Consider the following 229,343-nt stretch of genomic DNA (forward strand, 5'->3'; position numbering starts at 1 on the left):
TCTACCTGGACATGAAGTACACCAAGGACACCAGGCTCGGCCTCACCTGGGCGGGCCTGGTCGAGGTGCGCAGGTCGTACGACTGGGACCCCGGCGCCTATCTGCCGGGCGCGCCGGCGTCGGCGGTCAGGGGCGTCGAGGCGCCCCTGTGGTCGGAGACCCTGAAGACGTCCGCCGACATCGAGTACATGGCCTTCCCGCGGCTGCCGGGCGCGGCCGAGCTGGGCTGGTCGCCGGCGGCCACCCACGACTGGGACACCTACAAGGTGCGCCTGGCCGCCCAGGCTCCGCGCTGGGACGCCCTCGGCATCCGCTACTACAAGTCACCGCAGGTGCCCTGGCCCACGAGCTGAGACGGAGGATGGCGGGCGCCCCGGAGGACCGTACTCCGGGGCGCCCGCCCGTCCCTGGGTTCCTCGCGGCCCCCGGGCCTCAGAACCCGGCGATGGGGTTCCTCAGGGTGCCCACCAGCTGGAGCGCCCCCGACGGGTCGGCGAGGTCCACCATCTGCCGGTTGTCGCGCAGCTGGAGCCGGTTGAGGCAGGACAGCGCGAACTCGGGCGCGAACACGTCGTACCGCCGGAACCGGTCGGCCAGTTCGGGGTTCGCCTCCTGGTAGGCGCGGGTGGTCCGCGCGACCGTCCGCCAGAACTCGTCCTCCGTGAGGACGCCCTCGGCGGCGAGGAGGGCGGCGAGGAAGCGGAAGAAGCAGTCGAAGACATCGGTGAAGACCGACAGCAGCCGCTCGTCCTCGGGGACGTCGGCGCGGATCCGTGCCACCTCCGGCGGCAGCGGCGTGTCCGGGTCCATCACCACGATCTCCTCGGCGATGTCCTTGTACACCGCCCGCCGCACGACACCGTCCCGCAGCACCAGGATGGTGTTCTCGCCGTGCGGCATGAACGCCAGGCCGTAGGCGTAGAAGCTGTGCAGCAGCGGGACGTAGTACGCCCGCAGGTACGCCGCCAGCCAGTCGGCCGGTGCCAGCCCGGACCGCTCGATCAGCGCGCCCGCGAAGGAGGCGCCCTCGTGGTCCACGTGCAGCAGGGAGGCCATCGTGGCGAGCGACTCGCCGTCGTCGAGCGAGGGCACCGGGCTCTCCCGCCACAGCGCGGCCAGCATCTTGCGGTAGGGGGAGTGGCGGTCGGTGGCCCGCTCGTACTCCAGGTGCCGGTAGCCGACGGCGGCCCGCTCCCGGATGATCGTCAGGCCGGTGCCCTTCAGCACCGGGTCGCCATCGATCAGCCGGGCGAGCCAGTCGTTGATGGCCGGGGTGGCCTCCATGTAGGCGGCCGAAAGCCCGCGCATGAAGCCCATGTTGAGCACGGACAGGGCCGTCTTCACGTAGTGCTTGTGCGGGTCGCTGGTGTTGAAGAAGGTCCGGATGGACTGCTGGGCGAGGTATTCGTCGTCGCCCTCGCCGAGGCAGACGAGGTGGCGCCGGGCGATCTCCGCGGCGAAGGTGACCGACAGCTTGTTCCACCACTGCCAGGGGTGGACCGGCAGGAAGAGGTAGTCGGCGGGGTCGAGGCCCTGCGCGGTCAGCGTCCGGTGGAACCGCTCGACGGTCGCCGCGCCCAGCTCGCCGCGGACGAACCCCTCGTACTCGATCCCGGCCCCCGCCGTGAACGCGGCCCGCGAGCGGTGCGCGGCCAGCCACACCAGGCGGATCGGATGCGCGGTCTCCGGGGCGTACGACAGGTACTCGTCGACGCCGAACCCGAGCCGTCCGTTGTTGGCGACGAAGCAGGGGTGGCCCTCGGTCATCCCCGTCTCGATCGCCTGGAAGCCGCTCGCGGCCAGCTCGGCCGCCGTGACACGGGGCTTGGTGAGCTTGTAGCAGGTGCCGGCCAGGGTGGAGGAGATCTCCTCCAGGTAGACCGGCAGTATCTCGTCGCTCAGCCCCAGGGAGTCCTTCAGCTCGATGAAGAAGTCCAGTGCGGCGAGCGGGAGTTCGCGGCCGTCGCGGTGGCGGGTGATCGAGCCGGCGTCGATCTGCCAGTGGTCCAGGGCGCGGCGCACGGCGGTGAACCGGTACGTGGTGAGCCCGTCGTCGCCGCGCACGACGTACCCCTCGCCGTCCTCCTCGGGGCCGATCAGGCGCTCGTGCGCGAACTCGGCGAGCGCCTTGCGGATCAGCAGCCGGTTGGCGGTCGCCCAGCGCTCGGGGGACAGATGGGCCACGGCCTGTGCGGGGGTCATCGGGCCACCGCCCGGGTGAACTGCTCGCGGGTGCAGAAGCTCAGCAGGGCCCGCTTCTCCGGCTTGCGGATCTCCCGCTCGGCCACGAAGCCGACGGCCGCGTTCAGCGCGTGCACCGCCGTGTTGCGCACGTCCGGCTCGACGACGACGCGCCGCACCGCCGGATCCTCGAACAGCCGGGCCATGACGGCGGTGAGGACGGCCCGGGTGAAGCCGTGCTCGGGCGTGTCGGTCGCCGGGGTCAGGAAGTGCATCCCGATGTCACCGGGGCGCGCGTCGTAGAGGCCGACCAGTTCCCGGTGCGCCGGGTCGTACCTCTCCATGAGGAAGACGGGCCGCTCGCCGCGCAGCCCGAGGAGGGCCTCCTGGTGCTCGTCGGCGGCTATCTCCGTGTACACGCGCTCGATGTCCGCTCGCCGGGCGTCCTGCATCATCCAGAAGGCGGCCTTGGGGTGGGTGATCCAGGAGTGCAGCAGCGCGGCGTCCTCGCGCGGATCGACGGGACGGAAGCCGAAGTCTGTGTCGGTCATACGGCGAACTCCTGGAAGGCGATGGACTTCTCGACCGGGTAGTGCTCACTGCCGAGCAGTTCGCGGATGATGGTCGCGTTGCGGTACGGGCCCATGCCGAGGTCGGGGCTGGTGATGCTGTGGGTGTGGACGCCGGCGTTCTGGAGGAAGACGCCGCGGCCCGTGACGTCGATGCTGTAGTTGCGGGCGACGTCGAAGCGGCCGTGGCCGTCGAAGCGCAGCCGGTCGCGGAGCGGGGCGAGGAAGGCCGGCGGCTCGTAGTGGTAGCCGGTGGCCAGCACCAGGCCCTCGCTGCGGATCTCGAAGTCCTTGCCCTGCTCGTCCTGGCGGAAGCCGAGGGTGTAGCCGCCGTCGTCGTAACGGGCGCTCACCAGGGAGGAGTTGGTGAGCAGCCGGGTCGGCAGCGGCCGGTCCCCGCTCGCCACGTCCTTCTGGTACAGCAGGTCGAAGATCGCGTCGATCAGCTCCGAGTTGATGCCCTTGAACAGGCCCTTCTGCTGCTTCTCCAGCCGGTAGCGGGTCTCCTCGGGCAGCGCGCGGAAGTAGTCGATGTAGTCCGGTGAGGTCATCTCCAGCGTCAGCTTGGTGTACTCCAGCGGGAAGAACCGCGGGGAGCGGGTGACCCAGTTGAGCTGGTAGCCGTGGACGTCGATCTCGGACAGCAGCTCGTAGTAGATCTCCGCCGCGCTCTGCCCGCTGCCGACGATCGTGATGGACCTCTTCTCGCGCAGCTCCGCCCTGCGGTGCATGTAAGCGGAGGTGTGCAGCAGGTCCCCGCCGAGGCCGCGGCAGGCCTCGGGGAGGTGGGGCACCGTGCCCGTGCCGAGGACGAGGTGCCGGGCACGGTACGTCTCCCCGGCGGCGGTGCGCACGAGGTACAGCTCGCCCTCCTCGTCGTACGACACCTCGGTGACCGTGGTGCCGAACCGGACGCTGCTCAGCCGGCCCGCGGCCCAGCGGCAGTAGTCGTCGTACTCCACCCGCAGCGGATAGAAGTTCTCCCGGATGTAGAAGGAGTACAGCCTGCCCTTCTGCTTCAGGTAGTTGAGGAAGGAGTACGGCGAGGTCGGGTCGGCCAGGGTGACCAGGTCCGACATGAACGGGGTCTGGAGGTGGGCGCCGTCCAGGAACATCCCGGCGTGCCACTCGAAGCCGGGCTTGGACTCCAGGAAGACGGCGTCCAGCGCGTCGATCGGCTCGGTGAGGCAGGCGAGACCGAGGTTGAAGGGGCCGAGGCCGATTCCCACGAGGTCGTGGACGCGGCTGGCTTCAGGAAGCGCGGTCAAGGGATTCTCCCAGGTACTGCTCGGCGTGGCCGGCGATCAGATCGAGGACGGCGGCGATGTCGGCGGGGGTCGTCTCGGGGTTGAGGAGGGTGAACTTCAGGTAGTGGCGGCCGCCGACCTTGGTGCCCGCGACCACGGCCTCACCGGAGGCGAACAGGGCCTTACGGGCGTGGAGGTTGGCGCGGTCGGTCTCGGCCGGGTCGGTGACGGCGGCCGGGACCCAGCGGAAGACCAGGGTGGACAGGGCCGGTTCGACCACCACCTCGAACCGCGGGTCGGCGGCCAGCAGCCGCCACCCCGCCACGGCCAGGTCGCAGACCTCGTCGAAGAGTTCGCCGATGCCGTCGGCGCCCATGGTGCGCAGGGTCAGCCACAGTTTGAGGGCGTCGAACCGGCGGGTGGTCTGGAGGGACTTGTCGACCTGGTTGGGGATGCGCTCGCGCACCGTCGCGCGCGGGTTGAGGTAGTCGGCGTGGTAGGTGGCGTGCCGCAGGGTGGCGCCGTCGCGGACCAGCACGGCGGACGAACTCACCGGCTGGAAGAAGGACTTGTGGTAGTCGACGGTGACCGAGTCGGCGCGCTCGATGCCGTCGATGCGGTGCCGGTACTTCCGGGAGGCGAGCAGCCCGCAGCCGTAGGCGGCGTCCACGTGCAGCCACACCCCGTACCGATCGCACAGCTCGGCGATTCGGGGCAGCGGGTCGATGGAGCCGAAGTCGGTGGTGCCGGCGGTGGCGACGACCGCCATCGGCACCAGGCCCGCACGGCGGCAGCGCTCCAGTTCGCCGGCGAGGGCGACGGTCCGCATCCGCTTGTCGCGGTCGACGGGCACGGTGAGGACCGCGTCCTCGCCGAGCCCCAGCAGTTTCGCCGACTTCTGCACACTGAAGTGGCCGGCCTCGGAGGCGAGGATCCGCAGCTTCGCCGGGTCGTGGCTCTTGGCCTCCTCCCGGGCCAGCAGCAGCGCCTGGAGGTTGGACTGGGAGCCGCCGGACGTGAAGACCCCGTCCGCGGCCGGTCCGAGCCCGATCCGCCCGGCCGTCCAGTCGATCAGCTTGCGCTCGATGAGGGTGCCGCCGGCCGACTGGTCCCAGGTGTCCAGCGAGGAGTTGACCGCGGAGAGCACCGCCTCGCCGAGCACCGCCGGGATGACGACCGGGCAGTTGAGGTGGGCGAGATAGCGGGGGTGGTGGAAGTAGACCGCGTCCTTCAGGTAGACGTCCTCCAACTCGTCCAGCACGGCCGCGGTGTCGCCGAGCGGCCGGTCCAGGTCGACGGCGTCGACACGGGACGCGAGCGCGTCCGGCGTGACACCGCTGAACGGCCGTTCGGTGCCGGCGAGTTTCTCCGCCACCCGCTCGACTCCTTCGGTCACGGAGCGGCGGTAGTGCTCCGCGGTGAGGCCATTGAGCAGGTGGGAGCGCATGGGGGTGTCCTCCGGTGCGGTGGATTCGACTGAGGTTAGCCTAACCTAACTTTTCTGGATCAGGGCATACGTCTGCGCGGACGAACGGCCATGATCGGCGCGGTGGATGCCTTGCTCACCCGACACCGGAGCGGGCGAGCTCCGGCCGGAGTTCAGCGGTACCCGCCCCGCGCCGGAAGGCCGTGCGACAGGTCCGGGTGTTCAAACGGGCAGGTTCCAGCAGGGACCGGTGGCGTCGCCGAGCCAGACGCGTTGCGAGCCGTCGGCTCCCACGGTCATGCCGAAGGCGGACATCGTGGGCGCCCCGGCTTCCTGCCAGGTCGTGAGAGCTTCCTCGACGGCGTCCCACAGGTGGAGGGGGCCGTGCTGGTGCACGAGCCACCCGTGCCCGTCGGGTTCCGTCCACGCCTGGGAGCCGGTGGCGACGTCCACGAGGGACACGCCGTCGCCAGAGGTCATGAGTTCGGCAGAGGGCGCGGCGAGTTGGGCGACGAAGAGTCCGGACCACTCGTTCAGCAGACCGGGGTCAAGGCGTGCCGGGCGAGTCCGCCCCGGCCGCTGGTGGAAGGTGGGCCGGGGTGGTCGCTCGTGCGGGCGGGCGAGCATGAAGCCGACCTCGTCGCCTGCGAAGCGGCCCGATGCCGTGCCGTCCTCGGCGACGGTGAGCCGGACCAGCCCGGAACCCAGCATCCATCCGCTGATCGTGGTGGTGATGCTTCCTCCCGGCTTGACCTGATACAGCCAGGCCGGCGGAATGTGCCGGACCGCGCAGGTGGCCACGATCGCGTCATAGTCGGCGGCGTCCCGGTAACCGGCGAGCCCGTCACCGGTGACGAGCGTCGGAGCGCAGCCGACGGCACGAAGGTGTTCGGCCGCAGTGGCGGCGAGCCGCGTGTCGTACTCGATCGAGTACACGTTCTTCTCGCCGAGCCGGTGGCAGAGAACGGCCGTGGAGTAGCCGGTTCCGGTGCCGATCTCCAGGACCCTGTCACCCTCGCGCAGCCCTGCCAGATCGGGCAGGCGGACGACCAACGACGGCAGTGTGCTGGACGAGGTCGGCTTGCCGGGCATCGGGCCCTCGGCCTGCGCCGCGCCGATGCCGTCCACCTGCGTGACCCAGGTGGTGTCCTCGTACACGAGGCGAAGCCATTCGTCGATGCCCACCGACCGACGGGACACCGGCCGCCACCCGGCCTGGGACGGGCGGAACACGACGTCGTCCAGGAACCGTTCCCTGGGGACGACCGCCACGGCGTCCCGCCAGGCGGGGTCCTCGACGGACAACGACGAGGCGAGCGCGCGGCGGAGCCGGGCCGAGTCGGCGGTCATGCCTTGCCTCCGTCCTGGAGCTGATCGGCGATGGCGGAGGTGATCAGGGAGGTGATGTGGTCGGGGAACCAGGCCCATTGCCCGTTGGGGTTGCACTCGAACCAGTGCCATCGGCCTTCCCGGTCCAGGCCGAAGTCGAACGCGCCGAAAACCAGGCCGAACGCGCTCAGGTAGGCATGTACCCCATGCGCCACCTCGGTCGGAACGCCGATCAGGTCGTAGGTGAGCCGGTCGTAGTGGCGCCGCCAGTCGACGCCGGGTGATCCGTCGATCCTGACGGCTGACAACCGTTCGCCGACGGCGGTCAGCCGGATGTCGGCGATCTTGGGCACGCGCTGCTGGAAGAGGTGTGCCGTGTGCCGTACCCGGTCGTCGAGCTGGTCGGTCAGGACGTCCTCGATCCACACGGTCAGCGCACGGCCGTCAGCGCCGGTGAACTCCGTCTCGCGCAACGGTTTGTACAGCACGGGGCCGTGGTCGTCCACGAAGGCACGGGCCTGATCGACATCGTTCGTGACCAGGGTCGGCGGCACGGTGAGCCCGCAGCGGGCAGCCATCGCCAACTGCGCCGGTTTGTACTCGGCGTCCCGGTTCCGCCAGGGGTGGTTCACGTAATGCGCGCCGGGCAGCGCTGCCAGAGTGCCGCCGAGCCCGTAGCGGGCCCCTTCCACGGCCCACCGGGTGGTCTGCTCGTCCATGGAGAGATCCGCGGTGTAAGGGGTGGGCCGCCGCCAGTACACCGAGCGCACTTCCTCCAGGCCGACGGTCCGGGTCTGCGTGGCCATGCCCCCGGAAACCCCGCAGCTGTCGAAGGCCGCGCCGAAGGTGACCGTGTTCGGGAAGTCCCCAGGGTCCAGGCGCATCACCGGCACGCGGCGCCGATTCAGCTCCTTGATCACCTCATCGGCCGTCGCGTCGTCCAGACGGGTGACGACGAGGACCGGCGGCCCGCCCGCGGCCATCAGTCGCTGTCTCCCGCCTGGTCGCTGCCCTGGTCCGGAGTACCGTCCAGACTGGTCTGCGTACTCGTCTCCTTCGACGTCTCGGACCGCCTGTGCCGGTCCATCGTCGGCACCGGCACACCGTCCGGTACCACCCAGTCAGCCGTCTGGGTCTCGGCGTTCAGGACCATGCTCGCGGCCGGCAGAACCGCCGCGGCGGGATACGGCCTCATGCGGCCTGCTCCCCAAGGGGTGATCCGCTCGCCTCGTACGAGGGTCTCCATCGGTCTCTCCTGCCCAACCGGGTCACCAACAGGTGGTGAGTGTGAAGAACAGAGCCCATGCGGTCGCGGCCTTCTCATAGGCTCGGTTCAGGGACACCCACGACCGTAGGAAGTCGGGCGGCGTCCCTGAAGTGACCGCGAGTACGGGTGGGGTGTCCAGGGCCGCCCGGATTGGACCTCCCATGCGGCCTACCGCTCGGCAAACCCTGACGGCTGGTACGAGTACGGCTCGGCGGCCTCGTTGCGGACTGCTCAGCGGCTACGTCCTTCGAGTGATCCGCGAGCAGCAGGGCCGTACGCAGGAGGAGGCCGCCGATCACCTGAAGGTGGCCACGGACACGATCGCCGGGTGGGAGACCGGCCGACGCCCCCTGACGGCCGTGCCCGTGGGCCAGTTGCTCGGCCTTCGGCACCGGCTGATGCGGATGGGCGTCTCGCCCGCGCTGCTGCACGCCCTCGAACGTGCCCTGGAGGCGGACGTCGTCCTGGCCTCCGTCCTCGACGAGGAGGCCCCCATCGAGGAGAACCTGCTCGGTGTGATGGTCATGCGCCGAGAGCTGGCCGAGGTGCTGGTCTGGCCGCTCGACGGCGTACCGCCGCGTACGATCCGCACGCTGCCGGTGCCCGTCCGGCCGCGGCGAGGCCCGGCGCCACCCGGTCCCCAACTGACCGCGAGCGAGCGGCGCACGTTCTTCGCACGGATGCGCCGCACCGCCGAACAGGCGCGCGGGCCGGGGCAGTTCCTCTTACGGCGTCAAGCCCTCTACCTGTCCGGGTACGACCAGCAGCCCGACGCCTCGGACTGGCTCGCTCAGCAGCAGCGCACCGAGCGCCCTGACGACTGGCTGACGGGGTGGCTGAACGAGCGCAGCGTCGCCGCGGTCGCGGCGCGCCGGGGTGACCGTGACCGGATGGCCTACTTCATCGACACCGCGCTCCAGGACGACGAGGCCGGAGAGGCGGCGAACCTCGCCTATTGGGCCTATTGGATCGGCGAGACGAACATCCCCCAGTTGTCGGACGACTTCATCGCGAACGACTCCCTCGGCCCGTGGAACGGGAGCCGACTCCTCACCCACCTCGTCGAGGGCATCGCCCCCGACCACGATTACGTGGATCTCAACATCCACTCCGTGTGGTCGCTGCTCCAGGTGCGCCCGGGCCTGCTGCGGTCGGGCGCCGCGGCCCGCGCCCTGCGCGAACGTCTGCCGGTGATGTTGGATGGCGGGGAACTCTCGTCACGTGGCAGGCGGGAGCTGGAGAGCATTCGCTACGCGATCCGCCTCGCCGAGGCGTGAGAGGAGACCAGAGGTGTCCGACGACCTTTCTCCGGTGGCAAATTTCCTGTTCGAAGCCGGGACGCTCAAGCACACGGCGCGCACCGGGTGGTGGATGGCAGGCGTACGCCAGCCCGAAACCGTGGCCGAACACTCCTGGCGGACCTCGCTGATCGCCTCGATCATCGCGCGGATGGAAGGCGCCGACCCGGCCCGCGCCGCGCTCCTCGCGGTCTGGCACGACACCGGCGAGACCCGGACCGGTGACGTCAACCACCTCGGCAAGAAGTACACCGATGGGGAAGCCGATCCGCGGGACATCGCAGGCGACCAGGTCGCCGGCATGCCTGCGGCCGTCGCCGACGCGGTGAAGGAGATCATCGGCACGTACGAGGCCCGGGACACCCCGGAAGCCGTCTGCGCCCGGGACGCCGACAAACTGGAATGCATGATCCAGGGGATCGAGTACCGAGACCAGGGCTACGCGAACGCACAGCGCTGGATCGACAACTCGCGCGGCCGGATCACGACCAAGTCCGGACAGGCGCTCGCGGACGCCGTGCTGGCGACCGGCTCCCTCGACTGGCTTCGCGCGGCCCTCGGCGAGGACCAGCGCTGACCCGGGCCCCCGACGGTCTCCCGGCGGGCCGGTACGGGAGCGCCCAGGGGAAAGACGTGGGCTACTCTCCCGCCGCCCGCAGCTCCTCCTCCGTCAGGCCCCGTCGCCAGTACCCCACGAACGTCACCCGGCGCCGGTCCACGCCGCGTTCGCCGACGAAGTGGCGGCGCAGTGCCTTGACTTGGCCCGACTCTCCGGCGAGCCACACGTAGGGGCGCGCGGCGGCGCCCAGGGGGGCCTCCCGGAGGGCGGTGAGCGGGTCGGGGGAGCCCGTTTCGCGTACCAGCCAGGTGATCCGCGCGTCGGCGTCCGTGCGCACGTCCTGGACGTCACCGGCGCGGGGGACCTGGAGCCAGGCGCGCACGGGGGTGCCGGCGGGCAGGGACTCGAGGATGGCGGTCGCGGCCGGTACGGCGGTCTCGTCGCCCCACATCACCACCAGGTCGGTGTCCTCGGGCGGCCGGAACCGGATCGACCGGTTGTCGGCGACCACCGGTCCGAGCAGCAGCACCCGGTCGCCGGGCACGGCCCGCGCGGCCCACCGGGAAGCGGGCCCCGCGGGCGTCGGGGCACCCGGCTCCGTGCCGTGCAACGCGAAGTCGATGTCGACCTCGTCCGGGTCCCGGCGCAGGGCCCGCAGGGTGTACGACCGCATCACGGCCCGCACGTCCTGCGGCAACTCCCGCCACCGGCGGGACCAGTCGTCGTCCAGGTCGAGCGGGACGACGGGCTCGGTCTGCCCGGGGCGCGGCAGGAAGAGGGAGAGCGACTGGTCGCGGCCGTCGGAGTGGAAGGCGTGCAGGGTGGCGCCGGTGAAGGTGACCCGGACGAGCGTCGGCCCGAGCCGCCGCGTCCGCGCGACCTGGAGGGGGAAGAACCGGAAGGGGGAGGCGACGGCTGTCGTCATGGGCGGGCTCCTGAAGGGGCGGGGTCAGGGCTGGGGTGTGCTCCGTGCGCCGGCTCAGCCGACCTTCTTCGCCTTCTCCAGCGCCTCGGCCAGGCTCGTCAGCAGCGGCACGCACTTGTCGTACGACAGGATCGGCTCGGGGGAGCGGGAGATCACCTGACCCGCCTTCACCGCCGGCAGCTTCTTCCAGGTCGGCTTGGTGATGTCCGCGGGCTGGATGGCCGAGGTCCGGTCGTCCATCATGATGATGTCCGCCTGGTACTTGTCGACGTTCTCCCAGCTCAGCGACTCGTACCAGCCGCCCCCCTGCTTCTTCGCGCTCTCCGGCGGCTCCACGAAGTTCACGCCGAGCGCCTTGAAGTACTCCAGGTCGATGGAGAGGTTGGTGCCGGAGACGTAGAAGAGCTGGTCGCTCGCGCTGCCCGCCATCACCTTGATGTCGGGCCTGGCCTTGGCCGCGGCGCGCAGCCGGGCCGCGGCCTCCTCGAACCGCTTCTTCGCGGCGGTGACCTTCGGCGCCTTCATGTCGGCGCCGAGCGACGCCGCGAGGTCCCACATCCGCTGGAGGGGCTCGGTGAGGGGGCGGTCGTAGACGGATACGCCGACGCTCGGGGCGAGCGCGCCGATCTTCTTCGCGGACTCCTCCGGGACGTACCAGAGGGTGCCGGCGTCGTCGAACATGGTGCTGATCAGCACGTCCGGGGCGAGGGCGGCGTACTTCTCGATGTTGAACTGGCCCCAGGCGTTGCCGAGGACGGTCACCTTGCTGACGTCCATGTCGCCGGCCTGCACATCCGGCTTGCCGTCCTTGGTCGTCGTGGGGCCGAAGACGCCCTTGACCTGGATGCCGTAGTCGTGGAGCGCGGCGCCGACGCCGGTGAAGGCGACGATGTTCGCGGGGGTCCTGTCCAGCTTCACGGTCGTGCCGCGGTCGTCCTCGAAGGACCAGGGGCCGGACTTCCCGGTGGCCGCCGGCCCGCCACTGCCTTTGCCCTTGTCGTCCCCGCAGGCCGCGAGGGCGGCGCCGAGTCCGATGGCGCCGCCCGCGGCGAGCAGGCCGCGGCGAGTGAGGTGGATGGCACGGGCATGGGACATGGGTATGACCGCTTTCGAACGGGGCGCAGCGCCCGCCGGACAGGTGCAAAGGTAGGTTAGCCTAACCTTCCTTGCTGTCCAGGGTGCGGTGTGCCGACCGGCTTCAGGGCCTCCCGCGGGCCGGGACGGGGGGCCCGCCTGGCATCCTGTCCCCCATGAGCGCACCCCCCGACGGTCTGCCCGTCTACCGCGTACTGACCGGCCCGGACGACGCCGCCTTCTGCCACCGGGTGAGCGAGGCCCTCGCCCTCGGCTACGAACCGCACGAGGGGCCCTCCGTCACCTTCGACGGCGAACGCGTCATCGTCGCCCAGGCGTTGCTGTGGCCGTCGCGCTGACAAGAGGTGACATACGCGGGGCCGCGCGGTCCGGGTGGCGGTCAGGTCGCTCACCCGGGCCGCGCGGCCCGTCCTCCTGGGGTGCCGGAGCCCGTCAGCTCACCAGCCCCAACTCCCGTGCGATCAGCATCCGCTGGACCTCGCTCGTGCCCTCGCCGATCTCCAGGATCTTGGAGTCGCGCCACATCCGGGCGACCGGGTACTCGTTCATGAAGCCGTAGCCGCCGTGGATCTGGGTGGCGTCGCGGGCGTTGTCGACGGCGATGGTGGAGGAGTAGAGCTTGGCCAGGGCCGCCTCCTTCTTGAAGGGCTCGCCGCAGACCAGCCGGGAGGCGGCGTCGCGCCAGGCGAGACGGGCCGTGTGGGCCTTCATCTCCATGTCGGCGATCTTGAACTGGATGGCCTGGTTGGCGCCGATGGGCCGGCCGAAGGCGTGCCGCTCCTTGGCGTACTTCACCGACTCGTCCACACAGCCCTGGGCCAGACCCGTGGCGAGGGCGGCGATGGCGACGCGGCCCTCGTCCAGGATGCGCAGGAACTGGGCGTAGCCGCGGCCCTCCTGGCCGAGCAGGTTGGCGGCGGGCACCCGGACGTCCACGAAGGAGAGTTCGCGGGTGTCCGAGGCGTTCCAGCCGACCTTGGAGTAGGGCGCCGCCACCGTGAAGCCCGGGGTGCCCGACGGGACGATGATCGAGGAGATGAGCGGCCTGCCGTCCGGCTTGCGGCCGGTGACCGCGGTGACCGTCACCAGCCCGGTGATGTCCGTGCCCGAGTTGGTGATGAAGCACTTGGAGCCGTTGATGACCCATTCGCCGGTGTCCGGGTCGAGCCGGGCCGTCGTACGGGTCCCGCCCGCGTCGCTGCCGCCGTCCGGCTCGGTCAGGCCGAAGCCGCCCAGCATCTCGCCCGAGCACAGCCGGGGCAGCCACTCGCGCTTCTGCTCCTCGGTGCCGAAGAGGTGGATCGGCATGGCGCCGAGCGAGACGCCGGCCTCCAGGGTGATGGCCACCGAGGAGTCGACCCGGGCCAGCTCCTCCAGGGCGATGCCGAGCGCCAGGTAGTCGCCGCCCATGCCGCCGTACTCCTCCGGGAACGGCAGCCCGAACAGACCCATGCGGCCCATCTCGCGGATGATCTCGTACGGGAACTCGTGCCGCTCGTAGAAGTCGCCGATCTTCGGCGCGACGACGTCGTGCGCGAACTCCTCGACCGTGCGGCGGAGTTCCTCCAGCTCGGGGCTGAGGCGGTGGTCCATGCTGATCACTGTTCCTTGTGGGAGAGAGCGCGGACGGTACGGGAGGGGCTGGGCCGGTCGAGGTGGGCGGCCATCCACACGCTGGTGGCGGTCAGCCGGGCGAGGTCGACGCCGGTCTCGATACCGAGCCCGTGCAGCATCCAGACCAGGTCCTCGGTGGCGAGGTTGCCGGTGGCGGACTTGGCGTACGGGCAGCCCCCGAGCCCGCCGGCCGACGCGTCGACCGTGGTCACGCCGTGCTCCAGCGCCGCGTAGGTGTTGGCGAGGGCCTGTCCGTAGGTGTCGTGGAAGTGCACACCGATCTCGTCGGTCGGCACACCCTCCTCGTTGAGCAGGTTGAGGAGTTCGCGCACATGGCCGGGGGTGGCCACGCCGATGGTGTCGCCGAGGCTCAGCTCGTCGCAGCCCATGTCCCGCAGGGCGGCGCAGACGCGGACCACCTGGTGTGGCGGCACCGCGCCCTCCCAGGGGTCGCCGAAGCACATGGAGACGTAGCCGCGCACGTGCGCGCCCGCGTCCTTGGCCTGGCGCACCACCGGCTCGAACACCGCGAGGGACTCGTCCACCGTGCGGTTGAGGTTGGCCTTGGCGAAGGACTCGGTGGCGCTGGCGAAGACCGCGATCCGGTCGGCGCCCAGCCCCAACGCCCGTTCCAGGCCGCGCTGGTTGGGGACGAGGACGGGCAGCGCGACCCCGGCCAGGTCCCGCACCTGCGGGTACAGCTGCTCCGCGTCGGCGAGCTGGGGCACCCACTTGGGGTGCACGAAGCTCGTCGCCTCCACGGTCGTCAGACCCGCGTCGGCCAGCCGGCGGATGAACTCGGCCTTCACCTCGGTCGGTACGGCGATCTTCTCGTTCTGGAGCCCGTCACGCGCCCCGACCTCGTGGATCCGCACCCGGGCGGGCAGGCCCGGGGCCGGTACGACCATGGGCAGTTGCTCGGTGCTCACTCCGCCTCCTCCTTCGGTGCGATGACGGCCAGCACCTGGTCCATGGCGACCGTGGTGCCCGGCGTCACGTCCAGCTCGGCGACCGTGCCCGCGTGCGGGGCGGAGATGACGTGCTCCATCTTCATCGCCTCCACCACCAGCAGGCTCTGGCCGGCGGCCACCTCGTCGCCGACGGCGACCTTGACGACGGTCACCGTGCCGGGCATCGGGGCGGTCAGCGAGTCGGCGCCCGCGTGCGCGGCCTGGGACAGGGAGGCGGCCACCGGGTCGTGGTCGCGCACCTGCCAGGCGTCGCCGTCGCGGCCCAGCCAGTCGCCGGCGCGGTGGAAGCCGTGCCGGACGCCGTCGAGGGTGACGGTCACCGCGGTGTCCGTGACCTCGGCGGAGCCGCGCGGGGTGTACGTCACCGGCTCCTGCACCCGCAGGTCGAAGGCGGGGGGCTTCGGGGTGCCGCCCAGGCGCCAGCCGTCGGGCACGGAGAAGGGGTCGGTCCAGCCGGAGCCGCGCGGCTTCAGCGCGTCGAGGCGTACGGCGGCCGCCGCCTCGTAGACCTCCTCCGGCACCCGGGTGGTGACCAGGTCGTCCACGACCCGCTCCACCAGACCGGTGTCCAGCTCGCCCGCCACCACGGCCGGATGGCCCAGCAGCCGGCGCAGGAAGCCCGCGTTGGTCGGGACGCCCAGCGTGACCGTCTCCGCGAGCGCCGCCCGCAGCCGGCGCAGCGCCGTCTCGCGGTCGGGGCCGTACGCGATCACCTTGGAGAGCATCGGGTCGTACAGGCTGCCGACCTCGGTTCCCTCGCTGAGGCCGGAGTCGGTGCGGACGCCGTCGCCCTGGGGCTCGTTCAGCAGCAGGACCGTGCCGCCGGAGGGGAGGAAGCCGCGGGCGGGGTCCTCGGCGCAGATGCGGGCCTCCACCGCGTGCCCGGTCAGCCGGACGTCCTCCTGCGCGAAGCCCAGCGGCTCGCCGGCCGCCACCCGCAGCTGCCACTCGACCAGGTCGAGGCCGGTCACCAGTTCGGTGACCGGGTGCTCCACCTGGAGCCGGGTGTTCATCTCCATGAAGTAGTACGACGACGGGTCGTTGCCCGGCACGATGAACTCCACCGTGCCCGCGCCCCGGTACCCGCACGAACGCGCCGCCTGCACGGCCGCCTCGCCCATCGCCGCCCGCGTCGCCTCGTCGAGCAGGACGCTCGGCGCCTCCTCGATGATCTTCTGGTGCCGCCGCTGGAGCGAGCACTCGCGCTCGCCGAGGTGGACCACGTTGCCGTGGCCGTCGGCCAGCACCTGGATCTCGATGTGCCGGGGCCGGTCGATCCACCGCTCCACCAGCAGGGTGTCGTCGCCGAAGGAGGCTCGGGCCTCGCGGCGGGCGGCGGCGATCTCCTCGTCCAGCACCGACAGGTCCCGCACCAGGCGCATGCCCTTGCCGCCACCGCCGGCCGACGGCTTCAGCAGCACGGGCGCGCCCAGCTCGCGGGCCGCGTCGGCCAGTTCGGGGTCGCGTCCGCCCGGGACCACCGGCACCCCGGCGGCCTCGACCGTCTCCTTGGCGCGGATCTTGTCGCCCATCAGCGCGATGGCGTCCGCCGGCGGGCCGATGAAGACCAGTCCCGCCTCCTCGCAGGCCCGCGCGAAGGCGGCGTTCTCGGCGAGGAAGCCGTAGCCGGGGTGGACGGCCTGCGCGCCGGTGCGGGCGGCGGCCTCCAGCAGCCGCTCCACCGACAGATAGCTCTCCGCCGCCGGAGCCGGGCCGATCCGTACCGCCGTGTCGGCCTCCCGGACGTGCCGCGCGTCCGCGTCGGCGTCGGAGAAGACCGCCACCGAGCGCACGCCCAGCGAGCGGAGCGTACGGATGACCCGTACCGCGATCTCGCCCCGGTTGGCGACCAGCACTGTGTCGAACACGGTTCCCCTCCTCACATCCGGAAGACGCCGAACTGGGGATCTCCCAGTGGCGCGTTGGCGCAGGCCGTCAGGGCGAGTCCGAGCACCTGACGGGTCTCCATCGGGTCGATCACGCCGTCGTCCCACAGCCGGGCGGTGGCGTAGTACGCGTTGCCCTGGGTCTCGTACTGGGCGCGGATCGGCGCCTTGAAGGTCTCCTCGTCCTCGGCGGACCAGGACTCGCCGCGGCCCTCCATCTGGTCGCGCTTGACCGTGGCGAGGACGCTGGCGGCCTGCTCGCCGCCCATCACGGAGATCTTGGCGTTGGGCCACATCCACAGGAAGCGGGGGGAGTAGGCCCGGCCGCACATCGAGTAGTTGCCCGCGCCGTAGGAGCCGCCGACGACGACGGTCAGCTTGGGCACGCGGGTGCAGGCCACCGCCGTCACCATCTTGGCGCCGTGCTTGGCGATGCCGCCCGCCTCGTAGTCCTTGCCGACCATGAAGCCGGAGATGTTCTGGAGGAACACCAGCGGGATGCCGCGCTGGTCGCACAGCTCGATGAAGTGGGCGCCCTTCTGGGCGGACTCGGAGAAGAGGATGCCGTTGTTGGCGACGATCCCCACCGGGTGGCCGTGGATGCGGGCGAAACCGGTGACCAGCGTCTGGCCGTACTCGCTCTTGAACTCGGCGAACCGGGAGCCGTCGACCACGCGCGCGATGATCTCGCGGACGTCGTAGGGGGTGCGGGAGTCGACCGGGACCGCGCCGTACAGCCCGGCCGGGTCCACCTTCGGTTCGACGGCCGGGGTGACCTCCCAGGGCAGCGACCGCCGGGCCGGGAGGGTGGAGACGATGGTGCGGACGATCCGCAGGGCGTGCGCGTCGTCCTCCGCGAGGTGGTCGGTGACGCCGGAGATCCGGGAGTGGACCTCGCCGCCGCCCAGCTCCTCCGCCGTGACCACCTCGCCGGTGGCCGCCTTCACCAGCGGGGGGCCGCCCAGGAAGATGGTGCCCTGGTTCCGGACGATGACCGCCTCGTCGCTCATCGCCGGGACGTACGCGCCGCCCGCGGTGCAGGAGCCGAGCACGGCCGCGATCTGCGGGATGCCCGCGCCGGACATCCGGGCCTGGTTGTAGAAGATCCGCCCGAAGTGCTCGCGGTCCGGGAACACCTCGTCCTGCATCGGCAGGAAGGCGCCGCCGGAGTCGACCAGGTAGACGCAGGGCAGCCGGTTGTCGAGGGCCACCTCCTGGGCGCGCAGGTGCTTCTTCACCGTCATCGGGTAGTACGTGCCGCCCTTGACGGTGGCGTCGTTGGCGACGATCACGCACTCGCGCCCGCTGACCCGCCCGATCCCGGCGATCACCCCGGCGGCCGGCGCCTGGCCGTCGTACATCCCCTCGGCCGCCAGCGGTGCCAGCTCCAGGAAGGGCGAGCCCGGGTCGAGCAGTGTGTCGACCCTGTCCCTGGGCAGCAGCTTGCCGCGCGCGGTGTGCCGCGCACGCGCCCGCTCACCGCCGCCGAGCGCCGCCGCGGCCAGCTTGCCGCGCAACTCCTCGACCAGTGCGAGATGGGCCTCTTCATTGGCCCGCCAGGCCTCCGACGCGGGGTCTGCCGCGCTCCGGAGCTCCGGTGCCTCCTGCATTCTGCGGTCCCCTCACCCGGTGCTCGGACCGGTTAATGAGCGTTAACCATTTCCTTCAGGTTAACGACCGCTAACCTCGCTGTCTAGAATTGTCTTCATGGCTCCCAGAACCGACGCCCCGACCCGGCGCGAGCAGATCCTGAAGGAAGCCGCGCGGCTGTTCGCCGAGCGCGGCTTCCACGGCGTCGGCGTGGACGAGATAGGGGCGGCGGTCGGCATCAGCGGCCCCGGTCTGTACCGGCACTTCCCGGGCAAGGACGCGATGCTCGCCGAGCTGCTGGTGGGCATCAGCGGGCAGCTGCTGACCGGCGCCCGGCGGCGGCTCGCGGAGGCCGACGGCGACCTGGGCGCCTCCGCGGTGCTGGACTCCCTGATCGAGGGCCACATCGACTTCGCGCTGGACGACCGGCCGCTGATCACCCTGCACGACCGCGAGCTGGACCGGCTGCGCGACAGCGACCGCAAGCTGGTGCGCCAGCTCCAGCGGCAGTACGTCGAGCTGTGGGTGGAGGTGGTCCGCGAGGTCTACCCGGCGCTGACCGAGCCCACCGCCCGCTCGGCCGTCCACTCGGTCTTCGGCCTGCTCAACTCCACCCCCCACCTGGGCCGCGCGGGCACCCTCCCGGGCCGTGGCGCCACGGCGGCGCTGCTGCACCGGATGGCGCGCGGGGCGTTCGAGGCCGCCGGCGCCGCGTAGCCGCTCGCCGCGTTCCTACCCGGCGTGACGAGCGTTACGACCGGCCACCCCTGGACGGGCCACCTACCCGCCGGTACGCTCCAATGAGCAAGCGCTTAGACATGCCCCATTCCGGCATGCCGAGGTACGTGGAGGTGGGCGGCGTGCGCCGTACGGTGTTCAACGAGGATCACGAGGCGTTCCGGGAGACCCTGCGCGCCTTCATCGAGGCCGAGGTCGTACCGGTGTACGACGAGTGGTTCGCGGCCGGCCAGGCGCCGCGCGACTTCTACTACAAGCTCGGAGAGCTGGGCATCTTCGGCATCAACGTCCCCGAGGAGTTCGGCGGCGCGGGTCTGGACAGCCACAAGTTCGAGGCCGTCCTCTACGAGGAGACCGCCCGCGCGGGCGTCCAGTTCGGCGGCTCCGGCGTGCACGTGCTGCTCGCCCTGCCGTACATCAAGATGCTCGCCACCGAGGACCAGAAGAAGCGCTACCTGCCGAAGTTCGTCACCGGCGAGGAGATGTGGGCCATCGCGATGACGGAGCCGGGCACCGGTTCCGACCTCGCGGGCATGAAGTCCACCGCCAAGCTCAGCGAGGACGGCACGCACTACGTCCTCAACGGCGCCAAGACCTTCATCACCGGTGGCGTGCACGCCGACCGCGTCATCGTGTGCGCCCGTACCTCGGCGCCCACCGCCGAGGACCGCCGCCACGGCATCTCGCTGTTCGCCGTGGACACCAAGTCCGAGGGCTACTCCGTCGGCCGCAAGCTGGACAAGCTGGGCCTGAAGACCTCCGACACCGCCGAGCTGGCCTTCGTGGACGTCAAGGTCCCGGTCGAGGACCTGCTCGGCGAGGAGAACAAGGGCTTCTACTACCTCGGCCACAACCTGGCCTCCGAGCGCTGGGGCATCGCCTTCGGCGCCTACGCGCAGGCCAAGGCCGCCGTCCGGTTCGCCAAGCAGTACGTCCAGGAGCGCACCGTCTTCGGCAAGCCGGTCGCGCACTTCCAGAACACCAAGTTCGAGCTGGCCGCCTGCCAGGCCGAGGTGGACGCCGCCGAGGCCGTCGCCGACCGCGCCACCGAGGCCCTGGACGCGGGTGAGCTGACCCCCGCCGAGGCCGCCTCCGCCAAGCTGTTCTGCACCGAGGTGGCGCACCGGGTCATCGACCGCTGCCTCCAGCTGCACGGCGGCTACGGCTACATGAACGAGTACCCGATCGCCCGCCTCTACGCGGACAACCGCGTCAACCGCATCTACGGCGGCACCAGCGAGATCATGAAGACGATCATCGCCAAGGACATGGGCCTGTAAGCCCGGCGCAACACCGGCCGGTACACCAGACACCATGAGCCAGGCACTCGAAGACCTCCTCGATCTGCTCGACCTGGAGCGGATCGAGGAGGACATCTTCCGCGGCCGGTCGCGCTCCGCCGTCGTGCCCCGCGTCTTCGGCGGGCAGGTCGCGGCGCAGGCGCTGGTCGCGGCCGGGCGGACGGTCCCCGCGGACCGGCCCGCCCACTCCCTGCACGCCTACTTCCTGCGCCCCGGCGACCCCGGCGCGCCGATCGTGTACACCGTCGACCGCATCCGCGACGGCCGGTCGTTCACGACCCGCCGCGTGGTCGCCGTCCAGCACGGCAAGCCGATCTTCCACCTCTCCGCGTCCTTCCAGACGTACGAGGAGGGCCTCGACCACCAGGCGCCGATGCCGTCCGCGCCGGACCCGGCGACCCTGCCCACCTCCCAGGAGCGGCTGCGCGGCTACGGCCATCTCGCGCCCGGCGTGGTGGAGCGCTTCCTGGAGGCCCGTGAGGCGGTCGACCTCAGGTACGTGGACGAGCCGCCGTTCGGGAGGTTCGGCGAGCCGCGCGAGCCGCACAGCCAGGTGTGGTTCCGCACCAACGGCAAGCTGAACGACGACCCCCTGCTGCACGTCGTCCTCGCCACCTACGTCTCCGACATGACGCTGCTCGACTCCGTGCTGCTCGCGCACGGCCGCGGCGGCTGGGCGGTCGGCGACGTGGTCGGCGCCTCGCTGGACCACGCGATGTGGTTCCACCGCCCCTTCCGCGCCGACGAATGGCTGCTCTACGACCAGGAGTCGCCGTCCGCGCACGGTGGCCGCGGCCTCGGCCAGGCGCGTATTTACACCCAGGACGGCCGGCTCGCCATCACGGTGATACAGGAGGGCGTGGTCCGGGTCCCGCGTTGATGCCGGCCGTGCGTTGGTTTCCCGAGGTGCCAAGTGACGGATGGGGTACTAGGCTCAATCAGTGAAAGCCGCACGTGCTCGGCATGCGCGGTCGGCGAGGTCAGGGGGACACCTCGATCCTCAGCCGCGGTACCTGACGGCGCGACAGCGTCCGGGCGGACCGCAGGCGTCGGCCGTATCGACGTGCCGCACATGATCCAGCGGAACATCCGAAGACCGTGCCGCACGTTCTCTGTGTGCGGCGGCGGCCATCAACCTCGCGCGTTCCCGACACGGAGCCGTGAGAGACGATGGAACGGAAGGTATCTCCTATGCGAGCACAACGCACGAGGCGTCTCTTCGCCCTGTCCGCGGCCGGTGTCATGCTGGCCGGTGGAGCCGCACTCAGCGCAGCGAGCACTGCCTCGGCGACGACGTTCGACCACCCCACCACCAGTTCCGTCAGCAGGTTCGACGACAACGGTGGCGGCGGCCATGGCGGACGCGGCGGCGACCACGGTGGACGCGGTGGCGACCACGGCGGACGCGGCGGTGACCGCGGCGGACGTGGTGGATACGACGACGACGGCGGACGCGGCGGCTATGACCACGGCGGACGCGGCGGCTACGACCACGGTGGACGCGGCGGCTACGACGATGGTGGACGCGGCGGCTACGACCACGGTGGACGCGGCGGCGACCACGGTGGGCGCGGTGGCGACCACGGCGGACGCGGCGGCGACCACGGTGGACGCGGTGGTGACCACGGTGGACGCGGTGGCGGTGGCCACGGTGGCGGCGGTCACGGTGGTGGCGGCCACGGCGGTGGCGGTCACGGCGGCGGCGGCCGCTGAGCCCCCCTCATGACGGAATGCGGTGTGCGGTCCCGCTCGCGGGGCCGCACATCCTTGTGACCGGGGGCTGCCGGTCCGGCGCTACTGGTCCAGGCCGGCCGCGGTGAGCAGGTACGCGGTCATCGGGTCGTAGTGGCGCGGGCTGGTCACATGGTCGTCCAGCGGCACCGCGACCTGGAGGGTGCCCTCCGACTCGGCGAGGAAGAGCGCCGGGTCGTTGCAGTCCGCGTAGCCGACCGAGTCCAGGCCGTGCTGAGCGGCGTACCCGGCCCAGCCGTGATCGGCGACCACCAGGTCGGGCAGCGGCCGGCCGGCCCGCTCAAGTCCCGTGAGAATGGCCCGCATCGGCTCCCCGGAGTGGGTGTGCCACAGGGTGGCCCCGTGCTCCAGGACGGCCACGTCCGCGAACTGCATGACGTAGCCCTCGTCGGTCTGCAGGCCGTCCGGGATGACGACGATCTCGCAGCCGGCGGCGCGCAGCGCGGCGGCCGTGGCCCGGTGCACGTCCAGCAGCCCGCCCGGGTGCCCGGTGGCGAACAGCACCCGCTGGCGCCCCTCGGCCGCCTTGCGCAGCTGCGCCGCCAGCCGGTCCAGCGCGTCCACGGTCAGCTCCGGGTCGATGGTGTCCTGGCCGTGCCGGTACTCGGGGTCGTCGTTGACGCCCACCCGCTCGGCCATCACCGCGAGCACGTCCTGCTCGTCCGCCCAGCGGTCGCCCAGCTCCAGGCCGAGCCAGAAGTTGCGGTCGCCGTTGGCCAGCAGGCGGTAGTGGGAGAGGTTGTTCTCGCGGGGCGTGGCGACGTCCCCCGCGATACGGGTTCTCACCAGGTGGTCGACGAGCTGCGCGCGGCTGGGTGTCCCGGGTATCGGCATGCCTCCCATTGTGGGGCAGCCCGGCGCGGGCGGCCCCGGGGTTCCGTCCGCTGGGACGGGGGTCACGCCCGGCCGTCACCGGTGCCGCAGCGCGAACCACAACTCCATGCGCACGTCCGCGTCGTCAAGGTCGGTGTCCAGCAGCAGGGCGCAGCGGGCGATGCGTTGCCGCACGGTGTTGCGGTGCACACCCAGGGCGACCGCGGTGCGGTCCCAACTGCCGTGCAGCGAAAGCCAGGTGCGCAGGGTGTCGATCAGCGCGGGCCGGGGGGAGAGCGGCGCGAGCAGGGTGCGCGCGTGGGCCCGCGCCTCCGCCTCGGGCACCAGCCGCGACAGTCCGGGGCGGGAGTCGTGCCGGACCAGCGGGGAGCGGGCGGCGCGGGCGCGGGCCAGGGCGCGCGCCGCCTGGGCGTCGGCGGCCTGCCACTCCTGCGGCGCCGCGGGCGCGCTGACCCCGAGCGTCCAGCCGGGCACCGGGGCGGGCTCCCGGTCGGCGGGCGCGAGGACGCGCACCACCTCCTCGGCGGCGTCGACCAGCGGGGACCCCAGGGCGGCCCCGAGCGCGGAGGCGCCGAGGGCGCCGGGTTTCCGCGGCTGCGGCGAGCGGTGCGCGGCGGACGGCTCCGGCGGTTCCGGCGAGGCGTGCACGACGAACCAGTCGCCGTCCCCGAGCAGGGGCGCGACGGTCTCCGGCGCGGCCCCGAGCAGCAGCCGTACCAGCGCGGAGGACCGCGCCGCCCCCGCCGCGCTCTGGTGCTCCCCGGTCAGCAGCGACAGCAGCACCGCGCCCACTGAGGCGATGGTGTGGTCCCCCGCCTCCCGCCGCCCGGCCGCCACCCCGAGCACGAAGCCCGCCCCGGACCCGAGCGCGTACGCGGAGAGATGCGCGCCGCCGACGGTGTCGGTGGCCGAGGAGGGTCCCACCGGGCCCGCCGGCCGGACCACCCGCGCCAGTTCCGCCAGCGCCTCCCGCGCCCCCGGCACCGGTTCGCGGCCCGCCGTCGCGATCGGCGTGCCGTCCGGGCCGTGGAGCACCGCCTGCCCGCCGAGCCGCTGGGCCAGCCGGCGCAGCACGGACGGCACCGGGTCGGGACGGGCGGCCGCGGCGGCGAGACTCAGCTGGGCCTCGGTGACCCGGCGCAGCTCGGCCAGCCTGGCCCGCGCCATCAGCTGCCACACGGCGCGCGCCACGGCCGAGAAGGTGGTCTGCGGCGGGACCTCCAGCAGGGGCAGCCCATGGGTGTCGCAGGCGGCCACCAGGGCGCGCGGAACGCTCTCGTGCACCGGAGCGAGCCCGAAGCCGAGGGCCGCGCCGCCCGCCGCGACGATCCGGGCGACGTACGCGTCGAAGAAGGCGTCCGGCGCCGATGCGTCGGGGATCTGCACGCCCGCCGTCAGCAGCAGCTCGCCGCCGAGCAGATACGGGTACGGATCGGCCATCTCCGAGGTGTGCGCCCAGTGGATGACGACGTCCGCGCCGCCGGGGCCGGCGATCCGGCGCAGGGCGAGGTCGTCCCGGGCGAGGAGCGCGGACAGGGGGACCGGCGGGGTGGGCGGGACCGGCGCGTGGTGGTTGGTCATGGTGCGCGTTTCCTCCACTCCAAGCCCCCTCCTGTGGATGAAACGTACACTTCGCAGTCGCTTTCCGGCCACCTAATGTCGGTCCGGAGCCGACGGCCGCGGGTACGGGCGGATGTCCCCGCGATCCGCCGTCGGCATGACCCCACCGCATCTGCACGACACGCCACCGGAGAGTGCGCGAAGGAGGGCCCCACATGGCCGTCGACTACACGGTGATCGTCCTGTATCTCGCCGGAATGCTGGCCATGGGCTGGTGGGGCATGCGCCGCGCCAAGTCCAAGAGCGACTTCCTGGTGGCGGGCCGGCGCCTCGGACCCGCGATGTACTCGGGCACCATGGCCGCGATCGTCCTCGGCGGCGCCTCCACCATCGGCGGCGTCGGCCTCGGCTACCAGTACGGTCTCTCCGGCGCCTGGATGGTCTTCACCATCGGCCTCGGCCTGCTGGCACTCTCCGTGTTCTTCTCCGCGCGCATCGCCCGGCTGAAGGTCTACACGGTCTCCGAGATGCTGGACCTGCGCTACGGCGGCCGGGCGGGCGTGATCTCCGGCGTGGTCATGTGGGCGTACACCCTGATGCTCGCGGTGACCTCCACCATCGCCTACGCCACGATCTTCGACGTCCTCTTCGACATGAACCGCACGCTGGCGATCGTCATCGGCGGCTCGATCGTCGTGGCGTACTCGACCCTCGGCGGCATGTGGTCCATCACGCTCACCGACATGGTGCAGTTCGTCGTCAAGACGATCGGCGTGCTGCTCCTGCTGCTGCCGATCGCGGTGATCCGGGCGGGCGGCTTCGGCGAGATGAAGGCCAAGCTGCCGACCACGTACTTCGATCCGCTGGGCATCGGCGGCGAGACCATCTTCACGTACGTGCTGATCTACACCTTCGGCATGCTGATCGGCCAGGACATCTGGCAGCGCGTGTTCACCGCCCGCAGCGACCGCACCGCCCGCTGGGGCGGCACGGTGGCCGGAACCTACTGTCTGGCCTACGCCGTGGCCGGCGCGGTGATCGGCACCGCCGCCAAGGTGCTCTACCCCCAGCTGGCCAGCCCCGACGACGCCTTCGCCACCATCGTCAAGGCCGAACTCCCCGTCGGTGTGCGCGGACTGGTGCTGGCCGCCGCCCTGGCCGCGGTGATGTCCACCTCCTCCGGTGCGCTGATCGCCTGCGCCACCGTCGCCAACAACGACATCTGGTCGCGGCTGCGCGGAGCCGTCCGCCGGGGCGCCGACCCCGGTCCCGGGGCGCACGACGAGGTCTCGGGCAACCGCGCCTTCATCCTGGTCATGGGCCTCGCGGTGATCGGTACGGCGATCGCGCTCAACGACGTGGTGGAGGCGCTGACGGTGGCGTACGACCTCCTCGTCGGCGGTCTGCTGGTGTCGATCCTCGGCGGCCTGCTGTGGAAGCGCGGCACCGTGCAGGGCGCGCTGGCCTCCGTGATCACCGGCGGCCTGGCCGTCATCGGGCTGATGGCCGGGTACGGCATCCTCGCCAACGAGCCGGTGTACTACGGCCTGCTGGCCTCCCTGGCCGCCTACGTCGTCGTCTCCCTGGCCACCAGGCCGACCGACGAGACCGTCCTGGCCACCTGGCGCGACCGCCTGGCCGGACGGGCCCCCGAACTCCCTTCCGAACCGGTCACGGCTCACCAGTAGAGTCGTCAGGAAAGCAGTACATGCGCCGCAAAGCGCAGGAAAGAAGGCATTTCACATGAGCGGCAACGAGACGCCCCGCGGCCCCGTCGACTCCTCCCGCGTCCCGCGGTACGCCGGACCCGCCACCTTCGCCCGGCTGCCCCGCCTGGACGAGGTCGGCACCGCCGACGTCGCCGTGGTGGGCGTGCCGTTCGACTCCGGCGTCTCGTACCGGCCGGGTGCCCGCTTCGGCGGCAACGCCATCCGCGAGGCGTCCCGGCTGCTGCGCCCGTACAACCCCGCGCAGGACGCGTCACCGTTCGCGCTGGCGCAGGTGGCGGACGGCGGCGACATCGCGGTGAACCCGTTCAACATCAACGAGGCGGTCGAGACGATCGAGGCGGCGGCCGACGACCTGCTCGGCACCGGCGCCCGGCTGATGACCCTGGGCGGCGACCACACCATCGCCCTCCCGCTGCTGCGTTCGGTGGCGAAGAAGCACGGCCCGGTCGCCCTGCTCCACTTCGACGCCCACCTGGACACCTGGGACACCTACTTCGGGGCCGAGTACACCCACGGCACCCCGTTCCGTCGCGCGGTCGAGGAGGGCATCCTCGACACCTCCGCCCTCTCCCACGTGGGCACCCGCGGCCCGCTGTACGGCAAGCAGGACCTGACCGACGACGAGAAGATGGGCTTCGGCATCGTCACCTCCGCGGACGTCTACCGCCGGGGCGCCGACGAGGTCGCCGACCAGCTGCGCCAGCGCATCGGCGACCGCCCGCTGTACATCTCCATCGACATCGACTGCCTCGACCCGGCGCACGCGCCCGGCACCGGCACCCCCGAGGCGGGCGGCATGACCTCCCGCGAGCTGCTGGAGATCCTGCGCGGGCTGGCCGGCTGCAACCTGGTCTCCGCGGACGTGGTCGAGGTCGCCCCGGCGTACGACCACGCGGAGATCACGTCCGTGGCCGCCTCCCACACGGCCTACGAACTGACCACCATCATGTCCCGCCAGATCGCGGCGGCTCGAAAGGACGCGTAAGCGACGTGACGCACGACCACGACCTGGTACTCCAGCCGACCGCCGCCCAGCGGGAGGCCGCACTGAACCCGCCCCCCGGCCGCAACGGCGGAGACCTGGTCGTGGAGATGCTGGCCGGGCTGGGCGCGACGACCGTCTTCGGCCTGCCCGGCCAGCACGCGCTCGGCATGTTCGACGCACTGCGCCGCTCGTACCTGCGCTACGTGGGCCTGCGGGTGGAGAACAACGCGGGCTTCGCGGCGGACGCGTACGGCCGCATGACCGGCGAGGCGGCCCCGCTGCTGCTGTCGACGGGCCCGGGCGCGCTCACCTCGCTGGCGGCCCTCCAGGAGGCGGCCTCGGCCTCCGCCCCGGTCCTCGCGATCAGCAGCCAGGTCCCGACGGCGGGCCTGGGCGGCGGCCGCCACGGCTACCTGCATGAACTCCCCGACCAGGCGGCCTCGTTCCGGGGCGTGGTCAAGTCCGTCCACACGGTCCGCGCCCAGTCCCAGATCCCCTCCGCCATCGCCGCCGCGTGGAAATCCGCCCTGTCGGCCCCGCACGGCCCGGTGTGGGTGGAGATCCCGCAGGACGTCCTGCTCGCACCCGCCTCGCTGCCGGTGGTGACGGCCCCGGACGCGACCCCGGAGGACCTGCCGCCGCGCCCCGAACTGACGGCGGTCGCGGCCGACCTGCTGTCCCGCGCCTCCCGCCCGGCGATCATCGCGGGCGGCGGGGTCGTACGGTCGGACGCCTCGGGCAAGCTGCTGGCGCTGGCGGAGAGACTCCAGGCCCCGGTGGTGACCACCTTCGGCGGCAAGGGCGCGTTCCCCTGGGAACACCCGCTGTCCCTCCAGTCCTGGCTGGAGGACCGCTACACGACGGACTTCCTGGAGGACGCGGACGTCCTCCTGGTCGTCGGCTCGGGCCTGGGCGAACTCTCCTCGAACTACCACACGTTCCGGCCGCGCGGGCGGATCGTCCAGATCGAGGCGGACCTGGGCAAGCTGGAGGCCAACCACCCGGCCCTCGGCATCCACGCGGACGCGCGCCTGGCGCTCCAGGCCCTGCTGGAGACGGTGGACGCCCGCACGGACCCGGAGGCCCCGGCCCGGGTGCGCGCCCTGCTGTCCCGCGTCTCCGAACGCATCGCGTCCCAGCAACTGACCCTTGAGCAAGACGTGTTGGCGGCCGTCCGCCGCGCCCTGCCCGCCGGCGCCCCCTCCTTCTGGGACATGACGATCCTGGCCTACTGGGCGTGGTCGGCCTTCGACCCCCGGGGTACGAACACCATGCACTCGGCCCAGGGGGCGGGCGGCCTCGGCTACGCCTTCCCGGCGGCACTGGGCGCGGCGGCGGCCGACCCGGCCCACCCGGTCCTCGCGGTCTCCGGCGACGGCGGCGCCCTCTACTCGATCGCCGAACTGGCCACGGCCCGTCAGTACGACCTCCCCGTCACCTGGCTCATCGTCGACGACGGCGGCTACGGCATCCTGCGCGAGTACATGACGGACGCCTTCGGCGAACCGACCGCGACGGAACTCCACCGCCCGGACTACGTGGCCCTGGCGGAGTCCTTCGGCGTGCCGGGCGTGCGGACGACCCCGCAATCCCTGGAGACGGACCTGGCCCGGGCCCTGTCGACTCCGGGCCCGTCGGTGGTGGTCCTGCCGGCTGTGCTGCGGATGTTCGCGCCGACGCACCTGGGCTGAGAACTCCGGTCGCGGCCCGGGCGCCGGTCCCGCGTGGTGGACTACGGTGAGCTGCCACACGGTTGGGGGTGTCGTGTCTTTCCTTGCGGCCTTGAGCACCGTCCTCATGCTCTTCGGGTTCTTCGCCCTGTTGGCGCAGTCGGGGAACTTCGTGATCTACCGCCTCATGCGCGCTTTGAAGCACCACGGCGTCCAAGGGGAGGCGGTCTACGCGTTCCACGAGTACGCGACCGGGTCACATCGGGTCTTCTTCGACGTCTGCCTCCCGGAGGGGGCTCCGCGCGCGCGGTTCCACGAGTACATGAGCGAACTGCCCGGCCCCGAGGGCACCGTCGTGCCGGTCGTGTACGACAGCAGGAAGCCCCGCCGGGCGAAGACAGGCGTCCGCAAGGACCTCGACTTCGACAAGGAGCGACCCGTCGTCCTCCTCGTCGGAGGCACCGGCCTCGTCCTGCTCGGCATCGGGGCGTTGCTCTGCCTCGTCAACGCGCCGATCTGACACGACGGCGCCACCGAGGCGGCTCATTCACTCCGCGGAACCACCGGGAAGGAGCGGGTGCGGGGCACGGTCACGTCCACCGCCTCGAAGCTCAGTGAGGAGCCGGGGGCCTCGACGGACGCCGTGACACCCGTCTCGGTTCTTTCGAGTCGTACGTTCTTCCGCCCCGGAGGGCCCCAGCCGTGCACCGACACGTTGCGCACGTCGGTGAAGGCGAGGAAGAACTCATGGCCTTCATGGCCCTCTTGGGCGGTGAACCCGAGGGTTAGGGAGCGCCGACGTTCATCGAGGTGCACGTAGAACAGGTCGTGGCTGCTCAGCGCGGACGGCGTCGTCAGCGCGGCGAGGTCAGCGTTCATAGAAGGTCTTCTCGCAGGGGTCGGGGATCGTCGAGTACCGTCTGGCGTCCACCTTGCCGAGGAAGACGTGCGGACCGTCGTCCGAGCCGTCCGGCCCGAGTCGGAAGCCGCTCAGATGTCCGGCGAGCACGTCCGCGCTGGCGGTGAAGTCGAGGAATGCGTGGCCGTCCGTCGAGGCTGTCACCCGGATCCGACGCTCGCCGCCCGGTAGAGGTGCCGTCGAAATCCGGGCCGTAATGGGCGGTTCCCAGGCGGACAGCACCAGGTCGGCCACCGCCAGGAACCGGAGATGGCACTGAACGGTGTCGACTCCGGACGCCGTCCAGTCGTCCGGCAACGGAGCGGTCGGCGCGGGCAGATCGAGTCGTAGAGCCACCTGCGGCCCCCGCCAGTCCAGATGGACGGAACGCAGCCGGACCGAGTCCAGCGGGGGGAGTTGCGCTCCGTAGAGGGGAGCTATGACCTCCATGTTCCGCACGGAGAAGCTAGCGGTCATAGCAGTAGTGTTCCTCGCACCCGGGAATCTGTCCGTTTCGTGTGTCTTCGAATGGTCTCGGACCACGTTTGAGATCTACTCGGATGTCAGTCATGCGGTGTACCAGTCGCGGAATTCCGGTCCTGGGGTCAGTCCACCCCAGGACCGGTCGGCGAGCCACACTTGTCCGGCATTGCTCCCCGTAACGACCAGGCGGGAGAAGGTGCCGCAGCCGGTCTCGCCGAGGACTAGCGTCCCCGCGACCGAGTAGTCGCCGTTGCCTTCCCTGCCAGGTCCCGGCCAGTCCGTGGGGTGCGGGAACGGGGTGGCCAGGAAGCCCACGTGCAAACACTCTTCCCGAGCCATCGCGGCAACACGAGAGCGCACCGAGGCGTCCCAAGTCCCGCTCGGGGCGGCAACGTCACTGGTCACGCCCGAACCGTACCCTCGTCCGGCCTCACCCGGATCAATGGCTTGCCGACACCCCCTGGTCACCCATGGTGTGGGCCCCTCCCCGTCAGTCCGTCGCTCACCGGCCCAAAACCTCCAGACGGTTCGTGGCGTTCGCGTTCGAGAGCCGCGCCAACCGGCGGTAAAGGTCCGGAGGTTCGCGCCGACTCGGGCAGGCCCGAGGGGCCGGCCGCCCCTCGACCGCAACGCCGTGTGCACTTCGCAGTCCCTGCGTGCCACGGGTGCCTCCTCCGGCATACCCCAAGCACCGCCTCCCCCGCGCCCGTTGCCGCACCCGCCCCTGAGAACATGTGTGCAACTTCCGACCGCCCCTGCGAGTCAAAAGGCCGTAAGTGCCCGCAAGGGGTGTGTTCTCACGTCGTTTTCAGGGGGATTCCTCCATGGATCACCGCATCAGCCGGCGCGCCAAGGCGTCGGCGGCGGCGCTCGGTGTCGCGCTGCTCATACCCACCGTCGCGGCCGCCACCCCGGCCGCCGCGGCCACGCCCGCCGTCAGCTGCACGTCCGCGAAGAGCGGACTCGCCGCCAAGCTGAAGAAGGACATCACCGCCGCGCTCGCGAACCGCAAGGGCACCGTCGCCCTCGGGGTCTACGACCGCTCCACCAAGACGACCTGCACCCTGCGCGCCACCAGCGCCTACGACTCGGCCAGCACCGTCAAGGTCACCGTGCTCGCCACGCTGCTGTGGGACGCGAAGAAGCACAACAGGCTGCTCACCGGTACCGAGTCCTCGCTCGCCACCGCCATGATCACCAAGTCGGACAACACCGCCACCAGCAAGCTGTGGAAGCAGCTGGGCGTGACGAAGATCAAGGGCTTCCTGGCCGCCGCCAAGATGACCAAGACCGTGCCGGGCTCGGGCGGTTACTGGGGTCTGACGCAGGAGAACGTCAACGACGAGCAGAAGCTGCTCCAGCTGATCACCGCCAAGAACAGCGTGCTCAGCGACAACTCCCGGGCCTACATCCAGAAGTTGATGGGCAAGGTCATCTCGTCCCAGCGCTGGGGCACCCCGGCCGGCGCCCCCTCCACCGTCTCCGTGCACGTCAAGAACGGCTGGCTGCAGCGCTCCACGCACGGCTGGCGGGTGCACAGCCTCGGCACCTTCAACGGCGCCGGGCACGACTACATGATCTCCGTGCTCACGCAGGACAACAGCACCATGAGCTACGGCGTGACCACCATCCAGAACGTCGCCAAGGCCGTGCACAAGGACCTGGTGCCGACCACCGCCAAGACCGCGCTCTACGTCCCGACCAGCAAGCCGGCCGAGGCCTTCGTCGCCACGCCGCCCCAGGGCTGAGACCGGGCCGGGGGAGCCCCGGGGCCGGGCACGTTTCACCGCCCGGCCTCCCGTCCGTCACCGACCGGCCGTACGGTGATCGACCATGCGTCTGAGAACCGTACTCGCCACCCTCACCGCCGGCCTGGCGGCGGCCACCACGCTGACCGCCGCCGGGCCCGCCCAGGCCGCCTCGGCCGACCCGACCGCCACGCACGCCTGTTCGCCCGCCGTCACGATCGACCGCTTCTCCGACGCGCTCGACAAGACGACGTACCACGGCACCTTCGTCGGCAACTTCTCCGCCCTCGCCGTGGACCGGGACGGCTCCCTGGCCGCGCTGTCGGACCGCTCCGACCTGTTCCGCCTGGACGCCGGGACGCTCGCGCCGCGGGGCGTCGTCCACCTCGCGGACGAGCGCGGCGCCGACCTCGACTCCGAGGGCCTGGTCATCGACCGGGACGGCACGCGGCTGGTCGGCTCCGAGACCGAACCGTCCGTTCGGCGCTACTCGCCCGACGGCAGGATCCTCGACCGGCTCCCCGTGCCGCCCTCCCTCCTCGTCGCCCCGGCCGGCCGTGCCACCTCCAACCAGACCTTCGAGGGGCTGACCCTGCTGCCCGGCGGCCACACCCTCCTCGCGTCCATGGAGGAGCCGCTCGCGGGCGATGCCGCGGACCTCGTCCGGTTCCAGACCTGGACCCGGACCGCGGGCGGTCGCTTCCGGCTCGCCGCCCAGTACGCCTACCGCATCGACGCCGGCCTCGGCGTCCCCGAGGTGCAGGCCACGCCCGACGGCCGGCTGCTCGTCCTGGAGCGCGGCTTCACCGCGGGCGTCGGCAACACCGTCCGCCTCTACCTCGCCGACGCGCGCCACGCCACCGACACCAGCGGCATCGAGAACCTGACCGGGCAGCCGGGCGTGCGGCCGATCCGCAAGACCCTGCTCGCCGACATCGCCGACTGCCCCTCCCTCGGCGCCACCGCCAAGCAGCCCCAGCCCAACCCCCTCCTCGACAACATCGAGGGCATGGCCGTCACCGGCCGTGACCACACCGGGCGCCTGAAGGTGCTGCTGGTCAGCGACGACAACCAGAACGCCGTCCAGACGACCCGCTTCTACCACCTGCGGGTCCGCGTCTGACCCACGGCCCCCGATTGTTGCGGAGGGATGAAATCCGCTCCCGCGCGCGTTGGTGCCTTCCGGCGGAGAACGACAACCGGGAGGCACCGCGTGCGACCACATCGGGGATGGGCGAGACGACTTGCGGGCTATGCCTGGCGGTATCCGAAGGACGTCGTCCTGGCGCTCGGCGCCTCCCTCGCCGGCATGGCCGTCACCGCCGTGGTCCCCCTGATCACCAAGGTGATCATCGACGACGTGATCGGCGCCCACACCCGCTCCATGGCCCCCTGGGCCGGTGCCCTGGTCGTCGCCGCCCTCCTCGTCTACGGCTTCACCTATGTGCGCCGCTTCTACGGCGGCCGGCTCGCCCTCGACGTCCAGCACGACCTGCGGACGGAGATGTACGACACGATCACCCGCCTCGACGGCCGCCGCCAGGACGAGCTGTCGACCGGGCAGGTCGTGGGCCGTGCCACCAGCGACCTCCAGCTGATCCAGGGCCTGCTCTTCATGCTCCCGATGACCATCGGGAACGTGCTGCTCTTCCTGGTCTCCCTGGTGATCATGGCCTCGCTGTCGCTGCCGCTGACCCTGGTCGCCCTCGCCGTCGCCCCCGCGCTCGGCTGGATCGCCAAGCGCAGCCGCACCCGGCTGCACCCCGCCACCTGGTACGCCCAGGCCCAGGCCGCCGCCGTCGCGGGCGTGGTGGACGGCGCGGTCAGCGGCGTACGCGTGGTCAAGGGCTTCGGGCAGGAGGAGCAGGAGACCGGCAAGCTGCGCGCCGTCGGCCGCAAGCTGTTCGCCGGCCGGCTGCGCACCATCCGCCTGAACAGCAAGTACACCCCCGCCCTCCAGGCCGTGCCGGCGCTGGGCCAGGTCGCCATGCTGGCCCTCGGCGGCTGGCTGGCGGTGCGCGGGCACATCACCCTCGGCACCTTCGTCGCGTTCTCCACCTACCTCGCCCAGCTGGTCGGCCCGGTCCGGATGCTGGCGATGGTGCTCACCGTCGGCCAGCAGGCCCGCGCCGGCACCGAGCGCGTCCTGGAGCTGATCGACACCGAGCCGTCGATGTCGGACGGCACCAGGGAGCTGCCCGCGGACGCGCCCGCCACCGTCGAGTTCGACGACGTGTCCTTCGGGTACGGCGCCGACGCCAAGGTGCTGGACGGGCTCAGCTTCGAGATACGCCAGGGTGAGACCCTGGCGGTGGTCGGGTCCTCCGGCTCCGGCAAGTCCACCCTCTCCCTGCTTCTGCCGCGCTTCTACGACGTCACCCACGGCGCCGTCCTGATCGGCGGGCACGACGTCCGCGAACTGACCCTGTCCTCGCTGCGCGCCGCGATCGGCCTGGTCCCCGAGGACTCGTTCCTGTTCTCCGACACCGTCCGCGCCAACATCGCCTACGGCCGCCCCGACGCCTCCGACGAGGAGATCGAGGCCGCCGCCCGCGCCGCCCAGGCGGACCGTTTCATCCGGGAACTGCCCGAGGGCTACGACACCAAGGTCGGCGAGCAGGGCCTGACCCTCTCCGGCGGCCAGCGCCAGCGCGTCGCCCTCGCCCGCGCCCTGCTCACCGACCCCCGGCTGCTGATCCTGGACGACGCCACCTCCGCCGTGGACGCCCGCGTCGAGCACGAGATCCACGAGGCCCTCAAGCAGGTGATGCGGGGCCGGACCACCCTGCTGATCGCCCACCGCCGCTCCACCCTGAACCTCGCCGACCGCATCGCCGTCCTCGACCACGGCCGGCTCGCCGACCTCGGCACCCACGAGGAGCTGCAGCGGCGCTCCGCCCTCTACCGCCGGCTGCTGACCGACCCGGACGAGCTGGGCGGCGTCTCCCCGGGCCACGCCCTGCCGGCCGGGCCGACCGAGGACGACACCCTGCGCGCGGAGCTGGACGCCGAGTACGACGCCGAGCGGGGCGTCACCCCCCGGCTGTGGACCGGCGACCGCGCACCCAAGGACCAGGCGCTGGCCGGCACCCCGGCCACCCCCGAGCTGCTCGCCCAGGTGGCCGCGCTGCCCCCGGCCACCGACACCCCCGGCATCGACGAGCGGCAGGCGGTGCAGCCGGAGGACTCCTACGGGCTGCGCCGCCTGCTGCGCGGCTTCGGGCTGCCGCTGCTGGCCAGCCTGGCGCTGGTCGCCGTGGACGCCGGCGCGAGCCTGGTGCTGCCGGTGCTGATCCGGCACGGCATCGACGCGGGCGTCACCAAGCTGGCCATCGGCGCCGTCTGGTCCGCCTCGCTGCTCGCGCTGCTGGTGGTGCTGGTGCAGTGGGCCGCGCAGATCGGCGAGAACCGGATGACCGGCCGTACCGGCGAACGGGTCCTCTATACGCTGCGGCTGAAGATCTTCGCGCACCTCCAGCGGCTCGGCCTCGACTACTACGAGCGCGAGCTGACCGGCCGGATCATGACCCGGATGACCACCGACGTCGACGCCCTGAGCACCTTCCTGCAGACCGGCCTGGTCACCGCGTTCGTCTCGGTCGTCACCTTCTTCGGCATCATGGGCGCCCTGCTGGTGATCGACGTCCGCCTCGCCCTCGTCGTGTTCACCACGCTGCCCCCGCTGATCGTGGCCACCTTCTTCTTCCGCCGGGCCAGCGTGAAGGCGTACGAACTCGCCCGCGAGCGCGTGTCGGCGGTCAACGCCGACCTCCAGGAGTCCGTGTCCGGGCTGCGCATCGTCCAGGCGTTCCGGCGCGAGCGCGACGGCGGGCGGCGGTTCGCCGGGCGCAGCGACAGCTACCGGCACGCCCGGCTGCGCGGCCAGCGCCTGATATCGGTCTACTTCCCGTTCGTGCAGCTGCTGTCCTCGGTCGCCGCGGCGGCCGTGCTGATCGCGGGCGCGGGCCGGGTGGAGGACGCCACCCTCACCACCGGCGCCCTGGTCGCCTACCTCCTCTACATCGACCTGTTCTTCGCGCCCGTGCAGCAGTTGTCCCAGGTCTTCGACGGCTACCAGCAGGCCACCGTCTCCCTCGGCCGCATCCAGGAGCTGCTGCGCGAGCCCACCTCCACCGCGGCGGCCGAACGGCCCCAGGAGGTGCGCTCGTTGCGCGGCGACATCGCCTTCGAGGGCGTGAGCTTCGCGTACGGCGACAACGAAGCGGCGCTGCGCGACGTCGAGTTGACGATCCCGGCGGGCCAGACGGTGGCCTTCGTCGGCGAGACCGGCGCCGGAAAGTCCACCCTGGTCAAGCTGGTGGCCCGGTTCTACGACCCCACCGCCGGGCGGGTCACGGTCGACGGCACCGATCTGCGCGACCTCGACCTCACCTCCTACCGGCACCGGCTCGGCGTCGTCCCGCAGGAGGCCTACCTGTTCCCGGGCACCGTCCGCGACGCCATCGCCTACGGCCGCCCCGACGCCACCGACGCCGAGGTGGAGGCGGCGGCGCGGGCGGTCGGCGCGCACGAGATGATCGCCACCCTCGACGGCGGCTACCTGCACGAGGTCGCCGAGCGCGGCCGCAACCTCTCGGCCGGCCAGCGCCAGTTGATCGCGCTCGCCCGCGCCGAACTGGTCGACCCGGACATCCTGCTCCTGGACGAGGCCACGGCCGCCCTGGACCTCGCCACCGAGGCCCAGGTCAACCAGGCCACCGACCGCCTCGCGGGCCGTCGTACGACGCTGGTGGTCGCCCACCGGCTGACCACCGCCGCCCGCGCCGACCGGGTGGTGGTGATGGACCACGGCCGGGTCGCCGAGGACGGCACCCACGAGGAACTGCTCGCCCGCGACGGCCGGTACGCCGAACTGTGGCGGACCTTCGCCGGTCGGCCCGAGGACGAGGAGCCGGTCGGGGCGGTCCGCTGAACCCCTTGCGGCCCGTGGAACGCGTACCGTTGACGGCCGTGCAACCATCCGCCACACCCCCGCGTCCGTACGTCTGTACGGCCGCCGGGGGAGGCTTGGCTGCGCTTCGGGGAGGACTGCAAGTGGACAGTGGTGCGATACGCCGGCGCTTCTCGCTCGGTGCGGCCCTGCTGGTCGCGTCCGGGCTGCTCGCCTTCGCGGCGTCCGGCACCGCACAGGCCGCGCCCAGCAGCTGCGCGGGGCACCAGGTGAGAAGCATTCCCTTCGGCTCGGGTGTCACCCGTGTCTACAAACGCGGGGACTACGTCTGCGCCGTCACCGTCGCCCGCCGGCCCGGCGCCGTCCGCACCATGTCGGTCAGCGTCCAGGCCCGCGGCAGCCGCCCGGCCACGGACTCCGGCCGCTACAGCCGGCATGCCGGGCCGGTGACCGTGCACGCCGGGCACCGCTGCGTGTGGATCCGCGGCTCGATCGGCGGCGAGTCCGTCAGCACCGGCTGGATCCTCTGCTGACCAGGCGCCCCCTTCGACACGCTGGGTGCTGTGCGTTCCCTTGACGGAAAGAAACTTCCCGGATATTGGTGATTCCTCGGAAGTTTCCTTCAGCGGTTCTCCTCTGGGAGGGAGCGCACGTGCCCGACACCAGCACGGGAAGCGACACCAGCAAGAGAGACACCGGAACCCGCCGGAACGCCGCACGGCCGTCCCGGCGTACCGTCCTCGCCGCCACCGCCGGCCTCACCGCCGCGCTGACCGTGCCGGCCACCGCCCGCGCCGACACCCCCGACGAGCGCTCACTGCGCGCCCTCGTCTCCCGGATGACGCTGGAGGAGAAGGTCGGCCAGCTCTTCGTGATGCGGGTCTACGGCACCTCCGCCACCGCCCCCGACCAGGCCGACATCGACGCCAACCTGGGCGAGCTGGGCGTGCGCACCGCCGCCGAGCTGATCGCGAAGTACCGGGTCGGCGGCATCATCTACTTCACCTGGGCCCACAACACCCGTGACCCGCACCAGATCCTGGAGCTGTCCAACGGCATCCAGCGGGCCTCCCTGGAGCAGCCGCGCGGCCTGCCGATGCTGATCGCCACCGACCAGGAGCACGGCGCGGTGTGCCGGGTGGGCAAGCCCGCGACCCTCTTCCCCGGCGCGATGGCGATCGGCGCGGGCGGCTCCCGGTCGGACGCCCGCGCCCTCGGCCGGATCTCCGGCGCCGAACTGCGCGCCCTCGGCATCAACCAGGACTACTCGCCGGACGCCGACGTGAACGTCAACCCGGCCAACCCGGTGATCGGCGTGCGCTCCTTCGGCGCCGACCCGGCGGCCGTCGCGGGGCTGGTGGCGGCCGAGGTGAAGGGCTACCAGGCGGCCCGGGTCGCGGCCACCGCCAAGCACTTCCCGGGCCACGGCGACACCGCCGTCGACAGCCACTACGGCTTCCCGGTCATCACCCACAGCCGGGAGCTGTGGGAGAAGCTGGACGCGGTGCCGTTCCGGTCGGCCATCGCGGCGGGCATCGACTCGATCATGACCGCGCACATCCAGTTCCCGGCCCTGGACGACTCCGGCGACCCGGCCACCCTCTCCCACCCGATCCTCACCGGCATCCTGCGCGGCGAACTCGGCTACGACGGCGTGGTGATCACCGACTCGCTGGGCATGGAGGGCGTGCGCACCAAGTACGGCGACGACCGGGTGCCGGTGCTCGCCCTGAAGGCGGGCGTGGACCAGCTGCTCAACCCGCCCTCCATCGACACCGCGTGGAACGCGGTCCTGAAGGCGGTCCAGGACGGCGAGCTGACCGAGGCCCGCCTCGACGAATCGATCCTGCGCATCCTGCGCCTGAAGACCCGGCTCGGGCTCTTCGGGCAGCCGTACGCCGACCGCCTGGCCGTGGACCGGGTGGTGGGCACGAAGGCCCATCTGGCCGCGGCCGACCGCATGGCCGAGCGCACCACGACCCTCCTGGTCAACGAGGGCCGCACCCTCCCCCTCGACCGCCGCGAACAGCGCCGCCTCCTGGTGGTCGGCGCCGACCCGGCCTCCCCGTCCGGGACCACGGGCCCGCCCACGGGGGTGCTGGCCGCCGCCTTCACGGAGCTGGGCTTCGCCGCCACGGCGCTGTCCACCGGCACCGCCCCCTCCGCCGCGACCGCCGACAAGGCGGTGGCCGCCGCCCAGGACGCGGACGCGGTGGTGGTCGCCACCTACAACGTCACCGCGGGCAACTCCCAGCGGACGCTGGTCGACCGCCTGGTGGCGACGGGCAAGCCGGTCGTGGCCGTCGCCGTGCGCAATCCGTACGACGTGGCCGAACTCCCGTCGGTGCGGGCCTGCGTGGCGACGTACTGCTGGACCGACGTCGAACTGCGCGCCGCCGCCCGGGTGATCGCGGGCCGGGTGGCACCACGCGGAAAGCTCCCGGTGCCGGTGCAGCGGGCCGACGACCCGAGCCAGGTGCTGTACCCGATCGGCCACGGTCTGACGTACTGACCCGCACGGTGATCCCGGCCGGCCGCCACCGGTGGCCGGCCGGTGACGTGCCATGAGCGTGCGGTCGGCCGCCGCGGTGCGGGTGCGGGGCCCGGCGGTGGCGGGTCCATCGGCCGAGGAGCGGCGTGGTCGTGGGTGTTTCGGGGCGAAATATACCTATGGTGCCGAATGGTCCGTTCGTTTGGACGGTTGCCGCCGGCACCGAGGAAAGGTCCCGATGAACCACAGAATCCGCCTGGCCGCGGCGGGGGCGTTCGCCCTCGCGCTGGCCGCAGTCCCCGCCGCCGCCGGCGCGGCGGCCCCGGGCGCCGCCGCCCACCGGGCCGTGCCGGTGCCCGGGCCCGACAGCACCGTCGTCACCGTGCGCACCGGCGGCGACCGGGCGGCGACCGACGTGCCCGCGCCGCTCGCCGGGGTGCGCCTCGCGCTCTTCGCGGACCCGGACGCGACGCAGCCGGTCGACGCCGACTGGGCCCACTGCACCTCGGACGCCGACGGCGACTGCTCGTTCGTCGTCCCGGACACCGGCGCGGGCGGCGACAACAACGGCCGGGTGCTGACGGTCGGCCAGACCGGCGCGCCGGCCGGTTGGTACACGAACCCCGTGCTGCGCACCGGACCGGGCAGCGGCTCGAACTCCGTGGCCTCGCCGTACCGGTTCCGGACCCCGGCGCTCCAGGGCGGGGCCACCTACCGGTCCACCCGGGAGTTCATGTACAGCACCGACAACGGCCTGCCGACCCGCTCCGGCGGGGTGTGGCAGACCTCGCGCGACAACCCGCCGCTGCCGTCCTCCTGCGGCCTGGACGTGGCGCTGGTGCTCGACCTGTCCGCGTCGGTCGGCAGCCAGCTGCCCGCGCTCAAGGCCGCCGCCGACGCGTTCACCGACGCGCTGACCGGCACTCCCTCACGGCTGGCCCTGTTCTCCTTCGACCAGGAGTCGCCGTCCACGAGCGTCGGCGTGAACCACCCGCAGCTCCAGTCGGTCTCGACGCCGGCCGGGGCCGCCGCGTTCAAGAGCAGGTACGCGGACTGGACGCTGGGACGCGGCACGAACTGGGACCGCGCGCTGTGGGCGGTGGCCCGGGTGCCGGAGCACTACGACGCCGCGGTGGTGCTCACCGACGGCAACCCGACGCGCTTCGGCAGCCTGCACGGCGACGGCGCCAACACCCACTTCATCGACGTCGAGAACGGCATCTTCTCGGCCAACTCGGTGAAGGCGGAGGACACCCGGGTGATCGCGCTCGGCGTCGGCCGGGGGGTCGAGGGCGTCTCCGGCCTCAACCTGCGGGCCATCTCCGGGCCCACCGCGTTCGACGGCGGCAACACCACCACGGCCGACTACTTCCAGACCACGGACTACGGCCAGGCCGGCCAGGAACTGCGCGCCCTCGCCCTCGGCAACTGCACCGGCACCCTCAACGTGGTCAAGCAGATCGTGCCGCCGGGCACCACCGGGGAGGACGTGACCGGCGCCGAACCGGCCGGGCCCGGCTGGACCTTCGACGCCTCCACCACCACCCCGGGTGTCACCGGCCTGCCCGCCTCCGAGACCACCGGCGCGGACGGCACCGGCACGGTCACCTTCACCCCGGGCTTCGGCACCAACGAGCAGGCCGCGGTGACCGTCGGCGAGACGCAGCACCCCGGCTACGAGCTGGTCACCCAAGGGGGCCGGAACGCGGTCTGCACCGACCTCGACACCGGGGCGCAGGTCCCCGTCGAGAACACCGCCACGGCCTCCGGACCGGGCTTCACCGTCGACGTCCCCCGGCAGGACGCCGTCAGCTGCACCGTCTACAACCGGGCGGCACAGGAGGAGGAGCCCGCCGACATCACGGTGGACAAGGTGTGGGACGTCGACGGCCGGCGCTACCCGGAGGGCTCCCAGCCGGACGGGCTCAGCGCCGAACTGACCCTCACCGGCCCCGGCGCGACACCGGCCACCCCGCAGCCCTGGGGCGTCGCCCGGCCCGGCTACTTCGTCGGCGACGCGGTGACCGTGGCGGAGGAGGTCCACACGGCGGGCTCCGAGTGCACCCTCACGGGTTCAGAGGTCACCGGCGTCGACGGCACCGCCGTGCGCCTTCCGCTGCCCCACACGACCGTCCTCACCGGACCGCACCGGCACCTGACCGTCACCAACACCGTGACGTGCCCGGGCGGCGACCACGGCGGTGACCACGGTGGCGGATACGGCGACGGGGGCGACGGATCCGGGTCGCACGGGGGCTACGGATACGGCCGCTGAACCCCGCGGGGCCGGGTCACGCCGCCCCGTCGAGCAGCCGTACGAGATGGTCGTGGCCCTCGGCGAGCAGGCCGGGCAGCGGGGCGGCCCGCTCGTACCACCGCTTCTCGTACTCCCAGCACAGCCAGCCGTCCCAGCCGCCCCGGCGCAGCACGGCCACGCACTCGGCGAGCGGCAGCACCCCCGCGCCCAGCGGCAGCGGGGTGGTGTCCTCGGCCGACGCGATGTCCTTGACCTGCACATATCCCAGGCAGGGGGCGAGCGCGGCGTACGTCTGCGCCGGCTGCTCGCCGCCCAGCCAGGTGTGCATCACATCCCACAGCGCCCCCACCCGGCCGTGTCCCACCGGCCCGAGCACCCGGATCGCGTCGGCCCCGGTGCGGTGCGAGTCGTGGGTCTCCAGCAGGATCCGCACGCCGAGCGCGGAGGCGTCCTCGGCGGCGGTGCCCAGCCGCCGGGCGGCGATGGCGTCGGCCTCCTCGGACTCCCCGCCGGGGAACACCCGCACGAACGGTGCCTGGAGGTCGTGCGCGAGCCGGAGCAGTTCCCGCAGTTCGGCCAGTACGGGCGCGTCGTCGCCGGGGGCGGCCACGCGCACGTACCCGGCGAGCGCCAGCGGTTCGACACCGGAGCCGCGCAACAGCGCGGCGGCGTCGGCCCGTTCGGCGGGGGTCAGCCCGACGTGCACCGCCTCCTCGGGATGTGCCCGCAGCTCGACGCCCTGGAAGCCGTGCGCGGACGCGAGCGCCAGCACGTCGGGAAGGGCCGTACCGGGGACACCGAGAGTGGAGAACGCAAGCTTCATGCCCACCGACCATACCCGGCCGCCACCCGTCCCGGCGCCGTGCCGCAATGTCACGACTTCTCCAAGAAGAGCCCAGGTATTGCCGCTTTTTCGCCATCGACCACTGTCATCCGATCAGCCCGGGTAGGAAGCGTCTGCTGTCCGGTCCGCAAAGACCCGCAAGAAGGGCGATACATGGCAGAGTTGACTCGACGCAGACTCCTGGGCTCGGGCGCCGGTGCGGCGGCCATCAGCCTGCTCCCGCCGAGCGTCCAGAAGGCCGTCGCCGCCGGACCGCCCCGCAAGGGCTCCCTGCGCGACATCGAGCACGTCGTCCTGCTGATGCAGGAGAACCGGTCCTTCGACCACTACTTCGGCACGCTCTCCGGCGTGCGCGGCTTCGCCGACCCGAAGGCGCTCAAGCTCCGCGGCGGGCGCAGTGTCTTCCACCAGCCGGACACCGCCAACCCCAAGGGCTATCTACTGCCCTTCCACCTCGACACCCACGCCTCCAGCGCCCAGGCCATCCCGTCGACCAGCCACGCCTGGACGGTGCAGCACCGGGTCTGGAACGGCGGCAGGATGGACCAGTGGCTGCCGGCCCACCGCAAGGCCGACGGCGCCAAGGCCCCCTACGTCATGGGCTACTACACGCGCGAGGACATCCCGTTCCAGTACGCGCTCGCGGAGACCTTCACCATCTGCGACAACCACTTCTGCTCGGTCCTCGGCCCCACCTGGCCCAACCGCCTGATGTGGATGACCGGTACGGTCGATCCGGGCGGCACCCACGGCGGCCCGGTCACCACCAACACGGCTCCGGCGCCGTACCGCTGGAAGACGTACGCCGAGCGCCTCCAGGCGGCCAAGGTCAGCTGGAAGGTCTACCACCAGGACGACGACTACGGCTGCAACATGCTGAGGCGGTTCGCCGCGTTCCGCAACGCCAAGCCCGGCTCCGACCTGCACGAGCGCGGGGTGCGCCCGCAGCCCGAGGGCACCTTCGAGGACGACGCCCGCGCCGACCGGCTCCCGGCGGTGAGCTGGATCGTGCCGCCCGGCCACCAGTCGGAGCACCCGGACTACCTTCCCGCCGCCGGCGCGGACTTCGTGGCGTCGAAGATCGAGGCCATCGCCGCGAACCCGAAGGTGTGGCGCAAGACGGCCTTCATTCTCAGCTACGACGAGAACGACGGCTTCTTCGACCACGTCCCGCCGCCCACCCCGCCTGCCGGGACGAAGGGCGAGTTCATCGGCGGGCTCCCGATCGGCGCCGGCTTCCGGGTGCCCGCGATCGTCGTCTCCCCGTGGACGGTGGGCGGCTGGGTCGCCACGGAGGCCTTCGACCACACCTCGGCCCTGCGCCTCCTGGAGCGCTTCACCGGCGTCGAGGAGCCCAACATCAGCGCCTGGCGGCGTGCCACCTTCGGTGACTTCACCAGCGCCTTCCGCTTCTCCCAGGCCCGCACGAGCCCGCCCTCCCTCCCCGGCGGCACGACGGCACAACTCCTCCGGGCGCAGCAGGAGGTGGCCACCCTGCCGAAGCCCCGCCTGCCCGGCGGCGACCAGACCTTCCCCCACCAGGAACCGGGACGGCGGCCGCAGGTGTAGCCGTACGACACCACCGGCCCGGCCGCGCGACGCAGACACCCGCGCGGCCGGGCGAGGCCCCACCGCGCGGGGAGTGGGCAGGGGGTGCGGGGGTGCGGATGCGCTCGCCGGGGGCGCCGGGAGACTCGGGCGTGTCGTGGGGGCGCCAGGGGGAGTGCCCGGCGCGATGGGCGGTCGGCCGGAGGCGGGTGCCCGTGTCCCCGCGGGGCCGTCGGGGCCGACGCGTTTCGGCGTGCGCGGGGCGCGGCGGGCGGCGCGCCGTATGCCGATCGGGGGGCACACCGGGCGGCGCCGCCGTGTGCCGGGAGCCGGCCGGGCGCGCCACAGGGCGTGTCGTCAGGCGGCCGGGGCCCACCGGAGTCCGCCGGCGGTCACGGGGAGCCCCGAACCGGCAGCCCGCCCAGGGTCCTCGCGTGCGCCGGCCCGCCGGACCGTCCCCGGCGCCTCACCCCCGCGGCGCCCCCGTCGATCCGCGGACCGTCAACTCCCCCCGCACCGAGTCGGTTCCGCCGACGGGCGCGTCCTCGCGGCCCATGGCGAGGCGGCCCGCGCGGGCGCCGGCCTCGGCCAGGGGAAGCCGCACCGTCGTCAGGGCGGGCACGGCGTCGATGCTGCACGGCAGGTCGTCGAACCCGGTGACCGAGATGTCGTCGGGGACGCGCAGCCCGGAGTCGCGCAGCGCGGCGCACGCCCCCAGCGCGACGGAGTCGTTCGCGGCGACGAGCGCCGTCAGTGAGGGATCGCGCCGCAGCAGTTCCAGCGCCCCCTCGTACCCCGAGCGCCGGTCGAACCGCCCGTGCACCGTCCAGCGGGCGTCCTCCTCGATCCCCGCCGCGGCCAGCGCGAGCCGGTGCCCTTCGAGCCGGTGCCGCGTGGTGGTGCGCTCCCCGGGTCCGGCGATGCAGCCGATGCGCCGGTGGCCGAGGCCGACCAGGTGGTCCGTGACGGCACGCGCCCCGCCGAGGTTGTCGAAGGTCAGCGTGACGGCCCCGGTGCCGGCCACCGGCGGCCGCCCGCACAGCACCACCCGCGTCCCGCCCTCCGTCAGCTTCCGCAGCTTCGCCGCGACCGCCGACGCGTGCGGCGCGTCGGTCACCGCCCCGCCGGTCAGCACCACGGCCGCCGCCCGCTGCCGCTGGAGCAGCGTCAGGTACTTCAGCTCCTGCTCCGGCGAGCCGCCCGTGTTGCAGACGACCGCGAGCCGTTCGCAGCCCGCCCGGCCGCCGCTCCCGCCGATCTCCGCCTGGATCGCGCTCGCCATGATCCCGAAGAAGGGGTCGGCGATGTCGTTGACGAGGATGCCGGCCAGATCGGACGTGGCGGCGGCGAGCGCGCTGGCCGGACCGTTGACGACGTAGTCCAGTTCGTCCACCGCGCGCAGCACCCGCTCCCGCGTCGCGGCGGCCACCGGGTAGTTGCCGTTCAGCACGCGCGACACCGTCGCGGGGGAGACCTGGGCGTGCGCCGCCACGTCCGCCAGGGTCACCGTCATCTCGTCGTCCTCCGGTCGCGCAGTTCGTCGTACGGCCTGGTGAACGGCCAGGTCAGGGGCCCGCGCCGGGTGCCCGCTCCGAGGGGGACCAGGTCCGCCGCCCGGCCGCGGTCCTGTGCCGACCGCCGACCCGAGGCTAGCTTCCTCCCCGGCGGAGAGCGCTTGCTATGGGGTTTGTCTCGCGGGCGACACGGCACACAGCGGTACAAAAGGACTGCGGGCCCGGGACGGACGGGAGGTGCCGAGGGAGACGGCGGAGCTGTTCCCGGAGCACACCGGGGGATGACCGCCGGCCCGGACGGGGGTCAGGCGGAGGTGCGCAGCGGCGGCACCGCCGGGACCTCCGGGGCGTTCGCGATGGCCTCGGGAGTCAGCCGGAACTGCTCGGGGTAGGCGTCGCGCTGCGTGCGGCGGGCGGGTTCGCTGGTCCGCCAGGTGTAGAGGCAGCGCTCGCACTGGAGCACGTCCCAGACACCGGGCACGGGCGAGGTGTACAGCTTCTCGATGGTCTCGAAGGCGCAGCGGGGGCAGATGGTCATGGCGGGTTCTCCTTCTTCGCGGTGACGGCGGGACGGGCGGCGGCCGGTCAGGCGCGGGCCTCGGCGATGAGCCGCTGGAGCTTGGCGGCCCACTCCGCGGTCTCCGGCAGGTCCTTGGCCGGGGTGGCGAAGCTGCCGCGGTTGTCGGGGCTGACGGGGGTGGTGGCGTCGATGATCATCTTGCTGGTGATGCCGGCGGGCTGGGCGGCGGGCGCCAGCTCCAGCACCGACAGGTTGGGGACGATCACGACGTCGCCGGACGGGTTGACCTTCGAGGACATCGCCCACATGACCTGCGGCAGGTTGAACGGGTCCACGTCCTCGTCGACGACGATGACCGTGGAGACGTACCCGAGGCCGTGCGGGGTGGTCATGGCGCGCATGGCCACGGCCTTGGCGAAGCCGCCGTACCGCTTCTTCGTGGAGATGATGACGAGCAGGCCGTGCGTGTACATGGCGTTGACGGCCTGGACCTCGGGGAACTCGGCGCGCAGCTGCTTGAGCAGCGGGACGCAGGTGTTGGGCCCGACGAGGTAGTCGACCTCGGTCCAGGGCATGCCCAGGTACAGCGACTCGAAGACCGGGTTCGTGCGGTACGAGACGCGGTCGACGCGGATGACGGGCATCCGGCGACCGCCGGAGTAGTGGCCGGTGAACTCGCCGAAGGGTCCCTCGATCTGGCGCTCGCGGCTCTCGATGACGCCCTCGATGACGACCTCGGAACCCCAGGGCACGTCGAAGCCGGTGAGCGGGGCGGTGGCGATGGGCGCGGGGGCGCCGCGCAGGGCGCCGGCCATCTCGTACTCGCTCTGGTCGTACGCCATCGGCATCCCGGCGACGATCGTCATCACCGGGTCGTTGCCGAGGGTGATGGCGATCGGCAGGTCCTCGCCCTTCTCCTCCGCCTTGCGCAGGTGGATGGCGACGTCGTGCACCGGCACCGGCTGGATGGCCAGCCGGTTGCGGCCGATGACCTCCAGCCGGTAGGTGCCGACGTTCTGCTTGCCGAAGTTGTCGGGGTCCTCCGGGTCGCGGGAGACCACGGCGGCCTTGTCCAGGTAGAAGCCGCCGTCACCGTCGTTGAGGCGGAACAGCGGGAGGACCGAGAAGAGGTCGACGGCGTCGCCCTCCTGGGTGTTCTCCCGCCAGGGGGCGTCCTCGCGGCGCTCGGGGGTGACGGGGAAGGCGTCCCAGCGGCGGGCGAACTCGGCCACCTGCTCCTTGACGGGTGTGTGCTTCGGCAGACCGAGGGCGAGCGCGTGGTTGGCCCAGGAGCCGTGCACGTTCAGCGCGATGCGGGCGTCGGTGAAGCCCTTGACGTTGTCGAACCAGAGGGCGGGCGCGCCCTCGCCGATGCGGCCGGTGGCGTTGGCGGCCGCCGCGAGGTCCGGTTCCGGGAGGACTTCCTCGGTGATGCGCAGCAGCTGGCCTTCCTTCTCCAGCGTGCCGAGGAAACCGCGCAGGTCGTCGTAGGGCATGGGACTCCTTCTCGGGACGTCCGGACGCGTCCGGACACGGGGTGCGGGGGAGGGGGCGCCGCGGGGCGGGCGTCAGGAGGCGGACCTGAGGTCCCGCGCGGCGCGCATGCCCTCCCACCGCTTGGCGGCGGGGGCGGGCAGCTCGAACTGGTCCAGGACGCGGGCGACGATGTGGTCCACGATGTCGTCGACGGACGCCGGGTGGTTGTAGAAGGCGGGCATCGGCGGCACCATCTGCACGCCCATGCGGGCCAGCGCCAGCATGTTCTCCAGGTGGATCTCGCTCAGCGGCGTCTCGCGGGGGACGAGGACGAGCTTGCGGCGCTCCTTGAGGACGACGTCCGCCGCGCGGCCGACCAGACCGTCCGCGTAACCGGCGCGGATGCCGGCGAGCGTCTTCATGGAGCAGGGGACGATCACCATGCCGTCGGTCCTGAAGGACCCCGAGGAGATCGTCGCGCCCTGGTCGTCGGGGTTGTGCACGACGTCCGCCAGCTCGGCGACCTCGCGGGCCGTCCGTCCGGTCTCCAGCTCGATCGTGGTGCGGGCCCACCGGCTGAGCACGAGATGGGTCTCCACCTCCGGAAGCTCCGCGAGGTTCTCCAGGAGCCGCACGCCGAGGGCGGCCCCGGTGGCCCCGGTCATCCCTACGACCAGTCTCATACGAGGGCTCCCTCACCGTTGTCGCGAAGCTTGTGCACGCCTGTGACCTGCACCGATGTCTCCACGCTAGGAGCGGGACCGGGGGTGTCGGCGGTAGGCTCGGGACTAGCCATGGGTAAAAACGGACAGCCTTCCGGGCCGCCGGAACCTCGGCCGGTGATCCGGGACCTGGAGTTCCGCCGGACCGCCGGCTCCCCGCCGGGCCTCGAACTGGTCAACCTCGCCGAGCTGGACCAGCGCGCCCGCAACCACGGCAACGACCCGTACGCGCCCCTGCGCCCCGCCTTCCACCAGCTCGTCGCGGTGCGCTCCGGGAGCCTCACGGTGTCCGTGGACTTCACCACGTACACCCTCGACGCGGGTTCCTGGCTGTGGATCCGGCCGGGACAGGTGCAGCGCTGGGGGCGGGACCTGACGGTCTCCGACGGGGTGGTGGTCGCCTTCCCGGCGGGCTTCCCGGACGCGGCCACGGTCACGGCGGCCTTCGCGCGGCCGCCGTACGCGCCGGGCCCCGTGCGCCCGGTGGGCGCGGACGCGGAAGGGCTGCGCCGGGCGCTCGACCACCTGCGGTACGAGTACGACGCGATGGCGGAGCTGCCGCTGGAGTCCCATGTGCAGGCGCTGCGGCACCTGCTGGCGGTGCTGCTGCTGCGGCTGGCCAAGGCGCGGGGCGCGGCTCCGGACGCGCCGGTCTCCAATCAGGCGTTCCGGCGCTTCCACGCGGCCGTCGAGCGGGACTTCACGGTCACGCGCCGGGTGGAGGACTACGCGGCGGCCCTCGGCTACAGCCCGCGCACGCTCACGCGGGCCACGACGGCGGCCACCGGGATGTCGGCGAAGCGGTACATCGACGAGCGGGTGGTGCTGGAGGCCAAACGGGAACTGGCGCACAGCCGGCTGCCCGCCACCGCCATCGCCGCCCGGCTGGGCTTCACCGACCCCAGTGACTTCACCAAGTTCTTCCGCCAGCGCACGGGCACCACCCCGACGGCGTTCCGCCGGCAGGCCGCGGGGACGTGAGGGGGCCCGTCACCAGGGTCAGATGAGGCGCCCGCCCTTCACGGCACCGATGAAGGAGGCCCAGCCGTCGGGGGAGAAGAGCAGCGCCGGGCCGGAGGCGTTCTTGCTGTCGCGGACGGGGACGGTGGGGTGGCCGAAGGCGATCTCCACGCAGTCGTCGTTGGTGCCACCGCTGTAGCTGGACTTGAACCACCCGGTGAGGGCGGATGCGTTGGAGAGGGTGTGGTCATTGCTCGGCATGTACGTGATCCTCCGCTGCCGCTCTGACGAGGGCAAGTGACTCCTGCTGCGACAACGCGTCGCTCAGGGCCAGAGCGTAGGCGGTCCGACTTGCCCTCACCAGCGACGGATCATCCATCAAGTTGCCTGTACGGAAGCCCTCTACGTAGGCCACCGGTGCGGAGTCCTTGAAGCTCATCAGCAAGAGCGGGCTCTGTAGGAGCGCGTGCGCTCCGATGCGGTGCGGAAGCACATGGAGCCGCAGCCGTCCCGCCTCGGCCATGTCGGCGATCTTGTGCAGTTGTTCGGCCATGACCTCGGGTCCGCCCACGCGGTGCCGCAGCACCGACTCGTCGAGCAGTGTCCAGACGACCGGTTGCTCGGGGCCCTCGAACATGCGGTGGCGTTTCATTCGGTTGACGAGAAATTCTTCAAGTTCCTCGGCCGTGTAGTTCGGCCAGTAGGCGCGGAATACAGCGGTTGCGTAGCCCTCGGTCTGTAGGACACCCGGAACCAGCGCCAGCCCGAACTGCTGGATGGTCACGGCCTCTTGCTCAAGCTCCGCCACAGCCGCGAAGTAGTCGTTGTACTTCGACTCCAGGTCCTGCAACCACCGCTCGAAGAACCCGTCCGTCCCGAGCGCCAGATCGATCCGCCGTGCGTCGTCGGGCTTGGGCAGCCGCCTGCCCGACTCGTAGTGGCTGATCAGCGTGGGCGAGCACACGATGATCTCGCTCAGCTGCTCCTGTGTGAGCCCGGCCGCGATCCGCCGCAGCCTCAGCTCCTCCCCGTACTTCTCGCGCGGCGTCCGTGGCCTGCGGTCAACGCTCATCCGGCCAACTCCCTTGCTGACGTGGGCAATGTCAACCCCCCACCCCTGGCAAGCCTAGCCATCGCCGCCCCACTCTGTGACCGGATCACCACACACCGCAGTCACCCGAGATAAGAAGGCAGGTCGGCATGGCCCAACTCCTGACCCGGCTGGTCGAGCCCTTGCTGAGGCTCCTCCTGCCCGCCCGCGGACGCCGGCGGCGCCGTGGGCCGGCGTACCCGTCGTACTCGTGCCCCTACGTCGGCGGCCCCACGGCGTACCGGCAGGGCGAAGCCCCCCTCCGCGGCGAGGACAGCCCGCTCGTCCGCCCCTACCTCGACCTCCTGGAGACCTACGCGTGAACGAACGTCTGCTTCCCTGGACCGGTTCGGAGGGGAAGCCCTGCTACCTCGTCGGCGACGGCACCGGGTACGTCTCCCGCGTCGCGGACCAGGTCGAGAACGTACAACTCGGCATGGCGGGCAGCCTGTTGGAGCACACCTCCGGGCTCCTCGCCGAAGAGGGGCAGAAACTGACCGGCGAGGAGCTGCACTACCTGATCCGGCGGCTCGTCGAGTCCCTGACGGAGGTCAGACGGATCGCGGAGAGCAGGGGCGCCCGGCTGGGGAATTTCCCGGAACCCGTGCCGGAGGATGTCAAGAAGTCCGCCGCGGCTCCGACCACAGGGTGAAGGGCCCGGCAGGGGCCCGTGAACCATGAGGAGTACGACATGCAGTTCCTGATCGCCCTGCACATCGACCCCGCCGTGCTGGACGCCCTGACCGCCGAGGAGAAGGCCGCGGTCCAGGAGGGCCACGGCGCGTTCATCGAGGCGCTGAAGGAGTCCGGCGAGCTGGTCACCACACAGGCGCTGGCCGACCCGTCCCAGTCCGCCGTCGTCACCGTGCGCGGCGGCCGGACCGTCGTCACCGACGGCCCCTTCCTGGAGGCCAAGGAGCACCTGGGCGGCTACTACCTGGTCGACTGCGAGGACCGGGACCGGGCGGTCGAACTGGCCGCGATGATCCCGGACGCCGCGATCGAGGGCCTCGGGGTCGAGGTGCGCCAGGTGATGTTCGAGTGCGGACGGCTGGAGGCGTGAGCGACCCCGGCCCGGCGCCGGGCACCGAGGACCTGCTGCGCGACCTCGCGCCGCGGGTCCTCGGCGCGCTCGTCCGCCGGCACGGCCGGTTCGAGGACTGCGAGGACGCCGTGCAGGAGGCCGTCCTCGCCGCCACCGCGCGGTGGCCGGCCGAGGGCGTGCCCGGCAACCCGCGCGGCTGGCTGACCACGGTCGCCTCCCGCCGGCTGGCCGACCAGGCGCGCAGCGACATCGCCCGCCGGGAGCGGGAGGCCGCGACCGCCGCCGAGGTCGCCCCCGGAGAGGTGCCGGACACCGACGACACCCTGCTCCTGCTGTTCCTGTGCTGCCACCCGGCGCTGACCCCGGCCTCCCAGACCGCGCTGACCCTGCGGGCCGTGGGCGGCCTGACCACGGCCGAGATCGCCGGCGCCTTCCTGGTGCCGGAGGCCACGACGGCGGCCCGGATCAGCCGGGCCAAGCAGCGGATCAGGGCGGCGGGCGGCACCTTCGCCCCGCCGGACGGACCGGTACCGCGGGAGCGGCTGCCGGTCGTCCTGCACGTGCTCTACCTGATCTTCAACGAGGGCTACACCGCCACCTCGGGCAGCCGCCTCGACCGTCCCGACCTCGCGCACGAGGCCATCCGGCTCACCCGGGCCGTGCACGCCCGGCTCCCCGAGGACGACGAGGTCACCGGGCTGCTCGCCCTGATGCTGCTGACCGACGCCCGCCGCACGGCTCGTACCACTCCCTCGGGCGACCTGGTCCCGCTCGCGGAGCAGGACCGTACGGCCTGGGACCGCGCACAGATCGAGGAGGGCACCGCACTGGTCAGGACGGCGCTGGCCGGACCCTCCCTCGGTCCCTACGCCCTCCAGGCCGCCATCGCCGCCACCCACGCCGACGCGCCCAGGGCCGAGGAGACCAACTGGGCCCAGGTGTACGCCCTCTACCTGATCCTGGAGCGCATCGCGCCCAATCCCATGGTCACCCTCAACCGCGCCGTCGCCCTCGCGGAGACCGCGGGGCCCGAGGCCGGGCTCGCCCTCCTCGCCACCCTGGACGGCGACACCCGCATGGCCCGCCACCACCGGCTGCTGTCGGTCCGGGCGCACCTGCTGGAGAGGACGGGGGACACGCGGGGGGCGTACGACCACTACCGACGCGCCGCCAAGGCCACGGCCAGTCTTGCCGAGCAGCGGTATCTGGAGGCGCGGGCGGCCAGGCTCAGCGGGCGGACAACCGGCGGTACGCCCGGCCCCGCACGAAGAGGACGACGAAGGTGACCGCGGCGACGAAGCACAGCAGCATGCCGAAGGTCAGCAGGACGTATCCCGTGTCGCTGATGCCCGGCGCGTCGGTCACCGTGGCCATGCCCAGGGCGGTCCGTACCCGGTGCACGTGGTCGGGATGGCCGACGATGTAGAGGATCTGCCCCACGATCCCCAGCAGGCAGAGCGCCGCCCAGACCAGCAGCCACCCGCCCGCCCTGCCCCACCAGGGGACCCGCGGGCGCAGGGCGACCTGCGGGCACCGGGCCAGCAGCACGCGCCCGAGGTCGGCGGCGTACGCGGTGAGGCCGTCCGCCCGCAGTCGGCGGCCGTCGTCGAAGCCGATCTCGATGCGGTAGCCGTTGCCGAGCCGGGTCGCGACGCGGTTCACGGCGTCGCCCTCGACGTGGAGGGAGGTGACGCGGTCCCAGGTCCAGCCGGCGGCTCCCCGCCGGGACCCGTGGACCAGGCCCAGCTCCCGCACCTCGATGTACTCGCCGGGCTCGCCGCGCAGCGCCCGGACGATCTGTGTCACCGCGACCCACACGGCGCCCACCGCGAGGCCGATCAGCAGGCCGATCGCCCGGTTGGCGCCGGCGGACCCCTCCCCGGCGGCGGCCAGGCCCCACACCCCCAGCCAGCCCGAGGGCACCGCGACGAGCAGGGCCCAGGCGGCGTTCACCCACCGCTTGCGGTGGTCGATCTGGTGCCGGCCGATCACCGGCCCGAGCGCGTCGACAGCGGTCGCTCCCTCGATGGCAGTCACCGGGCAAGTCAAGCACCGGACCGGCCGGTCGCTCAACAACCGCAGCGGTCAGCGGACTTGCGGACCTCCGGGGCTCAGAAGAACACCCCGCACCGCAGCAGCACATTGGCGTACGGACTGGCCTCGCCGGTGCGGACGATCAGCCGGGCCCCCGCCGACAGCTCCTTGAGCCGCTCGTGGGGCACGTAGGCCAGGCCGGGCAACCGCCGCTCCAGCAGCTCCCGATGGGCCCCGCGCAGCTCCCGCGCCGCCGTCGCCCCCTCGACCACCAGCTCGTCCAGCAGACCGTCCAGGACCTCCGCGAAGGACGGCACCCCGGCCCGGAAGGCAAGGTCCACCACGCGCGGACCGTCCGGGACCGGCATGCCCGCGTCGCACACCAGAACCCCGTCGGTGTGCCCCAACTCGGCGAGCGCACCGGCCAGATGACGATTGAGGATGCCCGCCTTCTTCACAGCGCCCGGACCTCCTCGGCCGTCGGGTACGACTCCTGCGCCCCCGGCTTCGTCACGGCCGCCGCGCCGACGCGCGCCGCGTACCCGGCCGCCTCCGCGAGGCTCGCCCCCGTGCCCAGCCGCCACGCCAGCGCCGCCGTGAACGCGTCGCCGGCGCCCGTGGTGTCCACCGCGTCGACCTTCACCGACGCCACCCGGGTCGCGCCCGAGCCGTCGTGCACCAGCGCGCCCTCGGCGCCGAGCGTCACCACCACCGAGCGCGGGCCCAGGGCCAGCAGCCCCCGCGCCCAGTCCTCGGGCTCCTCGCCCGCCCCGGCCCCGCCCAGGAGCACCCGCGCCTCGTGCTCGTTGACGATCAGCGGGTCGCAGGCCGCCAGCACCTCCGCGGGCAGCGGGCGCGGCGGGGACGGGTTCAGCACGAACCGGGTGCCGGTAGGCAGTCCGCGCACCACCTCCTCGACCGTCTCCAGCGGGATCTCCAGCTGGGCGGAGACCACGCGGGAGGCGCGCAGCAGCCCCTCGGCCGCCCGCACGTCCGCGGGGGTGAGGCGGGCATTGGCACCCGGCGACACCACGATGCTGTTGTCGCCGGACGGGTCGACGGTGATCAGCGCGACACCGGTGGGCGCCCCGCCGGCCAGCACGCCCGCCGGGTCCACCCCGGCCGAGCGCAGGGAGTCGAGCAGCAGCCGGCCGTGGCCGTCGTCGCCGACCCGGGCCAGCAAGGCCGTACGGGCCCCGAGCCGGGCGGCGGCCACCGCCTGGTTGGCGCCCTTGCCGCCGGGGTGCACGGACAGGTCCGAACCGAGCACCGTCTCACCGGCACCCGGCCGCCGTTCGACACCGATCACCAGGTCGGCGTTGGCCGAGCCCACGACCAACAGGTCGTAGTCGTACATGACTTGACTCCCATGAGAGATGAACCGGGGCGGACGGCCGCCACCTGTGGTGTACGACCGCCCGCCCGAGTCTTCCGCGTCTTCTTCCGTCAGCCGCTGAAGCCGGCCACGTTGTCCTTCGTGACCACCTTCACCGGCACCTTCACCATCTGCTCCACCTTCTTGCCCTGGGTCGCCTTGAGCGCGTTGTCCACGGCGATCCGGCCGAGCTGGGTCGGCTGCTGGGCGACGGAGGCGTAGAGCGTGCCCGCCTTGACCGCCTTCAGGCCGTCGGGGGTGCCGTCGAAGCCGACCACCGGCACCGACGTACCGGCCTTGGACCCCAGGGCCTTGATCGCGCCGAGCGCCATCTCGTCGTTGGCGGCGATCACGCCCTGCACGTCCGGGTGGGCCTGGAGCAGGTTGGACATCACGTCGAGGCCCTTGGTGCGGTCGAAGTCGGCCGGCTGCTGAGCCACCACCTTGATGCCCGGGTAGGCCTTGAGGCCGTTGGCGAAGCCCTGCGCGCGCTCCCGCGCCGCCGAGGTGCCCGCCTGCCCCTGGAGGATCACGATCTTGCCCTTGCCGCCCAGCTTCTCGGCGATCGTCTTGGCCGCCTGCTCACCACCGGCGATGTTGTCCGAGGCCACCAGGGCGTTCACATCCGCCTTGTTGACGCCGCGGTCGACCGCGATGACCGGGATGTTCGCCTTGTCGGCGGCCTTGACCGAGTTGCTCGCCGCGTCCGAGTCCACCGGGTTGACGATGATCGCGCCCAGGTGCGAACTGGTGAAGTTCTGGAGCTGGTTGGCCTGCTGCGAGGCGTCGTTCTGCGCGTCGGTCACCGTCAGGTCCACGCCCAGCTTCTTCGCCTCGGCCTGCGCGCCGGAGCGGATCTGCACGAAGAACGGGTTGTTGAGGGTGGACAGTGACAGACCCATCTTCGGCTTGTCCGAGGACGAGGAGCCGTTGTGCAGGAACGAGGTCGCGCCGACGATCGCCACCGTCACCACGGCCGCGAGCCCGTACGTCGCCGCCTGCTTGCCCTTGTTGCCGCCGCCACCGCTGGTGACCGGGGTGGCGCCCGCCTTGCGGCGCACCGTGTCGAGCAGCACCGCCAGCGCGATGACCACACCGATCACGACCTGCTGCCAGAACGCCGAGACGTTGAGCAGGTTGAGGCCGTTGCGCAGCACCGCGAGGATCAGCGCGCCGACCAGGGTGCCCGACGCCTTGCCGGTGCCGCCCGCGAGCGAGGCCCCGCCGATCACGACCGCGGCGATCGCGTCCAGCTCGTAGCCGTCGGCGGCCTGCGGCTGCGCGGAGGACAGCCGGGAGGCCAGCACAATGCCGGCCACCGCGGCGAACACACCGGACAGCGCGTAGATCGCGAGCTTCTGCTTCTTCACCCGCAGGCCCGACAGGCGCGCGGCCTCCTCGTTGCCGCCGATCGCGTACATCGAGCGGCCGATGTAGGTACGGCCGAGCACGAACGCGGCCAGCAGCCCCATCACGATCATGACCAGCACCGGCACCGGCAGCCAGTCGCCGAGGGTGTCACCGAGGTGCGAGACCGAGTCCGGGAACGGGATCGGCACACCGCCGGAGATCACCAGCGCCAGACCGCGGCCCACCGACAGCATCGCCAGCGTCGCGATGAACGGCGGCAGCTTGCCGTAGGCGATCAGGAAGCCGTTCACCAGACCGGCCGCCACGCCCGTGGCGACCGCGAGGACGACGGCCAGCGCGACCGGTACCCCGTGCTGGGTGGCGCTCCAGGCCAGCACGGTCGCCGACAGCGCGGCCACCGAGCCCACGGACAGGTCGATGCCCGCCGCGACGATCACGAAGGTGACACCGAAGGCCAGGATGGCCGTCACGGCTGCCTGGACGCCGATGTTCAGCAGGTTGTCCGTCGTCAGGAAGTCGCCGGACAGCGCCGACAGGGCGATGACCAGGACGATCAGCGCGGTCAGCGCGCCGTTGTCGAGCAGCAGCCGGCGCAGGCCGCCCGGGGCGCCACTCGCGCCCGTCGTGCTCTTGAGCGTGTCAGCGGCCACGGGTGGCCTCCTTCTCAGCGGTGGGGGTGGATACGGCGAGCGCCATCACGGCGTCCTGGGTGGCCTCGTCGGCCGCGAGTTCTCCGGCGATCCGGCCCTGGGCCATCACCAGCACCCGGTCGCTCATGCCGAGCACCTCGGGCAGATCGCTGGAGATCATCAGCACGGCGGCGCCGGCCGCGGTCAGCTCGTTGATCAGCTGGTAGATCTCGACCTTGGCGCCGACGTCGATGCCACGCGTCGGCTCGTCGAGGATCAGCACCTTGGTGTCCGCCAGCAGCCACTTGCCGATGACGACCTTCTGCTGGTTGCCGCCGGACAGCGTGCGCACGTGCTGGCCGAGTCCGGCCATCCGCACGCCCAGCTGCGCGGCGATCCGCTCGGCCGCCACGTGCTGCGCCTTGCGGTCGACCAGTCCCGCCCGGGACGCCGAGCGCATGGTCACCAGACCCAGGTTCTCCTCGACCGAGGCGTCGAGGACGAGCCCCTGCCCCTTGCGGTCCTCGGGCACGAGCCCGATCCCGGCCGCCATCGCTGCGTTCACGTCGAAGCGCCGGAGCGCGTTGCCGCCGACCTTCACGGTGCCGTCGTCGTACGGGTCCGCGCCGAACACGGCCCGCACCACCTCGGTCCGCCCGGCGCCCACGAGCCCGGCGATGCCGACGACCTCACCGGCGTGCACCTCGAAGCTCACGTCGTGGAAGACACCGTCGCGGGTGAGCCCCTCGACACTGAGCAACGCGGCGCCCTTCTCGGGGCGTTTGCGCGGGTACTGCTGCTCGATGGAGCGCCCCACCATGAGCCGTACGAGTTCGTCCTCGGGGGTGGAGGCGGGCACCTGCCCGACGCTCTTCCCGTCCCGGATGACGGTGACGCGGTCGCCGAGGGCGGCGATCTCGTCGAGGTGGTGGGTGATGAACACGATGCCCACCCCGTCCGCGCGCAGCTGCCGCACGATGGCGAACAGCTTCTCGACCTCCTCCGAGGTCAGCACGGCGGTCGGCTCGTCCATGATCAGCACCCGCGCGTCCAGGCTCAGCGCCTTGGCGATCTCCACCATCTGGAGCCGGGCGATGCCGAGTTCGCGCACCCGGGCACGCGGCGAGACCCGCACCCCGACCCGTTCGAGCAGCTTGGCGGCGTCGGCCTCCATGCGCCCCCGGTCGATCATCCCGAACCGGCGCGGCTGGCGGCCGAGGAAGATGTTCTCGGCGACCGTCAGATCCGGGACGAGGTTGAACTCCTGGTAGATGGTGGCGATCCCGAGCCGCTCGGAGTCCTGCGCACCGTGGATGCGCACCTCCTCACCGCCCACGAGGATCCGCCCGGAGTCGGGCGTATAGGCACCGGAGAGCATCTTGATCAGCGTGCTCTTGCCGGCGCCGTTCTCACCGAGCAGCACATGCACCTCGCCACGGCGCAGGTCGAAGTCGACACCGTCGAGCGCGACCACGCCGGGAAAGGTCTTGCGTATGCCCTCGATGCGCAGCAACTCGTCCGGGTTGCTCACGGCGTGCTCCTTTGCACTGGGGGGAGGGGCGGGGTGGGGATGATGCGGGCCTTCTCCGGTGTCTCACCGCAGGAGCGGCGTACGACGAGCCGGGCGGCGAGGGTGACGGACGCGGCCGGCCGCCCCTCGATCCGGTCCACCAGGGCCCGTACGGCGGCCCGGCCCAGCTCGCCCGTGGGCTGGGCGATCGCGGTGACCGGAGGATCGGTGTGCACGAACCACGGGATGTCGTCGAACGCGGCGAGCGCGATGTCGTCCGGCACCCGCAGCCCGCGGGCGCGGACGGCGTCGAGGGCGCCGAGCGCCATCAGGTTGTCGGCCGCGAAGACGGCGTCCGGCGGCTCGGGCAGGTCGAGGAAGCCCTCGGTGACCCGGCGCCCGCTGGCCGCCTGGAAGTCGCCCTGGCCGATGTGGACGTCGGGGAGGGACAGCCCGTACTCGGCCAGCGCGGCCCGGAACGCCTCGACCCGCTCGCTGCCGGTCGTGGTGGCCGCCGGTCCCGCGATGATCGCGACCCGCCGGTGGCCCAGCCGGTACAGGTGCGCCACGAGGTCCTGCACGGCGGCGCGTCCGTCGGCGCGTACGACGGGGACGTCGACGCCGGGGATCCAGCGGTCCACGAAGACCATGGGGGTGCCGGCCCGCGCCGCGTCCAGCATCAGCGGCGAACCGCCGTCGGTCGGGGACACCAGCAGCCCGTCGATCCGCCGGTCCAGCAGATTGCGCACGTGGTGGTCCTGGAGGTCGGGCCGCTCGTCGGCGTTCCCGATGATCACGCTGTACCCGAGCGCCCGGGCCTCTTCCTCCACGGAGCGGGCCAGCTCGGTGAAGTACGGGTTCAGCACGTCGCTGATGACGAGGCCGAGGGTGTGCGTCTGGTCGGTGCGCAGCGAACGGGCGACGGCGTTCGGCCGGTACCCGAGCGCCTCGACGGCGGCCAGCACGCGGCCGCGGGCGTCCGCGCTGACCGACGGATGCGCGTTCAGCACCCGCGAGACCGTCGCGACGGACACGCCCGCCGCGGCGGCGACATCCTTGATGCTCGCCACCTCCGGCCCACCTCCTTGTGAACTCGTGACGCTTGGAATCGATTACATCGAGACGCGAGAAACGATTGGAATCGATTACATGAGCGGTGACAAGGGGGTGGGGGGTGGCCGAAACCCAATCGTGACCTGGCGTGAAAGCGATGGCCGGGTTGACCGCCTGGGTGAAGTGCGCCGAGCCGCTCGGCATCCTGGAGCGGGCCGGCCTTCCCCGCCGAGCGGTTCCGCCTTCGTTCCCGTGGCGGCGTAGACATGCTCCGGGGGTGACGGCACCGAGGGTTGGTCCGGCCCGAGCGGCCCGAGATCCTCCGGCGGCGGACCTTGGGGGCGAGGAGGCGAGGGGCGTCACGGTGCCCGACGCCCCCCTGGCGCGGTCCGATGCGACCGCGCTTCGCCGCGAGCGGCGGTCTCACCCCGCGATGAACAACTCCCCGGCATCCGCCGCGTGTACGGCCCGCTCGGCCCAGGCCTCCAGCCGGCCCAGGTCGGTGCAGGTCTCGATGCGCTCGCGGGCGGCGTCGGGGACGGGGATGCGGCGCCATTCGAGGAGATGGAGGACCATCCGCCGGCAGGCCTCGATGCGCCCCTCTTCCAGCCCCTTTTCCCAGCCTTCCTCCCGGCCTTCTTCCCGGCCTTCTTCCCGGCCTTCCTCCCGGACCTGCTCGGCCAGCGGGTGGCGCCAGAAGTACTGGACCGTCTTCACCCTCGCTCGACCGGAGATCCGGTGCAACGCCTCATGCGACGACCCGACCATCGGCACCCCTCCTGTCGTACGACGTGACCAACGAGCCGGAGCGCAAGAAGTCGCATATGCCGGAGGAAAATGATGTCGGGCGTCGGTGTGCGGTCACCGCCGGCATCCGCTGTCACCCCCCGCCGGTACCGTCGGACCATGGTTCGACAGGCGGGGACCCAGGCCGGTGAGCGGCGGACGGCCGTGCTCGAAGGTGTGCTGGAGCGGATCACGTACGCCAACGAGGAGAGCGGGTACACCGTCGCCCGGGTGGACACCGGCAGAGGCGGCGCGGAACTGCTCACCGTCGTCGGCGCGTTGCTCGGCGCCCAGGTGGGGGAGTCCCTGCGGATGGAGGGGCGCTGGGGCACGCACCCGCAGTACGGCAAGCAGTTCCTGGTCGAGAACTACTCGACCCTGCTGCCCGCCACCGTCCAGGGCATGCGGCGCTACCTCGGGTCCGGGCTCGTCAAGGGGATCGGGCCCGTCTTCGCCGACCGGATCACCCGGCACTTCGGTCTGGACACCCTGCGCGTCATCGAGGAGGAGCCCGAGCGGCTGATCGAGGTGCCAGGGCTCGGGCCCAAGCGGACCAGGAAGATCGCCGACGCCTGGGAGGAGCAGAAGGCGATCAAGGAGGTCATGCTCTTCCTCCAGACCGTCGAGGTGTCCACCTCCATCGCCGTGCGGATCTACAAGAAGTACGGCGACGGCTCGATCGACGTCGTCCGGACGAACCCCTACCGGCTCGCCGCCGACGTCTGGGGCATCGGGTTCCTCACCGCCGACAAGATCGCCCAGTCCGTGGGCATCCCCCACGACAGCCCGGAGCGCGTCAAGGCCGGTCTCCAGTACGCCCTCTCGCAATCCGCCGACCAGGGCAACTGCTTCCTGCCCGAGGAGCGGCTGATCGCCGACGCCGTCAAGCTGCTCCAGGTGGACACCGGGCTCGTCATCGAATGCCTCGCCGAGCTGGCCCGGGAGCCGGAGGACGGCACCGACCCCGGCGTGGTGCGCGAGAAGGTGCCCGGACCCGACGGCACCGAGCCCGTCACCGCCGTCTACCTCGTGCCCTTCCACCGCGCCGAGATCTCCCTCTCCGCCCAGCTGCTGCGCCTCCTGCGCACCGACCAGGACCGCATGCCCGGCTTCCAGGACGTGGACTGGGCGAAGGCCCTCGGCTGGCTGCGGACCCGTACCGGCGCGGACCTCGCGCCCGAGCAGGAGGCCGCGGTCCGGCTGGCGCTCACCAGGAAGGTCGCCGTGCTCACCGGCGGCCCCGGCTGCGGCAAGTCCTTCACCGTGCGCTCGATCGTGGAGCTGGCCCGGGCCAAGCGGGCCAAGGTGCTGCTCGCCGCGCCGACCGGGCGGGCCGCCAAGCGGCTGGCCGAGCTGACCGGGGCGGAGGCGTCCACCGTGCACCGGCTGCTGGAGCTGAAGCCCGGGGGAGACGCGGCGTACGACCGGGACCGGCCGCTCGACGCGGACCTCGTCGTCGTGGACGAGGCGTCCATGCTGGACCTGCTGCTCGCCAATAAGCTCGTCAAGGCCGTGCCGCCCGGCGCGCACCTCCTCTTCGTCGGGGACGTCGACCAGTTGCCCAGCGTCGGTGCCGGCGAGGTGCTGCGGGACATGCTCGCCGACGGCAGCCCCGTCCCCGCCGTCCGGCTCACCCGGGTCTTCCGGCAGGCCCAGCAGTCCGGTGTGGTCACCAACGCGCACCGGATCAACGCCGGGCGGCCTCCCCTCACCGACGGGCTGAAGGACTTCTTCCTCTTCGTGGAGGACGACACGGAGGAGGCCGGACGGCTCACCGTGGACGTGGCGGCGCGGCGGATCCCGGCGCGGTTCGGGCTCGATCCGCGGCGCGACGTGCAGGTGCTCGCGCCGATGCACCGGGGGCCCGCCGGGGCCGGCACCCTCAACGGGCTGCTCCAGCAGGCCATCACCCCGGGGCGGCCGGACGTGCCCGAGAAGCGGTTCGGCGGGCGGGTCTTCCGGGTCGGCGACAAGGTGACCCAGATCCGGAACAATTACGAAAAAGGGAAGAACGGTGTGTTCAACGGCACCGTGGGCGTCGTCACCGCGCTCGATCCGGTCGACCAGCGCCTGACGGTGCTGACGGACGAGGACGAGGAGGTCCCGTACGAATACGACGAACTGGACGAACTGGCGCACGCGTACGCGGTGACCATCCATCGCTCGCAGGGAAGTGAATATCCCGCCGTGGTGATTCCCGTCACCACGGGAGCATGGATGATGCTTCAGCGGAACCTGCTCTACACCGCCGTCACCCGGGCCAAACGGCTGGTCGTGCTGGTCGGTTCGCGCCGGGCGATCGGCCAGGCGGTGCGCACGGTGTCGGCCGGACGGCGGTGTACGGCGCTGGACTTCCGGCTCATCGCGAAAAATGATCGATCAAATGAGTCGTGAAGGTCACAGAGCACTTCCAGATGCCCCTCCGAGGGGGCAGGATGAGCAGGTTGGCGGCACTGAGTGCCGCCAATAGGCCCAATGGTCGACCCCGAGTGCACTCTCCTGAGCCAAATGGGGGATGGTAGAGACAGTCAGGGCACCTCGAAGATGAGGCACTACGTCGGTGAGGGAAGACGTGAGCGACAACTCTGTAGTACTGCGGTACGGCGACGGCGAGTACACCTACCCGGTGGTCGACAGCACCGTCGGCGACAAGGGCTTCGACATCGGGAAGCTGCGCGCCCAGACCGGGCTGGTGACCCTGGACAGCGGGTACGGCAACACCGCCGCCTATAAATCCGCGGTCACCTACCTCGACGGCGAGGCGGGCATCCTCCGCTACCGCGGCTACCCCATCGAGCAGCTGGCAGAGCGCTCCACCTTCCTGGAGGTGGCGTACCTGCTGATCAACGGCGAGCTGCCCACCGTCGACGAGCTGACGACGTTCAAGGACGACATCACGCGGCACACGCTGCTGCACGAGGACGTCAAGAACTTCTACAAGGGCTTCCCGCGCGACGCCCACCCGATGGCCATGCTGTCCTCGGTCGTGTCGGCGCTGTCCACCTTCTACCAGGACAGCCACAACCCGTTCGACGAGAAGCAGCGCAACCTCTCCACGATCCGGCTGCTCGCCAAGCTGCCGACCATCGCGGCGTACGCGTACAAGAAGTCGATCGGTCACCCGTTCGTCTACCCGCGCAACGACCTCGGCTACGTCGAGAACTTCCTGCGCATGACCTTCTCGGTGCCGGCCGACGAGTACGAGCTGGACCCGGTCGTCGTCTCCGCGCTGGACAAGCTGCTGATCCTGCACGCCGACCACGAGCAGAACTGCTCGACCTCCACGGTCCGCCTGGTCGGCTCCTCGCAGGCCAACATGTTCGCGTCGATCTCGGCCGGCATCAACGCGCTGTGGGGCCCGCTGCACGGCGGCGCCAACCAGTCCGTGCTGGAGATGCTCGAAGGCATCCGCGACTCGGGCTCCGACGTCGACACCTTCATCCGCAAGGTGAAGAACAAGGAGGACGGCGTCCGCCTGATGGGCTTCGGCCACCGGGTCTACAAGAACTTCGACCCGCGCGCCCGCATCATCAAGGCCGCCGCGCACGACGTCCTCTCCGCGCTGGGCAAGTCGGACGAGCTGCTCGACATCGCCCTCAAGCTGGAGGAGCACGCGCTCTCCGACGACTACTTCGTCGAGCGCAAGCTGTACCCCAACGTGGACTTCTACACCGGTCTGATCTACCGGGCCATGGGCTTCCCGACCGAGATGTTCACGGTCCTGTTCGCCCTCGGCCGGCTGCCGGGCTGGATCGCCCAGTGGACCGAGATGATCAAGGAGCCGGGCTCCCGCATCGGCCGCCCGCGCCAGATCTACACGGGCGTCGTCGAGCGCGACTTCGTGCCGGTCGAGGAGCGCTGACACCTGCCGGTGGGGGCGCCGCGTCCGGTGCCCCCTTCTCGGCGGCCCGTGCCGCGCGCCCCGTCGGTGCCTTGGGTGGCGCCGGGGAGTGCTGAGCGCACCGGCTCACAGGGCCTGCCCGAGAGGGCGGGCCCTGAAGTGTTCCGGCGGCCGTGACGCCACCGGTCCCGACGCGCACAAGCAGAAGGCGCCCTGAGACGCCGGTCCCCCCACGGGCCGGCGACCAGGGCGCCTTCCCATGTCCCGGTGCGGATTCCCCCCACGGGATCCGGGCCGGGCGCTCGAGAGGACAGCGCCTGAATCGCTGTCGGGTGCGGTCTGCCGGGACATCGCACGCCGGGAGGGCCGCTCAAAGCTTCCCGGTGTACGTGCCCCGGCAACGCATCTCCGGGGAAGTCCCCCAAGACATCCCCAGATGCCGGGTCAGCGCCCCCCAAGACGCCGATCCGACATCGCCAACTTAGACCTTCGAACCCCTTCGATGGTTACGTTCACATCACTGTGATCTGCGTCTCTTGCATATGTCCTTTTCATGCGCAAGAGCCCCGTTATGGCGAACGGAGCCCTTGCGTAAGGAAGATGCGCGAGCCTTGTGAAGAGCTTATGTGAGGCTCGCGCCCGTCTCTAGGGGGACTTGTGGCCCAACTTCAGCGGAAGCGGCGCAGCCGCAGGCTGTTGGTCACCACGAACACCGAGGAGAAGGCCATCGCCGCGCCCGCGATCATCGGGTTCAGCAGCCCGGCCGCGGCCAGCGGCAGCGCGGCCACGTTGTAACCGAAGGCCCACACCAGGTTGCCCTTGATCGTGGCCAGGGTGCGCCGGGAGAGCCGGATCGCGTCCGCCGCCGTGCGCAGGTCGCCCCGCACCAGGGTCAGGTCGCCGGCCTCGATCGCCGCGTCCGTGCCGGTACCCATGGCGAGGCCCAGATCGGCGGTGGCGAGGGCGGCCGCGTCGTTGACGCCGTCGCCCACCATGGCCACCGCACGCCCCTCGCGCCGCAGCCGGCGGACCACGTCCACCTTGTCCTCGGGCAGCACCTCCGCGTACACGTGCTCCGCGTCGATGCCGACGGCCTTCGCGACCGACTCGGCGACCGTCCGGTTGTCCCCGGTCAGCAGCACCGGCGTGAGCCCGAGGGCGCGCAGTTCGCGGATCGCCTCGGCGCTGGTCTCCTTGATCGCGTCGGCGACCGCGAGGACCCCGCGGGCCCGCCCGTCCCAGCCCGCCAGGACGGCCGTACGGCCCTCCCGCTCGGCCTCCCGCGCCGCGCGGGCCAGGTCCTCGGGAACGTCCTCGTACAGGCGTCCCACGGCCACCTCGCGGCCGTCCACGCGCCCGCGCACACCCCGCCCGGGCACGTTCTCGAAGTGCTCGACCGCCGGCAGCGCGCCGGCGCGTTCCTCGGCGCCCGCCGCGATGGCGCGGGCGACCGGGTGCTCGGAGGCGTGCTCCAGGGCGCCCGCGAGGCGCAGCAGCTCCTTCTCGTCCTCGCCGTCCGCGGTGTACACCGCCTGGAGGGTCATCCGGCCGGTGGTGACGGTGCCGGTCTTGTCCAGGACGACGGTGTCGACGCGGCGGGTGGACTCCAGGACCTCCGGGCCCTTGATCAGGATGCCGAGCTGGGCGCCGCGCCCGGTGCCGACCATCAGCGCGGTCGGCGTGGCGAGGCCCAGCGCGCACGGGCAGGCGATGATCAGCACGGCGACGGCGGCGGTGAACGCGGAGACCGCGTCCCCGGTGACGCCCAGCCAGACGCCGAAGGTGGCGAGCGCGATCAGGATGACCACGGGCACGAACACGGCGGAGACCCGGTCGGCGAGCCGCTGCACCTCGGCCTTGCCGTTCTGCGCGTCCTCCACCAGCTTCGCCATCCGGGCGAGCTGGGTGTCGGCGCCGACCCGGGTGGCCGCCACGACGAGCCGGCCGCCCGCGTTGACCGTGGCGCCGGTGACCTGGTCGCCGGGGCCGACGTCCACCGGCACCGACTCGCCGGTCAGCATGGAGGCGTCGACCGCGGAGACGCCCTCGACCACGGTGCCGTCGGTGGCGACCTTCTCGCCGGGCCGTACGACGAACCGGTCGCCGACCGCCAGGGAGGAGACGGGCACGCGCACCTCTCGGCCCTCCCGCAGCACCGCCACGTCCTTGGCGCCCAGCTCCAGCAGCGCCTTCAGGGCCGCTCCCGCGCGCCGCTTGGAGCGGGCCTCCAGGTAGCGGCCGAGCAGGATCAGCGCGACGACGCCGGAGGCGACCTCCAGGTAGATGGTGGACGCGCCGTCCATCCGGGAGACGGTGAGGCGGAACTCGTCGTGCATGCCGGTCATCCCGGCGTGGCCGAAGAACAGTGCCCACAGCGACCAGCCGAACGCGGCCAGGGTGCCGACCGAGACCAGGGTGTCCATGGTGGCCGCGCCGTGCCGGGCGTTGGTCCAGGCGGCGCGGTGGAAGGGCGCGCCGCCCCAGACGACGACGGGTGAGGCGAGGGTCAGCGACAGCCACTGCCAGTTGTCGAACTGGAGGGCCGGGATCATCGCGAGCAGCACGACGGGGGCCGCGAGCAGCACGGAGACGAGCAGCCGTCGGCGCAGGGCGCCCAGTTCGGAGTCGGGCCCGGGGGTCTCCTCGTCCGTCGCCTCGGGCTCGGCCCGCGGGGGCGCGGGCTCCTCGGCGGTGTAGCCCGTCCTGACGACGGTGGCGATCAGGTCGGCGACCTCGACGCCCGCGCCGTAGCTGACCTTCGCCTTCTCGGTGGCGAAGTTGACGGTGGCGCTGACGCCCTCCATCCGGTTGAGCTTCTTCTCCACCCGGGCGGCGCAGGAGGCGCAGGTCATCCCGCCGATGAGCAGTTCGACCTCGGACGCCGAGGGCGCGTCACCCGGGGCTATGGGTGTCTGCGCGGTAGTGCTGGTCATGTCCGGACTCCAGACATCGGACCGGACCGCACGGAGCCAGTATCAGCTGGTCGGTACGGCCCGGTCGGGGAAAGTAGGAGGTGGTGCGGGTGGTGCTCAGGCCTTGCCGGCCAGCTCGAAGCCGGCCTCGTCGACGGCGGCGCGGACGGCCTCGTCGTCCAGCGGGGCCTCGGAGACGACGGTGACCTCGCCGCTCGACGCGACGGCCTTCACCGAGGTGACGCCGGGGATCTGGGAGATCTCACCGGAGACGGATCCCTCACAGTGGCCGCAGCTCATGCCGGTCACCTTGTAGACGGTGGTGACGGAGGCCGGGGTGTCGGTCTGGGCGCTCATGTCGTTGCTCCTCGTGGTGGCGTGTGGGGCTCGGGTTTCCAGAGGGTTCCCCACCTTCTCCAGACTATACCCCTAGGGGGTATTTTTCCAAGGGGGATTCCTGCGGACGAGTGACAGCGCCCAGCCCGCCCCGACCAGCGTGACGAGCGCCGGGCCGAGCACGGACACCAGGGCGAGCAGGTGCTGCTGGGCGGCGCTCGGCTGGGGCGGGTACCCCGACGCGAACAGACCGGGCTCGGCGCCCCGGCCGGTCAGCCGGACGACCAGCCAGGGCGAGACGGCGCGCAGGGCGTCCGCCAGGGCGTGCAGCAGCGAGACCCCCATGCACGCGGCGACGACCGGCGGGGCGTACCGGAAACGTCCGTCCGGTCGGCGCAGCGCCAGCAGCGCGCCGCCGGTGACCGCGGTCCACAGGCCCTGCCCGAAGGGCGCGAGCAGCCCGCGCAGCAGCTCCGGCTCCAGCCTGCCCCAGGGGGTGGCGAGCGCCGCCGCGAGGGCGTACCCGGTGCTCTCCATCGCGGCGAACCCGACGCCGACGGCCGCGCCGAGCACCAGTCCGGCCCGCGTGCCGCGGATGCCCGGCTGCCGGCGCAGCGTGAACACCAGCGCCCCCAGCTTGGCCGCCTCCTCGGCCAGGGCGACGGTCAGCAGCCAGTCGGGGGAGGGGTGCGGCACGGAGGAGCCGGCGAGCGCGGCGCCGAGCACGCCGAGCGCGCCGCCGGCCAGGAAGCAGCCGAGGACCGCGCTGACCCCGAGGTCGCGGCCGTGCCGTTCGTACGCCCAGAGCACGAAGACCACCGGCACCAGGAAGCCGCCGAGCAGCGCCAGCGCGGGCAGCGGGGCGGTGCTCCGGGTCGTCCAGGTCACGCACGCGGTCGCCGCCCACACCGCGAGCCCGCCGCCCAGGCAGCGCCGCCACAGTCCCGCGCCGATCCGGGGGAACGGCGGCAGGGGCTGCTGCGGACCGGGGATGCGGGCCCTGGGGGCGCCGGGCGGCGGCGGGTGGCTCACGTGGTCGTCCCCTCGGGCTGGGCGGAACGGGGATCGGCTGGGGGATTCCTCCGCACTGTAGGCAGATGTCCCGCCCCGCCGCCGTCCTCGTGCGCCGTCCGCGTGACGCGGGCCGACCGGGGGCGGCGCCGGCCGGCGTGAAAGGGTGAAGGCATGAGAGCGGTGCTGTTCGAGGAGTTCGGGAAGCCGGCCGAGGTGCGGGAGGTGCCGGACCCGGCGCCCGCGGAGCACGGGGTCGTGGTGCGGGTCGAGGCGACCGGGCTGTGCCGCAGCGACTGGCACGGCTGGATGGGCCACGACGCGGACATCGTGCTGCCGCACGTGCCCGGCCACGAACTCGCCGGTGTGGTCGAGGCGGTGGGCGCCCGGGTGACCGGCTGGCGGCCCGGCGACCGGGTCACCGTGCCCTTCGTCTGCGCCTGCGGCACCTGCGCGGCCTGCGCGGCGGGCGACCAGCAGGTGTGCGAGCGGCAGACCCAGCCCGGTTTCAGCCACTGGGGCTCCTTCGCCCAGTACGTCGCTCTCGACCACGCCGACGTCAACCTCGTGGCGATCCCGGACGGCATGGCGTACGCCACCGCCGCGGGTCTCGGCTGCCGCTTCGCCACCGCCTTCCGTGCCGTGGTGCAGCAGGGGCGGGCCGCGGCCGGGCAGTGGGTCGCGGTGCACGGCTGCGGCGGGGTCGGGCTGTCCGCGGTGATGATCGCGGCGGCGGCAGGGGCGCGGGTAATCGCCGTCGACATCTCGCCCGGCGCCCTGGAACTCGCGCGCCGGTTCGGCGCCGCGCACTGCCTGGACGCGCGCACGGTGCCGGATCCGGCGGCGGCGGTCCGCGAGCTGACCGGTGGCGGCGCCCACCTCTCGCTGGACGCCCTCGGGTCGCCCGTCACCTGCGCCGCCTCGGTGAACTCCCTGCGCCGCCGCGGCCGGCACGTGCAAGTGGGCCTGCTGCCCTCGGCGGACGGCACCACCGCCGTGCCGATGGCCCGCGCCATCGCCCTGGAGCTGGAACTCCTCGGCAGCCACGGCATGGCCGCCCACGCCTACCCCGGCATGCTGGAACTGGTCCGCTCCGGCGCCCTGCGCCCGGACCTGCTGGTGACCTCCGTCATCGGTCTCGACGCGGCCCCGGCGGCGCTCGCCGCGATGGCGGACGCGCCGGGCGCCGGCGTCACGGTCGTCGAACCCTGGGCGTGAGGGGCCCTCGGGCGCGGTTCAGTCGGTGCGCCGGCCCCTGCTCCCCGGCCGGGAGGCGACCCAGGCGCGGACGGTGTCGGCGTACCAGTAGGGCTTGCCGCCCTCCACGTGGTCGGGTGGCGGCAGCAGCCCGTGCTTGCGGTACGACCGTACGGTGTCCGGCTGCACCTTGATGTGCGCCGCGATGTCCTTGTAGGACCAGAGCCTGCGGTCGGTCATGAGTTGCACCTCCCTGCGCGCGCCACGGCGGCGGCCGGGGGCGGCCGTCGGGGGGCCGTGCGCTGCGCTGGCGATCACCAAGCCTGCGCCAGGACAACGACGCACCGTGACCGACCGTGAGTGCCTGTCGTCCGTATGTGACATCCCGCCCGCGTACCCGCGACATGTGTGACGGAAAGCGGGTGTTCGTTACACAGCCGGCACAAAGCCGACGGCGAGCGCGCGCATGGACGGGCGCCGGGCCGGGCAAGGGCGCGCGACGAGCCCCGGACCCGCCGTTCACCGCATCGTCCGAATGTCCGGACAAAACATTGACAGGGCTCGGTGGGCAGGACTACAAAGCCGGGGTGGCCCGTGACGAAGGGGAGTCGATGGCGTACGACCTGATCACCATGGGGCGGATCGGGGTGGACCTCTATCCGCTCCAGGCCGGCGTCCCGCTCGCCCGGGTGACGACCTTCGGCAAGTTCCTCGGCGGGTCGGCGACGAACGTGGCGGTCGCCGCGGCCCGGCTCGGCCGCACCGCCGCCGTGATCAGCCGCACTGGCGACGACCCCTTCGGCGCCTACGCGCACGAGGCGCTGCGCGGCTTCGGCGTCGCCGACCACTGGGTCACCCCGGTCGCCGGACTGCCCACCCCGGTGACCTTCTGCGAGATCTTCCCGCCGGACGACTTCCCGCTCTACTTCTACCGCCGCCCCAAGGCCCCCGACCTGGAGATCCACACCCACGAGCTGGACCTGGACGCCGTCCGCGCGGCCCGGATCTTCTGGGTGACCGGCACCGGGCTCAGCGAGGAACCCAGCCGCACGGCCACCCTCGCCGCCCTCGCGCACCGGGGCAGGGCCGGCACCACCGTCTTCGACCTCGACTGGCGGCCGATGTTCTGGAGCGACCCGGACGCGGCCCGCCCCTTCTACGCCGAGGCCCTGCGCCACACCACCGTCGCCGTCGGCAACCTGGACGAGGTGGAGATCGCCACCGGGGAGCGCGAACCGCACGCCGCAGCACGGGCGTTGCTGGCCGCGGGCGTCGAACTCGCCGTGGTGAAACAGGGACCCAAGGGCGTCCTCGCGGTCAGCGCGCGCGGCGAGTGCGCCGAGGTGCCGCCGCTGCCCGTCACCGTGCTCAACGGCCTCGGCGCCGGGGACGCGTTCGGCGGCTCCCTGTGCCACGGGCTGCTGGCCGGCTGGGACCTGGAGACCACCATGCGGCACGCCAACGCGGCCGGCGCCATCGTCGCCTCCCGCCTGGAGTGCTCCTCCGCGATGCCCACCCCCGACGAGGTGGCCGCCGCGCTGGCCGCGGGAGCGGTGCGATGAGAGCCGGTGCTCCGCGGCGACCGCGCGTGGACGTCGGCGAGTTGGTCAGCCTGCGCACCCGGCGCCCCGAGGCCGTCGCCGAGGCCGCCGCCCGCCGGGTGAGGCGCCCGCTGCTGAACGAGAACGGCCGGCTGATGATCGTCGCCGCCGACCACCCCGCCCGTGGGGCGCTCGGCGTCGGGGGGCGGGGGCTCGCCATGGCCAACCGGGCCGACCTGCTGGAGCGCCTGTGCCTCGCCCTGTCCCGGCCCGGTGTGGACGGTGTGCTCGCCACCGCCGACATCCTGGACGACCTGCTGCTGCTCGGCGCCCTGGACGGCAAGGTCGTCATGGGCTCGATGAACCGGGGCGGGCTGCAAGGGGCCAGCTTCGAGCTGGACGACCGGTTCACCGGGCACCGCCCCGAGGACATCGCCCGCCTCGGCTTCGACGCGGGCAAGCTGCTGCTGCGCCTCGACTACACCGACCCCGGCTCGCTGACCACCCTGGAGTCCGCCGCCCGCGCCGTCGACGCCATGGCGGAACGCGCGCTGCCGGTCTTCGTCGAGCCGTTCATCTGCCGCCGCACCCCCGAGGGCCGGCTCGTCAACGACCTCTCCGCCGAAGCGGTCACCCGCTCCATCGCCATCGCCTCCGGTCTCGGCGGCAGTTCGGCCTACACCTGGCTGAAGGTGCCGGTCACCGCCGACCCCGACGACATGGCCGAGGTCATGGCGACGTCCACGCTGCCCGCCGTGCTGCTCGGCGGCGACATAGGCGACTCGCCCGAAGGACGGCTCGCCGCCTACGAGAAGTGGCGCGGCGCGCTCCGACTGCCCACCGTGCGCGGCCTGGTGGCCGGCCGCTCGCTGCTGTACCCGGCGGACGGCGATGTGGCCGCCGCCGTGGACACCGCCGTAGGACTGCTGTGAGGGCCGTATGACCAGCACCGACCTGTATCTGCCGCGGGGCACCGCCGCGAGCGCCGAGTACGCCGTCGACATCGGCCCCGAGCGGGCCGGGTGGACGTACGGCGCACTGCGCGTCGTCGAACTGCCCCCGGGTGGTGGCCATACGTTCATCACCGGGGACAGTGAGTACATCGTGCTTCCGCTGGAAGGCGGATGTACCGTTCGAATCGAGGGAAACGAGTTCCAACTCCTGGGCCGGGAGAGCGTGTTCGCGGGGTCCACCGACTTCGCGTACGCACCCCGGGACGCCCGGGTCCAGATCGCCTCCGGCGCGGGAGGCCGCTTCGCCCTGGCAGGAGCGAAGTGCGAGCGACGACTCCCCGCCCGCTACGGCCCCGCGCCGGAGGTCCCCGTCGAACAGCGCGGCAGCGGCGGCTGCGCCCGCCAGGTGCGCAACTTCGCCGCCGCCGACACCTTCGCGTGCGACCGGCTGATCGCCGTCGAGGTGCTCACCCCCGGCGGCAACTGGTCCTCGTACCCGCCGCACAAGCACGACGAGCACCGGCCCGGCGAGGAGTGCGAGCTGGAGGAGATCTACTACTTCGAGATCGAGCGGGGCGGCCTCGGCTACCAGCGGGTGTTCCCCTCCCGCGCGGGCGGCGCCGACGTCCTCGCCGAGGTCCGCTCCGGGGACGTGGTGCTCGTACCCGACGGCTGGCACGGCCCCTCCATCGCCCAGCCGGGACACGCCATGTACTACCTGAACGTCATGGCCGGGCCCGGCGAGACGCGGGAGTGGCGGATCCGGTTCCACCCCGACCACACCGAGACCACCGGGGGCTACCGATGACGATCCGGCTCACCGTCGCCCAGGCGCTCGTCCGCTTCCTCGCCGCCCAGCACACCGAACGCGACGGCGAGCGGCGGCGGCTGATCGGCGCCACCTGGGGCGTCTTCGGCCACGGCAACGTCGCGGGCATCGGCCAGGCGCTGGTCGAGCACGCGGACGTGATGCCCTTCCACCAGGGCCGCAACGAGCAGTCCATGGTGCACGCGGCCGTCGGCTACGCCCGCCAGTCGGGCCGCCTGTCCACACACGCCGTGACCACCTCCATCGGGCCCGGCGCCACCAACCTGGTCACCGGCGCCGCCCTCGCCACCGTCAACCACCTCCCCGTCCTGCTGCTCCCCGGCGACGTCTTCGCCACCCGCCCCGCCGACCCGGTGCTCCAGCAGCTGGAGGTGCCGTACGCGGGCGATGTCTCGGTCAACGACGCGCTGCGCCCGGTCTCCCGCTACTTCGACCGGATCACCCGCCCGGAGGCCCTGATCCCGGCCGCGCTCCAGGCCGCGCGAGTGCTCACCGACCCGGTGGAGACCGGGGCCGTCACCCTCGCCCTGCCCCAGGACGTGCAGGCCGAGGCGTACGACTGGCCCGAGGAGTTCTTCGCCGAGCGGGTGTGGACCGTACGGCGGCCGGGCGCGGACCCGGTCGAACTGGCCCGCGCGGCCGAGGCGGTCCGCGCGGCGCGCCGGCCCCTGCTCGTGGCGGGCGGCGGTGTCCACCACAGCCGCGCCGAGGCGGCCCTCGCCGCGTTCGCGTCGGCGACCGGCATCCCGGTGGCCTCCACCCAGGCCGGCAAGGGTTCGCTGCGGTACGACCACCCGCAGGACGTCGGCGGGATCGGCCACACCGGCACCGCGACCGCCGACGAACTGGCGCGCACCGCCGACCTGGTCATCGGCGTCGGTACCCGCTTCACCGACTTCACCACCGCCTCCGGCACCCTCTTCGCCCACCCGGACGTCCGCTTCCTGAGCCTCAACATCGCCCCCCACGACGGCCACAAGCTGGCCGCGCTGCCCCTGGTGGCGGACGCCCGCGGCGCCCTGGAGCAGCTGACCGCGGCGCTGTCCGCGTACCGGGCCGACGCCGCGTACGTGGCGGAGTACACGGCGGGCAAGGAGCGCTGGGAACGGATCGTCGACGCCTGTTTCGCGGCGGACCCGGCCGACCCGCCGACCCAGCCGCAGGTCATCGGCGCGCTCGACGCCGTGGTGGACGAGTCGGACATCGTGATCAACGCGGCCGGATCGCTCCCCGGGGACCTGCACAAGCTGTGGCGGGCGCGGTCGCACGACCAGTACCACCTGGAGTACGGCTACTCCTGCATGGGCTACGAGATCCCGGCCGCTCTCGGCGTGAAGCTGGCGGCCCCCGGGCGGAACGTGTGGGCGCTGGTCGGCGACGGCACGTATCTGATGATGCCGACCGAGCTGGTGACCGCCGTACAGGAGGGAGTCGCGATCAAGGTGCTGCTGGTGCAGAACCACGGGTACGCGTCCATCGGCGGCCTCTCGGCGGCGGTGGGCGGCGAGCGGTTCGGCACCGCGTACCGGTTCCGCGCCGGGGACGGCGCCTACACGGGCGCCCCGCTGCCGGTCGATCTCGCCGCCAACGCGGCGAGCCTCGGCATGCGGGTGCTGCGGGCCCGGACGTCGGGGGAGCTGCGCACGGCGCTCGCCGAGGCGCGCGCCGCCGACACTCCCACATGTGTCTACGTCGAGACCAAAACGTCCGACACTGTGTCGGGCGCGCCCGAGGCGCAGGCCTGGTGGGATGTTCCCGTGGCCGCGACCGCGACCCGGTCGGCCGCGGTCAGGGCACGTGAGCAGTACGAACGGCACGTCTCGACCCGACGCCGCCATCTGTGAGTAAGGAGTCTGTCGGCATGACGAAGATCGTCAACCACTGGATCGGCGGGAAGACCGTCGAAGGCGCGTCGGGCACGTACGGGCCGGTCACCGACCCGGCGACCGGCGCGGTGACCACGAAGGTCGCGTTCGCCACGGCCGAGGAGGTGGACGCGGCGGTCGCCGCCGCGAAGGACGCCTTCGCGACCTGGGGCACGTCCTCCCTCGCGCAGCGCACCACCATCCTCTTCAAGTTCCGGGCGCTGCTGGACGCGCACCGGGACGAGATCGCGGAGCTGATCACCGCCGAGCACGGCAAGGTGCACTCCGACGCGCTCGGCGAGGTCGCCCGCGGCCTGGAGATCGTGGACCTGGCCTGCGGCATCAACGTGCAGCTCAAGGGCGAGCTGTCCACCCAGGTCGCCAGCCGCGTGGACGTGGCCTCGATCCGCCAGCCGCTGGGCGTCGTCGCCGGCATCACGCCGTTCAACTTCCCGGCGATGGTCCCGATGTGGATGTTCCCGATCGCCATCGCGACCGGCAACACCTTCGTGCTCAAGCCGAGCGAGAAGGACCCGTCGGCCTCGATCCGCATCGCCGAGCTGCTGGCCGAGGCCGGGCTCCCGGACGGCGTGTTCAACGTGGTGCACGGCGACAAGGTGGCCGTGGACCGCCTCCTGGAGCACCCGGACGTGCGGGCCGTCTCCTTCGTCGGCTCCACCCCGATCGCCCGGTACATCCACGCCACCGCCTCCGCCAACGGCAAGCGCGTGCAGGCCCTGGGCGGAGCCAAGAACCACATGCTGGTGCTGCCGGACGCCGACCTGGACGCGGCGGCCGACGCGGCCGTCTCCGCCGCCTACGGCTCCGCCGGCGAGCGCTGCATGGCCGTCTCGGCCCTGGTCGCGGTCGGCTCCATCGGCGACGAGCTGGTGGCGAAGATCCGCGAGCGCGCCGAGAAGATCAAGATCGGTCCGGGCAACGACCCGTCCTCCGAGATGGGCCCGCTGATCACCGCCGCCCACCGCGACAAGGTCGCCTCCTACGTCGCGAACGCGGCCGCCGAGGGCGCCGAGGTGGTCCTCGACGGCACCGGCTACACCGTGGAGGGCTACGAGGACGGCCACTGGATCGGCATCTCGCTGCTGGACAAGGTGCCCACGACCGCCAAGGCCTACCAGGACGAGATCTTCGGCCCGGTGCTGTGCGTGCTGCGCGTGGACACCTACGAGGAGGGCGTGGCGCTGATGAACGCCTCGCCGTTCGGCAACGGCACCGCGATCTTCACCCGGGACGGCGGCGCCGCCCGCCGCTTCCAGATGGAGATCGAGGCCGGCATGGTCGGCGTCAACGTGCCGATCCCGGTGCCGGTGGGCTACCACTCCTTCGGTGGCTGGAAGGACTCGCTCTTCGGCGATCACCACATCTACGGCAACGACGGCACGCACTTCTACACCCGCGGCAAGGTCGTCACCACCCGCTGGCCCGACCCGGCGGACGCCCCCGCGGGCGTCGACCTCGGGTTCCCGCGCAACCACTGAGCGTAGACACACGCCCCCGTCGCAGCCTCGTCAGGCCGTCCGGATACCGGACGGCCTGACATTTTTTTGACACGTTCGCTGCGGTTCCCGTTCATGAGGATGAAACGGGTGACGAAGGGGTTAACTGCAAATGACCTTGGAAAACAAGGTCAGAGCACATACAGGCTTGGTGGATGCATCAATAGGGCCTTGTTGCCTGCGAATCTGATGCCGAGTAAGGGTCGCTCGGGGTGCGGATTCCGAAGGCAAACAGCCATTGACGTGGTGGTTTTCGTCGGGGTTCCCTATGGGCGCCGGGAGCGGACGAGACGAACGTACGACGACGATCCGCCGGAGGCGATAGCGCTCCCGGACCCCCCAACCCTCACTCGCACGAGTCGATCGGATTCCGCCGCATGACCGACACGCTCCGCCCTGTCGAGACGGGCCTCCCAGAGGCCACGAACAGCCCGCAGAAGCTCAAGCGATCCATCGGCGTGGTCGGCGGCACCCTGCTCACCCTCTCGTGCGTCACACCCGCCTCCACGCTCTTCGTCATCGTGCCCGACCTGTTCTCCAGCCTGGGCACGGCGACGGCGCTCTGTCTCGCCATCGGCGCGCTGCTGTGCATCCCGGTCGCCTTCTGCTACTCCGAGCTGGGCACCCTGGTCCCCAGCGCGGGCGGCGAGTACGCCATGGTGTCCACCCTGGCCGGACGGCTGGCCGGCTGGCTCGCCTTCGTGATGTCGCTGCTCGTCGTGATGATCGTCCCCCCGGTCATCGCGATGGGCACCGCCGACTACCTCGCCCCGGTCATCCACCTCGACCCGTCCTGGACCGGCGCCGGCGTGATGATCGCGGCCACTCTCGCGGGCCTGCTCGACCTGCGCGCCAACGCCTGGATCACCGGCATCTTCCTGGTCCTGGAGGTCGTCGCGGCCGGCGTCGTCGCCCTGCTCGGCTTCGCCCACGCGCACCGCGGGGTCGGCGCCCTCACCTCCTTCCAGATCGCCGGCGAGAACGCGCACGTCAACCCCGTCACCGCGATGATGGTCCTGTCCGGGCTCGCCATCGCGCTCTTCGCCACCCAGGGCTTCTCCACCGCCGTCTACCTCTCCGAGGAACTGGAGGACCCGCGCCGCAACGTCGCCCGCACCGTCCTCGCCACCCTCGCCATCTCCAGCGTCGTCATCCTGGTGCCCGTCACGGCGATCACCCTGGGCGCCGGCGACCTCAAGTCCCTGACCGCGGGCAACATCAGCAGCATGGTCATCGCCTGGAGCAACTCGGCGGTCGGCACCTTCGTCAGCCTCTGCGTGGCCCTCGCCATCATCAACGCGGGCATCGTGATGGTCATCCAGAACTCCCGCGTCCTGTTCGCCTCGGCCCGCGACAAGGCCTGGCCCTCCCCGGTCAACAACGCCCTCGCCAAGCTGGGCCGGTTCGGCTCCCCCTGGGTCGCCACCCTCGTCGTGGGCGTCCCCGGCGCCTTCCTCTGCTTCGTCAACCTGGACACGCTCTACGGCGTCACCGGCGTCGCCGTCACCGCCCTCTACCTCCTGGTCGCCGTCGCCGCCCTGCTCGCCCGGCGCGGCGGGCACGGCACCCGCAAGGCCTGGCGGATGCCGCTGTGGCCGGCCATGCCGGTCCTGCTGATCGCGATCCTGGTCTACATCCTGGTCGAGCAGGAGGTCTCCTACCTGATCTGGACCGGCGGCATCACCGTCGTGGCCACCCTCTACTGGGCCTTCTACCTCCGCCCCCGCCAGGACACCCGCTGGCTGGTCTCCATCCCCGAGGACACCGAGGAAGCCTGACCCCCGCGGCGCCCGGCCCCCGGTACCCCCCTCACCTTCGGTACCGGGGGCCGGGCCGTGCCCGGGCGGCTACCGCGGGCGAAGTACACGGCGGCGGGCCGTACTCCCCGGGGAGGGGCCCGGGTTCAGCCCAGGGGGCCGGGCGGACGTCCGAGGCGGACCGTACCGTTGAGCCATGGATCTTCGTGTCCCCGCGTGGCGAGGGCTGATCGAGGGGCCGCGGCGGCTGGTGGCCGCCGCGGCCGCCGTCGTGGTGCTCGCGGCCGCCGGAACCTGGACAGCCGCCACCGCCTTCGGCGGCGAGACCCCGGTGCACCGCAGCGACCGGATGATGACCATGCCGGGCGGAGTGCGGCTGGACACCTCGTACTTCACCGCGGGCGGCGGCGGCCGGCGGCCCGCCGTGCTGCTGGCGCACGGCTTCGGCGGCAGCAAGGACGACATGCGCGGCCAGGCCGAGGACCTCGCCCGCGACGGGTACGCGGTGCTGACCTGGTCCGCGCGCGGCTTCGGCCGGTCCACCGGCAGGATCGGCCTGAACGACCCGAAGCACGAGGTCGCCGACGTCTCCCGGCTCATCGACTGGCTGGCGAAGCAGCCCCAGGTGCGCCTCGACAAGCCCGGCGACCCCCGCGTGGGCATGGCCGGCGGCTCCTACGGCGGCGCGGTCTCTCTGCTCGCCGCCGGGTACGACCACCGGGTGGACGCCATCGCTCCGGCCGTCACCTACTGGAACCTCGCCGACGCCCTGTTCCCCGGCGGCGTGTTCAAGAAGCTGTGGGCCGGGGTCTTCTTCGGCGAGGGCGGCGGCTGCGCCCGCTTCGAGACCGACCTGTGCCGGATGTACGACCGGGTCGCCGAGTCCGGCACCCCGGACACCGCCGCCCGCGCGCTCCTGGAGCAGCGCTCACCGTCCGCCGTCGGCTCCCGCATCAAGGTGCCCACCCTGCTGGTGCAGGGCCAGACCGACTCCCTCTTCCCGCTCGGCCAGGCCGACGCCGCCGCGCGGGCCGTCAAGGCCAACGGCGCCCCCGTCGACGTCGACTGGATCGCGGGCGGACACGACGGCGGCGACCTGGAGACCGGCCGCGTACAGGGCCGGGTGCGCTCCTGGTTCGACCGGTACCTGAAGGGCGACAAGGGCGCCGACACCGGACCCGCCTTCCGGATCACCCGCACCGGCGGCGTGAACTCCACCGACGGCACCGCCCAGCTGCGCGGGGCGAGCGCGAACGCCTACCCGGGCCTGCGCGCGGACCGGCACGCCGTGCCCCTGACCGGCGGCGAGCAGCGCGTGGCCAACCCGGCCGGAGGGAGCCCGCCCGCCGTCTCCGCGGTGCCCGGACTCGGCGGCGCGAGCGGCCTCGGACAGCTGTCCTCGCTCGGCCTCGGCGTCTCCCTCGACCTCCCCGGCCAGTACGCCCGCTTCGACTCCGCGCCACTGACCCGCGACCTCCGGATCACCGGCACCCCGACCGCCCGCATCCACCTCCGCTCGACCAGCGACGACGCCGTGCTGTTCGGCAAGGTCTACGACGTCGGCCCCGACGGCGGGCAGCAGGTGCTGCCCGCCCAGCTCGTCGCCCCCTTCCGGGTGACCGGGGCCAAGGCCGGCAAGGACGTCACCGTCACCCTCCCGGCGATCGACCACGAGGTGCGCAAGGGCCACCGGCTCCGCCTGGTCCTCGCCGCCACCGACCTCGGCTACGCCTCCCCGGCGGCCCCGGCCACCTACACCGTCTCCCTCAAGAGCGCGCTCGACGTCCCGACGGCACCCGCCGTCACCACCGCCGCGGCCCCGCTGCCCTCCTGGGTGTGGTGGCTGCCCCTGGCCGGCGCCGCGATCGCCGCCGCCCTGCTGCTGACCGGCCGCCGCCGGACGGCCGCCCCCGCCCCCGACCCGGAACTGGCCGAGGTCCCCCTGGTCATCGAGGGCCTGAGCAAGCGCTACGCCGGGTCCGCCGACCGGTACGCGGTGCGCGAGCTGTCCTTCCGCGTCGAGCGCGGCCAGGTGCTCGGCCTGCTCGGACCCAACGGCGCGGGCAAGACCACCACCCTGCGCATGCTGATGGGCCTGATCACCCCGGACGACGGCGAGATCCGCGTCTTCGGGCACGCCGTCCGCCCCGGCGCCAAGGTGCTGTCCCGGGTCGGCGCCTTCGTGGAGGGCGCGGGCTTCCTGCCGCACCTGTCCGGCCGGGAGAACCTGGAGCTGTACTGGCGGGCCACCGGCCGCCCGGAACAGGACGCCCACCTGGACGAGGCCCTGGAGATCGCCGGACTCGGCGACGCGCTCGCCCGCGCCGTGCGCACCTACTCCCAGGGCATGCGCCAGCGGCTGGCCATCGCCCAGGCCATGCTCGGCCTGCCCGACCTGCTGATCCTGGACGAGCCCACCAACGGTCTCGACCCGCCGCAGATCCGGGAGATGCGCGAGGTGATGATCCGGTACGCGGCCGGCGGGCGCACCGTGATCGTCTCCAGCCACCTCCTCTCCGAGGTCGAGCAGTCCTGCACCCACCTGGTGGTGATGGACCGCGGCCGACTCGTCCAGGCCGGTCCGGTGCGGGAGATCATCGGCTCCGGCGACACCCTGCTCGTCGGCACCGCCACGCCCGTGGACGAACCCGTGGTGGAGAAGGTGGCCGCCCTGGACGCCGTGGCCTCCGCCGTGCGCACCGACGACGGGCTGCTGGTCCGGCTCGAACCCGGCGGCACCGCCGAGCGGCTGGTCGCGGAGCTGGTGCGGCTGTCGGTGCCGGTCGCCTCGGTCGGCCCGCACCGCCGCCTGGAGGACGCCTTCCTCACCCTGATCGGAGGTTCCGCATGAGCACGCTCACCGAGGTGGCCTCCGGGTACCGCACCCGGCACACCCTGCCCCTGCGGGTGGAGCTGGTCCGCCAGCTCAAGCGGCGCCGCACCCTGGTCATGGGCGCGCTCCTCGCCGTACTGCCGTTCGTGCTGGTGATCGCCTTCGCCGTCGGCCACCCCTCGGGGCGCGACGGCCAGGTCACCCTGATGGACACGGCCACCGCGTCCGGGGCGAACTTCGCCGCGGTGAACCTGTTCGTCACGGCGGGCTTCCTGCTGGTCGTGCCGGTCGCCCTGTTCTGCGGGGACACCGTGGCCTCGGAGGCCAACTGGTCCTCACTGCGCTATCTGCTGGCCGCGCCCGTGCCCCGGGCCCGGCTGCTGTGGTCCAAGCTGGTCGTGGCGCTCGGGCTGAGCTTCGCCGCGATGGTGCTGCTGCCCGTCGTCGCGCTCGCCGTCGGCACCGTCGCCTACGGCTGGGGGCCGCTGCGGATACCCACCGGCGGCGAGCTGGACACCGGCACGGCCGTGCAGCGGCTCGCGGTGGCGGTGGCCTACGTCTTCGTGTCCCAGCTGGTCACCGCCGCCCTGGCGTTCTGGCTGTCGACCAGGACGGACGCCCCGCTCGGCGCGGTCGGCGGCGCGGTCGGCCTGACCATCGTCGGCAATGTGCTGGACGCCGTCACCGCCCTCGGCCACTGGCGCGACTTCCTGCCCGCGCACTGGCAGTTCGCCTGGGCCGACGCCATCCAGCCGCACGCCGAGTGGTCCGGCATGCTCCAGGGCGCCTCCCTCTCGGTCACCTGCGCCCTCGTGCTGTTCGCCCTGGCCTTCCGGGGCTTCGCCCGCAAGGACGTCGTCTCCTAGGGCGCCCGGTCCGTACACGACGAAGCGGCGGGCCACCGGGGGAACCGGTGACCCGCCGCCGCGGGAGTCGGTTGCTCAGCTGCCGACGGCGCCGTTGCCCGAGAGCGCGGAGATGTCGTCCAGGATGTGCGAGAGCGGCTCGTCGCCCTTCGCCTGCGTGGAGTTCTCCGTGCACTGCTGGGTCTGCGGCGAGGACAGGATCGGGATGTCCTGGACCCCGACGTTGACCAGCGCGATCAGCGACTGGGCGTCGATCTTCGCCGGCAGGCCGATGCAGGGCTTGTTGAGCGAGCCCTCGACCAGCGAGAGCTGCGGGCTCATGCTGCCGGTGGTGGCCGAGTTGCCGAAGGACGACGTGGCGCCGTTGCCGCTGAGCGACGTGGTGCCGTGGTCGTTGCCGATGGCGAGGGCCTGGGGGGCCGCCGCACCGGCGAGACCGGCGACGGAGGCGGCAACGGCCGCGGTTGCCCACAGCTTCTTCATGTTCGTTCCCTTTCGAAAGGCGGACTCCGGGGAGGAGCTGCGTGACCGTCAACTGCCTCGACGGGGCCGTGGTTGCGGCGTTTGCCCCGTTCGGAGCAGTCTGGTCGGATGAATGGATGAACGCCCCCCGGGCGAACCGGCGCCCGGACAGCGAAACGGCGGGTCACCGGAGGGAGAAGGGAGATCCGGTGACCCGCCGCCGTGCGGAGCGACCGCTCAGCTGCCGGCGGCGCCGTTGCCGGACAGGGCGGAGATGTCGTCCAGGATGTGCGACAGGGCCTCGTCGCCCTTCGCCTGCGTGGAGTTCTCCGTGCACTGCTGGGTCTGCGGCGAGGACAGGATCGGGATGTCCTGGACCCCGACGTTGAGCAGGCCGAGAACCGACTGGACGTCCGCCTTCGCCGGCAGGCCGATGCAGGGCTTGTTGAACGAGCCCTGGATGAGCGCCATCTGGGGGCTCATGTTGCCGTAGGTGGCCGAGTTGCCGTACGTCTGCGCGGCGCCGTTGCCGCTGTAGGTCGTCGTACCGGTGTCGTTGCCGATGGCCAGGGCCGGTGCCGCGACGGCGGCGGAGACACCGACGAAAGACGCGGCGACCGAGGCGGTGGCCAGAACCTTCTTGATCACTTGCTGCTTCCCTTCTGAAGACACCCCGTCCACCGGAGCGATCTGGTTCAACGGGACCGGGCGCTCACCGGTTGCCCTCGTTCACTCCGATGGCGCACATTTCGCGGGCGCCGGCGCATGGGCGGTGAATACGGCCGGACGATCCGATCGGGTGACCCCCCGCAACCAAACGGTCCCGGCCCGGTTGATGCGAGGGCAGGAACATGCGTCTTGGTGAAAGCCAGGGAAGGAAAGCGAAATGCTGAAGAAGGCAATGGCCGCGGCGGCGGTCGCCGCGTCTTTCATCGGTGTGTCTGCGGCGGCGGCCCCTCAGGCGCTTGCCATCGGCAACGACACGGGCACCACGTCGGCCAGCGGCAACGCCGCCCATGAGTCGTTCGGGAACGCGGTGACCCGCGGCAACCTGAGCCCGCAGGCCACCCTGGTGGGCGGCTCGCTCAACGACCTGTGCGTCGGCCTGCCGGTGAAGGCGGACGTCCAGTCGGTTCTCGCCCTGGTCAACGTCGGCGTCCAGGACATCCCCGTGCTGTCCTCGCAGCAGATCCAGCAGTGCGCCGAGAACTCGACGCAGGCCAAGGACGACGAGCCGCTCTCGCATGTCGCGGACGACATCTCCGTCCTGGCGGGCAACGGCTCCGTCGGCAGCTGAGCAGGCCCCGCCCCGAGTGCCGTCCGGGCGCCGCACCGTGTTCTCGGTGCGGCGCCCGGACGTTTTTTGTCTGTCTTCCCGAAGAAGCACCTATCCGTTAATCGTCCAAGGTGTCAATTCTATGGGGGCGTTCGAGTGAATTAGGGGGCCGGGTGCGTTCCAGAGTTTCTCGCGTTGTCTATTCCTCGTTCTAGAACCTGCCGGTCATGGTGCGAGCCGTTCAAGGCCGTGCTCGCTCGGTTTCGACCGCTCATAGGGGCATGACCGTCAGAGAAGGGAAAACTTATGAAGAAGAGCGCTGCAGTCATCGCCGGTGCCCTCATGGTGCTGGGCGGGGCCGCCCCCGCCTTCGCCGACGCCGGGGCCGGGGCCGTCGCCGCGAACTCTCCGGGCGTGCTCTCCGGCAACGTGATCCAGATCCCGGTGCACGTGCCGATCAACCTGTGCGGCAACAGCATCGACGTCATCGGCGTGCTGAACCCCGCCTTCGGCAACACCTGCGCCAACCACTGACGTTCGGCCCCCACCTCACCAGCCCACCCGGCTGCGTCCCGGCCGGCCTCGGACCGTCGATCCCTCGATCCCGCGTCCCGGGGCCGGCCTTTGCCTTCCCACATCTTCGAGCAGGAAGACCACGAGATTGCGACAGACCCTCAGCAAGGGCATGGTCGTGGCCGCCGCGGCCGCGACCGGCGTGCTGTCGTTGTACGGCAGTGCCGCGCTCGCCGACTCCGGCGGGCAGAGCGTCGCCCAGGGCTCGCCGGGCGTGCTGTCCGGCAACAGCGTCCAGGTCCCGGTGCACATCCCGGTGAACGTCTGCGGCAACTCCGTGGACGTGGCCGCTGCGCTGAACCCCGCGTTCGGCAACTTCTGCGCCAACGTCGGCGGTCACAAGCACCATTCGACCCCGCCCACCGGTTACGGCGACGACGACACGAGCGGCTACGGCAGCTCCGAGACCACCGCGCCGTCATCGTACGGACACGACACGACGCCGCCGTCCTACGGGAGTTCCGAGACGACCGCACCGTCGTCGTACGGACACGAGACGACTCCGCCGCCCTCGTACGGCAACGAGACCACCCCGCCGCCTTCCTACGGCAACGAGACCACCCCGCCGCCCTCCTACGGCAACGAGACGACTCCGCCGCCGTCGTACGGCAACGAGACCACCCCGCCGCCCTCGTACGGCAACGAGACCACCCCGCCGCCTTCCTACGGCAACGAGTCGACTCCGCCGCCTTCGTACGGCAACGAGTCGACTCCGCCCCCGTACGGCGGTGGTGAGACCACGCCTCCGCCCGAGACCACCCCGCCGACCACCCCGCCCCCGGGCCACCCCTCGCTGCCGCACACCGGCGGCAACGCCCGTGCCATGATCGCGACTTCGGCCGCCAGCGCCGCGCTGATCGCGGCCGGTGCGGTGCTGTACCGCCGCGGCCGGAACACCGCCCGCCGCTGATGTCGGGGAGGACCCCCGCACGCGCCCGTGCGGGGGTCCTCGCATGCGGTGACGAACCGTCAGCTCGGGGAGGATCACTCCTTTGGCGGCACAACCCGCGCGGACGGGGCGCGTTGACACAACGCCGGGTGTCCGCCCGGATGTTCGTGTCGATCCCAAGGAGCACCTTTCCATGTCGCGTATCGCGAAGGGTCTGGTCCTGACCTCTGCCGCCGTCGCGGCCGTCGCCGGCACCGCCGGTGTCGCCGCCGCCGACGCGGGCGCCAACGGCGTCGCCGCCAACTCGCCGGGCGTCGCGTCGGGCAATGTCATCCAGGTCCCGATCCACGTGCCGATCAACCTCTGCGGCAACACCATCGACGTCATCGGTCTGCTGAACCCGGCGTTCGGCAACACCTGCGTCAACGGCTGACGTCCGCCGCAGTCCCTCGACCGGCCGTCCACCCCCCGCATCCGTCGTGGGGTGGGCGGCCGGTTCGCCGTGTCCGGGGCACGTGGTCCGGCACGTCCGTTACGGCGGACGGGGCAGCGGGCGGCCCGGACGGGGGCAGGTGGCGTAGCGAGCGGTTGCGGGGCGCGGGCGGCGAACCGACGGTGGCATCGGATCCCCAAACCCGTCCGAAAGGAATCCCCATGCGTGCTCTGCCCGCGCGGCGCCTCGCCTCCACCGTCGTCGGCGCCGCCGTCCTGGCCGCCGTCACCGGCCCGGTCGCCGTCGCCGTCTCCGCCGACTCGACGGGAGACCGTGCCGACACCGGGGCCTCCCGGACCGCCCTGCCCGGCGCCGCGAAACTGCTCGCCCAGGTCAGGGCCATGGACCGCAACGGCTCCGTGCCCAAGCAGGTCGTCACCCTGCTCGACCGGTCGCTGACCGAGGGCAGACTGCCGGCGGCCGAGGCCAGGCGGCTGGGCGACGAGGCGAAGAAGGCACTCGAACGGGCGGCGGCGGCCGGAACACTCGCCACGCCGACGGCCGCGGCCGAACCCACGGCCCCCGCCACACCGACGGCTCCCGCGGCGACCCCCGCGACCACGCCCGCCACGCCCACCGCGACGGCCTCCGCCGTACCCGCGCAGCCCGCCACGGCCTCCGCGCCCGCCGTCGCCCCCTCGGGCTCCGAGTCGCAGTCGGCGATGCCCAAGCCGGCCGCCTCCGCCGCCAAGCACGGCGCCACGCGGGCCGTGCCCGCCGCCCGCGACCTCCTCGGCGATGTGCTCGCCGCGGTGGACGCCCTGGTCAACGCGGTCGTCTCCCAGGTCGACCAGGTGGTCTCCAACGCCAAGAACCTCGTCGACCTGTTGCTCGCGTCCCTCAACCCGACCCCCACCGCGACCCCCACCCCGGCCGCCACGCCGAGCGCGCTGCCGAACCTGCCGGCGCTGCCGAGCCTGCCCGCGACCGGGTGAGCGTCCGCGGACCGGGCGCGGACCGGGACATGTTCATATGTCTTCCGGGCCACGGGGTTTCGGCCCGGCGCGGCGGTCGTTAGGCACGGCGTCGGACATCCCCTGGGCGGCGTCGAGCCGCCCGAAGAGAGGAACATGATGAAGTCCCTGAAGGCTGCCGTCGTCGTTGCCGGTTCCGTGGCCCTCGCCGGCGTCACCGCGCCCGCGTTCGCCTACAACGCCTCCGACCTGACGCCCACCAGCCTCAACGGTGCCGTCGACCACCTCGCCAAGGGCCCCATCACCCTGCGCGACGTGATGCCGATCCAGCACCAGTCGGACGCGCTCGACACCGAGAACAAGGACTCCCTGCTGCACACCGTCAAGGGCGCCACCACCGCGCTGAACCAGCACAACCCGCTGCTCGGCGGCCTGCCCCTGCAGAGCTGACACCCCTCGCGCCCCGGGGCCGGTACCGCATCCGCGGCACCGGCCCCGACCCGTTCGAGGCCCCTTCCCTCGATCGTGTGGAGCCCTCCGGACCACTGGTCCGGACGGGTGAGAAGCCGCCGGACCGCCCCCGGGCCCGTCGATAAGGTCGCGCGGTGACCTCAACCCCCACCGCACCACACCCCGCCGACCTCGGCACGCTCGTCGTGCTGCCCTGGAGCGGCGCGGCCCCCGACGGCACCGACATGCCCTATCTGCTGGCCTACTCCCTCGGGGACGCGCCGGGCGGCCCGGACACCACCGCCGCCGCGGTCGAGCACCTGCTGGTGAGCAACGGGCTGCCGGTCGGCGGCGACCTGGTCGACGGCACGTACCGGCCCAGTCTGCCCATCAGCCTGCTGGTGGAGGCCGGGCAGGCGGTCGTGCGGATGCCCCGGCTGATCGCCCAGGCCCCCGCGCCGCCGGAATGGCTCGCCGCCGTCCGCGCCCGCGGCTACGCCTACCTCGTCTTCACCACCCGCGCCTGGCCCGAGGGCGCCCCCGGCACCATCGTGTCGCCCGCCGCGCTGGCCGCGTTCGCCGGCGCCCAGGAGACCCTGAACGCCGCCGCCCACGTCGTACTGCCCGCCACCAGCCTGCGCTGACGCGGCCGGCCCGAGCCGCCCGCGGCCGACTCGGGGACGCCCCCGCCGCCCGGTGGCCGCACCGGGCCGGCCCGGCGAGGGACTCGCGGAGCGGCCCCGGCACGACCAGCCGACTATTACGGCAGCCGGGGGAAAAGCGCGCCCACGCCGTTTTCCCCTTCCGGCAACGCCAGTTACGCGGTACGGACGTCAACTCCCGCTTCTGTGAAGGGACCGTAGCCGAGATGAAGCCGACCACCCGAGGAACCCTTGCCGCCGTCGTCACCGGCGCCGCGGCCGCCGCCCTGGCCGCCACCCCCGCCGCCGCGGCCGGTTCGGTTCCCGTCCCGGTGCCGCTGGGCGGCGTCTCCCAGTCCCTCGGCACCCCGGTGCCCGAGGCCTCCCTGGACGTGCCGCTGCTGACCCCGGGCACCCCCGACGGCCCGCGCTACACCACCGGCCGGCTGCTGCCCGAGGGCATCCTGCCCCAGGTCCCGATCAGCGGCGCCCTGCCCGGCGCCGACCTGCACGCGCCGCTGCCGCGGCTGCTCGGCGAGGGCTTCGACCACCTCGACGTCGACGCACCCGCCTCCGGCCTGCACACCCTCGGCCCCGGGCTGGACCTTGACGCGCCCCTCACTCAGCCCGACCCGCACAACTTCGGCCTGCCCGGCCTCAAGGCCCCCGAGGCCGGCCTCCTCGCCCCCGTGGTGCGCACCGTCGCCGGCGCCGGCCTCGGCACCGACTCCGGCCGGTAACCCGCACGGCCTTCCCGACAGCGCCGTTCGGCCGTACGCGGGTGACCCGCACGGCTCCCTTGCCCGCGCGTTCGGCCGTATCCCGGTGACCGGAGCCGCCCCCGGCCGGTTACCGGGTGCGACAACCGATCCCGGACCGAGGAGGGTGCGATGACCGACGGCGAAGCGGTGGGCGCAAGGGAGCGGGCCAGAGCGGATACGACGGCCGGGCCGACACGGAGGCGGGTGGCGCGGGGACTGCTGTCCTGCGCCGCCGCCCTCTCCCTCGCGCCGGTCGTCGCCGCCGCCCGACCGGTGCCCCCGGTCGCGGGCCCCGGCGGCGACTCCTTCGACGAGACCTACCGGGGCCGGCACATCCGGGGCGTGCGGATGTCCGAGGAAGGCCGCAGCGGCTTCGACGCCGACTGGCGGATCACCGTCGACGGCCGTCCGCTGCATCTGATGCGGCGCGCCGACGGCACCTGGCTGAGCATGGTCGACCACTACACCTCGTACCGGACGCCGCAGGAGGCCGCCCGGGCCGCGGTGGACGAACTCGGTCCCGGCCAGCGGCTGCGCGACCTGGCCCCCGGCCCGCTGGGCCACGCCCGGTCCGACAGCGTCCTGGACCTGGTGGAACACCTGGGCATGGAGTGGGGGGACCGGCATGGCGTACGTGCGTAAGAACGTCGGCGCCCTCACCGCGAGCGAGCGGCGGCGGTTCGTCAACGCCCTGCTGGAACTCAAACGGCGCGGGGAGTACGACGAATTCGTGCGCATCCACATCGCGTACTACGCCGCCGACGGCGAGACCGGTCTGCGCACCGCCCACATGGCGCCCTCCTTCCTCCCCTGGCACCGCCGGTTCCTGCTGGAACTGGAGGGGGCGCTGCGCCGAGTCGACTCCTCGGTGACCGTGCCGTACTGGGACTGGACCCGCGACCGCTCGGCGACCTCCGTGCCCTGGACCGCCGATCTGCTCGGCGGCAACGGGCGCCGCTCCGACCAGCAGGTCACGACCGGGCCGTTCGCCTACTCGGCGGGTCACTGGACCATCCGGGAGGGCGTCACCGACGGCCGCTACCTCACCCGGGACCTGGGCCGCGCCGCCTCCCCCCTCCAGCTGCCCACGCGGAGCGACGTGGACTGGGCGCTGAACGACGCGGCGTACGACGTGCACCCCTGGGACTCGACCGTCACCCGGGGCTTCCGCAACAAACTGGAGGGCTGGGGGACCGGCAGCGGCAGCGCGTCCTGGCACAACCACAACCGGGTGCACCGCTGGGTGGGCGGGGCGATGCTCGGCGCCGCGTCCGTCAACGACCCGGTGTTCTGGCTCCACCACGCCTTCCTGGACATGCTCTGGGAGCGCTGGCAGCGGGCGCACAAGAACCACCGCTATCTGCCGGCCGAGCCGCCCGGTGCCGGTGACGCGCAGCGCGGCCGGGTCGTCGCCCGGCACCAGAAGCTGCCGCCGTGGAACGACACCCCGGACCAGCTGGAGGACGTGAGCCGGATCTACCGGTACGCCTGACGGCCCTCGCGGCGCACGCGAAGAGCCCCGGCGCTCGGAGGTGCCGGGGCTCTTCGCTGGTCACGGCGTGGCTCAGTTGCCGTAGTCGCCGTCGTGCTGGCCGAGGCCGCCGCCCTGGTTGACGCAGGTGTTGCCGAAGGCCGGGTTCAGCAGGCCGATCACGTCGATCGTGTTCCCGCAGACGTTCACGGGGATGTTGATCGGAACCTGGACGACGTTGCCCGACAGCACGCCGGGGGAGCCGACCGCCGCGCCCTGGGCACCCGCGTCGGCCATGGCCAGACCGGCTCCGCTGATCACCACGGCACCGGTGCCGAGGGCCACGGCGGCTGCCTTCGCGATGCGAGACATCACGTTCTCCTTCTGTCGCTCGGGAAGCGCGACGGCAGGACCAGCCGCCGCACTCCCCGTTCAACGCCGCGGCCCCTGGGGGGTCACGGTGATCACCCGGGGATCACTCTTTCAACAGGCACGTTCACGGCAGCCGGCGTATCGGGGCGCCCGCCAGGTACGCCCGGATGTCCTCCACCGCCTGGGTGTAGTAGGTGCGGTAGTTGGCGCGGGAGACGTAGCCGAGGTGGGGCGTGGCGAGCAGCCGGGGCGCGGTGCGCATCGGGTGACCGGCGGGCAGCGGCTCGATGTCGAAGACGTCGACGCCGGCGCCCGCGATCCGGCCCTCGTGCAGCGCGGCCAGCAGCGCGTCCTGGTCCACCACGGAGGCGCGGGAGGTGTTGACGAGGTAGGCGGTCGGCTTCAGCAGGGCGAGTTCGGCCGCGCCGATCAGACCCCGGGTGCGCTCGCCACCCGGCACATGCACGGTGACGAAGTCGCTGCCGGCGAGCAGCTCCTCCTTGGAGGCCGCCGCTTCGACCCCGGCCGCCGCGGCGCGCTCCCCGGTCAGGCTCGGGCTCCACGCGCTCACCCGCATGCCGAAGGCGAGCCCCACCCGGGCGACCCGGCCGCCGATCCGGCCGAGCCCGAGCACGCCCAGCCGGGCCCCGTCCAGATCGGCGCCGACCGTGGACTGCCAGGGGCCGCCGGTGCGCAGCGCGGTGTTCTCGTGGACGATCCCGCGGGCCAGGCCCAGCAGCAGCGCCCAGGTCAGCTCCACCGGCGGAGTGCCGGAACTCTGCGTGCCGCACACGGTGACGCCCCGCGCCTCGGCGGCCGCGTAGTCGATCACGGTGTTGCGCATCCCGGTCGCCACGATCAGCTTCAGTTGGGGCAGCCGGGCGAGCAGCGAACCGGGGAAGGCGACGCGCTCGCGCAGGGTGACGACGATGTCGTACTCCGCGAGCGCCGCGGCGAGGGCGTCCTCACCCTCCAGGTGCCGGCGCAGCGCGACGACCTCCACCGCGTCCTCGATCACCGACCAGTCGGCCGACTCGGCGGCCACCCCCTGGAAGTCGTCCAGCACCGCACAACGAAGCCGCACGCTTGGCTCCCCTCTCGATCCTCTGGGTCCGCAGTATGGCGGACGACGCGATCATGCCTGCGGGGGGTGCCCGGGAGGGCCGGGTTACCGGCCCTCCCGGGCCGTTCCGGCTTCCCGTCGACGCCGCTCTGGACGGGGTGGCGGTCCCGCGGTCCGCCTCGCACGTTCGCCGTGGCGTCCACGGCCGCGCTCTCCGCCCGGGCGACTCCGCCAACTGCGCGACGCCGCCTCTTGTTTGACGCCGTCTGGCTGCCCGGCCGGGTGCGATACCTCCGCGTCGACGTGGCGGGCGCCGCGCTGGTGGCGGTCTGCCGGGCGGCGCAACGGTGCCGGGCATCCGCTCGACGTCCCCCCTCCTGCCACGCTGATTCCCTAAGGCCGGGATCTCGGCTCGGGGGGAGCCCCTCCTCGGGGAAGGGCCCGAGCCTCTGTCACCGTCCGTGGATCGTGGCCACGGCGCCGGCTGCCCGTGGCGCTAGCCGTCGCGTGTGCAGCGGCCCTTCGGATCGTGGGCAGGGGGACGGCACTGGAGGGGGAAGTCGGCGTGGCTGGTGCTCAGGTAGCGGCCGATGCAGGTGTTCGCGGTGGTGCGGCCGTGCTCGGCGCAGTAGGCCAGCGCGGCGCGGCCGTCGGGGAAGGGGCCAGGGGCGTAGATCACCCAGTAGCCGGAGCGGAGCGAGGCGTAGTCGTCGCTGCGCAGGTAGAGCGCTTCGGGCACGGAGGCGCGGATGCGTTCGAGACGCCGGTCGCGGGCGGCCGCGCCCGAGGAGACGGGCTCGGAGTACAGCTGCGCGATCCAGCGGCCGCCGTCCGCCGGGGCCGACCACCGCTGTGACGCGCTCGGTTCGGGGGAGGAGGACGCGCTCGGCGCCGGGTCCGGGCTGTGCTCCGGACCGGGGCTCGTGGGCCGCGTGTCAGGGGCGGACGTGGGCGAGGCGGGCGTGGTCGCGGCGACGGCCGGACCGGCGGCCCTTCCGTTGTCCCCGCCCGTGTGCAGGGTCAGGACCAGAGCGGTCGCCGTGATCACGGCCAGGGCGGCGGTCGCTGCGAGGAGCGCCGGTGCACGGCGGCGGGCAGGCACCGGCGTCCCGGGCCCGGCAACGTCCCGCTGCGTGGGGGTCGCCTGGAGAGCCGGGGCCGGCGTGCGGGCCGCCGTCAGTGTCGGCTGAGCCCAGCTCGGTGTGGCACCGGCCTCGACCTGGGCGAGCATCGCGTCCAGCTGACCGGCGTCGGGGCGGGCCGCCGGGTCCCGCACGAGGAGGGATTGCAGGACGGGAGCCAGGGGCCCGGACCGTACGGGCGGGGAGACCGGCTCTTCGAGGACCGCGGCCAGGGTGGCGGGCGTGGTCGCGCGGCGCAGCGGGCTCGTCCCCTCCGTGCACAGGTACAGGACCAGCCCGAGGGACCACAGGTCGGAGGCCGGGTCGTCGTCGTGGCCGCGGATGCGTTCAGGCGCCATGTACTCCGGGGTGCCGGCGAGTTGGCCGGTCGCGGTCAGTGCCGTCGTGCCCTGGAGGGCGGCGATGCCGAAGTCGGTGAGGGCGGCGGTGCCGTCGGGGCGGATCAGGATGTTCGCCGGTTTCACGTCCCGGTGGTGGATGCCGGCGGCGTGCGCGGCGCGCAGGGCGGAGAGGATCTGGCGGCCGATGCGGGCCGTCTCCGCCGGACTCAGCGGCCCCGCCTCGATGCGCTGTTGGAGCGAGGTGCCGGGCACCAGCTCCATCACGATCCACGGGTGCGGCTCCGCCTCGACGACCTCGTACACCGTCACCACGTGCGGGTCGCTGAGCCGGGCCAGCGCCCTGGCCTCCCGCATGACCCGCTCCCGTACGGTGTGCGAGGCGTCCGCGTCCCGGTGCACCGCCTTGAGGGCCACCTCACGATCCAGCAGCGTGTCCCTGGCGCGCCATACGGTCCCCATCCCCCCGCTGCCGAGCCGCTCGATCAGCTCGAAGCGCCCGCCGACCCTGTCCCCCGGTGTCATGCCGGCCAGGCTAGGACAACCGGTGACAGCCCGGAACCCGGTCGACCACGGGACGGCGCGAGTACGACAACCGGAACAAGCGGCTCGACGACGGCACCCCGCCCGGCCACGCGGCGCGCGCGCCGTGCTCCGCTCCCGGCCGCCCGCGCCCGGTGTACCGGCGGGCAGCCGGCAGCCGTCCTCCGGTGGGGACCGGCGCCCGTAGAACCTGGCACCCACCGCAGCTCTTGATTGCCATGTACTCTGCGTTGCAAAGTTAAACCGAGTGGGCGGCGATCCGGCGGCCCGCTCACGAGCGCTGCCAACGCACCGGCCGCGAGGGGGAGAAGATGGGAACATCGGCACCGAGCAGTACGGGACCGGAACCGAGCGCGGCCGCGGCCGCCTTACTGGCGGCGACGGACGGCCTCCGGACCAAGACCCGCAGGCAGCTGAACGGCGCGTGGGCCCCCCTCCTCGGCTTCGGGCTCCTCGCGCTGGCGGCTGTCCCGATCGGCCGGTTCGCCTTCAACTTCGGAGCCCACGGGCGCAACGTCGGGTCCTACCCGATCTTCGCCTACGCCGAGCTGACCGGACTGTGCGTCGTCCATGAACCGGGAACCCCCTGCTTGAAGGGCGAGTTCGACGGCGCGGTGCTGCGCTTCGTGGCATGGGGCGTGTGGTTCGCGCTCCTCCCCCTTGCCTGGTTCTTCTTCGCCCGCTGGTACCGCCTGCGCGGCGAGGCCCGGGGCGTCGTCCCCCGGCGCGGCATGTGGGTGCGCGCGACCGCCGCGGCCACCGTCGTGATCACGGCGGCTCTGGTGACGCTGCTGTTCGGCAAGGGCCAGTCGTGGGAGGCCGTGCTGCTGGAGAACAGCTACGTCTCCCCGTGGTACCTGGTCGGCATCGGACTTCTCGCGCTCGGCATCGCCGAACGCAGCTGGATCACCGCGACGGCCGGCACCGTTCACGCCCTGATGCTCACGGGGTACCTCGGAGCCTCCCCGGGCAGTGGATGGCTGCCCTGGCAGCACCCCGCCCACCCCGGCTGGGCCGACGGTCCGCAGGTCAAGGCCTTTCTGCTCGCAGCCGTCCTGCTTCTCGCCGGCCTGGGCGAGTGGATGGCGGCCCGCCGTCGGGGCGCGCCCGGTGCCGCGGTTGCGGGTACGGTCCTCTCATGAGCGTCGAAGACTCGACCGCTGCACAGGGCGACCAAGAGGCACCGCATCCCACCCAGGCGCTGGACGACACCGTCCACCAGCGGGTACGGCTCGGCGTCCTCACCGTGGCCCGTGAGGCAGACCGGGTCGACTTCGGCTTCCTGAAGAAGCAACTGGCCGTCACCGACGGGAATCTCTCCCGGCATCTGAAGGTGCTGGAGGAGTCCGGAATGATCACCGTGGAGAAGGGCTACGCCGGCCGGCGTCCCCGTACCTGGGTGGCCCTCACCCGGGCAGGTGCCCAGGCACTGGACGCCGAACTCCGGGCCCTGCGCGCACTCGTGCTGCGCCTTGAGGCTCCCCGTCCCGCGCCCGGCGCACCCGACGCCTGATCACCACTTCCGGGAGTCCGGTCCCCCGCGCGACGGCGGCCCCGACGGCTCGCCGGGCCGGCGGTTCGGCCTGACCGGACTTGCCGACCGGCACGACCTCCACGGCAATCGACAGGCCGGCGCATGCGCGGTCACGGCGGTTTGCTTGGATGCCGGAGATGACGACGAACTCCCCGGTTCCCCGTGCGGCCGACGCCGACTCCGACCGTTTGAAGGCCCTGCTGGAACGCGCCGCCAACGGGCGGGACGGCCAGGCCTGGAGCGACCTGTGGACGGAGCTGTACCACAACGGATCCCTGGACGTCGCCCATCCGCTGGTGCTGCCGACGCTGGCGGACATGGCGGACAACGGCAACGCGGACATGGCGGCTTCGGCCCTCCACCTGGCCGGCGCCCTCCTCGTCCAGGCCGACCAGCGGTACGAGAGCCGGAATCTGCGGCACCGCTACGCGCCCGAAGTCACCCGCCTCCTGGGCGCCGCGAACCGGTGGCGGCAGATCACCACCGACCGGAACGACTACTGCCACCTGCTGGAAGCCGTCCTGAACCTGGAGGGCGACATCCACTGGGCGGAGGACCTGATCTGGGGTGTCGTCAGCGAGGAATACGAACTCGAATGCCCCGATCCCGACGGGTGCGCGTCCCTGTGGGTGATCATCGGAGAGCGGGGCTTCTTCAGCGCGGCGGAGGACCACGCCCTCTGCGACGACATCGACACCTTCCCCCTCCATCCGGCTGCTCCCCGCACCCTGGAAGGCCTCGGCCGACGCCTCCACGACCTCGCCCTGGCCGACGGCCACGACGAAGTCGCGCAAGCCCTGACGTACGCCTTCGGCGAGGCGACCTGCCCGGAATGCGGCCGGCGCTTCTCGGTCGCCGAGCGGATCGCCGCGTGTTCCAACTGAGTCGTTCGCGGGCTCACAGGGCGTATCGCCCCCGTGCGGGAGGCGATACGCCCTGCCGCCCCGCTGGCTAACCCATGGTCTTGGCGCCGTCCAGGGACTCGCGGATGATGTCGGCGTGGCCGGCGTGCTGGGCGGTCTCGGTGATGATGTGCATCAGTACCCGGCGGGCCGACCATCGCGCGCCCGGCTGGGACCACGGGGCCTTCGGTAGTGGTTGTGTGGCGTCCAGGTCGGGGAGGGTGGCGACCAGTTCGTCGGTTCGGCGGGCTGCCTCGGCGTAGTCGGCGAGCACGCCGGTCAGCGTCTCGCCGGGCAGCATCCGGAACTCGTCGGCCCGTCGGGCCCAGTCGGCCTCGGTCATGGTGGTGAAGTCGGGCATCGCCGACGGGCCATCCAGGATGAACTGCGCCCAGGCTCGCTCGACCGCAGAGACATGTTTGATCAGGCCGCCCAGGCACAGCTGGCTGGCGGTCGTCCGGCGCCCGGCCTGCTCGTCGGTGAGGTCACGGGTGGTGAAGCGCAGGAAGTGCCGGTGCTTGGCCAGGGCCTCCAGCAAGTCGGCGCGCTCGCCGGTGGCGGTCGGCTCATGCGCCGAGTCGTGGGTGGCCAGTTCGTTGACAGTCGCGGTCTCGCTCATGGTCACTGCCTTCCGTGGTTCGTGTTCCGCCGGACAAGCAGGACGCTAGGGGACCTGGAGGTCAGATCCTGACCTAAATCAACGGAGGGGTGAGGATGCTGAGGCTTGACCTGGTGCCTGACCTGCCGGGGTGGCGGGATCGGAACCCACGACATCTTCGTCCCGAAGCAACTTGGGGGCGCTGCCTTTGGCTTCGACGCCTCTCACCTGGGGGACGGTCCGCAGGCGCCCGCGCTTGTTCACCGTTGTGCGTGGGCGTTCTGGAGCGCATCGCCGTAGAGATCACGGCGTACTACCGAGCACTCGACGAGTGCGCCACTCTGCCGCACCACTTCCGTCACGCTGACTGAAGAAGGCAGCCTCTGGTACATCGAGGCCGTACCCGACCGCGGCGAGTTGATCGTCATCAAGCAGGCCGAGCTGACTGCGGCCGGCCAACTCCACCGATACAGCCTTGGCCAGGGGTTGCCGAACCAGCCCCTTACGGACCTCGGTTCCCCGTGAGTCACCGTCCGTTCCGGCACGTGAGTGGCACGGCCACGGGAGCTGTGCATGTCGGCCCGCAGCAGAGACGGGGAGCGCTGTCCACGCTAGGAAGCTCGTGCGTCGTGCTTCTCGCGGTTGGCGAGGACTTGATCCATGTGGGTCTGCGCCCACTGCCTGAGCCCGCGTGTCAGGTGGTGGAGTGAGAGGCCGAGGTCAGTCAGCTCGTAGGTGACGGTGACGGGGACCGTGGGCGTCACGGTGCGGATGAGCAAGCCGTCGCGTTCGAGGGCTCGTAGGGTCTGGGTCAGCATTTTCTGGCTGACGCCTGACAGCAGCCGGGCGAGCTCGGAGTAGCGCATTGCCTTCGGGGCCTGTGAGGCACCGGGCTGTTGGGACGAGTCATCGCCCAGTGCGCAAAGGATCAGGACGACCCACTTGTTTGAGATCCGGTCGAGGAGCTGACGGCTGGGGCACATCGCCAGGAACGCGTTGTACTCGGCCTTGGCCTGGGCCTTCTTGTCGGCCTTCGTCGTCGTCACTGATCTCGCCTCACCCTCTGGGTTACTTACGCACTTCAGAGTGCCTACTTCCCGAAAGGAAGTATCTCTCCAAGACTGGTGCAAGGGAGCTGGAGACACCACCCCTCGCAGGACGAAAGGCACGACGATGAACACGCCCTCCGCACCTCTTCCTGGCGGAACCTGGACACTGGGTGACTCGACCGTCACCCGTTTCGGCTACGGCGCGATGCAGCTTGCCGGCCCGTGGGTCATGGGGCCGCCCGCCGACCACGAGGGCGCCCTGGCGGTCCTGCGCGAGGCAGTCAGCCTCGGGATCACCCACATCGACACCAGCGACGCCTACGGACCGCGCATCACGAATGAGCTGATCCGTGAAGCGCTGCACCCCTACCCGGAGTCGCTGTTCATCGCCACCAAGGTGGGCGCGACCCGCGATGCACAGGGCGGCTGGCCCACGGCCCGGCGCCCAGAAGACCTGCGTAAGCAGGTCCACGAGAACCTCGAATCTCTCGGTGTCGAGGCCCTCGACCTGGTCAACATGCGCATGGGTGACGCTCAGGGCCCCCAGCCCGGCTCGATCGCCGAAGCGTTCGAGACGCTCGTCGACCTCCAGCGAGAGGGTGTGATCCGCCACCTCGGCGTCAGCAACGTCACCGCGGAGCAGGTCGCCGAGGCGCGCGGCATCGCCCCGATCGTGTGCGTGCAGAACATGTACAACCTTGCCCACCGCCATGACGACGACCTCGTAGACCACCTGGCCGCCGAAGGCATCGCCTACGTGCCGTTCTTCCCCCTGGGGGGCTTCACTCCGCTGCAGTCCGAGGCCCTCTCGCAGGTCGCGAGCCGACTGCGAACGACGCCGATGTCGGTCGCGCTGGCCTGGCTGATGCAGCGCTCGCCGAACATCCTGCTCATCCCCGGTACCTCGTCCACCGCCCACCTGCGCGAAAACATCGCAGGCGCCGGGCTGTCGCTCACCGACGAGGACATGGCCGAACTGGACACCATCGGTCATTGAACGAACAGCTGGCACGCGGATAGACACGCACGCAGAAACTGGAGGACCACCTCCCGATGTTGGGAGGTGGTCCACGTGCTGTTTCGGCTGTCGGCTGGTTCTTCCGGCCGACTCTCCCCGGCTCCGACGTCACGCCGGTGCCGCTGGCCGCGAGTCACGCACGCGGCTGGAGATCTGCCCTGGGAGTCGTACGCCGACCGGTCCGGTGGCCCAGGGACTTCGGCACGTGTTGGACACGGCCACCCGCGAAAACCCGGTGACAGCCGGACAGCCCCGGAGTCCGTCCTTGATCATCAGGGATGCTTCCGGGGCTGACGCGCGCCCGACCGTACCCACCCTGACCAGCAAAAAGCCCTCCCCGAGGGGAGGGCTTCGGAAGGCGCCCCCGGCAGGACTCGAACCTGCGGCCAAGCGCTTAGAAGGCGCCTGCTCTATCCGCTGAGCTACGGGGGCCTGGTGGCGGGACCAAGGATAAAGCTCCCTGCTTGCCGACCCTGTCGCTTCCCCTCCGTGGCTCGATGTGGAGGTTCGGTGAAGCGGTCCCGATAATCGCAGGCAGGTACGAATCGTGCAGCGCTTTTGGCGTCCGAGGCCGCAGGGTGTTGTGCACTCGTTATGCCTGGCCCGCGCCCGTGTCCCGGTCGCCCCTTCTGTCCTTTCTGTTCTGTCGGCGCGCAGGCATGTCTATATGCTTCAGAATTCCCCTAAAATTGGGCATTCTTCGCATGTGGTGACCTTGGACGTACGGCCCCAGCTGCTCGACACACTCTCCGCTCTGCGCGACCGTGTCGCCGCCGCACGCTTTCCGCTGCCGCTGGCCGGTGCCCCCCGCGCCCGCGCCAACCGGGACGAACTCCTCGCCCAGCTGGACGACTACCTCGTGCCCAGACTACGGGCGCCCGAGGCGCCGCTGCTGGCCGTCGTCGGCGGGTCCACCGGCGCCGGGAAGTCGACGCTCGTCAACTCTCTCGTCGGGCGCCGGGTGAGCGAGGCGGGCGTGCTGCGGCCGACGACCCGCACCCCGGTCCTGGTCTGCCATCCGGCGGACCACCACTGGTTCAGCGGTGTGCGCGTGCTGCCCGACCTCGCCCGCATCTGGCTGCCCCACCACGACCCCCGCGACGACGACCTCCTGCCCCCCGCCGACCAGCCCGCGCGCGCCCTGCGCATCGAGACCGCCGAGACCCTCCCGCGCGGCCTCGCCCTCCTCGACGCCCCCGACGTCGACTCCCTGGTCGCAGAGAACCGCGTCCTCGCCGCCGAGCTGCTGTGCGCCGCCGACATCTGGGTGATGGTCACCAGCGCCGCCCGCTACGCCGACGCCATCCCCTGGCACCTGCTGCGCACCGCCAAGGAGTACGACGCCACCCTCGTCACCGTCCTGGACCGGGTGCCACACCAGGTCGTCTCCGAGGTCTCCCGGCAGTACGCCGCCCTGCTCACCAAGGCCGGCCTCGGCGACGTACCCCGCTTCACCGTGCCTGAGCTGCCCGAATCCGTGTGGAGCGCGGGCCTGCTGCCCGCCACCGCCGTCGCGCCGCTGCGCGCCTGGCTCGCCCACCACGCCCAGGACCCCGGCGCCCGGCAGTACGTCATGGCCCGTACCGTCCACGGCCTCCTCGACTCGCTGCGCACCCGGATGCCCGAGCTGGCCGGTGCCGCCGCCGCCCAGTACGCGGCCGCGCTCCGGCTCACCTCCGCCGTGGAGGGCGCGTACGACGGCGAGCACGCCCGGCTCCGAGCCCGCCTCCAGTCGGGTGCCGTACTCGCCGGGGACGCCCTCAAACGCTGGCGCGCCTTCCCCCTGGACTGCACCGCGGGTGAACTCCTCGACGCTCTGGTGGAGAGTCTGGCCGCGCTGCTGCTGTGCGCCGTCACCGCAGCCGACGAGCGGGTGGCCGAGGCATGGCAGCGCGAGCCCGCCGCGCAGGCCCCGGGCCTCGCCGGGCGCGATCCCTCCCCGGAGAGCGCCGAGCACCGTATCGGCCTCGCGGTACGGCGCTGGCGGCGCGAGCTGGAGGAGTACGCCGAGGAGGAGGCGCGCGAACTGGAGCGCGCCGTCGCGCCCGACCCCGAGGCCGTGGCCGCCCTCGCCGCCACCGCCCTGCTGGGCGGGCGCCGGGCGCGCAACGCGGGCGAGCGGCTGGCCGACCGGGTCGGCGCCCATGGCGCGCTGCGCCTGCGCGACCGGGCCGAACGGCTGCTCACCGAGCACGTGGACCGTGTCGTGCACCGCGAACGCGAACGCCGTCTCGCCCCGCTCGACGCCCTCGACATCCATCCCGAGCCCCAGGCCGAACTCATCGCCGCCCTGTCCGTACTGCAGAAGGAGAGGTGACCGGTGACCGCCGTCACTGACCAGGAGCACATCGAGCACATGGAGCACGTCGAGCACACCGGTTCCAGCAGTCACAGCGGAGCCGGGGATGGACTCGTGCGGCAGGACACCGGGCCCGCGCGGGCGCGGGTCATCGACCTCGGGAACCGGGTCGAGGGGGACGACGCGGCCGGCACCCGCCCGGCGTCGGAGGCGGGAGCGGACGACGGGAGCGGCGGGGGAGGGGAGGAGCCGGAGAACAGGGAGGACGCGGGGAACGGGGGGAACGGCGAACAGGGGGAGAAGCCGGAGCAGAAGGAGAAGGTGGAGAAGGGGGAGAAAGGGGAGAAGGGGGAGAAGGGTTCCGGTGGTTCCGATGCGGGGGACGGTGGGGAGGCCGAGGAGGCAGGGGGTGCCCCCGATGCCTTGGGAGCCGGCTCGCGCTCCGGCTCACGCCCCGGCTCGCGCTCCGGTTCGGGCTCCCCTTCGGGGGCCGGTTCCAGTTCCCCATCCGGGTCCGGGCCCGGGCCCGGATCCGAGACCGCGCCGGTCACTTCCGCAACGTCCGCACCTTCCGACTCATCCGGTGCGGAACCGTCCGCTCCCGCCGACTCCGCCGGAGCGTGGGACGACGGTCTGATCGCCCGGCGTGTCACCGACGCCGCCGCCCTCACCGCCGGACGCGCCACCGCCCTGGAGCCCGCTCCCGGTCGTGGCCCGGGCGGTGCCGTCCCCCCGGTCCCGCTGGCCTACGAGGGCCCCCTGCGCTCCCGGCTGGACGCGCTGCGCGAACTCGTCGGACTCTCCCGGGCCAGGCTGGACGGCCAGACCCTCGCCGAGGCGGGCCGGGTCCTGGACGAGGCGGCGGCGCGCCGCAAGCTGTCCGGCCGGCACACGGTCGTCGCCATCGCGGGTGCCACCGGCAGCGGCAAGTCACAGCTGTTCAACACCCTGGCCGGCGTCGCCATTTCGGAGACCGGGGTACGGCGCCCGACCACCGCCTCGCCGATCGCGTGTAGTTGGAGCGACGGCGCCGCGGGCCTCATCGACCGGCTCGGCATTCCCGGCCGGTTGCGCCGCCGTCCGCTGCACAGCCCGGACGGCGAGAAGCAGCTGCGCGGACTGGTCCTGATCGACCTGCCCGACCACGACTCCGCCGCCGTACAGCACCGCGAGCAGGTCGAACGGATCCTGAAGCTGGTCGACGCGGTGATCTGGGTGGTGGACCCGGAGAAGTACGCCGACGCGGTGCTGCACGAGCGCTATCTGCGGCCGATGGCCGGGCACGCCGAGGTCATGTTCATCGTGCTCAACCAGGTGGACCGGCTGCCCGGGGAGGCGGCCGACATGGTCCTGGACGACCTGCGGCGGCTGCTGGACGAGGACGGGGTGGCGCTCGGCGAGCACGGCGAACCCGGCGCCACGGTGCTCGCGCTGTCCGCGCTCACCGGGGAGGGCGTCGGCGAACTGCGCGAGGCGCTGGGCGAGTTCGTGGCCGAGCGGGGTGCGGCGGCCCGCCGGGTCTCCGCCGATGTGGACGCCGCCGCGGCCGAGCTGCGGCCGGTCTACGCCGCCGGGCGCCGGGTCGGCCTCAGCGAGGAGGCGCGCGAGGAGTTCGCCGCACGGCTCGCGGACGCGGTGGGCGCCACCGCGGCGGGCGACGCCGCCGAGCGGGCCTGGCTGCGCAACGCCAACCGGGCCTGCGGCACACCCTGGCTGCGGCTGTGGCGCTGGTACCAGCGGCGCGGCACGGCCCCGACCGGCCGTCACCAGGTGCGGGTCCAGACGGAGGAGGAGGCGACGGCGCGGCAGCGGGTGGAGCAGGCGGTGCGCACGGTGGCCGACCGGGCGTCGGCGGGGCTGCCGGTGCCGTGGGCGCAGGCGGTGCGCGAGGCCGCCGTGCGCGGCGCGCAAGGGTTGCCGGAGGCGCTGGACGAGCTGGCGGAACGCGCCGGGGAGCCGTCCGGGCGGCCGCCGCGGCCGGGCTGGTGGCCGGCCGCGGTGCTGGTGCAGGCGGCGATGACCCTGGTGCAGATCGCCGGCGGGCTGTGGCTGGTCGGGCAGATCGCCGGGGTGATGGCGCCCAACCTCGGTGTTCCGGTGCTGTTGATGGTGTGCGGGATCATCGGCGGACCGCTGGTGGAGTGGGGGTGCCGGATGGCGGCGCGGGGGCCCGCGCGGCGCCATGGCCAGGACGCGGAACGGCGATTGCGGGAGGCGGCCGCGAGCTGCGGCCGGGCGCGGGTGCTGGATCCGGTGGCCGCGGAGTTGCTGCGGTACCGGGAGGTGCGGGAGCAGTACGGGAAGGTCGTGCGGGCGGACGCCGCGGTGGGCTGAACCCGGTTTGCCCGGCGGGCCGGCACTCGTGTGGGTGGCGGGGTTCTCCACAGGCGCGGGGCCGTCCACAGCGCTCGGCGGGCTCGGCCCGGGGCGGGCAGTCTGAGGTCGTGGCGGACGCCGCCGTACGGGACGGACCCGTACGTGTCGCCCGCCCGGCCGGACCGCGTGGGCGGGCCGCACCGGGCGGGCGGAGGGGAGCGAGAAGTGAACGAGACCGTGGTGTGCGTGGTGGGCAACGTGGCGACCGCGCCGGTGTACCGGGAGCTGGCGGCGGGGCCGTCGCTCCGGTTCCGGCTCGCGGCCACCGCGCGCTACTGGGACCGCGAGAAGAGCGCCTGGACGGACGGACACACCAACTTCTTCACGGTGTGGGCCAACCGTCAGCTCGCCGCCAACGCGATGGCGTCGGTGGAGGTGGGCCAGCCGCTGGTGGTGCAGGGCCGGCTGAAGGTGCGCACGGACGGGCGCGAGGGGCAGCAGCAGTGGGCGTCGGCGGACATCGACGCCACGGCGATCGGACACGACCTCTCCCGGGGCACGGCGGTCTTCCGCCGCGCGGCGAAGCCTGAGCCGCCGACCGCGCAGCCCCGCCCGGAACCCGACTGGGAGACACCGGGACCTGCGGCGACGGGGGACGGCACCCAAGCCCAACAGCAGTCGGAACCAGCCACGGTGACGTGATGTCAGCGTTCGCGGCGAGTTGATTTGTCGATAAGGCCTGCTCAAGGGCGGTCCGGCGATAACGATTCCGGATCGGATCAGCCGTCGGATCATCCGACCGGCGGGGGAGGCGTCGCCCGGTTCATAGGATGCCGGGCGTGCCTCTCGGGGCCGCCGATTCTGCTGGTGGGACCTTCCCCGACGTCCGACGGGTCCTGCTCGAAGGGGAATTCTGTGCTTGTTGCGCTGTCTGGGTTCTGCCGGTCCACCGCCGTGGCCCGCCTGGCCGCCACCGCCACGGTGTCCGGGCTCGTGGCGGCCGGGATGCTGTCCGGCGCGGGTACCGCCGCGGCCGATGTGGCACCGCAGACCGAGGGCGGGGCGACGGCCACCATCGACGGCCTGAAGACCTTCGGCGAGGCCGTGGTCCACGACGCGGGCGGCGATCAGCGGGTGTCCGCGGGACTCTCCGAGATGTCCGTGGACGGCGGCGGCACCCTGCAGACGTACTGCGTCGACCTGCACAACCCGGTCCAGCGCGACGCCCACTACCAGGAGACGTCCTGGAGCGGCACGTCACTCGGCACCAACCGGGACGCCGGCAAGATCCGCTGGATCCTGCGCAACTCCTACCCGCAGGTCAACGATCTCGCCGCGCTCGCCCGGCGGGCCGGGACGCACGGCCTCACCGAGCAGGACGCGGCGGTCGGCACGCAGGTGGCGATCTGGCGGTACTCGGACCACGCCAAGGTCGACGCCGTGGATCCGCAGGCCGAGAAGCTCGCCGACTATCTGGAGCGCAGCGCGCGGGACAGCGCCGAGCCGCCCGCCTCGCTGTCGCTGGACCCGTCCGCGGTCTCCGGCCGGCCCGGCGCGCTGGTGGGCCCGGTGACCGTGCACACCAACGCGAGTGCCGTCACGGTGATACCGCCAGCGGGCGTGGCCGCCGGCGGCGCCCGGATCACCGACAAGGCCGGCAAGCCGCTCACGGTCGCGAAGAACGGCAGCCGGATCTACTTCCGCATCCCACAGGACGCGGCGGACGGCTCCGCCCAGCTGACCGTGCAGGCGTCGACGACCGTCCCGGTGGGCCGTGCGCTCACCTCCGACAGTCGCAGCCAGACCCAGATCCTGGCCGGCTCCAGCGAGTCCGCGGTCTCCGCGACGGCGACGGCCGGCTGGGCGGCGCAGGGCGCGATACCGGCGGTCTCGGCGCGCAGGAACTGCGCCAAGGGCACGGTGGACATCCTGGCCGTCAACAAGGGCGACCAGCCCTTCACCTTCCGCCTGATGGACACCGAGCACACCGTCCCGGCCGGTGCCACCCGCACCATCGGCGTCCCCCTCCAGGAGGACCAGGGCTACGACTTCACGATCACCGGCCCCGACGGCTTCAGCCGGCGCTTCACGGGCGTCCTGGACTGCAGGATCCAGGGCACGATCGTCTCGAAGACCACCACCCAGACCATGGGCGAGCCCACCCCGATCACCACCCCCACCCCCGACGACACGAACCTCGCCGCGACCGGCGGCTCCGCCCTGACCCCCCTGATCGCCGGCGTGGCCATCGGCCTGGTCGTCATCGGCGGCGCCGTCCTGGTCATCCTCCGCAAACGCGAACAGCCGAACGAGTGAGCCGGCCGGCCGACCCCCACCTCGAAAGGGAGCGGGTCGGCAGTACAAGGCGGGCGCCGACCGGGAACCTGAGCCGCCTCGCCCGTCGGGAGGAGGCGCAGGCCGTTTCGCTCAGCAGGACGCGGGCGGCACGCTCTGGTCGGAAATCGATCTATGAGTAGACGACCTACAACCTGACCGCGCGCGGACCCGGCCCCGAAGCCGAAACAGAGTGTAAAAAATCGCCCCGAGAAGAACGAAAGAGTCACCCAACTTAAGGGCATATCTCCAATCACATGAGCCAGAAGGGGACTACCGGTCGGCGCTTGGCGATCGAATAGCGATGGACCGCGCGCATAGCGAGCTTCCAGAATGCACACGGCGCGGGCCCACTGGGGGACCGCTTGTGCCCCGGGAAGGACCCCGACGTCCATGTCAGTCTTCCGCTCACCCAGGCACGCATCCAGACGTCCCAGGTCAAGGCGGGTCGTCGCCGTCACTGTCGCGGCCCTGGCCGCCGGGTCCCTGACGACCACAGCGTCGGCCTACGCGGCGTCTGGCACCCCGGCTCAATCACCCCGTACCGCATCGCACGACACTCGCTCCCCGTCCGCGGCCCGACTGACCTGTGCGATCAACGACACCAGTGGCTGCCTGAACAACACCGCCACCAGTACCTTCACCACCACGACCAGCCCTGCCGATGCCGACGGCTCCGGCAACAGCTTCAACGCCACCGACCTGACAGGGGCAGCTGGCTGGCAGAGCGGCAAAACCGTCACCATCGACGGTGCCACCATCACGCTGCCGAAGTTCGGCACCGGCGCCTACGACAACATGCTGGCCTCCGGGCAGACCGTCACCCTGCCGGACAGCGGTGTGGTCAACACCGGCGCCGCCGTGGTCTTCCTCGCGTTCGCCACCGGCGCCCCAGTCACGAACGCCACCAGCACCATCACCTACGCCAAGAACAACTGCCTGGACCCCAACGGCGTCCCCAGCGACCAGAGCTATGACCTGAGCGCCGTGCCGGACTGGCTCTCCGGCCCGTCCTCCGCGGCCTCGATCACCCTTGTCCACGAGAACCACAGCGACGGCACCCAAACCAGCCCGAACTCCGGTCCGAAGGTCTATGCCATCAGCGTCCCGCTGACCTGCCCCGGCTCGGTCATCAGCAGCGTCTCCCTGCCCCAGCTCACCGACGGTGTCCAGGCGGGCCGACCCGCCCTGCACATCCTCGGGCTGGGCGTACGGCCGACGACCGCCACCGGCAGCGGATCCAGCGCCCGGCACTGGGTCGGCACCTGGGCCTCGGTCCAGGACACCGGCAAAGTGCAGTCGTCCAACGGCAGCACAGCGGCCATCGACAGCCAGACCCTACGCATCCCGGCCCACGTCAGCATCGGCACCGACAGCGGAAACGGAGTACGCGTACATCTGTCCAACGCCATGGGTGCCACCCCGGTGACCTTCGACGCGGCTTCCGTCGCCCTGCAGGACACCACCGCGGCCGGCGCCACCGCAGCTGCAGCACCAGTAGCGCTGACCTTCGACGGTTCCCCCTCCGTCACCATTCCGGCAGGCGGCGACGCCACCAGCGACCCGGTCACCCTGACCGTCGAGCAGCAAGCAACCGTCCTGGTCAGTTTGCGGGTGCGCGGCATGGCGCCCGCCATACCCGGCCACTCTGCGGCCCGGACTCCCGTCTGGGTCAGCGACCACGCCGACCGCACCAGTGACACGGACGCCGGCCACTACACGCAGACCACGTACACCGGTCTGCCGTACCTCTCCGGCATCGACGTCACCACCTCCGCCTCGAACCCCACCGGCTCGCTGGTCCTCTATGGAGACCAGAGCGTCAACGGGGGGACCGCGAGCGACGACGGCCGGCATCACCTCAGCGATGCGATCACCAACGCCCTGGCCGACGATCCCCGCGGGGGCACCTCCGTGCGCTACGGCGTGCTCAACGCGGGCACCGACACCAACAGCCTGCTGCCGCAGATCACCAGCAGCGCCAGTCCGTTCGGCGCGCTCAACCCCCTGGACCGCGATGTGCTGACCCAAGGCAACGTGCGAACCGTCCTCGTCTCCACCGGCGCCACCGACCTGCTGAACTGCACCGGCAACGCCTACACCTGCGCCACCGACGTGGAGGACGGACTGGCCTCCCTCGACATCCGGCTGAGCGGGTACTCCACCGATGACAGCCAGCTCTCCATCAATCAGCAGCCGGTCACCCAGAACTCCGACATCACCGTCTATCTCGCCACCATCGCGCCGTTCACCGCCGCCCATCCCGGCACCGCGGCCCAGGAGGCCGCCCGCGAGGAGGTCAACACCTACCTGCTCGACAACTACCCGGGTCAGATCATCGACTTCGCCGCAGCGGTCTCCGCCGGCGGCAACGCCACATCCTCGACCGTCAAGGCCGCCGACCTCTCGGACGGCAACCCGTCCGACGCGTACTACGCCGACCTCGCCGGCCGATACGTCGACGACACCGACTCCGGTGCCCTCGTCTATCCACCCAACTGACCCCACCCGGGGCCCAGGCCCGCCGCTCCCACCAGATGCGGCGGGCCTGGGCCGTCGGCCGGCATGCCTACCGGACCGACGCCAAGGTGCCGGCTCCGGCGGACATCGCGGATCAACGCCGGCAACGCCGTCGAGCAGCCCGAGCCCAGGCAGGCGACCGCCGAGGAAGCGTCGATACTCGGCATCCAGAAGGCCGCACTCGTCACGCACATCCGGCGGACGTACTACAGCGACCAAGGGCGGCCCGTGGAGACGGCGGACATCGTCGTGCCCGCCGCGCACTGCGAGATCGTCTACGAGATCCCGATCAGCCGATAGCTCCGTTGGGATTGCCGTATGGCCGAGGACCGTCCCGCTTGCCCCGAGTGCGGCCAACCCCTGAAGTGGGGCGGTTTCGTACTTGCCCGAGGCGACGACGGTCAGCGGGCTTGCCGCTCGCTGTGGCAGTGTGCCGATCGGCACACCTGGTGGAGGCAGGCAGAGCAGCCGGAAGAGCCGCTACAGGTCTGCCCGGCCCCGGAGCTGTTTCGGTGACATCCGAAGCTGGTCAGCGGGGCCCGGCGGCGTTGCGGCGGCATCCATGAGTGAGCGTCAGGCCGCCGATGACGGCGCCAGGGGCCGCGATGGCTCGAACTTCCGGGGCGGAGGCCAAGGAGGGTTGGTCCTGGCGGCCATGATCTCTCTATGGACGAATACGCGTGGCCCGCGGGCCCGGAGGTGCCGGAGCCCGAGGCGGTTCGGCGGAGCTGGGCGGAGACCGTCGTCGCTCTGCCTGTGGGGACTCATGTCGGTGGTGAGGTCATCGGGCGCCAGCGCTTCGGAGTCTTCATCCGTGTAGAGGGCATCCCGAACGCCGTGGCCCTTGCCGAGATCACGGCCATGCCGCGCGGGATGGAGCTGCCCCCGTTGGGCGCCCATGTGGAAGGCACGGTGATTGACCATGCCCACCACAACCACCAAGTGAAGATCCGGTTGCCCGCGTGATCATTCCCGGGCCGTCTCTGGGCCGTGCGAGGGTGCCCAAGGCCACTCGATGGCGACCGACAGCGACAGACGCGCCACAGCCATCACCGGCGAAAGTCCAGGTCAGGCCCCTGCAGCCTAACGAGTTTCCGCCTAGGGGTGGCCGTACGGCAAGATGGGGTGTATCTGCCCACTGCCAGATTTCAAGCTGCCGGACGGTTTCTCTTGGCTGAGTTCATTTACACCATGCGCAAGGCGCGCAAAGCGCACGGCGACAAGGTGATCCTCGACGACGTCACCCTGAACTTCCTGCCGGGTGCCAAGATCGGCGTCGTCGGTCCGAACGGTGCCGGTAAGTCGACCGTGCTGAAGATCATGGCTGGGCTGGAGCAGCCGTCCAACGGCGACGCGTTCCTGTCGCCCGGCTACACCGTCGGCATCCTGCTGCAGGAGCCCCCGCTGAACGAGGAGAAGACCGTCCTGGAGAACGTCCAGGAGGGTGTCTCGGAGATCAAGGGCAAGCTCGACCGGTTCAACGAGATCGCCGAGCTGATGGCGACCGACTACTCCGACGCGCTGCTGGAGGAGATGGGCAAGCTCCAGGAGGAGCTGGACCACGCCGAGGCGTGGGACCTCGACGCCCAGCTGGAGCAGGCCATGGACGCGCTCGGGTGCCCCCCGGGCGACTGGCCGGTCACCAACCTCTCCGGTGGTGAGAAGCGCCGCGTCGCGCTGTGCAAGCTGCTCCTTGAGCAGCCCGACCTGCTGCTCCTCGACGAGCCCACCAACCACCTCGACGCCGAGTCGGTGAACTGGCTGGAGCAGCACCTGGCCAAGTACCCGGGCACCGTCGTCGCCGTCACCCACGACCGGTACTTCCTGGACAACGTGGCCGGCTGGATCTGCGAGGTCGACCGAGGCCGGCTGCACGGCTACGAGGGCAACTACTCCAAGTACCTGGAGACCAAGGCCGCCCGCCTCAAGGTCGAGGGCCAGAAGGACGCCAAGCGCCAGAAGCGCCTCAAGGAGGAGCTGGACTGGGTGCGGTCGAACGCCAAGGGGCGCCAGGCCAAGTCCAAGGCCCGTCTCGCCCGCTACGAGGAGATGGCCGCCGAGGCCGACAAGATGCGGAAGCTGGACTTCGAGGAGATCCAGATCCCGCCGGGCCCGCGTCTGGGCAACGTCGTGGTCGAGGTCAGCGACCTGCACAAGTCCTTCGGCGAGAAGGTCCTCGTCGACGGGCTGTCGTTCACGCTGCCGCGCAACGGCATCGTCGGCGTCATCGGCCCGAACGGCGCCGGCAAGACCACGCTGTTCAAGATGATCCAGGGCCTGGAGACGCCGGACTCGGGTCAGATCAAGGTCGGCGAGACCGTCAAGGTCTCCTACGTCGACCAGGGCCGCGCCAACATCGACCCGAAGAAGACGCTGTGGGAGGTCGTGTCCGACGGGCTCGACTACATCAACGTCGGCCAGGTCGAGATGCCCAGCCGCGCCTACGTGTCCGCCTTCGGGTTCAAGGGCCCGGACCAGCAGAAGCCGGCCGGTGTGCTCTCCGGCGGTGAGCGCAACCGCCTCAACCTCGCGCTCACCCTCAAGCAGGGCGGCAACCTGCTGCTCCTCGACGAGCCCACCAACGACCTCGACGTCGAGACCCTCTCCAGCCTGGAGAACGCGCTGCTGGAGTTCCCCGGCTGCGCCGTGGTCGTCTCCCACGACCGCTGGTTCCTGGACCGTGTCGCCACCCACATCCTCGCCTACGAGGGTGACTCCAAGTGGTTCTGGTTCGAGGGCAACTTCGAGTCGTACGAGAAGAACAAGGTCGAGCGCCTCGGCCCGGACGCGGCCCGTCCGCACCGGGCGACGTACAAGAAGCTGACCCGGGGCTGATCGGTCTTGCGCCACGTCTACGCGTGCCCGATGCGCTGGTCCGACATGGACGCCTACGGCCATGTCAACAACGCGGTCTTCGTCCGCTACCTGGAAGAGGCCCGGATCAACTTCCTGTTCCGTCCGGACAAGGAGTTCCAGCAGGGCTCCGTGGTGGCGCGCCATGAGATCGACTACAAGCGCCAGCTCGTCCACCGGCACCACCCGGTGGACATCGAGTTGTGGGTCGCCGAGATCCGCGCCGCGTCCTTCACCATCGCCTACGAGGTGAAGGACGAGGACGTGGTGTACGTGCGGGCCTCGACCGTCGTCGTGCCGTTCGACTTCGAGGCCCAGCGGCCGCGCCGGATCACCCCTGAGGAGCGCGAGTTCCTCCGGCAGTACACGGAGCCGGCCGAGACCGAAGAGGGCGAGGCCGTCGCCGCATGACGGAGCTGCACCTCGTGGACGAGACGGAGGCGGCGGACCTCGCCGCCTTCCTCTCCCGGCTGCTGCACTACGACCGCGGTGCCGCGGTGCGCCTCCAGGCGGCGGGCACCGCGCTCGCCGTCTTCGGCCGGCCGCCGTCCTTCGAGGTGCTTGCGGTGCGCGCGGTGCGGCTGGCGAAGCCGTACGAGGACGGGCTCGACGCCACCCTCGACGTGACCGTCTCCGCCGGTGAGCTGCTGGAGTCGGTGGACGAGCGGGCGGCCACCGCCGTCGTGCCGGGCGCGGTCACCGGGCCTCCGTGGGCCGGTGTGCTGCCGCCGCGCGGCGGCTGGCGGGCCGAGCCCGGGCTGCCGGCGCCGGACGCGCTGCGGGCGACCGTGGCCGCGGCGGTCGGTGAATTCCGGTCCCGTACCGAGGAGTTGGCGCCCGAGCGGCGTACCCGTACGGAGCTGGACCGGATCGGCCGGGACATCTGGTCCCGGGAGATAGGGCACACCCGGCTGCCCGTGCGGGCCGTGCACGCGGCCCAGTCGCTGGGCTTCCTGCGGCCGGGCGCGGAGGCTGCCGACACCGGGCTGCTGTCCTCGGGGACGTGGCTGCGGCTGCGCACCCCCTACGGGTCGGTCGCGGTGCGGCGGGCGGGGGCGCTCGGCGCGCTCGCGGTCAGCGTCAACGCCACCGGCTGAGGCACCGGCACCCGGGCGGAACAACCGTCCCGTCCGGGGACTTTTCCACGGCCGTCTTCCCGCGGTCCCTCCTACGCCTCCCTGCGGTCCCTCCCGCGGTCCCTCCTACGGCTCCGCGCTGTCGTCCGGCCGTACGGCGATGTGGTCGGACTCCAGTTCCAGGGCCACCCGGTCGCGCATGTCCAGGGCGCGGACGTAGTCGGCGGGCAGCTGGAGCCGGCCCGCGCGGTCGAGCATCGCGTATTCGCGGGCGACGACCGTCTCCCTGCCGGTGCCGGCGTCCACCTCGCTGCGGCGCAGCACCTCGGTGGAGGTGCGGCCGTCCCGGATGGCCACCGTGCGGCGCACCTCGCTCGCCACCGCCTGGTCGTGGGTGACGATCACGATCGTGGTCCCGAGGGTCTCGTTGGCCGTGCGGAAAGCCTCGAAGATCTCGGCGGCGGTGTGGGAGTCGAGTTCGCCGGTGGGTTCGTCGGCGAGCAGCACGGCGGGGTCGTTGGCGAGGGCCACGGCGATGGCGACGCGCTGCTGCTGACCGCCGGACATCTCGTGCGGGCGGCGGTCGCGGCAGTCGGCCACGCGCAGCAACTCCAGCAGTTCCAGGGCGCGTCGGGCGTGGGCGCGGCGGGCGGTGCGGCGCGCGCGGCCCGCGAGCCGGAGGGGCAGGGCGGTGTTCTGGGCGGCGGTGAGATAGGGCAGGAGGTTGCGGGAGGTCTGCTGCCAGACGAAGCCGACGGTCTCGCGGCGGTAGGACAGCCGGTCGGCGGCGCTCATGGTGAGCAGGTCGCGGCCGGCCACGCGGGCGGCGCCCGCGGTGGGGGTGTCCAGGCCCGCGAGGATGTTCATCAGGGTGGACTTGCCGCTGCCGGAGGCGCCGACGAGGGCCATGAGTTCGCCCTCGCGGACGAGGAGGTCCAGGCCCTGGAGGGCCTGCACCTCGATGCCGTCGGTGGAGAAGATCCGGACCAGGCGGTCACAGGTGATCATGCCGGCCGGAGGGGTCGCTGCGGTGGTGGTCATCGGGTCTCCTGCGGGAACGGTGCGCCGGGCCGTGGCGGGCCGGGGGCGGTCGCGGCCGGCGGGGTCATCGGTCGTCGCCCGCCCTCAGTTCCGTCACCGCGCCCCGGCGCACCGCCCACCAGGCCTGCGCCGCGGCGATCCCGGTCGTCGTGACGAGGAGCAGCACGGCCGGGACGGTCAGGGACCAGGCGTCGGGATGCGGCCGGGCCGCCACGGCCTGGGTGTCGGGCAGGGCGACGGCGGTGAGGTCGAGGGCCGGGGAGAGGAGGCGGGTGGCGGCCCAGCCGGTCAGGGCGCCCGCCGCGGCGGCGAGGGCGGACTGCGGAAGGGACTCCAGGACCAGCAGGCGGCGGCCCTCGGCGCGGGACAGGCCCATCGTGCGCAACCGGGCCAGCAGCGCGGCCCGTTCGGGGGCGGCCCGCAGCAGGGACAGGAGCAGCGCGAGGACGGCGAAGCCCGCGCCCGCGGCCACCGCGGCCGTGTAGACGTCTTGTGCGCCGGACTGGAGCGGGGACCTGGCGTAGCGGGCGCGTTCGCCGGCGCGCAGCTGGACGGTGGCCGAGGCGCCGGCGGCACGCCGTAGCGCGGAGGCGGTCAGGCCGTCGCCCGTCAGGAACAGGGCGGTCGGGCGGTCGGCGGGGGCGGTGAGTCCCGCGCGGTCCACGACCAGGAAGTCCCCGACGGGCAGGGCCGGGGTGGCGTCCCGGACCAGGGTGATCCGCACGGTGACCGAACCGCCGTCCTGGAGACGGACGATGAAGGGGTGCCGGGTGCCGTACCGCGCGGCGACGGAGGAGGAGGCGAGGGCGGGAAGCGTGCCGCCCGCCGGCCTCAACTCCGGGGCGCTGAAGGAGCCCAGGCCCGTGTGGGTCGCCAACCGGGCGTAGGACGCGGGGTCCACGCTGACCAACGAAACCGAGTCCCGGCCGTCCATCGGCTTGGCCTGGTAGTCGATGCCGACCGGGGCGACGGACCGTACCCCCGGCACGGCCCGCACCCGGGCCGCGGCGGTGGTCGGCAGCGGCGCGTCCCAGGCCACGCGGGCGTCGGCGCCGACGGCGAGCAGCGCCGCGCGGTCGCGGGCCGCGGCCACGCCCGCCAGCACCGAGCCGCCGAACGCGGCCGTGGTGAGCGCGGTGAGCAGGGCGAGCAGGGGCAGCACCGCCGAGGACCGGCCGCGGCTCGCGCGGGCCAGCGCGAGGGGGACCACCGCGCCGCGCAGCCGCCCGGCCGGGGCGGTGAGGCGGCGCAGCAGGAACGGAGTCAGGCGCAGCAGGGTCAGGGCGGCGACGACACCGATCAGCACGGGCGCCAGGGCCACCAGCTGGTCGCCGGTCGCGCCGCGCCGGCGCAGCGCCTCGACCGCGCCGGCCGCCAGGACCAGCACCGTCAGCTCCGCGATGGTGCGGCGACGGGAGGGCCGCACGGTCGCCAGGTCCGCGCGGGGGACGGACGACCGTACCGTGCGGTGGGCCCAGGCGGCGCGCAGCGGGAGCGCGGCGCAGGCGGTGAGGGTGACGGCGCCCGCGGCGGCGAGCGCGTACCCGGTGCGGCCGGCCGGGACCGCGAGCAGGGCCGCCAGCAGGCCGAGCGCCCCCGCCGGTACGGCGATCACCGCGGTCTCGGCCAGCAGCCGCCCGGCGAGCGCGGGCAGCGCGGCGCCGCGGGCGCGCAGCAGGGCGAGTTCGGCGCGCCGCCGGTCGGCGGCCAGGGCCCCGGCCATGAGCAGTACGACGGCGACGACGGTGGCGGCGCCCGCGCCGGCGATGGACACCAGCGGGGCGATGCCGGACCGCAGCCGGTCGAAGGAGACGAGGGTGTCGTCCAGCTGGGTGGTGACGCCGGTGCCGTCGTCGGCGGTGGCGGCGCGGGCGCGGCGCAGGCCGGGTCCGGACTCCAGCGCGGCCACGGCCGACTTCAGGGCGCCGAGGTCGTGGGCGCGCAGGGCGCCGGGGTCGGGCGCGAGGAACCAGTAGCGGACCGGGTCCGCGTCCGTGCCCAGCAGCGCGGGCGCGGCGCCCTGGGGGAGCAGCAGGCCGCCGAGCCAGTACCGGGGCGGGTCCGCGCCGGGGGTGGGGACGGTCATCAGGGCCGGGGTGCGCAGCCGCGGGACGGTCGACCAGTAGGCGCCGCCGGGGTCGCGCGGCAGGAGGATGCCGGTGACGCGGGCCCGCAGCGGCGGCCGGCCCGGCGCGGGGACGTGGATGACCGAACCCGCCTTGATGTGCAGGCGGTCGGCGGTGGCGGCGGTCACGGCGGCCTCCACCTCGGCGGTGGCCGCGTCCACCGGGCGGTCGGCGCGCGGCAGCCGGCCGGTGCGCACGCGGGCGTGCTCGGCCAGGCCGCTCGGCGCGTACAGGGCGACCCGCGCGGGCAGTCCGCTCGGGCGGGGCAGCCAGGGGTCGGGCACCGGCAGCTCCTTCCGGGCGGCGACGCCGTACATGGACTGGGCGCGGTCGATCGCCAGCGGGGCGTCGGGAGCGGTGCGGAGCCTGGCGTACTGCCGTTCCAGCGCGGCGGGGCGCAGCGCGGCGGACCGGCGGGCGGCGGGCAGCCCCGGGTCCGGCTGGGGCGCCGTCACCTGCACGGTGGTGCGGTCGGGGCCAGCCTGGGCGAACGCCCGGCGCAGGCCCGCGTCCTCGTACCGGTCGACCGCGCGCGGACCGGCGCCCGCCAGGCACGCGGCCAGCGCGACCAGCAGCGCGAGCGCCCCGGCGGCCCCGGGCGCGACCCGCAGCCGTGTCCGCACCCAGGGAGCGACGACCTGCCGTGCGGAGCGGCTCATCTCACTCACCTCCCGGGGCGCGCAGCGTCCGGGCCAGGTCCGGCCGGCGGCGGACGGCGGGCAGCGCGGTGAGGGCAAGCGGGAGCGCGGCGACGGCGAGGAGCAGCAACGCCACCCGTCCCGGCGGGAGTTGGACCAGCAGGGGCGGTGCGGGGCGGGTGGCGTCCGAGGTGAGGGTGATCAGCGGGAGGAGCGTGCGGGCCAGTGCGGTGCCCAGGGCCAGGCCCACCGCGAGGGCCAGGGCCACCAGCACCGCCTGTTCGGCGGCGGTCGCCCGGGTGAGCCGGCGGCGGGGCGCCCCGAGCGCGCGCAGGACGGCGGACTCGGCGTCCCGGGCCCGTATGGCGGCCGCCGCGCCCACCGCGAAGCCCACCGCCGCGAGCGCCGCCGCCACCACGGCCGACGCCGCGAACGCGGCCGTGGGACCGGCGCCGAAGGGGTCGTCGCGCAGCCGGTCGGCGATCTCGTCGCGCACCGTCACCTGGCCGGGATCGACGTCCGGCAACGCCCGTACCTCGGCGGCCACCCGGGCCGCCGTGCCGGGGGCGGTGGCCAGCCACCACTCGGTGGGCGGGGCGGCGTCGCCGTACCGCGTCCCGAGCAGCAGGTTCAGGGCGCGCAGGTCGAGGAGGACGGCGCCGCCGTCGTCCTCGGTGGTGGTGGGCAGCGCCCGGACCGCCCGGACGATCCGCACCGGCACCGGGTGGCCCCCGACCGTCAGGTCGACGCGCTGGCCCGGGCGGGCGTCGGCCGAGGCCAGATAGCGGTCGGTGGCGACGGCCGGTACGGCGGCGGGCGCGGGCTGCGGCACCTGGAGCCGCACCGTGACGGAGGCGACCTGCCACAGGTCGGCGGCCGGGAGGTAGCCGGTGCCGTAGGCGAAGGTCAGGGGGCGGGCGCCGGTCAGCCGGGGCCGGGTGGGGCTGGTGGTGGCGTTCGGCACGGCGTCGCCCCCGGCCTCCGCGGCGGTGCGCCAGCGGGCGGGCAGGGCCAGCGGGCGTCTTGTCCCGGCCGTGTTCGTCGCCGTCAGCCCGGTGAGGGTGAGCCGGTGCCGGGCGGGCGCCGCCGGCTGGACCATCTCCAGCTGGAGACCGGTCAGGGTGAGCGCGCCGCGGGCCGCGCGCACGTCGAGGACCAGGGGGTGCGGCCGGCCGTCGGCGGGCAGCTGCCCGAACGGCATCCGGTACGACACCCCGTACCCGTCGGTCAGCGTCGCCGTCACATCGGTGACCAGTCCGGGGCCGGCCGAGCTGGTCAGGGTCGCCGCGAGCCGCAGCCGGGCGGTGCCTGCGGGCACCCGGGTTCCGGCCGGTGAGCCCGTGGCGGCCAGCCCGGCCAGCAGCGGCCGTACCGGCACGTCGGCGAGGTCCGGGCGCATCAGCACCGCGTCCGCCGCCCGCCGGGTGTCCAGGGCCAGCACGGTCGCCGTACGGTCCCCGGACAGCGGCTGGTCGGCGCGGACGGCGGGGGCCGCCGCGCGCACGTGCGGCAGCCGCGCGTACCCGTCCGTGCTGCCGAGGCCGCCCGCCCCGGCCCCCGTCACCCGCACCGGCACGCCCGCGCGGAAGTCGGCCTGGTCGGCCTGCGAACGGTGCCAGGACGCGGCCTGCCCGAGCGCGAGCATGCCGAGCGCCACGGCGAGCACGAGCAGCAGCACCGGCCCGGCGCCGCGCGCGGTGCGCCGGCTGAACTGCCAGCCCGCCAGCGCCAGTGGCAGCCCCCGCCCGCGCGCCGCCCAGCGCTCCGCCAGCCGGGCCACCGGCGGCAGCAGCCGCAGCGTCAGCACCGTCCCGGCGAGCAGCGCCAGCGCGGGCGCCGCCACCAGCAGGGGATCGACGCCGAGCGTCCCCGACCGGTCCGCGACCACACCGCCGGAGCCCTGGCGCGCCAGCTCCCCGTAGGCCACGGCCGCCACGGCGAGCAGCCCGAGGTCGGCCCCGGAGCGGCGCAGGGCCGTGCGCCGGCCGCCGCGGCGGTCCTGCGGCCGCCTGCCGCGACGGCCCGTCCCGGCGCATCCGATCGCGAGCGCGCAGGCCGCCGCCACCGCGACGGCGACGAACCGGACCTGCGGACCGCCCGCGAGCGGCAGGGTGAGCCGCAGGTCCAGGCGGGACAGCGGACCGTGGGCGGCCAGCACCCTGGTCAGCGGGGCGGCGAGGAAGGGGGCGGCCAGGGCGGCGGGCAGGACCAGCAGGCCGGCCTCCGCGGCGGCCAGGGCGGCGAGGCGGGCGCGGGAGGCGCCCCGGGCACGCAACAGGCGGGTCTCGGCGGCCCGTTCGGTGCCCAGCAGCCGGGCCACCAGCAGCAGCGCGTACCCGGCGAGCAGCACCAGCTGGAGCGCGGCGATCAGCAGCGTGGAGCGGGCGGCCAGCAGCGAGCGCTCCAGCCGGTCCAGCACCTCCGGCAGCCCGGTCTGCGCCATCGTGGCCCCGTGCAGTTCCGGGCGGGCACGCAGCCGGGCGCTGCCTTCGCGTGCCGCCGTGCGCAGCCGCCCGATCCGTCCCGTCGTCGTCCGGCCGAAGTCCGCCGAGGCCAGCCACGCCGTCGGACCGGCGCTGACCCGGCCGCCGGCGAGCACCGAGGGGTCGGCGAGCAGCGGACCGTACGTCGTGAAGCCCGACTCCTTCACCCCGCGGCCGAGCAGGTCGTCGAGCCGCCAGTACGGCGCCGACACCGACGCCGGCCGGTACAGCCCGCTGATCCGCACCCACAGCGCCGGGCCGCCCAGCCGGTCCGCCAGGGTGAGCCGGTCGCCGACGCGCAGCCGCAGCGCGCGGGCGGCGGTCTGCGGGAGGGCGACCTCGACGGTGTCGCGGGTCGCGCGCGGGAAGCGGCCCGCGGACAGCCGCAGCCGGGAGCGGTCCAGGGCGGCGAGGTAGGTGAGGTCCGGGTCGCCGGAGCGGTCCGCGGGCGGCCGCAGCGCGGCGGGCAGCGCGTACGGGCCCGAGCGGCGCAGCGTCCGTACCGTCACGGGCAGTCCGTCGAAGGTCCGCCGGGCCTCCGTGCGCACCGCGCGGTCGGCGGCGGCCCGCTGGCCCGGCGGCACCTCCGCCTTGACGATCAGCGCGGCGTCGGCCGCGGTGCCCGGGTCGGCCAGCGCGTGCCGCAGCGCCGCGTCCCCGATCGCCCCCGCGTAGGCGGTGAGCGTCGTCAGGACCGCGGTGGTCAGCACCACGGTGAGCAGCGCGGCGCCCAGCAGCAGCCGGTGCGCACGCGCGCGTGCCAAGACGAACCCCGTCATCCGGCCCCCGTCGTCCGGACGTGCTGCCTGGCGCTTCCAGGACTTCGGGCGATGGTGGCAGAACGGACCGGCACCGGGTAAGCGGTCGTCGACCGGTCTATACCGGATCGTGACCGGATTCCGGCGCCGGGCGACCGGAATCCGACGTTCAGCGCGGGCCGGTCAGCCCGGGGTGTTGACCATCGAGGCGGCCGCGTACGTCAGGTAGTTCCACAGGGTCCGCTCGTGCTCCTCGGACAGGCCCAGTTCGTCCACCGCCACCCGCATGTGCCGCAGCCAGGCGTCGTGTGCCGCCCGGTCCACCGCGAAGGGGGCGTGCCGCATCCGCAGCCGGGGGTGGCCCCGGCGCTCGCCGTAGGTGGTCGGGCCGCCCCAGTACTGCATGAGGAAGAGGGTGAGCCGCTCCTCGGCGGGACCCAGGTCCTCCTCCGGGTACATCGCCCGCAGCTCCGGGTCCTCGGCGACCCCCTGGTAGAAACGGTGGACGAGCCGGCGGAAGGTGTCCTCCCCGCCGACCTGCTCGTAGAAGGTCTGCTCCTGAAGCGTGCCGCGCCGAATCTCATTCACCCGTCCATCGTCTCAGACGCGGCGGACGAGGACCCGGGGCTTACGACCACCGGCCGGGGACCACGGGACCTAGGGTGGTCGTATGGCAGGTGCCGACGACACCGAGGGGCTCGCCGTCGCCGCGCGGGCCGCGCTGGTGCGGGAGATCGAGGCCGACGGCGCCTTCGCGCGGGACCCGCGGTGGCGGGAGGCGTTCGCCGAGGTGCCCCGGCACCTGTTCGTGCCGTACTACTACGTGGCCGGGCCGCGCGGCTACGAACGCCGCTGGGGCGAGAGTCCCGACCCGCAGGACCGGGAGCGCTGGGTGCGCGGCGCCTACGCGGACGTACCGCTGGCCACCCGGCTGCGCGACGGCGAGCTGCTGTCCTCCAGCAGCCAGCCCTCCCTGATGGCGCGGATGCTGGTCGCGCTGCGGGTGGCGGACGGGGACCGGGTGCTCGAAGTGGGCGCGGGCACCGGCTACAACGCGGCCCTGCTCGCCCACCGGCTCGGCGACGACGGCCTCGTCACCACCGTCGACCTGGAGCCGGAGATCACCGAGTCGGCGCGCCGGCACCTGGCCGCCGCCGGGTACCACCCGGCGGTCGTCACCGGGGACGGGGCGCGCGGGGTGCCCGAGCGCGCCCCCTTCGACCGGATCATCGCCACCTGCGCGCTGCCCACGGTGCCGCGCGCCTGGCTCGCCCAGTGCCGCCCCGGTGCGCGGATCGTGGTCCCGCTGGCCACCGGACTGCTCGCGCTGACCGTGCGGGACGCGCGGCACGCGCAGGGCCGTTTCCTTTCCACGGCCGCCTACTTCGTGCCGTTGCGCGGGCAGGGCGGGGCCGAGCCGGAGGGCGTCCCGCTCGCGGGGCTGCCGCGGCGGGCCCGCGAACAGGACTCGTTCCACTTCCTGCTGGCGCTGACCCGCGGCGCCCTCGATCCTTCAGGCGCCTGGGCGCTGTGGGAGCGCGAGGGCGAACCGGAGCGCGACCGGTACGGCGTCACGGTCGCCGGCGAGCAGGTCCGGGCCTGGCTGGACGACCCGGAGGGGCCGTACGCCTGGCCCCTCCCGTGACCACCGGCCGCGGGCTCAGCTCCGGCGGACGGTGATCGTCGTCCAGGCGCCCACGTGCACCCGGTCGCCGTCCCGCAGCGGGACCGGCACGAACGGCCGGATCGGCTCCTCCGACATGTTGACCGTGGTGCCGTTGGTCGAGTTCTGGTCGACCACCGCCCAGCTGCCGTCCGGCTGCTGCACCAGCATCGCGTGCTGGTGTGAGACGCCGGGGTCCTCCGGCGGCACCGCGAGGTCGATGTCCGGGGTGTCGCCGGTGGAGTGCCGGCGGCGCCCGATCGTCACCTGGTCACCGGTGAGGGTGCGCTGCTGCTCGGGGGAGTAGGCGGGCAGGTTCAGGCCCGTGGCCTCGGGGCCCGAGCGCTGCATCATCGCCATGAAGTACTCGCGGTCCGGGCCGATGGTCGCCGTCCAGGTGCCCTGGCCCGGCGCGTCCGGGAACGCGGGGCCGGCGGGGGCCTTCTGGAAGCCGGGGCCGGCGGGGGCCTGGGCACTGCCGGGCTGCGGGTAGCCGTAGCCGCCGCCCTGGCCCGGTGCCGAGGGGCCGGTGGCGGAGGGCGGGGAGATCACCCAGTCGTCCGCGCCGCCGCCGAAGGAGGGACCGGAGCCGGGGCCGCCGGGGCCGCCGGCCGGGGGACGGCCGGTCTCCCGCGGGAAGGCGGGCGGCGCGGGCGGTCCGGACGGCGAGAACGCCTGCGGAGCACCACCGGGACCGCCGGGACCCCCCTGGCCGCCGGGGCCGGCGGGCGGGGTCGGGCCGGGCGGCGGCGGGACGGGACGGGACGGGTCGGTGCCGAAGGGGGTGGGGACGGCGGGGCCGCCCGGTCCCTGGCCGGGGCCGTTGCCGAAACCGCCGGGGCCCTGCCCCGGGCCGCGGTCGCCGCCGAAGCCGGGCGGGGTCTGGTTGGCGCCGGGCTGGGGGTAGCCGTAGCCGCCGCCCTGGCCCTGGCTGCCGGGACCCTGGCCGGGTCCCTGGCCGGGGACGGAGGGGCCACCGGCCGGGCCGCCCGCGCCCGGGCCCTGGCCCGGACGGTTGAAGGCGGGCGGGGCCTGGGTGCGGCCGGGCTGCGGGTAGCCGTAACCACCGCTCTGGTCCTGGCCGCCGGGGCCCTGGCCCTGGTCCCGGCCCGGACGGTCGAAGCTCGGCGGGGTCTGGTTGGCGCCGGGCTGGGGGTAGCCGTAGCCGCCGCCCTGGCCCTGGCTACCGGGACCCTGGCCGGGGACCGAGGGGCCACCGGCCGGGCCGCCGCGGTCGCCACCGAAGGGGTCGGGCCTGGACGGACCGCCCTGGCCGCCCCCGAACGGGGACGGACGGCCCTCGTTGCCGAAGGCGGGCGGGGCCGGCGGGCCGGGGTTGGCCGGCGGGGCCGGCGGGGTGCCGCGGTCGAACGGGGTCGGCCCCGACGGCTCGCTGCCGAACGACGGGATCGGCTCGGCCGGCCGGTTCACCTGCGAGGGCCGCGAGCCCTGGTACTCGAACCCGTCACCGCTGCCGTACGTCGAACTCGGCGGCTGGAAGCGGGGCGCCGAGGGCGTCGAGGGGGTGGAGGGGCGCGGGGCCGCCGGGGTGTACGAGGTGGCCGTGTTGGTCAGGAAGTTCCACCGGCACTCCTCGCAGAACGGCGCGCCGCCCTCGCGGGGGGTACGGCACTGCGGGCACAGCTCCGGCTCGCCGCCCGACGCGGCGGGCGGCCGGGCACCGGCCGGGCCGCCCTGCGGGGGCGGGAAGCCGTAGCCGCCGGGCGGCGGGGGCGGCGGGGGCGGAGGTACGGCACCGGCCATGCGGTGACCGCAGACCTCGCACCAGTCGTCGGAACCCGACTGGTGTCCGTTCGGGCAGGTCGGCATGTCGGGGCTTCCCCTTCGTCTCAGGGCTGGGCTGGCTCGCCTGGTGTCGCTTCCAGGGTCACTTCTTTACACGAACAGTTTTTGTGGACCGGGTCTCCAGAGTCATCTCGTCAGCCTCCGCGACCCTCGTCTTCAACCGCACAGTACCTGTCGCGGCGTCGACCACGTCCACCACCTTCGCAAGCAGTTTCGCAGTATCCGCGTTCCCGGAGGCGCTCGCCAGCTGAACGGCCCGTCCCAGTTTGGCCGTTGCTCCATCGAAATCGCCCACTTTGCGGAGATCAAGCCCCTGCTTGATGACTTGCGCCAGTTCGGCCTGCCCGGTGTAGTGGGCGACTTGGGGGCTGAGCGCGGTGGAGGCCGTCATGTCGTCGGTCCACACGGCCCGTACGAGACCCTGCGCACCGAGGTTCTGTGCCGTTCCGTCCGGCCCGGGCACCACCAGCGAGACGCGGGCGGCCAGCATCTCCCGGCCGAGGCCGGCCGGCGGGACCTCCACGCACAGGTGGTAGTCGCGGGACTCGTCGCCCCAGGAACCGGTGGGGTAGTCCCCCGCGCGGGGTCCGGCCTCGACGCGTCTGCCGGTCAAGTCCTCCACGGCGGGCGCGACTTGCTTGACGAAGCGGATGGCCGTGCCGACCGGCGTCCACACCCGCAGGGCGACGTCGGCGACCTCCTTGTCCATCGCCGTCTCCATCATCCGCGTGAAGTCCGCGGCCAGACCGGCCGGATCGGCGACGATGTCGGCGGTGCCGAGGAGCGCCGAGGCGATGCCTGTGACTTCTTTCACTTCCCAGTCGGTGCCCACGCCCCGCGCGTCACAGGTGAACCGTCCGGCGCAGGCGTCCAGGGCGGCCCGCAGATCGTCCGGCGACTCGTGCTCGTTGCGGCCGTCGGTGAGCAGGATGCCGTGCCGCAGGGTGACGTCCGCCGAGGCCAGCAGCCGGTCGGCGAGCCGCAGCCAGGTGCCGATGGCGGTACCGCCGCCCGCGCTCAGCCGGCGCAGCGCCCGCTTGGCCTCCTCCCGGGTGGCCGGACCGGCGACGGCGAGCCGGCCGCCGCCCGGGTAGACCTCGGTGGCCACATGGGTGCCGCCGATCACCGCGAAGTGCGTGCCGTCGCGCAGGGTGTCGACGGCGGCGGCCGTGGCGTCCCTGGCGTGGCGCATCTTGGTCGGCGGATAGTCCATGGAGCCCGAGCAGTCGACCATGACCGCCACCGCGGCGGACGGCCGCCGTCCGGGAGCGGCGGCCCCCGGGCCCTTGCCGATCGTGCCCCCGCCGGTCGCCGTCACCGTGACGATGGCGTTGACCTCGCGGCCGCCCTCGGGCAGGTACTCGTTCTGGTACACGTCCACCGAGAACCGCGGCACATCAGGTTTCGCGAAGTTGGCCATACAGACTCGAATCCCCCTCGACCGCCCCGCTCGCGCCGGGCGATGGCTGTGTACGGGCCGGTCCCCTCCGGCCCGTGGCCTCAGGCCGATCCTGCCCCCGGCGGTGGTGCCGGGAACGGCAGGACCGCCACCGTTACGTTGTCGTGGCCCCCGCCGTCCAGGGCGTGGCCGACCAGGACACGGGCGCTGTGCAGCGGACGGACGGCGGCGTCCGCCGGGATCGTCTCGGCCATCTCCCCGGCCGTCTCGGCGTAGTTCCACAGCCCGTCGGTGCACACCACCACGACACCGGGCCGGTCCGGTTTGAACGAGGCGGTGTGCGGGTCCAGTTCGTAGGCGTCCGCGCCGAGCCAGCCGGTGATGGCGTGGGCCCGTTCGTCGGCGTACGCCTCGGCCTCGCTCATCAGCCCGGCGGCGACCATCTGCGCGGCCCAGGAGTCGTCCTCGGTCAGCCGGGCGGGCGGGGCGCCGCGGTCGTCCGGCACCCAGTAGGCGCGGCTGTCGCCGACCCAGCCGACCACCAGCAGTCCGGCGGCGACCACGGCGGAGACGATGGTGCAGGCCGGGGCGTTGTGGTGCGGGTCGTGCTCGCGGGCCGCGTCCGGCTCCCCGGCGAGCGCGTTGACGGCCTGGGCGGCGGCGACGATCGCCTCGTGCATGGCCGCCTGCGGGTGGGTGCCGCGCGGCAGCGCGGCGAGCAGGGTGTCACCGGCCGCCCGGGCGGCGGCGGCCGACGCCTCGTCGGGGCGGGTGGCCGAGGAGACGCCGTCGCAGACGACGGCGAGGGCCGCCGGGGTGCCGTCGGGCAGCGCGGTGTGGCCGACGGTGAAGGCGTCCTCGTTGCGGTGGTGGCGCAGCCCGCGGTCGCTGACGGCGGCCACCGGGCCCGACTCCCGCTCCATGTGGTCGCGTTCGCGGGGCTGGGCGTGCCCGCAGTGCTCGCAGTAGCCGTCGCTGTCCACGCGGCCGGCCCGGCAGGCGACACAGGTCGAGGCGGGCTGCGGGTGCTCCTGCGGCGGGCCGGCCTGGGCCGCCCGCGCGTTCGGTGCCTGGGGGTCCGGTGCCTGCAAGGGGTACTCCTCCGGTTCCGCCGGCCGGTCCAGGCGGACGCCGGACGTGGCCGGTCCGGCGGGCGCGGGTGGCGCGGCCGGTTCCATGGGGTGCAGCGGGTGGCCGCCCGAGTCGGTGCCGGGCAGATCGGTCGGCAGATGCGTCGCGGGCGGGGTGGCGCCGGAGCCGGGCGGCTCGGGGGCGGGCCACCGGACACCCTCCCCGGCGGCGGGGGTCGCGGGCTCCGGGGAGCCGGTCATGGTCAGCGTCGGATGGTCCTGCGGCGGGGCGGGCACCACCGAAAGGTCGTGCCCGCACGCACCACAGAAGAGGTCACCCGGCTCGACGGGCTCCGCGCAGCTCGGGCACGTGGCCGGTGCGGCCTGCTGGGGCTTCTGCGACATCAACTACACCCACGTCCGGGGGCGGTAACGGTTGGCCCGTTCCACCAGTTCGTTCCTCTCCTCGCCGCCGGGCGCCAGCCGGGCCAGCGTGCGGTAGGCGCGCTCCAGGCCGAAGCGCAGCCCCCGCTCGTCCAGTCCGCTGCCCAGCAGCACCCGCCCGCCGGCGGCCGGCCGGGCGGTGTCCGTGCCCCCGGAGAGTATCCAGTCCAGGGCGCAGCCGAGCACTTCCGCCGACAGCGACTCGCGCCGCGCCGGGTCCAGACCGTACGCCTGGAGTGCCTCGACCTGCCCGGCGGCGGCGGTCAGGTCGTCCAGGAACGGTACGTCACCCGTGCCCGCCGTGCGCTGTCTCAACCGCGCCCGCACCGCGGCGACCCGGGCGGCCGTGTAGTGGATGGAGGACTCCGGCACCGACTCCAGGGTGCGCACCGCGCCCTGCCGGTCCCCGGTCGCGAGCCGTACCCGGGCGAGCCCGAACGCGGCGCTCACATAGCTGAGGTCGGTGGCCCACACCAGGTGGTAGTACTCGGCCGCGTTGTCCAACTGGCCCAGCACCTCGGCGCACAGGGCGAGCGCCAGCTTGGGCGCGGCCTCGCCGGGGAAGGCGTCGTAGACCGCGTCGAAGGCGAGGGCGGCGCCCTCGAAGTCGCCGGTGACCAGGGCGGCCACCCCGCGGCACCAGACCACCCGCCAGTCCTCGGGCCGCTCCTCGTCCAGCGCGGCCAGGCCGGCCAGCGCGCCGTGCCGGTCGCCGGTCTCCAGCCGGGCCCGCACCTCTCGCAGCCGCGTCTCCACGGACCGCGCGGGCGCCGCCGCCAGCGCCCCGATCAGCTCACCGGGCGCCGAGGCCACCAGACCCGCGAGGAAGCCCGCGTCGGGGTCACCGGGATCGACCAGCGGCACCGGCAGCGCGAGCGCGGCGGCGGGGACGTCGACCGGCCGCACCAGGGAGGAGACGGGCGGCGCGGGCGCCGCCACCGGGCGCCGTCTGCCCCGCCCGCCGGTCTCCCGCGCCCCCAGCCGCGACACGTCCCCGGCGAGAGGGGGGAACAACTCCGTGTCGGTGACCCGCACTTCGGGGCCGAACAGGGTCGACAGGGCGGGCCGGGCCTGCCCCGACCGGAGGGCCACGACCTCGCGCAGCACCCCCGTCAGCTGCTCGGCCATCTCCTGGGCGGAGCCGAAGCGGCGGTCCGGGTCGGGGTCGGTGGCGCGCACCAGCAGCCGGTAGAAGGACTCGTAGCGGCGGAAGACCTCGATGGTGTCGGGGTCGGGCAGCGAGTCGGCGTAGACGGTGGTGTAGCCCTGGAAGTCGAAGGTGAGCACGGCCAGGGTGCGGCCCACGGTGTACAGGTCGCTGGCGACCGAGGGGCCGGTCTCGGCGACCTCGGGGGCCTGGTAGCCGACCGTGCCGTAGATCGCGGACTCGTCGTCGTCCATGCGGCGCACCGCGCCCATGTCGATCAGCTTGAGCTGGTCCTCGGTCTGGATGGCGTTGTCGACCTTGAAGTCGCAGTACAGCAGGTTCCGGCTGTGCAGGTGGCCGAGGGCCTCCAGCGCCTCGATGCCGTACGCGCACGCCTGCTCCACCGGCAGCGGATCGCGTCTGCCCTCCGGTGTGCGGCGGGCGTTGGCGATCTCCTTGAGGGACTTGCCGCCCAGGTACTCCATGACGATGTAGCCGTCGAGGGAACCGGTGCGCTGGTCCAGGTGCTCCACGAAGTTGTAGATCCGCACGATGTTGGCGTGCTCGATCTCCGCGAGGAAGCGCCGCTCGGAGATGGCGGCGGCCATCGCGTCCTGGTCCCCGGTGTCCAGCAGGCCCTTGAGCACCACCCACCGGTCGGAGACGGCCCGGTCCACCGCGAGGTAGATCCAGCCCAGACCGCCGTGCGCGAGGCAGCCGGCGACCTCGTACTGGCCGTGCACGATGTCACCGGCCTTCAGCTTGGGCACGAAGGAGTACGGGTGCCCGCACTTGGTGCAGAACCCCTCGGTGCGGCCCGGCCGTTCGCCCCGCGCCCGGCCGACCGGCGCCCCGCAGTCCGCGCGCGAGCAGAACCGTTTGCGTTCGGGGACCTCGGGATTCTCCAGCACCATGGTGTGCGGGTCGGGCCGCGGCACCTGCGGCACGTTCACCAGGCCCGCGCCCAGCCGGCCCCGCCCCGAGGAGGAGCCGGAGGAGGAGCCGGAGCTGCGCACCGACACCGAGCGGCTGGTGGAGCGGCCCGAAAGGGAGCGCGACAGCCGCCCGGAGACCGAGCGGCGCGACCGGGCGGACTGCGAGGAGGCGCGCGCGCTGGGAGCGCTGCCGGAGCCGCGGCTGCCGGCCGCGCCCCGGGTCACGCCGGTGGGCGGCGAGCCGACCGGCCCCGCCCCGGAGGCGGGACCCCCGGCCGACACCACGGGCGCCAGGCCGCACAGGCCGCAGTACAGCTCGCCGCCGCCGACGTCCTCGTACACCCCCGCGCAATCCGGCCGCTGACAGGCCCGACCGGCCCCGCTCACGACTGGTCCCCCCTACGGTCCTCCGGCGCCCCGTCCAGCAGTTCGGCCGCCGCGCGCTGGTAGCGCAGCACCGCCTGCCCGGCCACCCGCAGATCACAGGGCGCGCTCCACAGCATCCGCCGCGCGGCGTCGTACCGCTCCACCAGGAAGGGGTCCTCGGCCAGGCCGTGCCGGGCCACCTTGGCCTTGTAGGCGTCGAGCCGGCCGCGCAGCTCGGCACGGACCGCGAGCGGCGCGGTCACCGCGGTCAACTGCTCGCGGGCCCGCAGCAGTTCCTCCTCCGCCTTGCGCTCCAGGGACTCCAGCAGCGGGGACAGCCGGTGCCACTGGCCCTGCCTGCGGTACTCGGCCGCGGTCGCCAGCTGCTCCTGGAGCACGGTCGGCGGGCCGCTGACCACCGGCACCTCGGTCGCGGCGATCTTCGCCAGCACCTCGCCGCGCGCGGTGCGGGCCTCGGCGAGGGTGCGGTCGGCGCGCGAGAGCACGTCCCGCAGCCGGATCAGCCGGGCCTCGGCGTCCTGGCGCACGGTCAGCACCGCGTCGATCTCCCGCCGCACGTCCTCCAGGGCGCGCGCCTCGCGGTCGTACACCGTGGTGTCGGGGCGGCCGCCGCCGGGCGCCGAACTGCCCTCGGCGGGCACCCAGAAGGCCAGCGGGTCGGAGACCACGTCGGCGCGCAGCCGGGTCAGGGTGCGGGTGATCCGCTCCAGGTCGTCCCCGGCCGGGTGCTCGCCGGGGCGCACGCCGACGGAGTGCGCGAGCTGCCGGGTGCGCTGGAGTTCGGCGGCGAGCAGGTCGATCCGCGCGGGCAGCGCCGACCAGACCGCGTCGGCGGCGACGACCAGGTCGAGGCTGGTCGCGTACAGCTCGTTCATCCGGTCCACCAGTTCGGCCAGCGAGAAGCTCTCGCTGAGCCGGCCGTCGCCCGGACCGGCGAGCGCGACGCAGGTGCCGCGCAGCAGTTCGGTCAGCTCGGCCAGGTCCTCACGGCTGGACCAGCGGCGCCGGGCGCGGATCTCGCGGGCGCCGCGCAGCGCGTCCGTGTAGGCGTCGAAGTACGTCCACAGCAGGGTGATCCGCGCCTCGGCCGCCTGCCAGCGCTCCTTGGTGACGCCGGTCAGTTCGGCGCCCTCCAGGAGTCTGCGGCCCGCGTGGTCCTGGAGGGCGAGCAGGGAGGTCTCGATGGCCTCGTGCTCCTGGCCGAGCCGGGCCAGCGCACGGTCCACCTCGTCCCGGTCCATCACCGGCCCGGCGGGGTCCGTGACGCCCATCGATCACCTCTCGCTTGCTGTGTGTTCCGGTCGGCTGCGGTTCAACTGGTCCGCAGGTACTGCGGCGCGGGCGGCCTGGAGGCCGAGGAGTCCCTTCCCAGTGTCGCCGACAGCCATGTGTCGTACGACGCCTGCCAGCCGCTCGCGCGGTAGGCGACCAGCACCCGGTTGACCCGGCGCACCAGATCGGTGGCGTCCTTCTTCATCGCCACTCCGTAGTACTCGGTCGTGAACGGCGCGCCCTTGAGTTCCACGGTCGGGTCCTGGGCTGCCTGGCTCGCGGCGAGGGCGCCGTCGGTGACCACCGCGTCCACCTCGCCGAGCTGGAGCCGCACCAGGCAGTCCAGCTGGTTGGGCACCGTGGTGGAGATGTCGGTGGAGGCGGGCAGCGTCCCGGACTTCTTGTCGGCGGCCAGCTTCGCGTACGCCGTCGAACCGGCCGCCGTGCACACCCTCTTGCCCGCGAGCGAGCCGTTGTAGCCGGTGACGGGGGACGATTTGGGGGCGAGGACCTGCTGCCCGGTCTTGAAGTACGGCGCGGAGAACGCGACCTGGCCGAGCCGGTCGCAGGTGATGGTCATGGTGCGCACCACCATGTCCACCCGGCCGTCCTGGATCGCCGGGATGCGCTGGTTGGTCGGTATGGCCTTGAACTGCACCGCGTCCGGGTCGCCGAGGATGTCCTGGGCGATGCGGTGCACCAGGTCGATGTCGAAGCCCTCCAGCCGGGCGCCCTCGGTGTTCGGGTTGCGGTAGCCCCAGCGGTAGCTGTTCTGGTCGACGCCGACGATCAGCTTGCGCTTGGCGCCCTGGCGGGCCTTGATGGCGTCGATCGCGGGGCCGTCCGCACCGGACGGGGCGAGCGTCTGGTTCTGCGCCTCGGCGTCCTCGCAGGCGCCGGCCCGGACCTGGCTGCCCTCGGCGAGCTGCTGCCCGGCCCGGTCCGGCGCGTGGTGGTGGTGCGCGGCCAGGGTGCGCGGCAGCAGCAGGACGAACGCCAGCGCCAGCGCGCACAGGACCGCCATCGTGCCGACGCCGCCCCAGCCGCGCAGCCGGCTCGCGCCCATCGCCTCGCCCCTTCTCACCGGTACTCCGAAAGCCTGCGGCCGATCCCGGCGAGCGCGCCCGCCGCGCCGAGCAGGGCGAGCGCGGCCACGCCGGCGGGCAGCCCGGTCATGGCGTCCCGCCCGGCGGTGGCGGCCCGCTGGAACTCGCCCTGTTCGTGGCCGATCGCGCGGGCGAGGTCGCCGTCGACACCGTCGAAGCACTCCCCGGTGGTGCCCTTGGCGCCGATCACCTTGTCCAGCGCCTGCTGGTAGTCGCCGTTCTCGTCGTCGGTACGGGCCGCGGTGTGCCGCTGGCGCCACAGCGCCGCGCTGTCCTGGGCCGCCTTGACGGGCGCGGTGCCCCCGGAGTCGTCGGCGAGCCGTGCCGCCCGGCTCAGTCCCTCGCCGAGCACCGCCATGTCCTTGTCGAAGCCGTGGTAGTAGGCGTCGTACTGCTCGCCGTCGACCGTGACGGTCTCGGCGCCGCGCGCCACCAGGCCCAGGTTCTCGTTGCCCCGCGCCTTCAGGGAGGCGATGCGGGCGTCGTGCAGGACGGTCAGGGAGCGGATGCCGTGGTCGTAGGAGCCGTCGAGGCCGGACCGGGCGACGGTGTGCCCGACGGTCAGCCACAGCAGGGCGACCAGTGTGGCCGAACCGGCGGCCACCAGTCCGCGGTTGAGGACCCGGTTGGTGCGCAGGAAGTCGCGGCGCTGGGCCCAGCCGAGCGCGGCGAGCGCGGTCACGCCGAGCGCGATGGCCGCCCACGGGTACGGCGTCGCGTCCGCGTAGTCGGCGTCCAGGCGGGCGTTCTCCCTGGTGTACAGGTCCTCCGCGGCCGGGAGCATGTCCTGCTGCATCTTCTCGTTGGCGTAGCGCAGATAGGCGCCGCCGACCGGATAGCCCTGCCGGTTGTAGGTGCGGGCCCGCTCGATCAGGCCCTTGTACTCGGGCAGCAGCCGGTTCAGCCGGGCGATGGTGGCCTCGGAGGCGGAGCCGGGCTCGGCGTTGGCGGCGGCGGTCACCAGGCCGGAGGCGGCGGTGCTGATGTCCTTCTCGTACCGGTCACGGGTGGCGGCCGGTTCCGCGCCGCCCGCCAGGAAGCCGCTGGAGGCGGCCGTGTTGGCGTCGGCCAGCGAGCGGTAGATGTCGGCGGCGCCGGAGCTGAGGGGCTGGCTGCGGTGCAGCACGTCGTCGGCGGCGGACGCGCGCTGGCTGCACTGCCAGGCGGTGACCGCGCCGAACGCCACGACCAGCAGGGCGAGGACGGCACCGATGATCCGCAGCCGGCCCGGCTCGGTGGTCGCGGCGGCCCGCAGCCGGTCGGTGCCCTCGGCGAACGCGGAACGCCGCGCGGGCGGGGCGGGCGAGGCGGGCGGCGGAAGCGGGGGGCCGGGCTGGGCGGGGATGCCGGGGGCGGCGGGCGCGGCGGGACCCGCGACGGGCGGTGCCGCGCTCTGCGGCGGGTATGTCACTCGACCTCCCCCATGGTCATCCGTACGACAGCAAGTATCGCCGTACGGACCGACGTTCCGCACCGGCCTTCACCGGATCTCGCGGGGATCTCGGTGTGCGCTGTTCATATATACGTGCCAAGCAGGTGTTCGGTTCCTCGGACCGGCGGCCCGAGGAACCTCTTACCGTGAGGAGATCCGGCGGGGGACGGTCAGGAAGCGCTGCCGCAGCCGGAGAAGGTGTCGCTGGTCCGGGCCAGGTAGATGCTGGCACCGCCCTGGTCGTCGCTGAGCAGCGGGACGGTCAGGGTGTCGTCGGCGGTCCAGGGGTAGCCGTTGACGTCGAAGGTCCAGGTGCCGGTGACCTTCGTCGCCAGCTCCGACAGGGCGACCCAGCCGTACTGCGCCGGCGGCACGCTGATGGTGAGGCTGTTGCCGAGTTCGTCGGTCAGGCTCTGGGTGACCTTGCCGCTGATCTGCGTGCTGATCTTCGCGGTGACCGGGGACGCGCCGCCGGTGCCGAGGTCGGAGCCGAGGGAGAAGCCCAGCTCGGACCCCCAGCCGGTGGTGCGCTTCATGGAGAACGTCCACGGCACCGCCGCCGTCGTGCCGTTGTACCAGACGGGCGAGACGCACTGCTGCGGCAGTGGCGCGGCCGGGGCCTGGACCCGGGTGCGCCAGGAGCAGCTGGAGGTGTCCTTGACGCAGCGGGCCGCCGCGTGGTCGACGGCCGCCGCGACGGCGGCCTCCTGGGCGCCCGAGGGCAGCCGCCACTGCTGGGCCAGGCTGCCGTTGCAGCCGTAGGTGTCGGTCCAGGCGTCATTGTACTGCGCGTTGTACCAGACGTCCAGGCACTTGTCGTCCTGGGTGTTGCGGACCATGAAGGCGCCGGAGCCGCCGGCCACCGGCTGGAAGTACCAGCGCTCGCCGGCGCGGCCGTCGCAGGGCTGCTGGGTGAGCGGCAGCCCGGCGGTGGCGCACTTGCCGGTGGCGTCGTTGACGAGGGTGAAGGAGCCGTCCGTGCCGAGGTTGGCGTTCCACTTCTGGTGGTAGCCGGGGGCGTTGTTGGTGACGAGGAAGACGCCGTCGCCGGTGTTGCCGTTCTGCACGTCCAGACCGCGGCCGTTGCTCACCGAGGTCAGCGTCAGGCCCGTCAGCTGGGCCGGGTCGGGGGCGGCGGTGGCGGCGCTCGCGGGGGCCGCCGTCCCGGCGGTGACCCCCGCGAGCACCGCGAGCGCGCCGAGCCCGGCCGCGGCCGCGCGCCGGGCCCGGCGCCATCGGGATATGGGCTGGTGTTCCACGGGCTGTCCTTTCGCCGGTTGCGAGACCCGGGGAAACTAGCCGCGCGGGTTCCGGCGCGGCGCGCGATCCCGGCGATCGCCCGGATAAACCGGCCCTTTCCGGTCAACGGCCTTTCCCGGACACCTCCCAGTGCGCCCGCGCCCGTGTCAGCGCCTCGGGGTTGGCGGAAAGCCGGTCCAGGCCCAGCAGGGCCGCGCCGAGCACCGGACGCGCGGTGACGACCCGGACCCGGGCCTTGGGCGCGCGGGCCGCCAGCAGGGCCCGGACGCCGTCGTCCAGCCGCGGGTGCCCGGCGGTGAGCACGCTGCCGCCGAGCAGCACCGGGACCGGTTCGTCCAGCAGGTCCAGGCGGGTCAGCGCGACCGTGGCCATGACCGTCACCTCCTCGGCCAGCCGGTCCACGATCGCGCCGGCCACCGGGTCCCCGCCGGCCGCCGTGGCGAACAGCACCGGCGCCAGCTCGCCCCGGCGCTCGTGCGCGATGTGCTCCAGGTGCAGCGCCTCGATCAGCGCGTACATGGAGGACAGGCCGAAGTGGGCGGGCAGCGTCCGGGCGAGCGCCGTGGCCTCGCCCCGCCCGTCCGCCGCGCGTGCCGCGTGCCACAGCGCCTCCTCGGCGAGGCCCCAGCCGCCGCCCCAGTCACCGGAGATCCGGCCGATGGCCGGGAACCGCGCGGTACGGCCGTCGGGCCGCATCCCCACGCAGTTGATGCCCGCCCCGCAGACCACCGCCACGCCCAGGGGCTCGGCGACGCCCGCCCGCAGGATCGCGAAGGTGTCGTTGCGGACCTCCACCGAGCCGCCCCAGCCGCGCTCCTCCAGCGCGGTCGCCAACTGCTCCTCCTCCACCGGAAGATCGGCGTTGGCGAGACAGGCGGAGACGTGCGTGACCCGGTCGAGTCCCGCCTCGGCGAGCACCCGGCGCACCGGTCCGGCGAGCGCGTCGAAGGCCGCCGGCACGCCCACCGCGGGTGGCCGGAAGCCGCCGCCGCGGGCCGTGGCCAGCACCCGGCCCGCGGTGTCCACCACGGCCACGTCGGTCTTGCTGTTGCCCGCGTCGATCGCGAGCACGCTCGCGGTGCCGGTCGAGGTCAGGCCCACGCGAGGTGCTCCCTGTTGTGTGCGATCAGCCGGTCGGTGAGCGTGTCGGCGTACCCGTACTGGCCGATCAGCGGATGGGCGAGCAGGGCGCGGAAGACCCGGTCCCGGCCGCCGCGCAGCGCCGCCTCCAGGGCCAGTTCCTCGTACGCCGTCACGTTCGCGATCAGGCCCGCGTAGAGCGGGTCCGGCTCGGGGACCGGCAGCGGCACGGGGCCGGTGGGACCGACCGCCGCCTGCACCTCGATCACCGCGTCGTCGGCGAGGAAGGGCAGCGTGCCCTTGTTGAACGTGTTCACCACCTGGTACGGGCTGCCCCCGCCGCTGAGCAGGGCCGCGGCCAGGTCGACGGCGGCCTCCGAGTAGTAGGCGCCGCCGCGCCGGGCGAGCAGCGCAGGCTTCTCGTCCAGGGCCGGGTCGCCGTACATCTCCAGCAACTCCCGCTCTATGCGGGCCACTTCCTCGGCGCGGGAGGGCTTGCCGCGCAGGTCGCGGACGACCTCGTCGTGGGCGTAGTAGTAGCGCAGGTAGTACGAGGGGACCACGCCCAGGCGGTCCAGGAGGGCACGGGGCAGGCGCAGGTCGTCGGCGATGGCGTCGCCGTGCTCGGCCAGCAGCTTCGGCAGCACGTTCGCGCCCTCGGGGCCGCCGAGCCGTACGCTGGTCTCCCAGGTGAGGTGGTTCAGCCCGACATGGCCGAGATGGACGTCGGCCGGTTCCACCCCGAGGCGGGCGGCGAACTTCCGCTGGAGCCCGATCGCCACGTTGCACAGGCCGACCGCCCGGTGCCCCGCGTGCAGCAGGGCGCGGGTGACGATGCCGACCGGGTTGGTGAAGTCGATGATCCAGGCGCGCGGGTTGGCCCGGCGCACCCGCTCGGCGATGTCCAGCACCACCGGTACGGTGCGCAGCGCCTTGGCGAGACCGCCCGCGCCGGTGGTCTCCTGGCCGACGCAGCCGCATTCGAGCGGCCAGGTCTCGTCCTGCCGCCGGGCCGCCTGCCCGCCGACGCGCAGCTGGAGCAGGACGGCGTCCGCGCCGTCGATGCCCGCGTCCAGGTCGTCGGTGGTCACGATCCGGCCGCCGTGCCCCTGCCTGGCGAAGATCCGGCGGGCCAGTCCGCCCACCAGCTCCAGGCGTTCGGCGGCCGGGTCCACCAGCACCAGTTCCTCGACCGGCAGGGTGTCCCTGAGCCGGGCGAAGCCGTCGACGAGTTCGGGGGTGTAGGTCGAGCCGCCGCCGACCACGGTGAGTTTCATACAGAGATCAACCCTTCACTCCGGTGAGCGTGACGCCTTCGACGAATGCCTTCTGGGCGAAGAAGAACACGAGGATCACGGGGGCCATGACCAGCACGGTCGCGGCCATGGTGAGGTTCCAGTCGGTGTGGTGCGCGCCCTTGAAGGACTCCAGGCCGTAACTGAGCGTCCACGCACCGGGGTTCTCGGAGGCGTAGATCTGGGGGCCGAAGTAGTCGTTCCAGGCGTAGAAGAACTGGAAGAGGGCCACGGCGGCGATGCCGGGCTTCGCCATCGGCAGGACGACCCGGACCAGGGTGCGCAGTTCGCCGCAGCCGTCCACCTTGGCGGCGTCGACGTACTCGTCCGGGATGGTCGTCAGGAACTGGCGCAGCAGGAAGACGGAGAAGGCGTCGCCGAACGCCATCGGGACGATCAGCGGCCACAGCGTCCCGGACAGGTCCAGTTGTTTCGCCCAGAAGAGGTACATCGGGATGACGACGACCTGCGGGGGCAGCATCATCATCGAGATCACCAGCATCAGGGCGAGACTCCGGCCCCGGAAGCGGAACTTGGCGAGCGCGTAGGCGACCGGGATCGAGGACACCACGGTGAGCAAGGTGCCGAGACCGGCGTAGAGCAGGGTGTTCTTCCACCAGGTGAGAAAGCCGGGGGTGTCCAGGACCTTGCGGTAGTTGCCCCACTCCCAGGTGTGCGGGACCAGGTCCCGGCTCAGCGCCTGGCTGTCGCTCATCAGCGAGGTCAGCAGCAGGAACACGAAGGGCAGCACGAAGAAGAGGGCGGCGGCGACACCGAGGGAGTGCACGGCGATCCACCGCAGCAGCTCCCGCCGGCGCGCGGCGCGGTCGCCGGGCGTCTCGCCCGCCTTCGGCCGCACCGGCCGGTCGAGTACGTGGGTCATCGTCAGCCACCTGCCTGGATCAGTCCGCCCCGGCGCCGCATCAGAAGTGCGGTGAACGCCATCGACAGGGCGAAGAGGACGAGGGCGACGACACACGCGGCGCCGTAGTCGAAGCGCTGGAAACCGAGGTTGTAGACGAGCTGGGGCAGGGTGAGCGTGGACTTGTCCGGGTAGCCGGGCTCGAACTGGGTGCCGGCGCCCTGGATCACCCCGGAGGCGACCTTTCCCGCGATCAGCGGCTGCGTGTAGTACTGCATGGTCTGGATGACCCCGGTGACCACGGCGAACATCACGATGGGGGAGATGTTCGGCAGGGTGACGTACCGGAAGCGCTGCCACGCGGAGGCGCCGTCCAGCTCGGCCGCCTCGTACTGCTCGGCCGGCACGTCGAGCAGCGCCGCCATGAAGATCACCATGAGGTCGCCGATGCCCCACAGCGCCAGCAGGGTCAGCGCCGGCTTGGACCACGCCGGGTCGTTGAACCAGCCCGGGGCCGGTATCCCGATCTTCCCCAGGATCGAATCGACCGGCCCGGTACCGGGGTTGAGCAGGAAGGCGAAGGCCATGGTGGCCGCGACCGGCGGGGCGAGGTAGGGCAGGTAGAACAGGGTGCGGAAGACCCCGGTACCCGTCTTGATCTTCGTGATCAGCAGGCCGATGCCCAGCCCGAACACCACGCGCAGGGTCACCATCACCACGACCAGCCACAGGGTGTTGCGCAGGGCGGGCCAGAACAGCGGGTAGTGGGTGAAGACGTAGGCCCAGTTCTTCCCGCCGCTCCAGACCGGCGGCCGGAAGCCGTCGTAGTGCATGAACGAGAAGTAGAGCGTCGAGACCAGCGGGTACGCGAAGAACACCGCGAAGCCGATCAGCCAGGGCGACAGGAAGCCGAGCGTGCGCAGCGCCGCGCGGCGGCGCTTGGCGGCGAGAGTGACCGCGGTCATCGGCTACTCCGCCTGCGCGATGTCGGTGTCGATCTGCGCGGCCGCCTTCCGCAGGCCGGCGCGCAGATCCCCGGCCTTGCCGCTCTCGTAGTCGTATCCCAGCTGCTGGATGGTCACCAGGTACTGGCCGCCGTTGACGGAGGGCGGGGTGGTGGTGGAGCGGGGGTTCGCGGCGATGTCCAGGAAGGTCTTGAAGCGCGGTTCGTACCTGAGCTTCGGGGACTTGAGGGCGGCGAGGGTGGAGGGCACGTTGTGGATGTCGTTGGCGAAGCCGACCACGGCGTCCGTGTCCGTGGTGATGTACTTGACGAACTCCCAGGCGGCGTTCTGCCGGTGGCTGGTGGCGGCGATGCCGGTGACGGTGCCGGTGATGTACCCCTTGCCGTACTGGTCCTCACTGCCGTCCGGTACGGGCAGCGGGGCGACGCCGATCTCGAAGTCCGGTTTGGCCGCCTCGGCCATGCCGAGCCGCCACTCGCCGTCCAGCTGCATGGCCACCTGGCCGGTGTGGAAGGGGTGCTTGGGGCCCCACTCGTCGCCGAGGGTGGACCGGAACCGCTCCAGCCTCCGGAATCCGCCGAGTTCGTCCACGAGCCGCTTCTGCAACGCGAACGCCTGCCGGAAGGCGGGGTCGGTGGCCACCCGCGACTTCCCCTTCGCGTCGAAGTACGTCGGGGAGAACTGCGCGAGGTAGTGCTCGGTGGTGGTCTCCCAGCCGTGGTAGTCCGGCATGAAACCGAGCTGCCGGTAGGAGTCCCCGGCCGGAATCGTCAGCTTCTGCGCGTCCGCCTCGAACTCGCTCCAGGTCCTGGGCGGCCGGGCTATGCCGGCCTTTCGGAAAGCCGTCTTGTTGTAGTACAGCCCGTACGCGTCCCCGAGCAGCGGCAGGGTGCACCGGTTCCCGTCGAACCGGGTGTACTCGTTCATCGCCCTGGGGAAGGTCGTGGCCGCGTCGATACCGTCCTTCTTCAGGAAGGGGTCCAGATCGACGAGCGCGCCCGAGGAGCAGAACTTGCCCACGTTGTTGGTGGTGAACGAGGAGACGACGTCGGGGGCCTGGTCGCCACCGGCGCGCAGTGCCTGGTTGATCTTGTCGTCGGTCATGTCGCCGACGACACGCACATGGATGTTGGGGTGCGCCTTCTCGAAGCCGGCGACCAGGGACCTGACGGCCCGGACCTCGTTCGGCGCGCTCCAGGCGTGCCAGAAGGTGATCGTCGTGTCTTTGGTGGGGTCGTCCGTGGCGCCCGCGCCGGACTGCCCGGTGCACGCGGCGCCGAGCAGCACGACGGAGACGGTCAGGGCGAGCGCGGCTGTTCCGCCGGCTCTGCGCGTCGCTGTGGGCATGGCGAGGTCTCCCGGGGGCGGGTAGGGAAGGGGAGGACGCGTGCTCTAGCGCGAGGTGTCGAACACCTCGTCGCGGGTCGTGGCGAGCGCGGCCTCCAACGCACCGCGCAGCACCGGGTGTTCACGGATGTCACCGAGGACGAGCCGGGGGCGGGCCGCGGCCAGCTCCTCCAGCTCGGCCTGGACGAGGGCGCGCAGCACCTCGCCGCCGGCGGTCAGGGCGGAGCCGCTGAGCACGACCAGCTCGGGATCGAGGACGGAGACCAGCGAGGCGAGACCGGTGGCGAGCCGGGTCGCGTAGGCCTCCAGCAGCGCCCGGTGCGGCCCGCCCGCGTGGTCGGCGGCGCGCGCCAGCAGTTCCGCGGCGACCTCGGTGTACGGCCCCGACGGCACGTCGGGGACGCCGAGCGCGCGGGCCAGCTTCGGCACCTCCTGGGCGCCGGCCAGCTCCTGGTAACCGCCGCTGTTGGCCCGGGTCACCTGGCGCACCAGGGGCGTGCCCGGCACCGGCAGGAAGCCGACCTCGCCGGCGCCACCGGTCCAGCCGCGGTGCAGCCGGCCGCCGAGCACCAGGGCGGCGCCGAGGCCCTCCTCGTTCCACAGCAGGACGAAGTCCCCGTGGCCGCGGGCGGCGCCGAGCCGCTGTTCGGCGAGGGCGACGAGGTTGACGTCGTTCTCGTACTCGACCGGCATCGGCAGCGCGGCGGCCAGCTCGTCGAGCAGCGTGGGGGAGTGCCAGCCGGGCAGGTGCGAGGCGTACCGCAGCCGCCCGGTGTTCGGGTCGAACGCGCCGGGTGTCCCGATGACCAGCCGGTGCACCTCGCCGCGCGCGAGACCGGCCGCCTTCACGGCGCCGTCGAGGGCGTCGGTGACCTGCCGTACGACGGGCTGCGCGGGGCGCCGGCCGGGGGTGGGCAGCTCGTACTCGCCGACGGTGCGGCCGGTGATGTCGGCGACGGCGGCGCGGATGCGGTCCGGGGTGACGTCGAGCCCGGCGGCGTGGGCGGCGCGCGGGTTCACCGCGTAGAGCTGGGCGCTGGGCCCCGGCCGTCCGGCACTGGTCCCGGTCACCCGCACCAGCCCGGCCGCCTCCAGCCTGGCCAGCAGCTGGGAGGCGGTGGGCTTGGACAGTCCCGTCAGGTTGCCTATCCGGGTCCGGGACAGCGGCCCGTGCTCCAGCAGCAGATCGAGTGCGGCCCGGTCGTTCATGGCGCGCAGCACGCGCGGGGTGCCCGGCGTACCGGCGGTTCCTGCCATGGGGGTCGACACCTGCCTCACTGTTAGGAAACTTTCCTATTGCGGCCGAACGTAAGCCCGGTGCGCAGGGGGCGTCAATACGCGGGAGCCGTGAGGCAACAGAGTCGTTACCTCGGGGCGGAGGGCGCGTCAGCCGGCGAGGAGGAAGGGGCTGGTGTCGAGGGTGGGGTACGGCCCGGGGAGGGAGAGGGGGTCGCCGAGGTCGACTTTGGTGTCGTTTGTGTAGTACGCCTCGGCGGGATCGTCGCCGGGGAGGGCGGGATCCGTGTAGCAGTGGGCCGCCTTCGCGTGGCGGTCGACGAGTACATAGACGGGGACGCCGGCGGCGGCGTACGTGCGGAGCTTGGGACCGGTGTCCGTCCAGTGGTTGGACGAGGTGACCTCTCCGACCAGGCTGATCATGTCGACGGGGTACCAGCCCTTGTGGGCCTTGCGGTACGACTCGTCGAGTTCGGAGACCTTGCGGCGACGTACGTAGAAGTCGGGGACGAGCAGGGCCATGGTGCTGCCGTCCTTGTGGGCGGCGCGGTAGCCGTTGCCCATGCCCACGAGGCGGAACCCTGCCGCACGGAACTGGAAGCTCAGCTCGAAGGCACCGTGATGGTGGTCGTCATCCGGCTGCGGCGGCACGATGACCGTCCCCTCGACATACTCTGGTCGAATCGGCACCGGTGACGCCGCTTCGATCACACTCAACAGGTCGATGGGGTCCATCTGCGTCACGGCCGGCTCCATGATCGGTTCGGCGCTCATCGCTTCTCCTCGTCGCACTGCTGCCAGGCTAAGCCCGCATCGGGTGCCCCGGCGCAACAGTGGGGCACCCCGGACGACCGCCGCGCCGGAATGCCCCACCCATCACTCGAACGAGCGTGCTGAACCGTTCCCCTACTTCCGCGGCGGAGCCGTCCGCTGCGTGGTGATCGGCGTCGCCGCCATGGACTGCGGCGAGTCGGCGTTGGAGAAGGCCGAGGGGGCGGCCACCGCGGCGCTGGGGTCGGGGGTGTCCTCGACGTCCTCGACGGCCGTGGCGCCGCCGACGATGCGGATGCTCGCCGCGTCGAAGGCGCGCTTGACCCGCCAGCGCAGCTCGCGCTCGACCGTCACCGACTTGCCCGGCATGGTCCTGGCAGACAGCCGCACCACCATGGAGTCGATGAGGACCGAGTCCAGGCCGAGGACCTCGATCGGGCCCCACAGCAGCTCGTTCCAGGGCTCTTCCTTGCTCATCTTCTCGGCGACCTCGTCCAGCGTCGCCTTGACCCGGTCCAGGTCCTCGCTCGCCCGCACGGTCACGTCGACCCCGGCCGTCGCCCAGCCCTGGGAGAGGTTGCCGATCCGCTTGACCTCGCCGTTGCGGACGTACCAGATCTCGCCGTCGGAGCCCCGCAGCTTGGTCACGCGCAGCCCCACCTCGATCACCTCGCCGGTGGCCACGCCCGCGTCGATCACGTCACCGACGCCGTACTGGTCCTCCAGGATCATGAACACGCCGGAGAGGAAGTCCGTGACGAGGTTGCGCGCGCCGAAACCGATCGCCACACCGGCCACACCGGCCGACGCCAGCAGCGGAGCCAGGTTGATCTTGAAGGTGGACAGCACCATCAGTGCCGCCGTGCCCAGGATCAGGAAGCTCGCCACCGAGCGCAGCACGGACCCTATCGCCGCCGAACGCTGCCGCCGCCGCTCCGCGTTGACCAGCAGTCCGCCCAGCGCGGTGCCGTCCACGGCCTGCGCGGTGCGGGCCATCCGCTCTATCAGCTTGGTGATCGCCCGCCGCACCACCGCGCGCAGCGCCACCGCCACCACGATGATCAGCAGGATCTGCAGACCCATCGCGAGCCAGGTCGACCAGTTCTCCTCGACCCAGCTCGCCGCGTTCGTCGCGCTTTCCTGGGCGTCCTGGAGCGTCGGCACGGCCGGCGCCGTGCCGGACGGCGACGGGGACGGCGACGCACCGGCGGCCGTCAGGACCACGGGCAAGGACGACACGGCAGGTACCTCCAGTGCTGCGCGTCCGCACCGGCGGGGTGGTCAGGGGCTGCGAGATCACGAAAGGACCACCGGTCGGACAGGACCACCACACTAACGGGGCATTGTGTGTGCCCTTGGCGGATCCGCCAAGGAGGGGCGCAGGAGAGACACGGCTCACCCTGGCTTGAACAGGCGGTGAAACGGGGGATGAATCACCTGTGGTCGAAAACACTCCCAGCCCGTTACCGGGACATGGTGGCGCCGCCACCAGGCATGAGGGGAGACTGACTGCAGATCGTCCCGGCGCGAGCCACGCGCCGCCGACGCCCAAGGAGGCACCCGTGCCGCATGTCCTGGTCCTCAACGCGTCGTACGAGCCGCTCGGCGTCGTACCGCTCCGCCGCGCGCTCGTCCTCGTCCTGGAGAACAAGGCCGTCTCCCTAGAGGAATCCGGCGCCTATATGCACAGCGCGACCGTCACAGTCCCCGCACCCAGCGTGGTCCGGCTCAAGCGATTCGTCCGGGTTCCCTATCGGGGGCCCGTACCTCTGACCCGTCGTGCGCTCTTCGCGCGGGACGGGGGCCGGTGCATGTACTGCGGTGGCGTCGCAACCAGCGTCGACCACGTCATCCCGCGCAGCCGCGGGGGCAAGCACGTCTGGGACAACGTGGTGGCCTCCTGCCGCCGCTGCAACCACGTGAAGGCCGACCGCCACCTCGTCGAACTCGGCTGGCGCCTGCGCCACAAACCGGCCCCGCCCACCGGTCTGGCCTGGCGCATCATCGGCACCGGCCACAGGGACCCGCGCTGGCTGCCCTACCTCCAGCCGTACGGCGCGGACGACGCCATGGCCCGGATCGACGGCATCTCAGCCTGACGGTCCGGGCCTTCGCGCATCCGACGGCCGTACGGTCCCGGGAGCCCCCCGCGCCCCCGGGACCGTACGGCCGTGCCCGCGCACCCGGTCCCGCGTGCGTCAGGCGTACCGCAGCTCCGCCGGGCGCGCCGAGCGGCGCAGCAGCGGCAGCGCGGTGGCCGCCGCCGCGAGACAGCAGCCGTACACGAGGACCGGCACCAGCAGGGCGGCGTACGGCACGACCAGGCCGGGGCCGGTCAGCGCGGCGTACCAGGTGCCGATCGCCATGCCCCCGGCGCCGGCCAGCACCACCGCGGGCAGCAGCGGCAGCGCCGTCTCCAGCAGCAGCGCCCGGCCGAGCACCGCCCTCGGCACCCCGGCCGCGATCTGCGCGGCCAGGGACCGGCGGCGGTCCGCCAGCGACTCCGCGGTGCCGACGGCGAGACCGCACAGGGTGATCGCGAGGGCGACGAGCACCGCGGCGCCCGCCAGAGTGATGCCGGTGGTGTAGAAGGCCATCGGCATGCCGAGCTGATGGTCGCGGCGCATCCGGTGCAGGTCGGCGAGGAGCGCCTGCCGGACCCCCACGAAACCGGTGCCGACCACCGTGACCAGCAGCACGGCCGCGTGGGTGCGGGCCGCGGCCCACGGGTCGTCGTGCAGCCGTTCCGCCGCGATCAGCGCCGCCGCCGTGCGGGCCCGCCGCGCCACCAGCCGGCCGGCCAGCCGCGCGGTGCCCCCGGCCAGCCCCACCGTGCCCGCGCCGACCGCGACGACCAGCGCGAACACCACCAGCGGAAGCGGGCCGCGGGTGCCACCGAAGGCGCACAGCACCGACAGCGGGACGATCAGCGACCCGGCCGCGTACCGCGGCCACCGCCGCCCTCCCTCGCGCGGCCGCACCCGGCGCACCCAGCCCAGCGGGGACGCCACCAGCCGGCGCAGCGCCAGCAGGGCGACCGCCGTGCCCAGCACCGGCACCGCGAGGGCGACCAGCGCCAGGCCCGCCCAGGCCGCGGGCGCCGGGCCGCTCCACAGCCGGGACATGACCAGGGCGGCCGCGGCCGTGGCGAGCAGCGAGCCCAGCAGACAGGCCGGGCCGGTCTCCAGCGCGGCGATCCGGCGGACCTGGGCCGGGGTGGCACCGGCCAGCCGCAGCCCGGCCAGCCGGCGGTCGCGGTGCACGGCACCGATCCGGGCGCACTGCCCGAGGAACCCCAGCACCGGCACCAGCAGCAGGAGCAGGGTGAGGACCACCCCCGAACGCTCGCCCGGCCGGTCCAGCAGGCCGCCGCCCACGGACACGTGGTACTGCCCCCGCAGCGAGGCCAGCGCCACGGCGGCCTGCGCGATGCCCGTCGCCAGCGCGGCCCCGGCCGCGGTCAGGGCGGCCCGCCACCACTCCCGCCGGTCCGCGCCCCGGCCGAGCCGCCAGGCCAGCCGCGCCTCGGCCGCGATCGCGCCGCCCGGCCCCCGGCGCGTCACGCCTCCCGGCGTCCCGGGCGTCACGCCGCCACCTCCGCCGGGAGCACCCGACCGTCGCTCAGCCGCACCTCGCGGTCCGCGTACGCCGCGACCTGCGCGTCGTGCGTGATCAGCAGGACCGCCGTGCCCGCCTCGCGGGCCGTGCGCGCCAGGGCCGTCATCACCTGCTCGCCCGCCAGCGAGTCCAGGGCGCCCGTCGGCTCGTCCGCGAAGACCACCTTGGGACCGGTCACCAGCGCCCGCGCCAGTGCCACGCGCTGCGCCTGCCCGCCGCTCAGCTCCCCGGGCCGCAGCTCCGCCTGGCCGCGCACCCCGAACCGCTCCAGCCACTCGCCCGCCCGCCGCCGGGCCTCGGCTCGGCAGGCCCCGGCCAGCAGCAGCGGCAGCCCCACGTTGTCCGCGGCCGTCAGCTCCGGGATCAGCTGGCCGAACTGGAAGACCACGCCGAAGTCGGTGCGGCGCAGCTCGGTCAGCCGCTGCTCGGGCAGCCGGTCGAGTCGCTGCCCGGCGTACGTCACCGAACCCTCGTCCGGCCGGACGATCCCCGCCAGCAGGTGCAGCAGCGTGGACTTGCCGCTGCCGCTCGGCCCCGTCACGGCGAGGATCTCGCCGGCCGCCAGCGCGATCGAGGCGCCGCGCAGCGCCGGCGTCCTGCCGTGCGCCTTGACCAGGCCCCGGCCCGCCAGCAGCGGCGCCCGGGAACCCCCCACGTCCGTCATCGTGTCCCCCCTGTGGTTCATGCGGTGTCGACCTCCGCGGTCAAAGTGGTCAGCCGGGCCGCCGTGGTGTTCATCCAGCGGAGGTCGGCGTCGAGGTGGTTCAGGGCGTAGTCCGCCGAGAGCACGGTCGCCAGATCGGCGCCCGGGTCCGTCTTCACCGCCGTCAGCTCCCGCATCCGCGCCTTGTGCGCGGCCTGCTGGGCGCGCAGGTAGGCGGCCGGATCGCCGCCGGCCAGGATGGAGACCACGACCTTGGCGAAGATCTCGTTCGCCACGAAGGGCGCGGGCGGGGCGATCTCCCCGGCCCACCGGGCCAGTTCCCGCGCCCCGGCGGCGGTGGACCGGTACAGCGTGCGCTCGGGCCCGCCGTCCGCGTCCGTCCCCTCGATCTCCGCGAGACCGTCCCTGACCAGGCGTTGCAGGGTCGTGTAGACCTGCCCGTACGCCAGCGGCCGGGCCTGCGGGAAGCGTTCGTCGTGGCGGCGCTTGAGGTCGTAGCCATGGCTCGGCCCCGCCTCCAGCAGGCCCAGGAGGATGTGCCGGGTGCTCATGGTGATCAGTATGCATCAAGTACATGTACTGAGTGAATAGTGAGTGGGGTCGCGTTCACGGGGTAGGGCTGCGATAACCCAGGCCGCCGCACAGGACAAGGAGGCCCCGTGGCCGCACCGGCCCGAAACCCGATCCCGGCCCAGTGGAAACACGGGCGGGGCTCGGACGAACGAAAACCGTTGGTGGAGACGTCCGCCGAGACCATCGAGTCGATGGAGTCGAGCGAGACGGGTGAGATCAGGCTGTACGCCTTCAACGCGGAGGCCGCCGCCACCACCGCGCCGCTGACCAGCGAACCACCGCTGCCCGACGCCGAGCCCCTGACCAGCGAACCCCCACTCGCCGACACCGGCTCCCTGACCAGCGAGCCGGACGCGTACGCGGCGGGGGCGTAGATGACCGCGGCGCCCGCGGACGCGGAACTGTCCCGGCTCGCCGGGCTGCACGGGGTCGCCGTCTCCTACCGCCCCGCCCCCGACCGCACGGTCACCGTCCCGGCCTCCGCCGTGGTCGCCGCGCTGGCCGCCCTCGGCGTCGACGCGGGCACCCCGGACGCGGTCCGCGCCGCGCTCGCCGGCAGGGAGCGCGAGCTGCGGGAGCGGCTGCTGCCGCCGACCGTCGTGCACTGGGCGGGCGACCCGCGCGGCCCCGCCGCCCTCGGTGACCTGCCCGCCGGCACCCGGCTGCGGGTGGAGACCGAGGAGGGTACGGAGGGGACGGGCTGGGAGTCGTACGGCGGTGCCGGGACGGGAGAGGACGTCGCCCCCTCGTCCGCCGCCGCCCTCGTCGCCGGACTGCCCCTCGGCGTCCACCGGCTGACCGCCCTCGCCCCCGACGGCCGCACCGCCCGCGCCCACCTCGTCGTCGCCCCCGACCGGCTGCCCGCCCCGCCCGGCCGCTCCTACGGGCTGCTCGTCCAGCTGTACTCGCTGCTGTCCCGGCGCTCCTGGGGGATGGGCGACCTCGGGGACCTCGCGGAGCTGGCGGGCTGGGCCGGGCGGACCGCCGGGGCCGGGTTCGTGCAGGTCAACCCATTGCACTCGGCCGTGCCCGGCGCGCCCACCGACCCCTCGCCCTACCGGCCCTCCTCCCGGCGCTTCCCCGACCCCGTGCACCTGCGGATCGAGGACGTGCCCGAGTACGCGTACGTCGCGGACCGCACCCGGCTCGACGCGCTGCTGGAGCGGGCCGCACGGCTGCGCGCCGCCGTCCTGGACAAGGGCGCCCTCATCGACCGGGACGCGGTGTGGGAGGTGAAGCGGCAGGCGCTGGAAGAGGTACTCGCCGTACCCCTCGGCCCCGGCCGGCAGGCCGCCTACGACGCCTTCCGCGCCGCCCACGGACAGGCCCTCGACGACCACGCCGCCTACCACGCCCTCGCCGAGGTCCACGGCCCCGACTGGCGCGCCTGGCCGGACGGGCTGCGCGACCCGCGTTCCGCGGCGACCGCCCGCGCCCGCGCCGGCCTCGCCGACCGCATCGCCTTCCACACCCGGCTGGCCTGGCTCACCGACGGGCAGCTGCGGGCCGCGCAGCGCGTCGCCCGGGAGGCCGGGATGGCCGTCGGGATCGTGCACGACCTCGCCGTGGGAGTGCACCCGGCCGGCGCCGACGCCTGGGCGCAGCAGGACGTCTTCGCCGCCGGCATGTCGGTCGGCGCCCCGCCGGACGCCTTCAACGCCCGCGGCCAGGACTGGGGCCTGCCGCCCTGGCGCCCCGACCGCCTCGCCGCCACCGGGTACGCCCCCTACCGCGCCCTGCTGCGCGCCCTGTTCCGCTACGCCGGCGCCCTGCGCATCGACCACGTCATGGGTCTGTTCCGGCTCTGGTGGGTGCCCGAGGGCAGCCCGCCCACCGAGGGCACCTACGTCCACTACGACGCCGAGGCCATGCTCGCCGTCCTCGCCCTGGAGGCCGGGCGCGCCGGGGCCGTCGTCATCGGCGAGGACCTCGGCACCGTCGAGCCCGGCGTCCGCGAGACGCTGCAACGGCGCGGGGTGCTCGGCACCTCCGTGCTCTGGTTCGAGCGCGACTGGACCGGCGACGGCCGCCCGCTGCCCCCCGAGCACTGGCGCGCCGACTGCCTGGCCACCGCCACCACCCACGACCTGCCGCCCACCGCCGCCCGGCTCACCGGCGACCACGTCGACCTGCGCGACCGGCTCGGCCTGCTCACCCGCCCCGCCGGCGAGGAACGCGCCGCCGCCGCCGCGGACGCCGCCGAATGGCTCGCCCTGCTGGGCAGCCTCGGCCTGCTGGACAGCACGGCCACCGGGCCGCCCGGCACCGACGAGGAGGCCGAGATCCGCGCCGTCCACCGCTTCCTGCTGCGCACCCCGGCCCGGCTGATCGGCCTCTGGCTCCCGGACGGGGTGGGCGACCGCCGCCCGCAGAACCTGCCGGGCACCAGCGCGGAGTACCCCAACTGGCGGCTGCCGATCGCGGACCGCACGGGCCGGCCGGTGCCGCTGGAGGAACTGACGGCCGCGCCCCGGCTGCGCGCGCTGCTGGAGGTGTTCGGGCAGCTCAGGGGTGGGGGAGCGGTCGCTACGGGACCCCGGGCGCGCGGCCTTCCGGGTGATTCGCTAACTTGAGATCGTGGACAAGAAGAACGCCCTGCGCGCCGGCGCCCTGGCCGCCGGTACGACGCTGATGATGCTGCTCATGTCGTCCCCCGCGCTCGCGCTGACCCGCGACGACGGCGACGACCCCGGCCCGGGCCTGAGCGTCATCCAGACGCTGGGCCTGTACGTGCTGATCCCGCTCGCCCTGTTCGGGGTCATCGCCGGTCTGGTGATGGTGCTGGACAAGTCCCGCGCGAAGGGGAAGACCACCTCGTCCAACATCACCGTCAAGTCCGACGCGCAGGCCAACAAGGCCTGACCGTCCGGTTCTCTTCGCCGGGGGCGCCTGTCCTCCCGCCGGTACGCGCGAAAGCCGTACCCCGGGGTAGGTCGGCGCCCTCGGCGTTTTCCGGCTCCAGGGCGTGTTTCGCAAGCCTGCGCACGATGCACCCCTTGCCGTGACGTCGGGATCGCTGTGTTTACGCGGCCTCGCGCAGGCCGGCTTGGGCGGCTCCGTCGCGCAGTGCCTGGAGTCCGATGGCTGTGACGGGGCCGTGGACACCGGGAGTGAGGGCGGTGTCGGGGGCGGCGGCGTGGCTTGCGCCCCAGGCGAGCAGGGAGCCGGTCATCTCGTAGGGGTCGGGGCCGGTGAGCGCGGTCGTGGCCATGGTCCTGCCTGCCGCGTCGCGGGCGACGGCGATGACGAGGGCCCGGCCATCGGTGTCGGGTTCGCGCGTGGAGCCGGGAAGGTGCCGGGAGAGTCTGGTGACGGCGCCGCGGATCGCCGTGGTGTGCAGGAGGGGTGCGGCGAGGTGGATGGCGGTCTGGACGACAGGGGTGGATCGGCCGAACCAGCCCAGGCCCACGTCGACGCTGTCGAGGTGGGGGAAGGCTTCGGGCAGGCCGAGGTGTTCGGAGCCGCCGACGGTCAGCGCGGTGCGGGTCGTTCCCGCGTGATGGAAGGCGAGCAGGCGGGCACCGGTGTGTTCGGTGGTGAGGCGGGCTGGGCCGCCGGTGCGCGGGCGCCGGTAGGCGAAAGTGTCCTCGACGGCGGAGCCGACGAGTGAGGCGCGGGTGCCGCCGGTGGTGAGGGTGAAGGCGTCGCGCAGGGTGCCGCGGTAGCGCGTCTCGTCGCCGTGGCCGGAGCGGGTGAGGAAGTAGCCGATCTCGACGCGGCGCGCCTGCTCGCCGGCCTGGGCGAGGGCGAGGGCCCCGGCGAGGTTGCCGGGGACGTAGTCGTAACCGAACGCCGGGACGACGCTCGCGCCGCCGGCGGTGGCGACGGCGTCCAGGGCGAAGGCCTCTCGGATGAAGGGTGGCTCCCCGGTGGAGTCGAGGTAGCGGGCGCCGGCCCTGGCCGCGGCGGTGACCGCCGGCAGGCCGAGTTGCGTGAACGGTCCCACGGTGGAGACGACGACGTCGGTGCGATCGACGATGCGGGTGAGGTCAGCCGTCGAGGTGGCGTCGGCCTCGACGACGTCCAGATCCGTGCGGAGGTCCTCGCTCAGAGCGAGCAGCTTTGCGCGGCTGCGGCCGACCAGGGTCGGCGTCTCGCCGCGGGCGAGCAGCTCGCGCAGCACGCGCCGGCCGGTGAAGCCGGTCGCTCAGAGCAGGACGATTCTGCGCTTGTCCACGATGGCGCCTTTCGGTCGGGGGCTGCGGGAACACTCACGACTTTACACTTTTAGAGCCTGGTGTTAACTTCATAGCTATGCCGAAGGTTCCCTCCTCCCAGCTCGTCCTCGACGCCGCCTACCGCTGCTTCTGCCGCAACGGCTACCGCCGCACCACGGTCTCGGACATCGTCGAGGAGGCGCAGCTGTCGCGGCCGACGGTCTACAAGTACGTCGGCAGCAAGGAGGAGGCGATCGTCAAGGTCGTCCGGTCGCTGCTGGAGCAGGCCGGTGCGGCCGCGCGGGCCGCGGCGCAGGCCCCGGGAACGCCCGAGGAGAAGGTCCTCGCCGTGCTCACGGTGAAGCTGGAGGTCGCCATCCGGCTCTGGCAGGACAGCCCCGCCCACGCCGGGGAGCTGCTGTCCGCCGCCACGGCCCAGGCCCCCGACCTGGTCACCGACTACACCGACCAGCTGGCCGAACTCCTGACGTCAGCCCTCGCCCGGGACGCCGGGGACGGCGCGCGGCAGGCCGCCGCCGTCCTGCTCACCTTCACCCGCGGCCTGGAGGAGAACCTGCGCGACGCCGACGCCGTGCTCGACGAGCTCAAGGCCGGCGTGCGGATGATCACCCGCGGAGCCCTCGCCGGCCCCGCACCCGCCCCCGCCTGACCCCACGCGGGCCGGGCCGCCCGAAAGACGCAGAGTCATGAACACCACCCCCGCCCCCGACTACTACCGCGACCAGCAGGCCTGGCGCGACCTCCAGCAGTTCCTGCCCGAGCGCCTGCGGCTGACCGACGCCACCGCGCCCGAGGAGGACTTCTGGGACTGGCGCGGCCACCACGTCCACCTCGACCGCTACCGCAACCCCGACGCGAAGGCCAAGGTCGTCCTGCACCACGGCGTGGGCACCAACGGCCGCCAGATGTCCCTGATCCTCGGCGCCCCGCTCGCCCGACGCGGCTTCGAGACCGTCGCCCTGGACAACCTCGGCTACGGCCTCACCAAGGTCAGGCCCGGCACCACACCCTCCTACGACGACTGGGTCGACCTCGTCGTCGACTTCCTCGCCTTCGAGCAGTCCCGCGACGACCGCCCCATCGTGCTGTACGGGCTGAGCGCCGGCGGCATGCTCACCTACCACGTCGCCGCCAAGGCTCCCCGCGGCACCCTGCGCGGCATCGTCGGCATGACCTTCCTCGACCAGCGCGACCAGCAGGTGCGCGACGAGACCTCCCACGACAAGCTCACCGCCCGCGTCGGCGTCCCCCTCATGGGCCTGCTCGCGAAGACCCCGGCCGCCTCCGCCAAGTACCCGATGAGCCTCGCCTCCAAGATGTCCGCGCTCGCCAACAACCCGGACGCCATGAAAGTCCTCATGAAGGACCGCACCTCCGCCGCCAACTGGGTCAGCGTCCGCTTCCTCGACAGCTACGCGACCTGCGTCCCGGCCGTCGAACCGCCCGACTTCGACGCCTGCCCCGTCCTGCTCACCCAGCCCGCCGAGGACCGCTGGACCCCCCACCACCTCAGCGTCCCCGTCCTGTCCCGCATCACGAAGGTCCCGGTCGACACCGTCATGCTGGAGAACGCCGGCCACTACCCCCTCGAAGACCCCGGCCTCCAGCAGATGGAAGACGCCATCGCCGACTTCGTCACCAAGAACACCGCCTGACCGGCCCCGGTCCGACCCCGGGCCGTCGCCGGCGGACCGCCTCACGCCCGTCGGGCCCATACGATCGCACCCTCTGCCTCGGCGAGAGCCAGGTCCCGTCCCGCTGCCATCGGCGAAACAGGTCGCAGACCCGGCCCCACGGCCCGTACCCGGCGGGCGCGTCTCGCCATGGCACACCGGTCCGGATCCGGAACCGAATGCCGTCGATCAGCCGACTGCCAGGGCCTTTGCGGGGCCTAGACTCTCCGTCATGGCGTTCATGAGCACTCCGCACTGCTGCTTCCTCTGACCGAGGGCCGCGAGGGCGATGCCGGACGGCATCGCCCTCCTCGGCGTGCCCGTCGGCCTGGACCCGCGGGCACATCCCCTCCCCATCGGTCCGCCAGGAGTGCCTGCTCATGCCCCCGTCGTATCCCCCTGCCCTCATACCGCTCCTCCCCCTGCTGCGCTGCCCCGCCTGCGGCGCGCCCCGCCTGAGTCCCGCCCGCGGTGCCCTGCGCTGCCCGGCCGGGCACGCCTTCGACATCGCCCGCCACGGCTACGTCGCCCTCCTCACCGGAGCCCGCGCCACCAGCGGCGACGACGCACCCATGGTCCGCGCCAGGCAGCGGTTCCTGGCCGCCGGCGGGTACGAGCCGATCCGCCGCGCGGTGGCCCGGCTGGCCGCCGCCCGGCCGACGGGGCCGGGCACCGTCCTGGACGCCGGCTGCGGCACCGGCTATTACCTCGCCGGAGTCCTCGACCGGCTGCCCGGCGCGCACGGACTGGGCCTCGACTCCTCGGCGCGCGCCCTGCGTTCGGCCGCCCGGGCGCACGACCGGGCCGCCGCGGCGAGCTGGGACCTCTTCCGGCCCCTCCCGCTCGCCGACCGGGCGGCGGACGTGGTGCTGGACGTGTTCGCCCCGCGCAACCCCGGGGAGTTCCACCGGGTGCTGCGTCCGGGCGGCCGGCTGGTCGTCGTACGGCCCACCGCGCGGCACCTGGCCGAGCTGCTTTGCCGGCTGCCCGGGGCGGTCGCGGTCGACCCGTACAAGGAGCGGCGGCTGCACCGGACGCTGGACCCCTTCTTCGAGGCCACCCGCACCGAACGGGTCGAGTACGGGCTGCCCCTCGACGCGGAGCGGGCCGCCGACCTGGTCGGGATGACGCCGAGCGCCCGCCACCTGGACGCGGCCGGCGCCGGGAGCGGGGCCGGCCGCGTCACCGTCTCCGTCCTCGCGACCGTCTACCGGCGCCGCCCCGGACCGGTCAGCCCCGCCGCACCTCGTACAGGAAGCAGCCGTACTCCACCGCCCTGACGTGCACCAGTGCCACCTCCGGGTCCTCGAAGGCGGCCGTGAGGGCGGCGTGGAAGCCGTCCTGGACCAACCGGCCGCCGAGGATGCGGCCCTCGGCGGAGTAACGGCGGAGGACCCGGTGGGAGTTGTCGAAGGGGAGGCCCGGCCCCGCCCAGCCCGGGCACTCCCCGGCGTGGACGAAGACCGGTCCCTGCTCGTCGTCGGCGCCGGGGCGGGCGCCGGTCGCGGCCGCCCAGCGGCGCAGCGGCGCGTACGAGACCAGGGCGATGCGCTCGCCCGGCGCGCTGCGGCGCAGGCAGCAGCGCAGCGGGGCGCCGCCCTCCTCGTCGGTGTACGGGACCGCGGGGCGGCCCGCGTCGTCCGCCGTCCGCAGGGCGCGCAGGGTGTCGGCGGGTACGGGGCACACGGTGTAGGTCGTCATGAGTTCACCCTCCGCCGACGGCGCCCGCGTCACCGGCGGGATACGGACATCGCCTTCCCGCCAGGTGGCATGGAAGGATGGCGCAACCCACACATAACGAGGAGATGACCGCGTGCCTGGCACAAACCTGACTCGCGAAGAGGCGCAGCAGCGGGCCGAGCTGCTCACCGTTGACTCGTACGAGATCGATCTCGACCTCTCCGGCGCGCAGGAGGGCGGTACCTACCGGTCCGTGACCACGGTGCGCTTCGACGTCGCCCGCGGCGGGGCGGAGACCTTCATCGACCTGGTGGCCCCGGCCGTCCACGAGGTGGTGCTCAACGGCGACCGGCTGGAGCCCGCCGAGGTCTTCGCCGACTCGCGGATCGCGCTGCCCGGCCTGCTGGAGGGCCGCAACGTCCTGCGGGTCGTCGCCGACTGCGCGTACACCAACACCGGCGAGGGCCTGCACCGCTTCGTCGACCCGGTGGACGAGCAGGCGTACCTGTACACCCAGTTCGAGGTGCCGGACGCCCGCCGGGTCTTCGCCTCCTTCGAGCAGCCGGACCTCAAGGCCACCTTCCAGTTCACCGTGAAGGCGCCCGCGGGCTGGACGGTGATCTCCAACTCGCCGACCCCCGAGCCGCAGGACGACGTCTGGACGTTCGCGCCGACCCCGCGCATCTCGACGTACATCACCGCGCTGATCGCCGGCCCGTACCACGCCGTGCACAGCGTCTACGAGAAGGACGGGCAGCGGGTGCCGCTCGGCATCTACTGCCGTCCCTCGCTCGCCGAGTTCCTGGACGCGGACGCCATCTTCGAGGTCACCCGGCAGGGCTTCGACTGGTTCCAGGAGAAGTTCGACCACGCGTACCCGTTCGAGAAGTACGACCAGCTCTTCGTGCCCGAGTTCAACGCGGGAGCCATGGAGAACGCGGGCGCGGTCACCATCCGCGACCAGTACGTCTTCCGGTCCAAGGTGACCGACGCGGCGTACGAGGTGCGCGCGGAGACGATCCTGCACGAGCTGGCCCACATGTGGTTCGGCGACCTGGTCACCATGGAGTGGTGGAACGACCTGTGGCTGAACGAGTCGTTCGCCACCTTCACCTCCATCGCCTGCCAGGCGGCGGCGCCCGGCTCGCGCTGGCCGCACTCGTGGACCACGTTCGCCAACTCCATGAAGACCTGGGCGTACCGGCAGGACCAGCTGCCCTCCACGCACCCGATCATGGCGGACATCCGCGACCTGGACGACGTCCTCGTCAACTTCGACGGCATCACCTACGCCAAGGGCGCCTCCGTCCTCAAGCAGCTGGTGGCGTACGTCGGCGAGGACGAGTTCTTCAAGGGCGTGCAGGCGTACTTCAAGCGGCACGCGTTCGGCAACACGCGCCTGTCCGACCTGCTGGGCGCCCTTGAGGAGACCTCCGGCCGCGATCTGAAGACCTGGTCGAAGAAGTGGCTGGAGACCGCCGGGATCAACGTCCTGCGGCCCGAGATCGCCACCGACGCCGAGGGTGTCGTCACCTCCTTCGCCGTCCGCCAGGAGGCCCCCGCGCTGCCCGCGGGCGCCAAGGGCGAGCCGGTGCTGCGCCCGCACCGCATCGCCATCGGCCTCTACGACCTCGACGCCGACGGCAAGCTGGTGCGCACCGAGCGCGTGGAGCTGGACGTCGACGGCGAGCTGACCGCCGTACCGCAGCTGACCGGCAAGCGCCGGCCGGCCGTGATCCTGCTCAACGACGACGACCTGTCGTACGCCAAGGTCCGCCTGGACGAGCAGTCCCTCGCGGTCGTCACCGAGCACCTCGGCGACTTCACCGAGTCCCTGCCGCGCGCCCTGTGCTGGGCCTCCGCCTGGGACATGACGCGGGACGCCGAGCTGGCCACCCGCGACTACCTCTCGCTGGTGCTGTCCGGCATCGGCAAGGAGTCCGACATCGGCGTGGTGCAGTCGCTGCACCGCCAGGTGAAGCTGGCCATCGACCTGTACGCCGACCCGGCCGCCCGCGAGGCCCTGCTCACCCGCTGGACCGACGCCACGCTCGCGCACCTGCGCGCGGCCGAGGCGGGCAGCGACCACCAGCTGGCCTGGGCGCGGGCGTTCGCGGCGACCGCGCGCACCCCGGAGCAGCTGGACCTGCTGGAGGCCCTGCTGGACGGCTCGCAGAGCATCGAGGGCCTGGCCGTGGACACCGAGCTGCGCTGGGCTTTCGTGGAGCGGCTGGCCGCGGTGGGCCGGTTCGACGAGGCGGAGATCGCCGCCGAGTACGAGCGGGACAAGACCGCGGCCGGCGAGCGGCACGCGGCCACCGCGCGCGCGGCCCGGCCGACCGAGGAGGCGAAGGCGGAGGCCTGGTCGTCGGTGGTCGACTCCGACAAGCTGCCCAACGCGGTGCAGGAGGCCGTGATCGGCGGCTTCGTCCAGACCGACCAGCGTGAGCTGCTGGCGCCCTACACCGAGCGGTACTTCGAGATCGTCAAGGACGCCTGGGACTCCCGCTCGCACGAGATCGCCCAGCAGATCGCCATCGGCCTCTACCCGTCGCTCCAGGTCTCCCAGGAGACCCTGGACCGGACGGACGCCTGGCTGGCGGCGGCCGAGCCGGGCGCGGCCCTGCGCCGCCTGGTCTCCGAGTCCCGCGCGGGCATCGAGCGCGCCCTGAAGGCGCAGGCCGCGGACGCGGCCGAGTAGCACGCGGTACCCGAAGGGGCGCCCGGCGGATCGCCGGGCGCCCCTTTCGCGTGTCCGGCGGGAAGGCGCCGGGGGCAGGGAAAAGGGCGGCCACGCGTCCGTGGCCGCCCTTTCGGGTCAGGCGGAGAGTTCCGCCGCCACCAGTTCCGCCAGCTGCACGGCGTTCAGCGCCGCGCCCTTGCGTAGGTTGTCGTTGGAGACGAAGAGGGCGAGCCCGTTGTCCACCGTCTCGTCGGCGCGGACGCGGCCGACGTACGAGGGGTCCTGGCCGGCCGCCTGGAGCGGGGTCGGGATGTCGGACAGGGCGACGCCCGGGGCCTTGGCCAGCAGTTCGGTGGCGCGCTCGGGGGAGAGCGGGCGGGCGAAGCGGGCGTTGATCTGGAGGGAGTGGCCGGTGAAGACCGGTACGCGCACGCAGGTGCCGGAGACCTTGAGACCGGGGATCTCCAGGATCTTGCGGGACTCGTTGCGCAGCTTCTGCTCCTCGTCGGTCTCGTTCAGACCGTCGTCCACGATCGAGCCGGCCAGCGGGAGCACGTTGAAGGCGATGGTGCGCCGGTAGACGTTCGGCTCGGGGAAGTCGACCGCCTGCCCGTCGTGGGTCAGCTTGTCGGCCTCCGCGGCCACCTTCTGGACCTGGCCGTGCAGCTCGGCCACGCCCGCGAGACCCGACCCGGACACCGCCTGGTAGGTGGCGACGACCAGGGCTTCCAGGCCCGCCTCCTCGTGCAGCGGCTTGAGGACCGGCATCGCGGCCATCGTGGTGCAGTTCGGGTTGGCGATGATGCCCTTGGGGCGGTCGGCGATCGCGTGCGGGTTCACCTCGGCGACGACCAGCGGCACCTCGGGGTCGCGGCGCCAGGCCGAGGAGTTGTCGATCACGACGGCGCCCTGCGAGGCGACCTTTTCGGCCAGCGCCTTGGAGGTCGCGCCGCCCGCCGAGAAGAGCACGATGTCGAGGCCGGAGTAGTCGGCGGCCGACGCGTCCTCCACCTTCACGCCGTCCAGCACCGTGCCGGCCGAGCGGGCCGAGGCGAACAGCCGCAGCTGCGTGACCGGGAAGTTGCGCTCCACGAGGATCCTGCGCATGACCGTGCCGACCTGACCGGTGGCTCCGACGATTCCGACCCTCACGACGACTCCCTCTGTCCGACTGTGCCTGGCCCCGGGGCTGACCGGGGCGTTTCCATGATGCGGCCGACCCCGGCCCACCTGTCCAATTCTTTGCGACATGTGCCCGAGGAGTGGACGTGCCCGCAAGGGTGCCTCACCGGGTGCCCGCGCCGCACGCCGTGCTGCCCAGCCCCCTGCCCGGCCGGGACACGGTCATACGGACGTGTGACGCACGCCTCTGCCGCCCCGGCGCCGGGCGCCCCCTGCCCCGGCAGGTGAACGGGGAATGACCGTGTCCGGGCCGCCCGCGATCCGCTCCGTGACCACGTGCCGTACCCGGTGATCCACGTACCGTGATCGGCGCCCCGCGTTGCCGCCTCGTTCACTCCGGGGCCACCCCCGCTGCCGACGATCCCCCTTGAGCGGGGCGTACGCGTACGCGGCGGCCCGCGACCACTGCCGACGCGTTCGCACCCGGGGAGATCGCGCATGTCGCGCACACGCTCTGTCGCCGCCTCCGCCGCGGGGGTCAGCCGCCGCACCGTCCTCGCCGCCGCCGGAGCGGTCTCGCTCTCCGCGGGCGTCGGCTACGCCCTGCGCCCCACCGCCAGCGAGGCCGCCACCACCGCCCCCGCCCCGCGGACGCCCGCCGCCGGGTCCCGGGGGCCGGCCGCTCCGCTCGCCCCCTCCACCAAGGGCACCACCCTCGACTCCGTCGCCACCCCGCGAGGCGCCTCCGGCTACCGGCGCCTCGGCGACGGGCCCGGCTGGCCCCGGGTGGTGCGCACCGAGCTGGCCGCCCCGAAGTCCGGGCGGGAGGCGCGCCGCACGACGCTCGCCGCGTTCGTGCAGTTCACCGATCTGCACCTGCAGGACGTGCAGCACCCGCTGCGCCTGGAGTACATGCGCGTCACCGACACCCACTCCTGGCGCCCGCACGAGGCGCTCACCGTGCCCGGCGCGGTCTCGCTGGTGGAGCGGGTGAACGCGCTGCGCGGCGGCCCGGTCACCGGCGCCCCGCTGGGGTTCGTCATGACCACCGGCGACAACACCGACAACAACGCCCACTCCGAACTGGAGTGGTTCATGAAGGTGATGAGCGGCGGCCGGATCACCCCCAACACCGGCGACCCCCGGTACTACGAGGGCGTGCAGAACAGCGGTCTGAAGATGTTCTGGCAGCCCGACTCCGACGTCCGCGACGGTGACAAGGCGCTCGGCTTCCCGCACCTGGACGGCTTCCTCGCCGCCGCCGTCCGCGAGGTGCGCAGCCCCGGCCTGGACGTGCCCTGGTACTCCACCGTCGGCAACCACGACGCCCTCCCGCTCGGCTGCTACGGCTCCCACGGCGACCCCTACCTCGCCGAGGCCGCGATCGGCGGCCGGAAGCTGTACGACGTCGCCCTCGCCGACGCCAAGAAGCTCCAGGCCGCCATCAAGAACGGCACGGACCCCGCGGCCGTCGGCTACCGCGACTTCCTCAAGGCCCACGCGAGCGGCATGCGGGCGGTCACGGCGGACGAGAAGCGCGCCCCCTACACCCGGTCCGACTACCTCAAGGCCCATCTGGACCCCGCCTACCAGGGCCACGGCCCGGCCGGGCACGGCTACTCCGCGGCGAACCTCGACGCGGGCACCCAGTACTACGCCTTCCGGATCTCGGACGACGTCATCGGCATCAGCCTCGACACCACCGACCCCGGCGGCCACTACCAGGGCTCGATCGGCACCGCCCAGCTGAAGTGGCTGGACCGGACGCTGCGGGAGAACAGGGACTCCCACGCCGTCGTCTTCAGCCACCACACCAGCAAGTCCATGGACAACACCCGCCCCGACCCGGACCGCCCCGGCGAGAAGCGGCACGGCGGCGCCGAGGTGGTCACGCTGCTGTCCCGCCACGCCAACGTGCTGGCCTGGGTGAACGGGCACATCCACCGCAACGTCGTCACCCCGCACCGCACCGGCGGCGGCCGCTCGTTCTGGGAGATCTCCACCGCCTCGCACGTCGACCACCCCCACCTCGCCAGGATCATCGAGCTGACCGACAACAAGGACGGCACGATCTCCCTGTTCACCACCCTGATCGAGTCCGCGGCCCCGCACCGCACCGATTTCGCCGACCTCTCCCAGACCGGACTCGCCGCGCTCTACCGGGAGCTGGCGTTCAACGCCCCCGGGGCGAGCCCCGACCTCGCGGGCACCGCGGCCGACCGCAACACCGAACTGGTGCTGGAAAAGGGCTGACCCGAGGCCGTCCGGAGCGGTGCCGGGCAACCTTCGGGCACCCGGCACCGGTATCTTCCCCCGACAGCGCACATCACCGGTTGGGGGAAGACATGGCGGCACGCACGGTCCTGCTGGGCGCCACCGCCCTGCTCCTGACGGCGGCCCTGACCACCCCGGCCCTCGCCACCCACGCCCACCACGCCTCCCGCCCCGCCGGGGCGCGCTCCGCCGACGCGCACTCCGCCACCCGCAGGGCCGTCGAGGCCGCCGTCGCGGCCGGGGTCCCCGGTGTGACGGTCACCGTGCGCGACCCCCGCGGGACCTGGTCCGCGACCGCCGGCACCGGCGACCTGCGCACCGGTGAACCGCGCTCGCCGCGGGACCGGTACCGCATCGGCAGCATGACCAAGACCTTCGTCGCCACCGTGCTGCTCCAACTGGAGGCGGAGGGGCGGCTGTCCCTGGACGACACCGTGGACAAGTGGCTGCCGGGGCTCGTGCGGGGGCACGGCAACGACGGCCGCCGCATCACCCTGCGCCGGCTCCTCGACCACACCAGCGGCCTGCCGAACTACACGGAGGACGAGGAGTTCCGCGCCGCGCACCTCACCGAGAACGGCTTCCGGCGGCACCGTTACGACACCCTCACCCTGAGCGAGCTGGTGGCCATCGCCCTGCGGCACGCGCCGGACTTCGCGCCCGGCACCTCCTGGCACTACTCCAACACCAACTACGTCGTCGCCGGGATGGTCGTCGAGAAGGTGACGGGACACTCGTACGCCACCGAGATCACCCGTCGCGTCATCGAGCCGCTGGGCCTGCGGGCCACGTCCCTGCCCGGCACGGAGGTCACCCTCCCGCGCCCAAGCGGCCGGGCCTACTCGACGTTCGACGACCCGGCGGGACCGGTGTACGACGTCACCGACCTCGACCCCTCCCTCGCCGGTTCCTCGGGCGAGGTGATCTCCGACTCGGCCGACCTGGACCGCTTCTACGGCGCCCTGCTGGGCGGACGGCTGCTTCCCGCCCGCCAACTGGCGGAGATGCGGACCACGGTCGCGATCGACGGCGTCCCGGACGTCCGCTACGGCCTCGGCCTCATGGACCGCAGGCTCGGCTGCGGCGTGCACGTCTGGACCCACACCGGCGACATCCTCGGCTCCACCTCCGTCGCGGCGGCCACCGCCGACGGCCGCCATGTGCTGGCGCTGAACTTCAACAGCGACTGGGCCGGGGACACGGACGCGGTGGTCGAGGCCGAGTTCTGCGGCGACTAGGGCCTCTCGTCTGGATCATGCCGGGCTCGCGGGGTCTGGCACGCACATCTGCGGCGTTGTCGTCGGTCGCCAACGCTCCGCGTTGACTCCCTCCTCCGCCTTGCATCTGCACGCACCAGACCCCGCTCCCTGATCCGGCCTGATCCAAACGAAAGACCCTAGATGTGCTGTTCGGACAGGTTGGTGACGCGGCTGGCTGGTGGGTAACCGCTGATGCCGGTGTGGGGTCGGTGGTAGTTGTACCAGTCCAGCCAGTCGGGAAACGCGGCCTGCCGTTCGGCGTCTGAGGTGTAGGGCCGGATGTAGGCCCACTCGTCGAGCAGGGTGCGGTGGAAGCGTTCGACCTTGCCGTTGGTCTGCGGTCGCCAGGGCCTGGTCCAGCGGGGCCTGATGCCCAGCTCGCGGCAGGTGTCGCGCCATGTGTTCTTCGTGTAGGCCCAGGCGTTGTCCGTCAGGACGCGTTCGACGGTGACGCCCCGCTGGGCGAACCAGGCCGTTGCCCGGGTGAGGAAGGCGGCGCAGGTCGCGGCCTTTTCGTCGGGCAGGTCTTCGGTGTAGGCCAGGCGGGTGTGGTCGTCCAGGGCGGTGTGCAGGTAGGCGTATCCGGTGCCGCTGCGGCGGTCCTGGTTGGCCCGGCCGGCCGCGCGGCCGAGGAATTTGTGGCCGCCCCCGTCGGGGATGCGGCCGAGTTTCTTGACGTCGATGTGGACCAGTTCGCCGGGCCGGGCCCGTTCGTAGCGGCGCACGGGCTCGCCGGTGGACCGGTCGCAGGCGGCCAGAGCCGGCAGGCCGTGCCGGACCAGGATGCGGTGGGCGGTAGAGGTGGCGATACCGGTTCGGGCCGCGAGTCGCAGCGGGCCGATGCGGTGTTCGCGCCGCAGCCGCACGACCTGTGCCTCGATGGCGGCCGGGGTCCGGTGGGGTTGACGGTGCGGGCGGCTGGAGCGGTCGTGCATGCCTTCGGCGCCCAGCTGCCGGTAGCGGCCTGCCCAGCGGGCGGCGGTGGTGTGGCTGACCTGGAAGCGTTCCGCGGCCCTGCGCAGCGGCCAGCCGTCGTCCACGACACACCGGGCCAGCCGCAGCCTGCCGGTCGGGGTCAGCGGGGCATTACGGTGGGACACGAGGGCCTCCTGGACGTCGGTGCAGACTTCGCAATCCACACCGAACCCAGAAGGCCCTCACCTGTTCAAGCACCCAGCCCGCGTGTCACCAACGTCCCGGGACAACACACCTAGACCCGCGTCCGGTCACGCGGGGCCGGCGGCGGACGCGGGTCCGCGGATATATACTTTCCATATGCATGTTTCTTCCGGTGGTGCCGGCGCCCCGCCGGACGAGCCGGATCAGGACGCCGAACGCCGTATCCAGAGCGCCGCCCAGGGCATGCTGCGCGACCTCGCCAGGCTGACCCAGGCGCTGTTCCGGGCCGGGGAGTACGGCCTGACCCGTACCGAGGCGTCCCTGCTCGCCGCACTGGAGACCACGCCCCGGCGCGTCACCGAACTCGCGGCGCGCACCGGACTGGTGCAGCCCCGGGTCACGGTGCTGCTGCAGAAGCTGGAGGACCAGGGGCTGGTCGAGCGCCGCCGCTCCACGGCGGACCGCCGCGTGGTGGAGACGACCCTCACCCCCGGCGGACGCCGCCTGCTCGAACAGGCCCGGCAGCGGATGGCCGCAGCCCTGTTGGACGCCCTGCACAGCCCGACCGTCGAAGAATGCGAGCGCACGGTGTACGCCGCGCGGCAGGCCGTCGCCACGCTCGCCGAAGCCATGGAACCGGAGGCCACTTGACCCGCCCAGGAACCGCCCGGCAGGAAGCCGATCCCGCCCCGGCCGTGACACCGGCCGAAGCCGTGCCCATCGGCGTGGCCCCCAGACGGGTGGCCGGCCGCTACCGGTGGTGGGACCGCGTGCTGGTCGCGGACCCTGGACTGGGACAGCTCCAGGCGGGCTGGCGGACGCTGGTGACGATGGTCACCTCGCTGGCGGTCGGCTACGGCCTGTCGCACGCCCTCGCCGTTCCCCCGATGATCGGCATGATGGTCGGCGGGATGATGGGCCTGATGAACGGCTTCGCGGTGACCGGCAACAGCTGGGACAAGATAGCGAAGTCCAGTCTCTGGATGCCGTTCCCCTACACCTTGGTGCTCTGGGTGGCCGCGAGCCTGAGCGGCCACCGCACGCTGGAGATCGGCCTCAACGTCGTCGCGCTCGCCGTGACCTTCCTGCTCGCCCGGTTCGGTCAGCTGGCGCTGCTCACCGGCATGATGATGTTCAACGGGCTGATGGTGGGCACCATCGCGGGCATCCCCTCCGCCATGGTGGGCAAGGCGTTCGTGATCGCCCTGGTCTCCGCCGCGGCGGTGCTGGCCGCCCGGCTCCTGCTGTGCTACCCGATGCCCAGGGAGGACCTGCTGCGCACCCAGCGGGCCTTCGTCCTGGAGGCCCGCCGGCTGGTCGACATCACCGTCGACGCGCTCGACCCCGACGCCTCCCCGAAGCGGGCGGAGCGCCGGATGAACCGCTCGCTGCGCCGCCTGAACCTGGTCACCCTCACCATCGACGCCCGCCTCGCCCAGCCCGAGGCCGCCACCGACCCCGTGGTGGCGGAGCTGCTGCACCGGCATCTGTTCGACGCGGAACTCGCGCTGCGCGGCATCAGCCAGGCGGTCCAGGTGCTCACCACGCAGTCGCCGCCCGAAGAGCTGCGCCAGTGCCTGGCGGTGGGCCTGCTGCTGGCCCGCGACACCCCGCCCGCCGAGGCCGACGGGCTGCGGCCCGCCGTGCGGACCATCCGGGAGCGGGCCGACGCGATCCTGCACGACCCGCGGGCCGCCGCCCACGACGCCGAGTCCGCGGCCCTCGTCCGCCGGGTCGCCGAACTCCTCGAATCCCTGGCCGACTCCCTCTCCGGCTGGCTGGCCCTCGGCCGGCGCACGTCCGACAGCCCCGCCGCGGTGCCCTTCGAACCGGCCGTGGCGCTGGAGAACGACCGCATCCCCGGCTCGGCCGCGCCGATGCGGCGCGTGCTCACCGCGCGCACGCAGAGCGGCTGGCAGCGGGTCGTGCCCTTCGTGCGGGCCCCGCTGCACGCGGGAGTGGCCGCCGCGATCGCCTGTCCCATCGCCGACGCCATCGACCCGCGGCGCTTCTACTGGGGCCTGGTCGGCGTGATGATCACGCTGTTCGGCACCAACACCACGCACGAACGGCTGCGCAAGTTCGGCCACCGCATGATCGGCACCGCCGCCGGCGCGATCATCGGGGTGCTCCTGCTCCACTGGGTCGGCCGCGACCACGTCTACTGGACGCTCACCGTCATCGTCCTCGGTCTCGCCCTCGGCTCCTGGGGCATGCAGCGCGCCTACGCCCTGTGGACCACCGGCCTGGTCGTCGCCCTCGTCCAGCTCTACGGCCTGACCACGCCGGACAGCAGGATGGACCACCTGCTCGGCGAACGCCTCCTGGACAACGGCATCGGCATCCTGGTGGCGGCCGCCTGCGCCGCGCTGATCTTCCCCCTGTCCACCCGGTCGATCGCCCGGGAGGCGGAACACGGCTACGTCCGGGCGGTCCAGAACCTGCTCATCCAGGTCTCGGCCCGCTGGGAGGAGCCGGACAGCCCGGTGCGGCTGCGAGGCGCGGCACGAGCCGTCGACGTCGCGCTGTTCGAGGTCGCGGAGGTCTCCCGGCCGCTGGTGCGCATGCCGATCGGGGTGCGCGGCCGCGGGCCGCTCAACCGGATGGCGCTGCTGACCACGGCCACGGGACACGCCCGGGCGCTGGCGTCCGCCGCGGACGTCGACATCGACCTCTCCCCGCGGCTGTCCGAGCGGCTCCAGCTCGTCACCCACACCTTCACCGACTCGCTGCGCGCCCTCGACCACCACCTCGTCAACGGCACCGCCCAGGGCGCCTGGCGCCCCGTCGGCCCCATGGTCCGGGAGTTGCAGGCCCAGGTGCGCCCGGCCGCGCCCGGCCCGCGCGCCCAGCGGCTGCGGACCGCCCTGCGCGAGCTGGAGGCACTGGACACGGCACTGGCCGCGTTCGCCGAGAAGAGCGGGCTGCCCGTGGCCCCCGGCACCGGCCGGGACGCCGGGCAGCCGTGCCCGGCCCGGCGGCCCGCGCCCGCCCCGGCGGTGGACGCCCCGGCGGCGGGCCGGGGCGGAACGCGCCTCGTGCGCACGCCGTCCGCCCAGGTCGCCGTCGCGGTGGGCCCCGGCACGGCCGGTCCCGCCACCGGTGCGGTCCGGACGCAGGGCGCGGCCGCGGCGCACCTCGCCGGCTCGGTGTCCTGCGCCGCCCATCCGGACGGCTGCCCCGGCGTCAGGGTCACCGTCATCAACTCCCGCGGCCAGCGGGTCGCCCAGACCCACGCCGACGCCGGCCGCTACCGGCTCGGCCTGCGGCCGGGCTCCCACACCCTGGTCGTGGCGGCGGCCGACCACCCCCCGCGCGCCCAGTCCGTCACGATCCACGCGGCGCGGGCGGACGTGCGGCTGGACATCCGGCTGTAGGCGGGCGCCGCGCTTCCCCGGCAGCCGAGGGGCCGGGGAAGCGCGGAGGCCCGGACTACCGGGGCAGGGCGACGACGTAGGCGGCCGGCTCCCCGTCGTCGGCCGCCATCAGGGCCGTACGGACCACCGCGGCCTGCTGGGCCATCGACTCCCTGAGCTTCGCCGGGGTCAGATGGACGACCGTGATCCCGAGCCGCTCCAGCCGCTCCCGCTTGTCCGCGTACCGCGCCCAGACGGCGTCCTCGCCGTCCCCGTGCCGGACGTCCAGCTCGACCGCGACCGCCTGGTCCGGCCAGTAGGCGTCCAGGGCGCCGAGCGAGGGGCCGCCGGGCAGCCGCAGGTCCACGTTCCACAGCGGGTCCGGCAGGCCGTACTCCCGGACCATCCGGTACAGCCGGCCCTCCGCGATCGACCGGCCCTCCGCGACCAGCGCCTCCACCGCGCCCACCACATGCGGCCGCCCGAGCAGCTTCGCCCGCGTCAGCTCCTGGACGACGGCGGCCGGTTCGCAGTGTCCCCCGCGCACCGCCTCGGTCAGCAGCCGCCGCACCGGCTCCGCGTCCCGCAGCCCGGCCACCGCGTCCGCGAGCGCCCTCGGCACCGGCGCCACCGGCAGCCCGGTCACCGTGCGCGGCTCGGGCACGTCCGCGCCGCGCACGATCCGGACGTAACCGGTGGAGCGCAGCCTGCGCTGCCGGGGCACCAGGACGTCGATGTGCTCCAGGGACGTCAGCGGCGGCGCGGCGTGGAAGCCGTACAGGGTGAGCGCCGCCAGTCCCGTGAGCATCGCGCCCGGGTACGGCGGCCGGTGCGCGTGCCTGGCCGTCGGCTGGAGGGGGACGCCCGGCGCGGGCTCGCGGGCCGCGTACAGCAGGGCGCCGCGCAGCCGCTCCTCGCTCGTCGGCGGTCCCGGGTGCAACAGGTGGACGTGTGGCAGCAGTTGGCGCCAGGGTCCGCCGGGGCGGGTCCGTGCGGACAGTTCGGCCGCGGTCACCCCGTGGGCGCGCAGCTGGGCCGTGGTCAGCACGCGGTGGTGGATGTCGTGGAGGTGGCCGAGGGGGCGGGGGGAGAGGGGGGTGTTGTGCGTCATGCCCTCGGGATGCCCACCCTTGGTCCCTCCTTTAACCGCTGTTACACGGTCGTCGAGAAATGCGGACAAGACGGCACTAAAGGTCAGGTGTTCGGATGCCGATCGGGCACCGGAAACCCCTGGTCGCCAGGGTGCGGACCAGGGGTTACGGCCGTCGGGGCACGAATCCGGTAACGGTCACCGACCGCCGAGGCTCGGGCCAAGGCTCATCGGGCGGCGGCCTCCGCGTCGCACGCCTGTCCGCGCAGCGCCCGTGCCAGGTCGTCCCGCGCCTCCAGCACCAGCCGCCGCAGCGCGGGCGCCGCGTCCTGGTGCGCCTGGAGCCACGCGTCCGTCGCCGCCAGCGTCTCGGGCCGGTCCTGGAGGGCCGGGAACAGCCCGCTGACCACGTCCATGCCGATCTGGATGGAACGCTCCCGCCACACCCGCTCGATGGCCGCGAAGTACTTCTGCGCGTACGGCGCGGTCAGCTCCCGCTGGGAGGGCTGGTCGAAGCCCGCGATCGTCGCCTCCACCAGCGCGTTGGACAGCGTGTCGGACTCCACGACCTGCTCCCACGCCCGCGCCTTGACCTCCGCCGACGGGCGGGCCGCCAGGCAGCGGACCTGGTGGCGCTTGCCGGACGCGGTGTCGTCGCGGGCCAGTTCGGCGGCGAGCAGCCGCTCGTCGGCCGCGCCGTGCGCGGCCAGCGGCTCCAGGAACGCCCACCGCAGCTCCTGGTCCACCTCCAGGCCCTCGATCGCCGTGGTGCCGTCCAGCAGCTCCCTCAGCAGCGCCAGGTCCGGCTCGGCCGACGCCGTCGAGGCGAAGAACCGCGCCCAGGCCAGCTGGTGCTCGCTGCCCGGCCCGGCCGCCCGCAGTTCCCGCAGCGCGCCCTCGGCGAGCAGCGCGCCGCCGGTCTCCCGCCAGTCGGGGGCCGCGTAGCGCTCCAGCGCCGAGTGCGCCCACGCGTGCAGCATCTGGAGCACGCCGATGTCCGACTCGCGGCCCGCGAAGCGCAGCACCAGGCCGATGAAGTCCCGGGCCGGCAGCAGCGCGTCCCGGGTCATGTTCCACAGCGCCGACCAGCACAGGGCCCGCGCCAGCGGGTCGGTCAGGTCGCCCAGGTGCTCCTGGAGCGTGGCCAGCGAACCGGCGTCGAAGCGGGTCTTGCAGTAGGTCAGGTCGTCGTCGTTGACCAGCACCAGGTCCGGGGCCTCGGCGCCGGCCAGCCCGGCCACGACCGTGCGCGGGCCGTCCACGTCCGTCTCCACCCGCGCGTACCGTTCGAGCGCGCCGCCCTCGGTGAGCCGGTACAGGCCCACCGCGATCCGGTGCGGCCGCAGTTCGGGATGGGTCTCGGGGGCCTCCTGCACCACCGCCAGCTCGGCGACACGCGAGTCCGCCAGGAGCACCTGCGGGGTCAGCGCGTTCACCCCGGCCGTCTCCAGCCAGGACCGCGACCACGCCGTCATGTCCCGGCCGCTGGTCTCGCCCAGCACCGACAGCAGGTCGTCCAGGCGGGTGTTGCCGTAGGCGTGCCGCTTGAAGTAGCGGCGGGCGCCCTCCAGGAACGCGTCCTGCCCGACGTACGCCACCAGCTGCTTGAGCACGGAGGCGCCCTTGGCGTAGGTGATGCCGTCGAAGTTCAGCTTGGCGTCCTGGAGGTCGCGGATGTCCGCCGTGATCGGGTGCGTGGACGGCAGCTGGTCCGCGCGGTACGCCCAGGCCTTGCGGCGGTTGGCGAAGGTGATCCAGGCGTCCTTGAAGCGGGTCGCGCCGACGTTGCCGAACGTGCCCATGAAGTCCGCGAAGGACTCCTTCAGCCACAGGTCGTCCCACCAGGCCATGGTGACCAGGTCGCCGAACCACATGTGCGCCATCTCGTGCAGGATCACGTTGGCGCGGGCCTCGTACGACGCCTGCGTCACCTTCCCGCGGAAGATGTACTCCTCGCGGAAGGTCACCAGGCCCGGGTTCTCCATCGCGCCCAGGTTGTACTCCGGCACGAACGCCTGGTCGTACTTGCCGAAGGGGTACGGGTAGTCGAAGTGCTCGTGGAAGAAGTCCAGGCCCTGCTTGGTGATCAGGAAGACGTCGTCGGCGTCGAAGTGCGGGGCGAGCCCCTTGCGGCACATCGCGCCCAGCGGGATCTCCAGCGTGGTGCCGTCCGCGAACGTACGGGAGTAGGTGTCCGTCACGTAGTGGTACGGGCCCGCCACCACGCAGGTGATGTACGTCGAGATCGGCTTGGTCTCCGCGAACCGCCAGACGCCGTCGGACAGTTCACCGGCGCCGTTGCTCCACACGGTCCAGCCCTCGGGTGCCCGCACCTCGAAGCGGAACGGCGCCTTGAGGTCGGGCTGCTCGAAGCCCGCGAACACCCGGCGGGAGTCGGCCGGCTCGTACTGCGTGTAGAGGTAGACCTCGCCGTCCTCCGGGTCCACGAAGCGGTGCAGGCCCTCGCCGGTGCGCGAGTAGGCGCACTGGGCGTCGACCACCAGCTCGTTCTCCGCGGCCAGGTCCTCCAGCGCGATCCGGGTGCCGTCGAAGACCTCGCTCGGGTCCAGGTCCTTGCCGTTGAGGGACACGGCGGTCACGCTCGGCGCGATCAGGTCGGCGAAACTGGACGCGCCCGGCTCGTTGCAGCGGAAGCGGAGGGTGGTCACCGAGCGGAAGGTGCGCGGCTCGCCGTTCCCGTCGCCGACGGCGGACCTGAGGTCCAGGGACACGTCGTATCCGTCGACGGACAGCAGGGCGGCCCGCTCCCGGGCCTCGTCGCGGGAAAGATTCTCACCGGGCACGGCGGCACTCCCTTGTGATCGCGTGAGTCATGGCTGAACAGCACCGATCCTGCCATGTGCTCCTGACGGGGCTCGGCGGGGAATGCCGCTCGCGGGGACGTCGTTGCCGCTGGAGACGACCTTTTCGCTGAGGAGAACCATGTCCGAGACCGTGTCCCCGTCCGGCAAGACCCCCGTCGACTTCTGGTTCGACCCGCTGTGCCCCTGGGCCTGGATGACCTCCCGCTGGGTGCTGGAGGTGGAGAAGCTCCGGGACATCGAGGTCCGCTGGCACGTCATGAGCCTCGCCGTCCTCAACGAGGACAAGCTGGACGAGCTGCCCGACGAGTACCGGGAGATGCTCAGCACCAGGGCCTGGCAGTCCGTGCGGGTGGTCACCGCCGCCTGGCAGAAGCACGGCCAGGAGGTCGTGGGCCCGCTGTACACCGCGCTCGGCACCCGCATCCACAACAACGGCGAGGGCGCCACCCTGGAGGCCATCGCCGGGGCGCTCGCCGACGTGGGCCTGCCCGCCGAGCTGATCGACTACGCCGAGCAGGAGGACTTCGAGTTCGACGCGGAGCTGCGCGCCTCCCACAAGGAGGGCATCGACAAGGTCGGCCAGGAGGTCGGCACCCCCGTGATCGCGGTCCCCGGGGACGACGGGCAGCAGATCGCCTTCTTCGGCCCGGTCGTCACCCCCGCCCCCAAGGGCGAGCAGGCCGCCCGCCTGTGGGACGGCACTCTCGCGGTCGCCTCGGTCCCGGGCTTCTACGAGATCAAGCGCACGCGGACGCAGGGCCCCGACTTCAGCAACTTGTAGACCTCCGGTACGGGACAGGGCCCCGGCTCCTGCCGGCGACGGCACACCACCGGGCCCGGCGTGCGTGATCCACCGGGTGCCGGGGCCGGGCGTCCGTGCCCTGTGGACGGGCGCGGGGAACCGGCCCCGGCGGACCCCGCCCCCCGCGGACAAGCGCGGGGACCGGGTCCGCAATCCTCACGCCGGTCCCGGCGGACACGCCGCCCTCCCGGTGTCGTGGCCCGGCTCCCGCGCATCACGTCAGACAGTGGGCGAGCGGCTCCCCTCGCACCCACCGCCCCACCTCCGCCGCGGCCAGCCGGGCCGCCTTCTCCGCGACCGCCCGGCTCGCGCCGCCGAGGTGCGGGGTCAGCAGCACCCGCCCGCCCACCGTCCGCAGCCGCGAGTCCGCCGGCAGCGGCTCCTCGGCGTACGTGTCCAGCGCCGCCGCGGCGAGCCGGCCGTCCTCCAGCGCGTCGCACAGCGCCGCCTCGTCCAGCAGGGCCCCGCGGGCCGCGTTCACCACGACCGCGCCCGGCGGCAGCAGCGCCAGCTCCCGGGCGCCGAGCAGCCCCCGGGTCTCCTCGGTGAGCCGGGCGTGCAGGCTGACCACCCGGGAGCGGCGCAGCAGTTCGTCCAGCGAGGACATCCGCAGCCCGTGCACCTCGCCGCGCGCGTACGGGTCGTGCACCATCACCCGCGCGCCGAACGCGCACAGCGCCCGCGCGACCCGGCTGCCGACCGCGCCGTACCCGATCAGCCCGACCGGCAGGTCCTCCAGCTCCAGTCCGCTCTGCTCGTACGTGTAGTACGTCGAGCCCGCCCAACTGCCCTGCTCCGCCAGCAGGTCGTGGGCCTGCGGGATACGGCGCAGGGCGGCGATCAGCAGGCCGACGGTGAACTCGGCGGTGGCGGCGGCACTGCGGCCGGGCGCGGAGCAGACCCGGACGTCGTGCCGCCTGGCCGCCTCCAGATTGACGTTCACCGGGTCGCCCCGGCAGACCGCGACCAGCCGCACTTCCGGGCGGGCGGTCAGCACCCGCTCGGTGACCGGCGCCATCTGGGTGACGAGGACGTCCGCGCCGGCCAGGGCCGCGATCAGCTCGTCCTCCGCGTCGCTGGCCTCGCGCACCTCGGCGACCGGACCGAACGGTTCCAGCGGCCAGCCGAGCGTCAGCTCCCGCACATCGCAGTGGGCGTGGCGCGCGAGGGCCGCCGCGATCAGCGAGGGAAGCACGAAGCGGTCGCCGGCGGCCAGCACCCGCACACTGGAGGCCATCACAGGGCGTCTTTCGTCTCGTCGTCCAGGACAGGGGCGGCGACACGGTGGGTCGCTTCGGATGTACAGGGTGTAATGACCATCCGGCGGGCGTCAATCCCTCGGGCACGGGAAAGGCAGGGAGAACCCCCATACGGGCATGGGAAGTTGACCGAACGGGCAGGAAGCGCCGGAAGCCGGCGGCGCGGGGAAGGGAAAGGGGACGGAAGACGGAACGGAAGACGGAAGGGAACACCGACGGCATGACCACCACCCTCCTCCTGGCCCGCCACGGCGAGACCCCCTGGCACGCGGAGAACCGGTACGCCGGAGCGAGCGACATCGGGCTCACCGCGCTGGGGCGGGCGCAGGCGGAGGCGTTGGGAAGGTGGGTGGGGGAGCGGCCCGTGGACGCCGTGTGGTGCTCGCCGCTGACCCGGGCCGTGGCCACCGCCGAGCCCGCCTGCCGGGCGCTCGGGATCGAGGCGCGGCACGAGGACGACCTCCGCGAGTGCGGCTTCGGCGTGGTGGAGGGCCGTACCCTCGCGGAGTTCGCGGCGGAGCACCCGGCCGCCGCGGAGGCCTACCGCCGGGACCCGGTGGGTCATCCGTTCCCCGGCGCCGAGGACCCGCGCGCCGCCGCCGCGCGGGGCGCCGCCGCGCTGCGCCGGATCGCCGCGGCGCACCGGGGCGGCCGGGTTCTGGTCGTCGCGCACAACACCCTGCTGCGGCTGGTGCTCTGCTCCCTGCTGCGGATTCCGCTGTCCGAATACCGCCGTGTCCTGCCGCGGCTGCTGAACGCGGCCGTCACCGAGATCCGCGTCGACGGCGACCGCACGGCGCTGCTGTCGCTCAACGTGCCCTGCGCGTGAAGGGGCGCCGCACGACGGAAGGCCCCCCGTGAGTCACGTCCTCACGGAGGGCCTCCCTCCATCCGCCCGCCGCCGTGAAGGGTGAGAAGACGATCACGAGGCGGGACGCTTCAGGGGCGTGCGCTCACGGCGCGAGCAGCAGCGCGTTCGCGCGGGACTTGGCGGCCTCGTATCGCCGGGCCACGTCCTGCCAGTCGACCACCCGCCACATGGCCTCGATGAAGTCGACCTTCTGGTTCTTGTACTGGAGGTAGAAGGCGTGCTCCCAGGCGTCGAAGACCAGGATCGGGGTCGAGCCCTGGCCGACGTTGCCCTGGTGGTCGTAGACCTGCTCCACGATCAGCCGTCCGCTCAGCGGCTCGTACGCGAGCACGCCCCAGCCGGAGCCCTGGGTGGTGGCCGCCGCCTTGGACAGCTGGCCCTTGAACGCGGCGAAGGAGCCGAAGGACTCCTTGATGGCGTCGGCGAGTTCGCCCACGCCGTCCGCCGCCAGCGGCTCGCCGCCGCCGTCCTTCGGGCCGGTCATGTTCTGCCAGTAGATGCTGTGCAGGATGTGCCCGGACAGATGGAAGGCCAGGTTCTTCTCCAGCCCGTTGACCGAGCCCCACGACTCCTTGTCCCGCGCCTCCGCCAGCTGTTCCAGCGTGTCGTTGGCACCCTTCACATAGGCGGCGTGGTGCTTGTCGTGGTGCAGCTCGATGATCTCGGGGCTGATCACGGGGGCCAGCGCCGAGTAGTCGTACGGCAGGTCGGGCAGCGTGTAGACGGGCATGGGTGATCCCCTCCGGAACCTTATTGCAAGTCTCTTGCAACTACACGCTAGCAACAACAGCGTCCGGGCAACAGAAAGGCCCCCACGTGTCGCACGTGGGGGCCCGGTCCGCCTGCGGCGCGGGGGTCAGCGCCGGGCGCGCGCCCGCTGCCAGACGTATCCCACCGCCGCGAGCACCACGGTCATCGCGCCCGACGAGTACAGCTGGACCCGGGTGTCCGGCTGCCGTGCCATCAGCACGAAGACCGCGGCCATCCCGGCCAGCGCCACCCAGGTGAGGTACGGGAACGCCCACATCCGCACCACCAGCTTCTCCGGCGCCTCCCGCTCGATCCGGCGGCGCAGCAGCAGCTGGGAGACCGCGATGAAGATCCAGACGACCAGGATCACCGCGCCGATCATGTTCAGCAGCCACGGGAAGACGTCGTCGGGCCGCCAGTAGCTCAGCAGCACGCAGAAGAAGCCCACGACACAGGAGGTGAGCACGCCGATCCGGGGCACCCCGCCGGACAGCTTCGCCAGCGCCTTCGGGCCCTGGCCGCGCTCGACCAGGGAGAAGGCGATGCGCGAGGAGCCGTAGATGTTGGCGTTCATCGCGGACAGCAGCGCCACGAACACCACCACGTCCATCAGCCGGGCCGCGCCCGGGATGCCGAGGTGGTCCAGGGTCGCGACGTAGGGGCCGCGCGCCACGACCTCCGGGGAGTCCCACGGCACCAGGGTGACGACGACGGCCATGGAGCCGATGTAGAACACGGCGATGCGCCACATCGCGGTGCGCACCGCACGCGCCACGCCCCGCACCGGGTCCTCCGACTCCGCCGCCGCGATGGTGACCGTCTCCAGGCCGCCGTAGGCGAAGACCGAGGCGAGCAGGCCGATGACCAGGCCCTGGCCGCCGTGCGGCAGGAAGTGGGACAGGTGGGAGGTGCCGGGCGCGTCGGTGCCCGGCAGCACGCCCGTGATGGCGAGCACGCCCAGCACCAGGAACAGCGAGATCGCGCCGACCTTGAGCGCGGCGAACCAGAACTCGAACTCGCCGAAGTTCTTCACGGCGGCCAGGTTCGTGCCGAGGAAGACCAGCATGAACAGCGCGACCCAGATCCACTGCGGGCTGCCCGGCACCCAGCCCTGGACGATCTTGGCCGCGCCGATGCCCTCCAGGCCCACGGCGGTGCACAGCAGCACCCAGAAGGACCAGCCGGCCGCGAACCCGGCCCAGGGGCCGATCGCCCGCTCGGCATGGGCCGAGAAGGAGCCGGACGAGGGGTAGGCGGCCGACATCTCGCCGAGCATCCGCATCACGAGCATCACCAGCAGCCCGGACAGGGCGTAGGCGATCACGATGGACGGGCCGGCCGCGGCGATGCCCGCGCCCGAACCCACGAACAGGCCCGCGCCGATCACGCCGCCGAGGGCGATCATCGACAGGTGGCGCTGCTTGAGGCCGTGGGCGAGTGAGGCCCCCTCCGTCTGTGGTGGTGTCTCGGTGCGGGTGCTGCTGGGCATGGGCGCGGCTCTCCCGTGCGGTGTGGGGGGTAAAAACTCCCCAAGTCTGGGCGGCCCGTCCGCATGTGCGAAGGAGCCGCCCAGTATCCGGACACCCGGAGCGCGGAGAGTGAGACTCCGGTTACGCCGCCACGGGGGTTCCCGCGGGCGTGTAGTGCGAGGCGTCGCCCTCGATGGAGTAGCTCTCCTTGCCTTCGACGCCGACCGGGACGTCACCGGCGACCGTCACCCGGTGCAGCCGGCGCGGCAGCCCGTCGTAGTTGTCGATGGCGTAGTGCTGGGTGATCCGGTTGTCGAACAGCACCAGCTCGCCCTCCGCCCAGCGGTGGCGCAGGACGTTCTCCGGGCGGGTGACGTAGGACTGGAGCAGGTCGAGCACCTTGCGCGACTCGCCCGTCGACAGGCCCGCGATCCGCTGCGCGAACCCGCCGATGAACAGCCCGCGTTCCCCGGTCAGCGGGTGCACCCGGACCACCGGGTGGGCGGTGCGGTACCTGATCGAGGTGAACCGCGCGCGGCGCTCGGCCAGTTCCGCGTCGATCTCCTCGTCCGGTACGGCGTAGTCGTAGTCGTTGGTGTGCTCGGCCCACAGGGTGTCCGCGAAGCGGCGCAGCGGCTCGGGCAGGTCCCGGTAGGCGGCCGCGGCGTTCGCGATCAGGGTCTCGCCGCCGTACGGCGGGACGGTGATCGAGCGCAGGGTGCTGGCCTGCGGCGGGTTGAGGACGAAGGTGACGTCCGTGTGCCAGTGGTTGGCGATGCCCCGCTCGCTGTCCACGGGGAGCACGTTCGGGGCGCCCTCGACGGCCTCGACGGTCGGATGGGCGGTGGTCAGCTCGCCGAAGTGCCGGGCGAAGGCCTGCTGGCCCGCGTCGTCCAGGCCCTCGGCGGCGAAGACCAGCGCCTTGTGGACGTTGAGGGCCTCGCGGATGCCGGTCACCTCCGCCTCGGTGAGCGGCCGGGTGAGGTCGACACCCAGGACGCGGGCGCCGATGCGCGCGGTGACCTTGGTGATCTCCAGTGACATGGGGGTTCCTTTCGGGAGGGAGCGCGGAAGGCGTCGGGGTCAGCTGTGGGAAGGGGTCGGGTACCGGTTGGCGGGGCGGGGCAGGCCGTAGCGCTCGCGCAGGGTCCGGTGGGGGCCGTACTCCTCGCGGAACAGCCCCCGGGCGCGCAGGACCGGTACGACGTGCTCCACGAAGGCGTCCAGGCCCGAGGGCAGCACGGGCGGCATGACGTTGAAGCCGTCGGCCGCGCCTTGCGTGAACCAGGTCTCGATCAGGTCCGCGATCTGCTCGGGCGTCCCGGCGAAGGTCTGGTGCCCGCGCCCGCCGCCGAGCCGCCCGATCAGCTGCCGCACGGTGAGCTGCTCGCGCCGGGCCAGCGTCACCACGAGGGTGTAGCGGCTCTTGGCGCCCTCGACGGCGGACTCGGGCGGCAGGTCACCGGGCAGCCGCCGGTCCAGCTCCAGCGAGTCGGGCGCGAGCTGGAGCAGCCGTTCCAGGCGCCTGAGCCCGTGCTCGGGCATGATGTGGTCCTCCAGGACCCGCTCGGCCGCCCGCGCCTCGGCCTCCGTGGACCCGATGACCGGCACGATCCCGGGCAGCACCTTGAGGTGCTCGGGGTTCCGCCCGGCCCGCCGGGTGCGGTACTTGAGGTCCGCGTAGAAGACCTGCGCGTCGGCGAGGGTCTGCTGCGCGGTGAACACGGCCTCCGCGTACCGTGCCGCGAACGCCTTGCCGTCCGCCGAGGAGCCCGCCTGCACCAGCAGCGGACGCGCCTGCGGGGAGCGCGGCACGTTGAGCGCGCCCTCGACCCGGAAGTACGGTCCCTCGTGCCGGGGCGGATGGATCTTGTGGTCGTCACCCCAGACACCGGCCGCCTTGTCGGCGACGATCGCGTCGTCCTCCCAGCTGTCCCACAGCTTCAGCGCCACGTCCAGGAAGTCGGCGGCGCGCGCGTACCGCTCGGCGTGCGGCGGCTCCTGCTCCAGACCGAAGTTGCGCGCCGCCTCCGCACCGGCGGTGGTGACGATGTTCCAGCCGGCCCGGCCGCCGCTGACGATGTCCAGCGAGGCGAGCCTGCGCGCCAGGTCGTAGGGCGAGTTGTAGGAGGTGGAGGCGGTGGCGATCAGGCCGATGTGCTCGGTGGCCGTCGCCAGCGCCGTCAGCAGGGTCAGCGGCTCCAGGGCGCCCGCCGGACGCTGCCCGACGTCGCCCCACAACTGCGGGCTGTCGGCCAGGAACACGCTGTCGAAGGTGCCGCGCTCGGCGATCCGCGCGAGCCGTACGTAGTGCCGCGGGTCGACGTGCGCGTACGGATCGCTCTCCGGCAGCCGCCAGGAGGCCTCGTGGTGGCCGGTGTTCATGAGGAACGCGTTCAGGTGCAGTCGTCGTTCCGCGGTCACCGGTGGTCCTCCGTGACGCCGAGGGCGGCCAGCAGCCGCTCCCGGTACTCGCCCAGCAGCGGCTCCCGGTAGGAGCGCGGGTGGGGGCGGTCGACGGCCAGATCGAGTCCGATGCGGCCGCGGTCCAGGACGAGGACCCGGTCGGCGAGCACGATCGCCTCGTCCACGTCATGGGTGACCAGCAGCACGGAGGGCCGATGGCGCTCCCACAGCTCGCGCAGCAGATGGTGCATCCGGATCCGGGTCAGCGCGTCCAGGGCGCCGAACGGCTCGTCGGCCAGCAGCAGTTCGGGCTCCCGGACCAGGGCACGGGCCAGCGCGGCCCGCTGCGCCTCGCCGCCGGACAGCTCGCCCGGCCAGGCCCGCTCCCGGCCCGCCAGCCCGACCTCCGCGAGGGCCGCCCGGCCGCGCTCCACCGCGCCCTTGCCGTCCAGGCCCAGCACCACGTTGTCCAGCACCCGGCGCCAGGGCAGCAGCCGCGAGTCCTGGAAGGCCACCGACACCCGCCGCGGCGCCGCGACGTGCCCGGTCCCGGTCACCCCGTGGTCGAGCCCCGCGACCGCCCGCAGCAGGGTGGACTTGCCCGAACCGGAGCGCCCCAGCAGGGCCGTGAACTGCCCGGTGGGCAACTCCAGATCGATGCCGTCGAGGACCGTACGGCCCCCGAACGACCGCTTCAGGTCCCGCAGCCGGACGGCGGGCCGGGTCAGCTGCTCAGTGTGCGGCGCCATGACAGCACCCTCCGTTCGACGAGACGGACCGCGCTGTCGGAGACCAGGCCGAGCACGCCGTAGATCAGCAGGCCGACGAGGATGATGTCGGTACGGCCGTAGTTCTGCGCCTGGAACATCAGATAGCCGAGGCCGCTGGTGGCGTTGATCTGCTCCAGCACCACCAGGCCCAGCCAGGAGCCGGTCACCCCGAGCCGCAGCCCCACGAAGAACCCGGGCAGCGCCCCCGGGATCACCACCCGGCGCACGAACGCGAGCTTCGACAGGCCCTGCACCTCGGCGAGTTCGACGTACCGGCTGTCGATGCCGGCCAGCGCGGCATGCGTGTTCAGGTAGACCGGGATGTAGACGACGATCGCGATGATGGCGACCTTGAACGTCTCCCCGATGCCCAGCCACAGGATGAACAGCGGGATCAGACCGAGGGTGGGGATCGCCCGGTTGAGCTGCACCGTGCCGTCGACCAGCGCCTCGCCGACCCGGCTGAGCCCGGCGACGAGCGCGAGCAGCACCCCGGCGGCCAGCCCGATCGCGAAGCCGTACCCGGCCCGCCGCAGCGAGGTCAGCACATCGGTGGGCAGCGTGCCGTCGGTCCACAGCCGGCCGAGGGTGCGCAGCACCGTCCAGGGCGCCGGTATCGCGGCCGGGTCGAGCTGACCCGCGGCCGACGCGGCGGCCCAGGCGCCCAGCACCAGCAGGGGACCGGCCAGCCGGGCGGCGGGCCACCGGCGGCCGGGGGCGAGCCGGCGCCGGCGGCGGACCGGGGGCGGCGCGCCCGCCTCGGTGGCGGGCGCGGCGGTCGTCGTGGTCACGGCGGTCACCTCCGGTACTCCTCGGGCACGGCCCGCGCGGCGATCGCCTCGAAACGGCGGTCGAACAGCGTGGTCACGTCCGTGTGCCGTACGAAGCCGCCCGCCGCGAGCAGATCGGCGGTCTCCTGCTCCCAGCGGACGGCCTCGTCCCAGCTGGGCGGAAACAGCGGTTTGCCGGCGAGCGCGGTGATGGACCGGGCCTGGGCGGGGCTCAGGTTCTGCGTCTTGACGTAGAACTCCTCGTTCCACTCGGCCGGATGCTCGTACTGCCATACCTGGCCCCGGGCCCACCGCGGGATGTAGGCGGCGATGGCGGCGGCCTTGGCGGGGTCGTTCAGCACGGCCTGCGGCGCCCACAGCAGATTGAGCAGGTCGACCACGTCGGTGGTGACGGTGCGGGCGCCCTTCGCCGCGTACTGCTGGAGGTAGGCGGGCGCCTGGCTGTTGGCGAGGGGGGCCACGTCGACCTGGCCGGACTGCAGGGCGGTCAGGAACTGGTTGCTGGTCAGCGGCACCAGCGTGACCTGGCCGTACGCCAGGCCCGCCCGCTTCAGGGCGCGCAGCAGGACCACGCCCTGTGCCTGCCCCTGCGAGAAGGCGAGCCGCCTGCCCTTGAAGTCGGCGACGGAGCGGATGTCGCTGCCGGGCCGGGTCGCGAAGACGTAGTTCGGCTTGCGGGTCAGCCCGACCGCCACGATCTTCGCGGCGAGGCCCTGGAACCGCGCCTGGATCGGCGGGATGCCCGCGTTGTCGGCGAGGTCCAGGGACCTGGCGCGGAAGGCGTTGATGACATCGGGTCCGGCGCCGAGGTTCACCCACTCGGACACGGTGAACGGCAGCGGCGGGAACTTCCCCAGCCTGAACTGGAGTTGCTCCACCCCCTGGTACGAGGTGATCTTCAGGCTGGTGCCGGACGGCACCCGGGCCGGCAGCGGCCGGGTGGCGGCGCCCGCGGTGTCGGCGGCGGCCTCGCCCTTGGCGCAGCCGGCGACGCCCAGGGTGGCGGCGGACGCGCCAAGCAGTGAGGTGAGAAAGAGGCGACGGTGCATGGGAGGTCTCCCGGAAAAGAGCCGGTCAACGGAAACAGGGAGAGCACGCAGAGAAACCCGGGGAAACACCGAGAAGCATCTGAGAAACCCTGCGAAATTCACGGAAACGCGCGCTTCATGCGCGGCAACATGTCAGCAACAGAGGGCGCGACAGCCGGTCCGACAGCTCGTGAGAGGGCTCATGACCAGCATGTTCCCGGTGTCGAGCGACCGGTGTCAACATTCCGAGTTTCTGAATTAAATACCCTCAGGTGAGACACCCAGAGGATCGCGGAACAGCTCGTCGAGAACCACCGAACCACCCGCCACGGCCAGCACCGAATCGGCGAAACTCGTCGGCAGCACGGACGCGGAGCGGGAATTACCGACCGCGTCCCGGAGGGCGTCCAGGCACTCCGGGAAATGCATGATCCCCACCTCGGTGACCACGACCGTCTCCGGATTGAGCACGTCGAGCAGCAGCCCGGCCGCCCGTCCCGTCGCCCGCGCCCGCTCCACCAGCAGCCGCCGGGCCACCGCGTCTCCGGCCGCCGCCGCGGCCACCACCCGCATCGGATGGGCGGCCGCGTCCACGACCCCGGCCTCCCGGGCCCGGCGGCACAACGTCCGCTCGCCCAGCTCCGCCTGGAGGCAGCCGGTACGCCCGCACGGGCACGGCTCGCTGCCGCCCGGCACCGGCAGATGGGCGATGGCGCCGGCCGCGGACCGGGGCCCGTGGTGCACCTCGTCGCCGGTGGCGAACGCCGCGTCCACCACATTGCCCATGAACAGGTGCAGCACGCTCCCGCCGCCCCGGGCCCGCCCGAACAGCCGCTCCGCGTTCACCAGCGCCCGCGCGTGCCCGTCGACGCGCACGGGCAGCCCGGTGCGGGCGGCGAGCAGTTCCCGTACCGGCACCTCCCGCCAGCCCAGCAGATCGTGCGCGACCACGGCGCCCGCCGCCCGGTCCACCCAGCCGCCGACGGCCACCCCGACCCCCAGCGGCCGCCGGTCCGGCACCTGCGCGAACAGCGCCGAAAGCCCTTCCGCGGCCCGCGCCAGCACCTCGTGCGGCTCGGTCCGCCGGTGCGTCAACTCCCGCCGGGCCAGCACCCGGCCGCGCAGATCCAGCAGCGCCACCGTGGTGTACGGCACCGCCACGTGCACCCCGCCCACCACGAACCGCGCGTCGTCCAGCTCCACCGGCACATGCGGCCGCCCCACCCCGCGCGAGCGGCGCGGGGCGGCCGACTCCCTGATCAGCCCGAGGGCCGCGAGCCGGGCGCAGTGCTCGGTCACCGAGGCGGGCGACAACCCGGTCAGCCGCGCCACGGTGCTGCGCGCCACCGGTCCGTGCTCCAGCACGGACCGCAGGACGACGCTGGCACTGGTGCGCCGCCGGTCGCGGTCGGCGGCACGCGGAACGGGGGAGACGAGGGTGGGGGCCGCACTGCGGGGCATGGAGAACCGTCCTCGGGGACCGGAGCCGACACATCGGGAACCGGGAGGGGACGGGGCGGACCGAGCGGGCCCGCCCTATCCCGGACGGCGACAGGTGGCCGCGCCCTGACGCCGCAGGTCGACATAGCGACGCGACGTGAAGTACCGGGCCTGGGCAACCATGTGCCCGAAGCTAGCAAACGGCCCCCGCGCCGCCCAGGGGCCGTCGTCCGGGCAGGCGCGGACCTTTGGGGGAAACCTACAGACGCGCCGGGTGCGGGCCCCGTCTGCCGGACCACGCCACCTCAGTGACCGTAATCACGCCGCGCCCGGTGTAAGGCGCGCTCTTTGTGCGGAGCCCACCAAGTCGGCGATCACCCCTTTGTCGGGCGCTGACGGTGATCGGATTCGGGGCGCCGGTATAGCGTCGCGGTGTTCCCACCTGTCCCCTTCATCCCGCGGAGTCCCCATGAGCACCGCCACCGTCTCCACCCGCCCGGGTGCCGTCCTCGCCGATCTGCTGCCCGCGTCCCGCGTCCGCGACGCCGCCCTCGTGCTCGGCGGCGCCGCGCTCACCGGCCTCGCGGCCCAGCTGTCGGTGCCTGTGCCCGGCTCCCCGGTGCCGGTGACCGGCCAGACCTTCGCCGCGCTGCTGGTCGGCACCGCGCTCGGCGCCCGCCGCGGCTTCCTCTCCCTCGCCCTGTACGCGCTGGCCGGCGTGGCCGGTGTGCCGTGGTTCGCGGGCGGCGACTCCGGTTCCGGCTCCGTCTCCTTCGGCTACGTCCTCGGCATGCTGCTGGCCTCCGCCGTCGTGGGCGCCCTGGCCCGCCGCGGCGCCGACCGCTCCCCGCTGCGCATGGCGGGCACGATGGTCCTCGGCTCGGCCGTCATCTACGCGATCGGCGTCCCGTACCTGGCCCTCGCCGCCCACTACTCCCTCGGCCGGGCGGCGGCGGTCGGCCTCGTCCCCTTCCTGATCGGCGACGCCCTCAAGGCCGCGCTCGCGATGGGTCTGCTGCCCACCGCGTGGAAGTTCGCCGGCAAGCGCTGATCCGCCGGCACGGCACAACGGCCGCGGGGCCCGACGAAGTTCGTCGGGCCCCGCGGCCGTCGGCGCGTCGGCAGGGGTCAGCCGATGGAGACCTTGTCGGCCGAGGCGTCGGCGGCCGGGGCCGGCCGGTCGCCCGCGACCTTCTGCTTGATCAGGGAGATGGCGACCACGATCGCCGCGACCAGCAGCGACAGCAGGACCGTCTCCCGGCCGTCGTGTTCGGTGTCGAACAGCATGTAGACCAGGACCGCTACGATCACCGCGGCCGCCGCCCAGGTCAGGTACGGGTACAGCCACATCCGCACGATGAGCTTCTCCGGCGCCTCGCGCTGGATGATGCGGCGCATCCGCAGCTGCGAGAAGCAGATGACCAGCCACACGAACAGGGCGACCGCACCGCTGGAGTTGACCAGGAAGAGGAAGACGGTGTCGGGGAACTCGTAGTTGAAGAAGACCGCGACGAAGCCGAAGACGACCGACGCCAGGATCGCCGCCATCGGGACACCGCGCGAGTTGGTGCGGGCGAACGCCTTCGGGGCGTCACCGCGCTGGCCGAGCGAGAAGGCCATCCGGGAGGCCGTGTACAGACCGGAGTTGAGACAGGACAGCACCGCCGTCAGCACGATGACGTTCATGATCTGGCCGGCGTGCGCGATGCCGAGGGAGTTCAGCGCGGCGACGTACGAGCCGTCCTTCTCCAGCGACGGGGAGTTCCACGGCAGCAGCGCGACCACGACGAGGATCGAGCCCAGGTAGAAGACGCCGATGCGCCAGATGATGCTGTTGGTGGCCTTGGTGACCGCCCGCTGCGGGTCCTCCGACTCGCCGGCCGCCAGGGTGGCGATCTCGCTGCCCATGAAGGAGAAGACGACCAGCAGGACACCCGTGAGGATCGCGCCCGGACCGTGTGGCAGGAATCCGCCGTGGTTGGTGAGGTTGGCGAAGGACGCCTGGTCCGTGTGGGCCCCCGGCAGCACACCGAAGATCGCCAGCAGGCCGACGACGATGAACGCGGCGATCGCCACGACCTTGATGCCGGCGAACCAGAACTCGAACTCGCCGTAGGAACCGACGGAGAAGAGGTTCGACGCGGTCAGCACCAGCATCACGATGAGGGCCCAGCCCCACTGCGGCACCGCCGGGACCCAGCCCGACAGGATCTTGGCACCCGCGGTCCCCTCCACGGCGAGCACGACGACCCAGAAGAACCAGTAGAGCCACCCGATGGAGAAACCGGCCCAGCGGCCGAGCGCACGGTCGGCGTGCTCGGAGAAGGAGCCGGAGGTCGGGTTGGCGGCGGACATCTCGCCCAGCATTCGCATCACGAGGACGACGAGGGTGCCGACGAGGGCGTAGGACAGCAGGATGCCGGGGCCCGCCGCGGCGATGCCGGAGCTGGAGCCGACGAAGAGGCCGGCGCCGATGACACCGCCGATCGCGATCATCGTCAGGTGGCGGTTCTTGAGGCCTGCTTGAAGTCCGGAACCAGGAGGGGTCATGGACGGATTCCTTTGCGCCTGTTGAGCGGGGGTTCTCGTACGGGAACGGAGGTGCCGTTGAGGGGTCCGGTACGGGATTCGTACGAGCGGTGTACGAGTCGGTCCAGTGAATCCGAGGCGAACGAATTCGGGAACCTCTGAATCCGGATTGTTACTTGAGGTTCCCTTGAGGTTCTATGGTCCCGCTCACATTCGAGCTACGGAATTCGCAGCACCGCCGCGGTACCCTCCCGCGCCGTCCGGGCGCCGCCGACCCGGGGCTGCTGCCCCGTATCCGTCGTGTCACACTCGTGGCATGCGCGTGTACCTCGGCTCGGACCATGCCGGCTACGAACTCAAGAACCACCTCGTCGAGTGGCTCAAGGAGGCGGGCCACGAGCCCGTCGACTGCGGGCCGCACATCTACGACGCCCAGGACGACTACCCGCCCTTCTGCCTGCGGGCGGCCGAGCGCACGGCCGCGGACGCCGACGCCCTCGGCATCGTGATCGGCGGCTCCGGCAACGGCGAGCAGATCGCCGCGAACAAGGTGAAGGGCGTGCGCGCGGCGCTGGCCTGGAGCGAGGAGACGGCCTCCCTCGGGCGTCAGCACAACAACGCCAACGTGATCGCCGTGGGTGCGCGCATGCACACCACGGAGGAGGCCACGAAGTTCGTCGAGGTGTTCCTCGCCACCCCGTTCTCGGGTGACGAGCGCCACATCCGCCGCATCGACATGCTCTCCGACTACGAGACCACGGGCGACCTCCCCCCGATCCCGGCGCACCACCCCCAGGCGTAAGCCCCGCCCGGACCGGCGTCCGGCCCGCTTTCCCCACCCGCCCTCCGGCCCGGCTCGACGGGCCGGAGGGCGGGCGTCATGGGCGCCCGGTCCCCCGGGGCCACCGGCGGCGGTTCCGTACGCTGGGTGAGTGCACCGCGGGGCCCGCCCCCGGTGGCGAAGAGGAAAGGACGGCCCCGCCTTGCCCGAAGGGCACACCATCCACCGGCTGGCCCGGGACTACGCCGAGCGCTTCCTGCACACGGCCCCCCGCGTCACCAGCCCCCAGGGCAAGTTCTCCGACGCCGCCGCCCTCCTGGACCGCGCCGAGCTGACCGCCACCGAGGCCCACGGCAAGCACCTGTTCCTCCGGTTCCGCGACACCGACTGGGTCCACATCCACCTCGGCCTCTTCGGCAAGGTCGGCTTCGGTGACGCCCCGGCGCCCCCGCCCACCGACACCGTCCGCCTCCGCCTCGCCACCGACACGGCGTACGCCGACCTCCGCGGGCCCACCACCTGCGCCCTGATCACCGAAGCGGAGAAGCGGGCCGTCCACGACCGCCTCGGCCCCGACCCGCTCCGCGAGGACGCCGACCCGGAGGCCGCGTACCGGAAGATCTCCCGCAGCCGCACGACCGTCGCCGCCCTGCTGATGGACCAGAAGACCGTGGCCGGCGTCGGCAACGTCTACCGCGCCGAGGTCCTGTTCCGGCACGGCATCGACCCCTACCGCGCGGGCCGCGACATCACCCCGGCCGAATGGGAAGCGATCTGGTCCGACCTGGTCGCGCTGATGCGCCAGGGCGTGCGCGACAACCGGATCGACACCGTACGGCCCGAGCACACCCCCGAGGCCATGGGCCGCCCGCCCCGCGTCGACGACCACGGCGGCGAGGTGTACGTCTACCGCCGCGCCACCCAGCCCTGCCACGTCTGCGGCGACGAGATCCGCACCGCCGGCCTCGCCGCCCGCAACCTCTTCTGGTGCCCCACCTGCCAGAAACGCTGACCCGGGCGAAGAGCCGGAAGAAGCGCTAGAAATTGTGCGGCAGCCACGGCGCCACCGCGGACCCGAACCCCACCGAGGCCTCCGCCAGCGCTCCGCCGCGCAGCTCCCGCACCCGCCCGGCCGCCGCCAGCGCGGCCAGCGACACCCCGCCCAGGTACGCCGCCCCCAACTCCCGCACCGAAAGAGCGAGTTCCGCAGGCTCCGTCGTACGCTCGCAGGACGCCCCCTTGGCGTCCCCGGTCAGCCGCCAGCGCCCCGCGTTCCAGGGACAGAAGGGGTCCGCCACCTCCAGTACGACGTCCACCGGCGCCTGGTACGTCCGCGCGGCCAGCGCCGTACCGACGTCGACCAGCCGTACGAAGCACTCGTCCCGCACCCGCGGCAGGCAGCGGCGGACGTCGGAGACCAGGTGCTGCCAGCCGTCGTCCACCGGCCGCGCGTCCACCGACACGGTCGTCATCAGGTCGATGCCGCACAGGAAGCGCCACAGCGCGCCCTCCGTCGCGGGATCGAGCGCGGCGAGGTCCGCCAGCCGCACCGTGCCGTCGGCGCCGCCCGCGTTCCACTCGGCCCGGGTGCGGAACCGCGCGTACCCGGTGACCTGCCCGTCCCGCTCCGCGACCACGCACTGGAGCGCCGACGCCCCGCCGCGCGCGGTCTCGGTGTCCAGCAGTCCGGCCCGCTCCCAGCCGGGCCGGCGCACCAGCATCCCGGGCCGGCGCGGCACCAGCGCCGCGTACACCGCCTCGCACGCGTCGAGGACGTCCGCCGGCGCCGCGTACCGCAGCCGCACCTCGTCGGTGCCGGCCGGCAGATCGAGGGTGACCCGGCTGGTGTCGATCTCCGCGGACAACCGGTACGTCGCGGCGCCGTAGCCGAAGCGGCCGTAGATCGCCGGCTCGGACGCGGTCAGCACCGCCAGCGGTTCGCCCAGCGCCCGGACGTCGTCCAGCTGCCGGCGCATCATCGACGTCAGCACCCCGCGCCGCCGGTGCGTGGCCGCCACGCTCACCATCGTGACGCCCGCCGCCGGGACCGCCGCCCCGCCCGGCACGGTCATCCGGAAGGCGAACGACCCCGTCGTACCGACGATCCGGTCCCCGTCCCAGGCGGCGAGACCCCGGTCCGGGTCCAGCAGGGAACGGTGCAGTTCGCGGTCCTCGGGCTGCGCCGGCTGCCAGCCGAACGCGCGCGACAGGGAGCCGTACCACTCGTCCCAGTCGGCCTCGCGCAGCACCCTCAACTCGGTTCCCCGGTCAGTCTCCATGCGCCATGCCTAGCAAGACATCGCGGGGCGGGCCAGCGAATTTGGCCGGGACGGGGACGCGGGGGCGCCGGGTGGCGTTCACTGAGGGACGAACCTGTGAGACGCAGCCCGCACGGGGGACAAGTGGGACCTCCCGTGCCAAGCGGCCGGTGCGATGGATAGGGTCCCGAACTAATGGCAGCAGGACGAGAGACGCGCGCGAAGGCCGAGACGTTCACGGCCCGGTGGAGGATGCAGTGGCACCGGGCCCGCGTCGGCCTGCGCAAAAGCGCCGTCGACTACTTCCGCGGCGACGGCTCCGACTGGATCGCCTTCGCCGGGCTGCTGCTCACCGTCCCCGTCCTCGCGGCCCTCACCCTGTTCGACTCCGTGTGGTGCTCCCCGGCCATGCTGGTGCTGCCGATCGTCGCCGGCGGGCTGCTGCTGCGCCCGGCGAGCCTGCTCGGCCTGTACGCGGCGGCGGCCACCGCGCTGATCGTGGAGTCGGTGCGGCTCGGCCCGTACACCGAGGGTCCCTCGCGGGTCACCCCGGGCGTGGTCCTGGTGGTGGCCGCCTGCGGCTTCTTCGGCCTGCTCACCGCCCAGTTCCGCAGCCGCGTCGGCGTGCCCTGGCGGCGCGGCGGCACCATGCTGTTCGACCTGCGCGAACGGATCCGGGTGCAGAGCAAGCTGCCCAAGCTGCCGCAGGGCTGGCACCACGAGATGGCGCTGCGCCCGGCCGGCGGCCAGTCCTTCTCCGGTGACTTCGTGGTGGCCGCCCGCACGGGCGGCGGCCGCACCCTGGAGGTCGTCCTCACCGACGTCTCCGGCAAGGGCATGGACGCCGGCTCGCGCGCCCTGCTGCTGTCCGGCGCGTTCGGCGGGCTGCTGGGCTCCCTGCCCCCGCACGCCTTCCTCCCGGCGGCCAACGGCTATCTGCTGCGCCAGGACTGGGAGGAGGGCTTCGCCACCTCCATCCACCTCGTCCTGGACCTCGACTCCGGGGATTACGAGCTGTACTCCGCGGGCCACCCGCCGGGGCTCCAGCTCAGCGCGGGCACCGGCCGCTGGGAGGAGAAGTCGGCCGAGGGGCCGCTGCTGGGGGTGTACGACGGCGCCCAGTTCGACTCCGTGAAGGGCTCGCTGCGCCCCGGCGACGTGCTGATGCTGTTCACCGACGGGCTGGTGGAGACCTCCGACCGGGACATCGTCGAGGGCATCGACCGGCTCACCGGCGAGGCCGACCGCTATGTCGCCGGCGGCTTCCACGGCGCCGCCTGGCACCTCATCGAGGCCGTCGCCAAGGACGTCAACGACGACCGCGCCCTGCTCCTGATCTGCCGCGAGGCCTCGGCCCACGCCCGCTGACACACTGGGCGCATGACCGAGACACCGTCCGCGGCACCCGGACTCCTCACCCTCGCCGAGGTCGAGGCCACGGCCCGGACCGCGCACGAGGGACAGACCGACAAGGCGGGACGGCCGTACGCCGAGCACCTCGCCGCCGTGGCGAACGGCGTGCGCGTCCGCGGGGGCGACGCCGAGCAGATCGCGGCGGCCTGGCTGCACGACTCCGTGGAGGACGCCGCGCTCGGCCGCGCCTGGCTGGCCGGGGCCGCCCTCACCCCGCGCACCAAGGCCATCGTGGACGCCGTCACCAAGCGGCCGGGGGAGGACCCGGCGGCGTACGCCCGGCGCATCCTCGACACCCCGGGCGCCCTGCTGGTGAAGGAGGCGGACCTGGCGCACAACGCCGACCCGGAGCGGCTGGCCGTTCTGGACGAACCGACCCGGAAACGACTGACCGAGAAGTACGCGCACATGCGCGCGCTCCTCGGCCTGCGTCAGAGCTGAACCGGCCCCGAATCGGGACGGAGAGCCCCAAAGCCGGTCAGGACGCGGCCTTTTCGTGCGCCTGCTGCCCCCGCTCCCGGGCCAGCCGGGCGGCGTCCTGCTTGAACGCCCACTCCATCTTCGGCTCCATCGCGAACCGGAAGACCCGCCGCACCGGCGCGGTGCACAGCAGGGTGACGGCGGCGCCCGCGAGCAGGGTCACCAGGATCTCGCCGAGCGGCCGGTGCAGCCAGGCGTGGTCGAACCAGCCCCGGTAGTCGGCGAACTTCACCAGGAAGCCGTGCAGCAGATAGCCGCAGATGGTGCCCGCGCCCAGCGTCGTGAACCAGGTCTTGCGGCCCGGCACCCAGGCGAAGAAGCAGGCCGTCAGCAGCAGCGAACAGGCCATCATCGCGAGCGTCATCACCGGTCCGCACCACCAGGGCGCGCCCAGCTCCTGCGCCGAGTCGCGGTGGTAGAACCACGCGGTGTTCATGCGCGGCACCGCCCACCAGCCGACCAGCAGCGCCGCGGCGAACACCGGCACCGCGGCGATCCGCACCGCGCGGCGGCGCACCAGCTGGAAGTGCTCCGGCTTCATGTTCAGGCCGAGCACGAAGTACGGCAGGAACTGGAGCACGCGCTGGAGGTCGAGGTCGTCGCCGATGTTCGGGGTGACGGAGGCCAGCATGGCGACGACGAGGGCCACCGGCAGCGGATGGCGCACCAGCTTCCAGACCGGCGTGGTCAGCCGCCAGACGAACAGGGCGCACAGGAACCAGGTCAGGAACCAGGGATCGAGCAGACTGATCTCCTGGTGGGAGCCCGTGACGAGGTTGTTGAACAGGGGGTAGGCCGTCTCGAAGACGACATAGGGGACGAGGACCCCGGTGACCAGCCGCTTGAGCCGGTCCGGGCGCATGTCGAAATTACGCGAGAAGAAGCCGGAAATGATGATGAACGCCGGCATGTGGAAGCTGTACACCACCGTGTACAGGCCTTCCAGGATGCGGCTGTCGCCCTTCAGCGGCTCCCACGAGTGACCCATCGCGACGAGCACGATCGCCAGGTACTTGGCGTTGTCGAAGAACGCGTCGCGCTCTTTGCCGCCGGGTCTCGCCGTCTGCCGCGGCCGTTCCTGCGTACTCACCGGGGTACGCGGACCGGGCACTCCCGGCGCCGGCGGCTGGGCCGGGGGGAGCGGCTGCGGGGTCTGGCCGGGGGAGGAGGCGGCGTCGAACATCTCAGGCACCCTAGCGTCGTGTGCGGGATTCCGTAAAACCCCGTGCAGTCATTTCCGGTTATCCCCTGTGACTGCCCGCGAATTCAACGGACTTGCGGTCCGCAATCACGTGACGGTGCCCACAGAAAAGCCCGCCGTTCACCCATGATGTCTGGATTCATCCCCATCAAGTGGGGCATACGGCGTCTCTGTGCGATCAATTTGAATTACCTGCGCGCAAGTTGTGTGGAGCCGGAAACGAAGTCGCGTAATTCCTGCCGCAGTCGCGGTCGGTTGCCCGTCGAATTCCTGTGCGGGGCGTCGCCCGGGCCGGGACGGCGTGTCCGACATCATGTCAGGAGCCGCATGGACCAGGCCCGTTGGTGGCACGATGGTTCTGGCGGGGGTGCGGGCCGTGCCCCCGGGCCGGGAGCGGGACCGACCGAGGGTGTGATCAGTTGTGGCCATTTCACTGTCTGTGGTGCTGCTGTTGGCGGTCATCCTGGTGGTGCTCATCAGGGGGAAGAACCTCAAGCCCGGACCGGCCATCGTGGCCATGCTCTTCGGCTTCTTCCTGGCCTCCAGCGGCATGGCGCCGTCCATCAACCGGTTCCTGAACTCGATAGCGGACTCGATCTCCTCGATCAAGTTCTGACCGGCCACGGTCCCGCCACGGCCGGTGCACCGGCACCGGCCCTAGTGGTACAGGTGCCGCCGCTCGGCCGGCTGCCGGCTGATGAACACCAGCCGGTCGAAGTCGACGGCCACCCCGCGCAGCAGCAGGTCGACCAGCGCGCGCGCCGACGACGCGTCGACCGGGGCCTCGCCGAACAGCGCCCGCCGGTACACCACCGAGGCGAGCAGGTCGACGAACAGCTCGGGGTCCACGTCCGGCAGCAGGTCCCCGCGCTCGACGGCCCGCCGCACCGCGACCGCGGCGGCCGCCCGGCCCGGCTGCACGAGGCTGTGCAGCAGGTACTCGTGCAACTCGGGGTCGTCGGCGCAGTCGGCGATCAGCGGCGCGAGCACCCCGGCCGGCAGCCGCTCGTGCAGCACCTCGGCGAGCAGCCGCACGCTCTGGTGCAGATCGCAGCGGGTGCAGCCGTTGTCCGGGGCGGGCGGCACGACGAGGACCGAGGCGAGCGCGTCGATCACCAGTCGCTGCCGCCGGGGCCAGCGGCGGCGGATGGCGGCCTTGCTGGTGCCCGCGAGCGCGGCCACCCTCTCCAGCGCGAAACCGCCGTAACCGTCCTCGCCCAGCAGCCGCACGGTGGCCGCCAGCACCGCGGCGTCGATCGCCGGATCCCGGGGCCGGCCGCCGGCCGCCGGGCTCATGCGGCGGCGTCCTGGGGGTACCAGCGCAGCTCCACGGTGTTGCCGTCGGGGTCGCGGACGTAGACGGACTCGGCCGAACCCCGGGCGCCCCAGCGCGGCACGGGCCCCTCGACGACGTCGAAGGTGCCGGAGGCGACGACCTCCTGCCAGTCCAGCGGATCCACCACCAGGCAGATGTGGTCGACGTTGGACTCGCCGCGGGGCCGCTCGACCAGGTCGATGACCGTGGTCCCGCTGATCCGCACCGAGGGGAAGGGCACCTTCCCGGCCCGCCACTCCTCGACCCGCTCGCCCGCGAGCCCCAGCGGCCCGGTGTAGAAGGCCAGCGCCCGCTCGACGTCCGCGACGTTGAGCACCAGGTGATCGAAGTCCTTGACCCGCATGATCTCTCCCCCTTGCACCGGTCGAGCCGTACCGCTCGCGTCCGAGTTGTGTTCCGTACCGGTACGGATCGTATCGACGGCGCGGACGCACGGCAAGAGGCGGTCCGTGAATCGGCTCCGGGGGGGGGGGGAGCGGCCGTGGGTGCAGCGGGCTTCGGCGACGCCGCCGGTGCGGGCTCAGGTCCCGCTTCCGCTGCCCCCGGGAGGGTCACGAGGGGCACGCCACCGTTCGCGACTCAGGAGACGGCGGCATCGCGCACGGTTTCCCGCACCTCCAGCACGGTGTCCGTGCCGGTGAGCGCGAACAGCCGCTGAAGCTGTTCCGGTGGCCCGGCCACGCGCAGGGTGCCCGCCTGGTGGGTGAGGATCAGGAGGTTGAGGAAGGACGAGTCCGCGAAGACGACGCCGGAGGCGTCCAGGACCACCTTCGGGTGCTCCCTGACGGCGGCGCCGAGTGCGTCCGCCAGGGGCGGGATCGAGTCCAGGTCGAAGGAGCCGTGAGCGGCCACGACCCAGGCGCCGTCCCGCTCGTACTGTTCCAGCGCGGCCGCCGGTCCGCACTCGCCGGCGTGGCCCGACCACCGCTTCCCACCAGTGCTGCTCATGAGCTGTGACATGACGGCCTCATCCCCAGGACACCTTCGGGGCTCCGTCTGCGGCGATCCAGCCCGGAGCACGTCAGCAATTACCGGAAAAGTATGTCATGTATCTGGGTTCGGCAATGACGGCCCCCTAAAATGCGGGTCATGGTTGGAGTGCCCGAACCTCACAGTGGATGGACGTTCATCACCAGCCACGCACGCGTACTCGCGGCCATCGCCGACAACACGAACGTCCGGATCCGCGACATCGCCGCCCGCTGCCGCCTCACGGAGCGCGCCGTCCAGCGCGTCATCTCCGACCTCGAAGAGGGCGGTTACCTCTCCCGCACCCGTGACGGGCGCACGAACACCTATCGCATCGAGCCGGACAAGGTGCTGCGCCATCCGGCGGAAGCGGGCCTGCCCGTGGCCTCCCTGCTGTCCTTGCTCGTGCAGGACGAGACCGACCGGGCCAAGGCGCCGGAGCCGGTGATGGCGCCTACTCCCTCGGTCCACCACTGACCCCGGCTCCCTCCCGGGCCGCGGACCCTCCGCGAACGGCTGCGGCCGGCACTGACCGAGACGGGGACCGGGGCGGTGGCGGACGGGGGCGGCCGTGGACCGGCATCGGAGGACCTGGAGACGGCCAAAGGCCCAGGGGTGGTAAAACTACCACCTGACCTGGGCCTTCGCCGTTCAGAGCGGGCGACGGGAATCGAACCCGCGTAGCTAGTTTGGAAGACCGCGTATGCGGATCGTGGCTCAGCTGCGGACTTGCCGACCTGGAGCTTTATGGCGTCCTTCCCTAGCCTCCCCGTTGTTCCCCGCCAGTGCTCTACTCAACGGGCACGCAGGGGGCACGCTTATGTGAGCCTGCTGATCAAGGGTAGGAGTGCCCCGAGTAGGCCGAGAACGGCAGTGATCAACTGCACGACCTGAGTTGCGGCCTCCGTACGGGGCTTGCATGCGTGCAAGTTGGGCTTGCATGCAAGCAAGTCCTCCCGGTAGTCTTCCGATCCGTCTAATGCATTGCTATGTAATGCATAGGACGGTACAGCTGGCTGATCTGCAGGGTTGTTTTCCATGAGGCCTCCTTGCGCTCGGTTGCGCCTAGCCGTGAAGCGCCGCTCTTGGTAGGGGATGCGCAACACGGCTTCTCGGCGTGTGTATTCAACTCGGCGGAAGCGTAGCCGAGTCGTCGCCTTGGATGCCTCGCGGGCAGGCCGCTATGTGAGGCCAATCACACGGCATCGCCGCTAGAACAACGGCTGCTGATGCCCACGCGCCTGGAGCCACTCCGCCATCTCCTGGCAGCTACTCACGTATGCGCGCGCAGCCTCTGGGCTGAGGTTGAGGGACACCTGATGTGCAGCCCGGTTGCGTACTCTGCTGAGTTCCAAGATTGAGACCTTGATGTCCAGCGGCAGGTTCAGGCGATCGACCAGCCGACTGATAGGCAACGGAACCCGTTCGGATCGACCAAGTTCGTGTTCTTCCAGGCGCCGCAACTCGGCCTCGACGTGCCACCATGCCGCGATAGCTGCCGCCTCTGGCTGCGTCCGGGCGTAGGACAGAAGGAGGTCTTCCTGCTCCACCCTCTCGGTACGGATGCGAACTTCAGCGGCCGCGGTGGGCTCTTCGAGGAGGCCTTGTTGGGTGGGCGCATCGTCCCGTAATGGCGGGTTGGTAAGCACTGCCACCTCTGCGCCTGTGCTTGCCTCAAGGATCTCCTCGGAGAACTCCGCATCGATCCCGGGTGCACTCAGGACTTTCACCCTGCGGATCAGTTCGCCTAGCTGGCTTCGGAACCCGTACACGATCGCCACGGTCGTGGCCGGCCAGATGAGGACCTTGAGGTAATCGAGCACCAGCCGCGCAACTTCCACAAGCGCATCATGCCGTAGCGATCACTGGAACGGGTGTCTTCCGGCAATCTTCGGTGTGACGAGCGGCAACTGTTGCCGCCTCCCTCGCCATCACTCTTCCCAGCTCCCATCCCGTACGCCGTCGACCCACACACCGTGGAGCGGGCGTGGTTCAGGGCGTCAAGGTGGAGCGCGCCACTGTACGAACGACCTTGACGCCCTGGGCCGCGTCTGCTCGGCTCTGCCTGGGTCGATGGTGTGCGGGATGGGAGCCCCTGCACCCGCTACGACGGGCCCGCGGTCGGCGACGGCGCTCCCTCCATCCCGGTGCCGGCCGATCCCCCGCCGGAGGCACTGTTCTGACCGTAGCGGTGCATGCGGTGATCGACTCATGGCCACCGGCCCTATCCACATGTGGGCGCGCGTCGGCGCAGCGCGGGCGGAGCGGGCCGGAGGCAGGAGCGGCGCCCGCAGCGGAGCCGGTAGCGCGCCCGGCGGAGCGGAGCGCAGCCGGGGCTTGATGAGGTAGAGAAACCTGTAACAGCTCGCCCTGGGCACGCGGTCTTGTCGATCTAGCCGCCGGCTGCTGGCATAAGTGTGGGGCGGCACACAGTGAGGGGGGGCAACCGATGAGCGATCTCACGGTGAATCCGTGGAAGCGGCACGGCAAGGATCGGCTCTACGTCAACCTCCGTGACGGCACTACTGTCGCATGGGCAGATCGAGCGACGAAGGTCGTGACGATCAAGGTGCAGAAGTATCGGGACGAGGCGTTAGCCCTGCTCCGGCGCCACCTTGGTGACGGGATCACAGTTGCCTCTGCATCCGCCAGTGCCCCTCCATCGCGTCCCGCGTCCCCCCTTCGACAACCCAACCACTCAGCTCCGAGGCGCAGCATCGAACGGCCGGCGTACCTCCCACCCCTCTCCCCCGGTGAGGACCTGGCGAGGAATCGACCTGGCGCCGGCCTTCTCGGGATGATCGCTGAGCGTGGCCCTTCCACAGTCCAACGGTTACGGGCGAAGGTCCTACGGCAGTCCTCGGAATGGGACAACTGGTACACCGGGCTTGAGGGAGAACGCCGGGTCGGTCGAGAACTGGCACGCTTATCCGCGCAAGGGTGGCGGGTTCTTCACGGCATCCCCAAGAGCAACGGCGGCGACATTGATCACTTGCTCATCGGGCCCGGAGGCGTGTTCAACATCAACACCAAGACTCATCAGGGTGCCTCCGTCTGGGTGGGCGACACGATGGCCAAAGTCAATGGTGGGCAGCCAAAGCCCTATGCCGCTGCGAGCAAGGCCGAAGCTGAGTACGTACGCGGGGTACTGGAGCGATACTGCGACTTCGCCGTGGCCGTGGAGCCGGTTCTCGTCTTCGTCGGGATCGAGTCCCTACGTCGTGCCGCTACGCAGTTCACTGTGCGGATCTATCAAGAGCGAGAAGTAGCAGCGCTCGGTCCTCTTACCGGCAGGCTCACCCTCGAACAGGTGGAACGTGCGTACGCTGTGGCCCGTCACCGCCGTGTCTGGCTCAAAGCCTGACAACGCTCATGGGGCACAAGGCGACTCGTGAAGCCATGTCGGCAGAGCCGTTCGTACGCTTCGATTACATCAGCCGGTACCTGCTGGCTGACCATGAAGCCCTGCTCCGGGTAGATCAGCAGTCGCTGTAGTGCGCCCACAAGCATGTCGATCACCAAATGGGCGTCACCGATGGACTGGACATACTCGTCCAGCGTCATAGGGCTGGACGCACTCACGACCTTGACGTTGGGCCAGAGCTTGCGCGCGGTGGCGTAGGCCCGCCTCTCCTCGTACGGCTTACTGATCAGCAAGACAGAGGTCACATCGATGCCGGCCTTTTCCAACAGGTCTCGCGAAAAGCGGATGTTCTCGCCCGTGTTCCGAGCACGCGGTTCCACGAGCACGGCAGTACTGGGGACGCCGAGTTCCAGCGCCCGCTCCCGGTAGTGGACGGCTTCCCCGCGGGGCATGCGTTCCCGCGTCGTGGGACTGGTGGCGCCGGCGGAGCCAAGCCGCGCTTGTACAAGTCCACTGCCGTGTCAGCCACTCCCAGGTCGTGGCTGCCGAGTCCGATAGCGACCGAGCACGGCCGGGGCGCGTGACCCATCTGGTGGTAGTCCCACAGGCGCCGCGTATCCGCCCAATCCTGTGCCGTGATCACTACTGACCTTCCCTCTTCTTCGCCGAGTCGGGCACCTTGAAGTCGTACTCCCACGCAAAGCGTGATGCCGCGTGTACCCCGATGGCGAACTCAACCACTGTGCCGGCCGCCGTATACGTCGTCCGATGCAACTCGACGACGGGTTCACCCGGCGGAAGCTGCAAGAGCTTCACCTCGTCAGGCGTAGGGGCTCTGGCGAAAAGCTCCTCCTTCATGTGGTCGATCTCGTACCCCGCGTCGTAGAGAACGCGGAAACCACCGCCACGGCCGGCTGGCCCCGGCGTCGGGTCCACCAAGCGGGTCCCCTCCACATGCTCAGGTCGGTAGTAGCTGGTCAGGCTGTGGGTCGGCTGGTCACCTTCCTTCACCAGTCGTGCCCTCGCATAGACCTCTGCCCCTTCGGGCAGGCCGTGTGCGGCTGCGACCACCGGCGGAGCCTGCACCAAGCTGACGGTCTGTGTCTGCTCATTGCGGCGGTAGCTACGCCCAGAGGCCACGCGGTCGGCAATAAAGGCCACCTCGTCGCCATCCCGCCACTTGGCCTTGTCGTACCGGGCGATGCCGAGCCGCTTGAGTGGGACTTGCTGCCGCACCACGGTGCCGTGTCCGCGTGACGACGTCACAAGGCCCTCGGCCTCAAGGGCCTTGTACGCCTGATGAACAGTCGACTTTGAACCCTCACCCGCCGCAACCAGTTCCCTGATCTGCGGGAGCTGCTGGCCAGGCGCGTACTCACCCCTCTTGATCTGTTCCGCCAGCTTGTCCGCTAGCTCCCGCCATTTCGGCGTCATCGCATGGCTCCTTCCTACGGATTCAAGTAGCGTCCTCGGGGTGGTGGGTGCCGCAGCGGCAGGGCCGGTTGCCGGGCCGGTTGTGGACCGGGCCGAACGAGGGCGCGGTGAGGGTGGCGAAGACCCGCGGGTGGTCGCGGATCGTGTCGGGTGCAGACGGAGCTGCGTCAAGGTGACTGGCGTGATCCCGATGCGGCCAAGGTTCCGTTCGCCAAGTACGCGACCGCGTGGGTGGCGGAACGTCCGCTGGCCAAGAGCACCCAGGAGCTGTACGAGATCCTCGTCCGGGTGCACTTGGTGCCCACCTTCGGGCGCATGTCCATCGCCGACATCACGCCGGCCGCCGTCCGTACCTGGCGCCGTGTTCGCCTGGACGCTGGGACCGGGCCGACCACGGTCGCCAAGGCCTACTCGCTGCTGCGAACGATCATGGGTACGGCCGTCGATGACGGGCTGATCCGCCGCAACCCGTGCCAGATCAAGAACGGCGGCACGGTGAGCACCCCGGAGCGGCCCTCCGCCTCCGTCGTGGACGTCTTCGCCATCGCGGACGCCTCGCAGCCGCGCTATCGGGCCCTGGTGCTGCTCGGCGCCTTCTGCGCCCTGCGCTGGGGCGAACTGGTCGCACTGCGCCGACGAGACATCGACCTGGATGCGGGCATCGTCCGGGTGCGCGGCTCGGTATCCGAGCTGAACAGCGGCAAGCGGATCTACAAGGCCCCCAAGAGCGAGGCGGGCAAGCGGTCCGTGGCCATCCCCCGTTCGATCCTGCCGGTTGTCGTCGCCCACATGAAGCAGTTCGCGGAGCCCGGTGCTGACGGCCGCGTCTTCGTCGGCGCCAAGGGCGCCACGCCCCGCCGGAACCACTTCAACGGTCTGTGGCACAAGGCCTGCGCCGAGGTCGGCATCAAGGGGCTTCGCTTCCATGATCTCCGGCACACCGGCAACACCCTGGCGTCCCAGACGAACGCCAGCACGCGTGAGCTGATGACCCGGCTCGGCCACAGCTCGACCCGTGCGGCGCTGATCTACCAGCACACCTCTGACCGCCGTGAGCGGGAGATTGCCGACGGGGTGGACGAGGTGATCGTGAACGCTCTGAAGCGGCGCCGCCCGCCGAAGGGGCACGCGGGGGACATGCAGGGCTGAACAGCGTAGGAACAACCGAAGGCCCAGGGGTGGTAGAACTACCACCTGACCTGGGCCTTCGCCGTTCAGAGCGGGCGACGGGAATCGAACCCGCGTAGCTAGTTTGGAAGACTAGGGCTCTACCATTGAGCTACGCCCGCAGCGCTGCGCCGCAGCTCGGTGACCGCGGCACGAAGGCATCGTAGCGGGTCGCCCGTCCATTGGGCCAACACGTTCGGATCACGCGCACCACGCGCCCCGCCTCGAAGAATGCGGCCGACGCGGACCGCCCGGCCATGTACCCTACGTCTCGCACCAGACGGGGTGTGGCGCAGCTTGGTAGCGCGTCCGCTTTGGGAGCGGAAGGCCGTGGGTTCAAATCCCGCCACCCCGACCACCAGCCGACCAGCGGCCCGCGCGTCGTGATGGTCGCCTTTTGGGGCGCCGACCGCCTGCGGTTACTATGCAAGCTGCGCGCCCGTGTGACCCCGGCCCCCACGGCCTACGTACTCCTCCGGGCGGCGAATCCGCCGGACCTGTCTGGCTCGGCAGAACCCAAGCAGTCAGCCACAAGGAGACCGAACCGTGAAGAGCGCCGTGGAGACCCTGAACCCGACCCGGGTTCGGCTCACTGTCGAGGTGCCCTTCGAGGAGCTCAAGGACAGCCTCGACGCGGCGTACAAGAAGATCAACCAGCAGGTCACGGTGAAGGGCTTCCGCAAGGGCAAGATCCCGGCCCGCGTCATCGACCAGCGGTTCGGCCGCGGTGCGGTCCTGGAGGAGGCGGTCAACGACGCGCTCCCGAAGTTCTACACCGAGGCGGTCAACGAGGCCGAGCTGAGCCCGCTGGGCCAGCCCGACGTCGACATCACCGAGCTGAAGGACGGCGAGACGCTGAACTTCACCGCCGAGGTGGACGTGCGCCCGGCCCTGGAGATCCCGGACTACTCCGGCATCGAGGTCGAGGTCGACGCCGTCGAGGTCACCGACGAGGACGTGGAGAAGTCGGTCGAGCAGCTGCGCGAGCGCTTCGCGTCCACCTCCCCGGTGGAGCGCGCCGCCGAGGACGGCGACGTCGTCACCATCGACCTGGAGGCCAAGGTCGACGGCGAGGTGCTGGAGGACGGCATCGCCAACGGCGTCTCCTACACCATCGGCTCCGGCGAGCTGCTCGACGGTGTCGACGAGGCCGTCAAGGGCCTGTCCGCCGGCGAGGAGGCGACCTTCACCTCCGAGCTGAAGGGCGGCTCCGCCGCGGGCAAGGAGGCCGAGGTCACCGTCAAGGTCACCGAGGTCGCCAAGCGTGAACTGCCCGAGCTGGACGACGAGTTCGCGCAGCTCGCCTCCGAGTTCGACACCCTGGACGAGCTCAAGGCCGACAGCCGCAATCGCCTCGCGAACATGAAGCAGTTCGACCAGGCCACCCAGGCGCAGGAGCGCGTCCTGGAGAAGCTCCTGGAGCTGGTCGAGGTCCCGGTCCCCGAGAAGCTGCTCGAGGACGAGATCAACACCCGCAAGCACAACCTGGAGCACCACCAGCTCGCGCAGATGGGTCTGACCCTCGACAAGTACCTGGAGATCCAGGGCAAGTCCGCCGAGGAGTTCGAGACCGAGACCCGCGAGGCCGCGGTCAAGGGCATCAAGACCCAGTTCGTCCTGGACGAGCTGGTGAAGAAGGAGAACCTGAACGTCAACCAGGAGGAGCTCACCGAGCACCTCATGCGGCGTGCGGCCTCCTCCGGCATGTCCCCCGACCAGTTCGCCCAGGCCGTCGTCGAGGGTGGCCAGGTGCCGCTCCTGGTCGGCGAGGTCGCCCGCGGCAAGGCCCTGGCCGTCGTGGTCGAGGCCGCCTCGGTGAAGGACACCAACGGCGAGACGGTCGACCTCAGCGACGAGGACGAGGAGACCGAGGCCGCGGCCGAGGAGGCCGCCGCCGAGGAGACCACCGAGGGCTGAACCGCCCCGCCGCGCCTCTGAAGGACGCCTGGACGGGCCCCGGGGACTTGTTCCCCGGGGCCCGTTCGCCTACCCGGGGAGGCCCGGCCGTGCCCCTCGCACGGGCGTGCCACGGGCCGCCCGGGCGGCCCGGCACCCGCACCCGGGGGCGCGTCGCGTCCCGATGGCGCTACGCCCCCGGCGAACACTCCTATCTCCGGGATTCCCCGAACGGGCCCGAGCGTTAGGGTCCATGAGTACGGGGGCAGGGGAGTCTCCTGAAACCCCAAGCCTCCGGCAGGACGACGTGAGACGGCCCGGCGCCGTCGTGAGACGAGCAGGTGGATACGTGACGAATCTGATGCCCTCCGCCGCCGGCGAGCCCTCCATCGGTGGCGGCCTCGGCGACCAGGTCTACAACCGGCTGCTCGGCGAGCGGATCATCTTCCTCGGCCAGCAGGTCGACGATGACATCGCCAACAAGATCACCGCGCAGATGCTGCTCCTTGCCGCCGAACCGGACAAGGACATCTACCTCTACATCAACAGCCCCGGCGGCTCGGTGACGGCCGGCATGGCGATCTACGACACCATGCAGTACATCCCGAACGACGTGGTCACCATCGCGATGGGCATGGCGGCCTCCATGGGCCAGTTCCTGCTCACCGGCGGTGCCGCCGGCAAGCGCTTCGCCCTGCCGCACGCGGACATCATGATGCACCAGGGCTCCGCGGGCCTCGGCGGTTCGGTCACGGACATCAAGATCCAGGCCGAGTACCTGCTGCGCACCAAGCGCCGCATGGCGGAGCTGACCGCGCTGCACTCCGGCCAGACCTTCGAGACGATCACCCGGGACGCCGACCGCGACCGCTGGTTCACCCCGGAAGAGGCCAAGGAGTACGGTCTGATTGACGAGATCATCTCGAGCGCCTCGGGTGTTCCGGGAGGCGGCGGCACCGGTGCCTGACCGGCCCGGCCGCGCCACGCACCGCCACCACCCACGCCCCCAGAACGCCACCAGGACGGTGAACATCCCATGAGCAACTTCCCCGGCACCGCCAGCGGCATGTACGAAGGGCCCCGGCCCGACGCCCGCTACGTCATCCCGCGCTTCGTCGAGCGCACCTCCCAGGGCATCCGCGAGTACGACCCGTACGCGAAGCTCTTCGAGGAGCGCGTGATCTTCCTGGGCGTCCAGATCGACGACGCCTCCGCCAACGACGTCATGGCGCAGCTGCTGTGCCTGGAGTCGATGGACCCCGACCGGGACATCTCGATCTACATCAACAGCCCCGGTGGCGACATGACCGCCCTGACGGCGATCTACGACACGATGCAGTTCGTGAAGCCCGACATCCAGACGGTCTGCATGGGCCAGGCGGCCTCCGCCGCGGCCATCCTGCTCGCGGCCGGCACCCCGGGCAAGCGCATGGCGCTGCCCAACTCCCGGGTGCTGATCCACCAGCCGGCCGGCTCCACCGGCCGCGGCCAGCTCTCCGACCTGGAGATCATCGCCAACGAGTTCACCCGGATGCGCGAGCAGCTGGAGAACATGCTGGCCAAGCACTCGAACCAGCCGATCGAGAAGATCCGCGAGGACATCGAGCGCGACAAGATCCTCACGGCCGAGGAGGCGCTGGAGTACGGCCTCGTCGACCAGATCATCTCCACCCGCAAGCTGAACAACAGCTCGGTCCGCTGACGCGGAGCGGCACGCTCTCAGCCCCCCTTGGCAGGGCTCACCGCGAAGTGAACCCTGCCAAGGGGGGCCCGAACATCGGGCCCGGCAAGGTACCGTCGGACATAAGGCAGCACCAGGAGCCGCTGGACCGCAGTGTCCAGTCGGCCCCCAGGCGAAGGGGAAGCACACCGTGGCACGCATCGGTGACGGCGGCGATCTGCTCAAGTGCTCGTTCTGCGGCAAGAGCCAGAAGCAGGTCAAGAAGCTCATCGCAGGGCCCGGTGTGTACATCTGCGACGAGTGCATCGATCTCTGCAACGAGATCATCGAGGAGGAGCTCGCGGAGACCAGCGAGGTGCGCTGGGAGGAACTGCCCAAGCCCCGCGAGATCTACGAGTTCCTCGAGGGCTACGTGGTCGGCCAGGAGGCCGCCAAGAAGGCCCTGTCGGTCGCGGTGTACAACCACTACAAGCGGGTCCAGGCGGGCGAGAACGGCGGCGCGAGCGGCCGGGACGACGCCATCGAGCTGGCGAAGTCCAACATCCTCCTGCTGGGCCCCACGGGCTCCGGCAAGACCCTCCTCGCGCAGACCCTGGCGCGCATGCTGAACGTCCCGTTCGCCATCGCCGACGCCACGGCGCTGACCGAGGCGGGCTACGTCGGCGAGGACGTCGAGAACATCCTCCTGAAGCTGATCCAGGCCGCCGACTACGACGTCAAGAAGGCCGAGACCGGGATCATCTACATCGACGAGATCGACAAGGTGGCCCGCAAGAGCGAGAACCCGTCGATCACCCGCGACGTCTCCGGCGAGGGCGTCCAGCAGGCCCTGCTGAAGATCCTGGAGGGCACCACGGCCTCGGTGCCGCCGCAGGGCGGCCGCAAGCACCCGCACCAGGAGTTCATCCAGATCGACACGACGAACGTGCTGTTCATCGTGGGCGGTGCCTTCGCCGGTCTGGAGAAGATCATCGAGTCCCGGGCGGGCGCCAAGGGCATCGGTTTCGGCGCGACGATCCTGTCCAAGCGCGAGCTGGAGGCCAAGGACGTCTTCGAGGACGTCATGCCGGAGGACCTGGTCAAGTTCGGCATGATCCCCGAGTTCATCGGCCGGCTGCCGGTGATCACCTCGGTGCACAACCTCGACCGCGAGGCGCTGCTGAAGATCCTGGTGGAGCCGCGCAACGCCCTCGTCAAGCAGTACCAGCGCCTGTTCGAACTCGACGGCGTGGAGCTGGACTTCGAGCGCGAGGCCCTGGAGGCCATCGCCGACCAGGCCATCCTGCGCCAGACCGGCGCCCGCGGCCTGCGCGCCATCATGGAGGAAGTCCTCCAGGGCGTCATGTACGAGGTCCCCTCCCGCAAGGACGTCGCCCGCGTCGTCATCACCGCCGACGTCGTCCTCTCCAACGTCAACCCGACCCTGATCCCCCGCGACGCGCGCGGCCGGGGCTCGGGGGAGCAGAAGACGGCGTAACGAGCCCGTACGGCACACAGAAGGGGCCCCGGTCGGACGACCGGGGCCCCTTCTGCCGCCCTGCGGGCTGCCGCGTCAGGCCTTCACCCGCACGTCGTTGCGCAGCTTCGCCGCCAGTTCCGCCGTGTCGTCCAAGGAGCCGCTCTCACCCGAGGCGAGGGAGGCGACGCTGAACGACGTCACCAGGGCGACGGTGCTGTGGTCGCCCCAGATGCACATCGGCATCTTGATGGTCTTCGGCATGCCCGCGTCCTCGGACGACGAGCCGGTGCTGTCGATCTGCGCCACCTGGCACTTCATGATGCCGTGGGAGAGGCCGGCCGGGTGGACGGTCTGCGGGCTGCCGATCAGCTTGCCCTTGGTGTCCGAGCCGCTCTGGTCCTTCTCCGACTCCGACTTGGCCTTGGCGAACATGGCGTCCACCACCGCCTCCGGGTCGTCGATCGAGCCGTAGACGCCGCTGAAGGAGAGGCCCTTCTTGGTCAGGCCGGTGCCGTTCTCGTAGCCGCTGCTCACCTGGGTGGGGTTCTTGACCCCCCACTTCTCGAAGTCCGACTTGTCGGAGTCGCTGAGGCCGTCCGAGGAGTCGTCGGAGCCGGACTCCTTGGTGTACGTGCCGTTGATCACCGAGCCGGGGGTGATCAGCTTGTGCGGGCCGTCGTCCGCGATGCTCGGGCTGCTTCCGCCGCTGAGCGCGAAGTACACGCCCACCGCGACCGCCGCCACCACGGCGACCGCGCCGATGATCAGGCCCGTCTTCTTCTTGCCGCCGGTCGGCTGGGGCGCCTGGGGCATGCCGTAGGGCTGCTGGCCGTAGGGGTTCGGCTGCTGGCCGTACGGGTTCTGCTGCGGGGGCACACCGGGCTGCTGCGGGTAGCCGTACCCCGGCTGCTGCGGCGGGGCCTGCGGGGGGTAGCCGTAGCCGGGCTGCTGCGGGGCCTGCGGGGGCTGGCCGTACGGGCCGGACTGCTGCGGGGGCTGGCCGTACGGGCCGGGCTGCGGCTGCTGGCCGTACGGGCCCGGCTGCCCCGGCTGTCCGTACGGGCCGGGCTGCCCCGGCTGGCCGTACGGACCCGGCTGCTGGGGTGGCTGGCCGTACGGGCCCGGCTGGTTGCTGCTCATTTCTGGGATCCCCCTAGGACTCTTATGTGTTCCTGACATCCTGGACCAGCGCCCGAGGACACAGGGCACCGGGGGCCGCACCGTTACAGAACAAACGCGTTTCGGGACCGGCCCGTGACCCCTCTAAACTGACCCCCGTGACCGACAACGCTCAGCAGCAGCCACCCGCGCCCGACACCGAACTGCCGACCCAGTACGCGCCGGCCGATGTAGAGGGGCCGCTGTACGAGCGCTGGGTAGAGCGGGGCTACTTCGAGGCGGACGCGAAGAGCGACAAGCCGCCGTACACCGTCGTCATCCCGCCGCCCAACGTCACCGGCTCGCTCCACCTGGGCCACGCCTTCGAGCACACCCTCATCGACGCCCTGACCCGCCGCAAGCGCATGCAGGGTTACGAGACGCTGTGGCAGCCCGGCATGGACCACGCCGGCATCGCCACCCAGAACGTGGTCGAGCGCGAGCTGGCCAAGGAGGGCAAGTCCCGCCACGACCTGGGCCGCGAGGCCTTCGTGGAGCGTGTCTGGAAGTGGAAGGGCGAGTCCGGCGGCCAGATCTCCGGTCAGATGCGCCGCCTCGGCGACGGCGTCGCCTGGTCCCGTGAGCGCTTCACCATGGACGAGGGCCTCTCCCAGGCCGTCCAGACCATCTTCAAGCGCCTGTACGACGACGAGCTGATCTACCGCGCCGAGCGCATCATCAACTGGTGCCCGCGCTGTCTGACGGCCATCTCGGACATCGAGGTCGAGTACCAGGACGACGACGGCGAACTCGTCTCCATGAAGTACGGCGACGGGGACGACACCATCGTCGTCGCCACCACCCGCGCCGAGACGATGCTCGGCGACACCGCCGTCGCCGTCCACCCCGAGGACGAGCGCTACAAGCACCTGGTCGGCAAGCTCATCAAGCTGCCGCTGACCGACCGCTCCATCCCGGTCGTCGCCGACGCCCACGTCGACCCCGAGTTCGGCACCGGCGCCGTCAAGGTGACCCCGGCGCACGACCCGAACGACTTCGAGATCGGCCAGCGCCACGACCTGCCGTCCATCACCGTGATGGACGAGCACGCCGTCATCACCGTGCACGGCCCCTTCCAGGGCATGGACCGCCTGGAGGCCCGCTCCGCCATCGTCGCCGCGCTGCGCGCCGAGGGCCGGATCGTCGCCGAGAAGCGCCCCTACGTCCACTCCGTCGGCCACTGCTCGCGCTGCAAGACCACCATCGAGCCGCGCCTGTCCATGCAGTGGTGGGTCAAGGTCGGCCCGCTCGCCAAGGCCGCGGGCGACGCGGTCCGCGACGGCAAGGTCAAGATCCATCCGCAGGAGATGGAGAAGCGGTACTTCGACTGGGTCGACAACCTCCACGACTGGTGCATCTCGCGCCAGCTGTGGTGGGGCCACCGGATCCCGGTGTGGTACGGCCCCGACGGCGAAGTCGTCTGCGTCGGCCCCGGCGAGGAGCCGCCCGCCGGCGAGGGCTGGCACCAGGACACCGACGTCCTCGACACCTGGTTCTCCTCCGGCCTGTGGCCCTTCTCCACCCTGGGCTGGCCCGAGCGGACCGAGTCGCTCGCGAAGTTCTACCCGAACTCGGTCCTGGTCACCGGCTACGACATCCTCTTCTTCTGGGTCGCCCGGATGATGATGTTCGGCCTGTACGCGATGGACGGCACCCCGCCGTTCCACACCATCGCCCTGCACGGCATGGTCCGCGACCAGTTCGGCAAGAAGATGTCGAAGTCCTTCGGCAACGCGGTCAACCCGCTGGACTGGATGGACAAGTACGGCAGCGACGCCCTGCGCTTCACCCTGGCCCGCGGCGCCAACCCGGGCGTGGACGTGCCGATCGGCGAGGACTGGGTCCAGGGCTCGCGCAACTTCGCCAACAAGATCTGGAACGCGACCCGCTTCGCGCTGATGAACGGCGCGACGGTCCAGGGCCCGCTGCCGGAGCCGTCGGCCATGTCGGCGACGGACCGCTGGATCCTGTCCCGCCTCAACTCGGTGGTCGCCGAAGTCGACGCCTACTACGAGGACTTCCAGTTCGCGAAGCTCTCCGACACCCTCTTCCACTTCGCGTGGGACGAGGTCTTCGACTGGTACGTCGAGCTGTCCAAGACCGTCTTCCAGGCGGGCGGCGAGCCGGCCGAGGTCTCCAAGCGGGTCCTGGGCGAGGTCCTGGACGTCACCCTGAAGCTGCTGCACCCGGTGGTCCCGTTCGTCACGGAGACCCTGTGGACGACGCTGACGGGCGGCGAGTCCGTCGTCATCGCCGAGTGGCCGGCCGACAGCGGCTTCCGTGACCCGGCCGCCGAGCAGGAGATCTCCGCGCTCCAGTCGGTCATCACCGAGGTCCGCCGCTTCCGCGCCGACCAGGGCCTCCAGCCGGGTCAGCGGGTTCCGGCCCGGCTGTCCCTGGACGGCACGGCGCTCGCCCCGCACGAGGCGGCCATCCGCCAGCTGCTGCGCCTCCAGCCCGAGGGCGACTCCTTCACGGCGACGGCCACCCTGCCGATCGCCGGGGCGGAGGTCGCGCTGGACCTCTCCGGCACGATCGACGTCGCCGCCGAGCGCAAGCGGCTGGCCAAGGACCTCGCCGCCGCCGAGAAGGAGAAGGCCCAGGCCACGGCCAAGCTCGGCAACGAGGCCTTCCTCGCCAAGGCCCCGGAGAACGTGGTGGACAAGATCCGCACCCGCCTCTCCAAGGCCGACGAGGACATCGCCCGCATCCAGGCCCAGCTGGAGAAGCTGCCGCAGGCGTAGCCGTCACCACGATGCCGAAGGCCCCGGTCCCGCGAAGGCACCGGGGCCTTCGCCCATCCCTGTCCGTGCGGCTCCGTAGACTGGGACCCGTGAGCGACCTCCCGCACGACGACAACGGCCGGCCCGACCCCCTCGACTCCTTCGAGGAGATCATCGAGGCCGAGACCACCCGCGACCCCGACCTCGCCGTGATCGAGGCCGGCAGCCGTACCCTCCGGACGCAAGGGGGAGCGCCGACGGCCGACGTGCCCGCGCGCCCCGAGGACCCCGAGGTCGACAAGGCGCTGCGCGAGGTCGAGGCCGAGCTGGCCACCCGCTGGGGCGAGACCAAGCTGGAGCCCTCGGTCAGCAGGATCGCCGCGCTGATGGACGTGCTGGGCGAGCCGCAGCGCTCGTACCCCTCGATCCACATCACGGGCACCAACGGCAAGACCTCCACCGCCCGCATGATCGAGGCCCTCCTCGGCGCCTTCGAACTGCGCACCGGCCGCTACACCAGCCCGCACGTGCAGTCGATCACCGAGCGGATCAGCCTGGACGGCGCCCCGATGAGCGCCGAGCGGTTCGTCGAGACCTACCAGGACATCAAGCCGTACGTCGAGATGGTGGACGCCGCCCAGGAGTACCGGCTGTCCTTCTTCGAGGTGCTCACCGGCATGGCGTACGCCGCCTTCGCGGACGCCCCGGTCGACGTCGCCGTCGTCGAGGTCGGCATGGGCGGTTCCTGGGACGCGACGAACGTGATCGACGCGGATGTCGCGGTCGTCACCCCGATCGCCCTGGACCACACCGACCGCCTCGGCGAGACCCCCGCGGAAATCGCCGGCGAGAAGTCCGGGATCATCAAGCAGGACGCGACCGTCATCCTGGCCCAGCAGCCGGTGGACGCCGCCCAGGTGCTGCTGAAGAAGGCCGTGGAGGTCAACGCCACGGTGGCCCGCGAGGGCCTGGAGTTCGGCGTCGTCGCCCGCCAGGTGGCCGTCGGCGGGCAGCTGCTCACCCTGCGCGGCCTCGGCGGCGAGTACCACGAGGTGTACCTCCCGCTGCACGGCGCCCACCAGGCGCACAACGCGGCCGTGGCGCTCGCCGCGGTGGAGGCGTTCTTCGGCGTGGGCGCCCAGCGCGCCGAGCCGCTGGACATCGACACCGTCCGCAAGGCGTTCGCCGCCGTCTCCTCCCCGGGCCGCATGGAGGTCGTACGGCGTTCCCCCACCGTCGTCCTGGACGCGGCGCACAACCCGGCCGGGGCCGAGGTCACCGCCGAGGCGGTGCGCGAGGCGTTCGACTTCAGCCGGCTGATCGGCGTGGTCGGCGCGAGCGGCGACAAGGACGTACGGGGGCTGCTGGAGGCCTTCGAGCCGATCTTCGCGGAGATCGTCGTCACCCAGAACTCCAGCCACCGCGCCATGGACGCGGACGAACTGGCCGCCATCGCCGTCGAGGTCTTCGGCGACGAGCGCGTCCAGGTCGAGCCGCGGCTGCCCGACGCCCTGGAGGCCGCGATCACGCTGGCCGAGGAGGAGGGCGAGTTCGCGGGCGGCGGGGTGCTGGTCACCGGTTCCGTCATCACGGTCGGCGAGGCCCGGCTGCTGCTGGGCAAGGGCTGAGGAGTCCGACGTGCGTACGCTCTGTTCATCCACCCTGATCGGCGAGTTCTTCATCATCGGCTTCGCCGGGCTGGTCGCCATGAAGGACCCGGACCTGTCGGTGTCCACCGTCTGGCTGGTCAGCGGCATCGCCATGGTGCTGTGCGTGCTGCTGTGCGGCGTGGTGACCCGGCCCGGCGGGGTCGCCCTCGGCTGGGCCCTGCAGATCGCCCTGATCGCCTCCGGCGTCTTCGTGCCGACCATGTACTTCATGGGGGCGCTGTTCGCGGCCCTGTGGTGGGCCTCGGTGCACTTCGGCCGGAAGATCGACGAGGCCAAGGCCCGGTTCGCCGCGCAGAGCGGCTCCTCCACGCCTGACGCTGTGTAACGGGCGCGCGGACACGCCCTGTAACCTCGTCCCACCGCACACACGTTTCACGCGTAAGGAGTCCCCTCGTGAGCCAGCGCACCCTCGTCCTCCTCAAGCCCGACGCCGTCCGTCGCGGCCTGACCGGCGAGATCATCAGCCGTATCGAGCGCAAGGCCGGCTGGCAGATCACCGCGCTGGAGCTGCGCACCCTGGACCAGGAGACCCTGGAGCAGCACTACGGCGAGCACAAGGGCAAGCCCTTCTACGAGCCGCTGGTCGCGTTCATGGCCTCCGGTCCGGTCGTCGCCATGATCGTCGAGGGTGAGCGGGTCATCGAGGGCGTGCGCGCGCTCGCCGGCCCGACCGACCCGATCGCCGCCGCGCCGGGCTCCATCCGCGGCGACTTCGGTGTGATCGTCCGGGAGAACCTGATCCACGCCTCCGACTCCGAGGAGTCCGCCGAGCGCGAGGTGAAGATTTTCTTCCCCGGCCGCGCCTGATACCGGCGATCGAGGGAACGAGCGCCCCCGAACGCCCGTCTCCACAAGCGAGGCGGCCCGCCATCTGGTGACAATGACGGAGACCCTCGCGCAGTGTTCGTGCAGGCGCGTTTACGATGGAAGCCTTCACGTCACAGCACCCGCCTCGCCTGCCTGACATGCCCTCAAAAGCTCGGGAAGGCCAGATGAATCCGGATGGGGAACTCAATGTCGTTCATCGGCCGTGACATGGCTGTCGACCTCGGGACCGCCAACACGCTGGTGTACGTCAGGGGTCGCGGAATCGTACTGAACGAGCCGTCCGTCGTCGCGATCAACACCAACACCGGTGGCATCCTGGCGGTCGGCGCCGAAGCGAAGAAGATGATCGGCCGGACGCCGGGGAACATCGTGGCGGTCCGGCCGCTGAAGGACGGCGTGATCGCCGACTTCGAGATCACCGAGCGGATGCTCCGCTACTTCATTCTGAAGATCCACAAGCGGCGGTACCTGGCGCGTCCGCGGGTCGTCGTCTGTGTGCCCTCGGGCATCACGGGCGTCGAGCGCCGCGCGGTGATCGAGGCCTCCACCCAGGCGGGCGCCCGCCAGGTGCACATCATCGAGGAGCCCATGGCCGCGGCCATCGGCTCCGGCCTGCCGGTCCACGAGGCCACGGGCAACATGGTGGTGGACATCGGCGGCGGCACCACGGAGGTCGCGGTCATCTCCCTCGGCGGCATCGTCACCGCCCAGTCCATCCGCGTCGCGGGCGACGAGCTGGACAACGCGATCATCCAGTACATCAAGAAGGAGTACAGCCTCCTGCTGGGTGAGCGCACCGCCGAGCAGATCAAGATCACCATCGGCTCGGCGTACGAACTCGAAGAGGACGAGCACACCGAAGTCCGCGGCCGGGACCTGGTGTCCGGGCTGCCCAAGACCGTCGTCATCTCGGCCGCCGAGGTACGCAAGGCGATCGAGGAGCCGGTCAACGCGATCGTGGACGCGGTCAAGACGACCCTCGACAAGTGCCCGCCGGAGCTGTCCGGCGACATCATGGACCGGGGCATCGTGCTGACCGGTGGCGGCGCCCTGCTGCGCGGTCTGGACGAGCGGCTGCGCCGGGAGACCGGAATGCCGATCCATATCGCCGAGGACCCGCTGGACAGCGTCGCGCTCGGATCCGGAAAGTGCGTCGAGGAGTTCGAGGCGCTCCAGCAGGTTCTGGACGCGCAGCCGCGCCGATGACGCGGCACTTCGATTCCGCCGTACGAGACGTTCTCCTCTCGTGCGGCGGATCGTTGATATAGAGGCATAAGCTCCCCCCAACGGGCCTCTTGGATTTGCGCCTTGCCATGGGCGTCTTTTCCAAGGGCCCGACGAATTCCTACTTGAGGAAGGGCACGGCCGCCGCACGTGAGGGACACCAAAGAGAGCCGGCTGCTCCTGGTCCTGCTGATCGCCATCGCGTTCGCGTTGATCACCGTGGATATCCGAGGGGGCCGGAACTCCCCGGTCGACGGCGCCCGGCAGGCCGCGGCCGCCGTCTTCGGCCCGGTGGAGGACGGACTTTCCTCGGCGGTCGACCCGGTCGGCAACGCCATCTCCGCGGTCCGCGACTCGGGCAACCGGCACAGCAGGCTCGCCGAGCTGGAGAAGGAGAACGCGGCCCTCAAGGCGAAGCTCGGCAGCGACGACCGGACCCGCAGCCGGCTCGGCCAGCTCGACCGGATGCTGAAGCTCGCCGGCGAGGGCCAGTACGGCATCAAGGGCGCCCAGGTCATCGCCATAGGGTCGGCGCAGGGCTTCTCCTGGACCATCACCATCGACGTCGGCGCGAGCGACGGCATCAAGCGGGACATGACCGTCCTCAACGGCGACGGCCTGGTCGGCCGGGTCACCACGGTCGGCCCCGACACCTCCACCGTGCTGCTCGCCAACGACCCGGACTTCACCGTCGGCACCCGCCTGGAGGGCAGCGACGAACTCGGCTTCGCCTCCGGGCAGGGCGACCGTCCGCTGCGCGTGGAACTCCTCAACGGCAAGGCCGAGGTGAAGAAGGGCGACCGGCTGGTCACCTTCGGCTCGGAGTCCGACAAGCCGTTCGTGCCGGGCGTGCCGGTCGGCGTGGTCTCCCGCGTCGATCCCTCCGGCGGCGGTCTGACCCGCACCCTGTACGTCACGCCGTACGTCGGCTTCACCAAGCTGGACGTCGTCGGCGTGGTCGTCCAGGGCCCGAAGAAGGACCCGCGCGACGAGGTGCTGCCCGCCAAGCCCAAGCCGGTGCCGACGCCGACGGTGACCGTCACCGTCACCCCGTCGGCGGACGCGAACGGGAACGGGAACGGCGGCAACTCCGGTTCCGGGGACCGGTCGCAGAACTCTTCACAGAACGACTCTTCGCAGAACGACCAGCAGCCGTAGGAGCTGAATCCCCATGCGTGTCAACCGGATCCTGCTCTCCGTACCGCTGGTCGTGGTCGCGCTGGTGATCCAGGTGAGCGTCCTCGCCCGCCTCCATCTGCCGGGCGCCGTCCCCGACCTGCTGCTCCTCACCGTCCTGGGCCTCGCCATGGTCTACGGCCATGTCGGCGGCGCCCTCGTCGGGTTCGCCGCCGGCCTGCTGGCCGACGTCGCCCCGCCCGCCGACCACGCGGCCGGCCGCTACGCCCTGGTCCTCTGCGTGACCGGCTACTTCGCCGGACTGATCAAGCCGGAGAACGGCAAGCTGAGGTCGGCGACCGGCCCGATGGCCGTGGTGGTCGCCGCCGCGATCGGCTCCACCCTGCTGTACGCCGGGGTGGGCGCCCTGGTCGGCGACACCGCCGCCCGCCATGTGGGCCTGCCCGGGCTGCTGGTCTCGGCCGCCCTGTACGACCTGCTGCTCGCCCCGTTCGTGGTCCCCGGGGTGATGTGGCTGGCCCGCCGCTGTGACAACGACCCGCTGGCCGAGACCGGCGCCACCGGCAAGGCGGCCGACATCTCCTCGGGCTGGCTGTCCTCCGGCACCGGCCTGCACATCGGCAGCCAGCGCGGCGCCCTCGGCGCCCTGAAGGCCAAGGCCCGCACCCGCTCCGCGCGGGTCGGCCGCATCAAGGGGGTCAAGCGCCTGTGAGGGAACGTCAGGCCCCCGGCGGTCCGGGGCGATTCACTCGAACGGGTCGGCTTTCCCGGAACGCGGGCTCACAGGCTGATCGTTCATCATTCGTACGCGCGCAGGCCGCTCGCACACGCGTGCCGCGCACCCAGCCGTCCGCGCACTGAGAGGGGGAGACAGCCGCAGTGACCAACATCCCCGAGACCGGTCGGACCCCACGGGTCCAGATCCGGCTCGTCGTGATCCAGATCCTCGTCCTCTCCCTCCTCGGCACGCTCGGCGGCCGGCTGTGGTACCTCCAGATCCGGGAGGGCGCCCAGTACCAGAAGGAGGCCTCCGGCAACCACGTCCAGCAGGTCGTCCAGCCCGCCGTGCGCGGCGAGATCCTGGACGCCCGCGGCGTCCCCCTCGCGGACAACGAGACGCGTCTGGTGGTCTCCGCCTCCCGCACCGAGCTGCTCAAGCAGAAGGACGACGGCAAGGCGGTCCTGACCAAGCTGGCGGGGGTCCTCGGCATGAGCCCCGAGGACGTCATGCAGAAGGTCCGCCTCTGCGACGCCAAGACCCCCCAGCCGTGCTGGAACGGCTCGCCCTACCAGCCGATCCCGATCACCGACGAGGCCACGCCCCGGCAGGCCCTCCAGATCCGCGAGCGCTCGGAGGACTTCCCCGGCATCACCGCCGAGCCCGAGGCGGTGCGCCGCTACCCGGGCCCCGGCAAGTCCAACACCGCCCAGGTCCTCGGCTACCTCTCGCCGGTCACCGACGACGAGATCCAGAAGGCCAAGAACACCAGCTCGCCCTATCTGCGCTCGGACATGGTCGGCCGCTCCGGCCTGGAGCGGGAGTACGACAAGGAACTGCGCGGCAAGGCCGGCGTGACCCGCTACGAGGTGGACAACCTCGGCCGTGTCATCGGCAAGGCCAAGGCGGACGCCGCCCAGCCCGGTTCGAACCTGGTGACCAGCATCGACTCCCGGGTCCAGCGCGTCGCGGAGTACGAACTGGACAAGGCGATGAAGGCCGCCCGCCAGCAGTACGACTCCATCACCGGCGAGAACTACAAGGCCGACTCCGGCGCCGTCGTGGTGATGGAGGCCAAGACCGGCCGCATCGTCGCCATGGCCTCGGCCCCCACCTACGACCCGAACGTCTGGGTGGGCGGCATCTCCGCCAAGGACTACAAGGCCCTCACCGGCAAGAACTCCGACTACCCGCTGCTCAACCGGGCCATACAGGGTCAGGCGGCGCCCGGCTCGACCTTCAAGGTGATCTCCACGGCCGCCGCGGTCCAGGCGGGCTACGCGTGGGACGGCGGCTACCCGTGCACCAGCGACTACCGGGTGGGCAACCAGGTCTTCAAGAACTTCGAGGGCGAGAACTTCGGCGACATCTCGCTGGGCCGCGCCCTGGAGGTCTCCTGCGACACCGTCTTCTACGGGCTCGCCGACCGGGAGTGGAAGAAGGACGGCGGCATCAACCCCAAGAAGGGGCAGCCGAAGGACTACTTCTTCAAGACCGCCCACCAGTTCGGCCTCGGCAAGCCGACCGGCGTCGACCTGCCCAACGAACTGGGCGGCCGCGTCCCCGACCGCCAGTGGAAGCAGGACTACTGGGAGGCCAACAAGGACTCCTGGTGCAAGACCGGCAAGAAGGACGGCAGCTACGTCGAGAAGATCGCCTACGAGAACTGCCTCGAAGGCAACAAGATGCGCGAGGGCGACGAGATCAACTACTCCATCGGCCAGGGCGACACCCTCGTCACGCCGATCCAGGAGGCCATGATCTACGGCGCCGTCGCCAACGGCGGCACCGAGTACGTCCCGACCATCGGCAAGGCGATCATCAGCCCCGACGGCAAGACCGTGCAGGAGATCAAGCCCAAGGTGCAGCGCAAGCTGCCGGTCAGCCAGGCCACCCTCAAGGGCATGGACGACGCCTTCGCGGGCGTCATCACCCGCGGTACCGCGGCCTGGAAGTTCAGCGGCTGGCCCCAGGACAAGATCCCGCTGCACGGCAAGACCGGTACCGCGGAGGTCTACGGCAAGCAGACCACCTCCTGGATGGCCACCTACTCCAAGGACTACACGGTGATCATGACGATCGCCCAGGCCGGTACCGGTTCCGGCGCCTCCGGTGAGGCCGTGCGCAACATCTACAGCGCGCTTTACGGCGTCCAGGGCGACGGCTCCATCGACAACAAGAAGGCGCTGCTGCCCCAGCCGCAGGCGAGCCTGCCCAAGGTCCGCACGGACGGCACCATCGTGGCGCCGCCGGTCCCGAAGGACGCGGCGAAGGACACCGAGGCCGCCCAGAAGAACAACCCGAGCAACGGCGGCGACCAGCAGCCCGCCACCACCGCCCCGACCGACAACACCAACCGCAACACCCGAAGGCGGCCACGCCGGAAGCGGGGGAGCCGGAGGATGCCCGCATGACCGGCGTGAACAGCTTCTCCGTCTCCGGGTACGGCCCCGAGCGCGCCGGCTGGACGAGGATCTTCGCCCGCGACTCCGTGACCCGCCGCCTCGACTGGCCCATGATGCTGGCCGCCCTCGCGCTGTCGCTGCTGGGCTCGCTGCTGGTCTTCTCGGCGACCCGCAACCGCACCGAGATCAACCAGGGAGACCCGTACTTCTTCCTGGAACGCCACCTGATCAACCTGGGCATCGGGGTCGCCCTGATGATCGGCACCCTCTGGCTGGGCCACCGCGCCCTGCGCAACGCGGTACCGATCCTCTACGGCGCCTCCGTCATGCTCGCCCTGGTGGTGCTCACCCCGCTCGGCGCCACCATCAACGGCCAGCGCAACTGGATCGTGATCGGCGGCTTCTCCGTCCAGCCCGCCGAGTTCCTCAAGATCGCGATCATCCTCGGCATGGCGATGCTGCTGGCCGCGCGGGTGGACGCGGGCGACAAGCCGTTCCCCGACCACCGCACGGTGGCGCAGTCCCTCGGTCTCGCGGCCGTACCGTGCATGATCCTGCTGCTGATGCCGGACCTCGGCTCGGTGCTGGCGATGGTGGCCATCATCCTGGGCGTGCTGCTCGCCTCGGGCGCCTCCAACCGCTGGGTCTTCGGCCTGCTCGCCACCGGTGTGCTCGGCTGCGTCGCCATCTGGCAGCTGCACATCCTGGACCAGTACCAGATCAACCGCTTCGCGGCCTTCGCCAACCCCGATCTGGACCCGGCCGGCGTCGGCTACAACACCAACCAGGCCCGGATCGCCATCGGCTCCGGCGGGCTGACCGGCGCCGGGCTCTTCCACGGCTCGCAGACCACCGGCCAGTTCGTGCCCGAACAGCAGACCGACTTCGTGTTCACGGTCGCGGGCGAGGAACTGGGCTTCCTCGGCGCCGGGTTCATCATCTTCCTGATCGGCGTCATCCTGTGGCGGGCCTGCCGGATCGCCCGGGACTCGACGGAGCTGTACGGGACGATCGTCGCCGCGGGCATCGTGGCCTGGTTCGCCTTCCAGGCGTTCGAGAACATCGGCATGACCCTCGGCATCATGCCGGTCACCGGTCTGCCGCTGCCGTTCGTCTCGTACGGAGGCTCCTCGATGTTCGCGGTCTGGGTGGCGGTGGGGCTGTTGCAGTCGATCAAGGTGCAGCGGCCCATGTCGGCCTGAGAAAGCTGCCGTACCGGGCGGGCGCCCACTAGATTCGGTTCATGGCGGAGTCGCAACGCGAGATCGAGCGCAAGTACGAAGCCGAGGACGGCGGGCTGCCCGACCTGACCGGCATCGCCGGGGTGGCGGCCGTCCTCGACCAGGGCCTGACGGAGCTGGACGCCACCTACTACGACACCGCCGACCAGCGCCTCGCCGCCGCCTCGATCACCCTGCGCCGCCGCACCGGGGGCGCGGACGCCGGCTGGCACCTCAAGCTCCCGGTCGCCCCGGACGTCCGCGACGAGATCCGGGCCCCGCTGGCCGACACCCTCCCCGCCGAACTCGCCGCCCTGGTCCGCTCCCGGGTCCGCGGCGCCGAACTGGTCCCGCTGGTCCGGCTGCGCACCGCCCGCGCCGTCCGCCACCTGGTGGACGCGGACGGCGCCCTGCTCGCCGAGGCGAGCGTCGACGCCGTGACCGCCGAGCGGCTCACCGCCGGGGGCGGCACCGCCGAGTGGACCGAGATCGAGCTGGAACTGGCCGACGGGGGAGACCCGAAAATCCTCGACCGGCTGGAGAAACGGCTGGCCAAGGCGGGCGTGCGGCCCTCCGCCGCACCGTCCAAGCTCGCCCGCGCGCTCGCCCGGACCGGAGCCCGCCGCAAGCCCGCCGTACCCGCCGAGCCGGACACCGCGGGCGACCACGTCCTCGCCTACCTCCGCGCCCAGCGGGACGCGCTGGTCGCGCTCGACCCCGCCGTCCGCCTGGGCACCCCCGACGCCGTGCACCGGCTGCGCGTCGCCACCCGCCGCGCCCGCGGCGCCCTGCGCACCTTCCGCCGCGTCCTCGACCGCGCCGCCACCGACCCGGTCGCCGCCGAACTGAAATGGCTCGCGGGCGAGCTGGGCGTCGACCGCGACCAGGAGGTGCTGGCCGACCGCCTCACCACCGCCCTGGACGCCCTCCCGCCCGCCCTGGCCACCGGCCCGGCCCACGACCGCCTCACGGCCTGGGCGCAGGCCCGGCGGGGCGGCGCCCACGGCCATCTCACCGGCGTCCTGGACTCGCCGCGCCACCTCGCCCTGCTGAACTCCCTCGACGCCCTCCTCGCCGATCCGCCGCTGCGCGAGGCCGCCGCGCGCAAACCCCGCAAGGTGCTCGGCAAGGCCGTGCGCAAGGACCTGGCGCGGCTCACCCCGCGCGTCGAGCGGGCGCTGCGCCTGCCCCCGGGCGAGGAGCGCGACGTCGCCCTGCACGAGGCCCGCAAGAAGGCCAAGCGCGCCCGCTACGCCGCCGAGGCCGCCACCCCCGCCCTCGGCGCCCCGGCCGCCGACCTCACCGCCGCCATGAAGACCCTGACCACCCTGCTCGGCGAGCACCAGGACAGCGTGATGGCCCGCAGGGCCCTGCGCGAGCTGGCCGCGGTGGCCCACGCGGCGGGGGAGAGCGCGTTCCCGTACGGGGTGCTCCACGGCCGGGAGGAGGCCCGTGCGGCGGCCGCGGAGGCCGAGCTGCCCGGCCGCTGGCGGGCGGCCCGTGCCCGCTTCCCCCGCTGACCGTTCGGAGGAGCCCCTCGGGCGGGTTACGCTGGATGGTCACCCCTGTCAGCTCATGAAGGTTCGCGAGATGCCTGTCGAGTCGGTTTTCCCGCAGCTCGAAGCTCTGCTCCCGCACGTGCAGAAGCCCATCCAGTACGTGGGTGGAGAACTCAACTCCACCGTCAAGGACTGGGACGAGTGCGACGTCCGCTGGGCGCTCATGTACCCGGACGCGTACGAGGTCGGCCTGCCCAACCAGGGCGTCATGATCCTCTACGAGGTCCTCAACGAGCAGGAGGGCGTGCTCGCCGAGCGCACCTACAGCGTCTGGCCGGACCTGGAGGCGCTGATGCGCGAGCATCGCGTCCCGCAGTTCACGGTCGACAGCCACCGGCCGGTGAAGGCCTTCGACGTGTTCGGGCTGAGCTTCTCCACGGAGCTGGGCTACACCAACATGCTCGCCGCGCTGGACCTGGCCGGCATTCCGCTGGAGTCCCGGGACCGCACCGACGAGGACCCGATCGTCCTGGCCGGCGGCCACGCCGCGTTCAACCCGGAGCCGATCGCCGACTTCATCGACGCGGCGGTCATCGGCGACGGCGAGCAGGCCGTCCTGGACATGACCCGGATCATCCGCGAGTGGAAGGCCGAGGGCCGCCCCGGCGGCCGCGAGGAGGTCCTCTTCCGGCTGGCGAAGACCGGCGGGGTCTACGTCCCGGCGTTCTACGACGTCGAGTACCTGCCCGACGGCCGTATCGCCCGCGTCGTCCCGAACAAGTCGGGCGTGCCGTGGCGGGTGTCCAAGCACACCGTCATGGACCTGGACGAGTGGCCGTACCCGAAGCAGCCGCTGGTCCCGCTGGCCGAGACGGTCCACGAGCGGATGTCGGTGGAGATCTTCCGCGGCTGCACCCGCGGCTGCCGCTTCTGCCAGGCGGGCATGATCACCCGCCCGGTGCGCGAGCGCTCCATCACCGGCATCGGCGACATGGTCGACAAGGGCCTGAAGGCCACCGGCTTCGAAGAGGTCGGCCTGCTCTCGCTGTCCTCCGCGGACCACTCGGAGATCGGCGACATCGCCAAGGGCCTGGCGGACCGCTACACGGACGACAAGATCGGCCTGTCGCTGCCGTCCACCCGCGTGGACGCCTTCAACGTCGACCTGGCCAACGAGCTGACCCGCAACGGCCGCCGCTCCGGCCTGACGTTCGCCCCCGAGGGCGGCTCCGAGCGCATGCGCAAGGTCATCAACAAGATGGTCTCGGAGGATGACCTCATCCGTACCGTGGCGACGGCCTACGGCAACGGCTGGCGCCAGGTGAAGCTGTACTTCATGTGCGGCCTGCCCACGGAGACCGACGAGGACGTCCTGCAGATCGCCGACATGGCGACGCACGTCATCCAGAAGGGCCGCGAGGTCTCGGGCTCCAACGACATCCGCTGCACGGTCTCCATCGGCGGCTTCGTGCCCAAGCCGCACACGCCCTTCCAGTGGGCCCCGCAGCTGTCGGCGGAGGAGACGGACGCGCGTCTGGAGAAGCTGCGCGACAAGATCCGCGGCGACAAGAAGTACGGCCGCTCCATCGGCTTCCGCTACCACGACGGCAAGCCGGGCATCGTCGAGGGCCTGCTGTCCCGCGGCGACCGCCGGGTGGGCGACGTCATCCGCGCCGTCTACGAGGACGGCGGCCGCTTCGACGGCTGGCGCGAGCACTTCTCCTACGACCGCTGGATGGCCTGCGCCGACAAGGCCCTGGCCGGTCACGGCGTGGACGTCGACTGGTACACCACCCGCGAGCGCACCTACGAGGAGGTCCTGCCCTGGGACCACCTCGACTCCGGCCTGGACAAGGACTGGCTCTGGGAGGACTGGCAGGACGCCCTCGACGAGACCGAGGTCGAGGACTGCCGCTGGACCCCGTGCTTCGACTGCGGCGTCTGCCCGCAGATGGACACCCACATCCAGATCGGCCCCACGGGCCGGAAGCTGCTGCCCCTGACCGTCAAGAACGCGGGTCCGGCGCCGGCTTCGAGCGGGCACACGCACTGACGACCGACCGGTGCGGGCGGGGCCTGTCGGCCCCGCCCCTCGGGGTGTTCAGGTCCGCTCGGGACTGGACCAGGTCCCGCCAGGCGACGCGGTGCGCGGACAGCAGGACGCCGCTCCGGACCAGGAAGACGGCGGTCACCGGCAGTTCGGCGGCCGCGCTGACCAGTGTGCTCGGCTTTCCCCCGGCAGGGCTCGGACCAGGGCGCTGACCACCATGTAGCAGGCGCCCAGCAGGAGCCGGGCCAGGCCGCCCCGGGTGTTGCGGACACTGAGGAGCGCAGTTCCCAGGTCTGCTCGAAGAGGCGTTGCGGGGCGCGGGTGAAGCTCAGCGCGGAGACCGCGAGGAACACCGCGCCGACGACGCTCACGTCCGGCTGTCGGCGCTGGAGGCGAGCGCCATGGACCGGTCGAAGCCCGCGACCCGCTGGAAGCGGGCCAGCACCCGCAGCACGAAGGCAGGACGCAGCCAGAAGGTGAGGGTCCTGAGCGGACGACGGCCGCCGTGCTTCGCGATCGTGCCCTCCGGAGATCGGCCGGAAGGGGGTGAAATACCCGAAAAGGGCTGGCTGTGAAGGGTATCCGGCCGTCCCGTGCCACCCCTGGCCGACACGGCGGGAACCTCCGGGCGTGACGGCACGTACTCTTGGTAGGAGTACGACCGCTCTCACGAAGGACTAGGACACTGGGCAAGCGACAGCCCGAAGGCCCGCCGCCCGCACCCGCGGTGCAGCGCATCCGACTGCGCTACACCAAGCGCGGCCGCCTGAGGTTCACCAGCCACCGAGACTTCCAGCGCGCCTTCGAGCGTGCGCTGCGCCGCGCCGAGGTGCCCATGGCCTACTCGGCCGGGTTCACGCCGCATCCGAAGGTGTCGTATGCCAATGCCGCACCCACCGGCACGGGCAGTGAGGCGGAGTACCTGGAAATCGCGCTCACCGCTCCGCGCGACCCCGAGAAACTGCGCGTCCTCCTCGACGAGTCGCTGCCCGCCGGGCTCGACGTCGTCGACGCGGTGGAGGCGCACACCTCGGGTCTCGCGGACCGGCTGACGGCCTCCGTCTGGGAGCTCACGCTGGCCGGAGTCGATCCGGCCGACGCCGAGCGCGCGGTCGAGGCCTTCAACGGAGCCGAGACCGTCGAGGTGCAGCGCATGACCAAGAACGGTGTGCGCACCTTCGACGCCCGCCCGGCCGTGGTGAGCCTTCAGGCGCACGGCGCACCGGCTGATGGGCCGACCGACCAGCCCTGTGCGATACTGCGGCTGGTTGTTCGGCACGTGACGCCTGCCGTACGACCCGACGACGTCCTGTCCGGTCTCCGCGCCGTGGCCGACCTGGCGCCGCCGGTCCCCGCAGCGGTGACCAGGCTGGCGCAGGGGCTGTTCGATGAAGAGACCGGCACGGTGACCGACCCGCTCGCGCCCGACCGCGAGGCAGCCACGGCCCTGACGGCCGCACCGGCTGCCGCCGCGACGGCGCAGGTGCCGGAAGGTTCCGCGTAGGACGGACGTCGTAGCGCCGCCCTCGTACTCGGGAGCCACCTGGGTCGGGCAGCGCACCGACCAGAAGACTTTCGCCAGGCCGTACCGACAAGGCGTACGGAACCGGCGAGACAGGACACAGAGTGCTCCCGTGCGGCGCCCGCGCCCCGGACGGCGGCCATCGCGCATCGCGCGGGCCGCGGACGTCAACGGCGGACGGCCACTGAGGCCGATGCCGGACCGGGTGCGGCGCCCGGGAGCCTGACGGGAGAAACGCCCGCATGCTCGAACCGACCGAACCCAACGAGGGTTCCGAACCGAACACTCCGAGCGACACCCTGCCGCCGCGCAGGCGTCGCCGTGCCGCCTCCCGCCCGGCGGGTCCGCCCGTCGCGGCGGAGGCGCCCGCGGAGGTGACCGTCCCGGCCATACCGGCCGCCGAGACGGACGAACCGGCCGAGGCCGAGAAGACGGCCGCCGAGGCCGCCGCCCCGGCCGAGGAGGCACCGGCCGCGCGTCCGCGCCGTCGGGCCCCCCGCCGTGCGTCCGCGCCCGCCGGGGCGCCCGCGTCCGGCGAGGAGGCACCGGCCGCCGAGACCGTCGCGCCGGCCGCCTCCGCGCCCGTCGCCGAGGGCGGCGAGGTCGTCGTCGGCGAGGAGGCCGCACCGCGCCGCACCCGCCGCAGGGCCACGCGCAGCGTCGCCACGCCCACCGCCGCGGCCGGGGAAGCGGACACCGCGACCCCTGACGAGACCCCCGCCGAAGCCGAGGCGCCCGCCGCCCGGCCGCGCCGCCGCGCGTCGCGCCGCACGTCCGCCCCCGCCGGGGCGCCCGCCGCGGCCGAGGTCGTCGAGACCGTCGTGCCGGCCGCCGCCGAGGAGGCCCGGGAGACGGCGCAGGAGCCGGAGACGGCCGAGGCCGCGCCCGCCGCCCGCCCCCGTCGCCGGGCCACCCGTCGGGCCTCCGCGCCCGCCGGTTCGCCCGCCGAGACCGCCGAGGCCACCGAGACGGTGGTCCGGGTCGCGGTCGAGGACGCGCCCACCGAGGACGCTCGCGAGCAGGCCGTCGAGGAGACGGAGGAGGCGGCCCCCGCCCCCCGTACCCGTCGGCGCGCCACCCGCCGCGCCTCCGCCCCCGCCGGTGCGCCGAAGGCCGCCGAGGGCGCCGTGACGGAGGCCCCCGCCGCGGCGGAGGTCCCCGCCGTCGCCGAGGCGTCCGTCGAGGCCGAGTCCGCCGAGGACACCGCGCCGCGCCGCACCCGTCGCCGCGCCACCCGCCGGGTCTCCGCGCCCGAGAGCACCCCCGCTGCCGAGGCCGCGCAGACCCCGGAGGTTCCCGTCACCACGCACACTACCGAGCCCGCCCCGGCCGCCGAGGCCGTCCCGGCCGCCGCCGAGGCCACGCAGGCCGCGGAGAGCGCCGCGCCGCGCCGCGCCCGGCGCCGGGCCGTGCGCCCCGCGTCCGGCTTCTCCGCGCCCGCCAGGGAGGCCGCCGAGAACGAGGCGGACGGTCCGCGCCGGCCCGCCCGTCCCGCCGTCGCCGTCTTCCAGCCGCCGGTGTTCGCGGAGCCGCGCTTCCAGACCCCGGAGCGCGCCGCGGCCGAGGCCGCCGCGGAGGCCGCCGGGGCCGAGGAGCCCGAGGAGCACGCCGAGCAGCAGGCCGAGGAGCGCCCCGAAGAGCGCCCCGAGGAGCGCGCGGAGGCCGGTTCGCGCCGTCGCCGTCGCCGCCGTGCCGAGCGCCTTGAGGAGGCCCCGGTCGCCGAGGCCGCCGACCCCGCCGAGGACGAGGACGCCGAGGAGGCGGAGGGCGCCGAGGACGAGGACACCGAGGACGCGGAGGGCGCCGAGGGCTTCGAGGAGTCCTCCTCGCGCCGCCGTCGCCGCCGGGGCGGCCGTCGCCGTCGCCGCGGGGACGCCGCCGAGGGCGAGGGTGCCGACGGCGAGGGCGAGGAACTGGCCGCCGAGCAGGCCGCGCAGGACGCCGAGGACACCGCCGAGCAGGAGGAGGAGGACGCCGAGGAACTGCGCGGCGAGGACTCCGGCGGCTCCAGCGCCGGCAGCCGCCGTCGCCGTCGCCGTCGCCGCCGCGCCGGTGACTCCGCCGTCGACGCCGAGCCGTCCGCCGACGACCCGGAGCGCACGGTCGTCAAGGTCCGTGAGCCGCGCAAGCAGAGCGAGCCGTCCGACGAGGTGCAGTCCATCAAGGGCTCGACCCGGCTGGAGGCGAAGAAGCAGCGCCGCCGGGAGGGCCGTGAGCAGGGCCGCCGCCGCGTCCCGATCATCACCGAGGCCGAGTTCCTGGCCCGCCGCGAGGCCGTCGAGCGGGTGATGGTCGTGCGCCAGCACGGCGAGCGCACCCAGATCGGCGTCCTTGAGGACAACGTGCTCGTGGAGCACTACGTCAACAAGGAGCAGTCGACCTCGTACGTCGGCAACGTCTACCTCGGCAAGGTGCAGAACGTGCTGCCGTCGATGGAGGCCGCCTTCATCGACATCGGCAAGGGCCGCAACGCGGTGCTGTACGCCGGCGAGGTCAACTTCGAGGCGCTGGGCATGGGGGGCGGCCCGCGGCGCATCGAGTCCGCCCTCAAGTCCGGGCAGTCCGTGCTCGTCCAGGTCACCAAGGACCCGATCGGGCACAAGGGCGCGCGTCTGACCAGCCAGGTCTCCCTGCCGGGCCGCTACCTCGTGTACGTGCCCGAGGGCTCCATGACCGGCATCAGCCGCAAGCTGCCCGACACCGAGCGGGCCCGGTTGAAGAGCATCCTCAAGAAGATCGTCCCCGAGGACGCGGGCGTCATCGTGCGCACCGCCGCCGAAGGCGCGAGCGAGGACGAGCTGCGCCGGGACGTCGAGCGCCTCCAGGCGCAGTGGGAGGAGATCCAGAAGAAGGCCAAGAGCGGCAACGCGCCGACGCTGCTGTACGGCGAGCCGGACATGACCGTCCGGGTCGTGCGCGACATCTTCAACGAGGACTTCTCCAAGGTCATCGTCAGCGGTGACGAGGCCTGGTCGACGATCCACGGGTACGTCTCGCACGTCGCGCCGGACCTGGCGGGCCGGCTGTCCAAGTGGACCTCCGAGGTCGACGTCTTCGCCACCTACCGGATCGACGAGCAGCTCGCCAAGGCCCTGGACCGCAAGGTATGGCTGCCCAGCGGCGGTTCGCTGGTGATCGACCGGACCGAGGCGATGGTCGTCATCGACGTCAACACCGGCAAGTTCACCGGCCAGGGCGGCAACCTGGAGGAGACGGTCACCAGGAACAACCTGGAGGCGGCCGAGGAGATCGTGCGCCAGCTGCGGCTGCGCGACCTCGGCGGCATCATCGTGATCGACTTCATCGACATGGTCCTGGAGTCCAACCGCGACCTGGTGCTGCGCCGCCTGCTGGAGTGCCTGGGCCGCGACCGCACGAAGCACCAGGTGGCCGAGGTGACCTCGCTGGGCCTGGTGCAGATGACCCGCAAGCGGGTCGGCCAGGGCCTGCTGGAGTCCTTCTCCGAGACCTGTGTCCACTGCAACGGCCGTGGCGTCATCGTCCACCTGGAGCAGCCCGGCTCCGGCGGTGGCGGCGGCAAGCGCAAGAAGCGCGGCAAGGGCGGCGAGGCGCCCGAGCCGCATGTGCACGAGACCGCCGCGGTCGTCGTGGAGAGCGGCGAGGCCGTCGAGCCGGAGATCGAGACGGCCGCCGAGGTGGCCGCCGAGGCCGCCGAGCCGGTCGCCCTCCCGGCGCCCGAGTTCGCGCCGGACGAGGAGCTGTACAGCAGCGTCGCCGAGGCGGAGGCGGCGGCCGGCCGCGGCCGTACCCGCCGCCGGGCGAGCCGCCGCGCGTCGGCCCCGGCGGGTGCGCCGAAGGCCGAGAAGGCTCCCGCGAAGGCCGCGAGGGCCGCCGAGGCCGAGCGGGCCGTGGCGCCGACCGCCCAGGACGTCACCGCCGAGGAGGCGGCGGCGCGTCCGGTGCGGCCCGAGCCTGCCGAGCAGGCCCTGGCCGAGCCGGTGGCCGCCGAGGACCAGGTGGTCCCGGCTCCGCAGGCCGAGGCCGTCCCGGCCGCCGACGAGGCCGCGCCGAAGGGGCGCACGCGCCGTCGGGCGACCCGGAAGGTGTCCGCGCCGGCCGGTTCCCCCGCGGGTGCCGAGGCCGCCGCTGCCGTGGTGACCGTCGCCGAGACCGCCCCTGCGGCGCCGGAGCCCGCGGCCCCGGTCGAGGAGGCGCCGGCGCCCGCCGAGAGCGCCGCTCCGGCCCGTCCGCGCCGCCGTGCCGTGCGGCAGGCCGCCGCGCCGACCGCGCCCGAGGAGGCGGCCGTGGTGGTCGTCCCGTCGGCCGCGCCGGGGACGGCCGAGGCGCCGGCCGAGGACACCGTCGAGGCCTCCGCCGAGGAAGCCCCGGCACCGGCCAAGAAGACCGCCCGCAAGACGGCCAAGAAGGCCACGGCGAAGAAGGCGGCCACCAAGAAGACGGCGGCCAAGAAGACCGCCGCCAAGAAGACGACGGCCAAGAAGGCGGCCAAGACCGCCAAGACGGCCGCCGCGAAGAAGTCGGCGGCGAAGAAGACCACCACGGTCTCCGCCGGCGACGAGGGCTGACGCCCGGGGTGTGCGGCCGGTCCACGTGACCGGCCGCACACCCGCGGGGCCCGGTTTGATTTTGTCGGCCTTGGCCCCGTAACCTTGACCGTCGGCGTGTCACTGAGCACGCCACATCCCCGTAAACCTCTTCCTCCCGGACGCACGGCCGACCGGGAGAGGTCGCCCGTGCTGTTACCGGGCGGCTGGCCTGCGGGGGTGCCGTTTCTTCGAGCGAAAGAGAGATCCGCGTGTACGCCATCGTGCGCAGCGGTGGTCGCCAGCACAAGGTTGCTGTCGGCGACATCGTTGAGGTTGACAAGATTTCCACTGCCAAGGTGGGCGACACGGTCGAGCTCTCGACCCTGCTCGTCGTCGACGGCGACTCCGTGACCAGCGACCCGTGGGTGCTGGCCGGCATCAAGGTCCAGGCCGAGGTCGTGGACCACCACAAGGGCCAGAAGATCGACATTCTGCGCTACAAGAACAAGACCGGCTACCGCCGTCGGCAGGGCCACCGCCAGCAGTACACGGCGATCAAGGTCACGTCGATCCCCACGGCTGCGAAGTAAGGGACTGAGGAGACATGGCACACAAGAAGGGCGCATCGTCCACCCGGAACGGTCGCGACTCCAACGCCCAGCGGCTCGGCGTGAAGCGCTTCGGCGGTCAGGTCGTGAACGCTGGTGAGATCCTGGTCCGCCAGCGCGGCACCCACTTCCACCCCGGCGCCGGCGTCGGCCGTGGCGGCGACGACACGCTGTTCGCCCTGCAGGCCGGTGCGGTGGAGTTCGGTACCCACCGTGGCCGCAAGGTCGTGAACATCGTTCCGGTCGCCTGAATCAGCTGATTCGGCACCGAACGCACGCGAGGCGGACCTCACTTCCCGGTCGGGAAGGCGGGTCCGCCTTCGTGCGTTAGTACAGAGACACACCCGTACTTTTCTGGAGGCACCGAACCATGACCACCTTCGTGGACCGCGTCGAACTGCACGTCGCCGCGGGTAACGGAGGCCACGGCTGTGCCTCCGTCCACCGTGAGAAGTTCAAGCCGCTGGGCGGCCCGGACGGCGGCAACGGCGGCCGTGGCGGGGACGTCGTCCTCATGGTGGACCAGTCGGTCACCACGCTGCTGGACTACCACCACTCCCCGCACCGCAAGGCCACCAACGGCAAGCCCGGCGAGGGCGGCAACCGTTCCGGCAAGGACGGCGAGGACCTGATCCTGCCGGTGCCGGACGGCACCGTCGTGCTGGACAAGGCGGGCAACGTCCTCGCCGACCTGGTCGGGCACGGGACGTCGTACGTCGCCGCGCAGGGCGGCCGGGGCGGCCTCGGCAACGCGGCGCTGGCCTCGGCCCGCCGCAAGGCGCCCGGATTCGCGCTGCTCGGCGTGCCCGGTGACGTCCAGGACGTGGTCCTGGAACTGAAGACGGTCGCCGACGTGGCGCTGGTCGGCTACCCGAGCGCCGGCAAGTCCTCGCTGATCTCGGTGCTGAGCGCGGCCAAGCCGAAGATCGCGGACTACCCGTTCACCACGCTGGTGCCCAACCTCGGTGTGGTCACCGCCGGTTCCACCGTCTACACCATCGCCGACGTGCCGGGTCTGATCCCGGGCGCCAGCCAGGGCAAGGGCCTGGGCCTGGAGTTCCTGCGGCACGTGGAGCGGTGCAGCGTGCTGGTGCACGTCCTGGACACCGCCACCCTGGAGTCCGACCGCGACCCGGTCTCCGACCTCGACATCATCGAGGAGGAGCTGCGGCAGTACGGCGGTCTGGACAACCGGCCCCGGCTCGTCGTCCTGAACAAGGTGGACGTGCCCGACGGCAAGGACCTCGCCGAGATGGTCCGCCCCGACCTGGAGGCCCGCGGCTACCGCGTCTTCGAGGTGTCGGCGGTCGCCCACATCGGACTGCGCGAGCTGTCCTTCGCCCTCGGCGACCTGGTCGGCAAGGCGCGGGCGGCCAAGCCCAAGGAGGAGGCGACCCGGATCGTCATCCGGCCCAAGGCCGTGGACGACGCCGGCTTCACCGTCACCCGCGAGGAGGTCGGCGGCGAGCCGCTGTTCCGGGTGCGCGGCGAGAAGCCCGAACGCTGGGTGCGCCAGACCGACTTCAACAACGACGAGGCCGTCGGCTACCTCGCCGACCGGCTCAACCGCCTCGGTGTGGAAGAGCAGTTGATGAAGGCGGGCGCCCGGGGCGGTGACGGCGTGGCCATCGGTCCCGAGGAGAACGCGGTCGTCTTCGACTGGGAGCCCTCGGTCATGGCGGGCGCCGAGATGCTCGGCCGCCGCGGCGAGGACCACCGCTTCGACGCGCCCCGGCCCGCGGCCCAGCGCCGCCGGGACAAGGATGCGGAGCGGGACGAGGCGCTGCGCGAGTTCGGCGACTTCGACCCCTTCGAGTGAGAGTGCGGTAACGCACGAGTGCCGGGCGCCTCTTGGGGCGCCCGGCACTCGTGTCCGGGCCGATATCGAATTGCCGCGGATTCTTGATGAATCCGGTCTGTGCAGTTACTCACAGCAAATTCACGGAAGTTCACACCGGCCACGCCGGAATCACCGGGTGTGCAAGGTAAATGACAGGTTGCGATCCCCTGTGCACGGGATGACGCTCACCTTGCACTGCGCTTACCTAAAGTGGGACCATTTCACGGTTCCCTGTCGCCCCAAGGTAGGTCACCTGTGTCACAGCACATAGCCAAGCCCCGTACCACCGCAGTGATCCTGGCCGGGGGTACCGGTCAGCGGGTGGGTCTGTCGATCCCCAAGCAGCTGCTGAAGATCGCCGGCAAGGCAGTCATCGAGCACACGCTGACCACCTTCGAGAAGGCGGATTCGATCGACGACGTCATCGTGCTGATGGCGCCGGGATATGTGCCGGACATCGAGAAGATCGTGGCCAAGGCCGGATTCACGAAGGTGAAGAAGGTCATCGAGGGCGGCTCCACGCGGAACGAGACCACCGAGCGCGCCATCGCGGCCCTCGGCGAGGGCCTGGCCGAGGGCGAGGACCTCAACGTCCTCTTCCACGACGCCGTGCGCCCCCTGCTCTCGCGGCGCGTCATCGACGACTGCGTGGCGGCGCTGGAGCGCTACCAGGCCGTGGACGTCGCCATCCCGTCCGCGGACACCATCATCGTCACGCGCACCCACGGCGAGGACGGCGAGTTCATCACCGAGATCCCGGACCGCTCCCGGCTGCGCCGCGGCCAGACCCCGCAGGCCTTCAAGCTGTCCACCATCCGGCGCGCCTACGAGGTCGCCTCCGGTGACCCCAACTTCCAGGCCACGGACGACTGTTCGGTGGTCCTCAAGTACCTGCCGGACGTGCCGATCCACGTGGTCGCGGGCGACGAGTACAACATGAAGGTGACGCAGCCGGTCGACGTCTTCATCGCCGACAAGCTGTTCCAGCTCGCCTCCACCGCCGCGCCCGAGCAGAAGGGCGAGGACGTCTACCGCGAGCTGCTCACCGGCAAGACGGTGATCGTCTTCGGCGGTTCGTACGGCATCGGCAAGGACATCGCCGAACTCGCGGAGTCCTACGGCGCGCGGGTCTACGCGCTGGGCCGCTCCACCACCGGCACCCACGTGGAGAACCCGGAGGAGGTCGACGACGCGCTGTCCAAGGCGTACGCGGAGACCGGCCGGATCGACTACGTCGTCAACACCGCGGGCGTGCTGCGCATCGGCAAGCTCGCGGAGACCGACAACGCCACCATCGAGGAGGCGCTGAAGGTCAACTACCTGGCCCCGGTGCAGATCGCGCGCTCCTCCTACAAGTACCTGGCCGAGACCCAGGGCCAGCTGCTGCTCTACACCTCCAGCAGCTACACCCGGGGCCGCGCCGAGTACAGCCTCTACTCCTCCACCAAGGCCGCCATGGTGAACCTCACCCAGGCGCTGTCCGACGAGTGGGCGGGCGACGGCATCCGCGTCAACTGCGTCAACCCGGAGCGCACGGCCACCCCGATGCGCACCAAGGCCTTCGGCCAGGAGCCGGCCGGCACCCTGCTGTCCTCCGAGGCGGTGGCCCGTACCTCCCTGGACGTGCTGCTGTCGGAGCTGACCGGTCACGTCATCGACGTCCGCCAGCAGGACCCGACCGCCGGTGCCGCCACGGCCTCCGGTTTCGAGCAGGCCCTGGCCTCCGTGTTGGACCGTCAGGACGGCATGTAATAATTCGACAATAGCTTTTAGGAATTCAGGCCTCTGCGATCGCTCATTCACCGGGCGTTCACAGGGGCCTGAATCCGTACACCGCGAATACCCCTACACCCTGTGTATCACCGGCATTTGCGGCAGTACCGACAAAACCGGCACTCCCCCTCCCAGAGCAGGTTTCTCCGTGATATCCACCGCTATTCGCGTCGCCCGGGTGGGCAGCGCGGCCGAGCTGGCCGCGGCGGCGCTCATGATCCTGGGCTACCCGGCGCTCATGCTGGCCGCGCTCGTCCCGAGCATTCCCGCCTTCGCGGCCGCGGCCCTCGTGACGTACCTGGCGGACCACTATCTGCACCGCAAGGGCAGCTATCTGATCAACCGCCTCAGCAAGGTCCGCGCCGGCCTGTCGATCCGCTTCCTGATCCGGCAGCTGCTGCTGATCCTCCTGCTGGCCCGGCTGTCCCACGCGGACGACCTGATCTTCTACGGCGCGGTCGCCTGCTTCATCGCCTTCTACGGGCTCCAGGCCCCGCACGGAGCGCTGGTCACCCTCATCCGCAACCGCCGCAAGATGCCGGTCGCGACCCGCAACGTGGACCTGAAGTCCCGCATCCGCATCCCGGACGCCCCGCCGCAGTTCCTGCTGCACCGCAGCGCGGAGAAGATGCTGCACCTCGACCTGTTCGCGGTCGTCGGCATCCTCGTCGCCGCCCACCTGGACGCCTCCCCCGCGGGCTTCGCCGGCATCTGCCTGACCATCGGCCTGGGCCTGCTCTACGTCCTGGTGCTCACGCCGTACGTGCGCGGCCGCAAGGTCCCGCCGAAGGCCGAGGTCGTCCTCGCCGCCGTCGACGACTGGCTGGCCGGCTACAAGCCGGAGACGGTGCTGTACTTCTCCGGCTCCAAGGACTCCGCGTACCAGGTCAACATGTGGCTGGAGACGATGGAGCAGCTGGAGTCCCGGCCGCTGATCCTGCTGCGCGAGCGGGTCATCCTGAACAACCTGGCGCCCACCACGGTCCCGGTCATCTGCGTGCCCGGAGGGGTGCACCTGATGAACATGGACCTGTCGACCGTGCGCGTGGCCCTGTACGCGGCCAACGTCGGCAAGAACATCCACCTGCTGCGCGTGCCCACCATGAAGCACGTCTTCATCGGCCACGGCGA

194 protein-coding genes, 3 tRNA genes and 2 pseudogenes (2 of these 199 running past the window's edge) are annotated in these 229,343 nt (G+C 72.3%); 106 read left to right on the forward strand and 93 right to left on the reverse strand.

Annotation, left to right across the window (positions count from 1 at the left end; all coding sequences use genetic code 11):
* On the forward strand, positions 1-353 hold the 3' end of the coding sequence (locus HZZ00_RS04225) for a beta-N-acetylhexosaminidase (protein ID WP_180330941.1). 1,276 nt of this gene lie to the left of the window's left edge; 353 of the gene's 1,629 nt are visible here — the last part of the coding sequence; its start codon lies beyond the left edge, outside the window; its stop codon occupies positions 351-353.
* Between the two features lie 79 nt (positions 354-432).
* On the opposite strand, the gene HZZ00_RS04230 is transcribed toward HZZ00_RS04225, so the two are convergent.
* From HZZ00_RS04230 to tgmA, 7 genes are all read right to left on the reverse strand, one after another.
* Entirely contained in the window at positions 433-2,202 is a 1,770-nt protein-coding gene (locus HZZ00_RS04230) for an IucA/IucC family siderophore biosynthesis protein (RefSeq protein WP_180330942.1), read from the reverse strand.
* Positions 2,199-2,732, reverse strand: a complete 534-nt coding sequence (locus HZZ00_RS04235) for a GNAT family N-acetyltransferase (RefSeq protein ID WP_180330943.1) — start codon at positions 2,730-2,732, stop codon at positions 2,199-2,201. The genes HZZ00_RS04230 and HZZ00_RS04235 overlap by 4 nt, the downstream gene beginning before the upstream one ends.
* The gene (locus HZZ00_RS04240; RefSeq protein WP_180330944.1) at positions 2,729-4,018 is read right to left on the reverse strand and encodes a lysine N(6)-hydroxylase/L-ornithine N(5)-oxygenase family protein; all 1,290 of its coding nucleotides are present in this window, start codon (positions 4,016-4,018) and stop codon (positions 2,729-2,731) included. Before HZZ00_RS04240 ends, HZZ00_RS04235 begins: the two co-directional genes overlap by 4 nt.
* Positions 4,002-5,444, reverse strand: coding sequence for an aspartate aminotransferase family protein (locus HZZ00_RS04245; protein ID WP_180330945.1), 1,443 nt, complete (start codon positions 5,442-5,444; stop codon positions 4,002-4,004). The genes HZZ00_RS04240 and HZZ00_RS04245 overlap by 17 nt, the downstream gene beginning before the upstream one ends.
* Positions 5,445-5,645: 201 nt before the next feature.
* Positions 5,646-6,773, reverse strand: coding sequence for an ATP-grasp peptide maturase system methyltransferase (gene tgmC, locus HZZ00_RS04250; RefSeq protein ID WP_180330946.1), 1,128 nt, complete (start codon positions 6,771-6,773; stop codon positions 5,646-5,648).
* A complete protein-coding gene (gene tgmB / locus HZZ00_RS04255) occupies positions 6,770-7,735 on the reverse strand; it encodes an ATP-grasp ribosomal peptide maturase (protein ID WP_180330947.1) in 966 nt (321 codons plus the stop codon). Before tgmB ends, tgmC begins: the two co-directional genes overlap by 4 nt.
* Positions 7,735-7,947 carry a putative ATP-grasp-modified RiPP gene (tgmA, locus tag HZZ00_RS04260; RefSeq protein WP_257585651.1) on the reverse strand — a complete coding sequence of 71 codons (213 nt, stop codon included), beginning with the start codon at positions 7,945-7,947 and terminating at the stop codon, positions 7,735-7,737. The genes tgmB and tgmA overlap by 1 nt, the downstream gene beginning before the upstream one ends.
* A gap of 233 nt (positions 7,948-8,180) precedes the next feature.
* On the opposite strand from tgmA, the gene HZZ00_RS04265 reads away from it, so the two are divergent.
* Both HZZ00_RS04265 and HZZ00_RS04270 read left to right on the forward strand, forming a co-directional pair.
* Entirely contained in the window at positions 8,181-9,296 is a 1,116-nt protein-coding gene (locus tag HZZ00_RS04265; RefSeq protein ID WP_180330949.1) for a helix-turn-helix transcriptional regulator, read from the forward strand.
* 13 nt (positions 9,297-9,309) lie between these two features.
* Complete coding sequence (locus HZZ00_RS04270; protein ID WP_180330950.1) at positions 9,310-9,894, forward strand: HD family hydrolase; 585 nt, start codon at positions 9,310-9,312, stop codon at positions 9,892-9,894.
* Between the two features lie 61 nt (positions 9,895-9,955).
* Here HZZ00_RS04270 and HZZ00_RS04275 read toward each other — a convergent pair whose 3' ends face one another.
* Together HZZ00_RS04275 and HZZ00_RS04280 are read right to left on the reverse strand one after the other, a co-directional pair.
* Positions 9,956-10,801, reverse strand: coding sequence for a siderophore-interacting protein (locus tag HZZ00_RS04275; RefSeq protein WP_180330951.1), 846 nt, complete (start codon positions 10,799-10,801; stop codon positions 9,956-9,958).
* A 54-nt stretch (positions 10,802-10,855) separates the two neighbouring features.
* Positions 10,856-11,896: an ABC transporter substrate-binding protein gene (locus HZZ00_RS04280; protein ID WP_180330952.1), complete on the reverse strand. Its 1,041-nt coding sequence runs from the start codon at positions 11,894-11,896 to the stop codon at positions 10,856-10,858.
* A gap of 155 nt (positions 11,897-12,051) precedes the next feature.
* On the opposite strand from HZZ00_RS04280, the gene HZZ00_RS04285 reads away from it, so the two are divergent.
* The gene (locus tag HZZ00_RS04285; protein ID WP_180330953.1) at positions 12,052-12,234 is read left to right on the forward strand and encodes a DUF1737 domain-containing protein; all 183 of its coding nucleotides are present in this window, start codon (positions 12,052-12,054) and stop codon (positions 12,232-12,234) included.
* Between the two features lie 94 nt (positions 12,235-12,328).
* Here HZZ00_RS04285 and HZZ00_RS04290 read toward each other — a convergent pair whose 3' ends face one another.
* Genes HZZ00_RS04290 through HZZ00_RS04305 form a run of 4 tightly spaced genes read right to left on the reverse strand, consistent with a single transcriptional unit; the run spans position 12,329 to position 17,977 of the window.
* Positions 12,329-13,489 (reverse strand): acyl-CoA dehydrogenase family protein, encoded by a 1,161-nt coding sequence (locus HZZ00_RS04290; RefSeq protein WP_180330954.1) that lies wholly within the window; start codon positions 13,487-13,489, stop codon positions 12,329-12,331.
* A gap of 5 nt (positions 13,490-13,494) precedes the next feature.
* The gene (locus HZZ00_RS04295) at positions 13,495-14,418 is read right to left on the reverse strand and encodes a hydroxymethylglutaryl-CoA lyase (protein WP_180333383.1); all 924 of its coding nucleotides are present in this window, start codon (positions 14,416-14,418) and stop codon (positions 13,495-13,497) included.
* 17 nt (positions 14,419-14,435) lie between these two features.
* Positions 14,436-16,349: a biotin carboxylase N-terminal domain-containing protein gene (locus tag HZZ00_RS04300; RefSeq protein WP_180330955.1), complete on the reverse strand. Its 1,914-nt coding sequence runs from the start codon at positions 16,347-16,349 to the stop codon at positions 14,436-14,438.
* A gap of 11 nt (positions 16,350-16,360) precedes the next feature.
* Positions 16,361-17,977 carry a carboxyl transferase domain-containing protein gene (locus HZZ00_RS04305; protein WP_180330956.1) on the reverse strand — a complete coding sequence of 539 codons (1,617 nt, stop codon included), beginning with the start codon at positions 17,975-17,977 and terminating at the stop codon, positions 16,361-16,363.
* A gap of 97 nt (positions 17,978-18,074) precedes the next feature.
* On the opposite strand from HZZ00_RS04305, the gene HZZ00_RS04310 reads away from it, so the two are divergent.
* The 4 genes from HZZ00_RS04310 (at position 18,075) to HZZ00_RS04325 (ending at position 21,722) form a co-directional block, all read left to right on the forward strand.
* Entirely contained in the window at positions 18,075-18,674 is a 600-nt protein-coding gene (locus HZZ00_RS04310) for a TetR/AcrR family transcriptional regulator (protein WP_180330957.1), read from the forward strand.
* A 143-nt stretch (positions 18,675-18,817) separates the two neighbouring features.
* Positions 18,818-19,975, forward strand: a complete 1,158-nt coding sequence (locus HZZ00_RS04315) for an acyl-CoA dehydrogenase family protein (RefSeq protein ID WP_070027479.1) — start codon at positions 18,818-18,820, stop codon at positions 19,973-19,975.
* 34 nt (positions 19,976-20,009) lie between these two features.
* The gene (locus HZZ00_RS04320; RefSeq protein WP_180330958.1) at positions 20,010-20,876 is read left to right on the forward strand and encodes an acyl-CoA thioesterase II; all 867 of its coding nucleotides are present in this window, start codon (positions 20,010-20,012) and stop codon (positions 20,874-20,876) included.
* 474 nt (positions 20,877-21,350) lie between these two features.
* Positions 21,351-21,722: a hypothetical protein gene (locus HZZ00_RS04325; protein ID WP_180330959.1), complete on the forward strand. Its 372-nt coding sequence runs from the start codon at positions 21,351-21,353 to the stop codon at positions 21,720-21,722.
* A 68-nt stretch (positions 21,723-21,790) separates the two neighbouring features.
* Here HZZ00_RS04325 and HZZ00_RS04330 read toward each other — a convergent pair whose 3' ends face one another.
* Both HZZ00_RS04330 and HZZ00_RS04335 read right to left on the reverse strand, forming a co-directional pair.
* Complete coding sequence (locus tag HZZ00_RS04330; RefSeq protein ID WP_180330960.1) at positions 21,791-22,582, reverse strand: phosphatase; 792 nt, start codon at positions 22,580-22,582, stop codon at positions 21,791-21,793.
* A gap of 75 nt (positions 22,583-22,657) precedes the next feature.
* Positions 22,658-24,163, reverse strand: coding sequence for a PucR family transcriptional regulator (locus HZZ00_RS04335; protein WP_180330961.1), 1,506 nt, complete (start codon positions 24,161-24,163; stop codon positions 22,658-22,660).
* A gap of 194 nt (positions 24,164-24,357) precedes the next feature.
* Between HZZ00_RS04335 and HZZ00_RS04340 the strand changes: the two genes are divergently transcribed.
* The 4 genes from HZZ00_RS04340 to HZZ00_RS04355 all read left to right on the forward strand — a co-directional run bounded on the left by HZZ00_RS04340 (position 24,358) and on the right by HZZ00_RS04355 (position 29,047).
* Positions 24,358-25,830 (forward strand): sodium:solute symporter, encoded by a 1,473-nt coding sequence (locus tag HZZ00_RS04340; RefSeq protein ID WP_180330962.1) that lies wholly within the window; start codon positions 24,358-24,360, stop codon positions 25,828-25,830.
* A 55-nt stretch (positions 25,831-25,885) separates the two neighbouring features.
* Positions 25,886-26,857 carry an agmatinase gene (speB, locus tag HZZ00_RS04345; protein ID WP_180330963.1) on the forward strand — a complete coding sequence of 324 codons (972 nt, stop codon included), beginning with the start codon at positions 25,886-25,888 and terminating at the stop codon, positions 26,855-26,857.
* Positions 26,858-26,862: 5 nt separating this feature from the next.
* On the forward strand, positions 26,863-28,548 hold the full coding sequence (locus HZZ00_RS04350) for a thiamine pyrophosphate-binding protein (protein ID WP_180330964.1): 1,686 nt from the start codon (positions 26,863-26,865) through the stop codon (positions 28,546-28,548).
* Between the two features lie 91 nt (positions 28,549-28,639).
* Complete coding sequence (locus HZZ00_RS04355) at positions 28,640-29,047, forward strand: hypothetical protein (protein WP_180330965.1); 408 nt, start codon at positions 28,640-28,642, stop codon at positions 29,045-29,047.
* A 23-nt stretch (positions 29,048-29,070) separates the two neighbouring features.
* Here HZZ00_RS04355 and HZZ00_RS04360 read toward each other — a convergent pair whose 3' ends face one another.
* Complete coding sequence (locus HZZ00_RS04360; RefSeq protein ID WP_180330966.1) at positions 29,071-29,406, reverse strand: hypothetical protein; 336 nt, start codon at positions 29,404-29,406, stop codon at positions 29,071-29,073.
* A complete protein-coding gene (locus HZZ00_RS04365) occupies positions 29,396-29,902 on the reverse strand; it encodes an Imm50 family immunity protein (protein WP_180330967.1) in 507 nt (168 codons plus the stop codon). Before HZZ00_RS04365 ends, HZZ00_RS04360 begins: the two co-directional genes overlap by 11 nt.
* An 830-nt stretch (positions 29,903-30,732) precedes the next feature.
* Between HZZ00_RS04365 and HZZ00_RS04370 the strand changes: the two genes are divergently transcribed.
* The 6 genes from HZZ00_RS04370 (at position 30,733) to HZZ00_RS04395 (ending at position 41,334) form a co-directional block, all read left to right on the forward strand.
* Positions 30,733-31,656: a serine hydrolase gene (locus tag HZZ00_RS04370; RefSeq protein ID WP_070027417.1), complete on the forward strand. Its 924-nt coding sequence runs from the start codon at positions 30,733-30,735 to the stop codon at positions 31,654-31,656.
* 85 nt (positions 31,657-31,741) lie between these two features.
* Positions 31,742-32,779, forward strand: a complete 1,038-nt coding sequence (locus tag HZZ00_RS04375; protein WP_180330968.1) for an esterase-like activity of phytase family protein — start codon at positions 31,742-31,744, stop codon at positions 32,777-32,779.
* Positions 32,780-32,869: 90 nt separating this feature from the next.
* Complete coding sequence (locus HZZ00_RS04380; protein WP_180330969.1) at positions 32,870-36,589, forward strand: ABC transporter ATP-binding protein; 3,720 nt, start codon at positions 32,870-32,872, stop codon at positions 36,587-36,589.
* A gap of 122 nt (positions 36,590-36,711) precedes the next feature.
* On the forward strand, positions 36,712-37,101 hold the full coding sequence (locus HZZ00_RS04385; protein ID WP_180330970.1) for a hypothetical protein: 390 nt from the start codon (positions 36,712-36,714) through the stop codon (positions 37,099-37,101).
* A 119-nt stretch (positions 37,102-37,220) separates the two neighbouring features.
* The gene (locus HZZ00_RS04390; RefSeq protein ID WP_180330971.1) at positions 37,221-39,080 is read left to right on the forward strand and encodes a glycoside hydrolase family 3 protein; all 1,860 of its coding nucleotides are present in this window, start codon (positions 37,221-37,223) and stop codon (positions 39,078-39,080) included.
* A 217-nt stretch (positions 39,081-39,297) separates the two neighbouring features.
* Positions 39,298-41,334, forward strand: coding sequence for a vWA domain-containing protein (locus HZZ00_RS04395; RefSeq protein ID WP_180330972.1), 2,037 nt, complete (start codon positions 39,298-39,300; stop codon positions 41,332-41,334).
* A 16-nt stretch (positions 41,335-41,350) separates the two neighbouring features.
* Here the strand turns inward: HZZ00_RS04395 and HZZ00_RS04400 are convergent, their stop codons facing one another.
* Positions 41,351-42,139, reverse strand: coding sequence for a sugar phosphate isomerase/epimerase (locus tag HZZ00_RS04400; protein WP_180330973.1), 789 nt, complete (start codon positions 42,137-42,139; stop codon positions 41,351-41,353).
* 174 nt (positions 42,140-42,313) lie between these two features.
* Between HZZ00_RS04400 and HZZ00_RS04405 the strand changes: the two genes are divergently transcribed.
* On the forward strand, positions 42,314-43,729 hold the full coding sequence (locus HZZ00_RS04405) for an alkaline phosphatase family protein (protein ID WP_180330974.1): 1,416 nt from the start codon (positions 42,314-42,316) through the stop codon (positions 43,727-43,729).
* A 445-nt stretch (positions 43,730-44,174) separates the two neighbouring features.
* On the opposite strand, the gene HZZ00_RS04410 is transcribed toward HZZ00_RS04405, so the two are convergent.
* The 4 genes from HZZ00_RS04410 to HZZ00_RS04425 all read right to left on the reverse strand — a co-directional run bounded on the left by HZZ00_RS04410 (position 44,175) and on the right by HZZ00_RS04425 (position 47,901).
* A complete protein-coding gene (locus tag HZZ00_RS04410) occupies positions 44,175-45,221 on the reverse strand; it encodes a LacI family DNA-binding transcriptional regulator (RefSeq protein WP_180330975.1) in 1,047 nt (348 codons plus the stop codon).
* Between the two features lie 305 nt (positions 45,222-45,526).
* Positions 45,527-45,760: a non-oxidative hydroxyarylic acid decarboxylases subunit D gene (locus HZZ00_RS04415; protein WP_180330976.1), complete on the reverse strand. Its 234-nt coding sequence runs from the start codon at positions 45,758-45,760 to the stop codon at positions 45,527-45,529.
* Positions 45,761-45,807: 47 nt separating this feature from the next.
* On the reverse strand, positions 45,808-47,238 hold the full coding sequence (locus HZZ00_RS04420; RefSeq protein ID WP_180330977.1) for a non-oxidative hydroxyarylic acid decarboxylases subunit C: 1,431 nt from the start codon (positions 47,236-47,238) through the stop codon (positions 45,808-45,810).
* Positions 47,239-47,310: 72 nt separating this feature from the next.
* Positions 47,311-47,901: a non-oxidative hydroxyarylic acid decarboxylases subunit B gene (locus tag HZZ00_RS04425; protein ID WP_180330978.1), complete on the reverse strand. Its 591-nt coding sequence runs from the start codon at positions 47,899-47,901 to the stop codon at positions 47,311-47,313.
* A 156-nt stretch (positions 47,902-48,057) separates the two neighbouring features.
* Between HZZ00_RS04425 and HZZ00_RS04430 the strand changes: the two genes are divergently transcribed.
* Complete coding sequence (locus HZZ00_RS04430; RefSeq protein ID WP_180330979.1) at positions 48,058-48,921, forward strand: AraC family transcriptional regulator; 864 nt, start codon at positions 48,058-48,060, stop codon at positions 48,919-48,921.
* A gap of 18 nt (positions 48,922-48,939) precedes the next feature.
* Here HZZ00_RS04430 and HZZ00_RS04435 read toward each other — a convergent pair whose 3' ends face one another.
* Together HZZ00_RS04435 and HZZ00_RS04440 are read right to left on the reverse strand one after the other, a co-directional pair.
* Entirely contained in the window at positions 48,940-49,161 is a 222-nt protein-coding gene (locus tag HZZ00_RS04435; protein WP_180330980.1) for a DUF397 domain-containing protein, read from the reverse strand.
* On the reverse strand, positions 49,148-49,972 hold the full coding sequence (locus HZZ00_RS04440) for a helix-turn-helix transcriptional regulator (RefSeq protein ID WP_180330981.1): 825 nt from the start codon (positions 49,970-49,972) through the stop codon (positions 49,148-49,150). Before HZZ00_RS04440 ends, HZZ00_RS04435 begins: the two co-directional genes overlap by 14 nt.
* A 128-nt stretch (positions 49,973-50,100) precedes the next feature.
* Here HZZ00_RS04440 and HZZ00_RS04445 point away from each other — a divergent pair, with 128 nt between their 5' ends.
* The 4 genes from HZZ00_RS04445 to HZZ00_RS04460 are packed head-to-tail and all read left to right on the forward strand — an operon-like array spanning position 50,101 to position 52,321.
* Positions 50,101-50,313 (forward strand): hypothetical protein, encoded by a 213-nt coding sequence (locus tag HZZ00_RS04445; protein WP_180330982.1) that lies wholly within the window; start codon positions 50,101-50,103, stop codon positions 50,311-50,313.
* Positions 50,310-50,642 (forward strand): hypothetical protein, encoded by a 333-nt coding sequence (locus tag HZZ00_RS04450; RefSeq protein ID WP_257585653.1) that lies wholly within the window; start codon positions 50,310-50,312, stop codon positions 50,640-50,642. Before HZZ00_RS04445 ends, HZZ00_RS04450 begins: the two co-directional genes overlap by 4 nt.
* A gap of 39 nt (positions 50,643-50,681) precedes the next feature.
* Positions 50,682-51,053, forward strand: a complete 372-nt coding sequence (locus tag HZZ00_RS04455) for a YciI family protein (RefSeq protein WP_180330983.1) — start codon at positions 50,682-50,684, stop codon at positions 51,051-51,053.
* A complete protein-coding gene (locus HZZ00_RS04460) occupies positions 51,050-52,321 on the forward strand; it encodes an RNA polymerase sigma factor (RefSeq protein ID WP_180330984.1) in 1,272 nt (423 codons plus the stop codon). The genes HZZ00_RS04455 and HZZ00_RS04460 overlap by 4 nt, the downstream gene beginning before the upstream one ends.
* Here HZZ00_RS04460 and HZZ00_RS04465 read toward each other — a convergent pair.
* The 7 genes from HZZ00_RS04465 to HZZ00_RS04495 form a co-directional block, all read right to left on the reverse strand.
* Positions 52,263-53,072, reverse strand: a complete 810-nt coding sequence (locus HZZ00_RS04465; RefSeq protein WP_180330985.1) for a hypothetical protein — start codon at positions 53,070-53,072, stop codon at positions 52,263-52,265. The genes HZZ00_RS04460 and HZZ00_RS04465 overlap by 59 nt on opposite strands.
* A gap of 74 nt (positions 53,073-53,146) precedes the next feature.
* Positions 53,147-53,527 (reverse strand): D-ribose pyranase, encoded by a 381-nt coding sequence (gene rbsD, locus HZZ00_RS04470; RefSeq protein ID WP_180330986.1) that lies wholly within the window; start codon positions 53,525-53,527, stop codon positions 53,147-53,149.
* Positions 53,524-54,426 (reverse strand): ribokinase, encoded by a 903-nt coding sequence (locus HZZ00_RS04475; protein ID WP_180330987.1) that lies wholly within the window; start codon positions 54,424-54,426, stop codon positions 53,524-53,526. Before HZZ00_RS04475 ends, rbsD begins: the two co-directional genes overlap by 4 nt.
* An 89-nt stretch (positions 54,427-54,515) precedes the next feature.
* On the reverse strand, positions 54,516-56,465 hold the full coding sequence (locus HZZ00_RS04480) for a substrate-binding domain-containing protein (protein WP_180330988.1): 1,950 nt from the start codon (positions 56,463-56,465) through the stop codon (positions 54,516-54,518).
* On the reverse strand, positions 56,455-57,975 hold the full coding sequence (locus HZZ00_RS04485) for a sugar ABC transporter ATP-binding protein (protein WP_180330989.1): 1,521 nt from the start codon (positions 57,973-57,975) through the stop codon (positions 56,455-56,457). Before HZZ00_RS04485 ends, HZZ00_RS04480 begins: the two co-directional genes overlap by 11 nt.
* Entirely contained in the window at positions 57,972-59,024 is a 1,053-nt protein-coding gene (locus HZZ00_RS04490; protein WP_180330990.1) for a LacI family DNA-binding transcriptional regulator, read from the reverse strand. Before HZZ00_RS04490 ends, HZZ00_RS04485 begins: the two co-directional genes overlap by 4 nt.
* A gap of 406 nt (positions 59,025-59,430) precedes the next feature.
* Positions 59,431-59,775, reverse strand: coding sequence for a Yae1 family protein (locus HZZ00_RS04495; protein WP_180333384.1), 345 nt, complete (start codon positions 59,773-59,775; stop codon positions 59,431-59,433).
* Positions 59,776-59,913: 138 nt separating this feature from the next.
* On the opposite strand from HZZ00_RS04495, the gene HZZ00_RS04500 reads away from it, so the two are divergent.
* The gene (locus HZZ00_RS04500; RefSeq protein WP_180330991.1) at positions 59,914-62,187 is read left to right on the forward strand and encodes an ATP-dependent RecD-like DNA helicase; all 2,274 of its coding nucleotides are present in this window, start codon (positions 59,914-59,916) and stop codon (positions 62,185-62,187) included.
* Positions 62,188-62,365: 178 nt separating this feature from the next.
* Positions 62,366-63,655 (forward strand): citrate synthase, encoded by a 1,290-nt coding sequence (locus HZZ00_RS04505; protein ID WP_070027445.1) that lies wholly within the window; start codon positions 62,366-62,368, stop codon positions 63,653-63,655.
* 647 nt (positions 63,656-64,302) lie between these two features.
* Here the strand turns inward: HZZ00_RS04505 and HZZ00_RS04510 are convergent.
* The 3 genes from HZZ00_RS04510 to HZZ00_RS04520 form a co-directional block, all read right to left on the reverse strand.
* Positions 64,303-66,567, reverse strand: coding sequence for a cation-translocating P-type ATPase (locus HZZ00_RS04510; RefSeq protein ID WP_180330992.1), 2,265 nt, complete (start codon positions 66,565-66,567; stop codon positions 64,303-64,305).
* Positions 66,568-66,663: 96 nt separating this feature from the next.
* Positions 66,664-66,903: a heavy-metal-associated domain-containing protein gene (locus HZZ00_RS04515; protein ID WP_180330993.1), complete on the reverse strand. Its 240-nt coding sequence runs from the start codon at positions 66,901-66,903 to the stop codon at positions 66,664-66,666.
* Between the two features lie 72 nt (positions 66,904-66,975).
* Positions 66,976-67,914 (reverse strand): PrsW family glutamic-type intramembrane protease, encoded by a 939-nt coding sequence (locus tag HZZ00_RS04520; RefSeq protein ID WP_180330994.1) that lies wholly within the window; start codon positions 67,912-67,914, stop codon positions 66,976-66,978.
* Positions 67,915-68,067: 153 nt separating this feature from the next.
* On the opposite strand from HZZ00_RS04520, the gene HZZ00_RS04525 reads away from it, so the two are divergent.
* Positions 68,068-69,111 (forward strand): zinc-dependent alcohol dehydrogenase family protein, encoded by a 1,044-nt coding sequence (locus tag HZZ00_RS04525; protein WP_180330995.1) that lies wholly within the window; start codon positions 68,068-68,070, stop codon positions 69,109-69,111.
* An 18-nt stretch (positions 69,112-69,129) separates the two neighbouring features.
* Here HZZ00_RS04525 and HZZ00_RS04530 read toward each other — a convergent pair whose 3' ends face one another.
* On the reverse strand, positions 69,130-69,330 hold the full coding sequence (locus tag HZZ00_RS04530) for an AlpA family transcriptional regulator (RefSeq protein ID WP_180330996.1): 201 nt from the start codon (positions 69,328-69,330) through the stop codon (positions 69,130-69,132).
* 371 nt (positions 69,331-69,701) lie between these two features.
* Here HZZ00_RS04530 and iolC point away from each other — a divergent pair, with 371 nt between their 5' ends.
* The 8 genes from iolC to HZZ00_RS04570 all read left to right on the forward strand — a co-directional run bounded on the left by iolC (position 69,702) and on the right by HZZ00_RS04570 (position 81,251).
* Complete coding sequence (gene iolC, locus HZZ00_RS04535; RefSeq protein WP_180333385.1) at positions 69,702-70,652, forward strand: 5-dehydro-2-deoxygluconokinase; 951 nt, start codon at positions 69,702-69,704, stop codon at positions 70,650-70,652.
* Positions 70,649-71,563, forward strand: a complete 915-nt coding sequence (locus tag HZZ00_RS04540) for a deoxyribose-phosphate aldolase (RefSeq protein WP_180330997.1) — start codon at positions 70,649-70,651, stop codon at positions 71,561-71,563. Before iolC ends, HZZ00_RS04540 begins: the two co-directional genes overlap by 4 nt.
* Before the next feature lie 7 nt (positions 71,564-71,570).
* Complete coding sequence (gene iolB, locus HZZ00_RS04545; RefSeq protein WP_180330998.1) at positions 71,571-72,392, forward strand: 5-deoxy-glucuronate isomerase; 822 nt, start codon at positions 71,571-71,573, stop codon at positions 72,390-72,392.
* Positions 72,389-74,257 (forward strand): 3D-(3,5/4)-trihydroxycyclohexane-1,2-dione acylhydrolase (decyclizing), encoded by a 1,869-nt coding sequence (gene iolD, locus HZZ00_RS04550; RefSeq protein ID WP_180330999.1) that lies wholly within the window; start codon positions 72,389-72,391, stop codon positions 74,255-74,257. Before iolB ends, iolD begins: the two co-directional genes overlap by 4 nt.
* 17 nt (positions 74,258-74,274) lie before the next feature.
* On the forward strand, positions 74,275-75,777 hold the full coding sequence (mmsA, locus tag HZZ00_RS04555) for a CoA-acylating methylmalonate-semialdehyde dehydrogenase (RefSeq protein ID WP_180331000.1): 1,503 nt from the start codon (positions 74,275-74,277) through the stop codon (positions 75,775-75,777).
* A 395-nt stretch (positions 75,778-76,172) separates the two neighbouring features.
* Entirely contained in the window at positions 76,173-77,573 is a 1,401-nt protein-coding gene (locus tag HZZ00_RS04560; protein ID WP_180331001.1) for an APC family permease, read from the forward strand.
* Between the two features lie 175 nt (positions 77,574-77,748).
* Positions 77,749-80,403, forward strand: a complete 2,655-nt coding sequence (locus HZZ00_RS04565; RefSeq protein ID WP_180331002.1) for a CocE/NonD family hydrolase — start codon at positions 77,749-77,751, stop codon at positions 80,401-80,403.
* Positions 80,400-81,251 (forward strand): ABC transporter permease, encoded by an 852-nt coding sequence (locus tag HZZ00_RS04570; RefSeq protein WP_180331003.1) that lies wholly within the window; start codon positions 80,400-80,402, stop codon positions 81,249-81,251. The genes HZZ00_RS04565 and HZZ00_RS04570 overlap by 4 nt, the downstream gene beginning before the upstream one ends.
* Before the next feature lie 75 nt (positions 81,252-81,326).
* Here HZZ00_RS04570 and HZZ00_RS04575 read toward each other — a convergent pair whose 3' ends face one another.
* Both HZZ00_RS04575 and HZZ00_RS04580 read right to left on the reverse strand, forming a co-directional pair.
* Complete coding sequence (locus HZZ00_RS04575) at positions 81,327-81,734, reverse strand: rodlin (protein ID WP_180331004.1); 408 nt, start codon at positions 81,732-81,734, stop codon at positions 81,327-81,329.
* 216 nt (positions 81,735-81,950) lie between these two features.
* Positions 81,951-82,361, reverse strand: a complete 411-nt coding sequence (locus HZZ00_RS04580) for a rodlin (protein WP_180331005.1) — start codon at positions 82,359-82,361, stop codon at positions 81,951-81,953.
* A 238-nt stretch (positions 82,362-82,599) separates the two neighbouring features.
* Between HZZ00_RS04580 and HZZ00_RS04585 the strand changes: the two genes are divergently transcribed.
* From HZZ00_RS04585 to HZZ00_RS04630, 10 genes are all read left to right on the forward strand, one after another.
* A complete protein-coding gene (locus HZZ00_RS04585) occupies positions 82,600-83,010 on the forward strand; it encodes a rodlin (RefSeq protein ID WP_180331006.1) in 411 nt (136 codons plus the stop codon).
* Positions 83,011-83,295: 285 nt separating this feature from the next.
* Positions 83,296-83,523 (forward strand): chaplin, encoded by a 228-nt coding sequence (locus HZZ00_RS04590; protein WP_180331007.1) that lies wholly within the window; start codon positions 83,296-83,298, stop codon positions 83,521-83,523.
* A 127-nt stretch (positions 83,524-83,650) separates the two neighbouring features.
* A complete protein-coding gene (locus HZZ00_RS39010) occupies positions 83,651-84,472 on the forward strand; it encodes a chaplin (RefSeq protein WP_180331008.1) in 822 nt (273 codons plus the stop codon).
* Between the two features lie 172 nt (positions 84,473-84,644).
* Positions 84,645-84,884, forward strand: coding sequence for a chaplin (locus tag HZZ00_RS04600; protein ID WP_180331009.1), 240 nt, complete (start codon positions 84,645-84,647; stop codon positions 84,882-84,884).
* 221 nt (positions 84,885-85,105) lie between these two features.
* Complete coding sequence (locus tag HZZ00_RS04605; RefSeq protein WP_180331010.1) at positions 85,106-85,879, forward strand: hypothetical protein; 774 nt, start codon at positions 85,106-85,108, stop codon at positions 85,877-85,879.
* Between the two features lie 138 nt (positions 85,880-86,017).
* A complete protein-coding gene (locus tag HZZ00_RS04610; protein WP_180333386.1) occupies positions 86,018-86,308 on the forward strand; it encodes a hypothetical protein in 291 nt (96 codons plus the stop codon).
* Between the two features lie 155 nt (positions 86,309-86,463).
* Positions 86,464-86,952, forward strand: coding sequence for a DUF5949 family protein (locus HZZ00_RS04615; RefSeq protein ID WP_070027245.1), 489 nt, complete (start codon positions 86,464-86,466; stop codon positions 86,950-86,952).
* Positions 86,953-87,176: 224 nt separating this feature from the next.
* Complete coding sequence (locus HZZ00_RS04620) at positions 87,177-87,689, forward strand: hypothetical protein (RefSeq protein WP_180331011.1); 513 nt, start codon at positions 87,177-87,179, stop codon at positions 87,687-87,689.
* Positions 87,690-87,839: 150 nt separating this feature from the next.
* On the forward strand, positions 87,840-88,352 hold the full coding sequence (locus tag HZZ00_RS04625; RefSeq protein ID WP_180331012.1) for a tyrosinase cofactor: 513 nt from the start codon (positions 87,840-87,842) through the stop codon (positions 88,350-88,352).
* Positions 88,336-89,202, forward strand: a complete 867-nt coding sequence (locus HZZ00_RS04630; RefSeq protein ID WP_180331013.1) for a tyrosinase family protein — start codon at positions 88,336-88,338, stop codon at positions 89,200-89,202. The genes HZZ00_RS04625 and HZZ00_RS04630 overlap by 17 nt, the downstream gene beginning before the upstream one ends.
* A gap of 72 nt (positions 89,203-89,274) precedes the next feature.
* Here HZZ00_RS04630 and HZZ00_RS04635 read toward each other — a convergent pair whose 3' ends face one another.
* The 3 genes from HZZ00_RS04635 to HZZ00_RS04645 all read right to left on the reverse strand — a co-directional run bounded on the left by HZZ00_RS04635 (position 89,275) and on the right by HZZ00_RS04645 (position 92,621).
* Positions 89,275-89,553 carry a chaplin gene (locus tag HZZ00_RS04635; protein ID WP_180331014.1) on the reverse strand — a complete coding sequence of 93 codons (279 nt, stop codon included), beginning with the start codon at positions 89,551-89,553 and terminating at the stop codon, positions 89,275-89,277.
* 124 nt (positions 89,554-89,677) lie between these two features.
* Positions 89,678-90,637: a D-2-hydroxyacid dehydrogenase family protein gene (locus HZZ00_RS04640; RefSeq protein ID WP_180331015.1), complete on the reverse strand. Its 960-nt coding sequence runs from the start codon at positions 90,635-90,637 to the stop codon at positions 89,678-89,680.
* A gap of 475 nt (positions 90,638-91,112) precedes the next feature.
* Positions 91,113-92,621, reverse strand: a complete 1,509-nt coding sequence (locus HZZ00_RS04645; RefSeq protein ID WP_180331016.1) for a serine/threonine-protein kinase — start codon at positions 92,619-92,621, stop codon at positions 91,113-91,115.
* Positions 92,622-92,950: 329 nt separating this feature from the next.
* Here HZZ00_RS04645 and HZZ00_RS04650 point away from each other — a divergent pair, with 329 nt between their 5' ends.
* The 3 genes from HZZ00_RS04650 (at position 92,951) to HZZ00_RS04660 (ending at position 95,057) form a co-directional block, all read left to right on the forward strand.
* Complete coding sequence (locus tag HZZ00_RS04650) at positions 92,951-93,781, forward strand: hypothetical protein (protein ID WP_180331017.1); 831 nt, start codon at positions 92,951-92,953, stop codon at positions 93,779-93,781.
* Positions 93,778-94,152: a transcriptional regulator gene (locus HZZ00_RS04655; protein ID WP_180331018.1), complete on the forward strand. Its 375-nt coding sequence runs from the start codon at positions 93,778-93,780 to the stop codon at positions 94,150-94,152. The genes HZZ00_RS04650 and HZZ00_RS04655 overlap by 4 nt, the downstream gene beginning before the upstream one ends.
* A 158-nt stretch (positions 94,153-94,310) precedes the next feature.
* Complete coding sequence (locus tag HZZ00_RS04660) at positions 94,311-95,057, forward strand: hypothetical protein (RefSeq protein WP_180331019.1); 747 nt, start codon at positions 94,311-94,313, stop codon at positions 95,055-95,057.
* A 67-nt stretch (positions 95,058-95,124) separates the two neighbouring features.
* Here the strand turns inward: HZZ00_RS04660 and HZZ00_RS04665 are convergent, their stop codons facing one another.
* Both HZZ00_RS04665 and HZZ00_RS04670 read right to left on the reverse strand, forming a co-directional pair.
* Positions 95,125-95,694 carry a DinB family protein gene (locus HZZ00_RS04665; RefSeq protein WP_180331020.1) on the reverse strand — a complete coding sequence of 190 codons (570 nt, stop codon included), beginning with the start codon at positions 95,692-95,694 and terminating at the stop codon, positions 95,125-95,127.
* 590 nt (positions 95,695-96,284) lie between these two features.
* Positions 96,285-96,719 (reverse strand): helix-turn-helix domain-containing protein, encoded by a 435-nt coding sequence (locus tag HZZ00_RS04670; RefSeq protein ID WP_180331021.1) that lies wholly within the window; start codon positions 96,717-96,719, stop codon positions 96,285-96,287.
* 127 nt (positions 96,720-96,846) lie between these two features.
* Between HZZ00_RS04670 and HZZ00_RS04675 the strand changes: the two genes are divergently transcribed.
* Positions 96,847-97,719 carry an aldo/keto reductase family oxidoreductase gene (locus HZZ00_RS04675; RefSeq protein ID WP_180331022.1) on the forward strand — a complete coding sequence of 291 codons (873 nt, stop codon included), beginning with the start codon at positions 96,847-96,849 and terminating at the stop codon, positions 97,717-97,719.
* A gap of 380 nt (positions 97,720-98,099) precedes the next feature.
* Here the strand turns inward: HZZ00_RS04675 and HZZ00_RS04680 are convergent.
* Positions 98,100-98,172, reverse strand: a tRNA-Arg gene (locus HZZ00_RS04680).
* Between the two features lie 274 nt (positions 98,173-98,446).
* Between HZZ00_RS04680 and HZZ00_RS04685 the strand changes: the two genes are divergently transcribed.
* The 10 genes and pseudogenes from HZZ00_RS04685 (at position 98,447) to HZZ00_RS04730 (ending at position 111,159) form a co-directional block, all read left to right on the forward strand.
* Positions 98,447-100,057 carry a dynamin family protein gene (locus tag HZZ00_RS04685; protein WP_180331023.1) on the forward strand — a complete coding sequence of 537 codons (1,611 nt, stop codon included), beginning with the start codon at positions 98,447-98,449 and terminating at the stop codon, positions 100,055-100,057.
* A 3-nt stretch (positions 100,058-100,060) separates the two neighbouring features.
* The gene (locus HZZ00_RS04690; RefSeq protein WP_180331024.1) at positions 100,061-102,373 is read left to right on the forward strand and encodes a YfjP family GTPase; all 2,313 of its coding nucleotides are present in this window, start codon (positions 100,061-100,063) and stop codon (positions 102,371-102,373) included.
* 207 nt (positions 102,374-102,580) lie between these two features.
* Positions 102,581-103,057 (forward strand): single-stranded DNA-binding protein, encoded by a 477-nt coding sequence (locus HZZ00_RS04695; protein ID WP_180331025.1) that lies wholly within the window; start codon positions 102,581-102,583, stop codon positions 103,055-103,057.
* 261 nt (positions 103,058-103,318) lie between these two features.
* Positions 103,319-104,671 (forward strand): Cys-Gln thioester bond-forming surface protein, encoded by a 1,353-nt coding sequence (locus tag HZZ00_RS04700; protein ID WP_374028542.1) that lies wholly within the window; start codon positions 103,319-103,321, stop codon positions 104,669-104,671.
* A gap of 411 nt (positions 104,672-105,082) precedes the next feature.
* A complete protein-coding gene (locus tag HZZ00_RS04705; RefSeq protein ID WP_180331026.1) occupies positions 105,083-107,191 on the forward strand; it encodes a hypothetical protein in 2,109 nt (702 codons plus the stop codon).
* A 39-nt stretch (positions 107,192-107,230) separates the two neighbouring features.
* Positions 107,231-107,509 (forward strand): annotated as a pseudogene (locus HZZ00_RS04710) (UTRA domain-containing protein); the annotation flags it as partial.
* Positions 107,510-107,875: 366 nt separating this feature from the next.
* Positions 107,876-108,175 (forward strand): hypothetical protein, encoded by a 300-nt coding sequence (locus HZZ00_RS38085; protein WP_219013992.1) that lies wholly within the window; start codon positions 107,876-107,878, stop codon positions 108,173-108,175.
* Between the two features lie 204 nt (positions 108,176-108,379).
* On the forward strand, positions 108,380-110,044 hold the full coding sequence (gene ettA, locus HZZ00_RS04720; protein ID WP_070027213.1) for an energy-dependent translational throttle protein EttA: 1,665 nt from the start codon (positions 108,380-108,382) through the stop codon (positions 110,042-110,044).
* Positions 110,045-110,050: 6 nt separating this feature from the next.
* Complete coding sequence (locus tag HZZ00_RS04725; RefSeq protein ID WP_180331027.1) at positions 110,051-110,473, forward strand: thioesterase family protein; 423 nt, start codon at positions 110,051-110,053, stop codon at positions 110,471-110,473.
* On the forward strand, positions 110,470-111,159 hold the full coding sequence (locus HZZ00_RS04730) for a hypothetical protein (protein WP_180331028.1): 690 nt from the start codon (positions 110,470-110,472) through the stop codon (positions 111,157-111,159). The genes HZZ00_RS04725 and HZZ00_RS04730 overlap by 4 nt, the downstream gene beginning before the upstream one ends.
* A gap of 105 nt (positions 111,160-111,264) precedes the next feature.
* Here HZZ00_RS04730 and HZZ00_RS04735 read toward each other — a convergent pair whose 3' ends face one another.
* From HZZ00_RS04735 to HZZ00_RS04750, 4 genes are all read right to left on the reverse strand, one after another.
* Complete coding sequence (locus tag HZZ00_RS04735; RefSeq protein WP_180331029.1) at positions 111,265-112,179, reverse strand: ABC transporter ATP-binding protein; 915 nt, start codon at positions 112,177-112,179, stop codon at positions 111,265-111,267.
* Positions 112,180-112,243: 64 nt separating this feature from the next.
* A complete protein-coding gene (locus HZZ00_RS04740; RefSeq protein ID WP_180331030.1) occupies positions 112,244-114,964 on the reverse strand; it encodes an FtsX-like permease family protein in 2,721 nt (906 codons plus the stop codon).
* Position 114,965: 1 nt separating this feature from the next.
* A complete protein-coding gene (locus tag HZZ00_RS04745) occupies positions 114,966-118,205 on the reverse strand; it encodes an FtsX-like permease family protein (protein WP_180331031.1) in 3,240 nt (1,079 codons plus the stop codon).
* Positions 118,206-118,367: 162 nt separating this feature from the next.
* Complete coding sequence (locus tag HZZ00_RS04750; RefSeq protein ID WP_180331032.1) at positions 118,368-118,772, reverse strand: globin; 405 nt, start codon at positions 118,770-118,772, stop codon at positions 118,368-118,370.
* An 82-nt stretch (positions 118,773-118,854) separates the two neighbouring features.
* Here HZZ00_RS04750 and HZZ00_RS04755 point away from each other — a divergent pair, with 82 nt between their 5' ends.
* Positions 118,855-119,829 carry a methyltransferase domain-containing protein gene (locus HZZ00_RS04755; RefSeq protein ID WP_180331033.1) on the forward strand — a complete coding sequence of 325 codons (975 nt, stop codon included), beginning with the start codon at positions 118,855-118,857 and terminating at the stop codon, positions 119,827-119,829.
* Positions 119,830-119,844: 15 nt separating this feature from the next.
* Here HZZ00_RS04755 and HZZ00_RS04760 read toward each other — a convergent pair whose 3' ends face one another.
* From HZZ00_RS04760 to HZZ00_RS04835, 16 genes are all read right to left on the reverse strand, one after another.
* Positions 119,845-121,677, reverse strand: coding sequence for an FHA domain-containing protein (locus HZZ00_RS04760; RefSeq protein WP_180331034.1), 1,833 nt, complete (start codon positions 121,675-121,677; stop codon positions 119,845-119,847).
* Between the two features lie 58 nt (positions 121,678-121,735).
* Positions 121,736-123,073 carry a VWA domain-containing protein gene (locus HZZ00_RS04765; protein ID WP_180331035.1) on the reverse strand — a complete coding sequence of 446 codons (1,338 nt, stop codon included), beginning with the start codon at positions 123,071-123,073 and terminating at the stop codon, positions 121,736-121,738.
* Between the two features lie 80 nt (positions 123,074-123,153).
* Positions 123,154-124,527, reverse strand: coding sequence for a PP2C family serine/threonine-protein phosphatase (locus HZZ00_RS04770; protein WP_180331036.1), 1,374 nt, complete (start codon positions 124,525-124,527; stop codon positions 123,154-123,156).
* Between the two features lie 3 nt (positions 124,528-124,530).
* On the reverse strand, positions 124,531-127,035 hold the full coding sequence (locus HZZ00_RS04775) for a serine/threonine-protein kinase (protein ID WP_180331037.1): 2,505 nt from the start codon (positions 127,033-127,035) through the stop codon (positions 124,531-124,533).
* Positions 127,032-128,306, reverse strand: coding sequence for a hypothetical protein (locus HZZ00_RS04780; RefSeq protein ID WP_180331038.1), 1,275 nt, complete (start codon positions 128,304-128,306; stop codon positions 127,032-127,034). The genes HZZ00_RS04775 and HZZ00_RS04780 overlap by 4 nt, the downstream gene beginning before the upstream one ends.
* Positions 128,307-128,347: 41 nt before the next feature.
* A complete protein-coding gene (locus tag HZZ00_RS04785; protein ID WP_180331039.1) occupies positions 128,348-129,373 on the reverse strand; it encodes a glutamate ABC transporter substrate-binding protein in 1,026 nt (341 codons plus the stop codon).
* A gap of 14 nt (positions 129,374-129,387) precedes the next feature.
* Complete coding sequence (locus HZZ00_RS04790) at positions 129,388-130,824, reverse strand: hypothetical protein (protein WP_374028515.1); 1,437 nt, start codon at positions 130,822-130,824, stop codon at positions 129,388-129,390.
* A gap of 191 nt (positions 130,825-131,015) precedes the next feature.
* Positions 131,016-132,104, reverse strand: a complete 1,089-nt coding sequence (locus tag HZZ00_RS04795; protein ID WP_180331040.1) for an RICIN domain-containing protein — start codon at positions 132,102-132,104, stop codon at positions 131,016-131,018.
* Positions 132,105-132,207: 103 nt separating this feature from the next.
* Positions 132,208-133,206 carry an N-acetylglucosamine kinase gene (locus HZZ00_RS04800; RefSeq protein WP_180331041.1) on the reverse strand — a complete coding sequence of 333 codons (999 nt, stop codon included), beginning with the start codon at positions 133,204-133,206 and terminating at the stop codon, positions 132,208-132,210.
* Positions 133,197-134,462, reverse strand: coding sequence for a 6-phospho-beta-glucosidase (locus tag HZZ00_RS04805; protein WP_180331042.1), 1,266 nt, complete (start codon positions 134,460-134,462; stop codon positions 133,197-133,199). The genes HZZ00_RS04800 and HZZ00_RS04805 overlap by 10 nt, the downstream gene beginning before the upstream one ends.
* 7 nt (positions 134,463-134,469) lie before the next feature.
* A complete protein-coding gene (locus tag HZZ00_RS04810; RefSeq protein ID WP_180331043.1) occupies positions 134,470-135,363 on the reverse strand; it encodes a carbohydrate ABC transporter permease in 894 nt (297 codons plus the stop codon).
* Positions 135,364-135,365: 2 nt separating this feature from the next.
* Entirely contained in the window at positions 135,366-136,307 is a 942-nt protein-coding gene (locus HZZ00_RS04815) for a carbohydrate ABC transporter permease (protein ID WP_180331044.1), read from the reverse strand.
* Positions 136,308-136,310: 3 nt separating this feature from the next.
* The gene (locus HZZ00_RS04820) at positions 136,311-137,654 is read right to left on the reverse strand and encodes an ABC transporter substrate-binding protein (protein WP_180331045.1); all 1,344 of its coding nucleotides are present in this window, start codon (positions 137,652-137,654) and stop codon (positions 136,311-136,313) included.
* A gap of 45 nt (positions 137,655-137,699) precedes the next feature.
* Positions 137,700-138,911, reverse strand: a complete 1,212-nt coding sequence (locus HZZ00_RS04825) for an ROK family transcriptional regulator (protein ID WP_180331046.1) — start codon at positions 138,909-138,911, stop codon at positions 137,700-137,702.
* Between the two features lie 129 nt (positions 138,912-139,040).
* On the reverse strand, positions 139,041-139,664 hold the full coding sequence (locus HZZ00_RS04830; RefSeq protein WP_180331047.1) for a Uma2 family endonuclease: 624 nt from the start codon (positions 139,662-139,664) through the stop codon (positions 139,041-139,043).
* Positions 139,665-139,796: 132 nt separating this feature from the next.
* The gene (locus HZZ00_RS04835; RefSeq protein WP_180331048.1) at positions 139,797-140,900 is read right to left on the reverse strand and encodes a mechanosensitive ion channel family protein; all 1,104 of its coding nucleotides are present in this window, start codon (positions 140,898-140,900) and stop codon (positions 139,797-139,799) included.
* 323 nt (positions 140,901-141,223) lie between these two features.
* Here HZZ00_RS04835 and HZZ00_RS04840 point away from each other — a divergent pair, with 323 nt between their 5' ends.
* A complete protein-coding gene (locus tag HZZ00_RS04840; protein ID WP_070027169.1) occupies positions 141,224-141,760 on the forward strand; it encodes an HNH endonuclease in 537 nt (178 codons plus the stop codon).
* Between the two features lie 99 nt (positions 141,761-141,859).
* Here HZZ00_RS04840 and HZZ00_RS04845 read toward each other — a convergent pair whose 3' ends face one another.
* From HZZ00_RS04845 to HZZ00_RS04855, 3 genes are read right to left on the reverse strand one after another with little or no spacing between them, the layout of a single operon-like run.
* Positions 141,860-143,248, reverse strand: coding sequence for an FtsX-like permease family protein (locus tag HZZ00_RS04845; protein ID WP_257585655.1), 1,389 nt, complete (start codon positions 143,246-143,248; stop codon positions 141,860-141,862).
* A complete protein-coding gene (locus tag HZZ00_RS04850) occupies positions 143,245-143,943 on the reverse strand; it encodes an ABC transporter ATP-binding protein (RefSeq protein WP_180331049.1) in 699 nt (232 codons plus the stop codon). Before HZZ00_RS04850 ends, HZZ00_RS04845 begins: the two co-directional genes overlap by 4 nt.
* A 17-nt stretch (positions 143,944-143,960) precedes the next feature.
* Positions 143,961-144,494 (reverse strand): PadR family transcriptional regulator, encoded by a 534-nt coding sequence (locus HZZ00_RS04855; protein ID WP_070027163.1) that lies wholly within the window; start codon positions 144,492-144,494, stop codon positions 143,961-143,963.
* A 108-nt stretch (positions 144,495-144,602) separates the two neighbouring features.
* On the opposite strand from HZZ00_RS04855, the gene HZZ00_RS04860 reads away from it, so the two are divergent.
* From HZZ00_RS04860 to HZZ00_RS04870, 3 genes are read left to right on the forward strand one after another with little or no spacing between them, the layout of a single operon-like run.
* Complete coding sequence (locus HZZ00_RS04860) at positions 144,603-144,890, forward strand: hypothetical protein (protein WP_180331050.1); 288 nt, start codon at positions 144,603-144,605, stop codon at positions 144,888-144,890.
* Entirely contained in the window at positions 144,891-147,089 is a 2,199-nt protein-coding gene (gene malQ, locus HZZ00_RS04865; RefSeq protein ID WP_180331051.1) for a 4-alpha-glucanotransferase, read from the forward strand.
* A gap of 4 nt (positions 147,090-147,093) precedes the next feature.
* Positions 147,094-147,378 carry a hypothetical protein gene (locus HZZ00_RS04870; RefSeq protein ID WP_180331052.1) on the forward strand — a complete coding sequence of 95 codons (285 nt, stop codon included), beginning with the start codon at positions 147,094-147,096 and terminating at the stop codon, positions 147,376-147,378.
* A 160-nt stretch (positions 147,379-147,538) separates the two neighbouring features.
* Here the strand turns inward: HZZ00_RS04870 and HZZ00_RS04875 are convergent, their stop codons facing one another.
* Positions 147,539-148,639, reverse strand: coding sequence for a saccharopine dehydrogenase NADP-binding domain-containing protein (locus HZZ00_RS04875; protein ID WP_180331053.1), 1,101 nt, complete (start codon positions 148,637-148,639; stop codon positions 147,539-147,541).
* A 131-nt stretch (positions 148,640-148,770) separates the two neighbouring features.
* On the opposite strand from HZZ00_RS04875, the gene HZZ00_RS04880 reads away from it, so the two are divergent.
* Both HZZ00_RS04880 and HZZ00_RS04885 read left to right on the forward strand, forming a co-directional pair.
* Positions 148,771-149,343: a TetR/AcrR family transcriptional regulator gene (locus HZZ00_RS04880; protein WP_180331054.1), complete on the forward strand. Its 573-nt coding sequence runs from the start codon at positions 148,771-148,773 to the stop codon at positions 149,341-149,343.
* A 37-nt stretch (positions 149,344-149,380) separates the two neighbouring features.
* The gene (locus HZZ00_RS04885) at positions 149,381-150,349 is read left to right on the forward strand and encodes an alpha/beta hydrolase (protein ID WP_180331055.1); all 969 of its coding nucleotides are present in this window, start codon (positions 149,381-149,383) and stop codon (positions 150,347-150,349) included.
* Here the strand turns inward: HZZ00_RS04885 and HZZ00_RS38210 are convergent.
* The gene (locus HZZ00_RS38210; protein WP_306856150.1) at positions 150,330-150,776 is read right to left on the reverse strand and encodes a transposase; all 447 of its coding nucleotides are present in this window, start codon (positions 150,774-150,776) and stop codon (positions 150,330-150,332) included. The two genes, HZZ00_RS04885 and HZZ00_RS38210, sit on opposite strands and share 20 nt — an antisense overlap.
* On the opposite strand from HZZ00_RS38210, the gene HZZ00_RS04895 reads away from it, so the two are divergent.
* On the forward strand, positions 150,748-151,647 hold the full coding sequence (locus HZZ00_RS04895) for a putative RNA methyltransferase (protein ID WP_180331056.1): 900 nt from the start codon (positions 150,748-150,750) through the stop codon (positions 151,645-151,647). The genes HZZ00_RS38210 and HZZ00_RS04895 overlap by 29 nt on opposite strands.
* On the opposite strand, the gene HZZ00_RS04900 is transcribed toward HZZ00_RS04895, so the two are convergent.
* A complete protein-coding gene (locus HZZ00_RS04900) occupies positions 151,598-152,068 on the reverse strand; it encodes a DUF1203 domain-containing protein (RefSeq protein ID WP_180331057.1) in 471 nt (156 codons plus the stop codon). The two genes, HZZ00_RS04895 and HZZ00_RS04900, sit on opposite strands and share 50 nt — an antisense overlap.
* A 112-nt stretch (positions 152,069-152,180) precedes the next feature.
* On the opposite strand from HZZ00_RS04900, the gene pepN (HZZ00_RS04905) reads away from it, so the two are divergent.
* On the forward strand, positions 152,181-154,748 hold the full coding sequence (gene pepN, locus HZZ00_RS04905; protein ID WP_180331058.1) for an aminopeptidase N: 2,568 nt from the start codon (positions 152,181-152,183) through the stop codon (positions 154,746-154,748).
* A 117-nt stretch (positions 154,749-154,865) separates the two neighbouring features.
* Here the strand turns inward: pepN (HZZ00_RS04905) and HZZ00_RS04910 are convergent, their stop codons facing one another.
* Positions 154,866-155,882, reverse strand: coding sequence for an aspartate-semialdehyde dehydrogenase (locus HZZ00_RS04910; protein ID WP_180331059.1), 1,017 nt, complete (start codon positions 155,880-155,882; stop codon positions 154,866-154,868).
* A gap of 468 nt (positions 155,883-156,350) precedes the next feature.
* Here HZZ00_RS04910 and HZZ00_RS04915 point away from each other — a divergent pair, with 468 nt between their 5' ends.
* Together HZZ00_RS04915 and HZZ00_RS04920 are read left to right on the forward strand one after the other, a co-directional pair.
* Positions 156,351-158,105: a TIGR03767 family metallophosphoesterase gene (locus HZZ00_RS04915; RefSeq protein ID WP_180331060.1), complete on the forward strand. Its 1,755-nt coding sequence runs from the start codon at positions 156,351-156,353 to the stop codon at positions 158,103-158,105.
* A gap of 92 nt (positions 158,106-158,197) precedes the next feature.
* Positions 158,198-159,364: a serine hydrolase gene (locus HZZ00_RS04920; RefSeq protein WP_180331061.1), complete on the forward strand. Its 1,167-nt coding sequence runs from the start codon at positions 158,198-158,200 to the stop codon at positions 159,362-159,364.
* Positions 159,365-159,522: 158 nt separating this feature from the next.
* Here the strand turns inward: HZZ00_RS04920 and HZZ00_RS04925 are convergent, their stop codons facing one another.
* The gene (locus HZZ00_RS04925) at positions 159,523-160,485 is read right to left on the reverse strand and encodes an IS481 family transposase (RefSeq protein WP_180331062.1); all 963 of its coding nucleotides are present in this window, start codon (positions 160,483-160,485) and stop codon (positions 159,523-159,525) included.
* 175 nt (positions 160,486-160,660) lie between these two features.
* Between HZZ00_RS04925 and HZZ00_RS04930 the strand changes: the two genes are divergently transcribed.
* A complete protein-coding gene (locus tag HZZ00_RS04930; protein WP_180331063.1) occupies positions 160,661-161,155 on the forward strand; it encodes a MarR family winged helix-turn-helix transcriptional regulator in 495 nt (164 codons plus the stop codon).
* Positions 161,152-163,881, forward strand: a complete 2,730-nt coding sequence (locus tag HZZ00_RS04935) for an FUSC family protein (RefSeq protein WP_257585656.1) — start codon at positions 161,152-161,154, stop codon at positions 163,879-163,881. Before HZZ00_RS04930 ends, HZZ00_RS04935 begins: the two co-directional genes overlap by 4 nt.
* A 55-nt stretch (positions 163,882-163,936) precedes the next feature.
* On the opposite strand, the gene HZZ00_RS04940 is transcribed toward HZZ00_RS04935, so the two are convergent.
* A complete protein-coding gene (locus tag HZZ00_RS04940) occupies positions 163,937-164,971 on the reverse strand; it encodes a hypothetical protein (RefSeq protein WP_180331065.1) in 1,035 nt (344 codons plus the stop codon).
* A 206-nt stretch (positions 164,972-165,177) separates the two neighbouring features.
* Complete coding sequence (gene pepN, locus HZZ00_RS04945; protein WP_180331066.1) at positions 165,178-167,754, reverse strand: aminopeptidase N; 2,577 nt, start codon at positions 167,752-167,754, stop codon at positions 165,178-165,180.
* A 139-nt stretch (positions 167,755-167,893) separates the two neighbouring features.
* Between pepN (HZZ00_RS04945) and HZZ00_RS04950 the strand changes: the two genes are divergently transcribed.
* The gene (locus HZZ00_RS04950; RefSeq protein ID WP_180331067.1) at positions 167,894-168,556 is read left to right on the forward strand and encodes a DsbA family protein; all 663 of its coding nucleotides are present in this window, start codon (positions 167,894-167,896) and stop codon (positions 168,554-168,556) included.
* Positions 168,557-168,791: 235 nt separating this feature from the next.
* On the opposite strand, the gene HZZ00_RS04955 is transcribed toward HZZ00_RS04950, so the two are convergent.
* Positions 168,792-169,814 carry a 2-hydroxyacid dehydrogenase gene (locus HZZ00_RS04955; RefSeq protein ID WP_180331068.1) on the reverse strand — a complete coding sequence of 341 codons (1,023 nt, stop codon included), beginning with the start codon at positions 169,812-169,814 and terminating at the stop codon, positions 168,792-168,794.
* A gap of 242 nt (positions 169,815-170,056) precedes the next feature.
* Between HZZ00_RS04955 and HZZ00_RS04960 the strand changes: the two genes are divergently transcribed.
* On the forward strand, positions 170,057-170,665 hold the full coding sequence (locus HZZ00_RS04960) for a histidine phosphatase family protein (RefSeq protein WP_180331069.1): 609 nt from the start codon (positions 170,057-170,059) through the stop codon (positions 170,663-170,665).
* 124 nt (positions 170,666-170,789) lie between these two features.
* Here the strand turns inward: HZZ00_RS04960 and HZZ00_RS04965 are convergent, their stop codons facing one another.
* From HZZ00_RS04965 to HZZ00_RS05000, 8 genes are all read right to left on the reverse strand, one after another.
* Complete coding sequence (locus tag HZZ00_RS04965) at positions 170,790-171,437, reverse strand: superoxide dismutase (protein ID WP_180331070.1); 648 nt, start codon at positions 171,435-171,437, stop codon at positions 170,790-170,792.
* A 126-nt stretch (positions 171,438-171,563) separates the two neighbouring features.
* On the reverse strand, positions 171,564-172,946 hold the full coding sequence (locus HZZ00_RS04970) for an amino acid permease (RefSeq protein WP_070027136.1): 1,383 nt from the start codon (positions 172,944-172,946) through the stop codon (positions 171,564-171,566).
* A 121-nt stretch (positions 172,947-173,067) separates the two neighbouring features.
* Positions 173,068-173,970, reverse strand: a complete 903-nt coding sequence (locus HZZ00_RS04975) for a TauD/TfdA family dioxygenase (RefSeq protein WP_180331071.1) — start codon at positions 173,968-173,970, stop codon at positions 173,068-173,070.
* Between the two features lie 39 nt (positions 173,971-174,009).
* On the reverse strand, positions 174,010-175,311 hold the full coding sequence (locus HZZ00_RS04980) for an LLM class flavin-dependent oxidoreductase (protein WP_180333391.1): 1,302 nt from the start codon (positions 175,309-175,311) through the stop codon (positions 174,010-174,012).
* 35 nt (positions 175,312-175,346) lie between these two features.
* Positions 175,347-176,081, reverse strand: a complete 735-nt coding sequence (locus HZZ00_RS04985; protein ID WP_180331072.1) for an ABC transporter ATP-binding protein — start codon at positions 176,079-176,081, stop codon at positions 175,347-175,349.
* The gene (locus tag HZZ00_RS04990; protein ID WP_180331073.1) at positions 176,057-176,902 is read right to left on the reverse strand and encodes an ABC transporter permease; all 846 of its coding nucleotides are present in this window, start codon (positions 176,900-176,902) and stop codon (positions 176,057-176,059) included. Before HZZ00_RS04990 ends, HZZ00_RS04985 begins: the two co-directional genes overlap by 25 nt.
* The gene (locus HZZ00_RS04995; protein ID WP_180331074.1) at positions 176,899-177,942 is read right to left on the reverse strand and encodes an ABC transporter substrate-binding protein; all 1,044 of its coding nucleotides are present in this window, start codon (positions 177,940-177,942) and stop codon (positions 176,899-176,901) included. The genes HZZ00_RS04990 and HZZ00_RS04995 overlap by 4 nt, the downstream gene beginning before the upstream one ends.
* A gap of 237 nt (positions 177,943-178,179) precedes the next feature.
* Positions 178,180-179,382 carry an ROK family transcriptional regulator gene (locus HZZ00_RS05000; protein WP_180331075.1) on the reverse strand — a complete coding sequence of 401 codons (1,203 nt, stop codon included), beginning with the start codon at positions 179,380-179,382 and terminating at the stop codon, positions 178,180-178,182.
* Between the two features lie 448 nt (positions 179,383-179,830).
* Between HZZ00_RS05000 and HZZ00_RS05005 the strand changes: the two genes are divergently transcribed.
* Complete coding sequence (locus HZZ00_RS05005; protein WP_180331076.1) at positions 179,831-180,412, forward strand: biotin transporter BioY; 582 nt, start codon at positions 179,831-179,833, stop codon at positions 180,410-180,412.
* Positions 180,413-180,489: 77 nt separating this feature from the next.
* Here HZZ00_RS05005 and HZZ00_RS05010 read toward each other — a convergent pair whose 3' ends face one another.
* The gene (locus HZZ00_RS05010) at positions 180,490-181,911 is read right to left on the reverse strand and encodes an amino acid permease (RefSeq protein ID WP_180331077.1); all 1,422 of its coding nucleotides are present in this window, start codon (positions 181,909-181,911) and stop codon (positions 180,490-180,492) included.
* Between the two features lie 295 nt (positions 181,912-182,206).
* Between HZZ00_RS05010 and HZZ00_RS05015 the strand changes: the two genes are divergently transcribed.
* The gene (locus tag HZZ00_RS05015; RefSeq protein WP_180331078.1) at positions 182,207-182,692 is read left to right on the forward strand and encodes a ribose-5-phosphate isomerase; all 486 of its coding nucleotides are present in this window, start codon (positions 182,207-182,209) and stop codon (positions 182,690-182,692) included.
* A gap of 181 nt (positions 182,693-182,873) precedes the next feature.
* Positions 182,874-183,683: an Fpg/Nei family DNA glycosylase gene (locus tag HZZ00_RS05020; protein ID WP_180331079.1), complete on the forward strand. Its 810-nt coding sequence runs from the start codon at positions 182,874-182,876 to the stop codon at positions 183,681-183,683.
* A 25-nt stretch (positions 183,684-183,708) separates the two neighbouring features.
* Here the strand turns inward: HZZ00_RS05020 and HZZ00_RS05025 are convergent, their stop codons facing one another.
* Complete coding sequence (locus HZZ00_RS05025) at positions 183,709-184,950, reverse strand: GNAT family N-acetyltransferase (protein ID WP_180331080.1); 1,242 nt, start codon at positions 184,948-184,950, stop codon at positions 183,709-183,711.
* 174 nt (positions 184,951-185,124) lie between these two features.
* Between HZZ00_RS05025 and HZZ00_RS05030 the strand changes: the two genes are divergently transcribed.
* Together HZZ00_RS05030 and HZZ00_RS05035 are read left to right on the forward strand one after the other, a co-directional pair.
* Positions 185,125-186,297 (forward strand): PP2C family protein-serine/threonine phosphatase, encoded by a 1,173-nt coding sequence (locus tag HZZ00_RS05030; RefSeq protein WP_180331081.1) that lies wholly within the window; start codon positions 185,125-185,127, stop codon positions 186,295-186,297.
* Positions 186,298-186,309: 12 nt separating this feature from the next.
* Positions 186,310-186,783: an HD domain-containing protein gene (locus HZZ00_RS05035; protein WP_180331082.1), complete on the forward strand. Its 474-nt coding sequence runs from the start codon at positions 186,310-186,312 to the stop codon at positions 186,781-186,783.
* A gap of 37 nt (positions 186,784-186,820) precedes the next feature.
* Here the strand turns inward: HZZ00_RS05035 and HZZ00_RS05040 are convergent, their stop codons facing one another.
* Positions 186,821-188,005, reverse strand: coding sequence for an acyltransferase family protein (locus HZZ00_RS05040; RefSeq protein ID WP_180331083.1), 1,185 nt, complete (start codon positions 188,003-188,005; stop codon positions 186,821-186,823).
* A 439-nt stretch (positions 188,006-188,444) separates the two neighbouring features.
* Between HZZ00_RS05040 and HZZ00_RS05045 the strand changes: the two genes are divergently transcribed.
* Entirely contained in the window at positions 188,445-188,639 is a 195-nt protein-coding gene (locus HZZ00_RS05045; RefSeq protein ID WP_180331084.1) for a hypothetical protein, read from the forward strand.
* 41 nt (positions 188,640-188,680) lie between these two features.
* On the opposite strand, the gene HZZ00_RS05050 is transcribed toward HZZ00_RS05045, so the two are convergent.
* The 3 genes from HZZ00_RS05050 to HZZ00_RS05060 form a co-directional block, all read right to left on the reverse strand.
* Entirely contained in the window at positions 188,681-189,319 is a 639-nt protein-coding gene (locus tag HZZ00_RS05050) for a TetR/AcrR family transcriptional regulator (RefSeq protein ID WP_180331085.1), read from the reverse strand.
* Complete coding sequence (locus tag HZZ00_RS05055) at positions 189,316-189,702, reverse strand: VOC family protein (RefSeq protein ID WP_180331086.1); 387 nt, start codon at positions 189,700-189,702, stop codon at positions 189,316-189,318. The genes HZZ00_RS05050 and HZZ00_RS05055 overlap by 4 nt, the downstream gene beginning before the upstream one ends.
* Positions 189,703-189,938: 236 nt before the next feature.
* A complete protein-coding gene (locus HZZ00_RS05060; protein WP_180331087.1) occupies positions 189,939-190,319 on the reverse strand; it encodes an STAS domain-containing protein in 381 nt (126 codons plus the stop codon).
* Positions 190,320-190,448: 129 nt separating this feature from the next.
* Here HZZ00_RS05060 and HZZ00_RS05065 point away from each other — a divergent pair, with 129 nt between their 5' ends.
* Positions 190,449-190,805: a helix-turn-helix domain-containing protein gene (locus HZZ00_RS05065; protein WP_180331088.1), complete on the forward strand. Its 357-nt coding sequence runs from the start codon at positions 190,449-190,451 to the stop codon at positions 190,803-190,805.
* A gap of 734 nt (positions 190,806-191,539) precedes the next feature.
* On the opposite strand, the gene HZZ00_RS05070 is transcribed toward HZZ00_RS05065, so the two are convergent.
* The gene (locus HZZ00_RS05070; protein ID WP_180331089.1) at positions 191,540-192,169 is read right to left on the reverse strand and encodes a hypothetical protein; all 630 of its coding nucleotides are present in this window, start codon (positions 192,167-192,169) and stop codon (positions 191,540-191,542) included.
* 956 nt (positions 192,170-193,125) lie between these two features.
* On the opposite strand from HZZ00_RS05070, the gene HZZ00_RS39015 reads away from it, so the two are divergent.
* Complete coding sequence (locus HZZ00_RS39015) at positions 193,126-193,692, forward strand: nuclease-related domain-containing protein (protein WP_306856184.1); 567 nt, start codon at positions 193,126-193,128, stop codon at positions 193,690-193,692.
* On the opposite strand, the pseudogene HZZ00_RS05080 reads toward HZZ00_RS39015, so the two are convergent.
* Positions 193,665-194,335 (reverse strand): annotated as a pseudogene (locus HZZ00_RS05080) (YdcF family protein). The gene HZZ00_RS39015 and the pseudogene HZZ00_RS05080 sit on opposite strands and share 28 nt — an antisense overlap.
* A complete protein-coding gene (locus HZZ00_RS05085) occupies positions 194,335-195,126 on the reverse strand; it encodes a GntR family transcriptional regulator (protein WP_180331091.1) in 792 nt (263 codons plus the stop codon). Before HZZ00_RS05085 ends, HZZ00_RS05080 begins: the two are co-directional and overlap by 1 nt.
* 429 nt (positions 195,127-195,555) lie before the next feature.
* Here HZZ00_RS05085 and HZZ00_RS05090 point away from each other — a divergent pair, with 429 nt between their 5' ends.
* Complete coding sequence (locus HZZ00_RS05090) at positions 195,556-196,275, forward strand: tyrosine-type recombinase/integrase (protein WP_374028543.1); 720 nt, start codon at positions 195,556-195,558, stop codon at positions 196,273-196,275.
* A 69-nt stretch (positions 196,276-196,344) separates the two neighbouring features.
* Here HZZ00_RS05090 and HZZ00_RS05095 read toward each other — a convergent pair.
* Positions 196,345-196,415, reverse strand: a tRNA-Gly gene (locus HZZ00_RS05095).
* 159 nt (positions 196,416-196,574) lie between these two features.
* On the opposite strand from HZZ00_RS05095, the gene HZZ00_RS05100 reads away from it, so the two are divergent.
* From HZZ00_RS05100 to clpX, 5 genes are all read left to right on the forward strand, one after another.
* A tRNA-Pro gene (locus HZZ00_RS05100) sits at positions 196,575-196,651 on the forward strand.
* A gap of 188 nt (positions 196,652-196,839) precedes the next feature.
* The gene (gene tig / locus HZZ00_RS05105) at positions 196,840-198,210 is read left to right on the forward strand and encodes a trigger factor (protein WP_180331093.1); all 1,371 of its coding nucleotides are present in this window, start codon (positions 196,840-196,842) and stop codon (positions 198,208-198,210) included.
* A gap of 340 nt (positions 198,211-198,550) precedes the next feature.
* Positions 198,551-199,156: an ATP-dependent Clp protease proteolytic subunit gene (locus HZZ00_RS05110; RefSeq protein ID WP_180333392.1), complete on the forward strand. Its 606-nt coding sequence runs from the start codon at positions 198,551-198,553 to the stop codon at positions 199,154-199,156.
* A gap of 69 nt (positions 199,157-199,225) precedes the next feature.
* Entirely contained in the window at positions 199,226-199,891 is a 666-nt protein-coding gene (locus HZZ00_RS05115) for an ATP-dependent Clp protease proteolytic subunit (RefSeq protein WP_070027104.1), read from the forward strand.
* 169 nt (positions 199,892-200,060) lie between these two features.
* Positions 200,061-201,347, forward strand: coding sequence for an ATP-dependent Clp protease ATP-binding subunit ClpX (gene clpX, locus HZZ00_RS05120; RefSeq protein WP_161297731.1), 1,287 nt, complete (start codon positions 200,061-200,063; stop codon positions 201,345-201,347).
* A gap of 75 nt (positions 201,348-201,422) precedes the next feature.
* On the opposite strand, the gene HZZ00_RS05125 is transcribed toward clpX, so the two are convergent.
* Positions 201,423-202,469 (reverse strand): hypothetical protein, encoded by a 1,047-nt coding sequence (locus HZZ00_RS05125; RefSeq protein WP_180331094.1) that lies wholly within the window; start codon positions 202,467-202,469, stop codon positions 201,423-201,425.
* A gap of 137 nt (positions 202,470-202,606) precedes the next feature.
* Between HZZ00_RS05125 and HZZ00_RS05130 the strand changes: the two genes are divergently transcribed.
* The 18 genes from HZZ00_RS05130 to HZZ00_RS05215 form a co-directional block, all read left to right on the forward strand.
* Positions 202,607-205,231, forward strand: a complete 2,625-nt coding sequence (locus HZZ00_RS05130; RefSeq protein ID WP_180331095.1) for a valine--tRNA ligase — start codon at positions 202,607-202,609, stop codon at positions 205,229-205,231.
* Positions 205,232-205,320: 89 nt separating this feature from the next.
* Positions 205,321-206,838, forward strand: coding sequence for a folylpolyglutamate synthase/dihydrofolate synthase family protein (locus tag HZZ00_RS05135; RefSeq protein WP_180331096.1), 1,518 nt, complete (start codon positions 205,321-205,323; stop codon positions 206,836-206,838).
* A 10-nt stretch (positions 206,839-206,848) separates the two neighbouring features.
* Positions 206,849-207,205, forward strand: a complete 357-nt coding sequence (locus HZZ00_RS05140) for a DUF4233 domain-containing protein (RefSeq protein ID WP_180331097.1) — start codon at positions 206,849-206,851, stop codon at positions 207,203-207,205.
* A 68-nt stretch (positions 207,206-207,273) separates the two neighbouring features.
* Positions 207,274-207,687, forward strand: a complete 414-nt coding sequence (gene ndk / locus HZZ00_RS05145) for a nucleoside-diphosphate kinase (RefSeq protein WP_180331098.1) — start codon at positions 207,274-207,276, stop codon at positions 207,685-207,687.
* 207 nt (positions 207,688-207,894) lie between these two features.
* Positions 207,895-208,914, forward strand: coding sequence for a rod shape-determining protein (locus HZZ00_RS05150; protein ID WP_070027093.1), 1,020 nt, complete (start codon positions 207,895-207,897; stop codon positions 208,912-208,914).
* A gap of 168 nt (positions 208,915-209,082) precedes the next feature.
* A complete protein-coding gene (gene mreC / locus HZZ00_RS05155; RefSeq protein WP_180331099.1) occupies positions 209,083-210,090 on the forward strand; it encodes a rod shape-determining protein MreC in 1,008 nt (335 codons plus the stop codon).
* Between the two features lie 13 nt (positions 210,091-210,103).
* Positions 210,104-210,781 carry a rod shape-determining protein MreD gene (gene mreD / locus HZZ00_RS05160; RefSeq protein ID WP_070027092.1) on the forward strand — a complete coding sequence of 226 codons (678 nt, stop codon included), beginning with the start codon at positions 210,104-210,106 and terminating at the stop codon, positions 210,779-210,781.
* 167 nt (positions 210,782-210,948) lie between these two features.
* Positions 210,949-213,201 (forward strand): penicillin-binding protein 2, encoded by a 2,253-nt coding sequence (gene mrdA, locus HZZ00_RS05165; protein WP_180331100.1) that lies wholly within the window; start codon positions 210,949-210,951, stop codon positions 213,199-213,201.
* Entirely contained in the window at positions 213,198-214,394 is a 1,197-nt protein-coding gene (rodA, locus tag HZZ00_RS05170) for a rod shape-determining protein RodA (RefSeq protein WP_180331101.1), read from the forward strand. Before mrdA ends, rodA begins: the two co-directional genes overlap by 4 nt.
* 41 nt (positions 214,395-214,435) lie before the next feature.
* Complete coding sequence (locus tag HZZ00_RS05175; protein ID WP_180331102.1) at positions 214,436-215,932, forward strand: CYTH and CHAD domain-containing protein; 1,497 nt, start codon at positions 214,436-214,438, stop codon at positions 215,930-215,932.
* 70 nt (positions 215,933-216,002) lie between these two features.
* Positions 216,003-217,964 (forward strand): TIGR03960 family B12-binding radical SAM protein, encoded by a 1,962-nt coding sequence (locus HZZ00_RS05180; RefSeq protein WP_180331103.1) that lies wholly within the window; start codon positions 216,003-216,005, stop codon positions 217,962-217,964.
* A gap of 724 nt (positions 217,965-218,688) precedes the next feature.
* Positions 218,689-219,465: a TIGR03936 family radical SAM-associated protein gene (locus tag HZZ00_RS05185; RefSeq protein WP_180331104.1), complete on the forward strand. Its 777-nt coding sequence runs from the start codon at positions 218,689-218,691 to the stop codon at positions 219,463-219,465.
* Positions 219,466-219,725: 260 nt separating this feature from the next.
* Positions 219,726-224,030, forward strand: coding sequence for an Rne/Rng family ribonuclease (locus HZZ00_RS05190; RefSeq protein ID WP_180331105.1), 4,305 nt, complete (start codon positions 219,726-219,728; stop codon positions 224,028-224,030).
* Between the two features lie 230 nt (positions 224,031-224,260).
* Positions 224,261-224,581: a 50S ribosomal protein L21 gene (gene rplU, locus HZZ00_RS05195; RefSeq protein WP_028422127.1), complete on the forward strand. Its 321-nt coding sequence runs from the start codon at positions 224,261-224,263 to the stop codon at positions 224,579-224,581.
* Between the two features lie 14 nt (positions 224,582-224,595).
* A complete protein-coding gene (gene rpmA / locus HZZ00_RS05200) occupies positions 224,596-224,850 on the forward strand; it encodes a 50S ribosomal protein L27 (protein WP_023550764.1) in 255 nt (84 codons plus the stop codon).
* A gap of 119 nt (positions 224,851-224,969) precedes the next feature.
* Positions 224,970-226,418 (forward strand): GTPase ObgE, encoded by a 1,449-nt coding sequence (obgE, locus tag HZZ00_RS05205; protein WP_070027080.1) that lies wholly within the window; start codon positions 224,970-224,972, stop codon positions 226,416-226,418.
* A 276-nt stretch (positions 226,419-226,694) separates the two neighbouring features.
* Complete coding sequence (locus tag HZZ00_RS05210; protein ID WP_180331106.1) at positions 226,695-228,191, forward strand: bifunctional cytidylyltransferase/SDR family oxidoreductase; 1,497 nt, start codon at positions 226,695-226,697, stop codon at positions 228,189-228,191.
* A 169-nt stretch (positions 228,192-228,360) separates the two neighbouring features.
* Positions 228,361-229,343: the 5' portion of a CDP-glycerol glycerophosphotransferase family protein gene (locus HZZ00_RS05215; RefSeq protein ID WP_257585660.1), read on the forward strand. The gene runs 1,120 nt beyond the window's last position; the window shows 983 of its 2,103 coding nt (coding positions 1-983); it begins with the start codon at positions 228,361-228,363; its stop codon lies beyond the right edge, outside the window.

Origin of the sequence: Streptomyces sp. NEAU-sy36 (genome assembly GCF_013423905.1) — a bacterium.
Classification (GTDB): Bacteria; Actinomycetota; Actinomycetes; order Streptomycetales; family Streptomycetaceae; genus Streptomyces; species Streptomyces misionensis.

What these genes read in the sequence shown, in the direction of transcription:
- HZZ00_RS04370 (WP_070027417.1), top strand. Translation starts at nt 30,733, where the DNA reads ATGGATCACCGCATCAGCCGGCGCGCCAAGGCGTCGGCGGCGGCGCTC.
- HZZ00_RS04785 (WP_180331039.1), bottom strand. Translation starts at nt 129,373, where the DNA reads ATGGGCGCGAGCCGGCTGCGCGGCTGGGGCGGCGTCGGCACGATGGCG.
- HZZ00_RS04435 (WP_180330980.1), bottom strand. Translation starts at nt 49,161, where the DNA reads ATGCCGAGCAATGACCACACCCTCTCCAACGCATCCGCCCTCACCGGG.
- HZZ00_RS04280 (WP_180330952.1), bottom strand. Translation starts at nt 11,896, where the DNA reads ATGTCCCATGCCCGTGCCATCCACCTCACTCGCCGCGGCCTGCTCGCC.
- mmsA (WP_180331000.1), top strand. Translation starts at nt 74,275, where the DNA reads ATGACGAAGATCGTCAACCACTGGATCGGCGGGAAGACCGTCGAAGGC.
- HZZ00_RS04825 (WP_180331046.1), bottom strand. Translation starts at nt 138,911, where the DNA reads ATGGCAGGAACCGCCGGTACGCCGGGCACCCCGCGCGTGCTGCGCGCC.
- HZZ00_RS04400 (WP_180330973.1), bottom strand. Translation starts at nt 42,139, where the DNA reads ATGAAGCTTGCGTTCTCCACTCTCGGTGTCCCCGGTACGGCCCTTCCC.
- HZZ00_RS05030 (WP_180331081.1), top strand. Translation starts at nt 185,125, where the DNA reads ATGGCAGCAGGACGAGAGACGCGCGCGAAGGCCGAGACGTTCACGGCC.
- HZZ00_RS04285 (WP_180330953.1), top strand. Translation starts at nt 12,052, where the DNA reads ATGAGCGCACCCCCCGACGGTCTGCCCGTCTACCGCGTACTGACCGGC.
- HZZ00_RS04655 (WP_180331018.1), top strand. Translation starts at nt 93,778, where the DNA reads ATGAGCGTCGAAGACTCGACCGCTGCACAGGGCGACCAAGAGGCACCG.
- HZZ00_RS05115 (WP_070027104.1), top strand. Translation starts at nt 199,226, where the DNA reads ATGAGCAACTTCCCCGGCACCGCCAGCGGCATGTACGAAGGGCCCCGG.
- HZZ00_RS04830 (WP_180331047.1), bottom strand. Translation starts at nt 139,664, where the DNA reads ATGAGCGCCGAACCGATCATGGAGCCGGCCGTGACGCAGATGGACCCC.
- HZZ00_RS04610 (WP_180333386.1), top strand. Translation starts at nt 86,018, where the DNA reads ATGAAGTCCCTGAAGGCTGCCGTCGTCGTTGCCGGTTCCGTGGCCCTC.
- HZZ00_RS04560 (WP_180331001.1), top strand. Translation starts at nt 76,173, where the DNA reads ATGACCGACACGCTCCGCCCTGTCGAGACGGGCCTCCCAGAGGCCACG.
- obgE (WP_070027080.1), top strand. Translation starts at nt 224,970, where the DNA reads ATGACCACCTTCGTGGACCGCGTCGAACTGCACGTCGCCGCGGGTAAC.
- mreD (WP_070027092.1), top strand. Translation starts at nt 210,104, where the DNA reads ATGCGTGTCAACCGGATCCTGCTCTCCGTACCGCTGGTCGTGGTCGCG.
- HZZ00_RS04815 (WP_180331044.1), bottom strand. Translation starts at nt 136,307, where the DNA reads ATGACCGCGGTCACTCTCGCCGCCAAGCGCCGCCGCGCGGCGCTGCGC.
- HZZ00_RS05040 (WP_180331083.1), bottom strand. Translation starts at nt 188,005, where the DNA reads ATGTTCGACGCCGCCTCCTCCCCCGGCCAGACCCCGCAGCCGCTCCCC.
- HZZ00_RS04885 (WP_180331055.1), top strand. Translation starts at nt 149,381, where the DNA reads ATGAACACCACCCCCGCCCCCGACTACTACCGCGACCAGCAGGCCTGG.
- HZZ00_RS04810 (WP_180331043.1), bottom strand. Translation starts at nt 135,363, where the DNA reads ATGACCCACGTACTCGACCGGCCGGTGCGGCCGAAGGCGGGCGAGACG.
- HZZ00_RS04955 (WP_180331068.1), bottom strand. Translation starts at nt 169,814, where the DNA reads ATGGCCTCCAGTGTGCGGGTGCTGGCCGCCGGCGACCGCTTCGTGCTT.
- HZZ00_RS05000 (WP_180331075.1), bottom strand. Translation starts at nt 179,382, where the DNA reads ATGCCCCGCAGTGCGGCCCCCACCCTCGTCTCCCCCGTTCCGCGTGCC.
- HZZ00_RS04995 (WP_180331074.1), bottom strand. Translation starts at nt 177,942, where the DNA reads ATGCACCGTCGCCTCTTTCTCACCTCACTGCTTGGCGCGTCCGCCGCC.
- HZZ00_RS04420 (WP_180330977.1), bottom strand. Translation starts at nt 47,238, where the DNA reads ATGCCCTACGACGACCTGCGCGGTTTCCTCGGCACGCTGGAGAAGGAA.
- HZZ00_RS04980 (WP_180333391.1), bottom strand. Translation starts at nt 175,311, where the DNA reads ATGAACACCGGCCACCACGAGGCCTCCTGGCGGCTGCCGGAGAGCGAT.
- HZZ00_RS04855 (WP_070027163.1), bottom strand. Translation starts at nt 144,494, where the DNA reads ATGAGCACCCGGCACATCCTCCTGGGCCTGCTGGAGGCGGGGCCGAGC.
- HZZ00_RS04510 (WP_180330992.1), bottom strand. Translation starts at nt 66,567, where the DNA reads ATGACCAGCACTACCGCGCAGACACCCATAGCCCCGGGTGACGCGCCC.
- HZZ00_RS04730 (WP_180331028.1), top strand. Translation starts at nt 110,470, where the DNA reads ATGACGGAGCTGCACCTCGTGGACGAGACGGAGGCGGCGGACCTCGCC.
- HZZ00_RS04475 (WP_180330987.1), bottom strand. Translation starts at nt 54,426, where the DNA reads ATGTACGACTACGACCTGTTGGTCGTGGGCTCGGCCAACGCCGACCTG.
- HZZ00_RS05125 (WP_180331094.1), bottom strand. Translation starts at nt 202,469, where the DNA reads ATGAGCAGCAACCAGCCGGGCCCGTACGGCCAGCCACCCCAGCAGCCG.
- HZZ00_RS04985 (WP_180331072.1), bottom strand. Translation starts at nt 176,081, where the DNA reads ATGGCGCCGCACACTGAGCAGCTGACCCGGCCCGCCGTCCGGCTGCGG.
- HZZ00_RS04600 (WP_180331009.1), top strand. Translation starts at nt 84,645, where the DNA reads ATGTCGCGTATCGCGAAGGGTCTGGTCCTGACCTCTGCCGCCGTCGCG.
- HZZ00_RS05085 (WP_180331091.1), bottom strand. Translation starts at nt 195,126, where the DNA reads ATGACGCCGAAATGGCGGGAGCTAGCGGACAAGCTGGCGGAACAGATC.
- HZZ00_RS04650 (WP_180331017.1), top strand. Translation starts at nt 92,951, where the DNA reads ATGGGAACATCGGCACCGAGCAGTACGGGACCGGAACCGAGCGCGGCC.
- HZZ00_RS05150 (WP_070027093.1), top strand. Translation starts at nt 207,895, where the DNA reads ATGTCGTTCATCGGCCGTGACATGGCTGTCGACCTCGGGACCGCCAAC.
- HZZ00_RS04410 (WP_180330975.1), bottom strand. Translation starts at nt 45,221, where the DNA reads ATGACGGTGACCCTGGCGGACGTGGCGGCGCACGCCCAGGTCTCCCCC.
- speB (WP_180330963.1), top strand. Translation starts at nt 25,886, where the DNA reads ATGAGCGGCAACGAGACGCCCCGCGGCCCCGTCGACTCCTCCCGCGTC.
- HZZ00_RS05190 (WP_180331105.1), top strand. Translation starts at nt 219,726, where the DNA reads ATGCTCGAACCGACCGAACCCAACGAGGGTTCCGAACCGAACACTCCG.
- HZZ00_RS04565 (WP_180331002.1), top strand. Translation starts at nt 77,749, where the DNA reads ATGGATCTTCGTGTCCCCGCGTGGCGAGGGCTGATCGAGGGGCCGCGG.
- HZZ00_RS04310 (WP_180330957.1), top strand. Translation starts at nt 18,075, where the DNA reads ATGGCTCCCAGAACCGACGCCCCGACCCGGCGCGAGCAGATCCTGAAG.
- HZZ00_RS05005 (WP_180331076.1), top strand. Translation starts at nt 179,831, where the DNA reads ATGAGCACCGCCACCGTCTCCACCCGCCCGGGTGCCGTCCTCGCCGAT.
- HZZ00_RS04665 (WP_180331020.1), bottom strand. Translation starts at nt 95,694, where the DNA reads ATGAGCGAGACCGCGACTGTCAACGAACTGGCCACCCACGACTCGGCG.
- HZZ00_RS04295 (WP_180333383.1), bottom strand. Translation starts at nt 14,418, where the DNA reads ATGGTCGTACCGGCCCCGGGCCTGCCCGCCCGGGTGCGGATCCACGAG.
- HZZ00_RS05025 (WP_180331080.1), bottom strand. Translation starts at nt 184,950, where the DNA reads ATGGAGACTGACCGGGGAACCGAGTTGAGGGTGCTGCGCGAGGCCGAC.
- tgmC (WP_180330946.1), bottom strand. Translation starts at nt 6,773, where the DNA reads ATGACCGCCGACTCGGCCCGGCTCCGCCGCGCGCTCGCCTCGTCGTTG.
- HZZ00_RS04290 (WP_180330954.1), bottom strand. Translation starts at nt 13,489, where the DNA reads ATGGACCACCGCCTCAGCCCCGAGCTGGAGGAACTCCGCCGCACGGTC.
- HZZ00_RS04335 (WP_180330961.1), bottom strand. Translation starts at nt 24,163, where the DNA reads ATGACCAACCACCACGCGCCGGTCCCGCCCACCCCGCCGGTCCCCCTG.
- HZZ00_RS04525 (WP_180330995.1), top strand. Translation starts at nt 68,068, where the DNA reads ATGAGAGCGGTGCTGTTCGAGGAGTTCGGGAAGCCGGCCGAGGTGCGG.
- HZZ00_RS04880 (WP_180331054.1), top strand. Translation starts at nt 148,771, where the DNA reads ATGCCGAAGGTTCCCTCCTCCCAGCTCGTCCTCGACGCCGCCTACCGC.
- HZZ00_RS04590 (WP_180331007.1), top strand. Translation starts at nt 83,296, where the DNA reads ATGAAGAAGAGCGCTGCAGTCATCGCCGGTGCCCTCATGGTGCTGGGC.
- HZZ00_RS04320 (WP_180330958.1), top strand. Translation starts at nt 20,010, where the DNA reads ATGAGCCAGGCACTCGAAGACCTCCTCGATCTGCTCGACCTGGAGCGG.
- HZZ00_RS04820 (WP_180331045.1), bottom strand. Translation starts at nt 137,654, where the DNA reads ATGCCCACAGCGACGCGCAGAGCCGGCGGAACAGCCGCGCTCGCCCTG.
- HZZ00_RS04900 (WP_180331057.1), bottom strand. Translation starts at nt 152,068, where the DNA reads ATGACGACCTACACCGTGTGCCCCGTACCCGCCGACACCCTGCGCGCC.
- HZZ00_RS04415 (WP_180330976.1), bottom strand. Translation starts at nt 45,760, where the DNA reads ATGACCATCTGCCCCCGCTGCGCCTTCGAGACCATCGAGAAGCTGTAC.
- HZZ00_RS04425 (WP_180330978.1), bottom strand. Translation starts at nt 47,901, where the DNA reads ATGAGACTGGTCGTAGGGATGACCGGGGCCACCGGGGCCGCCCTCGGC.
- HZZ00_RS04325 (WP_180330959.1), top strand. Translation starts at nt 21,351, where the DNA reads ATGGCGGACGCGGCGGCGACCACGGTGGACGCGGTGGCGACCACGGCG.
- iolB (WP_180330998.1), top strand. Translation starts at nt 71,571, where the DNA reads ATGACCAGCACCGACCTGTATCTGCCGCGGGGCACCGCCGCGAGCGCC.
- HZZ00_RS04245 (WP_180330945.1), bottom strand. Translation starts at nt 5,444, where the DNA reads ATGCGCTCCCACCTGCTCAATGGCCTCACCGCGGAGCACTACCGCCGC.
- HZZ00_RS05065 (WP_180331088.1), top strand. Translation starts at nt 190,449, where the DNA reads ATGGTTGGAGTGCCCGAACCTCACAGTGGATGGACGTTCATCACCAGC.
- HZZ00_RS04930 (WP_180331063.1), top strand. Translation starts at nt 160,661, where the DNA reads ATGCATGTTTCTTCCGGTGGTGCCGGCGCCCCGCCGGACGAGCCGGAT.
- HZZ00_RS04455 (WP_180330983.1), top strand. Translation starts at nt 50,682, where the DNA reads ATGCAGTTCCTGATCGCCCTGCACATCGACCCCGCCGTGCTGGACGCC.
- HZZ00_RS04305 (WP_180330956.1), bottom strand. Translation starts at nt 17,977, where the DNA reads ATGCAGGAGGCACCGGAGCTCCGGAGCGCGGCAGACCCCGCGTCGGAG.
- HZZ00_RS04570 (WP_180331003.1), top strand. Translation starts at nt 80,400, where the DNA reads ATGAGCACGCTCACCGAGGTGGCCTCCGGGTACCGCACCCGGCACACC.
- HZZ00_RS04440 (WP_180330981.1), bottom strand. Translation starts at nt 49,972, where the DNA reads ATGAGCGTTGACCGCAGGCCACGGACGCCGCGCGAGAAGTACGGGGAG.
- HZZ00_RS04230 (WP_180330942.1), bottom strand. Translation starts at nt 2,202, where the DNA reads ATGACCCCCGCACAGGCCGTGGCCCATCTGTCCCCCGAGCGCTGGGCG.
- HZZ00_RS04805 (WP_180331042.1), bottom strand. Translation starts at nt 134,462, where the DNA reads ATGAAACTCACCGTGGTCGGCGGCGGCTCGACCTACACCCCCGAACTC.
- HZZ00_RS39015 (WP_306856184.1), top strand. Translation starts at nt 193,126, where the DNA reads ATGATCGCTGAGCGTGGCCCTTCCACAGTCCAACGGTTACGGGCGAAG.
- HZZ00_RS04375 (WP_180330968.1), top strand. Translation starts at nt 31,742, where the DNA reads ATGCGTCTGAGAACCGTACTCGCCACCCTCACCGCCGGCCTGGCGGCG.
- HZZ00_RS04705 (WP_180331026.1), top strand. Translation starts at nt 105,083, where the DNA reads ATGTCAGTCTTCCGCTCACCCAGGCACGCATCCAGACGTCCCAGGTCA.
- HZZ00_RS04760 (WP_180331034.1), bottom strand. Translation starts at nt 121,677, where the DNA reads ATGCCGACCTGCCCGAACGGACACCAGTCGGGTTCCGACGACTGGTGC.
- HZZ00_RS04265 (WP_180330949.1), top strand. Translation starts at nt 8,181, where the DNA reads ATGCGGCCTACCGCTCGGCAAACCCTGACGGCTGGTACGAGTACGGCT.
- HZZ00_RS04620 (WP_180331011.1), top strand. Translation starts at nt 87,177, where the DNA reads ATGAAGCCGACCACCCGAGGAACCCTTGCCGCCGTCGTCACCGGCGCC.
- tgmB (WP_180330947.1), bottom strand. Translation starts at nt 7,735, where the DNA reads ATGGCCGCGGGCGGGCCGCCGGTCCTCGTCGTCACCCGTCTGGACGAC.
- HZZ00_RS05055 (WP_180331086.1), bottom strand. Translation starts at nt 189,702, where the DNA reads ATGCGGGTCAAGGACTTCGATCACCTGGTGCTCAACGTCGCGGACGTC.
- HZZ00_RS04970 (WP_070027136.1), bottom strand. Translation starts at nt 172,946, where the DNA reads ATGCCCAGCAGCACCCGCACCGAGACACCACCACAGACGGAGGGGGCC.
- HZZ00_RS04395 (WP_180330972.1), top strand. Translation starts at nt 39,298, where the DNA reads ATGAACCACAGAATCCGCCTGGCCGCGGCGGGGGCGTTCGCCCTCGCG.
- HZZ00_RS04585 (WP_180331006.1), top strand. Translation starts at nt 82,600, where the DNA reads ATGCTGAAGAAGGCAATGGCCGCGGCGGCGGTCGCCGCGTCTTTCATC.
- HZZ00_RS04740 (WP_180331030.1), bottom strand. Translation starts at nt 114,964, where the DNA reads ATGAGCCGCTCCGCACGGCAGGTCGTCGCTCCCTGGGTGCGGACACGG.
- HZZ00_RS04765 (WP_180331035.1), bottom strand. Translation starts at nt 123,073, where the DNA reads ATGGCCAACTTCGCGAAACCTGATGTGCCGCGGTTCTCGGTGGACGTG.
- HZZ00_RS04495 (WP_180333384.1), bottom strand. Translation starts at nt 59,775, where the DNA reads ATGGTCGGGTCGTCGCATGAGGCGTTGCACCGGATCTCCGGTCGAGCG.
- HZZ00_RS04340 (WP_180330962.1), top strand. Translation starts at nt 24,358, where the DNA reads ATGGCCGTCGACTACACGGTGATCGTCCTGTATCTCGCCGGAATGCTG.
- HZZ00_RS04405 (WP_180330974.1), top strand. Translation starts at nt 42,314, where the DNA reads ATGGCAGAGTTGACTCGACGCAGACTCCTGGGCTCGGGCGCCGGTGCG.
- iolC (WP_180333385.1), top strand. Translation starts at nt 69,702, where the DNA reads ATGGCGTACGACCTGATCACCATGGGGCGGATCGGGGTGGACCTCTAT.
- HZZ00_RS04645 (WP_180331016.1), bottom strand. Translation starts at nt 92,621, where the DNA reads ATGACACCGGGGGACAGGGTCGGCGGGCGCTTCGAGCTGATCGAGCGG.
- HZZ00_RS05180 (WP_180331103.1), top strand. Translation starts at nt 216,003, where the DNA reads ATGCCTGTCGAGTCGGTTTTCCCGCAGCTCGAAGCTCTGCTCCCGCAC.
- HZZ00_RS04500 (WP_180330991.1), top strand. Translation starts at nt 59,914, where the DNA reads ATGGTTCGACAGGCGGGGACCCAGGCCGGTGAGCGGCGGACGGCCGTG.
- HZZ00_RS04915 (WP_180331060.1), top strand. Translation starts at nt 156,351, where the DNA reads ATGTCGCGCACACGCTCTGTCGCCGCCTCCGCCGCGGGGGTCAGCCGC.
- HZZ00_RS04330 (WP_180330960.1), bottom strand. Translation starts at nt 22,582, where the DNA reads ATGCCGATACCCGGGACACCCAGCCGCGCGCAGCTCGTCGACCACCTG.
- HZZ00_RS04780 (WP_180331038.1), bottom strand. Translation starts at nt 128,306, where the DNA reads ATGGGCGTCACGGACCCCGCCGGGCCGGTGATGGACCGGGACGAGGTG.
- HZZ00_RS04975 (WP_180331071.1), bottom strand. Translation starts at nt 173,970, where the DNA reads ATGTCACTGGAGATCACCAAGGTCACCGCGCGCATCGGCGCCCGCGTC.
- HZZ00_RS04770 (WP_180331036.1), bottom strand. Translation starts at nt 124,527, where the DNA reads ATGTCGCAGAAGCCCCAGCAGGCCGCACCGGCCACGTGCCCGAGCTGC.
- HZZ00_RS04365 (WP_180330967.1), bottom strand. Translation starts at nt 29,902, where the DNA reads ATGACCGCTAGCTTCTCCGTGCGGAACATGGAGGTCATAGCTCCCCTC.
- HZZ00_RS04735 (WP_180331029.1), bottom strand. Translation starts at nt 112,179, where the DNA reads ATGACCACCACCGCAGCGACCCCTCCGGCCGGCATGATCACCTGTGAC.
- HZZ00_RS04575 (WP_180331004.1), bottom strand. Translation starts at nt 81,734, where the DNA reads ATGAAGAAGCTGTGGGCAACCGCGGCCGTTGCCGCCTCCGTCGCCGGT.
- HZZ00_RS04940 (WP_180331065.1), bottom strand. Translation starts at nt 164,971, where the DNA reads ATGACGCACAACACCCCCCTCTCCCCCCGCCCCCTCGGCCACCTCCAC.
- HZZ00_RS05090 (WP_374028543.1), top strand. Translation starts at nt 195,556, where the DNA reads ATGGGTACGGCCGTCGATGACGGGCTGATCCGCCGCAACCCGTGCCAG.
- HZZ00_RS05110 (WP_180333392.1), top strand. Translation starts at nt 198,551, where the DNA reads ATGCCCTCCGCCGCCGGCGAGCCCTCCATCGGTGGCGGCCTCGGCGAC.
- HZZ00_RS04950 (WP_180331067.1), top strand. Translation starts at nt 167,894, where the DNA reads ATGTCCGAGACCGTGTCCCCGTCCGGCAAGACCCCCGTCGACTTCTGG.
- HZZ00_RS04235 (WP_180330943.1), bottom strand. Translation starts at nt 2,732, where the DNA reads ATGACCGACACAGACTTCGGCTTCCGTCCCGTCGATCCGCGCGAGGAC.
- HZZ00_RS04530 (WP_180330996.1), bottom strand. Translation starts at nt 69,330, where the DNA reads ATGACCGACCGCAGGCTCTGGTCCTACAAGGACATCGCGGCGCACATC.
- tgmA (WP_257585651.1), bottom strand. Translation starts at nt 7,947, where the DNA reads ATGAGGCCGTATCCCGCCGCGGCGGTTCTGCCGGCCGCGAGCATGGTC.
- HZZ00_RS04515 (WP_180330993.1), bottom strand. Translation starts at nt 66,903, where the DNA reads ATGAGCGCCCAGACCGACACCCCGGCCTCCGTCACCACCGTCTACAAG.
- HZZ00_RS04920 (WP_180331061.1), top strand. Translation starts at nt 158,198, where the DNA reads ATGGCGGCACGCACGGTCCTGCTGGGCGCCACCGCCCTGCTCCTGACG.
- HZZ00_RS04540 (WP_180330997.1), top strand. Translation starts at nt 70,649, where the DNA reads ATGAGAGCCGGTGCTCCGCGGCGACCGCGCGTGGACGTCGGCGAGTTG.
- HZZ00_RS38210 (WP_306856150.1), bottom strand. Translation starts at nt 150,776, where the DNA reads ATGAGGGCAGGGGGATACGACGGGGGCATGAGCAGGCACTCCTGGCGG.
- HZZ00_RS05060 (WP_180331087.1), bottom strand. Translation starts at nt 190,319, where the DNA reads ATGTCACAGCTCATGAGCAGCACTGGTGGGAAGCGGTGGTCGGGCCAC.
- HZZ00_RS04605 (WP_180331010.1), top strand. Translation starts at nt 85,106, where the DNA reads ATGCGTGCTCTGCCCGCGCGGCGCCTCGCCTCCACCGTCGTCGGCGCC.
- rodA (WP_180331101.1), top strand. Translation starts at nt 213,198, where the DNA reads ATGACCGGCGTGAACAGCTTCTCCGTCTCCGGGTACGGCCCCGAGCGC.
- HZZ00_RS05050 (WP_180331085.1), bottom strand. Translation starts at nt 189,319, where the DNA reads ATGAGCCCGGCGGCCGGCGGCCGGCCCCGGGATCCGGCGATCGACGCC.
- HZZ00_RS04960 (WP_180331069.1), top strand. Translation starts at nt 170,057, where the DNA reads ATGACCACCACCCTCCTCCTGGCCCGCCACGGCGAGACCCCCTGGCAC.
- HZZ00_RS05010 (WP_180331077.1), bottom strand. Translation starts at nt 181,911, where the DNA reads ATGACCCCTCCTGGTTCCGGACTTCAAGCAGGCCTCAAGAACCGCCAC.
- HZZ00_RS05035 (WP_180331082.1), top strand. Translation starts at nt 186,310, where the DNA reads ATGACCGAGACACCGTCCGCGGCACCCGGACTCCTCACCCTCGCCGAG.
- HZZ00_RS05175 (WP_180331102.1), top strand. Translation starts at nt 214,436, where the DNA reads ATGGCGGAGTCGCAACGCGAGATCGAGCGCAAGTACGAAGCCGAGGAC.
- HZZ00_RS04630 (WP_180331013.1), top strand. Translation starts at nt 88,336, where the DNA reads ATGGCGTACGTGCGTAAGAACGTCGGCGCCCTCACCGCGAGCGAGCGG.
- HZZ00_RS04445 (WP_180330982.1), top strand. Translation starts at nt 50,101, where the DNA reads ATGGCCCAACTCCTGACCCGGCTGGTCGAGCCCTTGCTGAGGCTCCTC.
- HZZ00_RS04275 (WP_180330951.1), bottom strand. Translation starts at nt 10,801, where the DNA reads ATGACGACAGCCGTCGCCTCCCCCTTCCGGTTCTTCCCCCTCCAGGTC.
- HZZ00_RS04965 (WP_180331070.1), bottom strand. Translation starts at nt 171,437, where the DNA reads ATGCCCGTCTACACGCTGCCCGACCTGCCGTACGACTACTCGGCGCTG.
- HZZ00_RS05015 (WP_180331078.1), top strand. Translation starts at nt 182,207, where the DNA reads ATGCGCGTGTACCTCGGCTCGGACCATGCCGGCTACGAACTCAAGAAC.
- iolD (WP_180330999.1), top strand. Translation starts at nt 72,389, where the DNA reads ATGACGATCCGGCTCACCGTCGCCCAGGCGCTCGTCCGCTTCCTCGCC.
- HZZ00_RS04635 (WP_180331014.1), bottom strand. Translation starts at nt 89,553, where the DNA reads ATGTCTCGCATCGCGAAGGCAGCCGCCGTGGCCCTCGGCACCGGTGCC.
- HZZ00_RS38085 (WP_219013992.1), top strand. Translation starts at nt 107,876, where the DNA reads ATGGACGAATACGCGTGGCCCGCGGGCCCGGAGGTGCCGGAGCCCGAG.
- HZZ00_RS04660 (WP_180331019.1), top strand. Translation starts at nt 94,311, where the DNA reads ATGACGACGAACTCCCCGGTTCCCCGTGCGGCCGACGCCGACTCCGAC.
- rpmA (WP_023550764.1), top strand. Translation starts at nt 224,596, where the DNA reads ATGGCACACAAGAAGGGCGCATCGTCCACCCGGAACGGTCGCGACTCC.
- HZZ00_RS04675 (WP_180331022.1), top strand. Translation starts at nt 96,847, where the DNA reads ATGAACACGCCCTCCGCACCTCTTCCTGGCGGAACCTGGACACTGGGT.
- HZZ00_RS04745 (WP_180331031.1), bottom strand. Translation starts at nt 118,205, where the DNA reads ATGACGGGGTTCGTCTTGGCACGCGCGCGTGCGCACCGGCTGCTGCTG.
- HZZ00_RS04625 (WP_180331012.1), top strand. Translation starts at nt 87,840, where the DNA reads ATGACCGACGGCGAAGCGGTGGGCGCAAGGGAGCGGGCCAGAGCGGAT.
- HZZ00_RS04755 (WP_180331033.1), top strand. Translation starts at nt 118,855, where the DNA reads ATGGCAGGTGCCGACGACACCGAGGGGCTCGCCGTCGCCGCGCGGGCC.
- HZZ00_RS04360 (WP_180330966.1), bottom strand. Translation starts at nt 29,406, where the DNA reads ATGAACGCTGACCTCGCCGCGCTGACGACGCCGTCCGCGCTGAGCAGC.
- malQ (WP_180331051.1), top strand. Translation starts at nt 144,891, where the DNA reads ATGACCGCGGCGCCCGCGGACGCGGAACTGTCCCGGCTCGCCGGGCTG.
- HZZ00_RS04850 (WP_180331049.1), bottom strand. Translation starts at nt 143,943, where the DNA reads ATGACGGACGTGGGGGGTTCCCGGGCGCCGCTGCTGGCGGGCCGGGGC.
- HZZ00_RS04895 (WP_180331056.1), top strand. Translation starts at nt 150,748, where the DNA reads ATGCCCCCGTCGTATCCCCCTGCCCTCATACCGCTCCTCCCCCTGCTG.